Origin of the sequence: Bradyrhizobium monzae (assembly GCF_021458635.1) — a bacterium.
Lineage (GTDB): Bacteria > Pseudomonadota > Alphaproteobacteria > Rhizobiales > Xanthobacteraceae > Bradyrhizobium.
The window spans coordinates 171,442-396,113 of record NZ_JAIRDQ010000003.1 but is presented as its reverse complement, the minus strand read 5'-3'; the positions used below and the strand labels follow the sequence as shown (position 1 = coordinate 396,113).

Below are 224,672 nucleotides of genomic sequence, written 5' to 3'. Positions count from 1 at the left end.
AGTTCAATCCGATGCTCGGCTTCCGCGGTTGCCGTATCGCGATCGCGTACCCCGAGATCGCCGAGATGCAGGCGCGGGCGATCTTCGAGGCTGCGGTCGAGGCCGAGAAGCGGACCGGCAAGGCCGTCGGCCTCGAGGTGATGGTGCCCTTGATCGCGACGAAGGCCGAGCTCGATCTCGTCAAGGCGCGCATCGACTCGACCGCGAAAGCCGTGATGCGCGACACCAACACCAAGCTCACCTATCAGGTCGGCACCATGATCGAGCTGCCGCGCGCCTGCCTGCTCGCGGAGCAGATCGCCGAGAGCGCCGAGTTCTTCTCGTTCGGCACCAACGACCTCACGCAGACGACCTACGGCATCAGCCGCGACGACGCCGCGAGCTTCCTCGGTCCCTACGTGACGAAGGGCATCCTCTCGATCGATCCCTTCATCTCGCTCGACCAGGAAGGGGTCGGCGAGCTCGTCAAGATCGGCGTCGCGCGCGGCCGCAAAGCGCGCCCGAAGCTCAAGATGGGCATCTGCGGCGAACACGGCGGCGACCCGGCCTCCGTCGCCTTCTGCCACAATGTCGGCCTCGACTACGTCTCCTGCTCGCCCTACCGCGTGCCGATTGCGCGGCTTGCGGCGGCGCAGGCTGCGCTTGGCAAGGTGGTTGCGAGCCAGGCGTAAGACGAAGCGTTGAGATGTTGAATGCGAAGAGGCGGGGCAAAACCACCGCCTCTTTTCATTTGAGACGGCACTCTCGCAACCCGTCATTGCGAGCGCAGCGAAGCAATCCAGAATCCCTCCGCGGTGACAGTCTGGATTGCTTCGTCGCTTCGCTCCTCGCAATAACGGAGGATGGAACTTGGTGCGTCCCGTATTGATACGCGTGTGCAAGAGTTCCTTCACCATTCGCGTTGACCGGATGTTTACCGTTTCAAGTGGGGCCGCATTTACCAACACGCAGCATCGCCGCGTGCAAACACCTGACATCGCTTGTGTGTGCTTCGGGCGCAACGCCGATTAACGCCCCGGCAACCTAAATTAGATACTCACGATAAAGATCGAATTGCACGGAAGTACTGCGGCTCGATCTCTCTAGTGTAAGCGTAGCGTGAGCGTATCGATGTCAGTGTTGCGTAACCATCCGAAGGGTGCGCGGTTCGCATCCTTCGGAATCGGTCTCTGCATCTTCGCATTGGTGCCGAGAGAGACCGGCTATCAGGACATAGGCTCGTTGCTGGCGCGTCAGCCCGGCGTCGCCGAGCGTTGGCAGAAGCAGGTGTTCTCTGCAGCCTCGTCCATTCAGCTGGCCACCTACAGTTTCTCGCGTCCGATCGGAACGTCGGTTCCACAGAGCGCCATGGTTCGCCTCGCGAGCCTCGATGGTCGGGACGTCACCGGCGCCGTCACGCGCAATCCCGTGTTCCAGGCGCCGACGCGTTACCAGGCCTCCGATTTCCCCAAGGTCGATCGCGCTCTGAAGGGCGACCGTCTCGCCACCGTGGCGCCGGCCCCGACGCCCGAGATGGCAGCGCCGCCCGCGGCTCCCGCCCAGGAAAATCCCGCGACCTCGAATAGCTCGGTGTTTGGTGCCAAGACGGCCGAGCTGCCTGCCGCGCAGCCGCAAGCGATGTCGCCTGAGTCAGCGGCAGCGCTCGATCCCGAACTTCAGGAGGCGATGCGCGCGCCGCCGTTGCCGCAATATGCCAATCCGCCAAAGGCCGGCGACAACGCGCTCTCTTTTGCGGCGGAGCCGCTCGCCGCACTGAAGCAGGCGACGATCGCCGCCCCGCCGCGCGATCCCTTCAGCGTCAAGACCTCGAACCTGTTCTTCGGCAGCTCCTCGCTTGGCGGCAATGTCGAGAGCATCGAGAGCTGGCAGCCCGGCGCCGAGCCGCTGATCGTGACACCCGACCCCGACATGAAGCTGGCCTCGCTGTCGCCGCCGAACGAGGACGTCGGAAACGCGATCGAGAGCGGCGAGAGCGTCGCGCCGAAGGGCGAGGTCAACGCCGACAACCAGCGCGCCAAATCGCCGGCCGAGCGGCTGGCGCTTGACGACAAGTCACGCGCGAAGTCTGAGAAGTGTCTCGCTGAGGCCGTCTATTTCGAATCCCGCGGCGAGGCCGTGCGCGGCCAGATCGCGGTCGCGCAAGTGGTGATGAACCGCGTGTTCTCCGGCAAATATCCGGACACCGTCTGCGGCGTGGTCTATCAGAACAAGTACCGCCACTTCGCCTGCCAGTTCACCTTTGCCTGCGACAACAATCCCGACGTGATCCGCGAGCCCGAGATGTGGGAGCGCGCCAAGAGGATATCGAAGGCGATGCTCGACGGCCAGATCTGGCTGCCCGAGGTCGGCAAGTCGACGCACTACCACGCCTACTGGGTGCGTCCGTCCTGGGTCGCCGAGATGAAGAAGATGTACAAATTCGGCGTGCACACCTTCTACCGGCCGCGCAACTGGGGTGACGGCAGCGAGGAGCCGAGCTGGGGCACGCCAGCACAAACCGCCGCGCTCTCGGCCGAGCTCGCCCAGGAAGCCAGGAGCTCCGCCGAGATGGGCGTGGTCGAGCGAAGGTAGAAGTTCGTCATGCCCGGGCTTGTCCCGGGCATCCACGTTCTTCGCAACGTGTGGCGAGCCGTGGATGGCCGGGACAAGCCCGGCCATGACGCAGACCACCTCACATCTCGATATCCAGCGCGCAGTCGAAATTCGGTGCCGAATGCGTCAACGCGCCGGACGAAGCGTAGTCGACGCCCGTCGCCGCGATTGCCGCGATCGAGTCCAATGTGACGCCACCCGACGCCTCCAGCGCGACCCGGCCCTCGCTCATCCGCACGGCCTCGCGCAACGTCGCGATGTCCATGTTGTCGAGCAGCACGGCCTCGGCAAGGCCGGTGTCGAGCACCTCGCGGAGCTGTGCGAGCGTATCCACCTCGATCTCGATCTTGACGAGATGGCCGGCATGGGCGCGGGCGCGCTCCAGCCCGGGGCGGATGCCGCCGGCGACCGCGATGTGATTGTCCTTGATCAGGATCGCATCGTCGAGGCCGAAGCGGTGGTTGAAGCCGCCGCCGCAACGCACGGCGTATTTCTCCAGCGCCCGCAATCCCGGCGTGGTCTTTCGCGTGCAGCAGATGCGCATCCTGGTGCCCTCGGTGCGCGCGACATAGTCGGCCGTGAGCGTGGCGACGCCGGACAGCCGACCGACGAAGTTCAGCGCGGTCCGCTCCGCCGTGAGAATGGCGCGGGCCGGGCCGGAGATCGTCAGGACCTGCTGCCCGCGGGCAACGCGCGCGGCGTCACGGACATGCGCGCGCACCTCGAGGTCCGGCGAGAGCTTTTGCAGTGTCGCCAGCGCGAGCGGCAGACCGGAGATGACGCCGGCTTGCCGCGCGACGAGGATGGCCCGCGCTTTGGTCGCTTCCGGGATCGTCGCGAGCGAGGTGACGTCGCCGGCGCGGCCAAGGTCCTCGTCGAGCGCGCGATACACGGCCTCGTCGATGGCGAGCGGAGAGAGGAAGGCATCGGGATAGAGCAGGGAGGTCGGGGTGATCATGACATACTCCGTCAGGCGATCATGGATTGCGCGATGCGCGGCGATGAATGCGCGGTGAGGCCGTCCGCGACCTCTCGCACCGCGGCCAGTGTGGTCATCGTTCTCTGCGCCAGCGCGGGCACCTCCGCAGGATGGTCAGAGCGGAAATGCGCGCCGCGGCTCTCGCACCGGCTCCAGGCCGCGGCGGCTACGAGCAGGGCCGCTGTCGCCATGTTGCGGACAGCGATGCTCGTGGCATTGTGCTCGAGCGCAGCAAAACTGCGCACGGCGTCCGCAAGTCCGTCGCGCTCGCGGATCACGCCGACATGCGTACTCATCATCGTGCGCAACTGCTTCACGCTGGCTGCATCCGGTGCACCGCCTCGTGGAGTTACCAGCAGCCCATCGGGGAGGCGGGCGGGTGAGGGGATTGCCTGGCCGGCGATATCGTCGGCGATGCGCGCGGCGTAGACCACGGCCTCCAGCAGCGAATTCGAGGCAAGTCGATTGGCACCATGCGCACCGGTGGACGACACTTCTCCCCCGGCCCACAGCCCGTCGATCGAGCTGCGGCCGCGCGCGTCCACCGCGATGCCGCCCATGTGATAATGCACGGCCGGCGCGATCGGGATGGCTTGCGTCGCCGGATCGATGCCGGCGGCGATGCAGCTTGCATGCACCGTCGGGAATTTGTCGGCGAAGCGTGCGCCCAGTGCTTCGCGCGCATCGAGGAAGGCGCCGCGTCCGCCCGCGATCTCGGCGAACACGCCGCGGGCCACGATGTCGCGCGGAGCGAGCTCGGCGAGCGGGTGAAGGGCAAGCATGAAGCGCTTGCCCTGGCCGTTGATCAGCGTCGCGCCTTCACCGCGCAGCGCCTCGGTCGCAAGCGGCGCCGGATCGCGGCCGACCATGATAGCGGTCGGATGGAACTGCACGAATTCGGGATCGGCGATCACAGCGCCGACGCGCGCTGCGATCGCAAGGCCCGATCCATTGGCTTCAGTCGGATTGGTGGTGACGGCATAGAGATGGCCGATGCCGCCGGTCGCCAGCACGATCGCGCGCGAAGCGATCATCACGGGCCTCGCAGCAAAATTGCCGGCCTCGCGCAACTGCAGCCCGGCGGCGGCGCCGTCCTCGGTGAGCAGTGCTTCGGCGACGAAGCCTTCGATCAGGCGGATCGACGGCGTGCGGCGCACCGCCTCGCTCAGCGCCGCGATGATCGCGGCACCCGCGCCGTCGCCACGGACGTGGACGATCCGCCGCGCCGAATGCGCAGCTTCCCGTCCCACGGCAAGCCGGCCTTCCAGATCGCGATCGAACGGCACGCCATAAGCGAGCAAATCGTGAATCCGCGGCGCGGCCTCGCGCGCGATGCCGAGCGCGACCGCCTCATCGACGATGCCGCCGCCGACCGCGATGGTATCAGCGGCATGCGCCTCGGGACTGTCGCCCTCGGCCATAGCGGCCGCGATGCCGCCTTGCGCCCATGCGGATGACGCCCCCTGTCCGAGCGGCGCGGCCGAGATCAGCGTCACCGGTCGCGGCGCCAGCTTCAACGCGCAGAACAGTCCGGCGAGGCCACCGCCGACGATGACGACATCGTCGGTGGTGCGGGTGAGGTTGTGGATGTTGGTCATGTCACGCCTTCAGTTCTTCAAGTTGATCATCCGCTCGACCGATCGCCGCGCGCGCTGCGCGAGCGCCGGATCGATCGTCACTTCCTCGCCGAGGGTCAGCAGGCTCTCCAGAATGTTGGACAGCGTGATGCGCTTCATGTGCGGGCAGAGATTGCAGGGCCGCAGCATCTCCACGTCGGGCAGCTCGGCGCGGACATTGTCGGCCATCGAGCATTCCGTGATCATCACCAGCCGCTTCGGCCGTCGCTCGCGCACCCAGTTGATCATGTGCGCGGTCGAACCGGTGAAATCCGCCTCCGCCAGCACGTCCGGCGGGCATTCGGGGTGCGCGATGATCTGCACGGAGGGATCGGCGTCGCGGAAGGCGCGCAGCTCGTCGCCGGTGAAGCGTTCATGCACCTCGCAGGCGCCCTTCCAGGCGATAATCTTCACGTCGGTCTTCGAGGCGACATAGGTCGCGAGATAACGATCGGGCAGGAAGATCACGCCTGGCGCGTTCAGGCTCTCCACCACCTGCACCGCGTTCGACGAGGTGCAGCAGATATCGACCTCGGCCTTCACCTCGGCTGACGTGTTGACATAGGCAACCACGGGCACACCGGGAAATTTTTCGCGGAGCAGGCGCACGTCGGCGCCGGTGATGCTGGCGGCGAGCGAGCAGCCGGCGCGGGAGTCCGGGATCAGCACCGTCTTGTCCGGATTGAGCAGCTTTGACGTTTCCGCCATGAAGTGCACGCCGCACTGGACGATGACATCGGCCTTCACCTTGGTGGCCTCGACCGCGAGCTGAAGCGAATCGCCGCCGATGTCGGCGACACCGTGAAAGATCTCAGGCGCCTGGTAGTTGTGGGCGAGGATCACGGCGTTGCGCGCGCGCTTCAGTTGATTGATCGCGTGAATCGTCGGTGCCATCAGCGGCCATTCGATCGGCGGGATGACATGCTTGACGCGCTCGTAGATCGGCGCGGTGGCGCGTTCGATCTCGCTCGTCCATTCGAGCGAGGGCCTCGGCAACGTGGGGCCGGCTCGCGACGGCGCGAGCGGGGCGGAGGTGGCTTGGCCCGGCGGCCGATTGGCAAAATCGTCGGGGCCGTAAATTCCAGTGATCGGCATCGAAGCCTCCCGTGTACGTTAATTATGCTCACTAAGAGTATATATGGAGCCTGAGAAATCCGGCCGAGAGGGCCGGTGGGCTTTGCCAAGGCTTACATATACTCAATCTGAGTAGATCGAGGATAACACGCCAATCTGGGAGCCGCTAGGCCTCGCCGCACACATTCTCGTCAAGTCCAGTCTCATCGCGCCCGGCAAGGCCGTGACGAAACGCAATGCTCCGGCACCAGCCCCACGTGGAACGCAATTACTTTCGACTTGGGCTTTTCATGCATTTGCATTAAACGGCTGACTGGCGACGCCGATTTGCAGATCCGCCAATGGCCGAGGAGGAAGACCATGTCGACACACGCGGGCGAGCTCGGTTCGACCTCACGCTCTTCCAACTGGCGCACGCCGGCCGTCATCATCCTCTGCGGCTGCGCGATCGGCATGCTGGGCTTCGGTCCGCGCTCGGCGCTGGGCTTCTTCGTCCAGCCGATGAGCCACGAATTCGCCTGGGGCCGCGACGTGTTCGGCCTCGCCATCGCCTTCCAGAATTTGCTGTGGGGATTGGGCCAGCCGATCGCGGGCGCCGTTGCCGATCGCTTCGGCCTGTTCCGCGTAATGTGCGTTGGCGCACTGCTCTATGCCGGCGGCCTTCTGCTGATGCGCTATTCCTCGACGCCGATGTCGCTCAACATCGGCGCTGGCGTGATGGTCGGCTTCGGTCTCGCCGGCTGCTCGTTCAATCTGGTGCTGTCGGCGTTCACAAAACTGCTGCCGGCCGAGAAGCGTGGCCTTGCGCTCGGCGCCGGCACTGCGGCGGGCTCGCTCGGCCAGTTCCTGTTTGCGCCGATCGGTGTCGCGCTGATCGACAATTTCGGGTGGCAGCAGGCGCTTACCGTATTCGGCTTCCTGATGCTGCTGATCATCCCGCTGGCGCTCGCAATCTCGACGCCGCCTGTCGCAGGCAACACCGGCACGACCCCAGCGGATGAGCAGACCATCACCAAGGCGCTTGCAGAGGCCTTCGGCCATCGCTCCTACGTGCTGCTGGTGCTCGGCTTCTTCACCTGCGGCTTCCAGCTCGCCTTCATCACCGTGCATCTGCCGGCGTTCCTGGTCGACCGCGGCATCTCGACGCAAACCGGCGGCTGGGTGATCGCGGCGATCGGCCTGTTCAACATCATGGGCTCGCTCAGCGTCGGCTATCTCCAGAATTCGCTGCCGAAGCGCTATATCCTCTCGGTGATCTATTTCACCCGTGCGCTCGCAACGCTCGCCTTCATCTCGTTCCCGATCACGCCGTTCTCGGCGATCGCGTTCGGCGCGGTCTCCGGCCTGACCTGGCTGTCGACGGTTCCACCGACCTCGGCGCTGGTGGCGCTGATGTTCGGCACGCGCTGGCTCGCCACGCTCTATGGCTTCGCCTTTGTCAGCCATCAGGTCGGCGGCTTCCTCGGCGTCTGGCTCGGCGGCATCGTGTTCGAAAAGTACGGTTCCTACACGCCGATCTGGTGGCTCTCGATCCTGTTCGGCGTGCTCTCGGCGCTGATCAATCTTCCGATCGTGGAGAAGCCGGTCGCACGAGCGGTTGCGCAGCCTGCCTGATCGGCTAAACATCCCGGTCAAACAAGTCAGGGAGTTTGCTGTGGCCAGTTTCAAGGCGATCCGGATCGACAAGGCCGACAAGGGCACCACTGCCGCGCTCACCCAGTTCGACGAAGCCGAGCTGATGGACGGCGACGTCACCGTCCGCGTGGAATGGTCGACGCTGAACTACAAGGACGGCCTCGCGCTGACAGGCAAGGCGCCGGTGGTGCGCCGCTTCCCGATGATCGCCGGCATCGACTTCGCCGGCACGGTCGAAGCTTCATCGGATCCCGCATGGAAAGCGGGCGACAAGGTCGTCTGCACCGGCTGGGGCATGGGCGAGACCCATCTCGGCGCCTATGCCGAGAAGGCGCGGGTGAAGGGCGACTGGCTGGTCGCCCTTCCGCAGGGCCTGTCGGCGCGCGATGCCATGGCGATCGGCACCGCGGGCTTCACTGCGATGCTCTCCGTGCTCGCGCTCGAGAAGCACGGTGTCTCGCCGAAGAGCGGCCCGGTGGTGGTCACGGGCGCAGCCGGCGGCGTCGGCTCGGTCGCGATCGCCGTGCTGTCCCGGGTCGGCTATCACGTCATCGCCTCGACCGGCCGCGCCACGGAGGCCGATTACCTGAAGAGCCTCGGCGCTGCCGAGGTGATCGACCGCAATGAATTGTCGGCACCGGCGAAGCCCCTGGCCAAGGAGCGCTGGGCGGGCGGCGTCGACAGCGTCGGCTCGAACACGCTCGCGAATCTGCTGTCGATGACCAGGTACGGCGGCGCCATCGCAGCCTGCGGTCTTGCTGCCGGCATGGACCTGCCGTCTTCTGTCGCACCCTTCATTTTGCGCGGGGTGTGCCTTCTCGGCATCGATTCCGTGATGTGCCCGATCGACCCCCGGAAAGCCGCCTGGCAGCGCCTGGCCTCCGATCTTGATCGAACGAAACTATCTGAAATCACTACAGAAATTCCGCTCGACCAAGTTCCGGAATGGGGCGCGAAAATCCTGGCCGGCCAGGTCCGCGGTCGCATCGTGGTAAAAATTGTCTAACGGCGTTCAGACTTTACCAACCAAGCTGCTTCAATGTCGCCATGGTTAGTATGGTAAGCAGCGGGTAAAGAGATAAGGCATCGCCCGCTGCGGGGGTTAGTTCGGAGTTGAGCATGCTTGCGCGTATTGTGTTGGGGGCTGTCACGGCAGTCGTGACGTTTGCGCCGGCCATTGCCTTGGCCGGGAGTATGAACGCGGATGAGGCGCGCCGCTTCGTCGCCGGCAAGGTGTTCGCGTTCACCTGTTTCGACGGCACCCGCGGTGCAGGCCGCATCCTCGACGATCTCGGCGCCGCGGGCGCGGTGCAGTTCTCGGGCTCAGGCCCGGTGAAACATCTCCGCCTGCCCGGCAACACGCTCCAGATCCGCGGCCAGAACGTGTGTGCGTCGATCAAGGGCATTCCGTTCGAGCCCTGTTTTAACCTCGAAAAGACCGACGACCGCAGCTTCCGCGGCTCGGTCTCGGGCATGGGCTTCGCCTATTGCGACTTCCACCACCAGGGCGGCAATCAGATGCTGATGGCACGCGCCGTTGCACGGCCGCGCTCGCTGCGCGCGCCGGAGCAGACCGGTTCGGTCAACGCATCGAGCACCGAGGTCGCCGCGCGCGTCGAGACTCCGCGGGTCGAGAGCAGCCGGATCGAGCCGGTGAAATCGGAACTGAAGTCCGAACCGGCGAAGAACGAAGGTCCGCTCGAGCTGCGCCGCTCGACCGAGTGACGTTCTGCGCAAACCTGCGCGTGCAATTTACCTGCCTTGGACGAATGCATCGCATGCCATGCGGTCGTTCGCTTTTTTGTTGCAGTTTCAAGACGAATGGCCCGCTCGGTTAACTTTCCAGAAAAGCGATGCGGGCATGATCTGGCCAATTTCCTGGCACGATTCGCTCTCACCTCGCCATTTTTTACAAGCACTTTGGAGCTCGTCCATGAGCGGTCTTCCCATTCGCCTGACCCACAAAGTCATGGCGATCGGACTTTTGGGTCTCGTCGGACTGGTCGCCTTCGGCGCGATCTATGAGATCGGCAGCCTCTCCCAGGACGCCTCCCGCGATGTCGCAAACCGGGCTCGCACGATCGCCGACCTTAACAAGCAGCTCTCGATCGAGATGCTGGAGGCCCGCCGCAACGAGAAGAATTTCCAGCAGCGCCGCAACGAGAGCTATGCCAAGGCGCATGCCGAGCTGGTCGGCCCGATCAACCGCGATTTCGACGAGGTCGAACGGCTGATGTCGACAGGCGGTATGGGCACCCTGTCCGAGAAGACGAAGCAGGCCCAGGAGGGCTTCAGGCGCTACACCGCGGATTTCAACGCGCTGGTCGCTGCCGAAACCAGGCTCGGACTGAGCGAGACGCTCGGCCTGTCCGGCTCGCTCCGCGCCGCGGTGCACGACGTCGAGGCCAAGCTGAAGGAGATCGACGATCCCAGGACGACGAGCTGGATGCTGATGATGCGCCGGCACGAGAAGGACTTCATGCTGCGGCGTGACCCAAAATACATCGCCGAGGTGAAGAAGGCCGCGGTTGAGTTCTCCAAGGCGATCGAGGTCGTCGCTGTTCCTACGGTGGTGATGAACGACATCACGGCCAAGCTCCAGAAATACCTGGCCGAGTTCGCGGCTTGGGCCGAGACCGCACAACAGAGTGCGGCCCTGGATGCCAGCATGATGAAGACCTTCCGCGACCTCGAGCCGGGGATGCAGGAGGTGGGGACCACGGTCGAGGGCCTCTACAAGCGGGCCGATGCCGCCGAAGCGGCGACCCGCGATGCCGTCCGGTTCTGGATGATGATCGCGTTCCTCGTCACCGTCGCGGTGCTCGCCGTGGTCGGCTTCCTGCTCGGACGCTCGATCTCGAAGGCGCTGTCCGGCATGGTCGACGCGATGACGCGGCTTGCGCGCGGCGAGCTCTCGATTGCCGTACCCGGCATCGGACGCAAGGACGAGATCGGCGAGATGGCCGGTGCGGTCGAGGTGTTCCGAGCCAACATGACGGAGGCCGAGCGGCTGCGCGCCGAGCAGGCGGAAGCCGACACACGACGGCGTGCGCAGCGCAAGGCGGACATGAAGCGGCTCGCCGATGATTTCGAAGGCGCGGTCGGCGAAATCATCGAGACCGTCTCATCGGCAGCAACCGAGCTCGAAGCCTCCTCCAATACGCTGACGCGCGCCGCGGAGCGCTCCAACGGGCTCGCCACCTCGGTGGCGTCGGCTTCGGAGGAAGCGTCCGCGAATGTGCAGTCGGTGTCGTCCGCGAGCGAGGAGATGACATCGTCGATCTCCGAGATCAGCCGTCAGGTGCAGGAATCGGCACGCGTTGCCGACGTCGCTGTCGAGCAAGCGCAGCGCACCAATGCACGCGTCGGCGAGCTTACCAAGGCTGCCGGGCGCATTGGTGACGTGGTCGATCTGATCAACACCATTGCCGGCCAGACCAATCTGCTGGCGCTCAACGCCACGATCGAGGCGGCGCGGGCCGGTGAGGCGGGTCGGGGCTTTGCCGTGGTGGCGAGCGAGGTGAAGGCGCTGGCCGAGCAGACCGCGAAAGCAACCGGCGAAATCGGCCAGCACATCGGCGCGATCCAGGCCGCGACGCAGGACTCCGTCGGTGCAATCAGGGAGATCGGCGACACCATCGCGCGGATGTCGGAAATCTCCTCGACCATCGCTGCGGCTGTCGAGGAGCAGGGCGCCGCCACGCAGGAGATCTCCCGCAACATCCAGCATGCCGCGCAGGGCACCTCGGACGTGTCAGCCAATATCGGCGAGGTCCAGCGTGGTGCGGGCGAGACCGGCGCTGCATCGGCGCAGGTCCATTCGGCGGCGCAATCGCTGTCGCAAGAAAGCAACCGGCTGAAGAGCGAGGTCGCGCGCTTCCTGGATTCGGTGCGGGCGGCCTGACGGCGTAGATCGCCTCACGCGAATAACGCGCTGCGTTTGACGCAGTGCCGGGGTGTGGTGCTGCTGCGCGATACCTCCGAGACTGCAACAAATGATTGCAGGGAGTTAAAGTGTCGAGAATCGGCAAATCAGTAGTTCCCCTAGGTTCTTGTTAACGCCTGTTTGCAACTATGGGCGCAATCTTATCGGATAAGAACCAGCCAGCATTGTTGGAATGACCACCGCCCCGCCGTCGGTAGCGACGGGTGCGGCGCGGGTGACTTGCGCGTTTATCATCGGGATTTGTCGTGATGTCGAAGTTGTCGATCGTCTTCAAGCTTCTCACCGTGTTGTCGGTCCTCGTGCTCTCGCTCGCCGGCGTCGGCGTCGTGGCGATCGGGACCATGCAGAACATCAACTCCCACACCGTCGAGATCGCGCAGAGCTGGCTGCCGAGCGTCCGTGCGCTCGGCTCGATCCGGGCCGACGTCAACGAGCTGCGCGTCGCGCTTCGTCTGCACCTGATGCAGGACACCGCCGAGGGCAAGGAGGCGGCCGAGAAGCGCCTCGCCTCGCTGCAGGCGCGCATCGACCAGACCCGCAAGGTGTACGAGCCGTTGATCACCGCCGACGAGGAACGCTCGCTCTATGGGCAATGGACCAAGGCGTGGGCCGAATATCTGAATGGCGTGCAGGACGTGATGGCACTGTCTCGCAAGAGTCCCGGCAAATTCCCGGCCGAGGCCAACGAGATGCTGCAGACCAAGGTCGCGAAGATGGCCCAGGCTGCCGATCCGTTGCTGCAGAAGGGCATCGAGCTCAACAACCGCGGAGCCGAGATCGAGACCAAGCAGGCGGCTGACAGCTACGCCACGATCTTCCGTGTGCTGGTCGGCATCATCATTGCCTCGGTGGCGATCGCGATCGGCGCGGCCTATTATCTCGTGCGTGACGTGTCGCGGGGCATTGCGTCCATCATCAAGCCGATGCAGTCGCTCGGCGAGGGCGACCTCTCGGCCGACGTGCCGCACCGCGGCGAGAAGACCGAGATCGGTTCGATGGCGGATGCGCTCCAGATCTTCAAGGAAGCGCTGATCGCCAAGAAAGCCGCCGACGAGGCCGCCGCGCGCGACGCCGAGGCCAAGATCGAACGCGGCCGCCGCGTCGATGCCATCACCCGCAAGTTCGAGGCGATGATCGGCGAAGTCGTCGGCACCGTCTCCTCGGCCTCGACCGAGCTCGAGGCGTCCGCAACGACGTTGACCAACACCGCGCAGCGCGGTCAGGAGCTGGCGACGGCGGTCGCCGCGGCCTCCGAGGAAGCGTCGACCAATGTGCAGTCGGTCGCCTCGGCTTCCGAGGAGCTGTCGTCCTCCGTCACCGAGATCAGCCGCCGCGTGCAGGATTCGGCGCGCATGGCCGCGGAAGCGGTCGACCAGGCGGCGCGGACCAATGCACGCGTCAACGAGCTATCGCAGGCAGCCTCCCGCATCGGCGACGTGGTCGAACTCATCAACACCATCGCGGGCCAGACCAATCTGCTGGCGCTGAACGCAACCATCGAGGCGGCGCGCGCCGGCGACGCCGGCCGCGGTTTCGCCGTCGTCGCCTCCGAGGTCAAGGCGCTGGCCGAGCAGACCGCGAAGGCGACGGGCGAGATCGGCGCGCAGGTCGCGGGCATCCAGACGGCGACGCAGGAATCGGTCAGTGCGATCCAGGAAATCGGCGGCACCATCGAGCGGCTGTCGGAGGTGTCCTCCGCGATCGCCGCCGCCATCGAGGAGCAGGGTGCGGCCACGCAGGAGATCTCGCGCAACGTGCAGCAAGCCTCGCTCGGCACGCAGGAGGTCTCGATGAACATCACCGACGTGCAGCGCGGTGCGATCGAGACCGGCTCGGCTTCGACGCAAGTGCTGTCGGCGGCGAAGTCGCTGGCGACCGACAGTACTCGCCTCAAGGTCGAGGTCGCGCAGTTCCTGGAATCGGTCCGCGCGGCCTGACCCTCAACTGCCTGTCTGCGGAACCGGCGGCGGAGCCTGCCGCCGGAACAGGATGCGCTGGTACAGCCAGCCGATCGCGACCAGCACGATGCCAAGGCACATGAACGACAGCGCGCGGTAGATGCCCGTCAGCGTCGACATGTCGATCACGAACGCCTTCAGGATGGTCAGCGCGATGACGGCGGCCGACGCCAGCCGCGCTCGCTCGGAATTGACTGTGATGCCGATGCCGAGCAGCACGACGCCGAACGCGAGCCAGCCGATCGAATAGGTGTATTGCTCCGCCCCCGTGGTCTCGCCGCTGGTGAGGAACGGGCCGTGATAGAAGCGGCGGATCTCCAGCGTCAGGTACGACAGCGCAAACACGAGCGCAGCGCCCGCAATCGTATTCGCATAGACCTTGCCGCGTGCATCGACCACGGCATAGGCGAGCAGCAGCATCAGCACCGCCGGCAGCGCGTAGCAGAGCAACAGCAGGTTGAACACGGCGCCGCCGACGTCGATGCGCCAGATCAGCGGGTTCTGCAGGAACAGCAGACCGAACACGCTGACGAAGCCGGCGATTGCCGTGAGCACGACGGCTCCGACATTGTGCACGATGCTGTGGCTGCGCAGTCTCAATCGCTCGAGCCCAATCGCCATGGCCAATGACACGCAGACCTGGAGGCCTGCTTCGAGCAGTGACGGCGTCGCGATCATGTCACCGCCGGTAGCAAGATGGCGAACCTCCATGAAGGCGAGCAGGGCGGTGAACAGGATCGCGGCCGCCTCCACCATGCGCAGCGGCGCGTCGTCACCCCTGCGGCGCAGAAGCATGCTCGCCGCCCAGAACGAGGCCGCCGGCAGACCATAGCCCCACAGCAGCCAGTTGAAGATCGGCGTGGTGCCGACGGCATCGCCGACGATGCGGGGGTCGTAGAGAATGCGCGCGGTGACGATGCCGGCAAAGATGGCGGCGAGCCAGCGCAGGAACGGGATCGGCCGCTGCATGGCAATCCAGGCGGTGCCGAGCGACATCAGCGCCAGCGCGATGGTGAGCCAGCCCTTCTCCAGCGCGAAGGTCAGCGCCAGCGCCAGCGCGCCGAGCGTGCCGGTCGCAAACAGCGCCGTCGAGATCGCAAGGCCCGGCCGGGTTTCGCGGCGGGTCAGCGTTTCCGTCGCGGCACCAAAGGCGGCCGCCAGCAGCACCGCGAGGATCGCGAATGGGATCGAGCGGTCGAGATGGGCGATGCGGGCGTAGAGCGCGACCAGGATCGCGATCGGCGTGGCGACACCCGCCGCCGACCACACCACGGGGATGATCGCCGAATTCGAGCGCCCTTGCGCGAAGAAGCCCGCGATGCCGAAGCCGGCGGCGAAGATCGCGGCCATCACGAGGTGCAGCGTCACCGCGCTGTCGGTGGCGGTCGGCGTGATGCCGGGCATCGGGCCGCCCGGCAGCACCAGCATGTCGGGATTGGCGCGCACGGCCCACTCGGCGAACACGATGAACACGGTCGCAGCCGCAGCGCCCAGCGCGCCGACGGCAGCCTCCGCGCGCCAGGCAATGGACAGCGTCGCCGCAACAAGCAACGTGAAGGCGATCAGCGCGAGATCGGCATGGGCGCTCGACAGCACGATCAGCATCGCGCCGAACAGATAGGCGCCCAGCGCGCTCGATGATACCGGCTCGATCTGTCCGTCCTCGATGGTCGGACCGAACATGAAGCCGCAGACCACGAGCAGTGCCGCCAGCACGAAGCCCGCGATGGCATGGAAGGCATGCGGTGCGACCTGCAACGCACCGGTATCGAGCCCCGGGAAGATCCAGAGCAGGGCGAAGACGATCGTCGTCACGGCCAGCCAGCGCCAGAGCTTGATACGGGCGAGGCCAAAGCTCGCGGCGGTGACGATGGCGAGATAGATATAGAGCGCCCAATAGTCCGGCTTGCCGCTGGAGACGAGCACCGGCGTCGCAAAAGCGCCGACCACGCCGAGGCCCGCGAGCGCCGGCCCGTGCAGCAGCGCTGCGGCAAGGGTGCCGAGCGCGACGAGGCCGAGCAGCACGAAGGCCGTGGCGGGCACCAGGAAGTCATAGAGCGCGTAGGCCGCATACACGGTTGCGAACGCCACCGCCGTTCCGGCCGCAGTGAGGATCGCGGGGATGTTGGCGATCGGCAGCGCCGCAATCGCCGAGATGCTCTCCTTGCGCCGCGTCCATTCGCCGGCGCCCAGCAACGCGGCTGCGAACAGGCCGCCGAGGAACACCCGCACGCCGGGGCCGACCAGGCCGGCCTCGATCGAATAGCGCACCATGAAGAACCCGCCGAGCGCGAGCGCAAGCCCGCCGATCCATACCACCCAGCGCGTGCCGAGCCGCTCCTCGAAGCCGGGCGGCGGCGCGGGCAGCGGCGGCGGCACGTCGGCTGAGAGACTCGCGTCGAGCGGGGGCGGCGTCACGAGATCAGCAACGAGCGGCGGAGCGAGTTCGGCCTCTGGCGCGACGGGCGGGGGCTCCGGCGTTGCTTCAGCGGGCGCCGAGCCTTGCTCCTGGAAAGGCATCAGCGGCGGCGGCTGCACCTGCACCTGTCGCTGGGCGTACAGCATCGCTTCGAGCGAGCTCAGCCGCCGGCGTAGCTCGGTCGCCTGGCTGGAGGCCTTGATCGCGATCAGGAACGCGATGATCGCAACGATCACCGCAAGGTCGTTAAACCAGTCGTCGAACATGAAGCCTCCAGGCAACCGGCGCGCAGGGGCCGATCGCGCAAATGATCTAGCGCCGGGAGCGCACGCGCAAGCCCGGCGCGGGCCGCTCCTGGAGCACGTCACGGCGGAAGCGATAGAGCGCCGCCGGTCTCCCGCCGGTCTGTGTCGACATCACGCCGGTCGGTTCGACCAGGGCTTCGGTTTCGACCAGACGGCGGAAATTTTGCTTGTGCAAATGGCGGCCGGAGATCGCCTCCACCGTGTACTGCAACTCAGTGAGTGTGAACTCGGCGGGCAAAAGTTCAAACACCACAGGGCGATACTTCAGCTTTGCGCGCAGCCGCGCGATTCCCGTGGCGAGGATCCTGCGGTGGTCGAACCGCATCGAGGTGCCGAGCGCTGGAAGCGCCTTGCGCGCCAATGCCGCAGGCCGGCCGTCGCGCCGCGCCTCCTCGACGAGGCCGGCCTCGTACAGGAGCTCGTAGCGGTCGAGCACGCGCTCCTCGTCCCAGGCCGCACCCTCCAGGCCGAAATAGAACCTTACGCGATCTTTTCGCGGCAATGCGCGCGTGGTCTCCGGCGTCTCCCCCTCGGCCCATTTGTTGAGCTCGGGGATGATGTCACGGGCGATGATCGCGGGCGGCGCCTCGCGCCAGTCTTCCCAGGGGAAGAAACGATACCAGGGCTCGAAGCTCGCCGCGTTCGCGGCGCCCTCGGCAGTGCGCGTCAGTGCGAGATAGCCGATCGACACCATATGGGCGCCGGTGTCGCCGGCCTCCGCATGACGGCCCCGATCGCCAAAAGTGTAGAGCTGCTCGACATAGCCGAGCCGCAAGCTCGCCTGTTGCTCGACCCAGGCGCGCAGGCCGATCTCGAAGGTGCGATGGCTCGGCGCATCGAATGGGCCGAACGGCAGGCCGGTCAAGCCGTCGCCGCCGCGCGCCGTCAGGACCAATGGCTCGTGATCTTCGATCGCGACGATCGCGGCGGTCAAGCCGATCTCGATCGGAGTCAGCAGCTTGTCGCTCATCCGGTGACGATCGCAGGTGTTGTGAGAAGGTTGATGGAGATGGTCTCGCCACGGGCCGGCTGCGATCTCTCCCGCTTGCGGGAGAGGTCGGCGCGCAGCGCCGGGTGAGGGCTTTCTCCTCTAGGGGCGTGTCCCGATGCGGAGATACCCTCTCCCCAACCCTCTCCCGCAAGCGGGAGAGGGAGCGCAGTCCCGTCGCGGCGACTATGCGACTCTCGTCTCATTCGAGCTCGATCACGAAGGGGCGGCCCTCGACCAGCAACTCGCCCGGGCCCATCTCGTCGAGCGCGCGCAGCATGCGGCCGTTGCGCCCGAGCGCACGGTCGGCGAGACCGACGATGCGCCGGTTCGGCGAAGCGATCGGCGAGGCCGCACGAATCTTCTTCGCGATCTCGACCTCGTCACGATCGGGATTGAGCGCGCAGACGGCGGCGAACGCGCTCGCCGTGGAGCGGCTGATGCCGGCATAGCAATGCACCACCAGCGGCGCGCCGCGGTCCCAGCCGCGGACGAAATTCAGCACCTGGTCGATATGCGCCTCGGAGGGGGCGACAAAGCCATCCATCTCCTCGGTGATGTCGTCCATCGACACCTTGAGATGATTGGCGGGGAGCACCGACACCGGCCGCGCCACCTGCTCGACATTGGCCATCACGGTCAGCACATGGCTGGCCCCGGTGCGGCGGACGGTTTCGGGAAGGGCGGCGAGCGAACAGACGTGGATCATGGCGGACCTTTTTGCCGCTGATTATAGCGAGCGCTCGTAGGGTGGGCAAAGGCGCATCGCGCCGTGCCCACCGTTTCGCACCGCGCACATCGCGGCTAGTTTGGTGGGCACGCTCCGTTTGCCCACCCTACGAAGGGATGATGCTACGCGAACACCGCGTTGAACCGCTCCAGAAACTGCTTCTCGGCCCGCGCCGCCGTCCAGGGCGTCAGGTAGTCGCGCCGGACGCTGTCGGAGAGGCCGGGATCCCTCCCGAACAGGCGCTTCGCCTCGCTCTCACCGAAGCCTGCGAGCTCGGTCGCCTCCAGATAGGCCGCGCCGCGATCGGCGGCCTTGATGGCCAGCGTGATCTCATCGGGCAGCACCGGCGGCAGGCCGAAGCGGATGTGGATGGCGCCGAGCAGGCGTTTCTCCACGGCCTTGTAGTGGCCGTCGAGCACCGCCTTGAATGGCGAGATCATGTCGCCAATCACGTATTCAGGCGCATCGTGCAACAGGGCTGCGAGCCGCATGCGCTCATCGACGCGCGGCATCTCGTGCCGCAGCACGGTCTCCACCAGCAGCGTGTGCTGCGCGACCGAGAAGATATGTGCCCCTGTGGTCTGTCCGTTCCAGCGGGCGACGCGCGCGAGCCCATGCGCGATGTCGCCGATCTCGACATCGAGCGGGGAGGGGTCGAGCAGATCGAGCCGCCGGCCCGACAGCATGCGCTGCCAGGCGCGGGATTCTACGTCGCGTGCGGTCTTCTTGGCCGTCATTTGGCCTTGAGGCGCGGCTTGCGCTGCAACTTGCTGCAGCTTGCGTGGCAGTGGCAATCGACGAGATGGTCGTTGACTATGCCGGTTGCCTCCATGAAGGCATAGACAATGGTCGGGCCGACGAACTTGAAGCCGCGCGAGGACAGCTCCTTGGAGACCTGCACCGACAAGGGTGTCGAGGCCGGCACGCTCGCGGTGGTCTTGAAGTTGTTGACCTTGGGGCGGCCGTCCACGAAGTCCCAGAGCAGCTTCGAAAAGCCCGGTCCCTTCTCCATGATGTCGAGGTAGGATTTTGCGCTGAGGATCGCGCCGTCGATCTTGGCGCGGTTGCGCACGATGCCGGCGTCGTTCATCAGCGCATGCACCTTCTTGTCGTTATAGCGCGCGATCTTCTCCGGCTGGAAATCGTCGAACGCCTTGCGGAAATTGTCGCGCTTCCGCAAAATCGTGATCCAGGAGAGGCCGGCCTGAAAACCGTCGAGGATCAGCTTTTCGTAAAGCGCGCGGTCGTCATATTCGGGCACGCCCCATTCGGTGTCGTGATAGGCGACATAGAGCGGATCTTCGCCCGGCCAGGGGCACCGGGTCTTTCCGTCGGGATGCAGGCGGGGAGCGCGGCTCATGCGATGGGCTGCTTTGCGGGAATGCGGACGACATCGGGTTCTGCCAGCTTCAACACGAGACCGCCAGCGGTGAGTGGCTGGCCGGCATCGAGCGCGTCCGCAACGCGGTCGATGCGCACCAGAGCAATGCCCTTGCCTTGCGCCGACGAGCCCATGGTGCCGACGGGTTTGTCACCGGCCATGACACTGACGCCAGCCTCGGGCGAGGCGTCCTCGATCAGCACCTTCACGCTGCGGGTGCGCGCGGTGCCGCGATGCTGCATGCGCGAGACGACCTCCTGGCCGACATAGCAGCCCTTGTCGAAATCGACGCCGGCGAGGCGGTCCATATTGGTCTCGTGCGGGAACGCGTCGCTGTACATGAAATCGAGCCCGCCGCGCGGCACGCCGAGTGCGATGCGATGCGCCTCGTAGTCGGCGGCATCGACCAGCTCGGCGCCGATCAGGTCGGAGAGCTTTTGCTTGAGGTCCTCGGGGATCAGGATGCGCGTGCCGAGATGCTCATTGCGTGGATCGGCAAAGGAGAGATCCGGCTGAGCCGCCAACCGGCCGTCCCAGGCTGCGAGCACGCCGAGATCGTCGGAGAGGTTGTCCACCGTCACCTTGGCGCGCAGCTTGTAGAATTTCAGCTTGGTGGCGAGCCCCTCGGCCAGCGGTTTCGGGCAGTCGATCAGGAACCCGCCGCCGTGGCCGGCAGGCGCCTCCGTGATCAGGAAATCCACGATGATCTTGCCCTGCGGCGTCAGCAGCGCACCGAATCGCCCCAGGCCCGGCTTGAGCCTGTCGACGTCGGTCGTGATGAGGCCATTGAGGAAGTTGCGTGCCTCCTCGCCCGCGACCTTGATCACGCTCCGGTCGGGAAGAAACGCTGCTTTCATGCGAAAATCTCTTGCGACATGGTGGTCCGGAACGTAAGCCCGCAAGGCATAAACGACAAGACCTCGAGCCCTGCGCTTGGGGATGAGAGAGGCCTCCAGCCATGACCCAGCGTTTCGATGTGATCGTCAAAGGCGGCACCGTCGTCAACCAGGACGGCGAGGCTGTTCGTGATATCGGCATCACCAATGGTCGCATCGCCGAGCTGGGGCCATTGTCGCAGGGCTCCGCCGCCGAGGTGATCGACTGCAAGGGCCTTCACATCCTGCCCGGCGTGATGGACACGCAGGTGCATTTCCGCGAGCCCGGGCTGGAGCAGAAGGAAGACCTCGAGACCGGCTCGCGCAGCGCCGTGATGGGCGGCGTCACCGCCGTGTTCGAGATGCCGAACACGTCGCCGCTCACGGTGACGGAGGCGACTTTCACCGACAAGGTGAAGCGCGCGCACCACCGCATGCATTGCGATTTCGCCTTCTTCATCGGCGGCACCCGCGAGAACGTGCAGGATCTGCCCGTGCTCGAGCGCGCGCCCGGCTGTGCCGGCGTGAAAGTGTTCATCGGCTCCTCGACCGGCGCGCTGCTGGTGGAGGACGACGAGAGCCTGCGCCGCATCTTTCAGGTGATCTGCCGCCGCGCGGCGTTCCATGCCGAGGACGAGTATCGCCTCAACGACCGCAAGTCGCTCCGCATCGAGGGCGACCCGCGTTCGCATCCGGTCTGGCGCGACGAGACCGCGGCACTAATGGCAACACAGCGCCTGGTCAAGCTCGCGCATGAGACCGGCAAGCGCATCCACGTCCTGCACATCTCGACCAAGGAAGAGATCGAGTATCTGCGCGACCACAAGGATGTCGCGTCCTGCGAGGCGACGCCGCATCATCTCACGCTGATTGCGCCCGAATGCTACGAGCGGCTCGGCACGCTGGCGCAGATGAACCCGCCGGTGCGCGGCGCCGATCACCGCGCCGGCATCTGGCGCGGCATCGAGCAGGGCATCATCGACGTGCTCGGCTCCGATCACGCCCCGCATACGCTGGAAGAGAAGCAGAAGACCTATCCGGCCTCGCCCTCCGGCATGACCGGTGTGCAGACGCTGGTGCCGCTGATGCTCGACCATGTCAACGCCGGCCGGCTTTCGCTCGCAAGGTTCGTCGATCTCACCAGCGCCGGCCCGGCGCGCCTCTACAACATGGCCTGCAAGGGCCGCATCGCCGCCGGTTACGATGCCGATTTCACGATCGTCGATCTGAAGCGCAGCGAGACCATCACCAACAAATGGGTGGCGTCGAAAGCCGGCTGGACACCCTATGACGGCGTCCGCGTCACCGGCTGGCCCGTCGGCACCTTCATCCGCGGTCGCCGCGTGATGTGGCAGGGCGAACTCGTGACGCCGTCGCAGGGCGAGCCGGTGCGGTTTCTGGAGACGCTGAAGCAGTAGGGCGCCGCAACCTCGTCATTGCGAGGCGACGGTCTGGATTGCTTCGCTGCGCTCGCAATGAGGAGGGGAGGGAGCTACACTTCCTCTCGAACGGGAGTGCAGTCCGATGTCCCAGCCCACGGCCCTCATCACCGCCGAGCAGCTCGCCACCATCCTCGGCGACCCCAATCTCCGCCTTTACGATTGCACGACCTACAACGAGCCGGTCCCACCCGGCAGCGACGTGCCGTATCGCGCCGTTCCCGGCGACAAGACGTTCGCGGCCGGCCACATCCCGGGCGCCGATTTCCTCGACCTGCAGGGCGAATTCTCCGACGCCTCGGCGCAGCAATTCTTCATGATGCCTGGCGTGGCCCAGCTGGAGGCCGCCTTCGGTCGCCACGGTGCGGATGCCGGCAAGACCATCGTGCTCTACAGCATCGGCACCATGATGTGGTCGACGCGGTTCTGGTGGATGCTGCGCTCGCTCGGCGTCGACGCACAGGTGCTCGACGGCGGCTTCGACAAATGGAAGCAAGAGGGGCGGCCCGTCGAGACCGGCGCCCCGAAGGGCTATCCGGCGACGACCTTCAAGGCGACCCCGCGCGCGGGGTTCTTCGTCGACAAGAATACCGTCGAGGCACATATCGGCGATCCCTCCTCCGTCACCGTCAACGCGCTCGGGCCGCAATTTCACAAGGGCCTAGAGCCAAGCCGCTACGGTCGCCCCGGCCGCGTGCCCGGCAGCGTCAACGTGTCGGCTGCAACGCTCGTGAATGCCGACAAGACCCTGACCTCGCTTGCGGATGCCGAGGCGAAATTCGCAGCCCAAGGTGTCACGCCCGACAAGAACGTGATCCTGTATTGCGGCGGCGGCATCTCGGCGACGATTGATTTGTTTCTGCTGACGCAGCTCGGCTACGACAGGCTGACGCTCTACGATGCCTCCATGGGCGAGTGGGCGAGGGACCCGGCGCTGCCGATCGAGACGGATTAAGCGGGCAAGAAATCCGGGAACCTTTTCTCCCAGCCTGCATCCAATATCTGGAACGAACGGAAACGAGCAGGTGACCGCCATGCAACGAACCGCAGCCGGTCTGTCCGCCGGCGCCAGAACATCGGAAGCCGAGCTGATCGACCGCGCGCGAGGCCGTGACGAGGCTGCGCTCCGCGAGATCATGCAGGCAAATAACCGCCGGCTCTACCGCCTGGCGCGCGGCATTCTGCGCAACGACAGCGAAGCCGAGGACGTGGTGCAAGAGACTTATGTCCGCGCCTTTACTCATCTCGACGGCTTCAGGGGCGAGTCCGGGCTGTCGACCTGGCTATCCCGCATCGCCATCAACGAGGCGCTTGGCCGGGCGCGCAGCGCCAAGCCGCATGTCGAGCTCGGTTCGGTGCCCGAAGCCGCGCTCGAGGCGCAGATCATCAAATTTCCCGTTTCTCCCGCAGGCGATCCGGAAAGGACCATGGCCCAACGTGAAATCCAGCGCGTCGTCGAACGCGCCATCGACGAGTTGCCGGATGTCTTCCGCATGGTCTTCGTCGCGCGCGTCATGGAGGGCATGAACATCGAGGAGACCGCCGATCTGCTCGGCGTGAAGCCCGAAACCGTGAAGACCCGGCTGCATCGTGCCCGCGCCATGCTGCGCGAGAATGTCGAGAAGGAGATCGGCCCGGTGATGATGGACGCGTTCCCGTTTGCCGGCTGGCGCTGCGAGCGCCTGACGGAGGCTGTGTTGAAGCGCCTCGGAATCGGAGGCTGAAGTTTTTCGGGAACGTTTGCGCGAAACTCCCATCCAATTCCTGTGAAGCAACGCCGGATAAACCGTCCGGCAGCACAGGAGTGTCAAACCATGTTCGTTCGTTGGAGCGCGGCGATCGCCGCTGCCTTTCTGTTGTCCAGCCCCGTGCTGCTGCAAGGCGCGCGCGCTGCCAACAAGCTCACCGATCCGCAGATCGCCCACATCGCCTACACCGCGGGCGTGATCGACATCAACGCCGCGAAACAGGCGCAGAAGAAAGCCAAGAACAAGGACGTCAAGGCGTTTGCCGAGGACATGCTGCGCGACCACGAGGCGGTCAACAAGCAGGCGCTGGCGCTGGTCAAGAAGCTGAACGTCACGCCGGAGGATAACGACACCAGCAAGGCGCTGTCGAAGCAGGCGAGCGACAAGCTGGCCGAGCTCGACAAGCTGGACGGCGCTGCGTTCGACAAGGCCTATGTCGCCAACGAGGTCGCCTATCACAAGGCGGTCAACGGCGCGCTGGAGACCCAGCTCATTCCGTCCGCGAGCAATGCCGAGCTGAAGAGCCTGTTGCAGACCGGCCTGAAGATCTTTCAGGGTCATCAGCAGCATGCCGAGCACGTCGCGGCCGAGCTGAAATAGGGAGCTTGCGATGATGTCGGGGCGGCTATGTTCGATCGCTGTGGCGCTTGTCTTCGCAGCGATGCTCGTCCCGGCGCGCGCCGCGACGATCGAGATCACAATGGAGAATCTCGTGATCTCACCGGCTGAGGTGTCGGCGAAGGTCGGCGACACCGTCACATGGATCAACAAGGACGTCTTTGCCCACACTGCCACCGCGAACAACGGCGATTTCGACGTGACGCTGCCGCCTAAGAAGGCGGCGACGTTGGTTCTGAAGGAGGCGGGAACGGTCGATTATTACTGCCGCTATCATCCCAATATGAAAGCGACGCTCAAGGTCGGGCCTTGATGAATGCCTCGCCCGTGCGGCGGGGCATTTTCGAAGAGGGACTCACTGCCTCGCGAGGCAGACCGAGAATTCGCCGTTGCGGATGCGGGCGGGAAAACCCTCGACGAATTTCGCTACCGCGTCCTCGCCATAGGTGCCGACGAGCTCGGCGAGCGCTGCAAACAGGCTCGCCTGCGCCAGGCAATCGCCGTCGACGCCGTCATGGCGCGCTTCGGCCCAGGCCTCGTTGAGATAGCTCAGTGCGGCTTGTTTCTGCTCGTGATCGGGCAGCGGCGCGCGGGCGGGGGCGTAGGAAATCGGCTGGCTCATGAATCTCAATCAGGGCTGGGGCGCGATCCACGGCGATGCGCTGTGCAAGAGGTGTAGCACGCGCATTAACGACCGCTAGGCCACATCTTTAAGAACGGTTAACGGCTGTGAACAAAGTCGATGACAGAGTTCCCGCGAGCTCAGTTTGCGTAGCGCGCCGTGAGATCCCGCGAGATCTTCGAGCCTTCCTCGACGTAGCGGCGGATCGCCACCGTCGCCGCCGGCGTGCAGCTCCGGTAGGTCTGCTGGAAGCCGTTATAGCCGCGGTTGAAGCCTGCGATCATGCGGGTGCGGCGCTCGCCTGAAGGGGTTTCAGCATCGATCAGCGCCTGCATCTCGCTGCGCCATTTGTTGCCCTCGTTGGTGCCGCAGATGCCGCGCAGATAGTGCAGGCCGCCGAGGATCTCGGCCAGCCGCTGCAAATCGGCGTCGAACGGCGCCGCCACGTCCTGGGCCCGGGCGGGCGCGGAAGCGCAAGCGAGGATCAGGACAAAAATGACCAGAAATCGCGTCGACATCGGCGGGCTGTATGCCCCCTCAGGGCTGATGACGCAAGGCGGGATCCTCAGGGGCTAATCAGCCGCTGGGCGGACTGGATGATCCCCTCCAGCCCCCCGGTCAGCTTGAGGTCGCCGAGGCTCCCCAGGGCGTCTGGGGCGATCCAGCGGTAATCGTCGAGCTCGTCGTTCAGGGCGGGTTCCCTGGCCACCCAGCGGGCGGCAAACGACATGATCAAATAATGGCCGGCACCGGGTGCGGCCGGTAGCACCTCGCGCCAGCCGGCAAGGCTGACGATCTCGATTTGCAGCCCGGTTTCCTCGTCGACCTCGCGGCTCAGCGCCTGGTGCAGTGATTCGCCGAATTCGACCCGGCCGCCGGGCAGCGAATAGAACCCCTTGGCGGGCGAGCGGGCACGGCGGGTCAGCAGCACCCTGCCGTCGCGGAAAATCGCGGCGCTGACCGCGATCTGGGGATGAGTGGGCTGGCTGACGGACGCCACGGCTCAATTCGCCATGATGGTGTCGACGTCGGCTTCCGCGCCGCCGTTGATGATGCCGCCGCAGGCCGCGATCAGCGGTTTGACCCAGAGGGTGGCCTGCTCGGCGAGGCGGACGCGGGTGATGTCGTTCTCGACCTCGCGCATGGCCGAGCCGACCGCGGTCAGAATCGAGGTCATGGTATCGGTGATGTGGTCGAACTGGGTCCGCACGTTCGGCTCGGCTTTCTCATAGGCTTCGATTGCCAGATCCCGTGCCTTGAAGTTCGAGGCGGTAAAATGCTCGGCATAGGACAGCGGCGACCAGGTCAAAAAGTCCTCGGCGCATTCCGGCATGTCCGGAATCATTTCCAGAAGCATCACGGCTTCATTGAAATGGTTGAGATAGTCGGTGGCAAGTCCGGTCCGCGGGTTGATGTTGGCCAAGCGCAGCCGCTCGGTCCAGGCCGCGGCCTCGGGGCCCGTCTGTGCGCGCGTCGCGGGTTGGGAGGCCGTTGAGCTCATCTGCCGCAGTCTTGACGTTCGGGGTTAAAAGGACCTGAACGGACCCTATATAGTCGCTCTGATGTGTGGACGCTTCGTCATAACTTCGGCCCCCGCGGCCTTGCGGCAACTGTTCGGCTATATCGAGCAGCCGAATTTCCCGTCCCGGTACAATGTCGCGCCGACGCAACCGATTCCGGTCGTGTTTGTCGAGAACGGTGCGCGCCATTTTCGTCTGATGCGCTGGGGTCTGCTGCCGGGTTGGGTCAAGGACCCCAAAGGCTTTACGCTCCTGATCAATGCGCGCCGCGAGACCGTGCTGGAGAAGCCGGCCTTCAAGAGAGCGATTCGCCGGCGGCGCGGGCTGATCCCGGCCGACGGCTATTACGAATGGAAGGCGATCGACGGCCGCAAGCAGCCGTTCTTCATCCATCATGCCGACGGTGCGCCGCTCGGCTTCGCCGCTGTGTTCGAGACCTGGATCGGGCCGAACGGCGAGGAGCTCGACACGGTGGCGATCGTCACGGCGGCGGCCGGCGAGGATCTGGCCGCGCTGCATGACCGTGTGCCGGTGACGATCAGTCCGCGCGATTTCGAGCGCTGGCTCGATTGCCGCGGTGACGAGGTCGATGCGATCCTGCCGCTGATGACGGCCCCGCGCCGCGGCGAATTCGTCTGGCACCCGGTCTCCACTCGCGTCAACCGCGTCGCCAATGACGACGAGCAGCTGCTCTTGCCGATCAGCGCGGAGGAGATGGAGGCGGAGGCCGAGGCGGTGAAGCCCAGGAAGGCCGTGCGGAAGGTTGCGTCCGGTTCGGTGGATGACGAGCAGGGGTCATTGTTCTAGCTGCGCTGCCGTAGGGTGGGCAAAGCGCAAGCGTGCCCACGCATTTTTCGCGATCGAGAGAGGTGGTGGGCACGGCGCGTCGCGCCTTTGCCCACCCGGCAGCGGAATCTTAAACAATCTCCCTTGCCCTCAGCGCGGCGATCTCCGCCGTATCAAACCCCAGCTCGCCCAGCACCGCATCCGTATCCGCGCCAAGCTCCGGCGCCATGCGATCGAGCTTGCCGCCGCCATGCGCGAGCTTGAATCCGCTGCCGGCAAAGCGCAGGCGGCCGTAGGGCGTATCCAACTCTTGAATGGCGCCTCGCGCGGCAATCTGCGGATGGTCGATGACCTCCTCGACCTTCCAGATGCTGGCGCAGGGCGCGCCGGCGTCTTCCAGTAAGGTCTCCCATTCCCGTGCCGGCCGCTTCGCGAGCGCCTCCTCGATGATGGCGCGCAGCGCAGGCTCGTTCTCGTTGCGCGAAAACCAGTCGGCGAAGCGCGGATCGTTCAGCGTGTCCTCGCGGCCGAGCGCGGCCATCAGCGCGCGGTATTGCTTTTCGTTGTTGACGGCGAGCAGGATGTGGCCGTCGCCGCATTTGAACAAATTCGCCGTGGTCCTGCGGCTGACGGCCTGGTTGCCCGAAAGCTGCTGGCGATGGCCGGCGACGGACCAGTCCGCGATCTGGCCGGAGAGAAATGCCATCGTCGCCTCCAGCATGGAGACGTCGATGAGTTGGCCTTTGCCGGTGCGGTCGCGCTGGTAGAGTGCGCTCGACACGCCAAAGGCGGCCGTAGCGCCCGAGAGCACGTCGCACACCGCAAAACCCGCGCGCGTCGGCCCTGTTTGGGGATGGCCAGTGATCGCCATGATGCCCGACAGCGCCTGCATCTTGCCGTCATAGCCTGGCCGCAACCGATCCGGACCGGTCTGGCCAAAACCTGATACCGCGCAATAGATCAGCTTCGGATTGATCGCGGACAGCGCCTCGTAGCCGATGCCGAGCTTGTCCATCACGCCCGGCCGGAAATTCTCCATGACGACGTCGACCTGGCTCGCCAGCTTCTTCACGATCGCGATCGCATCCGGCTTCTGCAGATCCAGCGTCAGGCTGCGCTTGTTGCCGTTGATGGCCTGGAAGGCGGGCGCCAGCCCCCGCTCGGCCCATTCGCGCGACAGCGGCGTGCGGCGCATGTCCTCGCCCTCGCGCCGCTCGACCTTGATGACATCTGCGCCCAACAACGCAAGCTGGTAACTTGCATAAGGACCGGCCAGCACTTGCGTGAAGTCCAGGATCTTCACGCCCTCGAACGGTCGCGTCACGCTTCTCTCCCCTCGTTGTTTATTTTATCGGAGGACGTCAGGCGGCGCGGTTGCCGCGCGCGATCTCCTTCTGCTTGTCGAATTCGGCGCGGCGGCGCGCGAGCTCTTCGGGGCTCAGTTGCGCGACGTTGTTGTAGTCGAGCTTCCAGGAGGCGTCTTCGCTCCAGCGCAGCGGCGACTGCATCGTGGTCTGCGGGCCGCTCGCGGTCTCCAGTACTTTCAGCGCCAGCTCCAGCGTCTGCGCTTGCGACGCAATGTCATGCGGCTTGCCGGCGGAATTGCCGAGCGGGAAGTCCGAGAACAAAAAGCGTGGCACAGCGGCGTGCTCGATGATGTCCTTGGCGCAGCCCATGATCACGGTCGGAATGCCGTTGGCCTCGAGATGTCGCGCCACCAACGCCGTCGTTTGATGGCAGACCGGGCAGTTCGGCACCAGCACGGCAACGTCGACCTGGTCGGCAATGCAGCGCGCCAGAATCTCCGGCGCGTCGGTGTCCAGCGTGACGCGATGGCTACGATTGGTCGGCGCGCCGAAGAAGCGCGGTGCCACCTCGCCGATCCGGCCCGCCGCGTGCGCCTTCAGGAGCTGCGGCAGCGGAAACCAGGTGCCGTTGTCGGTGGCCGTGGTGTGCTTGCGGTCGTAGCCGATATGCGAAATGCGCAGATCGTGTGGCTGCGAGGTATCGCCGTCATAGACCTGATAGAATTTCGCGCTCCCATTATACGCCGCGCCCGGTCCCTGATCGCCCTTGGTCGGATCGTAGGGTGCCGCCGTCGTGATGATCGTCACCCGCGATTGCGCCAGCGGCTTCTTCAGCGGCTGAAACGGCGCCTCGGTGTAATGCGCCCAGCGATACGCCGTGGTGTAGCCGATCGCGGTGTAATAGTCCCGGGTGCGCTGCATATAGGGGACCGGGGAATCATAGTCGGGCGCAAAGCCGAATTCGTCGTCGCGCGGAGCGGACATGGGCGCGTCTCCTGGTTCTTGTTGAGAGGCAGACTAGAGATAGTCTGCGGTTTGCTCAACAGGCGCCACGGCCGCGCAGGCCAGAATTGCCGCTCGGGCGGGGCTAGCGGAAAATATGCAGCGCGGCGTATTGCAGCAGCATGATCGCCTTGGCGTCGATGATGCGGCCGTCGGCGATCATCGCCAGCGCCTCGTCGATGCCGAGCTCCAGCACCTCGATGTCCTCGCCCTCGTGTTCGAGCCCTCCGCCGGCGCTCACCCGCATCCCCGGCTCGTATTCGGCGACGAAGAAATGCAGTTTTTCGGTGATGGCGCCCGGGCTCATGAACGCCTCGAACACCTTGTGGACGTCGTGCAGGCGATAGCCGGTTTCTTCCTCGGCTTCGGCGCGGATGCGCACCTCGGGCGAAGCGTCATCCAGCACGCCTGCGGCCGCCTCGATCAGGAGATCGTCATAGCCACGGATGAAGGCCGGCAGGCGGAACTGGCGCACCAGGATCACGCTGCGCTGTGCGCGATTGTAAGGCAGCACGGCAGCGGCGTTGTCGCGCTCATAGGTCTCGCGCGTCTGTGTCTGCCATTCGCCATTGCCGCGGCGGTACTCGAACGTCGTGGCCTTCAGCGTGGTCCAGCCGTTCGAGAGCACGCGGACGTCCTTGATGCGGACGCGGTCGGAAATGGTCATTGCTGTCTTCCGGGTGAGAGCTAACGAGGCTGTTCGCGACCGTCGAGCCACTTCTGGAACATCACCGAGGTCGATTCCTCGAAGCCGAGCGACTGGTAGAACGCATTCGCCTGCGCATTCTCGCGGCGCACGAGAAGCTGCAGCTTAGCGATGCCAGCCTGCCGCAGCCAGTCCTCGGCCGCCGCCATGATGACACGGCCGAAGCCGCGTTTGCGGATATCGGGATCAACCGCGACGTAATAGACCCAGCCGCGATGGCCGTCATGGCCGACCATGACGGTTGCAACGATCGCGCCGCCATCGCGGCCGACCAGCACGGCAGAATTCTCCCGCCGCCGCGCCAGCGCAATGTCGGCATGCGGATCGTTCCACGGCCGCGTCAGGCCGCAGCGCTGCCACAGCGCCACGACGTTCTCGACATCGGCATCCCCAATCGCGTCAATCGCAAGAGCGCTCACAGCACCTTCCCCGGATTCATGATGCCGTGCGGATCTAGCATCGCCTTGATCGCGCGCATCAGCTCGATCGCGGTCTTGTCCTTCACGTCCGGGAGCTCGTCGCGCTTCAGCACGCCGATGCCGTGTTCGGCCGAGATCGAGCCGCCCATGCGGAGCACGATCTCGAACACGACCGCGTTCATCTCGTGCCAGCGCGCGAGGTAATCCGCGGTGTTGGCCCCGATCGGCTGGCTGACATTGTAGTGCAGATTGCCGTCGCCGAGATGGCCGAACGGCACCGGCCGCGCGCCGGGGATCAGTTTTACCACGGCTGCATTCGCCTCCGTGATGAAGGCAGGCACGGCGGCTACGGGAACGGAGATGTCGTGCTTGATCGAGCCGCCTTCGGGCTTCTGCGCCGACGACATTTCTTCGCGCAGCTTCCAGAAATTACCGCGCTGGGTGAGGTTGGCCGCGATCACGGCGTCGTCGACGATCTCCTCCTCCATGGCGCGGGCCAGGATCGTCTCCAGCGGCGTGCGGGCGTCGTCGCCCGGCGAGGACAATTCCATCAGCACGTACCAGGGATGCTTCTCGGCAAGGGGATCACGCACGTCGATGCCGTGGCGGACCGAGAAATCCACCGCCATCTCCGACAGCAGCTCGAAGCTCGTCAGCGCATTGGCGGCTTCGCTTTGCGCGATCGTCAGCAGTTCTAGCGCCGCCGCCGGCGATTTCAGCCCGACATAGGCGGTCTCGACCGCCCGCGGCTTCGGAAACAGTTTGAGCGTCGCCGCCGTGATGATGCCGAGCGTGCCTTCGGCGCCGATGAAGAGGTTGTGCAGATTGTAGCCGGTGTTGTCCTTTTTCAGCTTCGACAACACGTTGAGCACGCGCCCGTCGGCGAGCACCACTTCCAACCCCAGCGCCATCTCGCGCGCCACGCCATAGGCGAGCGCGGCGGTGCCGCCGGCATTGGTCGAGAGATTGCCGCCAATGGTGCAGCTTCCTTCCGCACCCAACGACAGCGGAAACAGCCGGTCCACGTCGGACGCCTTCTGCTGCGCTATCTGCAGCACCACGCCGGCCTCGCAGGTCATGGTGTTGGAGGCCGTGTCGACCTCGCGGATCTTGTCGAGCCGGCGTAGCGACACCACGACCTCGCCGTTATGCGGCGTCTGGCCGCCGACGAGGCCGGTGTTGCCGCCCTGCGGCACCAGCGCGATCTTGTGTGCGGAGGCGAGCTTGCAGATCGCAGACACTTCCGCCGTCGAGCCCGGTCGCAGCACCAGCGGCGAGCGGCCGAGGAACAGATTGCGCTCCTCGGTGACGTAAGCCTGGATGTCGGCTGCATCGGTGATCGCGTGCTTGTCGCCGACGATTCTGCGGAATTGGTCGATCAGCTCGGGCGCAAGCGGCGGGGTGGCGGATTGATTGATATTCATTGTCTCGTCTCTACTTCGCTCTCATCTCGCCACGGAGGCCCGGCGCAGCCGGTCATTGATCGCTTCGCCCAAACCTTCTTCCGGGATTGTCATCACGGCGATCGCGTTCGGCGCCTTCGCGTCAAGAGCGCGAAGATAGCCGAACAGATTGGCGGCCGCTTCATCGAGATCAGCCGTGGCCGACAAATTCATGACAGCGGCAGCGACCTCCAGGCCGGGCAGGCGCACAGGCCCGAACGCCAGCAGCGCTTCGCCCGGCGCCACGTCGCGCGCATCGAGCCGCACATTGGCGCGCGGCGCGTAGTGCGAGGCCATCATGCCCGGCGCCAGCGGCTGGCTGTCGTCGCTCTCGTTCTGCACGGGCGGTCGCACCAGGGGCATGCCGAGCACGGCCTCAATGCGTTCGCGTGACAGCCCGCCGGGGCGCAGCAGAATCGGCGCCTCGAAGCAGCCGACGATGGTCGATTCGACGCCGACTGCGACCGGTCCTCCGTCCACGATCAGGTCGATCCGCCCCGCAAGATCGCTCTCCACATGGGCCGCCAGCGTCGGCGAGACATGGCCGGAGATGTTGGCCGACGGTGCCACCACGGCCCCGCCAAAGGCGCGCAAAATGGCTTCGGCCACCGGGTGGGCGGGAATGCGGATCGCGACGGTGTCGAGGCCTGCCGTGGCGAGATCGGCCACCGGGCAATCATCCGTCTTCGGCACCACCAGCGTCAGCGGCCCCGGCCAGAACGCCTCGGCAAGCCTCGAGGCGCGCGGATCGAACCGCCCGATCCGGCGCGCGGCGGCGAGGTCGGCGACATGGGCGATCAGCGGATTGAAGGCCGGCCGCCCCTTGGCGGCGTAGAGATGGGCGATCGCGGTCGCGTTCGCCGCGTCCGCGCCGAGCCCGTAGACCGTCTCGGTCGGGAACGCGACCAGCCCGCCAGCGGCCAAAATCCGGGCCGCAGCCTCCGCGCCGGCCTGGCCGGCCGGTAAAATCGACGTTTCAAGACCCGTTTTCACAGGGACAAAATTCCTCAGCTCGGCCGCTTGCGGTGCGTCACACCCGACGCTATAAGCCGGCCTCTTGTCGGAGTGTGGCTCAGCCCGGTAGAGCACTGCGTTCGGGACGCAGGGGTCGCAGGTTCGAATCCTGCCACTCCGACCAGAAATCATTAGGTTTTTCCTTCTGATCTTTGGTCTTTCCCGAGTCAACCACCGTTTCAACCACCGAAACATACCGGCCTTTTTGACCGATGGCCGTGGCCGCCCCTTGGAAAATCGGGGTGGTGGTGGCCGTAGGTGTCCTGCAGGACCTCGGGAGACATGCCCAGGAACCCTGCCGCCTCCCAGATCGGCACACCATGCTGAATGAGCCATGTCGCGGTAGCCCAGCAAGCCCCACAGCGGTCTTGAAGCCCTTTTTCACCGAGTCGACCGGCTTGCCGTTGAACTCCACGAAGCATTCGGCGATCAGTTTACGGTTCCACCAGCGTCGAAGGTGGGCGAGCAGCCGCGGCGGTATGGGGGCTGGCGTCTGACGCTTCTTGGTCGTGCGCTTGCCAATGGCCTTACGATAAAAACTGCCGCGTACCATATCCACGTAAGAGCGCCCAATTATCGCATATGGCGACGCCGACGCGATCGCGCCTGCGCGAGTGCCGGTGTATAGGCCGATCAGGATAGACCGAACGATATGACGCAGAGGCCTTCGGTTCGTGGCGACCGGGCCGCCCTTCGACGCTCCCGAGTGTATCGTCTGCTGCTCACGATGCCGCCGACAATGCCAACGCAACGCTGCGGTCTCGTTACGAGTCAGACATCGGTCGCGCGCCTCACCTTTGGGCGGAAGCGCAGTATCTCAAGGTCGAATCGCTGAGGCTTTGTCGGTGCCCGCTCGTCAAACTCCTGAGCGAACAGTAAACGGTGGTTGCGCGATCCGGCAATGAATCGGCCATCAAAACGATCCAAAAACCGAACCCAGTATCAGGACAGCAACAAGTGCGATAATGCAACTTACGATTACGGTCATCACCATGTCGAAATAGCTTTCACGATGAGTGAGGCCACTTATCTTTAATAGCAGCAACACCGTGCCGTTGTGGGGAAGGGCATCCAGCGTGCCTGCGCTCATCGTTGTTATACGATGCATCAATTCGTGGCTGATGTGATGTTCGGCGGCCAGACGCATAAAGTCGTCGCCAAATGCATTGAGCACGATCGCCATACCGCCGGAAGCAGTGCCGGTCAGCCCCGCCAGCACATTCATGGAGACGGCCAACGAGACCAGCGGTCCTCCATAGACCGCGAACACCGCGTCACGAACTGTCGCAAATGCCGGCAGCGCGGCCACGACCGCGCCGAAGCCCACAAGGCTGGCAATCATCAGCATCGGCAGGGCTGCCGAATTCGCACCGGCGTCGAGACTTTCGCGGAGGGTTGGCAGGCGCCGAAGGTTGAAGAGAAGAACGGTCAAGTTTGCTGCCGCTAAGGCCACGACAACTGACCAGACGCCGGACACGGCCGCAATCGTCGTGCCGCCCCACTGGTCCTCGGACAGGAACGAAAAATCGAGGCGCGGGAATATGAAAAGCGACATCAGGAAATTCGTGACGATAACGACAACGATGGGCAGCACGGCAACGGCGAAGCTAGGCCCGGTCTCGGCCGGCTTGCCATGCGGTAACTCTGCCGGGTCGAAGTCGCGCGCCGACGCGGCCTGCTGACGAACCTTCTCGCTGACGACGGGAGCAGCTTCCGCCTCGCCGCCGTAACCTTCACCCGCCTTGCGCGCTGCCGCCTCAACGCGACCGAGCCACCACATGCCGAAGACGAAGATGATAGCCGACGCGATGATGCTCAGCCCGGGAGCCGCGAAGGTGGTGGTGCCGAAGTACGGCATCGGAATGGCGTTGTTGACCGAAGGGGTTCCCGGCATCACCGACATGGTGAACGTGAATGCACCAAGGCCGACGGTTGCCGGGAGCAACCGTCGGGGGATGTTCGCGGCCCGGAACATCTCGTGAGCCATGGGCACCAGCACAAAAAATGCCACGAACACGCTTACGCCACCGTAGGTCACAAGGGCCGAGGCGATCACCACCGCGAGCATCGTGCGCTTGGTGCCTAACTTGTTGGTCAAATAGTGCGCGATGGAGCTGATCGAACCACTGTCGCCCATAAGCTTTCCGAACAACCCGCCGAGCATAAACATGGGGAACCACTGCGCTACGAACCGCGCCGCCCCGCTCATGAACGTCTGCGTCCAGTGGGCGAGCAGAGGTTCGCCTGAGAAAATGGCGGCGATGAGGGCTGCGATCGGAGAAACCAGGAGAACACTCACTCCCCGATACGCGAGCCACATGAGCAGGGCTAAGCCCAGCAATATCCCGATGAGTCCCATGGTTCACTTTCTCCGACAAATCCGGGGTCGACGATTGAGCTGTCGCGCTCTCGCTCAGTGTCGCAACGGCAACTGAGAACTCACCAAATTGCAGCGCCAGATCACGCTCCGGCGACCGGCTTTTCGATTTCACGGGCAACAGCTGGCAGCAGGCATTGCCGCGGCAGCAGAAACATCCACGTCACCAACACGAAAGGTGACGTAAGGGCCGGGATCGCGAACGGTGTCAACGCAACGTTCAGGGCTGACTGGGTGATCACGGTGAACAACGTGGCAAGCGCCGTGTAGACCACGACGCGCCAGCTCGGTTGATAGAAGACGGTACCAAGTGCGACCGCTGTCAGGATCGGACTGAATCCGAGAAGACCGCCGGAGATCAGCTCGCTCTCAGCGCCGAAGAGATGGGCTGTCAGCACAGCCAATATCGAACCTCCGACAGCAAAGGCGGCGGCGGCGGGCGAGCTCACCGCGAGCCCTGCGAGCAGGAGTAGGGCCGCGATACCATTGGCTTTCAGAAATACTTGCGAGATGCTCAGAAGCACTCCCTTGACAAGGTCAACCAGCTGGAGCGGGCTTGCTTGGTAGGGTTGGAACGCGGTAACAACGTTGCCCGACGGCAGTGCAGTCCCCGTGAGGCCGGAAAATCCATATGTGGCCAACAAGAAAAGCCAAGTTGTGAGCACGAACGGAAACGTGAGAGCTCCGCCCCACGGCTTGACGACGTTGGTAGTGGCAAGCATCACGACGACGGATATGGCCGCTCCGAGTACTACGTACACCCAAAGCAGCGCTCCAGGGGACAAGAACGTCGCCAAGGCAAGTCCGACGAGGATGCCGTTGAAGCCATAGAGCCCTGAATGGAGCGACTCGGTATCGACGTGAAGCCATTGCGCCGTCAAGTTTGCCACGACGACCGCGAGGACGCCGGCAATTGCCACCTGGGGGACCCCGGCCGCGTATGAGCCCCAAGCGATCGCCGCCAGAAATAGAATCCCGCTCAGCGGGTTATTCTGAAACATAACTTGGCCGATGCTGCGCAAATTGATGTCCCAGAACCGCAACACGGTTGACGATGCGGCGTGGTTTTCCCACTTTGCCAAGATCTTTTCCATTGCAGCCTCCTCGAACGTGTCGACACCCAGCGTCGGCGATTGACCGTTGGCACTGCCGTGCCCGCTAGCGCCACAGATAGGGTGGCGGTAGCGGGTGGCCGACGACCTCCTTGCGTACTATCCCCCAGAACTCGCGGACTTTGGCCTTCACCTGCGCGGTCTCGCGGCCTAGCACCTTGAAGATCAGGCCGGCATCATTAGGCAGTCGGCAAGCGCCAAACGCGAGACCTTCGGTTAGCTTGACCTCGGCCCCTGCACGCTCATGGATGCGTTCGGCCTTATCCTTCGGTGCGCACAGGATCACGTTGGCGAAAACATCAAAGGAGTCCATCACACCGGTCTGCCGCATCGCGTATCGCTGCGGTTCGATGACTAGCTTCTCTGCGAACAAGACACGACCATCGGGCCGCACGGCAGAATTTGATATCGACAACACCGTTGCTCCGAAGCGCTCATCCGGATGATGGTGCTTGCGACCCGGTTGAACGATTTCAGAAAGGAGAAGAGTGGCTGACGGAGCAATGGTGATCTGTGTGTCGCTGAGAAACCGTGAGTGTCGATGCGGAATCACGGGGTCGGGAAGAAACTCGAGGTAAGCGTGATCCGCAAGCGTGATGGACTGGCTTTGAGCCGCATAGTTGGCGTCCATCGCATGAATCTTGGTTGCCGATTGCGAGGTCAGGTGCGCCTGCGCGTGTGGACCCAGGGTGATGTCGAGGGCGAGCCTGTCTCCCTGCAGCACGCAGCCTGTAGTGGTAATCAGGAACACGTAGGCCAAACCAGGCATTGCTTCGTCGCAATGGAGTGCGCGCTGCACCATATACGGCGAGCGACGTTCCAGCTTCGCTAAGATCGTTTGACCACAACGGTGCTCGAGGCCTAGACGCAGGAAACCCGTCTTGCCGACAGTGCCGCTCCTCATCTGCAGCGGTTCATCCTGAAACCGTGCGAATTCCGGCATCGAAGCGCCAAGCGTTTCAGCTCGGGTCCAGGGAGGAAAGGCCGCGGGTATCATGCTGGCCGCCGCAGCCGCCGATCAATATCGAACAGGAATTCCCGCTCGATCAGCGCGACCAGCTCTGGAATTCCTTCCCCCGTCTTGCAGTTCGTGAACAGAAACGGCTTGAGACCGCGCATCATCTGCGAATCTCGCTTCATCACGTCAAGGCTGGCCCCAACGTGGGGCGCAAGATCGGTCTTGTTGATGACCAGGATGTCGGAATACGTGATCCCGGGTCCGTTCTTGCGAGGGATCTTGTCGCCCGCGGCCACGTCAATCACATAGATGAAGTAGTCCACCAGCGCTGGCGAGAAGGTCAGCGTCAGATTATCGCCTCCGCTTTCGATCAGCACGACGTCGCTATCAGGAAAGCGCCGTTCCATATCCTCGACCGCGGCGAGGTTCATGCTTGGATCTTCGCGCACCGCCGTATGAGGGCAGGCACCCGTCTCCACTCCGAGAATGCGCTCCTGAAGCAGAACGCCCTTGAGCGTGCGCTGGACATGCTTGGCGTCTTCGGTCGTGACCACGTCGTTCGTGATGATGAGGACCTTGATGCCGAGATCAAGCAGACGCGGCGTGATGGCTTCCACGATTGCGGTCTTGCCGGACCCGACCGGACCGCCGATGCCGATGCGCGTGATACTCTTCGACATTTCGAAGCTCCATTCAACGTCAGTTCATGAATAGGCGGACATGCGCTCTTGTGTGGACAGCGGCCAGGATTTCCGTCAACGGAGCAAAGGCCGCCATATCCGAAAGCCGCGCCGCCGCTGCGGTCGCGTACATCTCTTCCGTTTGTCCCGTCAGTTCGTAGAGAATCTTCTGCGTCTCGATGTGGCTCACCTTCATCAGCCGTAGGGCCGCGCCGAGGATCGTCGTGGCAACGCCGTACTGATGCACGACAAACGCCTGGCAGGCAGGGAGATTCTGCACGGCGAAACTGATCGCCAGTGCGATGGGATAGCAACCTGGCGTCGCTGACGATTCAATGCGCTCCCGCCACGTGTAGAGCAGCGGTGCTCCCACCATCTCTACGCCCATCTCGGTGAACTTCTTGCCCATGCGAATCGACATCGTCCGCGTTTCGTCAGAAAGCTTGCGCGCGTAGACCTGGGCATCGATTCGGGTGAGGGTACCGACGTCGCCGGCAGTCGCCGCGCGATGCGCTGCGATCAGTGCGATACCGTCGCCGCGCGCGGCCTGCTCTACCGCGGTGCGCGCGAACGCTCGAAGGGTGGCCACGTTGGTGACGACCCCTTTCTGAACGGCGGATTCCAGGCCGGAAGAAAACGAGAATGCACCAATGGGGAACATCGAGTCACCAAACTGCAGCATCCGCGAGAGAAATGCGGCGCTTCTCGACGCTTCGCCCCCTTCATCCGCGATGGTCACGCGCTGAACCGGCCGTTGCTGGCGATGATTGCCCGTGAGCGTCGGCTCTATGAGGGGCGTGGATTTGGGTCGGCGGATGTCCGTGCACGCGTCCCGTCTCTGCCTCAACATCGGCATAGTTCTCATGCGTGTGCGAATGCACCGGTCCTTCCGCGCCGCCGAAGAGCCGACGTGATTCATGCGGAGCGAGATAGGGAACGACCTCTCGACCCGGCACGAATTCGTAGCGGATTCCTTCAAAACGGTGGGTATTCATGACAGACGCCATCACCTTGCGATCGACCGTCAGCGGGACATAAACCAGGTTGTCCTTGACCAAGGCCGGCCAATGCTGATTGCCCATCGCGTGGCCCAGCTCAACGCATGTGCGCATCGCAATTTCGGGCCGGAGTTTCGTCAGATCGTCCAGATTCACGATCATCACGTCACGCAGCTCGATGCGCGCGACCAGTGCCGCGTGTGCCTGAGCATTCCAAAGCAGAACGTCTCCATCGCGGATATGGGTGCCGCGGTCGATAGAGACTGCAACCTCTGCACCCTTTACCGTCATCTTGCGGAAGCGGCTCTTCTGAGCCTCCCACTGGTCGATCTCGATCAGGTCTATATCCGCCGTAGACAGCCGCCCGGCCCATTCGGTGTCGCTGATATTGCCCAGAATTGCTTCAATGAGGATCACGACGCTCTCCTAGCTGAAGAAATACTTCTGGTTCAGCGAGACCGTCTTCAAAGGGGGGACGGTCGCGTGCTTGCCGTCGACGGTCACGGCAAAAGTTTCCGCGCTCACTTCGATTTTCGGCGTCCCGGCATTTCGAACCATGTCGCGCTTTCCGATCTTTCGCACGTTTCTTACCGGCATCACCTGCCGGCGGAGCCCGAGCCGCTCCTTGATCCCGGCAGCATGCGCGGCGCCGGAGACGAACGTGATGCAGTTGGCGGCTAATGCGTCACCGTAGGCACCGAACATGGGTCGATAGTAAGTAGGCTGCGGCGTCGGCAGCGACGCGTTTGGGTCGCCCATTACCGCCCAGCTTATGAAGCCGTTCTTGATCACGATCTTTGGCTTAGCGCCGAAGAATGCCGGCTCCCACAGGACGAGGTCGGCAATCTTGCCGACCTCGACTGAACCCAGCATATCGGCAATACCGTGCGTGATCGCTGGATTGATTGTGATCTTCGCGACATAGCGCAGCACTCGAAAATTATCGTTGCCTGGCGCATCCTCGGGCAATTTGCCGCGCCCGGTTTTCATGGCGTCAGCGGTCTGAATGCAACGCAGCCAGCATTCCCCGATGCGTCCCATGGCCTGTGAATCGCTCGAAAACATCGAGATGACGCCGAGATCCTGGAGAACGTTTTCCGCCGCGATCGTTTCCGCGCGGATGCGGCTTTCGGTGAATGCCACATCCGAGGGGATGTCCGGGCTGAGATGGTGACACACCATGATCATGTCGTAGAGCTCCGCCTGCGAATTGATGCCGTAAGGGAGCGTCGGATTGGTCGACGACGGTAGCACGTTGGGCAGGCCGGCTATCTTGATGATATCAGGCGCATGGCCGCCGCCAGATCCTTCGGTATGGAACGAATGAACGGTCCGGCCCTCAAACGCGTCGATCGAGTCGTCGACGAAACCAGACTCGTTGAGCGTATCAGTATGGATACAGACCTGAGTGTCAGTTTCGTCCGCGACGGTCAGCGCGGACCGAAGAACCGCCGGGGTGGTGCCCCAGTCTTCGTGACATTTCACGCCGACCGCACCCGCCTCGATCTGTTCGACCAGCGCCGCCTTGCCGTGTCCGTGTCCCTTGCCGAGAATACCGACGTTGAGCGGCCAATTTTCGAACGCGCGCAACATCATCTGTATGTTTCCGGGACCCGATGTGACCGTGGTCGCATTGGAGCCGTCTGAAGGTCCCGTCCCGCCACCGATCAAAGTGGTGGTGCCGTTCGAGAGTGCCGCCTCTGCCTGCTGCGGAGAAATGAAGTGAATATGCGTGTCGATCCCGGCGGCCGTCAGGATCAGATGGGAGCCCGAGATGGTGTCCGTGGCCAGACCGACCTCCAGGCCGGGCGTAACGCGATCCATTGTCTGCGGATTACCGGCCTTGCCGATCCCACAAATACGGCCATCCTTGATACCCACGTCCGCTTTTACCACGCCTAATACCGCGTCGATCACCGTCACGTTGGTGATAACGAGATCGGGAGCCCCGCCCGCCCGCGTCACCTGATTGTCCATACCCATGCCCTCGCGCATGCTCTTGCCACCGCCGAAGACGATTTCGTCGCCGTAGCCGCCGCGCAAATCGCGTTCGATTTCGACGAAAAGGCCGGTATCACCCAAGCGGACTCGGTCACCCGTCGTCGGACCGAAGAGGCCGACATATTCTTTCCGAGAGATGGTAGCCATGATGCCTCCCGCTCCCTAAACCCCGTCTCACGCCATCGCTTATAGCGAGCGAAAACCTCGCTTCTTGGCTAATGCTACTGCTTTGGCCTTGACCGTCGCCGCATCCGAGCCCGCGGTGGGACCATCAACAAGATTGTTGAAGCCATAAACGGCACGCTTGCCGCCGTAGGGGACGAGTTGAACTTCCCGCTCGTCGCCAGGTTCGAACCGCGTTGCCGTTGACGAAGGGATATTCAGATGCAAGCCGAAGGCGGCCGCACGGTCAAATTCCAACGCTCGATTGGCTTCGAAGAAATGAAAGTGCGATCCAACCTGGACCGGCCGATCCCCGGTGTTGCGTACCTTGAGCGTTGTCACCGGACGATCCGCATCGAACGTAATTGCTCCCGAAGAGCATACGTAACCGCCAATCGGCACCCCCACTGTCGCTGGATCGACATTGGCGGGCGTATTGGGTCCGACTTTTGGTCCAGCCATGTTGGTCCCCTAAACTTTCACTAGACAGTCCTTCACTGGATCGGCGTGTGCACCGTCACCAACCGACTGCCATCAGTGAATACCGCTTCGATCTGCACCATTGGAACGAGATCGGCTACGCCATCCATGACATCGGCTTTGGAGAGGGCCGTCCGCGCCTCGCTGGTCACCTCTTCGATCGTCTTTCCCGCGCGTGCACCGTCCAGAGCGACCGCGGAAATGACAGCTACGGCTTCCGGATAGTTGAGTCTAAGTCCCTTGGCTTTTCGCTTCAGTGCGACGTCGGCCATCATGTAGACAAGCAACTTATCGAGCTCTCTCGGCGTCAGCTGCATAGGTTCCTCGCCAAGCTACAGAACGTACGCTGGAGATGCTGGTGCAGTGACTCAAAAAGGAGCAGTGGGGTTTCTACTTAGCTTCGTGTCGGAAACTACCTAGCGAACGAATTATCGCCGTGATGCGCTTGCTCAGCTCTTCTTTGCTAGTATGATGGTTGATAGCAAACCTCTTACCCACGTGCCATGATGACCCCATTGACGAAGTTGTCTTTGAAGGGCGTCGATCTCACCATCATGATCCTGTTCGGCGGGCTGATTATCGCCAACGTTGCCGCATGGGCTCTCGTGTTTGCGCTGTTCGGCGATCGGCCGACAGTGATGGCGACGGCGCTGCTGGCCTGGGTGTTCGGCCTTCGCCACGCCATCGATGCCGACCATATTGCCGCGATCGACAACGTCGTGCGCAAGCTGATGCATGCCGGCGGTGCGCCGCGAAGTGTCGGCCTCTACTTTGCGCTCGGCCATTCCACTGTCGTTGTGGTTGCGACCATGCTGCTGGCGCTCGGCGTCGTCAGCTTTGGTGGCGACAGTCTGCTGAAGGAGATCGGCGGCCTGATCGGCACCTCGGTGTCGGCGCTGTTCCTTCTCGTGATCGCGGCCATCAATCTCGCGATCTTCGCCGGCCTGTGGCGGACGATCCGCATGGTGCGCGAGCGCGGCGTCCACGACGCTGAAGGCCTCGACGCGCTGCTCGCCAAGCGCGGATTTCTGGCGCGGCTGCTCGGCCCGATGTTCCGGCTGGTGACAAGGCCCTGGCAGATGTATCCGCTCGGGCTCCTGTTCGGCCTCGGCTTCGACACGGCGACCGAGATCGGGCTGCTCAGCATTTCCACCAGCGAAGCCGCACGCGGCGTGTCGCTCGTGCATGTGCTGGTGTTTCCTGCGCTGTTCGCCTCCGGCATGGCGCTTGTCGACACCGCCGACTCCGCGCTGATGGTGAGCGCCTATCGCTGGGCCTTCGTCGATCCCCTGCGAAAGCTCTGGTACAACCTCACCATCACCGGGGCCTCCGTCGCGGTGGCGCTGTTGATCGGCGGCATCGAGGCGCTCGGGCTGATCGCCGACCGGCTCGGCCTGTCCGGTGGTGTATGGGCGCTGGTCGACGGCCTCAACGAGTCGCTCGCCAATATCGGCTTCGTCGTGATCGCGCTGTTCGTGGTCGCCTGGCTGGTCTCTATCGTGCTCTACCGCCGCATGTTTGCCGGCGGCTGGCCGCACGCACGCGATATGCTTCGAGGCGCGAATGCGACCGAGGTGGCCTAGCCTGGCCGTCGTTGCGGTGGGCTGGCGGCACTCTCCGCCTTCATTCTTCTCGCAGACGACGGCAGCGCCTTCGCGCAGGACGCCGGCACCGCGCGTGAGCTGCCGCCGGTCCAGATCAGTGTCAGTGAACCGCAACGTCACAAGAAGCCGCCCGCGCCGCGTCGGGCCAGCAGAGCGGTCCAGACCAACAACCACAATCCGGCGCCGCCCGCCGCAGTCCCTGTGTTGGACGCACGCAGCGTCGCCTCGGCGGCAAAGGGCCTACCGAGCATGGCGAGCGACCTCACCGTCTGCGGCGAAGAGCTAACTCTGATCGGTGTTCATGCAACGCAAACGGCGCGGTCGAGATCGTCCGCGCCGTTGGGAGCTTTTAGTACGGGGCGTCAGTACTCTTGGTGCTCGTAGGTCGGTGCGCCCCAGCCGGGCTCGTTATATCCGTAGCTGGGCCCCCAATAACCGTAGGTGTCGGTTTGATGCCAACCTCCGATGCGACGGCATTGGCCGACGCCGGCCATCAACTGGCCGCCGTTCATGGCCGGACCGGCGGCGCCGACAGCGTCTCCGCTCGGTGGGGTGCACCCGCCGGGACCGCGTCCCGCCGCGAGGCTGGGGCTTGCAGTTGCGAGCGGCAAAATAGCGGCCATCAGTGCGGCCGCGCTCACTAGTTTCATACGTGTCATGGTTGTCTCCATGTCAGGTTTCGACAGGGGGCCAATCCCTGCTGCGTTCAGGCGTTCCTTGCCGACCAATCGCGATTTCGCGAGCAACAAGGGTTTCATCAGGTTTCGCAGCACAGCGTGATTCATTCACGCGAGCGTGTCTTGGCGACCGCGCGCCGTCATCTGCGCGTCACCAGCACGCCCAACAGAAACGCCACCATCAGCGACGGCAGCGGGGCCTCGCGGACCATGCCGCGGACGATGTCGGACCAGTGCGGATCGGGGACTAGTCTTGGCGACCTGATTTCAGCTGCCGGCGATATGCCCCATTCCGACGCGAGCTCGGCGATCTCACTCGAAGCCAAACGCACGCCGTCACGGACGCGGAAGATCGCCGCCTCCGCGCGCTCGCGCGGTGCCAGCAACATCACCGTCGCAATCGCCGAGCGCAGCGTCATCTCGCCGTAGCCTTGCAGCCGCACCGATTCTTCAGGCTCGGACGTCATGAAAATATCCTCACAGCGCGAAGTGGTGCGCGATGGTGAAGGCCATCGTCGCGCACAGGACCAGCGTGGAAACCGCGCCGGCCACACCGCGGGCGAGATGGGCTCGCGTCAGGTGCCTGGTCATGATTTTGCTCCATGCTCATCATGGAAATGGCGGGGCTGCGCGTTGGTTCCTTGGATGACGCCCGAATCGGCCATGGCGATCAAGCTCGATGCGGCCTCTCAAAGCCCGCAATCGTCGCCGCCCACCGCTGACTTATTTCCGCAGCAATTCCCGCAGCGCCGCCGTCGCCTCCGCGCAGCGGATGTCGTCGATCTCCCGCGACAGGCTGAGCGCGCTCGATTTCAGCTCTTCGACCTTCCAGCTCGCGGGATGCTGGCTTTCAAGCTGATTCAGTCGCTTGTTCAAATCGTCCAATCTGGACTGAAGCTGCCCGATGCTGGCGGCCCCATTCACGTTCCAAACGCGCTGTGCACGCATCGTCGTTCCCCTGACTTGTCTCACGGCGTTGTGAGCAGGGTTCGTGGCGGCAATGGGCGTTTCTTTTGTCCGGTCTTAGATCGTCGGGAACCGTTGCAGATTGGCAACGAAAGTTCCGCAGTTAGACAGCGTCCGGTCGCCGTTCCGCCATACATCACGTGCTCCTCTTGCGGCGCCCGGCATGGCCTTCTCCGGCGGGCTTGAGCGCGCCCGCGCTGTCGCTCCTAGTCAAAAGGTGCCCTGTTCGCCTGCAAGCTTGCGCCCCGGCCGTTGTCGCGACAACCGATCATGTTTCTAAGTGCGCAGGTCGCAAGTTAACTGTCGAGACCTGCGATCCCGCGATCGGCCTAACGATGGGCTTTACCACCATGAACCGAGCATTAGATCGCAAGGGAACATCGAGCATCGTCGTGAATTACCCATCGTTGGAATTGTAGGAGAGTGTAAATGCGACCCACCAAGATTCTCTTAGCGATCAGCTTCGTCGCTGCTGCGGCAACCACTGTTCCTAGCGTGGCCGACGCCCGTGGTGGGCGCGGAGGCGGTGCACATTTCCACGGAGGCGGTGCGAATTTCCATGGAGGCGGTGCGCGCTTCCACGGCGGTGGAGCGCACTGGCACGGTGGAGGGACACGTTGGGCCGGAGGCGGTCGTTATTATCGGGGCGGCTATCGCGGTGGCTATTACCGTCCTGGTTGGGGCGCTGCGGCAGCTGGTGTAGCGACAGGCGCCGCGCTGGGAGCCGCGGCTGCGTACGGTTCATCTTGTTACCAGCAACAATGGAATGGTTATAGCTATGTGACAGTGAGGGTCTGTTAGGCCGTGAACCCATAGATCTGCCGGCAGCTCGGCGTATCGCGCAAGATGCTCCGAAAAGGTCGAGGCGACGGAGTTCCGAGCGGGAGACGCCACCGCTCGAAGAGGGATCCCTTCTGACTGGACCAGACATCAACGCTACCACCTGCAAGGGACCACTCAGGACTTGCAGTGAATGACTGGGTCTGGCTGGCTCTCGATCTCGAACAGCCAAATCTGGACTTGCCAATGACTTATTTCGACACCTTGCTGGACCTACATCGCAGCAGTTCTCGGTCTTCCTCATTCCGGGTCTTGCTGCCTTCTTGATGCTCGCACGCTCGTCCGTAGCCGGACACCGCGTCGGAATAGCCGTCGGCTGGGCATCGCCATCGCGGACATCGTCCACACAGCGATGGCGACGCTCGGATTTCGGCGGTGCTGATGACTGTCGCCGCGGAGGGATTCTGGATTGCGTCGCTGCGCTCGCACCCTACAGCACTGTGCTTCACGTCGCGCTCGCACCACTCAATCACAACCGGGGTCTTGATTCGGAAACGATCATTCCCTATTATGCCGAAATGCCAAAAGCCGCCCGCCAATCACAGTCTGTTGCCCAGCCGCCCGGCCGCCCCCGGGAGTTCGACATGGACACCGCTCTGGACGGCGCGATTCGGGTGTTTTGCGAGCGCGGCTATCATGCCACCTCGATCGGGGAGCTGACCGCGGCGATGCGGCTTGCCACGGGCAGCGTCTACAAGGCGTTTCGCGACAAGCACGCCGTGTTCCTCGCCGCCTTCGAGCGCTACGTCGCGGTGCGCGGGGAACAGAACCGCAGTGCGGCCGCGCGGGGCGCGAATGGCCGCGAGAGGGTGCGCCAGGTGCTGCTGTCCTATGTCGAGCACTCCCAGGGCAGCGAGGGACGCCGCGGCTGCATCGTGGTCGGGAGCGCAGTCGAACTGTCGGCTGTCGATCCGGTGATGCGGGCGCGCGTCACGGCTCAGCTCAAGACCAATGAGAATTTCATCGCCGGCCTCATTCGCGAAGGGCAGGCAGACGGTTCGATTCCGGATCGTGTCGAAGCCGATGATACCGCGCGGCTGATGATCTGCATGACGCAGGGCCTGCGCGTCGTCGGCAAGGCGCGCCTGCCACTCGACGGCGAGCGCCTGGTCGGGGTCGCGATGAAGCTGCTTGCCTGATCATTTTTGTCGAATTAGGGAATGATCGTTCCCGATATATGGAGGCTATGACGTGTCGGAGAGTTTGGAATGACGATGAATGCCACGATCGACGCCGCACCCGAGCCGGATGCGGTGTCGCAGCGACTGACCTTCGTGCTTGCCGCGGCCTGTGGCATGGTCGCCGCCAACATCTATTATGCCCAGCCGCTGATCGCCCCGATCAGCGCCGCGCTCGGCCTGTCGCACGCGGCCGCCGGCCTGATCGTGACCATGACGCAGATCGGCTACGGCACGGGCTTGTTGTTCATCGTACCGCTCGGTGATCTCGTCGAGAATCGCACGCTGATCTGCACGGTCATCGCGCTCGGTGCGGCGGCGCTGGTGGCGGCCGCGTTTGCGACCCATGCGTTGCCGTTCCTGATCGCCGCGCTGTTCATCGGGCTCGGCTCGGTCGCGGTGCAGATCATCATTCCCTATGCCGCCCATCTCGCGCCGGAAGCCGTTCGCGGCCGCGTCGTCGGCAACGTCTCGACCGGATTGATGCTCGGAATCATGCTGGCGCGGCCGGTGTCGAGCTTCGTCACGGCAGCGCTGTCGTGGCATGCGGTGTTCTTCTGCTCGGCTGCGTTGATGATCGTGCTCGCGATCGTGCTGCGACTCACGCTGCCACAGCGCAAGCCGGTGGCGCGCATGCATTACGGCGCACTGCTGCTGTCGATGCCGCATCTGGTGCGCACCACGCCGCTCTTGCGGCGCCGCGCGCTCTACCAGGCCGGCCTGTTCGGCGCCTTCACCCTGTTCTGGACTGTGGTGCCGCTCCAGCTCGCCAGCCAATTCGGCTTCACCCAGAGCGGCATCGCCCTGTTCGCACTCGCCGGCGTGTCCGGCGTGTTCGCGGCGCCGATCGCAGGACGACTCGCCGATAGCGGCCATAGCCGCATCGCCACGATCGCTGCGATGCTGTTCGTCGCCCTGGGCTTCCTGGTGACGCATGTCGGCACGGCCGGATCGATGTTCAATCTCGCCTGCCTCGTCGCGGCTGCGATCGCGATCGATTTCGGCGTGCAGGGCAATGTCGTGCTCGGCTTCCGCGCCATCTTCGTGCTCGGGCACGAGCACCGCAGCCGCCTCAACGGGCTCTATATGGCGACGTTCTTCGCCGCCGGTGCGGCCGGATCCGCGCTCGGCACCTGGGCATTCGCGCAAGGCGGCTGGATGCTGGCTTCGGCCATTGGCCTTGCGCTGCCGGTCGCCAGCCTGATCTACGCGGCAACGGAATAGCGGTACAATTGTGTGCCGCGGCCGTTTACCAAGCCGCGGATACGATGGGCCTGCTGATGCAATTTCCGTCTCGCGAATTCCCTGCAGCTGTAGTACTTTGGTCGCAAGCGGCCTGGTTAACGGCGGCAGGGGAGGCCCTATGAGGCGTGCGGGACTGGTCGGCGTACCGCGAGTACGGCCATGGTCGTGGCAGGCATTTCTGCTCGGATTTGTCGTCGTCGCGGCGTCGGCTGCGCTTCAAGGCGCCTGCGTTGCGCTCGGCGCGAGGCTCTATTTCGCGGCGTTCCTGCCCAGCCTGTTCGTGCTCGGCATTGTCGCGGGAGCACCGGCGGCGGTGTTCGCCGCAGTGCTCACCGTTCCGCTGGTGTGGTGGGCGTTCATCCCGCCCTTCTTCGAGTTCACGCCGCTGTCCAGCGCGAACGCGGATTCCGTCAATCTGTTCTGCCTGCTCGCCGTGCTCCTGATCGGCCTTGCCGATCTCTGCCGTGTCAGCATGACGATCAACGGCCGTGACGGGCTGAAGTCGTCGGGCGAGAGCGCGGCAACGAATTCGCAATAATCAGATCCTGCACGCAGCGTGCGTTGCACGCGCGCAACAGTCCGGCAACCATCCGCACAGCTGGATTGCGCCGCTAACTTTTCGAAAAAGATTTGGCCGCAAATTCCCTCGCAGGAAGGACGAGGAATTTCGACATGAACGGACACGCCATTTTCGAGAACGTGCGCCGCTACCGCGGCATCGCATCGCTCTATCGCCAGACCGCGGCGTTTCGGCCGGGCCAGCGCTGGTCGCTCCTGGAGCAGGCCAGCGAGTGGGAAGCCCGCGCGCTGTCCGAGCTGGAAGCCTATTTCGCTGCGCGCGCCGACTACGTCACGCCGCTCGCTGCCTGAGCGTTAACCATCCGACGCGAACGTCAGCGACGAAATCGCTGACGTTCTCTGACACCGGCTCAGAACCTGTAGCTCGCCTGAACTCTCACCGTGCGGCCTTGACCTGGTGAGATGTTGTTGTTGCCGTCGGCGGACGCCCAATACCCCTTGTTGAAGATGTTCTCGACCGTCAGTTGCGCGCGCCAGTTCGCATCGATCGTGGCGTAGACGCCGGCATCGAAGCGCACGAAGCTCGGCAGCCTCACGGTGTCGTCGGACGACGCAAACGAATCGCCGAAATAGATGATGCCGAGCGCCGCCGCCCATAGCGGCGTGAACTGGTACTTGTTCCACCATGCGAACTGGTTGTACGGCACGAGCTGCACGCGATTGCCGGCCACGACGGTCGCCGATGTCGGGCTGGTGATCTTCGCATCCGTATAGGCATAGCCCAGCGAGGACTGCCATTGGTCGGTGACGTAGCCGACCAGGCTCGCCTCGAAGCCCCGCGTCAGCGTGGCGCCGGACGGGAAGAAGAAGCCGGGATTGTTGCCGTCGGCGATCGGCTGGTTGGTGCGGTTGAGATTGTAGATCGCCGTCGAGAACAATAGCTTCGGGTTGATGTTCCACTTCATCCCGACCTCGGTGTTCTCGAATTTCTGTGGTTGCAGGATCAGTGTGCCGTCGGTCAGCGCCGAGAATTGATCGCCGGAGGCGGGCAGATAGGAGATGCTGTAGGCGGTATAGATCGACATGCTCTCGATCGGCTTGACGATCAGGGCAGCCTGCGGCGAGACCAGATTGTCGGTGCGGGCGCGGTTGATGTTGGTGTTCATGTCCAGCGCCGACATCTCGAACCGGTCGAACCGCGTGCCCACGATGAGCTGAAGCGCGCGCGAGAATTCGATGGTGTCGCGCAGGTACCCGGACTCGATGTTCAGCCCGTATTTGCTGTTGGAGTCCGGCGTGGCGACGCCGTCGGGATTCACGGCTGTGAAGTGGTGGACGAAATTGACCGGCCCGAAATAGGTCGGAGCGAACGGGTTCTGGACGATGGTGTTGGTGCCGTTCGGGAAGACGCCGGTGTTGCGGATGTCGACGCCGGCCTGGCGGCCGAACTCGGTGCCGAAGCCCACGGTGTGCGCGATCGGGCCGGTCCAGCCCTTGTAGATGAAGTCGGTCTGGTTGAAGACGTTGTCGCGGTTGGTGGTGTGCTGATAGGCGCCGAGATTGACCGCGGTGTCGGCCGGATTGACCGCGCCGGCCAGTGCGCCCCCGGTGGGATAGATGTTCTGATAGAACTTCTGGTAGTCGGCCGCGATCGTGCCGTTGCGCACCGTCAATCCGTTCTGGAAATCGTGCTCGACGATCGCCATTCCGGTCTGCACCGTCGCCTGCGCGGTGTTGAGGCTCGGGCTGCCGAAGAAGGTCTGGAAATTTCCGTTCGGTGCAAACGGCGTGGTTGGATTGAATCGGGTGACGCCGCCGGGAAAGCTCTGCGAGGGATTGCCGCGATCGGCGGTGCGGCCGTCGTGGTAATATTCGTAGGAGAGCTTGACCTTGGTGAAATCGTCGGGCTTCAGCGTGACGGTCGGGTTGATGCCGTAGCGTTCGAGATGGTTGAAGTCGCGGAACGCATCGCTCCCCTCGTAAAACACGTTCAGCCGGCCCGCGACATTCTCGTTGATGACTTGCCCGGCATCGAGCGTGACGCGGCGGTCGCCCCACGATCCGGTCTGTGCGGTCGCCTCGTAGATCCGGGTGCCGTCTGCCTCCTTGAGCGTGCGGTTGAGTAGCCCGCCGGCGGCGCCGCGGCCGAAGGTGATCGCGCTCGGGCCCTTCAGCACCTCGATGCTCTGGGCGTTGTACATGTCACGGAAATACTGCACGTCGTCGCGAAAGCCGTTGACGAAGAAATTTGCGCTGGAATCGACGCCGCGGATGACGAGTTCGTCGCGATTGCCCTCGCCCTGGTGGACGGCGACGCTGGGCACGTAGCGCGTCACGTCGGTCAGGCCCTGGTAATTCTGGTCGCGGATCTGCTGGTGCGTGATGACGGACAGCGATTGCGGAATGTTGATGATCGGCGTGTTGGACTTGGTGGCAACGGAGGTGCTGTTGGCGAAATAGCCGACCGTGCCGGTGCGGGCATCCTGCGATTGTGCGAACGGTTTTGGCTCGGCAATCGTCTCCGGCCGCCGCGCCGTTTGCGTCCGGCGCGACCGTGTGCTGCCCGACCGGCGCGATGCCGCGGACGAATTGGAGCGGCGCGGCCCCTCGGGGGCCGTGACATTGACGGGAGGAAGCACTGCGCCCGGTGCCGGCGCAGCTTGCGCGAAGGCCCGTGGACAGGCGAAGAATGCGCTCGAAGCCGTCAGTACCGCCAGCACGCTGCCAGCGACCTTGCGACTGGAAACCGGGCCAGCACGAGACGATAGTTCTCCGTTGGCTGCGATGCGGTTCATCGCGCCCTCCCTTGCACTTCAAAGCTCGCCCGAATTCCCCAAGGATGCGGCCAGATGCGGGGCAAGACGCATCCGTGCACGCGAAGTCACTGCGTGCATGAACAGTTTGGGCGTTCAGCAATTCCGGGACATCAGATTTGAATCGTTCGAAACATTTCAAGCTCCGACGATCCGCTGCGCGACCAGAACCCGTGACGACTACGGAGTTACGCCGCTGGCCGTGTGTGTTAGGAAATAGCCCGGATCTCTACGACGGCCGGGACGAGCGATGACCACCTTCAACCGCATCTTCACGACGGAGCGCCTGCTCCAGATCATCGTCATTCTGGCGGCGACGGTCGCGATGAAGCTCCTGGCCTGAACGCCGGCGGCGCTACCGCTCTCCGAAATCTGGCACTTCGGGAAGATAGTTCGCTCCCTCCGAGCCGAGGAAGTCAAACATCGCCTGCGCCGGTGGCAGCAGCACCTTGTCGCTGCGGCGGATCACGTACCATTGCCGGACGATCGGCAGGCCCGCGACGTCGAGCACGATCAGGCGGCCCTCGGCGAGCTCATGCGCCACCGTATGCGCCGAGATGAAGGCGATGCCGAGACCTGCGATCACCGCCTGCTTGATGGTCTCGTTGCTGCTCATCTCCATGCCGATGATCGGCTCCAGATCGGACTTCTGGAACATCCCCTCCATCAGCGTACGCGTGCCCGAGCCGGGCTCGCGGGTGAGGAAGGTCTCGTGCACGAGATCGGTCAGGCTGAGGCCGGAATCCTTCTCCAGCCAGTGCCCCTTGCGCGCGACGATGATGTGCGGATTGCGCCCGAGCTGGCGCACATCGACGCTGACGTCGGCCGGTGGCCGACCCATCACGGCGAAATCGAGCTCGTAGCCGTGCATGGCCTCGCGGATCTCCTCGCGGTTGCCGATGGTCAGCTTGATCTCGATCTTCGGTGAGCGCTTGGAGAACGCCGCGATCGCGTGCGGCACGAAATATTTCGCGGTCGAGACTGCGCCGAGATGCACCGTGCCGCCGGTCCTGCCCGCAAGCAGATCAAGCGCGCCCTGGCAGTCGGTGATGGCGGCTTCGACGCGCTCGGCGAGCGTCAGAACCTCCCGGCCGGCTTCCGTCAGCAGCATGCCGTCGCCGGTCCGCTGCACCAGCGGCAGGCCGGCGAGGTCCTGAAGCTGCCGCAGCTGCTGGGTCACGGCCGGCTGGGTCAGCCCGAGCTGGGTCGAGGCCGCGGTGACGCTGCCCTTGGCGGAAAGCGCCGCAAGCGAGCGCAACTGCCGGATCGTCAGATGCCGGAGCTGGGTCGCGGCATGGCCGGATCCATTATAAGAAAATTCTTTGACGCTCATTATGAATAGAAATTTTCCTTATTAAGCTCCCCCTGTCAATCTCATCCTGCTGGGACAGACCGCACCGACCTCCAAAAGGGAGGGAACCGGATGCGGCGCCAGCAAGGGGATGGACGCAGATGACCGGGCAACTCAGGTTGGACGACCACCTTCAACGCTATTCCGAGACGGCGCCGCATGCGCTGGCCGTGGCGGCCGCGGTCGATGCCATCGCGGCCGCCGCAATCGAGATCGCCGACCTTATCGCGACAGGTGATCTCGCTGACGCCTCAGGCCTCACGACCGGTCGCAACAGCGACGGCGACATCCAGCGCAACCTCGACGTGCGGGCGGATGCGATCCTGCGCCGCTGCCTCGGTCGGCTGCCGATCGCGGCGCTTGCATCGGAGGAGATGCGCGAGCCGCAGATCGGAGACCGCGAAGCCAAAATCTGCGTCGCGATCGATCCGCTCGACGGCTCCTCCAACATCGATCTCAACATGACCGTCGGCACGATCTTCTCGATTCTGCCCGCGCCGGACGATCTCGGTCTCGCCTTCCATCAGCGCGGCTCGGCGCAATTGGCGGCAGGCTTCGTCACCTACGGTCCCCAGACCTCGCTGGTGCTGACGCTCGGCGACGGCGTCGACATCTTCACCCTCGACCGCAAGGCCGGCTGCTTCCGTCTCGCGCGCAGCGCCGTGCAGATCTCCGAGACGTGTGAGGAGTTCGCCATCAACGTCTCCAATCGCCGCCATTGGGATCCACCGGTGCGCGCCTTCATCGACGAATGTCTCGCCGGCGTCGACGGGCCCGCCAACCATGATTTCAACATGCGCTGGATCGGCTCGCTCGTCGCGGAGGCCTATCGCATCCTGACCCGCGGCGGCGTGTTCCTCTATCCCTCCGACGCGCGGCCCGGCTACGGCGACGGCCGCCTGCGCCTCGTCTACGAGGCACACCCGATGGCTTACATCATCGAGCAGGCCGGTGGCTCGGCCTCGACCGGACGCGAGCGCATCCTCGATCTCTCAGCGCAAAACCTGCATCAGCGCGTGCCGCTGGTCATGGGCTCCAGCAACGAAGTGGGGCGTGTCGCTGAACTGCACTGCGATCCGCTGTTGGTCGCCAGCGTCTCTGCGCCGCTGTTCGCGCGGCGCGGTTTCTTCCGGTTGTGAGCGAGGTGACCCATGTCCAGGAAGCATCCGATCATCTCCATCACCGGCTCCTCCGGCGCGGGTACGACGTCGGTCAAGAAGACATTTGAGCAGATCTTCTTCCGGGAGAAGGTCAACGCCGTCTATATCGAAGGTGATGCCTTCCATCGCTACGACCGCGCGGAGATGCGCGTGCGCATGGCGCAGGAGGCCGAACGCGGCAACAAGCACTTCAGTCATTTCAGCCCGGACACAAATCTGTTCGAGGAGCTCGAGCGGGCATTTCGCGACTATGGCGAGACCGGCTCCGCGACGACGCGGCACTACGTCCACGACGCCGAGGAGTCAGCGCTGCATGGCACGGCGCCCGGCACCTTCACCGAGTGGAAGCAACTGCCGGAGAATTCCGACCTGCTGTTCTACGAGGGGCTGCACGGCGCCGTCGTCACCGACCGGGTCAATGTCGCGCGCTATGCGGACCTGAAGATCGGCGTCGTGCCCGTGATCAATCTCGAATGGATCCAGAAGCTGCACCGCGACCGCAGCGCGCGTGGATATTCGACCGAAGCCGTCACCGATACCATCCTGCGGCGGATGCCGGACTACATCCACTACATCTGCCCGCAGTTCACCGACACCGATATCAATTTCCAGCGCGTGCCGACAGTCGACACGTCCAATCCGTTCATCGCGCGCTGGATCCCGACGCCCGACGAATCGATGGTCGTGATCCGCTTCAAGAATCCGCGCGGCATCGACTTCCCCTATCTGCTCTCGATGCTGCCGCACAGCTTCATGTCACGCGCGAACTCCATCGTGTGTCCGGGTGCAAAGCTCGATCTCGCGATGCAGCTCATCCTGACGCCGCTCATCATGCAGCTCATCGAGCGCAAGCGCAGCTCGAAGTGAAAAGGAGGATCTGATGAACATCTCGGTTCATGCCGATGCCGATCTCACGGCAGTCGCGCACAGCGATCTCGCCAACGCGGTCCGCTTTCTCGCGGTCGACGCCATCGAGACCTCGCAGTCCGGTCATCCCGGCCTGCCGATGGGCATGGCCGATGTTGCGACCGTGCTGTTCTCGCGCTTCCTCAAATTCGACTCGGCGCATCCGGGTTGGCCGGACCGCGACCGCTTCGTGCTCTCGGCCGGCCACGGCTCGATGCTGCTCTACGCGCTGCTGCATCTGACCGGTGGCGATGTCAGCCTCGACGACATCAAGGCGTTCCGGCAATGGGGCTCGAAGACGCCGGGGCATCCTGAATATGGCCACACGCCGGGCGTCGAGACCACGACCGGACCGCTGGGGCAGGGCATCGCGACAGCCGTGGGTATGGCGCTCGCGGAGCGTATGGGCAATGCGCGGCATGGCGACGGCCTCGTCGATCACTTCACCTATGTGATCGCCGGCGACGGCTGCCTGATGGAAGGCATCAGCCAGGAGGCGATCTCGCTCGCGGGTCACCTCCAGCTCGGCCGCCTGATCGTGCTGTTCGACGACAACGGCATCTCGATCGACGGACCGACCTCGCTCGCGACCTCGGATGACCAGCTGGCGCGCTTCGCTGCATCCGGCTGGTCTGTGCGCCGCGTCGACGGGCACGATCCCGAGGCCGTCGCCCAGGCGATCGCAGAGGAACGTGAGCGCGCAAAACCGTCCCTGATCGCTTGTCGCACGATCATCGGTTACGGCGCGCCAGATCGTCAGGGTACCGAGAAGGCGCATGGCGCGCCGCTCGGCACCGAGCAGGCCGCGGCAGCACGGCGGGCACTGGGCTGGGATTATCAGCCCTTCGTCGTGCCGATCCCGGTCATGAAGGCGTGGCGGATGATCGGGCAGCGCGGGCAGGTGGATCGCCTGGCCTGGCTCGATCGTTACGAATGCGCGACGCCCGAGCAGCGCGACCTGTTCGTCGAGGGCAAGTCGGTTGCCCTGCCGAACGCCTATGCCCAGGCTTCGGCGAAATTGCGCGAGCGCTTTGCCACCGAGCGTCCAAAGCTTGCGACGCGGCAGGCCTCACAACAGGTGCTCGACGGAATCGCGGGAACGATCCCCGGATTTGTCGGCGGCTCTGCGGACCTGACGCATTCGAACCTGACGCACGCCAAGGTGCAGGCTCCTGTTAAGCGTGACTCGTTCGCCGGCGACTACATTCATTACGGCATTCGCGAGCACGGCATGGCCGCCGCGATGAACGGCCTCGCGCTGCATGGCGGGTTCATTCCCTATGGCGGCACGTTCCTCGCCTTCTCCGACTACAGCCGGCCGGCGATCCGTCTTGCGGCCCTGATGCGGCTGCGTGTCATCCACGTGATGACCCATGACTCCATCGGCCTCGGCGAGGATGGTCCGACGCATCAGCCGGTCGAGCATCTCGCCGCGCTCCGCGTCATTCCGAACCTGCTCGTGTTCCGCCCCGCCGACGCGGTCGAAACGCTGGAAGCCTGGAATTGCGCGCTCGAAACCGAGGATCGTCCTTCCGTGCTGTGCCTGTCGCGCCAGGCGCTGCCGACCTTCCGCAGCGATGTCCGCGGCAGGAACCGGGTCGCGCGCGGCGCCTATGTGATTGTCTCGCCCGATGGCGGACGTGACGTGACGCTGATGGCGACCGGCTCGGAAGTCTCGATCGCGCTGGAAGCGTCACGCCTGCTTGCAACAGAGCACGTCCGGGCCGCCGTCGTGTCAGCGCCGTGCTTCGCCCTGTTCGAAGAGCAACCGGATGATTATCGCGCCGCGGTTCTCGGCATCGCGCCGCGCGTCGGAATCGAGGCGGCCGTCGCCGGCGATTGGCATCGCTGGATCGGCGCTGAGGGCGAGTTCGTCGGCATGCGCGGCTTCGGTGCCTCGGCACCGGCTCCGGTGCTCTACCGCGAATTCGGCATCACGCCGCAAAGCGTCGCTGAAGCCGCCCGGCGGGCGATCGCCCGCGCTAGCAAGCAATAATAGGAGGATTCTTCGTGGCCCGTATCACTCTTCGCCAATTGCTCGATCATGCCGCCAGCCACGGCTACGCGGTGCCGGCATTCAACATCAACAATATGGAGCAGGGCATCGCGATCATGCAGGCGGCGGCCGAGGTTGATGCGCCGGTCATCATCCAGGCCTCGCGCGGTGCCCGCAGCTATGCCGGCGATCTCATGCTTTCGCACATGATCGACGCGCTGGAACGGACCTATCCGGACATCCCGCTCTGCATGCACCAGGACCACGGCAACGACGAGGCGACCTGTGCGTCGGCCATTGCCCACGGCTTCACGTCCGTGATGATGGACGGCTCACTCAAGGCCGATGCCAAGACGGCAGCCGACTACGATTATAACGTCGCGATCACCCGCCGCGTCGTCGATCTCGCGCATTGGGTCGGCGCCTCCGTCGAAGGCGAGCTCGGTGTGCTCGGCTCCCTCGAGCATGGGGGTAGTGAGCAGGAGGATGGCCATGGGGTCGAGGGCAAGGTGAGCCACGACCAGTTGCTGACCGATCCCGACCAGGCCGTCGACTTCGTTCGCGCCACCAAGGTTGATGCGCTCGCGATTGCGATGGGCACCTCGCATGGCGCCTACAAGTTCAGCCGCAAGCCGGATGGCGACATTTTGGCGATGCGGGTGGTCGAGGAGATCCACCGCCGGCTGCCGAACACGCATCTCGTGATGCACGGTTCCTCGTCGGTGCCGCAGCCACTGCAAGACATGTTCAACCAGTTCGGCGGCGAGATGCCGCAGACCTGGGGCGTGCCGGTCGAGGAGATCGTCCGCGGCATCAGAAGCGGTGTGCGCAAGGTCAATATCGACACCGACTGCCGTCTCGCGATGACCGCGGTGTTCCGAAAAGTGGCCACGCAAGCGCGCTCCGAGTTTGATCCGCGCAAATTCCTCAAACCCGCGATGGATGCGATGCGCGAGCTCTGCCGCGATCGTTTCGAGCAGTTCGGCACGGCGGGCCACGCGAGCAGGATCAAGGTCGTCCCCTTGAGCGAGATGGCGCGGCGTTACCGCAATGGCGAGCTCGACCCGCGCATCGGCGCCCGCGAGCCGGTCGCAGCCTAATCATGCAGAGAGAGAAGAGCAGGAGAGAGCCATGAATGCACATGCAGGAACCGTCCGCGGCAAGGAACGCTATCGATCGGGCACGATGGAATACGCGCGCATGGGCTATTGGGAGCCCGAGTACACACCGAAGGACACCGATGTCATCGCGCTGTTCCGCGTCACGCCGCAGGACGGCGTCGACCCGATCGAAGCGTCGGCCGCCGTGGCCGGTGAATCCTCGACCGCGACCTGGACGGTGGTGTGGACCGATCGCCTGACCGCGGCCGAAAAGTATCGCGCAAAGTGCTATCGCGTCGATCCGGTGCCCGGCACGCCTGGCTCGTATTTCGCCTACATTGCCTATGATCTCGACCTGTTCGAGCCGGGTTCGATCGCCAATCTGTCGGCGTCGATCATCGGCAATGTCTTTGGCTTCAAGCCGCTCAAGGCACTGCGCCTGGAGGACATGCGCTTCCCGGTCGCCTATGTGAAGACATTCCAGGGCCCGGCGACCGGCATCGTGGTCGAGCGCGAGCGGCTCGACAAGTTCGGTCGGCCGCTGCTGGGCGCAACGGTCAAACCGAAGCTCGGACTTTCGGGCCGCAACTACGGTCGCGTGGTCTACGAGGCGCTGAAGGGCGGGCTCGACTTCACCAAGGACGACGAGAACATCAACTCGCAGCCCTTCATGCACTGGCGCGACCGCTTCCTCTATTGCATGGAGGCGGTGAACCGTGCGCAGGCGGCCTCCGGCGAGACCAAGGGCACGTATCTGAACGTCACCGCGGGCACGATGGAGGACATGTACGAGCGCGCGGAGTTCGCCAAGGAGCTCGGGTCGTGCATCGTCATGATCGACCTCGTGATCGGCTACACCGCGATTCAGTCCATGGCGAAATGGGCGCGCCGCAACGACATGATCCTGCATCTGCACCGCGCCGGTCACTCGACCTATACGCGACAGAAGAGCCACGGCGTGTCGTTCCGCGTCATCGCCAAATGGATGCGGCTCGCCGGCGTCGACCACATTCATGCCGGCACGGTCGTCGGCAAGCTCGAAGGCGATCCCAACACCACGCGCGGTTACTACGACGTCTGCCGCGAGGATTTCAATCCGACCAAGCTCGAGCACGGCCTGTTCTTCGACCAGAACTGGGCGAGCTTGAACAAGATGATGCCGGTTGCCTCCGGCGGCATCCATGCCGGCCAGATGCACCAGCTGCTCGATCTGCTCGGTGAGGACGTCGTGCTGCAATTCGGCGGTGGAACCATCGGCCATCCCATGGGCATTGCGGCGGGCGCGATCGCCAACCGCGTGGCGCTGGAAGCGATGATCCTCGCCCGCAACGAGGGCCGCGACTACGTCCACGAAGGCCCGGAGATTCTGGCCAGGGCGGCGGAGACCTGCACGCCGCTGAAGGCGGCGCTGGAAGTCTGGAAGGACGTGACCTTCAACTATCAATCCACCGACACGCCGGACTTCGTGCCGACGGCGCTTGAGACCGTCTGAGGAGACAGAACATGAAACTGACCCAGGGCTGCTTCTCGTTCCTGCCGGATCTGACCGACGACCAGATCACGAAGCAGGTGCAATACTGCCTCACCAATGGCTGGGCGGTGAACATCGAGTTCACCGACGACCCGCATCCCCGCAACACCTATTGGGAGATGTGGGGCCTGCCGATCTTCGACCTCCAGGACGCCGCCGGCGTGATGATGGAACTCGCCGAGTGCCGCAGGGTGTACGGCGACCGTTACATCCGCATCAGCGGGTTCGATTCCAGTCATGGCTGGGAATCGGTGCGGATCTCCTTCCTGGTCAACCGTCCGCCTCAGGAGGCCGAGTTCGAGCTGGTGCGGCAAGAGGTGGGCGGCCGCGCAATCCGGTACAGCACCGTGCGCAAGCCGGCCGCCCACGCCTCGCAATAATCACTCCCTTCCGCGCGGAGCGCTCCCTGCTCCGTATTCTTGGCGGACCACTGCTTCGCCGCTCCCCCGCGGCGAAGCTCTTTTCTTCGAGGTGCCCATGCTCGACGTTCCCCATGCAACGGCCGCCGAAGGCGGTGAGACCAGTTTCGATCTCCGCAAGGAGGCCGAAGCGGCCGGGATCACCGACACGCTGCAACAGCTCGAGCAGGAGCTGATCGGCCTGAAGCCGGTCAAGAGCCGCGTGCGCCAGATCGCCTCGCTGCTGCTGATCGAGCGCATCCGCCAGCGCGCGGGCCTCGCATCGGCACCGCCGACGCTGCACATGTCGTTCACCGGCAATCCCGGCACCGGCAAGACCACGGTGGCGTTGCGCATGGCAAAGATCCTGCACGGTCTCGGCTTCGTGCGGCGCGGGCAGGTGATCTCGGTGACGCGCGACGATCTCGTCGGGCAATATATCGGCCATACCGCGCCGAAGACGAAAGAGATATTGAAGAAGGCGATGGGAGGCGTGCTCTTCATCGACGAGGCCTATTACCTGCACCGGCCTGACAACGAGCGCGACTACGGCCAGGAGGCGATCGAGATCCTGCTCCAGGTGATGGAGAACCAGCGCGAGGACCTCGTGGTGATCCTCGCCGGCTATGGCGAGCGCATGAATAGCTTCTTCGCCTCCAATCCCGGCTTCCGCTCGCGCATCGCCCATCACGTCGAATTTCCCGATTATGCGGAAGCCGAGCTGCTGGTCATCGCCGAGCTGATGCTGAGGGAGCGCGGCTATCGCTTTTCGGTGGCGGCGCGCGAGGCGTTCGAGAAGTATATCGCGTTACGACGAACCCAGCCGTTCTTCTCCAACGCGCGCTCGATCCGCAACGCGGTCGATCGCATTCGACTGCGGCAAGCCGATCGCCTGGTGTCGGATCTCGATCGCATGCTCGACGTCGCCGATCTCGAGACCATCGATCCCATCGACGTCCTGGCGAGCCGTGTCTTCAGCGGCGGGGCAGATGCGCGGAGTGCAAAGCCATGACCAGGGAGATCATTATCGCCCCCTCGATCCTTGCGGCGGATTTCGCCCGCCTCGGCGAGGAGGTCGCAGCAATCGATGCGGCCGGCGCCGACTGGATCCATTGCGACGTCATGGACGGCCACTTCGTGCCGAACATCAGTTTTGGCGCGGACGTCATCAAGGCGATCCGGCCGGTAACGAAGAAGGTCTTCGACGTGCATCTGATGATTGCACCTGTCGATCCCTATCTGGAAGCGTTCGCGAAGGCGGGGGCCGATGTCATCACCGTCCATGCCGAGGCGGGCCCGCATCTCGACCGTTCGCTCCAGGCGATCCGGGCACTCGGCAAGAAGGCCGGCGTCAGCCTGTGTCCGGCGACGCCCGAGAGTGCGATCGAATATGTGCTCGATCGTCTGGATCTCGTGCTGGTGATGACGGTCAACCCGGGCTTCGGCGGCCAGTCCTTCCTCGAATCCCAGCTCGAGAAGATCGCGCGCATTCGCAGCATGATCGGCGAGCGGCCGATCCGGCTCGAGGTCGATGGCGGCGTCACGGGTGACAATGCCGCTCCTGTTGCCGCGGCTGGCGCTGACACGCTCGTTGCAGGTTCCGCCGTCTTCCGCGGCAAGAGCAGTGCCGATTATGCCGCCAACATCGCGGCCATTCGCGTTGCCGCGGAAGCTGGTCGGGTTCCGAAACTGCAGGATAATTCCTCGCGGCCGATGCGTGCGGGAGAAGGTGTGCGCATCCGGTAGATTACGGAGACGTTGGGCGCGCTCGCGACGTTTCCCGGGGGCCTACGGACCGAGGCGCAGCGCGCCTTCCCGGAACGTGAGGCCTGTGAGGATAGGAACCAATGCAGGTCTGCGGCTTTCCTAAAAGTTAACCCAGGTTAAGGCGGCTGGGCACGCAAAAAATGTTTTGCACAATCGCCATCGGCGTGACGTAAATCAGGGTGATAAGCCCGTGTGAATGCGAGGGAGGGTCTCATGGAGAACGTACGTCGCTACCGCGCGCTGGCGTCCCTCTGTCGCCAGCAGGCGGCCTATCGGCCGCTCCAGAACTGGCAGCTGCTCGGCCAGGCCGAACATTTCGAATATCTCGCCGAGATTGCATTGAAGGCGCATTTCGACGCGTGCAATGCGCAACGCGAAGAGGACGCCATCGCAGCCGCGGCATGGGAGCGACCCGCTGCGGCGTGAGCGCTTTCGCTGAAAACCCCAAAGGACCGCTCGCTGGGCTGTCGTTGCGCGGAGCGACGTCTGTTTCGAGAAGCTGAACTGCGGCCGCCTGCCGCAGTTACTTTTCCAAGATTTAATCGCGTGGACGGGACGTCGTAAGGTGGCGACGTCCATGTTGGGTACAAGGCGACTTACCCAACATGGACATTTCGACATGATCGATCGCGTCAATTCCGACACCACCAGAACCCGTACAATTCTGAAGCCGCGCCGGCTCGCGCTGCTCGGCACCGTGGCAGCGCTTGGCGTGGCCGTGCTGGCTGCGTCTCCCGCTTCGACGCCGTTCGGCGTGAACTCCCTGATTTCGCCTGCGCAGGCCGCTGAAAGCGCCGCGACGCCGTCGGGCTTCGGCGACCTCGTCAGCAAGGTCAAGCCCGCCGTCATCTCGGTGCGGGTGAAGATCGACCAGGACAACGACAAGAGCGCGATGCTGCAACAGAACCGGATGGATCAGGACGAGAATTCCCCGTTCGACCAGTTCTCGCAACAGTTCGGCTTCCGCGGCCCGGGTGGCATGAACGGCATGCCGCGCCAGCGTCACCAAGTGATCACGGGCGAGGGCTCCGGCTTCTTCATCTCGGCCGACGGCTATGCCGTGACCAACAACCACGTCGTCGACCACGCCGAGTCCGTGCAGGTGACGATGGACGACGGCACGATCTACACCGCGAAGGTGGTCGGCACCGATCCGAAGACCGACCTCGCGCTGATCAAGGTCGACGGCAAGAAGGACTTCCCGTTCGTGAAATTCTCCGACCAGAAGCCGCGGATCGGCGACTGGGTGGTCGCGGTCGGCAATCCCTTCGGCCTCGGCGGCACCGTGACGGCCGGTATCGTCTCCGCCAGCGGCCGCGACATCGGTAACGGCCCCTATGACGACTACATCCAGATCGATGCACCGATCAACAAGGGCAATTCCGGCGGTCCGGCCTTCGACATGAACGGCAACGTGATCGGCGTGAACACCGCGATCTTCTCGCCCTCGGGCGGCTCGGTCGGCATCGGCTTCGATATTCCGTCCTCGACCGCCAAGCTCGTGATCGCGCAGCTGAAGGACAAGGGCGCCGTCACCCGCGGCTGGCTCGGTGTGCAGGTGCAGCCGGTGACTGCGGAGATCGCCGAGAGCCTCGGCCTGAAAGAGGCGCGCGGCGCAATCGTCGATAACCCGCAGGATGGCAGCCCGGCGGCGAAGGCCGGCATCGAGGCTGGCGACGTCATCACCGCCGTCAATGGCACCGCGATCAAGGACTCCCGCGATCTCGCCCGCACCATTGCCACGCTGGCGCCGGGCACATCCGTGAAGCTCGATGTCGTCCACAAGGGCGATACCAAGACGATGACGCTGGCGCTCGGCGAGCTGCCGAACGAAAAGCAGGCCAAAGCTGACGACGGCAAGACGCAGCAGGCCCCCGGCACGCCGCGCCTCGGGCTCAGCCTGGCGCCGGCCGGCGACGTTCAGGGCGCAGGCCAGAAGGGCGTCGTGGTCACCGAGGTCGACCCGCAGGGACCGGCGGCACAGCGCGGCATCCAGACCGGCGACGTCATCCTCAATGTCGGCGGCAAGGCGGTCGCCAATGTCGGCGACGTCCGCTCCGAACTGGCGCAGGCCAAATCGTCCGGCAAGAACAGCGTGCTGCTGCAGGTGAAGAACGCCGAGGCGATTCGTTTCGTGGCGGTGCCGCTGGCATAACCTCTCGGTCTTGACGGCAAATTCAAAAGGCGGCCTGCGGGCCGCCTTTTTCGTGCGAGCCTTTCGAGATACCCACAGGCCGCCGATAACATTCTCGTTAACGGCAGCAATGATGACGGGTTCGCCCGAAAAAGCCGCGTTCGCTCGTCACACTTTTGGAATCGCTTGTTGTACCTTGGCGGCAGTGACGGCGCCGAGGCAAGTTGCAGGAGTAGAACTTCGGACGTCCGGCTGCTTTGTGGAACCCGCCGGTGGTTCGCATTTGATCGGTGCCGACATGGATCGATTGAAGCTCTGGCTGAAGCTTGCGCTGCTCGCGGCGCCGCTGGTGCTGTCGGGCGGAAGCGCCATGGGGCGCGATGACGGCCGCTTCACCGATTCGCCGCTGAAACCCTGGTTCGACAGCCTGCGCAGCCATCTCGGTCCGTGCTGTTCGGACGCCGACGGCGTTGCGGTGGCCGATCCTGACTGGGACTCGCACAATGGGCACTACCGGGTCCGTCTCGACGGAGAGTGGGTCGAGGTCCCCGACGAAGCCGTGATCACCGAACCGAACCTCGCCGGCCGTACCATGGTCTGGCCGGTCAAGACGGCGTTCGGCGTTTCGATTCGCTGCTTCATGCCCGGCAGCATGATCTGATGCCGGTCGGCGTCACCGCCTGGCGGATTTTCGCTTCGAGCTCTTCTTCTTCTTCGTCTTGGACGTCTTCCGCTTCGAGGCCTTCTTCGGCACCTTCTTGCCTTTCTTGCGGGCTTCCGACAGGCCGATCGCAATCGCCTGCTTGCGGCTCTTCACGCGTCCGCCGCGGCCGCCTGGTCCGCTCTTCGCAGTCCCCTTCTTGTAACGCCGCATCTCGCGCTCGACATCATTGCCGGCACTGCGTGAGTAACGGCGTTTCTTTGCCTTGCGTGCCATCAACTCTCTCCCGTGACCTCCCCTTGGCCTCGGAAGAGAACAGGAGTGCTGACGCAACGTTCCAAAGGCGTCGTGTGCGCGCCTCAGAAGGAGTTCGCGAGTTCGATCTCCGCTTCGAGCACCTGGATGCGGCGCGCGGCTTCGGCAGAGGACAGGCCGCGATCGTATTGCGCGGGCTGATAGGCCTCCTCACTCAGCCGCCTCAGCCGCAACCCCTGCGCCCGGGTCATCTGCTCCATGAGAAAAGCCTTGGCGTCGTATTTACCCTGAACCTGCATGTCGCTCTCCACACTGAATTCGTGGCTTGACTATATGTTCTTATTTTGTTCTAACAAGTCATGGACAATAGAATTAATGAAATTCGACGCAAAATCAGCGCCTTGAGGCTGGAGATGGCCGATGTCGAGGCGTCCGTGCGGGATCTGGTCAATCGGGATCGCGACTGCACCGAACGGGCCCAGGCGCAGATGGATCTGCGCCGGAAAATCGATCTGTTGATCGGCGAATGGAAGGCGTCCGGCGGTGGCGGGGTGTTGCCCACATCCGCGACCGGGTGCGTCTTCGTCCGCTGAAGGGCGAGAGCAGGCCCGTGCGCCGTTGAGACATGGCACTTAGGTGGCGGATGGAGGCAGACGGTGGAGGAAGACCCGGACACCTACCGGATTCTGAAGCTGCGCGCCGAAATCCTGGAATTGGGTTCCGCGATCCGGCAGTTGCAGCGTGAGGGCCTCGACCATGCCGCGGCCCAGCTCCTGATCGCGCGCAAGCGGGCGCAGCTCGACCACCTCGTGAAGACGGACTCCGCAAGTCGCCGCCTTGACATCATTGACATCCGACGCAGCTAAAGCGGTCGCGCAACGCGACATGCAACAAGAAGCCCCGCGTCGCCACGGGGCTTCTTATTGCCGTGAGCCGGCGCTTACTTGCTCATTCCGCTCTGGGGCTTGGTCATGCTGCCACCCTGATCGCTGCCAGGGCCGGCGCCGCCCTGGCCGGACGCGTCGGGAGGAACGGTCTTCTTCATGTTGGCGCCGGTGGTCTGCGAGGACGAGGTCGCCGATCCGTGTTTGGCCTTATGCGACTTGGCTTGCGCGGCGAAAGGCGCGGCAGCGAGGCCAGTTGCCAACATCACGGCGAAAGCGAGCTTGGTCGTGTTCATGCGCGGGAACTCCCTGAGTTAAATCGACGCAGGCAGCCAACCGCTCATCGCCGCGGGAGTTCCGAACCAGACGTCACATTGCGCTTCACGCGCGCTTCAAGATTCCTTGTCCTCGTTGAGGATGAACACGACGCCCGTCAGCGCGGCACCGATGGCAAACGTCGTCACCATCGTGCCGACAAAGACCAAAACGGCCGCACGGCCGCCGTGGTTCAGCAATTCTGCGACCGCAGGATTGGCCAGGATCAATGCAAGCGTGAAGGCCAGGCCGAGTGCCGCGCCCATCATCGCGTGCGTCATCAGTTTGATGATTCCGGCAGGAGAGATCAGGCTTTGCGACTGTTTCGGCGACTTTTTTGCGCGCATGGAACTGCCACTCGATCTGGCATGCAAACGCGCGCCCCCATCCTGGGTTCCAATCCGGATGAAGGAATTGTCACGAGCCGCTTCATCCGACGTTCATGCCGACCTTGCGAGGATGAGCACCATCAACACGGGAACATTCGATATGGGCAAGGTGGTCTTTCTCTATCGCTCGCTGGCCTACCGTAACGCGGCGGCCGACATGTTGCGCAAGGCGCGCAAGCTGCCGCGCGGTGCAGAGCGCAGCGCCGCCCGCCGCTACGCGACGGCGTTGCGTGATCTCGCGCAAACGGAAGCCTGGCTCGAGGGGCGTGTCGCCGATGAACCACGGCCGATGTTGCGGTTGAAGGTCGCTGCGTCGCGCTAACCCGACGCGCGCTGAAGTTCGGGAGAAGTGCCGGTCGCGAACTTGTCCTGCCCCGCCGATGTTGCCGCGCTCTTGCGCGTCAACGGCACATCGAGACGGCACAACAGGCCCTCTGAACGCCAATCGAACTGCGCCTGTCCGCCGAGCTGGGATTCGACACTGGCGAGCAAGCTTCTCGTGCCGAAGCCACGCGACTTCGGCGTCCTGACCAACGGCCCACCGGTCTCCTCCCAGGTCAAGATGAGGAGATCGTTCTCGGCCTGCCAGCCGATCGCGAGCCGCCCCGACCGGGTCGAGAGCGCGCCATATTTGGCCGAGTTGGTGAAGAGCTCGTGCAGCGCCAGCGCCAGGGTCTGGGCTGTCGCAGGCAGCAACTGAACCTCGGGACCCGCAAGCTTGATTTGTCCGCCGAGCGAATAGGGTGCAAGCTCTTCCTCGATCAGCTTGGAGAGTTCGGCGCCTTGCCAGCTCGACAGCGACAGGATGGTGTGCACGCGCGCGAGCGCGTTGATGCGCCCCTCGACGGCACTGACGTAAGCCTTGACCTCGTCGGCGCGGGTGAGGCGCACGATCGACTGTGCCAGCGCCAGCGCATTCTTGGCCCGATGATCGACTTCGCGTGCGAGCAGGTTCTGCCGTTCCTCGGCGCGCTTGCGCTCGGTGATATCGACGGTGACTCCGCTCACCCGCACCACGCGACCGCCCGGTTCCACCGTTGCCGCCGCCGTGCCGACGCACCAGCGCACCTCGCCATTGGGCCGGCAGACGCGAAACTCTCCTTCATAGGCGTGGGCGCCGGTATTGAACGCGGCAACCGCTTGCCCGAACTGATCGACGTCATCCGGGTGGAGCAGCGCCTGGATGTTGGCCGAGGTGACGTTGAAGGTTTCCGGCGTCACGCCGAAGATGCGGTACTGGCCTTCGTCCCACATCCAGTCGCCGTTGACCCAGTCCCAATCCCAGGATCCCATCTTGCCGGCGGCGATCGCCATGCTGCGCCGCTCTTCGCTCTCGCGCAGCTTCGCGGTGGAATTTTCCAGTTCGGCCGTGCGGGCGCGGACGCGATCCTCGAGATCCTGGTTCAGCCGTTCGAGCTCGCGCGTCTTGCGGTACAGCTCCGCAAACACCTTGACCTTGGCGCGCAGCACCTCCGGTACGACCGGAACCGGCACGTAATCGACCGCGCCCATCTCGTAGCCGCGCAACCGGTCGATGTCGCTGACCTGAATGGCCGAGATGAAGATCATTGCGGTCTTCTGGAAACGCGGATGCTCGCGGATCATCGCGGCGAGCTCGAAGCCGTCGAGTTCGGGCATGCAGACGTCGACCAGGATCACCGCGATCTCGGTCTTGAGCAGGACCTCCAGCGCCTCGCGGCCGGACGAGGCGATCACGAGGTTCTCGCCGAGTTCCTTCAAGATCACCTCGTAGGCGAGCAGCTTGGCCGGCTGATCGTCGACGAGGAGAATATTGACCTTTTCGTGGTCCATTCGCGGATCCAACTCAGCGGTGCAGCCACATGCGGATCGCAAGCAGCAATTGATCGGTGTTGACGGGTTTGGCGAGGTAGTCGGACGCGCCGGCTTCCAGGCATTTCTCGCGGTCGCCCTTCATTGCCTTCGCCGTCAGCGCGATGATCGGCAGGCGCAGGAAGGCCGGGTTCTCCCGGATCACGCCGATGGTCTGATAGCCATCCATCTGCGGCATCATGATGTCCATCAGCACGATGGCGATTTCCGGGTTGGACTCGACCAGCGTCACCGCCTCGCGGCCGGTGGTCGCCGTCAGCACTTTCATGCCGCGTCGCTCCAGCACGCTCGACAGCGCGAAGATGTTGCGGGCGTCGTCGTCGACCAGCAACGCGGTCTTGCCGATCAAATCCTCGTCGGAACTGTTGAGCTTCTCCAGCATGCGCTGCTTCTCGACCGGCAGCTCGGTGATCACGCGATGCAGGAACAACGCAGTCTCGTCGAGCAGGCGTTCGGGTGACTCCACACCCTTGACCACGATGCTACGCGCCATGGTGTGAAGTTCCGCATCCTCTTCCGCGGAGAGCTCGCGGCCGGTGAACACCACCACCGGAACGTTCGACAATGTGTCGTCGCGACGGATCTGCTCCAGCACCTCGAAGCCACTCATATCGGGCAGCCGGAGGTCGAGCACCACGCAGTCGCAGGGCGCTTCGCGCAGAGTCGACAGCGCACCGGCACCGGTGTCGCTGGTCACGATTTCGATGTCGTCGTGATGCAGCAGTTCGCGGATCGACAGCTGCTCGGCCTCGTTGTCCTCGACGATCAGGAGCCGCTTGCGCCGCGGTCGCGCGTATTCCTTGATCTGCGTCAGCGCGGCGGCGACACCTTCGGTGGTCGTCGGCTTGTTGACGAAGGAAAAGGCGCCGCGGGCGAGTGCGTGCTGCCGGTCTTCGTCGAGCGTGATGATCTGCACGGGAATGTGGCGCGTCAGCGGGTTGTGCTTGAGCTGGCTCAGCACAGTCCAGCCGAGCATGTCGGGCAGAAACACGTCGAGTGAGACGGCCCTCGGCTGATACTGTTTTGCGAGTTCGAGCGCCTCCGCGCCCTGCGCCGCGACCAGGACCTTGAAACCCTTGTCGCGAGCGAGATCAACCAGAATACGCGCATAATGCGGATCGTCCTCGACGATGAGCAGGATGCTGTCGCCGGGTTCGAGATTGAGCCGGTCGTCGGGCAGCTGCTCGATGACGCGCTGCTGTTCTGGCGCGACCGGCTGGAGTGCCGGCGGCTGGTTGTACTGTTGCGGCGCTGGTGCTGCGCGCGGCGCCAGCGTCGGGCCGGAGTATTTCAGCGGCAGATACAGCGTGAAGGTCGAGCCCTTGCCCGGGGCACTGCGAAGGTGGATTTCGCCGCCGAGCAGACTCGCCAGTTCGCGGCTGATGGCGAGGCCAAGGCCAGTGCCGCCGTATTTGCGGCTGGTGCCGGCGTCCGCCTGCTGGAACGCCTCGAAGATCAGCTTCTGCTTCTCGAGGGGAATGCCGATGCCGGTATCGGAGACCTCGAAGGCGATCACGGCCGGCGCGGAGTTCAGCACGGGATGATCCGTGCCCCAACCGCCGAGCGCGCCGGCGACCTGCAGCCGCACTTCGCCTTCACCGGTGAACTTGAAGGCGTTGGAGAGCAGGTTCTTCAGCACCTGTTGCAGACGCTTGGAGTCGGTGACGATGCTGCGTGCGAGATTCGGATCGACGTCGATCTTGAACGACAGATTGCGGTTCTCCGCTTCATGCCGGAACGGGCGTCCAACCGTCTCGAGCAGGTTGGCGGTGAGGATTTCCTCGGCGTCCACTGTCACCGTGCCGGACTCGATCTTGGAGAGATCGAGAATGTCGCTGATGAGGTTCAGGAGGTCGGTGCCGGCACCGTGGATGGTGCGCGCGAATTCGACCTGTTTGCCCGTGAGGTTGCCATCGGGATTGTCGGTGAGCTGCTGTCCGAGAATCAGGATCGAGTTCAGCGGCGTGCGCAGCTCGTGGCTCATATTGGCCAGGAATTCCGACTTGTACTTCGAGGTCAGCGCGAGCTCGGTTGCCTTTTCCTCAAGCGCGCGGCGCGCCTGCTCGATTTCCTGATTCTTGCGCTCGACCTCGACGTTGCGCTCGGCGAGCTGCTGCGCCTTCTGCTCGAGCTGGTCGTTGGTCTGCTGCAACTCGCGCTGCTGCGTCTGCAGCTCGCCGGCGAGCTGCTGCGACTGCTTGAGCAGGCCTTCGGTCTGCATCGTCGCTTCGATCGAATTGAGCACGATGCCGATGGAATCGGTGAGCTGCTCCAGGAACGTCATCTGCGAGGTCGTGAACGAGGCGAGCGAGGCGAGCTCGATCACCGCCTTGACCTGGCCCTCGAACAGCACGGGCAGCACCACGAGGTTCTTCGGCGCGACGCGAAGCAGCGCCGAGTTGATCGGCACCACGTCGGCGGGAATATCGGAGACCACGCGCGGGCGCCGGTCGATTGCACATTGGCCGATCAGGCCGTCGCCGAACGGAAGCACGCGCTGATAGGGATAGACGCCGTCGCCGGCATAGGAGGCAAGCAAGAGGAGTTGCGGATTGTCCTCGTTCTCGACCCGGTAGATCACGCCGGTATGTGCGTTGACCAGCGGCGACAGCTCTGTCAGCAGCAGCCGGCCGACGGTCGCGAGATCGCGCTGGCCCTGAAGCATGTTGGTGAACTTGGCAAGGTTGGTCTTCAGCCAGTCCTGCTCGGTGTTCACATCCGTCGTCAGACGGAGGTTCGTGATCATCGTGTTGATGTTGTCTTTGAGCTCGGCCACTTCGCCGCGGGCGTCGACCTGAATCGACCGCGTCAAATCGCCCTTGGTCACGGCAGTTGCCACCTCCGCGATCGCGCGCACCTGCGAGGTGAGGTTGGCCGCGAGCAGGTTGACGTTGCCGGTAAGGTCCTTCCAGGTGCCGGCGGCGCCGGGCACGTCGGCTTGACCACCCAGCCGGCCTTCGACGCCGACCTCGCGCGCCACCGACGTCACCTGGTCGGCGAAGGTCGCGAGCGTCTCCGTCATGTTGTTGATGGTATCGGCGAGTGCCGCGACCTCGCCCTTCGACTTCACGGTGAGATTTTGTTTGAGGTCGCCGTTGGCGACCGCGGTCACCACCTTGACGATGCCGCGGACCTGCTCGGTCAGGTTCGCCGCCATGAAGTTGACGGTGTCGGTGAGGTCCTTCCAGGTGCCGGCCACACCGGGCACCTGGGCCTGACCACCGAGCTCGCCTTCGGTGCCGACCTCGCGCGCAACGCGGGTGACTTCGCCGGCGAACGCGTTGAGCTGGTCCACCATGGTGTTGATGGTGTTCTTGAGCTCGAGGATTTCGCCCTTCACGTCCACGGTGATCTTGCGAGACAAGTCGCCGCGTGCGACCGCCGTGGTCACTTCGGCGATGTTGCGAACCTGCGTGGTGAGGTTGGCCGCGAGCAGGTTGACGTTGTCGGTCAGGTCCTTCCAGGTGCCGCCGACGCCGGGCACGACCGCCTGACCGCCGAGCCGGCCTTCGGTGCCGACCTCGCGCGCCACGCGCGTCACTTCGGCCGCGAAGGAGCGGAGCTGCTCCACCATCGTGTTCAAGGTGTCCTTGAGCAGCAGGATCTCGCCGCGCACGTCCACCGTGATCTTCTTCGACAAATCGCCGCCGGCGATCGCGGTCGCGACCTCGGCGATGTTGCGGACCTGAGCCGTGAGGTTCGAGGCCATGAAGTTGACGTTGTCGGTGAGGTCCTTCCAGGTGCCGGCGACGCCGGACACTTCGGCCTGGCCGCCGAGCTTGCCTTCGGTACCGACTTCGCGGGCGACGCGCGTCACCTCGCCGGCGAAAGCGTTGAGCTGGTCCACCATGGTGTTGATGGTGTTCTTCAGCTCGAGGATTTCGCCTTTCACGTCCACGGTGATCTTGCGGGACAAGTCGCCGCGCGCCACGGCGGTCGTGACCTCGGCGATATTGCGGACCTGAGCGGTGAGGTTGCCCGCCATCGAGTTGACGGAATCGGTCAGATCCTTCCAGGTGCCGGCCACGCCGGGCACGTTGGCCTGACCGCCGAGCCGGCCTTCGGTGCCGACCTCGCGCGCCACGCGCGTCACCTCACCGGCGAAGCGGTTGAGCTGGTCGACCATCGTGTTGAGCGTGTCCTTCAGCTGAAGGATCTCGCCGCGGACGTCCACCGTGATCTTGCGCGAGAGGTCGCCGCCGGCGATTGCGGTCGCGACCTCGGCGATGTTGCGGACCTGGGCAGTCAGGTTGCCCGCCATCGAGTTGACGGAATCGGTCAAATCCTTCCAGGTGCCGGCGACGCCGGGCACGCCGGCCTGGCCGCCGAGCTTGCCGTCGGTGCCGACTTCGCGCGCCACGCGCGTCACTTCGCCGGCGAAGGCGTTGAGCTGGTCCACCATGGTGTTGAGCGTTTCCTTCAGCTGAAGGATTTCGCCCGAAACGTTCACCGTGATCTTCTTCGACAAATCGCCCTTGGCGACCGCGGTCGCGACCTCGGCGATGTTGCGGACCTGGCCGGTCAGGTTCGACGCCATCGAGTTGACGGAGTCGGTCAAGTCCTTCCAGGTGCCGCCGACGCCGCGCACGACGGCCTGGCCGCCGAGCTTGCCTTCGGTGCCGACCTCACGCGCGACGCGCGTGACTTCGCCGGCGAAGGCGTTGAGCTGGTCCACCATGGTGTTGATGGTGTCCTTCAGCTCCAGGATTTCGCCGCGCGTGTCCACGGTGATCTTCTTCGACAAGTCGCCGCCGGCGACCGCCGTCGTCACCTCGGCGATGTTGCGAACCTGCGCGGTCAGGTTCGACGCCATCGAGTTGACGCTTTCGGTGAGGTCCTTCCAGGTGCCGGCGACGCCGAGCACGTTGGCCTGGCCCCCGAGCCGGCCTTCGGTACCGACCTCGCGGGCGACGCGCGTGACTTCGCCGGCGAAGGCGTTGAGCTGGTCCACGCAGGTATTGAGCGTTTCCTTCAGCTGAAGGATTTCGCCCGACACGTTCACGGTGATCTTCTTGGAGAGGTCTCCGCCCGCGATGGCGGTGGCGACGTCGGCGATGTTGCGGACCTGTGCGGTCAGGTTCGACGCCATGAAGTTGACGTTGTCGGTCAGGTCCTTCCAGGTGCCGGCTACGCCGGGCACTTGCGCCTGGCCGCCGAGTTTGCCTTCGGTGCCGACCTCGCGCGCGACGCGCGTCACTTCGGAGGCGAAGGCGTTCAACTGGTCCACCATGGTGTTGATGGTGTCCTTCAGCTCCAGAATTTCGCCGCGCACGTCCACTGTGATCTTGCGGGACAAGTCGCCGCGCGCCACGGCGGTCGTCACGTTGGCGATGTTGCGGACCTGTGCGGTGAGGTTGCCGCACATCGCGTTTACGGAGTCCGTCAAGTCCTTCCAGGTGCCGGCGACGCCGGGCACGATGGCCTGGCCGCCGAGCTTGCCGTCGGTGCCGACCTCACGCGCGACGCGCGTCACTTCGGAGGCGAAGGAGCGCAACTGGTCCACCATCGTGTTGATGGCTTCCTTGAGCTGAAGGATCTCGCCGCGGACGTCGACGGTGATCTTCTTGGACAAGTCGCCGTTGGCCACTGCGATCGTCACCTCGGCGATGTTGCGAACCTGGTTGGTGAGGTTGTTCGCCATCGAGTTGACGCTCTCGGTCAGGTCTTTCCAGACACCGGTCACTTCCGGCACCTGGGCCTGGCCGCCGAGTTTTCCCTCGGTGCCGACCTCGCGCGCGACGCGTGTCACCTCGGAGGTGAAGACGCCGAGCTGCTTGATCATCGTGTTGACGATGGTCGCCGATTGCAGGAATTCGCCGCGGAGCGGGCGGCCCTCGACGTCGAGCTTGACGGTCTGGAGCAGGTCGCCCTGCGCCACCGCTGCGACCGCGCGGGTCACCTCGCGCGTCGGCCACAACAGATCGTCGATCAGCGTGTTGACGGAGCCTTCCATGTCGGCCCAGGAACCGGAGGCGAGGCCGAATTTTACGCGCTGGCGGGTCTTGCCTTCGCGTCCCACCACTTGGCCGACCAGCTCGAGCTGCTGCGCCATGCGCTGGTTGGCGGCGATGATTTCGTTGAAAGTATCGGCGATCTTGCCGTCGATCCCGAGATAGTCGCCGCTCATGCGCACGGAGAAGTCACCGCTCCGCATGGCCTGGAGCGCAAGCAGCAATTCCGGCCGGGAATCCGGCTCCGATGTGCCGTTGGGTTTGGGTTTCGGGATGCGACGACCGGAGCGTGATGCCGTTCCGGAATCGAGGTCGCTCATACTAATTCCCCCGCAAGCGTCGGCCGAATCCACGGCGTGACGCAACTGATCAAAATAGAGCGTCAGCCAAATTCGAAATCAAGCGCCAAGGTTGCGGCGCGAGGAATTGGAACCTGTTTTGCTCAGCCCGGCCAAACCAACTGCGGAGGTTGGCGAGAGTTCCATCGAATTCCTCAAAAATTGTCAGCCCTTAGGAGGGGGCTGGGGTGTTCCAATTCGGAAACTCCAGCCCGCCGGCTTAGGAACGTCGGGATCCGGATCGGCGTGGGCGCCGGCCGGTGCCCCAAGCGGGCCAGCAGCATCACCCTGAGGACAAGTAGGCTGCTACTTGTCAGCCATGGTACGTTCGGCATCCTTCAACTGCGCGCGCAGCACCGGCAGGTGCTCGTGGGCGAAAACAGCGAGTGCGGGATTGTCGGGCGTCCTCAGATAGCGCTCGAGCAGGGCAATCGCGGATTCATATTCGGGAATCTGTGCGGCATAGAAACTTCTGACATAGGCCGGCCCGTCCGTATCATCGGGTTGGGCAAGGCTGATGCCGGCCGATTTTGCCTTGCTCACGCGCGGCTCGGCGCCGATGGCGTCCTGAATCTCCTTGAGCGCCTTGTCCCGCTTGGCCGCCTCTTCGTCGCGCAGCGCAGCGAGGTTCTTGACCTCCGCATTGCCCTTCAGGTCGGTGCTCTCCAGCAGACCGTGCTGGAAGCGGCTGAAGGCGTAGAGGCCGCTGATGACGTCCGTTGCGTCGGGCGCGCGATCACCGCGCACCTGCTCGCCCGTGCTGTCGGCAAGAGCTGCAGTGCTGACGAAGGCGAGGACGATCGCGACAAATATCCGCATGACTATCCAATGGCCTGTGGCGTGCGAAGTTCCGGCGGAGGTTACGATCCTGTAAGGGCGGTTGCGGGGCGCAGGTTCCATGCCCACGTCTTATCCATGAAACAGTCTGATATCTTCAGAGACAACGCCGAGAACTGTCTGCAATTGGCCGAGCGTTCGGCAGGGCAACCCGCCTATAATCGCTATTCGCGCATGGCGGATGCCTGGACGGCCTTGGCGAAAGAGCAAGACTGGCTCGATGGCGAAGTCCCGCCGGTGAAAATTCGCGTCCGCCAAAACCTAGATGCATAGCCGCTCTCGCTTTCGTGAGTCCGCGTGTGAGACCGCTCACGGAACGGGCGCGACCAATCAGCAATAACCAGGAATAGTCGATCGCGTTCATTTTCCCGATTCCAGAAGGAGGTTTTGCGATGGCTCCACGTCTGGCACTTCTCTCACTCATGCTCGCCTTTGGCGTCTCGGTCGCGTTCGCGACGCTGACGACGGTCCGGCAGATGCATCACGAAAACGCATCCGTGGCGGTGCATGCGGCGCACAGCTAGCGTCGCACTCCTTTCGCACGTTCGGAACATTCGACTTACCGGAGCGTAAGCGCTTCGAGGCATCGAAACACGCGAGAGGACATCATGGCACATTCCGACCACGGCATCGTCAAGGACAAGCGCGCGGAAGATCAGCCGCGCGACAAACAGCGCGCGCAGACCGTGCACAAGACGGACCAGAAGGGCTCGCCATCGCGCGAGGCGACGCGCGATCCCAAGCTGAACGATAACAGCAAGACGCCGGGCTCCGGCATGAGCCCGGACGATTCCGGCGCCGCGCCGACTGGCTAATTCCGCGAGGAACGAATCCCGGCGCGAAGAGTCGATGGATTGCTTCCGGTGACATGCCCCCGGTGCTCCGGAAGCAATCTCCAAGAACGGCCCTGGCACCCACCGTGCCGGGGTCGTTTGCTTTGGGAGAAAGATCCGGATCAGTTTTCGTTGTCGCCCTCAGGGTCGACTTGAGTATGTCCGTCGCGGCCGCGGCCGAACACGCCGAAGCTGCTCGACTTCACGCCGGCCCCGGCATCGACGCCCACAGCGGCGAGGCCGAACTTGAGGAGCTCGCGGACTGCGGCCGCGCGGGTCGGCATGCGATGTTTGAACCGGAAATCATCAACAGCCGCCAGCTCTTCCGGCGAGAGCATGACTTGAAGGCGCTCGGCCCGAAGGTCGTTCATGGTCGGTCACGCAAAATGTGCAGGTTGAATAATTTACTCAACGAACGAATTTGGCGACGGTTCCACAAGAGTCGAAACAATCGCCCAATGAGTAAAATAATTTAGCAGAATCAATATGTTATTATTGAAACGACCCGCTCGATGGCGCGTTCTTTTGGAAAGGGAGATAAGCCATGACGGATGAAGTCAGGTTACCTCGCAAGCTTTCCGAAGAGGCGGAGGCGCAGAAGCCGAAGCGTCCCAGCCATCAGAAGGTGATCGAGCAAGTCGAGCGCTGGGCCAACAGCCCGGGCCTGCAGCCGCCGAGGACGGACAATGCGAAGACGATCTGAGCCCCACACATTCGAACAACGTCTCGACGCGCAGAGGCTACGCCTCGAGCACGAACTAGCGTGCCTGCCGAGCGGTCATCAGCGCGACTCCGTCGTCGCACGCATCGACCAGTTGCAGACTGCGGCCGAGATGTACGATTTCCTGATGCTGCGGGAAGAGACTGCGGTATCTCGCTGATCGCCTCAGCGTTCAACCCGCGTGGCGTGGGAGGTGATGCGAAGCTTTCGCCTCAGCGACCAGGCCGAAACCGAGACGGCAGCCCAGACCAGGATGGCGGCCGCGAATGCTCCGATCACGTTCGTTGCGACCAGGGCGTAGAAGGTAGCCGCAAATGCCGCAAGGCCAATGCTTCCGAGGCCTGCACCCGCCGCATCGAGAGCTGCCGCCTGCTGGCCGCGTCTCCGTCCGCTGAAACCCGCCTTCTCCTTGGCCCGGCGCTCATGGCTTTCGATCAGCGTCGCGCTGGCACAAAAGATCGCTGGTAATGCGAGGAAGAGCCCACCGACAGCGACGCCAAAGCGTGCACTCACTGCGCCTGCGACGACCGTCGCCAGTCCGCCGAGCAGGAAGCGAACGCCGTATTCGTACCATTTCGTTTGCTTCAGAGCGGACGACGACAGTTTGATCAGCATCAGGCGGCCCCTCCAAAACCCGCGAGCAGGGCAAAGGCGACGGCAAGCCATACGACGGAAGCGATGATGGTGGCGGGCAGCGCTGCCAGTCGAAGCCTCATCAGGAGATGGCAGACGGCAAGGCTGTAGCAGGCGAGGGCGATCGCGCCGTAAATCATCGTCCAGCTTTCGGCCGCAGCGAATTGCGGGCCGTGCTGGACGACGGCGATGCCGAGCGTGGCGAGCGCGACCGATGGCGCGGCGCCGAGGAGGCCGCCAAAACTCTTGGGCCTCAGCATGTCGCCGAGGATCGCAAAGCCGGATACGATCACGCCGCCGGCGATGAAGCGGAGCACATATTCGGTCATCGCCGTGGCCGGCGATCTCTGGGCCCGCGGCTCGGCCTCGCCAACGTCCATGGCCTCAGCATCCGCTCGACGAGGATGCCGAGGGTGAAGCCTGCGACGACATCGCTCGCCCAGTGCGCGAGCAGCGCGACACGGGTCAGCGAGAGGCCCGCTGCAATGGAGCGCGCGAGACGACGCCGGCCCGGCGGCAGCAAGCCGGCCGCGGACGCCAGCGCGCCCATGTGCACGGCATGGCCGGACGGGAAGGCGTCGCGGGGCCGTCCGGAGAAAGGGACGCCGCGGCGATGGCCTCGTACCGTTAGGCGGTCCGGCCGGACCTGGTCGAACACCGATTTCAGGATATGCGGCAGCACAGCCGTTGCGACCGAAACCGCCAGGATGTGATTAGCAACGCGGCGTTCTTCCCCAGCTCGAAGCCGGGTGTAAAGCCAACCCGCAGAGGCGAGGGCGAGCAGCACATGCTCGTCGGCGCCCCAGGTCAGGGCTTCAGCCGTCTGCTCAAGCCCTGCGTTGGTATGATCCGCAATCTCGTTTGCGATCGCGAAATCGATCGGTGTCGGTTTAACCGTTACTAGCGCCATCAGTCGATAATCGACGAGCTATTTTTCGTGACGGTTCTGTAACGGCCTGGTGACGGCGATCGTTCCTACGGCTCGTTGCGGCGACCAACACGCGCTCGGTACCGAGGTTCCTAATCCGTCGGATGGCGGCCGGTGCGCGGATTGATGGGATCGGTCGGCTTGCGCCGGAGTCTTTCAGGCAAGAACGGCTCGGATGGCGAAGCCGACGGAGTGGCGCGCACATCGGCATGATGCTGCGCCCGCTCGTGTGGCGTCTGGTTGGTGTTGATCTGACGCTTCACGTCGACGCCGTCGACGGGATCGTTGACGCCATGTTGGATATCGCGAAGTCGCTCATGGTTCACCTTAGTCGTTTCCGGGCAGGATCTTTTCGAACACCTGCCGCGCTGCTCCCCGGATAGCGCCGCTCTCGTTCGGATCCCCCACAGTGGACGGCTCCCGGTTTCCCTGATCTGACAATCAAGAACAGCGCGTTCCCGGCGATGTTCCTGTTTGGTCGCAGGTGCCCTCTGGAACGATCCCCCCTTCACCCAAGTTGGTCCACACATCGGCTGAGTGGAGAATCGAAATGTTGAATCAAGGCGAGCTGGATCGCGGCGAGATGGGCCGTTTGATTGGCAGCGACAAGGTCGAGGGAACGTCGGTTTATGGCGCGGATCGGAACAAGATCGGTTCGATCGAACGCGTGATGATCGACAAGGTCAGCGGCAAGGTATCCTACGCCGTGCTCGGCTTCGGTGGATTTCTGGGCCTCGGCAATGATCACTACCCATTGCCCTGGCAGTCGCTGAAGTACGACACCGAGCTCGGCGGCTACGTCACCGGGATCACCGCGAAGTCGCTCGAAGGTGCGCCAAAATACGGCGAGCGCAGCGATTGGAACTGGGGCGATGACGCCGCCATGCGTGGTGTCAACTCCTACTATGGCGTTCCCTTCGCTTGAATCGCGTCATCGAGAGGGAGATCCGATGAGCCAGGAAAAGCCCGACGACGATCCCCGGCATCAGAATGACTGGGGATCGCACGCCCAGACGGACAAGCCCTGGAAGGGCAATCCGGAGAAGGAGCAGAAGTCCGGCGAGAAGAAGCCGGACCTGGAGAAGTGGCACGAGACCAAGACGCATTGACCGGGGCGCAGACGATTTGTGGAGCGCGGGGCAACTTGGTGCTGCGTTTCCTTTTTTGCGCAATGCACTCACGAATGACGGCGGTGCTCGCACAGCCCGGAACCATGCCCCAAGGCTTGCGGTTAGGCTCCCGGCATGCGCGCATGGCCAAGCCGTAGGGCGCACCTTTAGTCCCGATCGAGGTGTTCATAGTGGATGCTCAAACCCGGGAGCGTGGGCCGTCGGCGGAGCAACCGCAGAAGGTGGAACCTCCAAACAATTCGCCGGATCCCGAGCGCGAGACCAAGGATCAGTCCGGGAATCCGGACAGGGCCCCGTCGCTACGCGAGCGGATTGCCGAGCATTGGCTGCTCGCCCTCGTCGGCGCCGCCGTGCTGATCGCAGCGCTGGTCGGCGGCCTGCTCTATTGGCTGGAGGTTCGCCACTATGAATCAACCGACGACGCCTTCGTCGCGGCGCGCAGCTTTTCCGTGGCCTCGAAGGTCGGCGGTTACGTGACCGATGTCCCGGTCACGGACAACCAGCACGTCAACGCTGGCGATCTCATCGCCAAGATCGACGAGCGCGACTATCGCATCGCCGTCGATCAGGCTGCGGCGCAGGTCGAGGTCTCCAAGGCGAACATCGCCAATGTCGCGGCGCAGATCGTTTCCCAGCAGGAGCAGATCAAGCAGGCCCAGGCGCAGCTCGAGCAGGCGCAGGCCCAGCTTCAGTTCTCGCAGGAAGAATCTGCGCGCGCCCAGGACCTGGTCGAGAAGGGCGCCGGCACCGTGCAGCGCCAGCAGCAGACCCGCTCCGATCTTCAGGCCCAGCAAGCCAACACCGAGCGCGCCAGGACCGCGGTGATAGCCGCGCAAGTCGGCATCAAGACGCTGCAGGCTCAGCTCGACGGCGCCAAGGCGCAGCTCCAGCAGTCGCAGGCCCAACTCGATCAGGCCAAGCTAAACCTGCAATACACCAACGTCGTCGCCGTGCAGTCCGGCCGCGTCGTCAAGCTCTCAGGCGCCAAGGGCACGTTCGTGACCGCGGGACAGAGTCTGATGATGTTCGTCCCCGACGAGATCTGGATCGTCGCCAACTACAAGGAGACCCAGCTCGCCGACATGCGGCCGGGCCAGCCGGTCGAGATCCGCATCGATGCCTATCCCGGGCGCATGCTGACCGGCCATGTCGATTCCGTGCAGCCCGGCTCCGGCACCGCCTTCAGCCTGCTGCCGGCGGAGAATGCCACTGGCAACTACGTCAAGGTGGTGCAGCGCGTGCCGGTCAAAATCGTGCTCGACAATTGGCCGGCCGATCTGCCTGTTGGTCCCGGCATGTCGGTCGTACCCTGGACCAGGGTGCGATGACGGACGCCACGCAAGACGGCGCATCTGCCGGCGGCTGGTCGCCGGAACGCTCGGCGGCCGGTGGGCACAATCCTTACCTGATCGCCTTCGTGGTTTCGATCGCGACCTTCATGGAGGTGCTCGACACCACCATCGCCAATGTCGCGTTGCGCCACATCGCCGGCGGGCTCGCGGTCGGCATCGACGAGAGCACCTACGTCATCACCAGCTATCTGGTCGCCAACGCCATCGTGCTGTCGATCTCGGGCTGGCTGTCCACCGTGATCGGCCGCAAGCGCTTCTACATGATCTGTGTCGCGACTTTCACGGTCTCCTCGCTGCTGTGCGGGTTCGCGTGGAATCTGCAGTCGCTGGTGCTCTTCCGTATCCTGCAAGGTCTCGGCGGCGGCGGCATGGCCACGAGCGAGCAGGCGATCCTCGCCGACTCCTTCCCGCCGGCGAGGCGTGGACAGGCTTTTGCCATCTACGGCGTCGCCGTGGTCGTCGCGCCGGTGATCGGCCCGACGCTCGGCGGCTGGATCACCGATACCTACAGCTGGCACTGGGTCTTCCTGATCAACGTCCCGATGGGGCTGCTCTCGCTGTTCCTGGTAGGCACGCTGGTCAAGGAGCCGTCGGGCGCGGAGGAGGAGCGGGAGAAGCTGCTGAGCAAGGGTCTGCGGGTCGACTATATCGGCTTCGCGCTGGTCGCGATCGGGCTCGGCTCGCTCGAGTACGTGCTCGATGAAGGCCAGCGCAACGACTGGTTCGGCTCGAACACGATCATTTTCTTCGCTGTGCTGTCGGCCGTGTCGCTGCTTGCACTGATCCCGTGGGAGCTCTCTCGCGAAGAGCCTATCATCGATCTCCGTCTGCTCGGCCGGCGCCAATTCGCCGCCTGCTTCCTGGTCATGCTCGGCACCGGTGCGGTGCTGATCTCGACCACGCAGATCCTGCCGCAACTGCTCCAGACCGAGCTGAACTACACGGCACTGCTGGCAGGTCTTGCACTATCGCCCGCCGGCATCGTCACCTTGATGCTGATGCCGGTAGCCGGTCGGCTCGTCAGCACGGTGCAGCCGAAATACCTCATCATGTTCGGCGCCGCGGTGGTCGCCTTCTCGATGTGGCACCTGACCGGGCTCAACGGCGACATTACGTATGGCTATGCCGCTCTGTCGCGTATCTTCCTCGCGATCGGGCTTCCTTTCCTGTTCCTGCCGGTCACGACCGCATCCTATGACGGCCTGCCGCCGGACAAGACCAACCAGGCCTCGGCGCTGATCAACGTCGCCCGCAATATCGGCGGCTCCATGGGCGTGGCGCTGGCGCAGACGGTTCTGGCGCAGCGCCAGCAATTCCACCAGAGCCGCCTGATCGAGCACGCCGCGCCGTCCGACCTCGGCTACCAGCAGACCATCGACGCGATGACACGCTACTTCCAGGCCCAGGGCTCGAATGCCAGCGACGCGGCCGCGCAGGCGATCGCCTGGGTGGGGAAGACCTTGCAGCAACAGGTCGACTTCCTCGCCTATATCGACGTGTTCTGGACGCTTGCGATCATCGCGGTGCTGATGATCCCCACGGCGGCCGTGCTGCGTCCGATCAATCTCAGTGCGCCGGCGCGGGGGCACTAGGCGGCGTCAGCTCCCCGCTGTCCCGGCCCCGCATGCACGTGCACCTGCTTGGCATGCAGCGGCTCGCCGCATTCCGAGCACACCATCACCGGGTCGAACAATTTCCCGCAAGCCTTGTGCTCGTGCAGCAGCGGACGGCCGCGCTCGTCGCCCATGTGGGTGTCGCCCCAATGTACCATCGCCATGATGATCGGATAGAGGTCGAGCCCCTTCTGCGTGAGGATGTATTCGTGTCGCTTCGGCGCTTCGGAATAGGGGACGCGGCGCAGGATGCCGAAGCGGACCAGCTTCTTCAGCCGCTCCGAGAGCAGGTGCCGCGTGATCTGGAGCGAGGACTGGAACGCCTCAAAGCGGCGCACGCGCAGAAAACATTCGCGCAGGATGAGAAGCGTCCAGCGGTCGCCGACCACGGCGACGGTGCGGGAGAGCGAGCAGGGCTCCTCGTCCAGCGTATCCCATTTCATGATCCCGTCTCCGGCCTGGGCAGCATAAGTCTGAAAAAGGAACTGACTTGAATGATCTGGGGTATTTCGACGGAAGTTTAGCATCAGATCCCAAGGTTTGACAGTTCTATTTTAGAACTATAGCCTTTGAGCAATCACATGCGCTCACCGGAGGAGGCGACCTTGCCCAAGCGAAACGCGACTGCGGCCGTGATCGGAGCCGGCGATTTCATCGGCTCCGAGATTGCCAAGAAATTCGCCGCCGAAGGCTTTTCGATCTATGCGGGCCGTCGCAACGGCGACAAGCTCGCGCCGCTGGTGAAGGACATCGAAGCCGCAGGCGGCGAGATCCATGCGCGCTCGTTGGATGCGCGGAAGGAGGAGGAAATCATCTCCTTCCTCGACGATGCCGACAAGCACGCGCCGCTGGAAGTCTGCATCTTCAATGTCGGCGCCAACGTCAATTTTCCGATCCTCGACACCACCGAGCGCGTGTTTCGAAAAGTGTGGGAGATGGCCTGCTTTTCCGGCTTCCTCGCAGGGCGCGAGGCGGCGCGGCTGATGCTGGCGCGCGGCGGCGGCAAGATCTTCTTCACCGGTGCGACGGCGTCCCTGCGCGGCGGTAGCGGCTTTGCGGCCTTTGCCAGCGCGAAGTTTGGACTTCGTGCGGTGGCACAGGCAATGGCGCGCGAGCTTGGGCCGAAGAACATCCACGTCGCGCACCTCATCATTGATTCCGGCGTCGACACCGAATGGGTGCGGCAGCGCCGGCTCGAGGCGCTCGGGCCGAATGCGCTCGATAATCCCGATCTGCTGATGCCGCCGTCGGCCGTTGCTGATTCCTATTGGCAGCTCTATCAGCAGCCGAAGAGTGCTTGGACCTTCGAGATGGAGATTCGCCCGTTCGGCGAGAAATGGTGACCGCGGCGCAGAAGTCCGGCTAGACTGAACCCAACGCCAAGCAAGAATTCCGGGAGGAGAACTAAGTGAAGACCGCGATCACCGAACTGTTCGGCATCGAGCACCCCATCATCCAGGGCGGCATGCATTTCGTCGGCTTTGCCGAGCTTGCCGCCGCCGTCTCCAATGCCGGCGGGCTCGGCATCATCACCGGCCTCACGCAGAAGACGCCGGAGTTGCTCGCCAAGGAGATCGCGCGCTGCCGCGACATGACCGACAAGCCGTTCGGCGTGAACCTCACCTTCCTGCCGACTTTCGCGGCGCCGCCTTATCCTGAATATATTGCAGCCATCGTCGAGGGCGGCATCAAGGCGGTCGAGACCGCGGGCCGCAGTCCGGAGCAATACATGCCGGCACTGAAGGCCGCCGGCATCAAGGTGATCCACAAATGCACCTCGGTGCGTCACTCGCTGAAGGCCGAGCGGATCGGCTGCGACGCCGTCAGCGTCGACGGCTTTGAGTGCGGCGGCCATCCCGGCGAGGACGACATTCCCAACATGATCCTGCTGCCGCGCGCGGCGGAAGAGTTGAAGATCCCGTTCGTGGCCTCCGGCGGCATGGCTGATGGGCGCAGCCTCGTCGCAGCGCTGTCGCTGGGCGCGGCCGGCATGAACATGGGCACGCGCTTCATCGCGACAAAGGAAGCACCTGTCCATCAGAACGTGAAGAACGCGCTGGTCGCGGCGACCGAGCTCGACACCCGCCTGATCATGCGGGCTCTGCGCAACACCGAGCGCGTACTGAAGAACGCCAATGTCGACCGCCTGCTCGAGATCGAGCGCGAGAAGGGCGCCAAGCTGACAATCGACGACATCCACGACCAGGTCGCGGGTGTCTATCCCAGGATCATGCTGGACGGGCAGATGGATGCCGGCGCCTGGAGCTGCGGTATGGTCGCAGGCCTCATCCACGACATCCCCAGCTGCAAGGAACTCGTGGATCGCATCATGACCGAGGCGGAACAAATCATCCGCAACCGGCTTATGGGGTTCCTGGATGGGACCGGCGCGACGCGAAAGGTCGCTTGACCCGCCAAACTTCTTAACCACGGCGGCAGTTGACCGCTGGAATCGCGCGCGATGCCTCCTAAATAGAGGTAGATTACTCTTTTAATCATCAATTTCAGGAGGCGTCCGTGGTCCTGAAAAGCGTTCCTTTTGCGGTTGCCATTGCCCTCGTGCTTGCAGGGGGCGGTATCGCGCGCGCTGACGACTACAAGCCTGACGAATATCTCGGTCTCGATCTCTCCAAGGCAGTCCTGTCGCCGAAGCGGCTCGGGCCCGAGACGCAATTCGCGCCGGTCGCGCTGGAGGCGAAGGACGGCAACGAGGCGCATGCCCGTGCCGAGCCCATCGACGTGCCGAAAAAGATTGCGGCCGAACGCGTGCATGTGTCCGCACCGAAGATCGCTCACACGAAGAGCGCGCAGCCACGTGGCGCAGCCCGCGCCAAGCTCGCGCATCGCCGCGGCAATCCGCTGGACGCGCAGGCGATGGACACCCGCATCCAGACCTGGCCGTGTCGTTCCGGCGGCATCTGCAGCTGGAAGCACTGACCCGGTCCGAGACCGTCACCTCCACGTCGCAAAACCGTAGGCGTGGAGTCAAGAAACTGTAAGCCGGGAGTCAAGGAGCGCAGGCACCTTTCGTCGCGATTCGACGAAGGTCTCCTGAATGGCAACGCTCCGCGCTTCGCGCGCATGGACCCGGCGACAGTTCCTGGTCCGCTCGACATCCAGTCTTGCCGCCGCCTCGCTCGCAAAGCCGCGCATCAGCCGCGCCGCCGATCGCCCGCAGATCGCGGGCGGCATCCAATCCGGCGACGTCTCGGACGGCTCTGCCGTGATCTGGGCGCGCACGGATCGGCCTGCTCGCATGCAGGTGGAATGCTCGACGGTGGAGAGCTTTAGGACCATCATTGCGTCCGCATCGCGCGACGCTCTGCCCGACGCAGACTTCACCGCAAGGCTGCAGCTCGACGATCTGCCACCGGGGCAGGACATCTTCTATCGCGTGCGTTTCGACGACATTGCCACTGGCATCGCCGGCGCAAGCCGCGTCGGCCATTTCCGTACCGCGCCGGCCGAAGGGCAGTCGATCTCGTTCCTGTGGTCGGGCGATGTCGCGGGGCAGGGCTGGGGCATCGACATCTCCCGCGGTGGCTACCGCAGCTATCGGACCATGCTCGACAACCGCCCGGATTTCTTCATCCACTCCGGCGATCATATCTATGCCGACTGCACGATCCCGTCCGAGCAGAAGCTGCCGAATGGCGAGATCTGGCGCAACCTGGTGACAGAGGAGAAAGCGCAAGTTGCGCACACGCTGGCGCAATTCCGCGGCAACTACAAATACAACCATCTCGACGAGAATTTTCGCGCGTTCCATGCGCAAGTGCCTATGCTCGCGCAATGGGACGATCACGAGGTGACCAACGACTGGTCGCCGACCGGCAGCTATGACGACGCCGGCTATGAGGACGACGGCACCCCGCGCCTGGTTGCCCGTGCTCGCCGCGCCTTCTTCGACTTCATGCCGATCCGGGACATCGGCGCGCGGCAGGGACGGGTCTATCGCAAGATCGCCTACGGCCCGCTGCTCGACGTCTTCATGGTCGACATGCGCAGCTACCGCGACGAGACCTGGAACAAGGGCAACGATCATCGCGGCTGGATTCTAGGCGCCGAGCAGCTCGCCTGGCTGAAGCGCGAGCTTGCTGCCTCGCGCGCGACCTGGAAGGTGATCGCCGCAGATTTGCCGATCGGGCTGATCAGCCTCGATGCCGTCGCGCTCGGCGACGGCCCGCCCGACCGCCGCGAGCACGAAATCGCCGATCTGCTTGCGTTCATCAAGCGCGTTTGTGTCCGCAACACCGTCTGGCTCACCGCCGACATGCATTACACCGCCGCGCACTACTACGATCCGAACAAGGCGCAGTTTTGCGATTTCGAGCCGTTCTGGGAGTTCGTCTCGGGCCCCCTCCATGCAGGCACCTGGGGCCCTGGCGAACTCGACAACAGTTTTGGCCCCGTGGCGATGTACCGGAACGGCTGCAGCGAAGCCCAGGGCGAGAACCTCGCGCCCTGTTTCGGCCTGCAGTTCTTCGGTCGTGTCGACATCGACGGCACAAGCGGCGTCATGACGGTGACCTTGAAGGACGTCGACAACCGCGATCTCTGGTCCGTCGATATCGTGCCGCAGCCGCAGGCACCCCTCGCCTTGGTGGCGCAGCATTCGTGAGGGAAGGGCAACTCTGAGAGCCCCGGCGTCATGCCCGGGCTTGTCCCGGGCATCCACGTTCTTCGTGCCTTTCAGCAAGGCGTGGATGGCCGGGACAAGCCCGGCCATGACGCCGGGGAAGCAATGGCGCCTCAAAGTTAACCCGATCTTGATTGGCCGCCGCGCGTCTGCGACGTTATAGTGGCAACTCCCGCCACCTCTTTTCCATCACCGAAGAGTCTGCTCACGCGGCATCGCCGCGCGCATCCGGCGGGCTGAGTACCTCAGGAGCCTGTTCAATGGACCATTTGAAAACACAGGGCATCAGCATGCCCAAGCTCGGCCTCGGCACCTTTCGCATGCAAGGCGATGCCTGCCGTGCCGCGGTCGAGAGCGCGCTGTCGATCGGCTATCGTCACATCGACACCGCCGAAATGTATGCCAACGAGGAGGCCATCGGCGCCGCGCTGGCCGCGGCCTCCGTGCCGCGTGCCGAGCTGCACGTCACGACCAAGGTCTGGCATGAGAATCTGGCGCCGGATGCGATCCGCCGCGCCTTCGATGCCAGCCTGAAGAAGTTGAGGCTCGACCACGTCGATCTCTATCTGGTGCACTGGCCGTCGAAGTCGGCGAATTGGGGCGCGGTGTTCGAGACCCTGATGAAGCTGAAGCAAGAGGGGCGCACGCGCGCGATCGGCGTCGCCAATTTCACCACGGCGCTGCTCAAGGTCGCGGTCGAGGACGTCAAGGCGCCGATCGCCTGCAACCAGATCGAATATCACGCGATGCTGGATCAATCGAAGGTGTTGGCCTATCTCAATGCGAAGTCGATTCCGCTCGTCGCTTACTGCCCACTCGCGCAGGGACGTATTGCTTCGGATCCGGTGCTCGCTGAGATCGGTGCGAAGCACAATGCGAGCGCGGCGCAAGTGGCGTTGAAATGGCTGCTCGACCAGGATGGTGTCGCCGCGATCCCGAAGGCGTCACGGCGCGAGAGCCAGCAGGCCAATCTGGACGCGTTGAAGATCAAGTTGGATGATGCCGACCGCAACAAGATCGCAGCGCTGCCGAAGGACGGGCGTTGCGTCAATCCAGGCTTCGCGCCGGCCTGGGATTAGTCAACTCTTTCTCTCCGCTAGCTCGGCATCGTAGGGTGGGCAAAGGCGCACTTGCGCCGTGCCCACGATCGCTCGCGATGGAAAGAATTCGTGGGCACGCTTCGCTTTGCCCACCCTACGATAGTGTATTTGCGGAGAGATACCCTTCATCAGGCGCCATATCTGATGCAAAGAGCAACGCAGAGAAATGGCCCCGCGAGGGGCCATTTCCAGTTTGCGTTGCGCATTAGTCCCAGTGGCGATGACTGCGCTTGACCACAACGACACGGTCGTGATGGTGCCAGCCGCGATGCCAACCATTGTCGCGATGCTCGCGGTATTCGGCGCGGGCGCCGTACGGGCCGTGATGACCATGCTTGATCACAACGGTCTCAGCACTTGCCAGCGTCGGCGCCGCAACCGCGAGCGCACCCAGAGCGGCAACGACATAACCAAGTTTCTTCATGATGTCCTCCTCCAACGTAATGCAATTGAGAACGGCGCATACGTGCGAACGTTCCGGAGGAACGGGAAGAGAATTCTGAATGGATGTTCAGGCTATTCGCAACGCTGCTGCGCAGGCGTCTTTTCGCCGGTCTTGACGTATTTGCCGTCCCTGATCGTGTACTCACCCCGATCGCTGCGATTGTAGATCGCGCGCAGGCTATCTTGCTCTGAGAGCAATAGCCCGAACTCACGCGTCTGCTGAAGCGAGGGGAAATACACCATCACATTGAGCAGGCCTTCGGCGTTGACCGTGGCGGATACCACCTCGTTCTCGTCCTTGGTGTCGCCGAAATTGCGCCGGTACATCACCCGGCCGTCCTTGCGGATTTCGTAAGTCAGCAGTGCGCCCTTGTCGCGGTCGGGCCGCGCCGCGCAGTCGACCGCCCATGAGCCGAGCAAGCCCCATTGCTCGACGGTTGCCGCGAGCGTTTCGGCGCGCGCCAGGGACGTCAACGCAATCCAAAGCAGCGTCGCCGTCATCCAGCGGCTCAAACAACGCGTCATGTCCTGAAAAGCCCCGCCTCGAACAATTTCAAACTCTAGCATTCCGCGCGCAATCGTCCACGCTCGTCCCCAATCGCGCGCGAATTTGATCCGCGTCAATGAGGGCGGTCATATCAAGGGTAGGATGACGCTCTCGAAGGCGAAATTGGTGAGAGCGATGCTGAATCAAGTGATGGATTTCGCGGGCGAGGTGCTGCCGGGAAGCCGTGCGCTGCCGCCATATTCCGAGACCGCATTTCTGGCCGAGCTGGGCGAGCGTCTGAGGTCTTCGCGCACGCGCTGCGAGCTGTCGCGCCGGGAACTGGCGCGCCGTTCGGGGATTTCAGAGCGCTACATCGCCCAGATCGAGGCCGGCAAGGGCAACGTCTCGATCGTCCTGTTGCTGCGATTGGCCGCCGCGATTCACGGCAGCCAGCCACGGGTGGCTTGAGCATGATCCGGAAAAGTGTGAAGCGGTTTTCCGAAAAGATCATGCTCAAAAAAATAGCCTCAAACGCGCTTCTCCACATTGGCGCTACGGGCCGGCACGCCGAACTCCTTGCGGCAGACCTCCGCCAGCACGGCGACGCCTTCGCGGATCTGCTGATGCGAGGGGCTCGCAAAGCACAGCCGCAGGCGCGAACCTGAATGGCCCTTGTTGGTCGACCATTCCGGTCCGGGATTGATCGAGACACCGGCGGCGAGCGCAGCCTGATAGAGCTTGAGCGTATCGACCTGGTCGGGCAGCTTCACCCACAGGAAGATGCCGCCCTTGGGCTCCTCGAATTCGGCCGCGGTGCCGAACTGCTCGTTGAGGGCTTCCATCAGCGTGTCGAGCTTGGTCCGTAGCGTCTTCGTCAGCGCCGGCACGTGACTTGCGAAATGCGGCTTGCAATAGGTGGCGAGCACCATCTGCTCCAGCGCGCCGGAGCCGGCATCCGTCTTCAGCGCCAGCATCCGTGACATCACATCCCAGGGCGCGACGATGAATCCGACGCGCAGGGCCGGCGCGATCGACTTCGAAAACGAGCCGATATGGATCACGCCGCCATGTTTGCTCAAGGCGTGGATCGCCGGCGGCCGTTGCCCCGACCAGACGAGGTCGGCATAGCAATCGTCCTCGAAGACAGGCACGCCATATTCGGCCGAAAGCCGCAGCAGCTCGAGACGGCGTGTCTCCGGCATGATGCTGCCGGTCGGATTCTGCACGGTCGGAATGGTGTAGATGTATTTCGGCCGGATGCCGCGGCCCTTCAACTCGGCGAGCGTCGAGGCCAGCGCGTCCATGCGCATGCCGCCGTCGTCGAGCGGAATGCCGACGGTGTTGACGCCCAGCCGAGTCAGGCGCTGCAGCGATCCCTGGTACGTTTCCTGCTCGACGATCACGGTATCGCCGCGCGAAAGCAGCGTGTTGTTGACGAGGTCGAGCGCCTGGAGCGAGCCGGAGACGATCATGAGATCGTCGACCGTGCAGCTGATGCCGGCATCGCGCTTCAGTTTTGTCACCAGGAATTCGCGCAGCGGCAGGTAACCTTGCGGGCCATGCGCCAGGCCGTAAGTGGCGAGCGAGCGGCCCTCGCGTTGCAGGGCCTGGTTGGCCGCTTCGATCAAGTGGTCGAGCGGCACCTGCTCGGAATCGTTGTTGCCGCCGACAAAGCTGTATTTCGCGAGGCCCGTCCAGCGCGTAGAGGGAGCCGGCAGCCCTGCGGGAAACAGAGGCCCGAAATCGAAGCTGGACGTCATGGGAGCGTTCCTCGTTTTGTTCTTGTTTGTGCGACCGGCTTGGTGCCGGCCGTGCGCTGCGATTTCGATGATGTCATCATGCCAGTGTTTTGCCCGACGCGTCAAACAAAATTCGTAAAATCCGCATCTCGTTGCGCCGGGCCGTCAGGCCGTTGATTTTGCAGATTGGGCTACTGTGCATGGGGTTGTTTTCGGGTTTTCAATTCGCGGTCGCGACCGTGCTCGCTTGCTTACTTCTTGCCTGCCGTCCTGGTCGGACGGCCTTATTTTTTCCCCGCCGTCCTGGTCGGACGGCCTTGGCTGATGAAAGCGTAATGCGCATTGGCGACGCCGCCAACCATCAAGGCCTCGACTACCGGCTCGGTGATCTCGCCGGTGGCGGCCCAGTCGACGATGAAATTGGCTCCGGTCCCCCCGCGCACGTCGTCGGTCGGAATGAAGATCGAGATGGTTGCGAGCGGTTTTATCGCAACCGGCGCCTTCAAATAGCTCTCGACCTGCTTGCCGGCCGTGTCGAAATAGGTGATGCGCCGAACCACGAGCGCTTGCGTCTCGGAGGCGTTGTGGACGCTCAGGGTCACCGAGAAATCGACCCGCAGCTTGCCCTGGCTCATCGCGACGCTGGAATAGGCAGGCACATAGAAGCCGCCGGAGACCGCGAGTTCCTCCTTCGGCAGCGCCGTCAGCGAATCGGCAAAGTTTTGCTCGATACTGACTTTTGGCTGTGCGAGCGCTGGCTGGGTGAAGGCGAGTGGGCATAGCAGCATTGCAGCGGCAAGACCGCACCGCATGTGACGAATTGCTCGCTTGCCGCGCTGCACTCGGTCTCTAGGGTGCGACGAAACGGACCGATCTGGCATGCACGAGCTCATTCGCGACATCACTCTCTGTATCCTGTTTGCCTGGATGCTGGGTTTGCTCGCCCATTTTTCCCGGCAACCGCTGATCCTGGCCTACCTTATCGCCGGCTTCTGCATTGGTCCATTCGGTGCCGGCTGGGTCAAGTCGCAGGAATCGATCAGCGTCATCTCCGAGCTCGGCCTGATCTTCATGCTGTTCATGATCGGGCTCGAGATCGACCTGAAGAAGATCGTGCGTGCGGGCAAGGTGATCCTGTTCGCGGCCGGCGGCCAGCTGCTCGGCGGCTGCCTGCTCGGCATCCTGTTCTTTGCCGGCATCGGGCTCTCGCTCGGCGGCGGCCATTTCGACGCGCTCTATCTCTGCATTGCCTGTGCGCTCTCCTCAACCGTGATCATCGTCAAGGTGCTCTACGAGAAGCGGGAGCTCGACACCTTGCCCGGCCGCGTCACGCTCGGCGTGCTTGTGCTCCAGGATATCTTCGCCATTCTGTTCCTGGCGGTGCAGCCGAGTCTCGCGAACCTGCAGATCGGCGTCATCCTGCTGTCCATCGGCCGGGTCGCAGTGCTGGTTGCCGCCGCGCTGCTGGTCAGCCGTTATGTGCTGCCGCGCCTGTTCCACCAGATCGCCCGCCGGCCCGAGCTGATCCTGCTCGGGGCTCTCGCCTGGTGCTTTTTCGTCGCAGAGACCGCCGAGCAGCTCTCGCTCTCGCGCGAGATGGGCGCGCTGATCGCCGGTGTCTCGCTCTCGACCTTTCCCTACGCGCTCGACGTCACGGCCAAGGTCACGACGCTCCGCGACTTCTTCATCACGCTGTTCTTCGTGGCGCTGGGCATGACCATTCCCGTGCCCGGCCTCTCGGTGATCGGGCTGGCCTTGATGATTGCCGCGTTCACGGTGGTGAGCCGCCTCGTCACCACCTTCATGCCGCTCTATCTGATGAAGCAGGGTCTGCGCGCAAGCTTGCTGCCCGCGATCAATCTGGCGCAGATCTCCGAGTTCTCGCTGGTGGTGATCCAGACCGGCGTGGCCGACAATCACATCGCAGCCGAAACGGCGAATGCGGCCTCCTTCGCCTTCGTGGTGCTGGCCGTGCTCTCGACCTTCGTCATGACCCGCAGCGACGAGATCACCCGCTGGGCCATCGGCCCGCTCAAGCGGATCGGTTTGCGCGATCTCGACCATGGCAGCGGCCACGCCGAAGAGGGCCACGAAGGCGGCCACGGCGAAGCGCGCCGCATCGTCATCCTCGGCTTTTTCCGCAGCGCGAGCGCGCTGCTGGCCGAGATCGAACGGCAGACACCGGTGCTGCTGGAGCAGATCACGGTGATCGACTTCAACCCCAATGTGTACCAGACCCTGCTTTCGCGCGGCCTGCACGTGATCTATGGCGACATCAGCAGCGCCGACACGCTGCTCCATGCCGGGATCGGCAAGTCCGAGATGATCATCCTCAGCGTGCCGGACGCGTTGTTGAAGGGCGCCAGCAACGAGAAGCTGGTCCGCCACGTCCGCACCCTCAACCCCAACGCCCTGATCGTCGCCACCGCCGATCTCCTGTCCGACGTCGGCGAGCTCTACGCGGCTGGCGCCAGCTATGTCACCGTGACCCGGCTCAGCGATGCTCATGAATTGTTTACGGTGATCGAGGCCGCGCAGGCCGGCCTGTTGGCCGACAAGCGCGCCGAGCTCGATGCCCGGCTTGGCGAGCGGCGCGAAGTGCTGCCCTGAGGCGGTGCGGCCGTCTTCCGTCCGGGCCAGGCGCGCCTATATCGCTGGTATCTTCGGTGCAAGCCTGAAAGCCTGCCTGGGAGCGGCCTCCGGGCATATGTGGTTGCATCCAGGACACTAGCGCTTGGGCCCAAGTCCAGCTAAGGCCTCAAGCTAAGCCTCCGGCCCATAACCAATAGAGATTGGGAAATGCCCGATACCGTTCAGGAAGTTTTGCAGGCCTTTGCCCGGGGCGAGCTCGTCGTCGTGACTGACGACGACGATCGCGAGGGCGAGGGCGATCTCATCGTCGCTGCCTCATTCTGCACAGCGGAAAAGATGGCCTTCATCATCCGCCACACCTCCGGCATTGTCTGCGCGCCGATCACCACCGAGGACGCGCGCCGCCTGCGGCTCGATCCGATGGTCGCCCACAACGATTCCGCCCACACCACGGCCTTCACGGTCTCGATCGACTACAAGCCCGACGGCGGCACCGGCATCTCGGCCGAGGAGCGCGCCTCCTGCTGCCGTGCGCTGTCCAATCCCAATGCCGGCGCCAACGACTTCGCCCGTCCGGGCCACATCTTCCCGCTGATCGCCAAGGACGGCGGCGTGCTGCTGCGCTCCGGCCATACCGAGGCCGCGGTCGATCTCTGCAAGCTCTCGGGCCTGCCGCCGGTCGGCGTCATCAGCGAATTGATGAACGACGACGGCAGCGTGATGAAGGGCGAGCAGGTTTCCCGGTTCGCCGCCAAGCACAAGCTGAAGCACGTCACTATCGCCGACATGATCGCCTATCGCCAGGCTCGCGAAAAGCTGATCGAGCGTGTCTCGACCTTCACCACCGAAAGCCCGATCGGGCCGCTTCAGGGCTATGCCTACCGTTCGCCGTTCGATTCCATCGCCCACGTTGCCTTCGTCTACAATGGCGTCGGCGACGGCAAGAACGTGCTGACGCGCTTTCACAAGCCGAACATCGTCAAGGACACCTTTACCGGCCACAAGCGCATGGCGGCGGTGCTCGAACACTTCAAGAAATCCGGCCGCGGCGTGCTGGTTTATCTGCGCGATGGCGCGGCCGGAGTCCCCGTGGCCCCGCTGCCTGATGAGAGCGCGACGGAAGCCGACCGCAACCGTCAGTGGCGCGAAGTCGGTGTCGGAGCCCAGATCTTGCGCGATCTCGGCGTCACCTCGATCCGCCATCTCACCTCATCGGTGCATGACTACAAGGGCCTCTCGGGCTTCGGCATCGAGATCGTCGCCAACGAGCAGCTTGAAAGCTAGCGCTGTCATTCCGGGGTGCGCAAAGCGCATCCCCCGGGGCGCGCGACACGCATCCCGGGGATTCACGCAGACCCGTACTTCTGCAACGCAATTGCACTTGTTGCCGCGGCGCATTAATTTGTCGGGCAATTTCTAGACGGAACCAGACCGAAAGGACGTTTCATGAGCGTGCGCCCTCAGACCAAGGACAAGCCGGCTGCGGCTTCCTTCCAGTGGGACGATCCGTTCCTGCTCGATGAGCAGCTGACCGAAGACGAGCGCATGGTGCGCGACACGGCGCGCGCCTACGCCCAGGACAAGCTGCTGCCGCGCGTCACCAAGGCCTATCTGGAAGAGAAGACCGACCGCGAGATCTTCAACGAGATGGGCGAACTCGGCCTGATCGGCATCACGCTGCCGGAGGAATATGGCTGCGCCAACGCGAGCTACGTGGCCTATGGCCTCGTCGCGCGCGAGATCGAGCGGGTCGATTCCGGCTATCGTTCGATGAATTCGGTGCAGTCCTCCCTGGTGATGTACCCGATCTACGCCTATGGCGACGAGAACCAGCGCAAGAAGTACCTGCCGAAGCTCGCCAGCGGCGAGTGGGTCGGCTGCTTCGGCCTGACCGAGCCCGATGCCGGCTCCGACCCGGCCGGCATGAAGACCCGCGCCGAGAAGGTCTCCGACGGCTATCGCCTGACCGGCAGCAAGATGTGGATCTCGAACGCTCCGATCGCCGACGTGTTCGTGGTCTGGGCCAAATCGGCCGAGCACGACAACCAGATCCGCGGCTTCGTTCTGGAAAAGGGCATGAAGGGCCTCTCCGCGCCCAAGATCGGCGGCAAGCTATCGCTTCGCGCCTCGATTACGGGCGAGGTCGTGATGGACGGCGTCGTGGTTCCGGAAGATGCGCTGCTGCCCAACGTCTCCGGCCTCAAGGGTCCGTTCGGCTGCCTCAACCGCGCCCGCTACGGCATCTCCTGGGGCGCGCTCGGCGCCGCCGAGGATTGCATGCACCGCGCCCGCCAGTACACGCTCGACCGCAAGCAGTTCGGCAAGCCGCTCGCCGCGACCCAGCTGGTGCAGAAGAAGCTCGCCGACATGGAGACCGAGATCGCACTCGGCCTCCAGGGTAGCTTGCGCGTCGGCCGCCTGATGGACGAGGGCAAGTTCGCGCCCGAGATGATCTCGATCATGAAGCGCAACAATTGCGGCAAGGCGCTCGACATCGCCCGCGTCGCCCGCGACATGCATGGCGGCAACGGCATCTCGGCCGAATACCACGTGATGCGCCACGTCCATAACCTCGAGACGGTCAACACCTACGAGGGCACCCACGACGTCCACGCCCTGATCTTGGGCCGCGCGATCACGGGCATTCAGGCGTTTTTCTGAGCAAAACCGCCCGAGGATGCGACTGAACTCTCCAATTGCGTCATGGCCGGGCTTGTCCCGGCCATCCACGTCTTAGACTACGCGAAGAGCGTGGATGCCCGGCACAAGGCCGGGCATGACGAAGTCAGCAAGGTATGAGCAAGCCATGTCCGACAACGACGACGTCCCGTTCAACCGCAACTTTCCGCTTAAAGCCGGTGTCGTCGAGGAAGTCCGCCCCGGCGTGCGGCGGGTGCTCTGTAACAATCCGAGTCCGTTCACCTTCACCGGTACCGTCAGCTACATCGTGGGCACCGGCAACGTCGCGATCATCGATCCCGGTCCGGACGATGAGGCTCATGCGGCCGCGCTGCTCGACGCCGTGCGCGGCGAGACGGTGAGCCATATCTTCGTCACCCATACTCACCGCGACCACTCGCCGAACACACCGCGCATCAAGCAGGCGACCGGCGCGCCGGTTTATGCCGAAGGCCCCCACCGCGCGTCGCGGCCGCGCTTCGAGAGCGAGAAGCACAATCCGGAATCCGGCTCCGATCGCGACTTCGTCCCCGATATCAGGATCGCTCATGGTGACGTCATCGAAGGCCCCGGCTGGCGGCTGGAGGCCGTGGCGACGCCCGGTCACACCGCCAACCATCTCGCCTTCGCCTGGCCCGAACGAAAATTCAACTTTGTCGGCGATCACGTCATGGGCTGGTCGACCTCGATCGTGGCGCCGCCCGACGGCTCGATGATCGACTACATGGAATCGCTCGACCGGCTCGCTGCGCGCGGCGAGGATCTGTATTTCTCCGGCCATGGTCCGGAGATCCTGGAGGGCCAGCGCTTCGTGCGTTTCCTGATCCGCCACCGCAAGGCACGCGAGGCCTCGATCCTGCACCGCCTCGCCAAAGGCGAGACGGATATCCCGACCATGGTGCGCGCAATCTATATCGGCATCGATCCCAGGCTGACGACGGCCGCCGGCTATTCCGTGCTGGCGCATCTGGAGGACCTCGTCGCACGCGGCGTCGTCGCGACGGATGGCGATCCCGTGATCGGCGGGACGTATCGAATGGCGAACGCCTAGCAGCCCGTCACTTTTTCACCGTCTTCGCCGGCGCCTTCGGCGGCGCCACCGGGGTCTTCTTCACCGGCTTCAGCGCGTCGGCGTCGGCTGCGGTGTTGAGGTCGTCGATGAATTTCGTCACGCGCGCGGCGTTGCTGCCGAGATCGCTCTCGAAATAGCGCGAGGCGGAGCGGATATCGACGCGGGAATCGTCGCCGTCAGGCACGACCCTGATCGAGATGTCCTCGCGAAAGCCCATGATCGGCGTGCGTGCCACCGCCTCGATGCGGCCCATGCGGCGCGGTGGCTGCGGCTCGCGTTCGTCGATGACGGTCCATTTGCGCTTGATGACGAGCTGGCGCGCGATCGCATAGGCGCGGTCAACGGGGATCTCGAGCTCGATCGGCTCGATGTCGGGATAGAACTGGCGCTGCTGCTCCGCCGAATAGAGACCGGCATAAACGGCGGTGTTGGTGCCATCGCCGGTGCGCAGACGCGACAGCGCGTCGAAGCGCGGCGGGTCGATCGGGTCGGTGGTGATGTCGTGGATCGGCGGCAGCTTGCGGTATAGCAGGGCTTGATAAGCGGGATAGGCGAGGATCAGCCCGCTAATCAGGAAGGCGAGCAGGATGCGTGCCATGCCACGCGAGCCGTTCTGCCAGATCGCGGCAAAGCCGGCGAGGCCGAACAGAATGGAAAGCGCTGAGATCGCGAGCCCGCCGAAGAAGGTGGCCAGCGCAGGCTTCATCTCCAGGAAGTCGAAACGGACGATGATGATCGATACCACCACCGCCACCACCGCGAACACAGCCAGATTACGCGCCCAGTTCGCGAGGCTGGACACGGGCTCCGACTGATAGGGAGCGGAAAACCTGCGGGCCATGCTGTTCCATCACCGATGTGAGTCGCCGGGCGAGGGCACGGGCGACGGGAGCAAGCTGACCTAGCGCATTTCCGGCAGGGCTGTGAAGCGGTTTATCCCCGTTCTGAACGGGTGAGAGTCCGGGGCAGTCGCGGTCGAACCAATGGCCCGCGGCGAGCCACATAGTGTGTATGGCGGTTCGCGGGAGGAGCCATGGGGAAGCAAGGGCACATGGCGAAGCAGGGCAACGCGGAGGACCGGGGCGCGGCACTGCCACGGCGCCTGTTTCTGTTGCGGCTGACCATCCTTGTCGCATTTTGCACCGGATTGGCGATGTCCCCGGGGCTATGGATAGGGCCACGGTCTTATCCACAGGTGCCGGTCTGGTCGCTGCTGCCGCCGATCGAGGGCGCCGTGGCGGCAGCACTCTATGGCGCGCTTTTCGTGCTGGCGGCGCTTGCCGTGACCGTTCCTCGCGCTCGCTGGCCGATCGCAGGCTTTCTCACCGTCATTGTCGCATTCTGCCTTGCCGACCAGACGCGGTGGCAGCCCTGGGTGTTTCAATACAGCTTCCTGCTCGCGGTCGCAGGGCTCGCGGGCGGAGGCTGCGCGGCGCCGGTCGACGATCTCCAGAGGCTGAACCTGGCTCGCCTGGTTATCGTCTTCACCTACGTTTTCTCCGGGCTCCAGAAGATCAACCTCAACTTCATGGAGAATGAATTTTCCTGGATCATCACGCCGATCACCAGCTTGCTTCCGTCAATGACCACGCCTCTCGACGCCTTCGGCTTTTTGGTCCCCTTCGTTCAGGTGGCGTTCGGCGTCGGTCTGCTGACCCGGCGCTTCCGTCGCGCCTCGCTCGCCGCCGCGGTTGGGATGCACGTCTTCATTCTGGCGATGTTCGGCCCTCTGGGGTTGAACTGGAACGACGTCGTCTGGCCATGGACCGCGGCGATGGCGGTGTTCGACGTGCTGCTGTTTTCAAGCCCCGGTGACTTCACCTGGCGCGACATCGTCTGGAATGTGCGCGACCTTCGCCATGGCGCGGCGGTGGCGCTGTTCGTGGTGCTGCCGGCGCTGAGCTTCTTCAATCTCTGGGATTCCTACCTGTCCTCGGCGCTCTATTCCGGCAATCTCACCGAGGCGCAGATTTATCTCAGCGATCTCGGCGCGGCCTCCACGCCCGGCAACGTTCGCCCTTATCTGGTCCACACCTCGGAGAATACCAACGTGCTCAATCTCCAGCGCTGGGCGATCGAGGATCTCAATGTGACGCCCTATGCCGAAACGCGCGTCTTCAAGACCATTGCCGGAGATCTGTGCGATGCCTTGCGCGATCGCAATCAGCTCGTGCTCGTGGTGAAGGAGCAGCGTCTGTTCTTCAGCCGCCCGGAGGTTGGCTTTCGCTGTTCGCAATTGTGAGCGGCCCAAAAACAATGCGGCCCTCCAGGGGCCGCATTGCCGATGCCATTGAGTGCAGCGCTTACGCTGCCGCGTTCGGGAAGCGATAGTCCTTGAACTGGTCGCGCAGCGCGGTCTTCAGGATCTTGCCGGTCGCGGTATGCGGGATGCCGTCGACGAAGGCAACGTCGTCGGGCATCCACCATTTGGCGATCTTGCCGTCCATGTATTTCAGGATGTCGTCGCGCGTGGCCTGCTGGCCCTGCTTGAGCTGCACGATCAGCAGCGGCCGCTCGTCCCACTTGGGGTGGAAGACGCCGATCACGGCGGCCTCCGCCACGGCCGGGTGGCCGACTGCGAGGTTTTCGAGGTCGATCGAGGAGATCCACTCGCCGCCCGACTTGATCACGTCCTTGGAGCGGTCGGTGATGTGCATATAGCCGTCCTCGTCGATGGTCGCGACGTCGCCGGTATCGAAGAAGCCGTCCTCGTCGAGGATGTTGCCATCGAGACGGAAATAGGCCTTGGCCACCGCGGGGCCGGAGACTTTGAGACGGCCAAAGGTCTTGCCGTCCCAGGGCAGCTCCTTGCCGGCATCGTCGGTGATCTTCATTTCGACCGCGAAGGGCGCATAGCCCTGCATCTGCAGCACGTCGAGCCGCGCATCGCCAGTCGCGGTCTGGAACGGCGGCTTCAGCGCCGAGACGCTGCCGATCGGGCTCATCTCGGTCATGCCCCAGGCGTGGCGGACGTTCGAGCCCATGTCGAGGAAGGCCTTGATCATCGAGCGGGGCATCGCCGAGCCGCCGCAGATCACCATCTTCAGGTCCGGCAGCTTCAGATTGTTGGCGGTCATGTGCTGGAGCAGCATCAGCCACACCGTCGGCACGCCGGCGGTGTGCGTCACCTTCTCGGTGGAGAGCAGCTCGTAGACCGAGGCGCCGTCGAGCTTGGGCCCGGGCATCACCAGCTTGGTGCCCTGCGAGGGTGCCGAGAAGGCGATACCCCAGCTGTTGGCATGAAACAGCGGAACCACCGGCAGCATCGTCTCGGCGGCACTGGTGCCGAGCGCGTCGACATTGTTGGCCATCAGCGCGTGCAGCACGTTGGAGCGATGCGAATACAGCACGCCCTTCGGGTCGCCCGTCGTGCCGGAGGTGTAGCACATCGCGGCCGCCGTGTTCTCGTCAAAGTCCTTCCATTTGAATTTGCCGTCGGCCTCGGCGATCCAGTCCTCGTAGGCCACGACATTCTTCAACGTGGTATCGGGCATATGCGCCTTGTCGGTGAGGATGACGTACCGTTCAACGCTCGGCAGCTTGTCGGCGAGCTTTTCCAGCACCGGAACGAAGGTGAGATCGACCATAACGATGCGGTCTTGTGCGTGGTTGATGATCCAGGCGATCTGCTCAGGGAAAAGCCGGGGATTGACGGTATGGCAGATGGCGCCGATGCCCATGATGCCGTACCAGACCTCGAGATGGCGCCAGGTGTTCCAGGCAATCGTGGCGACGCGGTCGCCGAGCTTGATGCCGTCGCGCTCCAGCATCTGCGAGACCTTGAGCGCGCGCTGGTGGATTTCGGAGTAGGTGGTGCGATGGATCGGTCCCTCGACCGATCGCGTCACGACCTCCTGCTTGCCATGAATCTTGGCGGCGTGTTCGATGATCCGGTGGCAGAGCAGGGGCCAATCTTGCATCAAACCGAGCATTCAGACGTTCCTCCGAGAAGTCGCTGGGCGCGTTATCGCTCTCAGCGCAGGGCCAAAGAATTGTCATGAGTTTTAGCCTGCCGGAGTTTCGCCGCAAATGGTCTTGTCGCGGCAATATGTCCGCCCGCGCGGCAATGGTTACCGCTGCGATCGGGCTATCCCTTGTGCTGTCTGTGCCCGTGAATGCGCGAAACTATGCTGCGCCGCTCGATATTTTCGGCTTTGGTACACCACGGCCGCGCGGGAGCGCTCATTCCGCCAAGGTCTTGTCCAAGATACCGCTACCAAAGCCACGCCCCGAGGAAGCTCCCAAAGCAACGGATGAGGCCGCGCCGGAGACCGACGGCAAGCCCTCGGTCGACAAGCCTTCCCCGGATAAACCCAGCAAACCGGCCGAGGCCGCGCCGCCGCCCGAGAAGCAGCTCTCGGCCTGCCGGATCGCGCTGACCGAGGAGATCGCGGTCGCGCCGTCCATTCCCGATGTCCATGGCCCCGGCGCCTGCGGAGGCGAGGATCTGGTGCGGCTGGAAGCGATCGTGCTGCCGGACAAGCGCAAGGTCGCCGTCAAGCCGGCGGCGATCCTCCGCTGCACCATGGCGTCAGCGATCGCCAACTGGGTTCGGACCGATATGGTGCCGCTGGCCGCGAGCCTCGGCTCCACCATCACCGACCTCGACAATTTCGACAGTTTTGAGTGCCGCGGCCGCAACCGCGTGGTCGGCGCGATGCTGTCCGAGCACGGCAAGGCCAACGCGCTCGACGTTCGCGCGCTCAAGCTTGCCAACGGCCAGTCGATCGGCCTGACCGACCGCACCCTGTCGCGCGAGCTGCGCGAGCGCGTGCTGCATTCGGTCTGCTCGCGCTTTTCAACGGTACTCGGTCCAGGCTCGGACTGGTACCACGAGGATCACATCCACCTTGATCTGGCGCAGCGGCGCAACGACTACCGGATCTGCCAGTGGAACGTCTGGGACCCCTTGCCCCAGGTCGCGCCCCTGCTACCGGCCGAGCGCCCCGAGGAGGCACCACCCCGCGAGGTGGCGGCCAAGTCGGAGGGCGCCAAAGACGGGGCGGCTAAGGATGGGGCTGACGATCAGGAGAGCGTGAAACCAGCCGCGCCGGCGGACAAGCCCGCAGCCGACTCCGGCAAGAGCAGGTCGGCAACAAAAAAGCGCCGGTGAGACCGGCGCTTTTCAAAAGCTTGAAGCAAGTCCTGCTTAGTAAGAACTGGTACCAGCACCGCCGCCCTGGAGCGCCAGCCGCGAGTTGTACGGCGAGTCGCCATGCTTCGGCTCGAGCACCACGACGATGGTGCCGAGCTTGACGCGGCCGTAAAGATCGATCGCATCCTCGTTGGTCAGGCGGATGCAGCCCGAGGAGATCGAGGCGCCGATATATTCAGGCTGGTTGGTACCGTGGATGCGGAACAGCGTGTCCTTGCCGCCAGAATAGAGGTACAGCGCGCGCGAGCCCATCGGATTGTCGGGACCGGGAGCGACAAAGGTCGGCACGCCCAGGCGCGAGATTTCGCCGGGCGTCGGGTGCCAGGCCGGCCATTCCGTCATGCTGCCGACCTTGGCGATGCCGGACCAGGCCATGGCCTCTTCGCCGACGGTGATGCCGTAGCGGATCGCCTTGCCGCCATCCATCACGTAGTAGAGGTAATGGTTGTCGGAATCGACCACGATCGAGCCCGGCGATTCCTTGCGGTGGTAGTCGACGATTGCGCGGCGGAAGGGCTCAGCGACCGGGGTGTTTTCATACCGGATCTTGGCAAGCAGTTCCTTGTCCTTCGGCTTGAAATTCTGCGTGTTGGTCGCCTCGAAGTGCGTGGACTGCATGCAGCCCGACAGCATGAAGCCGGCGGCCAAAAGACCAAGCGTAACTTTCAGCAACGACATGATTTGGTTCCAATCGAAAACAACAACCTTTCGCGGGGCTTGAGCCAGGCTCAATTCCACGACTCCTTGGCCCCTATTATCGTTGAAATCTGCCACAATTCCAGCTTTTCGGGGCTTCTCCCGCGCTGCGAGACCTAACCTGTGGCTTTTCTGCCGCAATTTTTGCAGTCTTGGGGTGGATTTTGGGCTGTGAATTCCGCACTGTCGATTCCGTGCCACAGTTGAGCCATGCCGTCGCCACAAATGCAAACGCTCCGTTAATGTGCTTGTCATCATGAACTTGTCAGAATCGCGCTATGGGCCTGTCATTCTGTCGCAGGCCCCCTCCTGGAGTTGTTCATGTTTTCTGTGTTCGTTCCCACCGACTCCACCCTGAAGAAGGCCGTTGTCGACGATCTAGCCGCTGCCCCGGAACATGCGGTGTGGGTTGATTTGGTCAACCCGACCGCGGCCGAGGACAAGGCCGTGGAAAGGCTCTTGGGGATCGCGATCCCGACCCGGGAGGACATGCAGGAGATCGAGATCTCCAGCCGCCTCTATATCGAGAACAGCGCGCGCTACATGACCGCGACGCTGATGTGCCATTCCGACACCGACATGCCCCGGACCACGGCGGTGACCTTCATCCTCGGCGACCATCGCTTGGTCACGGTGCGCTACGACCAGCCCAAGCCGTTCGCCCTGGTCGAGGCCAAGCTCGCGCGGAGCTGCACCCCAGGGATCACCGGCGAGATGGTGCTGATGGAGCTGCTTGACGCCGTGATCGACCGCTGCGCCGACATTCTGGAACGCTGCGGCGCCGAGATCGATCAGGTCTCGCACGACATCTTCGAGCCCGAGAGCGAGCGCCACGGCCACGCCAAGCAATATTCGCAGATCCTGATCTCGATCGGCCGCAAGGGCGATTTGACCTCCAAGGTTCGCGAGAGCCTGGTGTCGATCGGCCGCGTCGTCGCCTTCCTTTCGGCGGTGGTGGAGGGTGTGAAATGGTCGAAGGACATGCGCGAGCAGCTCAAGACCATGCAGCGCGACGTCGTCTCGCTGACCGACCACGCCTCCTATCTCTCCAGCAAGATCACCTTCGTGCTCGACGCCATGCTCGGTGTCGTCAATCTGGAGCAGAACAACATCATCAAGCTGTTTTCGGTCATGGCTGTTGTCCTGATGCCGCCGACGCTGATCGCCTCGATCTACGGCATGAACTTCAAGTCGATGCCGGAACTCGAATGGACCCACGGCTATCCGTTTGCGCTGGTGTTGATGCTGATCGCGGCGATCGTCCCGTACTGGATCTTCAAGTGGAAGAAGTGGCTGTGATTTCTGCGTGCTCGGAAAATAGTGACCGAGACCTTACGCCGGTCGCACAGACAGGGCTGATGGTGTCGCAGAATAGAGCGTCATTGCGGCTACGCGGTGATGCGTGTGCTGTGCCCCAATTCCTCCGGTAAAATTTGAGTAGTGGGCTGAACGTTTGCGCGAAACTTGTCTGCGATAAGCAACGGGTTAGCCGCGAGGAACAGCCATGGTTGAAAAACACATAACGACGCCCCGCAACGTCATCGACCTGACGAGCTATCGTCAGGCCGTGGCGAGCGGCAAGGCGCCGTCGTTGTCGGCACGCATGTGCCGGCACTGTGGTGCTCCGCTGCTCGACGGTGAGAACGATGACGATTGCTCGACCGCATTCAACGCTGCCGCAGCTCCAAATGCTGCAGCTTTGAGGCGCGAACGGTCGCGTCGGATTCGAGTCGATTGAGGAGTGGAAGGAAGGGCGGGCGATCCAGCCTTGCGGCGGCGTTGTCTGGATCGCCTTGCTTCCCGCCTTTCGCGGCAAATGATCTAGCGCTTCACGATCTGCGCCGTCGAGACGATGGTCTCGGCGATCAAGCCATCGCGGCTGAACGATGCCAGATGGCTCTCGACGTCGCGCAACATTGCCTCGACATTGTCGCCCAACGCTTCCGGTGAGGACGACGAGTAGGTGAGGGTGCGTTGCGCCAGGTCCTGCATGCTGACCGTGTGGCTGGTCTCGACCGTGACAAGCTCGGTGGGCGCAAAGGCGCTGCCGCGGAAGAACGCTGGCAAGTCGCGATGGGTCCGAGTGCCCTTGCCGGCTTCCTCCCAGAGCTTCGCGGGCGACCAGCGGCGGCGGATCTCGTTGTAGCCATCGAGCCATGGGTTGCGGCCGTCGATGACCGAGAACGAGGCGCAGATCAGGATCGCACCGTCGCGCGCGACCAGTCGATCGAGCCGCGCGAGCGTCGTGTCGCGATCCATCCAATGCAGCGCGCGGCCGATCGTGACGATGTCGAATGTGCCGATATCGGCGCCAAGCGTCTCTGCCCTGCCTTCGATCAGCGTGAACTCTCGCCGTGCGCGCGCCGCAGCCTGTCGCGCGGCCTCGAGCATCGCGGGTTCAGGGTCGACGCCGACGATACGGCCGACATAGGGCTCAAAGCCGAGCGCGAGCAGCCCGGGGCCGGTGCCCAGATCGATCAAGGCGCATCGTTCGGAGAGGCCGAGCTTTTGCGCGACGCCGCGAAAGAACTCGTCCGGGTAGGGCGGCCGCAAGTGCTCGTAAGTTGACGCTGTGCTGGCAAACCGGCCCATGGATCACCTGGCGCGTCACCTGGCCTAAACGTGCTGTCCGCCGTTGATGTGGATCTCGGCGCCGTTGACGTAAGAACTGGTGTCCGTGCACAGCACATAGACGATCTTTGCGACCTCGTCCGGTGTGCCGAGGCGATGCATCGGAATCTGCTGGTCGACGATCTTCTCGGTGCCCGGCGACAGGATCGAGGTGTCGATCTCGCCCGGCGCGATGGCGTTGACGCGCACGCCGACGCGGCCGAAGTCCGAGGCCATCTCGCGCGTCAGGGACGCGAGCGCGGCCTTGGAGGTTGCGTACGCCGCGCCCGCGAAGGGATGCACGCGCGAGCCCGCGATCGAGGTGACGTTTACGACCGAACCCTTGGCCGCCTTCAGTTCCTCGATCAAGCCGCGCGCGATCATGATCGGCGCGAAGAAGTTGACGTGGAAGACGTGCGTCCAGGTGTCGAGGTCGGTGTCGACCGAGCCGAGGCGGGAGCCGCCTGGGCCTTTGGGTGAGATCGCAGCGTTGTTGACCAGTGCGTGCAGCACGCCGCCCTCGAGGCGGTTGCGGATGTCGGAGATCGCGCGCGCAGTGTCCGCGGGATTGCCGAGGTCAACCTGAATGTGATCCTCGGGGCCCGCGTCCCACGGGCAATCCTCCGGGAAGGGATGCCGCGAGCAGGTGATGACGCGCCAGCCCGCCGACGAGAAGCGGATCACGGTGGCATGGCCGATACCACGGCTCGCTCCGGTCAGGAGCAGCGTGCGGCGCGGCGCGTTGGACGAAGGCGGCATGGACATCTTTCAGGTCGGCCTAGAGCTTAGGGATACATCCGCGTCTTGGACCACGGCTGACCGGCTGCGTCACGGCGAAATTCGATGCGGTCGTGCAGACGGAATGGGCGGTCGTGCCAGAACTCGATGCGTGAAGGCGTGATGCGCCAGCCGCTCCAGCCCGGCGGCCGCGGCACGTCGCCGATGACATGCCTGGCCGCGACCTTTGCGATGGCCTGCTCGAAAGCGAAGCGGCTCTCCAGCTCTTGCGACTGCTTGCTCGCCCAGGCGCCGATCTGGGCCTGCTTCGGTCGTGTCGCGAAATAGGCGTCGGCCTCGGCATCGGTCACCGGCGTCACGTTGCCGCGGATGCGGACCTGACGGCGCAGCGACTTCCAGTGAAAAAGTAAAGCCGCCTTAGGATTTGCGGCGAGTTCGCGGCCCTTTTGGCTTGCGATGTGGCTGTAGAAGACGAAACCTTCGGTATCGAAGCCCTTCATCAGCACCATGCGCACGTCGGGCAGGCCGTCGGGATCGACGGTTGCGAGCGCCATGGCGTTCGGATCGTTCGGCTCGCTCTTGATCGCCTCGTTCAGCCAGGCCTCGAACAGCGCAAAAGGCTCGTCGGCGGCGGTGAAATCACCGGATGTTAAGGGTGTCTGGTGTTTCATCGAGGTCGTGTCGGTCATGTCTGGAGTCCGAATTGCGTCCCGCGGCCCAAAGCGCGCTGTTGTCTGCTACTGCCCTATATAGGGTATGGGGACGCGTTGGCCTATCGGCGATGCGGTCACCGGGCCTCGCCATGACGATGATTTTGATCGGGCTCGGCGCCGGCGGCTGCAGCCTGCCCCGCACTGACACCAATGCTTACGCCAAGGCCGACGACAGCGACCTCACCGGCTCGATCGCACGGCCGGCGAAGGACGCACCTCCGACCGAGACCGATCTCGCCTTCGCCCGCAATGCCGCCTCCGACGTGCTGACCAAGGGCGACAAGGATGCCAGCCAGCACTGGGAGAATCCGGAAACCGGCGCACGCGGCTCGGTGACGCCGATCGCGCAATCCTACGCCGCCGAGGATGGCCGCAAGTGTCGCGATTTCCTGGCGAGCTACGTCAACGGGGCGACCGAAAGCTGGCTCCAGGGCGCCGGCTGCCAAAGCAGCCGTGGCCGTTGGGAGATTCATACGCTAAAGCCATGGCGGAGCTAGGAATCAGGCAGATCGACTAGTTGCAAAAATGCCACTAGCTCCCCACATGAGGCTCAGGTGGGGGCGGGCAGCCCCTTTCGACATTTCGATTTTCCCAAGAGGAGACGTGACGGATGCGCGACCCCTATGAGGTCTTGGGGGTGCCGCGGAGCGCTAACGCTGCCGCGATCAAGAGCGCTTATCGCAAGCTGGCCAAGAAGCATCATCCCGACAGCAACAAGGATGATCCCAAGGCCGCCGAGCGCTTCTCCGAGATCAATTCGGCCAACGAGATCATCGGCGACGAGGACAAGCGCAAGCAGTTCGACCGCGGCGAGATCGATGCCGATGGCAAGCCGCGCTTCCAGGGCTTTCCGGGTGGCGGCGGGCCGCGCGGTCGCGCGGGTCCCGGCGGGTTCGAGAGCTACAATTTCCGCAGCGGCGGCGCGGGCCCCGGTCAGGGCGCCGGTGCGTTCGAGGACATCCTCAACAGCATGTTCGGTGGCGGGGTGCGCGGCGCGCGGCCAGGAGCCGGCGGCGGAGCACAGTTCGAATTCGACACCGGCGGGGTCGGGTTCGATCTCGACGTCAACGTTGCCATGTCCGTGTCGCTGGAAGAATCGGTCAAGGGTGGCGAGAAGCGCGTCCGGCTGCCCAATGGCAAGGAACTCAACGTCAAGATTCCGGCGGGCGTCGTCGAGGGTCAGCAGATCCGGCTGCGTGGCCAGGGCGAGACCGCCCAGGGCCATCCCCCCGGCGATCTCCTGATCACCATCGGCATCGCGCCGCATCCGTTCTTCAAGATCGAGGGCGCCGACCTCAGGATCGATCTGCCGGTCACGCTCTACGAGGCGGTGCTCGGCGGCAAGGTCCGTGTGCCCACACTCGGCAATGCCGTGGAACTATCGGTCCCGAAAAACACCTCTAGCGGCCGGACCTTCCGCCTCAAAGGTAAGGGCTTGCCGAAATCTGGCGGAACCGGGGATCTCTTCGTCACCATCAGGATTATGCTACCGGACGGGAACGACGCCGAGCTTGAAGCATTGATGGAAAAGTGGCGGGACCAACACCCCTACAATCCACGTAGCGGGCTTGGTTAGGGCGAGATCGAACTGAAGGGGTTCTCCTAAAAGTCTAGATCATCATCCAGCAGATGATGACCATCATACGCCCGAGGCGTGGTAGCGCTTCTCGGTTCGTATGCTCGACATGTCGGGTGTCCGGCGGGGCAGCCGATGAATAGGTGCGGCCTCGAGAGGGGGACCAGCGCGGTACCAAAAACCCCAATCGAGGCCGCCCGCGTCGATCGGCGGATCGAACGCCGCTCATATTCGCGTGAGCACCCGGTGCGATAATGAGACGCACACATGTCCTGATTCCAAATTTTCAATGTCGGAATCGAGGCACCGCGTTTGCGCAGTTGTTCAGCCGCCCGTTTTCTCAGCCTGGTCGTACACAGCCTGCGCAACTTTGGTCAGCCGATCGCGGTCGGCGCCGCCGCCGCTGACGACGTAACCGACGCCGCGCTCGGCCCAGAACAGCGCCCCATCCTTGTCCGCCTTGGCATAACGCATCTGCGTTGCACCATTCTCGGTCTTGGCGGTGTAGATCGTGTAGCGCTCGCCGGAGGCGCCCTCATACATCAGGAAGGACGCCGGCCCGCTCGGCCCCGGCAGCAGCCGGCCGCCGACGAGTTTGAGCCCGCTCGCCTCCAGATTGGGCGCGAACACGGTCCAGCCGCAGCGCCGGGTCAGCCAGGCCTGAAGGTGGTCGCGCTCGTTGCCACCGACCTCGACGGGATGGCGGACCTCGACGACATAGAGCCGGTGGGCATCGAGCGCATCCGCCGTAAAGCTCTGGAAGGTCGAGGGGGCGTTGGCGGCGCCATGCGCCACCCAGCCAGCCGTGCCGCCGGCGACGAAGGCGACCAGCGCAGCCGCAACCGCACCATAGAACCATTGCCGCGGACGGCGCTCCAGCCGCTCGAGCTCCAGCCGGGCCGGCACCGGCTCCTGGCCGACGCTGTCGTAGCGGGCGTGCAGCATCTCGGCCATGGCGCGCCAGGACTGAACTCGCTCGGCATCCTCGGGATGTCCGGCAAGCCAGGCCTCGACGTCGGCGCGGCGCTCGGGCGGCAGCTCGCCATCGACAAAGGCGTGGAGCTCGTCTTCGGTCACGGGAATATTGCGGTCGTTCATATCGGTCGTCTCTGGCTCTGCGGCCCAAAATTTCTTACGTCGTTCGACTGCGCTGCTGCTGTCTTCGTGCGGCGGACGCGGCCTGCGCGATGCATCAATCCTGCCATCATTTCACCCGCCTGAGCGCCGGGCGCTCACCCTCCAGCGACGCTTTAACGTGCGCACGAGCGCGGGCCAGGCGGGACATGACGGTGCCGATCGGCACGCCCTGGATCTCGGCGACCTCGCGGTAGCTCATGCCTTCCAGCATCACCAGGAGCAGCACCGAACGTTGCTCCTCGACGAGCGTCGAGAGTGCCCGTTCGATGTCGCGTCCTTCGGCCTCCGTCCCGCTGGCATCCGGGTTGTTCTCCGTCAGCTGCATGAATTGCGGACGCCTTGCCAGCGAGCGCCGCCGGTTCTTGTTGAGGTTGGTCAGGATCGTGTAGAGCCAGCTCCTGACGTCGCCTCCGAGAAACAATCGCTCCGAGCGCAATGCTCGCACCAACGTATCCTGCACCAGATCGTCGGCCGCATCCGCATCGCGCGTCAGCGCGCGGGCATAGCGGCGCAACGCCGGGATCATGGCTTCCACGCTCTGGCGAAACGCACTCATGCCGTCTTTGATGTCCTGCCGTTCGGCGCAAGCGCCACAATCATCATAACACCCGAGCGGAACGGCTATTCCGGCGCTCGAAACAGCGTTAACGCCGCGTATTAGGACTGTACCGTAGGGGAGGGCTGGTGTACCTCCAGACCTTAACGAGAGCTACAGGACGTTAGCAAATGGCGCAGAATTCGGGTCTGATGCAAGGCAAGCGCGGGGTGATCCTCGGCGTCGCCAACAACCGCTCGATCGCCTGGGGCATCGCCAAGGCATGCCGGGCGGCCGGCGCCGAGATCGCACTCACCTACCAGGGCGATGCGCTGAAGAAGCGGGTCGAGCCGCTCGCCGCCGAGCTCGGCGCGCTCATGCTCGGCCATTGCGACGTCACGGATGCCGCGACCATCGATGCGGTGTTTGACGTGCTGAAGGAGAAGTGGGGCAAGATTGATTTTGTCGTGCACGCGATCGCGTTTGCGGACAAGGATCAGCTCGAGGGCCGCTACGTCGACACCACCGCCGACAATTTCTCCAAGTCGATGCTGATCTCCTGCTACTCGCTGACTGCGGTCGCGCAGCGCGCCGAGAAGCTGATGACCGACGGCGGTTCGATCATCACGCTGAGCTATTACGGCTCCGAGAAGTGGATGCCGAACTACAACGTCATGGGCGTCGCCAAGGCGGCGCTGGAGGCGAGCGTGCGCTATCTGGCCGCCGATCTCGGCGAGAAGGCGATCCGCGTCAATGCGATCTCGGCAGGACCGATCAAGACGCTGGCGTTCGCCGGCATCGCCGATTCACGCCTGCTGCTGAAATATAACGAGGTCAACGCGCCGCTGCGTCGCAACGTGACGATCGAGGAGGTCGGCGACAGTTCGCTGTATTTCCTGTCCGACCTGTCGCGCGGCGTCACCGGCGAAGTGCATCACGTCGACGCCGGCTACCACGTGCTCGGTATGAAGCGCCCCGACGCGCCGGATGTGTCGACCGGTAGCAAGGACTAGAGCATGATCCGGAAAAGTGGGCACCGGTTTTCCGATAAGATCATGCTCAAACAAAACTAACCTGGAATGCCCGTGCCCACGATCTATTATCTTCGCCACGGCGAAACCGAGTGGAATGCGCTCGGCAGGCTCCAGGGCACCAGGGACATTCCGCTGAACGCGCGCGGCCGCGGTCAGGCGGTGCAGGCAGGCCTCATCCTGGCCGATCTGCTCAAGCGCGATGACCGCGACAAGGCGGCGCTGCCCTATGTGTCGAGCCCGCTCGGCCGTGCGCGCCAGACCATGGAACTCGCGCGCGGCAAGCTCGAACTGCCGGTCGCGGATTATGCGCTGGATGATCGGCTGCGCGAGATCGGCTACGGCGTCTGGGAAGGGCTGACGCTGGCCGAGAGCGAGGCGAACGATCCCGACATCTATGCCAGGCGCCTCGCCGACAAATGGACGGTGGGGCCTGCGGGCGCGGAGACCTACGCCGATGTGCAGGTCCGCGTGCGCGCCTGGTACGACGAGCTTCGGAGCGACACCGTCGCGGTCGCCCATGGCGGTACCTGTAGGGCCCTGATGGTCTCGCTCGGCCTGGAGACGCCGGCGAGCGCCGCCGAGCTCTATATCGAGCAGGGCGCCGTCTATGTGTTCCGCGACGGCCGGCTGGACAAGTATAGCTGACGGCGGCACCGCCTTTTCCGCCGTCATGCCCGGGCTTGTCCCGGGCATCCACGAACTTGCTTTTTGCGGTCCCCGAGAACGTGGATGGCCGGGACAGGCCCGGCCATGACGACCGTGGTGGACATTTGACCCCCCATCCAGATCGCGTTACGTCACGTTGTCATTCAACATAAACGTTGTCATTCAGCGCTAGACGGTAGTTCGGCAATGTCCTTCAACACTTTCGGCCACATGTTCCGCGTCACCACCTTTGGCGAGAGCCATGGGGTGGCGATTGGCTGCGTGGTCGATGGCTGTCCGCCGATGATCCCGCTCACCGAGGCCGACATCCAGCAGGATCTCGATCGTCGCAAGCCGGGCCAGTCGCGCTTCACCACCCAGCGCCAGGAGCCGGACCAGGTCAAGATCCTGTCCGGCGTGATGGCGCATCCGGAAACGGGCGTGCAGGTGACCACGGGCACCCCGATCGGGCTCCTGATCGAGAACACCGACCAGCGCTCGAAGGACTATTCGGAGATCAAGGACAAGTTTCGTCCCGGCCACGCCGACTTCACCTATGAGGCCAAGTATGGCCTGCGCGACTATCGCGGCGGCGGCCGTTCCTCCGCGCGCGAGACCGCGATGCGTGTCGCCGCCGGTGCGATCGCGCGAAAAGTGTTGCCCGAGGTGAAAGTCCGCGGCGCGCTAGTGCAGATCGGCCCGCACAAGATCGACCGCGAGAAGTGGGACTGGGACGAGATCGCCAAAAACCCGTTCTTCTGTCCCGACAAGGACAAGGCCGCATTCTTCGAGACCTATCTCGACGGCATCCGCAAGAGCGGCTCCTCGATCGGCGCCGTGCTGGAGATCGTCGCGGAGGGCGTGCCGGCCGGCCTGGGCGCGCCGATCTACGCCAAGCTCGATTCTGATCTCGCGGGCGCGATGATGACCATCAACGCGGTGAAGGGCGTCGAGATCGGCGCGGGCTTTGGCGCCGCCGAGCTCACCGGCGAAGAGAACGCCGACGAGATGCGCACCGGCAATGACGGCACGCGCTTCCTGTCCAACCACGCCGGTGGCGTTCTGGGCGGTATCTCCACGGGACAACCGATCGTGGTGCGTTTCGCGGTGAAGCCGACCTCGTCGATCCTGCAGCCGCGCCTCACGGTCGATCGCAAGGGCGCCGATACCGAGATTTTTACGAAGGGCCGCCACGATCCCTGCGTCGGCATCCGCGCCGTCCCGGTCGGCGAAGCCATGATGGCCTGCGTGCTCGCTGACCATTTCCTGCGCGACCGCGGGCAGGTGGGACGTTAGGTCTTCGTGTCGCGGTACTAGCCCACCGCGCAGCTTGACGATTCCACAACTTCGTCCGCAAATGCGCCCATGGAAAGCTCCGGGCTCCAGCGTATCCTGAACTGGCTGATCGACGGCGCGAGGGCTCCGGGGACCTCGGCCGACATGATCGCGGCCGTCTGCGAGCGTCTGGTCGATGCCGGCCTGCCGCTGTGGCGGTTCGGCATCTTCATCCGTACGCTGCATCCGGAAATCTTCGGCCGCAACTTCATCTGGCGGCAGGGCCAGCAGGTCGAAATGGGCACCGTCGATTTCGAGATTCTGGAGACGCCGGAGTTCGCCAAGAGTCCGCTTCGCATCGTGTTCGAGCAGGGGATCGAGGTGCGGGGCCGCATGGACGATCCAGACAGCAGGCGGTTTCCGTTCCTCGACGACATGCGCGCCGAAGGCGTGACCGACTATATTGCGGTGCCGATGCCGTTTCTCGATGGCTCGATCCATGCCACGAGCTGGGTCACGCGGGACCCCGGTGGCTTCAGCGATGATGACATTGCGGCGATCCGGACGATCATGGCGCCGCTGGCCCGCGTCAGCGAGATCGTCACCCTGCGCCGTACGGCTTCGATGCTGCTCGACACCTATGTCGGCAACCGCGCCGGCGCACGTATCCTCGGCGGCCAGATCCGCCGCGGTCACAACGACACCATGCAGGCTGCGATCTGGCTGTCGGATCTGCGCGGCTTCACCGCGCTGTCGGACCGGCTGCCGGCCGAGACCGTGGTCGAGATCCTCAACCATTATTTCGACTGCCAGGTCACGGCAATCCGTGGCCATGGCGGCGAGGTCCTGAAGTTCATGGGCGACGGCCTGCTCGCGGTGTTTCCGATCGACGAATATGTCGGCGATGCCGCACATGTCTGCACGCGCGTGCTGGAAGCCGCACGCGAATCCCGCGCCAGCGTCGAGGCGCTCGCCTTTCCGGTCGGTGACGTCATCGAGCGCTTCCGCTTCGGCGTCGCACTCCATGTCGGCAACATCCTCTATGGCAATATCGGCGGCGGCAACCGGCTCGACTTCACCTGCATCGGCCCGGCCGTGAATCTCGCGGCGCGGATGGAAAAGATCGCGGGCCGGCTTGGTCGCACCGTCGTGGCGTCGGAAGGCTTCACCAATGTCTGCCGGCACGACTGGCGCGATCTTGGCGATTTTCCGATCGCAGGATTTTCCAAGGCGCAGCGTGTGTACGGACTGGCCGAGGAAACGCCCGTGGTGATGGCTTAAAGCGGCCGGAACGCCCATGACCGTTGAATTCCGCCAGATCCAGATCGCCGACACCGACGCCTTTCGCGCCGCCGTCGACATCGTCGCCCGCGAGCGCAAATACATCGCGCTGGTGGAGGCGCCGCCGGTCGAGCAGGTTCGCGCCTTCGTCGCGCGCAATGTCGAGCGCGGCTATCCGCAGATCGTCGCCGCCATCGACGGCGCTGTGGTCGGATGGTGCAACGTGCCGCCCGCGAACCGCGCCGTCTCGGCGCATGTCGGCGATCTCTTCATGGGGCTCGTACCCGAGTTCCGTGGCAAAGGCTTTGGCGAGCGGCTGTTGCGGCAGGCCGTTCAAGCGGCAGACGCATTCGGCTTCCGCCGGATCGAGCTCGGCGTGTTCGCGACCAACACCGCCGCGGCCGCCCTTTATCGCAAGGTCGGGTTTGTCGAGGAGGGCATCAAGCGGATGGCGATCCTGGTGGACGGCACCTATCACGACGAAATCATCATGGCGCGCCTCAAGGGCTAGCCCAAGGCCTATTCCTCCGGCTCCGTCGTGAACAGCAGCGGATAACCTTTCGTGCGGGCGGCATCGGTCGCACGCGTCGCCTTGGTTTCGGCGACGTCCCTGGTGAACACGGCGACGACGCAGGCGCCGAGCTTGTGCGCGGTGATCATCACCTTGTAGGCCTGATCCTCGGTCATGCGGAATTCGGCCTTCAGGATCATGGTGACGAACTCACGCGGCGTGTAGTCGTCGTTGATCAGGATGACCTTGTGCAGCTTGGGCCGCTCGACCTTGGTCTTGGTCCTGGTCTTTGGCTTGGTAACTGTGTCGTTCATTCCGCCTCCTTGACACGGCGGCCTCGGGTTCCCAGCCGGAGCGATCAGCTCGCGGCCTTCGTACCATATTGCAGGACCTGCACCTTCTCCAAGGTGATCAGGCCGCTCGACATCATGCCATCAAGGATGGGCAGGAATGCGTTGATGTTGTCCTCGCTGTCGACGATCTCGATCAGCAGCGGCAGGTCTTCCGACAGCCGCAGGATCTTCGAGGTGTGCAGCCGGCTCGACTTACCGAAGCCCATGGGGCCGCGCAGCACGGTGGCACCGGCGAGATGTCGCTCGCGCGCCTTCAGCACGATGGCTTCATAGAGCGGCTTGCCGTCGCAATGGTCGCTCTCGCCGATGAAGATGCGGAGCAAAACTGCCTGACTGGGAATTTGCATGATCAGCTCCTTTTCAAGCGGTTGTAGCGGCTTGCCATCATATGCCCTGCCCATACCGACACCAGCCAGCAGACGACAGACGCCGCGATATAGGCCAGCGCGGTGTATTTCATGCCGCCGTGGAACAGGCGGAAGGTCTCCAGGCTGAAGGTCGAGAAGGTGGTATAGCCGCCGCAGAAGCCGGTCATGACGAACTGTCGGTGCTCCGGCCGCGCCAGCAAGCGGCCGTCGGGGCCGGCCAGTGTCGCGTAGAAGCCGATAATGAGCGAGCCCGTGGCGTTGATGAACAGCGTCGAAAACGGAAAGCCGGGACCGGTGTCGAGGGCGAGCCCGACCAGATAGCGCGTCAGCCCGCCGACAATGCTGCCGGCGGAAACCCAGACATAGAGCATCGCAATGCGCCGGCGGTCGGCAGAGGAGGGATTCATCTGCCGCTAGCCTCCAAAACTGTCCGCGAGGAGGAAGCCGCAACTCACGGCTGAGAGGCAGAGCCCGACCGAGAACACGACATTGCCGAGCGCGTGCACCGGCTCGCCGTTGCGCGCCAGGGTCAGCGTTTGCAGGCTGAACGAGGACACTGTGGTGTAGCAGCCGAGGAAGCCGGTCACCGCAAACAGCCACGGATTGGGCGAGGCGAACACCGAGCCGGGATGGGTCGCCAGCGCGCCAAAAATGCCGATCACGAAGGCTCCGGTGACGTTGATGGTCATGGTGCCCCAGGGAAAGGTCTCGCCCATTCGCCGCGCGATCGCGCCGGAAACGAAATAGCGGGCGCAGCCACCCAGCACGCTGCCGATCATGATTGCGATCACTCCGCTCAGCACGATGCACAGCCTCCCGTCATGCCTTGTCCTCCGCCGTCAAGCCGTTGCCGATAGTAAGCAGTCCCACGAGTGCGACCAGCGCGAAGCCGAGCCCGGCGAGGAACGTTCCTGCGGGGCCGTAAACGTCCCACAGCGCGCCGGCGATCACGCTTGCGGCCAGCAGCGCAAGGCCGGTGAACAGGTTGAAATAGCCGAAAGCAGTACCGCGCAGGCTTGGCGGAGCAGTATCGGCGACGAGGGCCGAGAGCAAGCCTTGCGTCAATCCCATATGCAGACCCCACAAGACGACGCCGAGCGCGAGACCGGGCAGACTCGACAGCAGCGCCAGTGCGAGGTCGGCGCCGGCGAGAAACACCAGGCCGAGCGCGAGCAGGGCGGTCCGGTTGATCCGGTCCGACAGCACGCCGGCGGGATAGGCCGAGAGCGCGTAGGTGATGTTCATGAGCACCAGCACCGCCGGCACCCACATCGCATTAAGGCCGATGCTCTGCGCACGCAGGATCAGAAAGGCCTCGCTGAAGCGGGCGAGCGTGAAGACCACACCGACCGCGACGACGCGCCAATACACGGATCCAAGCTGCCGCATGGCGGCGGTGTTGAGCGGGTTTTTCGCGGGTGCCTTGCTCGCATCCCGCTCCGGCTCGTTGACCGCGAACGCGATCAGGCCAAAGGACAATAACGCCGGCACAACAGCCACCCAGAACACCGCGACAAAATGATCCGCCGTCCACCACATCAGGCCGATCGCGGCCAGCGGCCCGACGAAAGCACCGACCGTGTCGAGCGACTGTCGCAAACCAAAACTCGCGCCGCGTAGGCCCGCCGGCGAGATATCGGCGATCAGCGCATCGCGGGGTGCGCCGCGGATGCCCTTGCCGACGCGGTCGATGAAGCGCGCCGCGACCAGCCAGCCGATGCTGGGCGCGAGCGGGAACAGCGGTTTTGTCACCGCGGCCAGCCCGTAGCCGAGGGCGGCGAGCAGCTTGCGGCGGCCGAGCCAGTCCGACAACGCGCCGGAGAAGATCTTCGTGATCGAGGCGGTTGCCTCCGCGACGCCCTCGATGAAGCCGACGGTGAGCGTGGAGGCGCCGAGCACGGTGACGAGATAGACCGGCAGCAGCGCGTGGATCATCTCGGAGGAGATATCCATCAGCATCGAGACGAAGCCGAGCACCCAGATTCCCCTGGGCAGCCTGGTGCGCGCAGCATTTGGTGTGGTCGTCACGTCGTTGCCTTCCACGTCTTGAATATCCCCTTGGCCTTCGCTTTCAGGCAACAAAAAACCCGCCAGCGGCGGGTTTGTCCAAGCTCCCGCCAAAGGCAGAGGCTCAATGATCGCCTCACCTCCAGCAGGAGCCATCAGCCCACTACGGTCGTTCGGCCGCCGGGCGGTTGTCGGGGGACTCCATCCCCATCTGTATGGTCAGCCTAGCATGGAAATCACAGGGAACAAGTAGGCGGGCGCTCTGTCCCATGGCGCGATCGCGTGGCGGCGCAAGCGTGGCGACATCACGGCGGTTTCGCGCAACGCACGAAAGGACTAACTCGCAATCTCTAACCTGCAAATCTCTAACCCAATTGTGAAGCACAAGCGATCTTCGCACTTTGCGGCAAGCCGTTTGCATGTCACCATCGCGTCATACGACGGGAGACTGCGATGCGGTTGCTGTTCTCGATCGGGGCTGTGCTGGTGGCCGGCGTGCTTGCCGGAGGGGATGTCGCGGGCAACGCGGCACCAGGGCCGAAATTCGAACCTTCGAGGCATCAACGGCAAGCCGCCGACGGCGACGCGCAGTCGGTCGATGTCGAGCTGATCCTCGCGGTCGATGTCTCCTACTCCATGGACATGGACGAACTCGCGATCCAGCGCGAGGGTTATGCGCAGGCGATCCAGTCCAAGGAGTTTTTGCAGGCGCTGAAGGCCGGCCCCAACGGCAGGATCGCGGTGACCTATTTCGAATGGGCGGCATCCAACGATCAGAAGATCATCATCCCCTGGCGCCTCATCGACGGACCGGAGACGGCGGACGCGGTCGCAACCGAGATCATGAAGACGCCGATCCGGCGCGCCTCGCGCACCTCGATCTCCGGCGCAATCGGATTTGCGATGCCGCTGTTCGACGAGGATCCCTATCACGGAATTCGCCGCGTCATCGACATCTCCGGCGACGGTCCCAACAACAATGGTGGTCCGGTCACGATTGCGCGTGACGCCGCGCTCGAGAAAGGCATCGTCATCAACGGCCTGCCGATCATGGTCAAGGAGCCGTCCTATTCCACCATGGATATCGACAATCTCGATTATTACTACGAAGACTGCGTCGTCGGCGGTCCCGGCTCTTTCGTCATCTCGATCAAGGATCGCGACAAGTTCAAGGAGGCGATCCGCACCAAGCTGCTGATGGAAGTTGCTGGCCGCACGCCCGAGCGTCCGGTCGTGCACGTTGCGGACAAAGAGAAGGAGCCGCGCGTGAACTGCCTGATCGGCGAGAAGATCTGGTCGGACCGCTGGGGCCGCTGAGACGCGCTTTGCCCGCGAATGAGCGGATCTATGACCACAAGTCCTTCAGGATGCCGTAGCTGCTTACGGCCGCATCCCGCATGATTGCGTCAGCCCCTTCAATTGCCGGTCGATCTCGCGCAGGACATCGCAGGCGGGTGCAGAGGCGCCATCGCCGATTAACCGCCAGACCTCCTTTGCTTCCTCGTCCAAATGCGGAATCGTCAGTGGTAGCCGCGCTGCTTCCAATAGCGCTCCCTTTTCGTTGATGAGATAGCGCGCGTTGAGCGCGCACAGCACCTGCGCAACACAAGCGAGCGACCGGTAAGCGCATCCAGCGATATGGGTCTGTTCGCCCCGCGCGATGGCAAGTTCGGCATTTTCGACGCCGAACAGGACCTCCCATTGGAAGCGACGGATCAGAGCATCGCGCAGCGGCCGCGGATAGGGCAGCGCGATCGACTTCAGCCTGGCGATGAGGGCTTGCGGATCGTGCAGCGGTTGGCAATAGGCGATCTCGCCCATCCAGATCGCCGAGCAGAAGCCGTGCGGATGGCCGGGCTGGTAGTCCATGGTGACGACGCCAGCGCGGCAGGATTCCATTACAGCTTCGACCGCGTCGGCGTTGCGATAGAGCAGATCGACCTTGCGGCCATCCACCGACAGCCATGCACCGCCGACGATCCATGGTCCCCATTCGCCGACCGGTGTTACGGCCGTGGCGGCAGGATTGTCGGCGATCTCTTTTGCAGCGGCCAGCAGCCGCTCGGCATCCGGTGGAATCGCGGCCTTGAAATAAAGGCCGATATCGTAGTCGGATGCGGCGTGCTCGCTGCCCCGCGCACGCGAGCCGCCGAGCACGATGGCCTCAACGCCAGGCACCTCGACAAAGGCGGATTTCAGGCGCGTGAGCAGGGGATCGTGCGGCATGAACGGCGTGGATGCATCTATTTGGCGGCAGCGGCGGCACGTTGTCGTTCCGCGCTTCCGGACATCCTTGCCTTGCTCGCGCCGCAACGCAAGTGGGCGTTGAACAAGGCGGCGCGAATCCACCGACATGGCGCCGGGCGAGGCTGCGACATCGGCAAGGCCGCGCGCCGCGTCCACGCGCCCGGCGTGATGGAGGTCAGATCCGTGCCTCCAGGATCAGGTTGAACGGCGTCTCGGCGGCGCGGCGGAAGCGCGACAATCCGCCTTCGCTGGCGACCTTGCGCAGCCTTGCCTCGCCGGCTTGCGCTCCGAGCGCGAGGCCCACCTCCTGATCGAGCGAGGCCGGCGTGCAGATCATGGTCGACGCCGCGTAATAGACGCGGCCGACCGGGTTGAGATTGTCTTCGAGACGATCGCCCGCGAACGGCTCGACCAGCATGCAGGTGCCGTCCTTCGCCATGGTCTGACGCACGTGGCTGATGGCGCCAACGGGATCGCCCATGTCGTGCAGGCAATCGAAGAAGCAGACCAGATCGTAGCCCTCGGCCGGATAAGTCTTGGCCGAGTGAACCGCGAAGCTGACGCGATCGCCGAGCCTGGCCTCGGCTGCCGCCTTGCGCGCGGCCTCGATCGAGCCCTCGTGATAATCGAAGCCATAGAAGCGCGAATTCGGGAACGCCTCCGCCATCAGCCGCGTCGAGACGCCGTGTCCGCAGCCGACATCGGCGACCTTGGCACCGCGCTTCAGCTTGTCCACGACACCGTCGAGCGCGGGCAGCCACTCCTGCACCAGATGATGCATGTAGCCGGTGCGGAAGAAGCGGGCCGTGCCGCAGAACAGGCACTCGCTGCGCCGATTCCAGCCGACGCCTTGCCCGGACTTGAACGCGTCCGTGATCTTCGGCTCGTCGAGAAAGGCGGCGGCAATGACGTTGCCGACCGCGCCAAGGAACACCGGGCTGTCCTGGTCGGCGAGCGCCATCGCCTGCTCAGGCAGCATCGAGAACTTTCCCGAACCGGCGTCGTATTCGACGTAGCCGGATGCTGCCTGGCTCGCCAGCCATTCACGGACGTACCGCTCCGCCGTTCCGGTGGCTTTTGCAAGCTCGGCCGAGCTCATCGGTCCCTTGGCGGCGAGGGCGCGGTAGAGGCCGAGCTTGTCGCCCAGGAGGACGAGCGATGCGTTCATCGCCGCCCCGATCTCGGTGATCATCTTTCCCATAAAGGCATTCAACCTGTCGGAATTGACCTCCATGACAGCCTCCATACAAACGTTGGGCATTTTCAAGGGGCTGCGCAATTGCGCGCTGCAGGACTGCGCCAGGCCTTCGCGGTCAAAGCCGCGGCCTGAACTTGCGCGTCCTTTATGTGGGTCAATCAGGCGCCGGCGAGGTTCAATGCGCCAGCAAGACGTAATCCTGGAACTTGATGACGCGGCAGCCGATGCTGCCCCGCTGGCATTCGCGCTGTTCGGAGGGTATAATTGAGGAGCTTTTGACGGTAGCCGGAATGTCCAGCCTCGCACGCTCCTGTGGTTTCGCAGTTTTGTTCGCCGTGTTTTGCCTTGGCGAAACGCCCGCTCAGGCGCAGGTCGCACCCTTGCAGTATTGGATTCCGGGCGGGGCCTTTGGCTTTGGCGGCAGCGCCGACAGCTACGGCAACTTTCCAAGCTTCAATGCTGGTGATGCCAACGGCTATGGTTTTCGCCCCGGTTTCTTTGTCGGAAGCCAGAGCGGCAATGTCGGTCCGAGCGGTTTCAGCCAGGCAGGTCTGGCCGGCAATTTCAGCGCGCTGTCCTATGACAGCTCGCAGTTTGGCTACAACATGAAGACCACGGGTGGCATGCCTGTGACGTTCTTTGCCGGCTTCGATACGCTGAAATATGGCAACGGCATCGGCAGTTCGGTTGCGCCGCTGACCTCCGGTGCTGCGCCCGGCTACGGCGGATTTGCCGGTGTCGAGTTCAAACCGACGTCGAACCTCAGCCTGTCGTTCGGCGCCGGTTTCACCCAGCGAGGCTCGGGCCGCATGGACAGCGATATCAGGTCGGACATGCTGCCCGGCGAGTCGCCGGCGCTCGGCCAGCTACGACACTAGGACTTCATCGCGTAAACCGCGCGACCAACTCCACATGCGGCGTGTGGCGGAACTGGTCGACCGGGACCACCGCGCCGATCTTGTAGCCACCGTCAATCAGCAGCCGCGCGTCGCGAGCGAAGGTGGCGACGTTACAGGACACCGCGATCACGACCGGCACCTTGCTCGCCGCGAGTTTCAGCGCCTGCGCCTGTCCGCCCTGGCGCGGCGGATCGAACACCACGGCATCGAAATCGCGCAGCTCCGGCGGCACCAGCGGACGGCGGAACAGGTCGCGCGGCTCGGCCTTGATCGGCTTGAGTCCCGGCGTGCGCGCGGCCCTCGCGAGCGCGGCGATCGCGCCGGCGTCGTTGTCGTACGCCGTGACACGCGCCTTCTCCGCAAGCCTCAGCGCGAACGGGCCGACGCCACAGAAGAGGTCGAGAACCTCCTTGGCCTTGCCGATACGCTCGGCAACGAGGGCAGCGAGCGTCTCTTCCCCGGCTGCTGTTGCCTGCAGGAACGAGCCCGGCGGCAGTGTCACTTCGGCACGGCCCATCCTGACCGTTGGCGACAGGCGTTGCAGCACCAGTTCGCCATGCCGCGTCAGCCGAGCCAGGCGATGCTGCTCGGCGACGCGCGACAGCGCCGTGACCAGTCGCGTCGGCAGCGGGCCGGAGCCGCGCACGTCGACATCGAGGCCATTGGCCGTCGCCGTCACCTGGATATCGAGCGGCTTCGTCACCGGCATTTTTGATGTCAGCGGCTCGGCGAGCGCCCAGGCGGCGTCGAGCGCACCCTCAAGCGCGGGATCGAGGATCGGGCAGCGATGGATCGGGATCACGTCGTGAGAGCTCGCCGCCGAGAAGCCGACCTTGAGCACGTCATGCGTGCCGAACCTTCCGTGCAGCGTCACGCGCCGGCGGCCGGCACCATGGGCATCGACCAGCGGTGCCACCTCGCAATCGATTCCGGCCTGCGCCAGCGTCTCGACCACGATGCTGCGCTTCCACGCGTGATAGGGCTCGGCCGCCCAGTGCTGGATGGCGCAGCCGCCGCAGATGCCGAAATGCGGACAGAACGGTTCGATCCGCTCGGGGCTGGCGACGTCGACCGCGAGCAACTTGCGGCGGTCGGGATGGCCCGCGACATGGTCGACCTCGACACTCTCGCCGCCAAGCGTGTAGGGCACGTACACCGCGTCCCCGGTCGTCAGCGAGACGCCGTCGCCGCGATGGCCGACATGATCGATCGTGACGCGTTCAACCACGGCGCGCGCCGATGAAGAATTCGATGTTGCCGTCTCCTCCCGCAATCGAGGAAGGAAACACCTCGATGTCGGTGCAGCCGAGCGACGCGGCAAAGGTCGCGATATCGTCGCAGATCTCCTGGTGCACGGTGGCGTCGCGGATGATGCCCTTCTTGTTGTGCTTCCGATCGGCCTCGAACTGCGGCTTGATCAGCGCCAGCAGGCTCATCGGCGCGGCCGCGAGCGACAGCGCCACGGGCAGCACGGTCTTCAGTGAAATGAAACTGACGTCGATGACGACGACATCGGGCCGCGCCGGCAGTCGCTTGCCGTCATAGCTGCGGATATCGGTCTCCTCCATCGACACGATCTTGGGATGATCGCGCAGCGAGGCATGCAGCTGGCTGGTGCCGACATCGATGGCGAACACCAGGCTGGCGCCGTTCGCCAGCAGCACCTCGGTAAAGCCGCCGGTGGAGGCGCCGACGTCGAGGCAGACATGGTCCTCGATCTCGATCGGGTAGCGCTCCAGCGCGCCGGCGAGCTTGACGCCGCCGCGCGAGACGTAAGGGTGCGCAGGCTCGGCCTGGATCACCGCGTCCTCGGCGATCGTCTCCGATGGTTTTGCGACCCGCTTGTCGTCAGCGGTGACGAGGCCGGCCTCGATCGCCGCGCGCGCCCGCGCCCGGCTCTCGAACAGGCCGCGCTCGACCAGCAGAACATCCGCGCGCTTGCGGGCAGGGGGCATGATCTCTCCGGAGAGGATTGAAACGTCTATGGTGCGATCAATCGCGCGGCTGCCATCCGGACGCAAGTCTCGAACGCGGCGAGATCGTGCCAGACGTCGACCGGCGGTTCTGCCGGCGTCACCAGCGGGCACCCGTGCAGATCGAGCGCATGGATCATCATGAGATTGTCGACGAGGCCGAAATCCTCGACCGTCAGCCCCTGTGCGTCGACCAGCCGTCCCGGCTCGGAGGTGACGTGCATGCAGCGGCCGACACGGTCGGCATAGGTGGTGCCATCGTTGGAATACGCCAGGCAAAACTTGCGGCGGCCGGCCATGTAACCGAGCTCGTAGACGGTACCGGGATCGGCACCGGCGCCGCGGAATGGGGTGAGATTGGCGATGATGGCGTCGGCCGCGTCCATCATGGCCTCGTTGCCGCAGAAGATCTGCCGCGACGCATCAAGCGCGGTGAGGTCGATGGCGTTGTCGAGGGGATAGAGCCCGGTGAGCCCGTGAGCAGCGCAGATCGCGGCCTTCCGCCGGCCGATCTCGACCGCATCCGGCAGGAACACATCGGGACCTGCCAGATAGATTTTCATGGGAGCAAAGCCGGAAAGTTTGGATCGGATGCGAGCCGCGGCGCGCGCTCTACTCCCTCTCCCGCTTGCGGGGGAGGGTTGGGGAGGGGGTGTCTCCGCACGCGACGCTCCCCATGAGGAGAGAGCCCTCACCCGGATCGCTTGTGCGATCCGACCTCTCCCGCAAGCGGGAGAGGTGAGAAGGCGGCGTCTGCCGCGACAGCTCAGGCGAGCTTGACCGTCTCGGTCTTGACGTCCTTGCCGAGCGCCTCGAACACCTTGGCGACGATGCCCTTGGCGTCGAGACCAGCGCGGGCGTACATCGCGTTCGGCGTGTCATGATCCTGGAACACGTCGGGCAGGACCATCGTGCGGAACTTGACCATGCCGGTGTCGAGCACGCCCTGATCGGTCAGGAACTGCGCGACATGCGAGCCGAAGCCGCCGACCGCGCCTTCTTCCACCGTGATCAGGACGTCGTGATCACGGGCGAGCTTGAGCACCAGCTCGGTGTCGAGCGGCTTCATGAAGCGTGCATCGGCAATCGAGGTCGAGAGGCCATGGGCGGCGAGCTCGTCGGCCGCCTTCTCGCATTCGGCCAGACGCGTGCCGAAGGAGAGCAGGGCGATCTTGTTGCCCTGGCGGATCATGCGGCCCTTGCCGATCTCGAGGGCAACGCCGACCTCGGGCATCTCGATGCCGCGGCCCTCGCCGCGCGGATAGCGCAGCGAGCTCGGACGGTCGTCGATCGCAACCTGGGTCGCCACCATGTGCACCAGCTCGGCTTCATCCGCCGCCGCCATGATCACCATGTTCGGCAGACAGCCGAGATAGGCGTTGTCGAACGACCCGGCATGCGTCGCGCCGTCGGCGCCGACGAGGCCGGCGCGGTCGATGGCGAAGCGCACGGGCAGGCTCTGGATCGCGACGTCATGGACGATCTGGTCGTAGCCGCGCTGCAGGAAGGTCGAGTAGATCGCGCAGAACGGCTTGTAGCCTTCGGTCGCAAGACCGGCGGCGAAGGTCACCGCGTGCTGTTCGGCGATGCCGACGTCGAATGTGCGATCGGGGAAGGCCTTGTTGAAGATGTCGACGCCGGTACCGGACGGCATCGCCGCGGTGATGGCGACGATCTTGTCGTCCTTCTGGGCTTCCTTGACCAGGCTCTGGCCGAACACGTTCTGGTAGGCCGGCGCGTTCGGCTTGGCTTTCGCCTGGGTGCCGGTCGCAACGTCGAACTTGACGACGGCGTGATACTTGTCGGCGGACGCTTCCGCCGGGCCGTAACCCTTGCCCTTCTGCGTCACGACGTGGACCAGGATCGGGCCGGTCTCCATGTCGCGCACGTTCTTCAGCACCGGCAGGAGGTGGTCGAGGTTATGGCCGTCGATCGGACCGACGTAATAGAAGCCGAGCTCCTCGAACAGCGTGCCGCCGTCCATCATGAAGCCGCGGGAATATTCCTCGACGCGGTTGGCGCGATTGGCGAGGATCTTCGGCAGGCGTTTGTTGATCTGCTTGGCTGCATCGCGCAGCGTGCGATAGGTCTTGCCGGAGTACAGGCGCGACAGATAGGCGCTCATGGCGCCGACCGGCGGCGCAATCGACATGTCGTTGTCGTTGAGGATGACGATCAGGCGCGAGTTCATGGCGCCCGCGTTGTTCATGGCCTCGTAGGCCATGCCCGCCGACATCGCACCGTCACCGATCACGGCGATAACGTTGTTCTTGCCGCCGGCGAGGTCGCGCGCGACGGCCATGCCGAGACCGGCAGAGATCGAGGTCGAGGAATGCGCGGCGCCGAACGGATCGTAATCGCTCTCGCTGCGCTTGGTGAAGCCGGAGAGACCACCGCCGGTGCGCAGCGTGCGGATGCGGTCGCGGCGTCCGGTGAGGATCTTGTGCGGATAGGCCTGATGGCCGACGTCCCAGATCAGCCGATCGCGCGGCGTGTCGAAGACGTAGTGGATCGCGGTGGTGAGCTCGACCACGCCGAGGCCCGCGCCGAAGTGACCGCCGGTCACCGAGACGGCATCGATGGTCTCCTGACGCAGCTCGTCGGCGACCTGGCGAACCTGCTCGACCTTGAGCTTGCGCAGGTCATCCGGTGTCCGGATAGTGTCGAGAAGCGGCGTTTTACTGTATGCGTTCACGGCGATTTCCAATTTGTCAGCGCCGGAAGATCGTTCCGGTGCGCGATGGGTTTGCACAATGTCGGCGCAGCGCGAGTCCTTAAACCGTCGGAGCCACCTGCATGGGGCAGAGCCCCGTCTTCAAGCTTAGGTGAGCTTAAGTACGCTCCGGTTCAGTCTCTGTGATCCCTGTCACGTAGATCGGCTTCGTCCGTCCAAGCCAATTTCATTAGCGATTTGAAGCGCTTGTCGTCGGAAATCGGTCCCCACGTCAAAGCTAACAAAAAGCCACACTCCGCGCAGCTTTACACCAAAGCTTGGGCCAAAGCCAACCCGCCGGACGGATTACGGGTATGCAGGTGCAACCGGCGGGCCAATTTGGTTAATCGCGGCGCCGGTGGGGAGGTTCCAGTTCTGCCCGGTTCCTTGGCAGGATTTTGGGCCGAAAGGCAGGGATTTTAGCGGCATTCGCCGCGCCAAACGGCGTCGGCGAGAAAATTCTTCAATCCTGGTGCCGGGCTCCCCGGCCCCGCGGGCGGAGATAACGGCGTGCGATCTCGAAATAATGCAGGCGGCCGATGCTCGAAGGGCAGCTTTGCGACCGCGTCCGTTACTGCACGTCGAGCGGCGCCGTGCCGGTGGCTTGGCCGCTGGCATCGGTGGTGATCTTGTCGACGCGCGCCTCGGCCTGACGCAACAGTTCCTCGCAGCGGCGCTTCAGGGCTTCGCCGCGCTCGTAGATCGAGACGGATTCCTCGAGCGGCACCTTGCCGTCCTCGAGCCGCTTCACGATCGTTTCGAGTTCCTCGATCGCGCGCTCGAAGGTGAGCCGGGAGACGTCGACTTGGGTATTTTCGGCCATATCCGTTTCCGATTGCCCGATTCGCTTATCGAGTAAAACAGCAGAGTTTTGCGGGCTTAATGTGGCGGGTCTGTCTAAGCGCCCATGAGGGCGCCGACATGCGCCGTAACAGATTCTTTCAGTCCTTGCAGATCGTAGCCACCTTCGAGCACGGAAACAACGCGGCCCCCGGCGGACTTGTCGGCAAGGTCCATCAGCTTGCGCGTGACCCAGGAATAGTCCTCCGCACGCAAATTCAGCGAGGCCAGCGGATCGCGGTAATGCGCGTCGAAGCCCGCGGAGATGACGAGCAATTCAGGGCTGAATTTTTCGAGTTGCGGCAGGATCAAATTCTCGAACGCACTGCGGAATTCCGGCCCGCCGTCTTCGGAGGCGAGCGGTGCGTTGACGATGGTGTCGTGATCACCGCGCTCGCCCTTGGCGCCGGTGCCCGGAAACAGCGGCATCTGGTGCGTCGAGCAGTACATCACGGTCGGGTCCGACCAGAAGATATCCTGGGTGCCGTTGCCGTGATGCACGTCGAAATCGACGATGGCCGCGCGCTTGATGCCGTATTTGCGTTGCGCATGACGCGCGGCGATCGCGACATTGTCGAAGAAGCAGAAGCCCATCGGTTTGCCGATCTCGGCGTGATGGCCGGGCGGGCGCACCGCGACGAACGCATTGCGATGCTCGCCGTTCATTACCGCTTCGGTCGCCGCCACCGCGCCGCCGACGCCGCGCATCACCGCTTCCCACGTGCCAGGAGACATCGAGGTGTCGCCGTCGATATAGACCTGGCCGCTGGTCGGCGCGATGTGACGCAGCTCGGTGACGTAATCTTCGTTGTGGCACAGCGTGACGAGATCGAGATCGCCCTCCGGCGCGAGGTCGCGCGCCAGGAACTGGAAGCGCTCAACCGCCAGCGCTTCCTCCACCGCGCGCAGGCGGTCGGGTCTTTCAGGGTGTCCGGGCGGCGTGACGTGGTCGAGGCAGGCCTTGTGGGAAAGAAGAAGCGTGCTCATCAGGTCGGCCTCACAGGGAACGAACTCTCGACGTCGCTTGGCGCATCCGGCGCCAAAACGCAATGCAAAACGCAATCTATGCGTTCCACCGCGAATGGCAAAGGGCTGTCCCGTTCCGCGCCAGTTTGATCCGGATCAATTCACGCGCAGGATGCGGGTCTGCGGCAGCGGGCCGATCGGACCATGTGCCTTAAAGAAGGCAAACAGCGCATCGGCGTCATAGCCGCCATATTGCGGCGAAGCGCCCTGTTTCGCGACCGTAAAACCGTCGCCGCCGACGGCGAGGTAATCGTTGACGGTCACGCGGTAGCCGGTACCCGGCTCGATCGGCTTGCCATTGAGCGTCATCTTGTCGGCTATCACGCGCTCGCCGAGCGGCTTTGATGCGTCCCAGCTGTAGCTGAACCCGATCGACACCTGGAGGATCCGCGGCCGCTTCGGATCGAGCCATTGCTGCTCCAGCATGTCCTTGAGCTGGCTGCCTGACAGCGTCATCGTGACGAGGCGGTTGCGGAATGGCTGGCTCGCAAACAGTTCGCCGTAGGACACCGCGCCATTCTCTTTCGGGATGATGTCGGTGCGGATGCCGCCGGGATTGGTGAGTGCGATGACGGCGCTGCCATCCTTGGCGTCTTTGGTGGCGGCGAGCTGTGCATCGGCGATGACGTCGCCGAGCGCACTTTCGCCGGTGTCGTTCGGGATGCGCGACAGCGTCTGGGTCACCGATCCGGCTGGCCGGTTGGCAATCGGCGCCGAGAGCTTGTCATAGGCGTCGATCAGCGCAGTCTGCTCGGGATCCTTGGCGAGCGAGGCGTTGGCGACGATAACGTTCTCGGCCCTGGCACTGACGATGTCGCGTGTCGCCGGATCGAGCTTGAGGTCGATCGCGGTGACCAGCGTGCCGTACTTGTCGCCGCTCGTGACCAGCCGGCCGTCGATTTGGCAAACATAGGCACGGTGGGTGTGGCCGCTGACGACGACGTCGACCGCACGGTCGAACTTCTTGACGATGTCGACGATTGGTCCCGTTATCGCCGGGCATTCGTTGTAATCGCCGCTCGGCTCGCCGCCCTGGTGGATCAGCACCACGATCGCCTCGACGCCCTGCGCCTTCAGTTGCGGCACCAGCGCGTTCACCGTCTCGGCCTCGTCGCGGAATTCGAGCCCGGCTATGCCTGACGGAGAGACGATGCCGGCGGTCTCCTTCAAGGTCAGCCCGATGAAGGCAACCGGGATGCCCTCGAACTCCCTGATCTCGTAGGGCGGCAACACGCTCTTGCCGGTCGCGGTCTCGATGGTGGAGGCCGCAAGATAGTGGAATTTTGCGCCGGTGAAGGGACGTGGTCCCTGGCATCCGTCTTCCGGATGGCAGCCGCCGTTCTGCATCCTGAGCAGCTCAGTCTTGCCCTCGTCGAATTCGTGATTGCCGACCGAGGTGATCGCGAGCCCCATCATCGAGAGCGCCTCGACCGACGGCTCGTCGTGGAACATCGCCGACAGGAACGGGCTCGCCCCGATCAGGTCGCCGGCGGCGACGAAGATGGTGTTCTTGTGCCCCTCGCGCAATTGCTTGACCAGCGTCGCCATGTATTCGGCGCCGCCGGCGGCGACAGCCACCTTCTTGCTCTTGTCCTCGGGATCATTGATGCGGATGCCGCCCGGCGGCGGACGGAGATTGCCGTGGAAATCGTTGATCGCGAGCATGCGCAGCTCGACGGGCGCAGCGGTCTGGGCCGCGGCGGGCAGGGCGGCGAGAGCGAGGGCGAAGCTGGTCAGGCGGAGAAGATGTCGCATGGAACAAGATTAGTCGTTCCGCGCGAAGATTTCACGAAGCTTGTTTCTGTATCCGTCATTCCGGGGCGCGATGAAGTCGCGAGCCCGGAATCCATTCATCCACCAACTTTGCCGCCCGATGGATTCCGGGTTCGCGCTTCGGGCGCCCCGGAATGACGAGCGAGGGTGTACCTACCGCCGCTTCCTGTTGGCAAACGCATTGAACGCGGCCGTGGCCTCGGCCGATTTCAACTTCTCGCCGAACAGATGGGCTTCCTGGTCGATGCGGCGGGTGAGTTCTTCCGGCGGGGCACGCAGCAGCTTGCGCGAGGTTGCGACCGCTTCGGCCGGTAGCCGGCAGATCTCGCGCGCCACCTTGCGGGCCTCGACCTCGGTATGTCCTGGCGACACCACGGTGTTGACGAAGCCGGCGGCATGGGCCTCGGCGGCGGTGAAGCTGCGTCCCATCACCAGCATGGCGAAGGCGCGCTGGTAGCCCATGGTGCTCGGCATCAGCAGGCTGGCGGCGCCGACCGGCACGAGCCCGAGATTGATGTAAGGCGCCGAGAAGGTCGCGGCGTTGGAGGCGAGCACGTAGTCGCAGTGAAACAGCATCACGGTGCCCATGCCGATCGAGGCGCCGTCCACGGCTGCGATGATCGGTTTGACGTTGAGGGCCAGCGAATACAGGAATTTGGCGCCGTCCGACAGCGTCTCGGGACGCGACGCGTCGGCCTTGATGAAGTCGTCGATGTCGTCGCCGGCCGTGAACACGCCGGAGCCGCCGGTGATGATCATGCAGCGGATGTCGGGATTGTTCTGCGCGGTATCGATCGCGCGGCTCATCTCGCGATACATGTCCTGGGTGATCGCATTTTTCTTGCCCGGGCGGCGCAGGGTGATGACGCGCGTTCCACGCTCTTCGGTGACGACGATATTGCCGTTCGCCATGAACACTCCCTGCGGTCGCCGCGGCGCCTGCCATCGGCGAGTCTTGCGATACTGAGCCTACATCATCCGGCAGGCGTGCCAATCCTGCCGCTCAACCATTTCGGTGGTGATTCCCGCGAGCGGTTGCATGACACCCGTCCGATGTTGGCGCGAGTGGAACCGTGGCGCGTCACATGTACTGCGGCGTTTTGCGCGTTGCAACAATTGGCTACAATGTTTCATTTGAAAAACCGGTGGTTGTGCGTCACGATCAACCGTCTCGTTCCATGAGGTCGACACTTGATCGATGATTGCCGCAACAGGCGCTGACGAATCCTCGGTTCACTACCGCGGCTGGCGCGTGGTGCTGGCCTGCTTCCTGATGGCCTTCTTCATGTTCGGCTTTGGTCTCTACGGCCAGGGCGTCTATCTCGCCGAGCTCCAGCGCGCCCATGGCTGGCCCGGTACCTTGGTGTCCGCGGCCAGCACATTCTCGTTCCTGCTGACCTCCGTCCTCGTCATCTTCACCGACGATCTGCTCGCCCGCATCGGGCTGCGGGCGCTGATCCTGTGCGGGCTGACCGCGCTTGGCGCATCGACCGCGCTGCTGGGAGTCATGCAGGCGCCCTGGCAGCTCTATCTTGCCTATGCGCTGATGTCGGTCGGCTGGACCGGCATGGGCTCGGTCGTGATCGCAACCGTGCTGAACGCCTGGTTCGCGCGGCGCCGCGGGCTCGCGCTCAGCCTCGCCTTCAACGGCGCCACCTTCGGCGGCATCATTCTCGTTCCGGTTTTGTTGGCGCTGAGCAGCAGCATCGGTTTCCGCTCGGCCATGCTGGCGGCCACCATCGTGATGGTGGTGCTGGTGCTGCCGGTGGTCGTCGTTTTCACCAGCTGGCCGGTCGACGCGTCGCCGAATGCAGCAGCTGTCTCCGGGGGCAAGGCCGCGGGTCATTCGCGGAAGGAGCTGCTCGCCAACGCGTCATTCTGGACCATGGTGCTGCCGATCGCGATCGCGCTGCTGGCGCAGATGGGCTTCATCATCCACCAGGTGACGTTTCTCGAACCGCTGATCGGCCGCGCCAGTGCGGGTCTCGCGGTTACCATCATGGCGGCGATGGCGGTGGTCGGACGGCTGTCGCTCGGCCTGTTCGTCGACCGGCTCGATCCGCGGCTTGCCTGCGCGGCGTCGATGATGAGCCAGGCGGCAGCGCTGCTGGTTCTCCTGCAGAGCCAAAGCCCGACCGTGCTGCTCTTGTGCTGTGCCGTCTATGGCTTTTCGATCGGCAACATGATCACGTTCCCGCCTTTGATCATCCAGCGCGAGATCGGAAGCGCGGCTTTCGCGGCCGCGATGGGGCTGGGGACGTCGATCAGCGGCATCGTCAGCGCCTTCGGCCCCGGCATCATCGGTCTCGTGCGCAGTGTGAGCGGCGATTACACCATGGCGTTTGCGATGTGCGTGGTGCTCGATGTCGTCGCGGCCGCCATCGTGCTGTGGCGGCCGGGAAAAACGGTGAAGGTCGCGGCTTCGTAGCCCGGATTGTGTTCCGCTCCATCCGGGTTACGCAGGCCTCGCTTACCCCAACAGCACCGCATCCGCCGCGGCGACCGACTCCGCGCTCTCCGTCACGGTGCGCTCGAGCGCGCCCGCCTGCACGGTGATGTTCTCGGCGAAGAAGCGCGCGAGCGAGACGTAGCGCGCGGCCTCCGTGTTGCCGTCGGCCTTGGCGGCGAGCGCCTCGGAGGCCAGCATGCAGCCGCCGAGCGTCGAGCCGAACTGCTGCAGATACGGCGTCGCGCCGGCGAGCGCCTCGTTCGGCGCAGAGGCGACGCGCTCCAGCAGCCATTTGCTCGTTCGCGTCAGCGCCTCCAGCGCCTGGCGCAACTTCACGCCGGTGGTGCCGAAAGCGGGATCGTTCGAGGCTTCGACTTGCTTGACGGTGGCCGAAAGCTCGTCGAGCAGCGCCCACACCGATGCCCCGCCGTTCGCCGCGAGCTTGCGCGTGACGAGGTCGATCGCCTGGATGCCGTTTGTGCCCTCATAGATCGCGGTGATGCGCGCATCGCGATAATGCTGCGCAGCGCCGGTCTCCTCGATGAAACCCATGCCGCCATGCACCTGCACGCCGAGATAGGCGACCTCGTTGCCGATATCGGTGGAATAGCCTTTTGCCATGGGTGTCAGCAGCGCGGCGCGCGCGGCAGCATCGGCGCGTACCTTGGGGTCCTTCGCGCGCGTCGAGACGTCGATCGCGACCGCGGTCGCATAGCAGATGGTGCGCGCGGCCGCGGTCTGCGCCCGCATCCGCATCAGCATGCGCTTGACGTCGGGATGTACGAAGATTGCATCCGACCCGTCGCCTTTCTTGCCGACGGCGCGGCCCTGCTTGCGCTCCTGTGCGTAGGCCAGCGCTTGCTGATAAGCGCGATCGGCGACGCCGACGCCCTCGAGGCCGACGCCGAGGCGGGCCTGGTTCATCATTGTGAACATGCAGCGCATGCCCTGGTTCTCTTCGCCGACCAGGAAGCCGATGGCGCCGCCATGGTCGCCCATGGTCATGGTGCAGGTGGGCGAGGCGTGCATGCCGAGCTTGTGTTCGACGCCGCTCGCGAAGATGTCGTTGCGCGCACCGAGCGAGCCGTCGGCATTGACCATGAATTTCGGCACCAGGAACAGCGAGATCCCCTTGGTGCCGGCCGGCGCGTCCGGCAGTCGCGCCAGCACGAAATGCACGATGTTGTCGGTCATGTCGTGCTCGCCATAGGTGATGAAGATCTTCGTCCCCTTGATGCGATAGGTGCCGTCGGCCTGCTTTTCGGCGCGGGTGCGCAGCGCTCCGACGTCGGAGCCGGCCTGCGGCTCGGTGAGCTGCATCGTGCCGGTCCATTCGCCGGAGACGAGCTTTTCGAGATAGATCGTCTTCAGCTCCTCGCTGCCATGTGCCTCCAGCGCCTCCATTGCGGAGGCCGTCAGCAGCGGGCAGAGACCGAAGGCGAGGTTTGAGGCGCTCCAGATCTCGGTGCAGGCGGCGTTGATCGCGAGCGGCAGGCCCTGGCCGCCGAAATCCTCAGGCCCGGAGACCGCGTTCCAGCCGCCCTCGGTCCAGCGCTTGTAGGCATCCGGCCAGCCCGGTGCGGTCGTGACCTTGCCGTCGTCGAGCTTGATGCCGTGCTCGTCGCCGACCTTGTTGAGCGGCGCCAGCACGTCGGTCGCGAACTTGCCGGCTTCCTCCAGCACGGCGGTGACGATGTCGCCGTCGAAATCGCCGTAATGGCCGGCTTCCACGGCGGCCTTGAGGCCGGCGCCATGGTTGAGCGACAGCAGCATGTCAGAGATCGGCGCGCGGTAGGTCATGGCTCACTCCCGAGGACAGGTTTGGCGCCGTATTCCCATGAAACGCGGGAGGTCTCAATGGGCGGGAAGGGACGGGAGCCGAGCGGGGATCCGGCCTATAATAGAGTGTGGCCCGGCCGGCCCCCGGCCTGTGGTATTTTGCCCCTCCAGGCGGTTGAAATGCCGCGCCGCTCCCTATAGACCGGCTGCGACCGACGGGAATCTGCAGGTACCATCTACCGTTTCCTTCGTCGCCTGATGGGGCGTAGCCAAGTGGTAAGGCAGCGGATTTTGATTCCGCCATTCGGAGGTTCGATCCCTCCCGCCCCAGCCAATTGATGTTGCTCGTCAAATTGCCTTCTCAACTCGGCCTTTGCGGCTTGCTGCTGTTTGGTGATGGGACCGCTGAGGCTTGCCGTTCCTTTGCTTCGTAATATTCAGCCGAGAACTTGATGGACCATCGCGCGAAGAACGAACGCAATTCCTGAGTGGGCTTCTCGACGCCGAGATGCTCTGCGACATGAGCCTCGCGCAACCACCTCACCGCCGACGTGAGGCCCGCAATGCGCTCGAGCCTCTCAACCGCCGCGATCCCGGCGATCTCTGCCTGCCGATAGCGAAGGCCGACCTTCCTGATCACATGCGCGCGCTTGACCATGTCGTAGCCCCTGAAGACGAGCTGAACGAAGGGATGTTGTTCGGCCTGCGGCCAGGCTGCCGGATAGACCGGTAGCACCAGAAGCTTGCTCTTCGCGATGACCGTTGCGAGCGGATGTAGGAGTTGCATCCAGGCCGGCCAGGACGTGACCTTGGCAAGCAATATCGCGTGCATCGCTGTTGCCGCACCGAAAGAGATCGGCAGCCAAAGGACCGCGCACAGGATCACGAGCAATGCGGCGTTCGGCGTGAGATGCCGGCAGGTTCTGAACACCCATGCCATGCCGCCTTCAAAGGCATCATGCACGGCATGTTCGAACGCTCGATAGCTGATCTTCCGCCGGAACCACAACCAGTTTCGGCGAATCGATCTACCCCACTGTCGACGCTTCGCGGCGGACAGGGGAAGGAAGCGCACCGCGCCATCGATGACAGTAACGATGGCATCGCCGACAAGCCTGGCCGCGAAGAGCGGAAGCCAGACAATCTGCATTGCAAAAGGGAAGGCGTAGTCAAGCATCCGCATCAAGATCGAAAGAACGAAAAGCAGGATCTTGTTCGTGGCGAGCGCGACAACAACAAGCGGGACGATAATCACATCGTCGAGCGCACCGCGAAAGCGGCTTTCCTCGGTCCATGCCGGGTGACGACCATCGGTCACGGTGCACCGTCCAGGCTGAGTGCCGCCTCAGATTAGCACGTTGCAAGCTCGAGGGGGGCCTCAGGTACCAGTCGGTGGGCGACAGCGAGCACTCCGCACAAGAGGCCAGTTCGCATGACCCGCGTTAACCCTGTCTCTGATCTTGTCCCGTGGCCGCGCCGGCTGGTTCAGTTCTGCCGCCAAGCCGCCTTATTGGATGTCTGCAATTGGTCTCCGATTTTCGCGAGCTTATTTTCGGCTTTGAACGAGGCGTTTCGTTCGGGAAGCGTGAAATCAGATGAAGGCTGCTCTCATCCTCGTTGGCTTCGGTACACTCGCGATGATGGAGCTTGAGACAGCGCCGCGCATGACAAAGCCCGTGAACGCGCCGCCCGTTCAGGCGACCGTCGGGTTACGCGTCTCAGCCGATACGCTGACGACGGCAGACCGGCTCGAAACCCCGCACATGCAATTTGAGGCGCCTCCGCAGGCGGTCGCCTCGAGCGAACCGATGCCTCGGCCGGATCAAAAGGCGACTGTTGCGCAAGAGCCTTTGAAGATCATCGAGCCACACCGGCGCACCGCAAGCGAGGGAAAGTTCGCGGTCATGCTGCCTGGACCTCGGCCCGCGCACGGAACGTCCAAGGCAATTGCGAATGTCAAGCGCGCCAAACCAGTCGCGGAGGTCAAGCCCTGCCGGTCAAGCGTCTTCGATGGCTTGTTCAAGGCATTGAACCTGTCAACGGGCTGTCAGAGCTAGCCCCAACCTCGCGCATGCGTTAGAGCAAACACGCCGTGCCGACGGAATCCGGCAGCCTCGCCCGGACGAACCGCGGCCACCGCGGATTCACGCGGCCACGCTATCAATCGAGCGGCGTATCACTTGGCGCACCTCCGCATTCGACAGGAACAGGTCGTGGTTGATAACGCCCCAGCCTGCCTCGGACGCATCGACCACGCGCACCCCGAGCCCTTCGATGGCGGTCTTCTCGGCAGCGCCGACCCTTGTCATCCCACCAGCGATTTGCCCCGACAATGCCAGCGCGCGGTCGTTCGTTGCGGCGATGACGGTGATCTTGCGCGAAAGCGAACCGACGCGGTTGATCGACGACGAGAACACGTCCATGTCGATGTCCGGCGCGGCGAACACCACGGCACCGATCTTGCCCGCAACGGCGTCACCAGATCGCGCATAGAGCTGGCGCAGGCTTTCGAGCGTGAGCATGGTTCCCATGCTGTGCGCGACGATGTGGACGCGGCCGGCGCTTGAACTCGTCACGACAGATTGCAGGACGCGTTCGAAGCCATCGCGGGACCACATTGCGCTGTCGCGGTCATAGGCATAGTCGAACAGTCCAGCCTTCGAGGGCCAGGAGAATACCATCGTCTGGCCGCGGAACCTGATGCCATCGGAGAGATGCGCAGCATCGAGCGCCGCTGTCTCGAACGTCTGCTTGAAACCGTGCACGTAGATGAGAACATCTGGTCCGCCGCCGGCCTGCCCGACAAGACTGCCGACATCGCCCGATACCGGCTCGACCCCATCAAGACGCCAATCGTCAAGTCCGGCTGCAGCCAGAGAGAAACGGCTGTCACCAGGCGACACGAGCTTGGCTCGTGCGATGGTCATCGTAGAAGCCCGCTCCGGCCCGAACCATGGCTTCGACCGGCCGCCGTTTACTGGCTTGCGCGTGGTTACGACGAGCAACGTAGGGTCGACCGAGAGCGACGAAGCGTCGTAGCGTGCGCCGGTAGCACCCAAGCTGGCGCATCCGCCCAGCGCGACAACGCAGGCTGAGGACGCAAGCCCGCCAAGGAGCGCACGGCGGGACGCAATCACTTCGTGTTGCACTAAACGTTGGATGATCACGCAGAACCTTCAGGAACTGCCCCCTGGAGGAGCCCGCCCCCTGCGCGTTCCTGAATGACGATGGCGGCGAGAAAAGGGCGGGTGCCGCACGCCGCTTTTTCCAAATGCGGATTGAAATCGTCGAACAATCAAACAGGTCTTGGTTCGGCCATTCGGAGGTTCGATCCCACCCGCCTCAGCCAGATGCTCCACCTGTTCGCATCACCGACAGAGTCTCTGTCTCTTCGCTCGACGCTAACTTCTCCGTCTGGGATCTCGTTCGGTCGCGACGTTCTGAGCTTGACACTGTCGGACGAAAAGAACAGAAGTCGAACATGAGCGCCCGTGAATCAGGGGTGGCCGGTATCTCCGCCGCCCGCGCAGATCTGACCAGAGCGGTATTCGGCTGCGCCGCGCCGAGGGCGACGCACGGATGACGTTGCCTGTCCTGCCGGTCTATTACTACCACGACCATTTCACGGAGATGCTGAGCTTCGTTTGCGAGACCTACGGTCCGGTGCTGACCGAAAGGCATCAGGCGTTTGTCGCGCGCTTCTCGTCGCTGTCCAAGGACGCCCAGTGCCTGTTCATCCGGATGGTCAACCGGAACGGTACGGTCTTCAATCCCTCCACGTTCAAGTACACCGAGATCGCCGACCTTTTCGGCGCGCTGGGGGAGCTTGCTGCCGCCGGTTACGTCCGAGGTCTGATCGAGAAGGACTACGCTGCGTTCGTGGCGTGTCTTGCAAAGCCGATACTGTTCGACGGCGCAAAGGCCGTCGGCATGAGCGATGTCCGGGCCTCATGGCCGAAGGGCAAGCTCACGGAGCATTGTCTCGCCAATTTGCCGTTCGGTGCTGCGTTCCAGCACTGCGGAGGCGAGGCCTTCATCGCGCTCGGTGATACCGAGCCATTGGAGTTCCTGCTCTATCTCTATTTCGGCAAGACCGAGAACAACCTCAAGAATTTCGCGCTGCGCGACCTCGGCATTTTGCGCACGAACGATCAGGCGGATTTCAGCGCCCGGTTTGCCGACGCGGATGAGGCGAGGGCCTGCTTCCACTACGCGCGCCTGCTGCGCCACCTCGAGACCAAATCGGACGAGGTGTATCGCAATTCCGTCGCCGCCATTCTCGGCGGTCCTGTCTGCCCGACGGACTACGCGATCGATCTGCGGAGCCGTGCGGCACACAAGGCGGGTTTGCATTTTGAAAAGAAGGGGGAGGCCGCGCTCGCGGTTCAGCTCTACCGTGTCGGCTCGTCGGCCGAATGCCACGAGCGCCTCGCCCGTCTGCTCTATGCGGAAGGCGACAAGGACGCCGCTGAGGAACTGCTGCGTCGCATGATCGACGATCCCGCCAGCGACGACGAGTTCGTGTTCGCGAGCGATTTCTATGCCCGGAAGTTCGATGGACGCCGGACAGGACTCTGCACCGAGCTGCTGCGGGCGGGGCGAACGCTCCGGGTCGACGATTCCTGGCGCGGTAATCCGGAAGCAGGACTTGCGGGCGTCTTGCGCCGGCAGGGTCTCGAAGTCTTCCACGCCGAAAACACGCTTTGGCATTGTCTGTTCGGATTGCTGTTCTGGGACGAGTTGTTCGAATCCGGGCAACTGCACAGCGGCTTCGATTGGATGCCGCACTGCCTGAAGGACAGAACCTTTGCGCGATTGTTCGCTTCCCGGATCGAGACGAAGCTGGAAGCCGTCGCGTCGAGCGCCGCGCTCCCCCAGATCCTGCGGATCGTCGCCGCGAAATGGGGAAAGCCGAACGGCGTGTTCGCCTGGGACCATGTCGATATCGATGCACTCCGCGCGCTGCTGGCAGGCGCGCGTGCGGCGGGCCTCGCCGCGATCCTTCGCCTGATGTGCGAAGACTATCGCGCGATGCGCGATGGCTTTCCCGATCTCATGCTCGTGGCCGATGGCACGGTCTCGTTCATGGAGGTGAAGGCCGAGGGCGACGTGATCAGGCGCAACCAGCTGACGCGGCTTCGCCAGCTCGGCAACGCCGGCATTCCCGCGGAAATCGGCCGCGCCGACTTTCGTTTCGATCCGGACCAGGACTATGTCGTCGTGGATATCGAGACCACCGGCGGCTGGACCGGCGGGGATCGCATCACCGAGATCGGTGCCGTCAGGATCCGCAATCATGAGGTCGTGGCGGAATGGCATTCGCTGCTCAACCCCCAGCGGTCGATCCCCGCCAGGATCGTCGCCTTGACCGGCATCACCAATGAGATGGTGCGGAATGCGCCGTTGTTCGCAGAAATCGCGGACAGCTTCATGCAGTTCATGGGCGATGGCATTTTCGTCGCCCACAACGTGAACTTTGATTACGGCTTCATCGCCGCGGAATACGAGCGCCTCGAACGCCGTTTTCGCTTTCCAAAACTCTGCACCTGTGCGGGCATGCGCCGGCACTACCCCGGTCACAAATCATACGGGCTCGGCAAGCTCACCCGTGCCTACAATATCGAACTGAAAGACCACCACCGCGCTCTCAGCGACGCTCGCGCGGCTGCGCATCTCCTCAATTTGATCAATGCGAAGCGCGATCAGGGCGGGAGCCGGGCGGAAGAGATCGCGGCGTGATTCCGGTTTCGCACTTGCCGCACCCGGTTCGGATCAGATGCCGAAAGTCAATTGCGGCTCCGCATCGTCTCCGAGCTGGAGGGACGACAGCGATACACCCAGCAGCCTGACGCGTTTGGGCAGCGGCATCTCGACTTCGAGCAGGCCGCAGGCCAGGCGCTCCAACTCGTCCCGGCCTGCGACCGGCGCGAGGAGAGACCTGCTGCGTGTGATGATCTCGAAGTCGGCAAACTTGATCTTCAAGGTGACGGTGCGGCCCCGGTTGCCGGTCGTCTCGCAATGGCGCCAGACCTTGTCGACGAGGGGGCAAAGCTCGACGACCAGCACGTCGAAATCGGCGAGATCGGTCGAGAACGTGGTTTCCGCACCGATGGATTTGCGGATCCGGTTGGCCCGCACCGGCCGTTCGTCGACGCCGCGCGAGATCCAGTAGTAATAGGCGCCCGACTTGCCGAAGTTCGCGTTCATGAACTCGAGCGTCTGGTTGCGGATGTCGAGACCGGTAAACAAGCCGAGTGCGTTCATCTTCGCACCTGTTGCCGGCCCGATCCCGTGGAACTTGCCGACAGGCAGCGTCTCCACGAAGGCGGGTCCCATCTCCGGGGAGATCACGAACTGGCCGTTCGGCTTGCGGTGATCGGAGGCGAGCTTGGCCAGGAACTTGTTGTAGGAAATGCCCGCCGAAGCGTTGAGGCCGGTCTCGGCCTTGATCTTCTCGCGGATCCGCAGCGCGATGTCGCGCGCGAGCGGGATGCCTTGTAGGTTCTCCGTCACGTCGAGATAGGCCTCGTCGAGGGACAAGGGCTCGATGATATCGGTGTGCTCGGCAAATATCTCGCGAATCTGCCGGCTGATCGCCTTGTAGATTTCGAAGCGCGGCTTCACGAAGATCAGGTCGGGACATTGACGCTTCGCGGTGACCGACGGCATCGCGGACCGAACGCCGAATTTGCGCGCTTCATAGCTCGCCGCGGCGACCACACCGCGCTCGGCCGAACCGCCGACCGCGACGGGCTTGCCGCGCAGTTCCGGATTATCGCGCTGTTCCACCGACGCGTAAAAGGCATCCATGTCGATATGGATGATCTTGCGAACGCGCGTCGCGCCTTCCACGATGCCGGATTCTCTCATGCGCGGATGATACAACCGGGCTGTGAGAATCGCGAGGTCTGACGTTTGAACTGAGGCGGCGGCGCGTCGCTCTCAGCCTCCTGTCGTCGCATCACGGACGAGCGCGATGACCTCGTCGGCTTCCTGTTCGGTGCTGTCGAAGCGGGTCACGAAGCGGATGACGTCCTGGCCACGTCGCGCGAATGGCAAGCCAGTCGCAGCGAGCCGGTTGATGGCCGACACAGGGAGGTTGATGAAAACCAGATTGGCTTCCACTGGCGCGACGAGCCGAACGCCGGGCAGTGCGGCGAGACCCGCTCCAAGGCGCGCAGCCACGGCGTTGGCCTTGGTCGCGAGCCGCAGATAAAGGCCGCCCTCGACATAGGCGAGCAGCTGTGCAGCCGCATAGCGCATCTTCGACCAGGTCTGGCCGGCGCGGCGAAGCCGGTAGGACAGGGGTTCGACGAGGTCTCGGTCGAAGACCACGATCGCATCCGCCGACATGGCGCCGTTCTTGGTCGCGCCAAAGGACAGGATGTCGATGCCCGCGCGCCACGTCATCTCCGACGGACTGCAGCCGAGCCGCGCCAGGGCGTTGGCGAAGCGGGCGCCATCCATGTGAACGGACAGATTCCTGTCACGGGCGATTGCACTGATCTCCGCGATCTCGGCGAGCGCGTAGACGGTGCCGAATTCGCTGCACTGGGTGATCGACACCGCGTCGGGCTGGGAGCGATTGCGGACTCCCCAGGCCGTCCCGGCGAGCGCCTGGCGCAGGAGTGCGGGCTCGATCCGAAAGTTCGAGCCGGGCAGAGTGAGGAGCTTCGCGCCGCCTGTGAAGGCTTCGGTCGCGCCGCCTTCCGCGGTGTGAACATGCGCCTCCTCGTGGCAGTAGATCGCGCCATATGGTCGCGCGCAGGCCGCGAGTGATAGGGCGTTAGCCGCCGTGCCGGTCGCGACGGGGAAAACCGTAACCTCGGTCTCGAACAGCGCCGAGAAACGCTGGTTCAGCAATTTCGAATAATGGTCGTCGCCATAGGAAGCCGCCGGTCCGCGATTGACCTCGGTGATCGCCTGGAGAATCTCAGGCGCGACCGGCGCGACATTGTCGCTGCGAAAATTCGGGAGCGTTCGGGTTGTGTCGTTCATGACGTCCTGTCCTGCCGTCATATGACGGTCGCTTCCTGCTTGTTGACGCGCCGGTTGATCAGAAGCAAGGGGATCGCGGTGACGAGAATGAGGACCGCGGCTGCGGCGGCCGCGAGGCCTGCGCCGGTGCCTTCGATCGCGTGGTACATGACGACGGTCGTGGTCGCCCAACGGCTCGAATAGAGCACGATGGTCGCGCTCAGCTCAGATGCGGCCGTGATCCAGACGAGGACAAGTCCGCCGACGAGTCCGCTCGCCATCAGCGGCACCGTGAGGGTCGCGAATGTCTTGCTTGGCGAGACCCCGAGATTGACCGAGGCTTCCTCGAGCGACGGATCGAGCTGATGCACGATCGCGGAGGACGAGCGGATGGCGAAAGGCAGCTTGCGGACGACGTAGGCGATCACCAGGATCAGCCAGCCGCCGGTCAGGACGAGAGGCCCGCTGTTGAAGGCAACGATGAGGCCGATCGCAAGGATCGTGCCCGAGACCGCAAACGGCACCATCCCGACGAAGTCGAGCAGCCCCGACAGGCGGGAGCGATGCCTGGCGACGACATAGCCGATCGGCGCACCGATCAGCATCGTCGCGACGGCGGCGACGCTCGCAAGCGTCAGCGTGTTGAGCAGCGGTCGATAGGAGCCCGAGAGCAGGGTGGCGTAATTGTCCAGGCCCAGCTCCCAGGTCAGGACGGGGCCGCGGAAGCGCAGCACCGAGACCATCAACACCGCCGCGAAGGGCAGCAGCGAGACAATCACGATGCCCCAGCTCATGATCGCAGCAGCGAGCCGCAACCCCGGCGTCAGCGATAGTTTTGCGGGCGCGCTGCGCGCACTGGTCGAGAAACGGCGCTTGCCGAGATAGTGCCGTTGAACGAGCAGCGCGAGCGCGGTGCAGGCGATCAGGAGCACGCTGAGGGCTCCGGCTGCCGCCGGGTTTGCGTCGGACTCGCCGGCGAACAGCTTGAAGATGTCGACGGCGAGAAACGGCCGGTCTTCGGCCAGCACCGCCGGCACGCCGAAATTCTCCAGCGCTTCGATGAAGACCAGCAAGCCGCCGGCCAGGATCGCCGGCATCACGATCGGCAGCAGCACGGTGCGAACCGCATAAGACTGCGAACCGCCGAGATTACGGGCGGCCTCTTCCATCGAAGCGTCGACGGCCTGAAACCCCGCCAGCACGGGCATCACCACGTAGGGATAGAGCGTCAACGTGAACACGATCACGATGCCGGGCATGCCGTAGATCGAGCCGATCGGGATGCCGATCCCGCGCAGGGCCGTGGTGACGACGCCGGCATGGCCGAACAGCAGCACGAGAGCGTAGGCGCTGACGAACGAGGGCAGCACCAGCGGCAGCGACGCCAGCGTCAGCAGCAGCGCGCGGCCCGGCACGTCAACCCGGGCGAGGCAGAAGGCGAGCGGGATGCCGATCGCGCAAGCAAGGCCTGTTGCGAGTCCTGCTGCGAGCAGACTGTTGCCGATGGAGCCGAGATAGTAGCGGCTCTTCACGATCGCCGCATAGTTTCCGAAAGTGAAGGCGCCCGTGCCGTCGATCCGGACGCTCGCATCGAGCACGAGCGCCAGCGGGTAAAGCAGGAAGACCGCGAGCAGCACCAGGGAGCCCAGGGCCACGATGGTGGCGAAGCGCTTCATGGCGCAGGGAACGCAATGATCTGGGCGGGGTCGTAGGCAAGCACCAGCGGCGCGCCGGGCAGGGCATCGAACGCCGCGCCACCGAGCGCCGAGACCCGAAGCCGGGTGCCATCCGGCAGCGTTGCGTGGAGACGCTGCACCGGGCCCAGGAATTCGCGCAATGCCAGCCGAGCGTGAACGAGGGCGGCGTCGGAGCCGTCGCTGAGCCGCAACGCCTCCGGCCTGAGCGACAGCAGCACCGGTGCACCCGGCGCGGCGACCTCGCCCCGAACCAAAAACTCCGTTCCGGCTGCGGCAACCTGGGTGTTGCGGCCGTCGAAGGCCTTTGCGACGCCCGGCACCATATTGGTCGAGCCGAGGAATTCGGCCACGAAGGCGGTCTGCGGCATCCGGTAGATGCGCTCGGGCGTGTCGACCTGCTCGACCTTGCCGTGCCGCAAGACCGCGATGCGGTCGGAGATGGCCAGCGCCTCCTCCTGGTCATGCGTCACATAGATCGCGGTCAGGCCGAGCGCCTGCTGCAATTGACGGATCTCGATGCGCATCTCGGTCCGCAGCTGCGCGTCGAGATTGGACAGCGGCTCGTCGAACAGCAGCACCGCAGGCTCGATGACGAGTGCGCGCGCAATGGCGACGCGTTGCAGCTGGCCGCCCGAGAGCTGGTGCGGCGAGCGCGGACCATAGCCGGCGAGACGCACCCGCTCGAGCGCCTTGTCGACACGCGATTTGATGTCGGCGGCCGAAACCTTCCTCGCCTTCAGTCCGTAGGCGACGTTTTCGGCCACGGTATGGTTCGGAAAGATCGCGTAATTCTGAAACACCATGCCGGTGTCGCGGCGATGCGCGGGCAGATTGTCGATGCGCCGGTCGCCGAAGGAAATCGATCCGGACTCGACCTCGACGAAGCCGGCGATCATGCGCAACAACGTCGTCTTGCCGCAGCCCGACGGCCCGAGCAGCGTGAACAGCTCGCCATGCGCGATGTCGAGCGAGATGTTGTCCACCGCGCGCACCGGGCCGAAGGTGCGCGTCAACTGTTCGATCCGGATCGCGGTCATGGACTTCAGCGGGTATCCTGGATCGTCGTCTTCAGCCGCGCGAGGGTATCGCGCCGCGCCGCTTCCCATTTGGCATCGTCGTAGGGCAGCACCTTGATCGCCGAGAAGGGCAGCATGCCGGGTGCAACAGTGCCGAGATCGATATCCTGGCGCGCGGGCCGCCGGAACGTCGCTTTCAGCAACATCTCCTGCACGTCCTTGCTGGCGAGATAATCGATGAGCTGTTTGGCAGCTTCAGTGTTCGGTCCGCCTTTCAGGATGCCAGCGCCCTCGACGACCGCGTGCGTGCCCTCGGCTGGGTAGACCACATTCACCGGCGCGCCGTTGTGGGCCCAAAGGAAGCCGGCATATTCCAGCGTGATGCCGAGCGGATATTCGCCGCTGCCGACGCCTTCGAAGACCTGCGTCGAGCGATTGAGCACCTTCGCGTTCGCAAGCAGCTGGCCCATCTTGGTCCAGGCTGCGTCGCCTTCTCCCCATTGCGATAGAAGCAAGGTGGCGGCCGCATATGAGAATCCGGAATTGCTGGGGTCGGTAAAGGCAAGCTTGCCCTTCCATTTCGGATCGAGGAGATCCGCCCAGGATTTCGGCCCGTTGTCCTTGTCGATCGCCTTGGTGTTCTCTCCGATCACGACGACCTGGATGTTGGTGCCGAGCCAGAGATCCCCGGCATCGCGAAACTGCGCCGGCACGGCTTCGCGGCCCTTGGCCGGGTAGGCCTGAAGATATGGGCTCGCCAGCCGCAGGATCGTCGCGCTGACACCCCAGATCACGTCGCCTTGCGGATTTGCGGCCTCGGATGTGATGCGGCGGACAAGAACCCCTGATCCCGTCGACACCACGTCGACCTTGATTCCGGTCGCCTTGGCGAAGCCGTCGGAGACAAGCTTGTTCACGGTGTCGTCGTTGGCCGAATAGAGCACGACATGCTGCTCGGCCCAGGCCGATCCGGCCGCAAGGAGCGAGATGGCCAGCGCGGCGCCGCGGGCGAGGACCGAGGCCGGAGTTCTCATCGTGTTCGCCTTTTCGGTTCTGTTGTTGCTTATTTGGTTTTGGCGAGATGTTCGGTCGCCGCCTTGAGCCCGGCACCAGCTTCGACCGGGAGGCCCAGCTTGGTCAAGACGTCTTCGAGATGAAGCAGGTCTGTCAGGATGGTTGCGGCTCTGAAGGCGCCCATCGTGCCGAATCGGATGACGCGGCCGGAGAGACGGTTGCGGGCGCCGGCGATGACCGTGCGATGATCGGCGTAGAGCCGCCGCACGATCGTTCCGCCCTCGAGCCCGTCAGGCACCTTGAAGACGACGACGGTGCTCGAGCGCGGTCCGCGCTCGCAAAAATCCGCAAGCCCGAGCGCCGCGCCGCCGGCGCGCAGCGCGCCCGACAGTTGCTGATGGCGCGCGAGCACGTTCGGGAGGCCTTCCTCGTGCATCATCGTCAGGGATTCACGCAGGCCATAGAGAAGGCTGACCGGCGCCGTGAACGGAGTCTCGTTCAGCTCGACGGATTTCAGCGCCCGGCGGAAATCCCAGAAGAAGACCGATCGTCGCTCGTCCTGCTCGATCACGCGCCACGCCTTGGGGCTCACGCTGGCAAGTGCGAGGCCCGGCGGGCACATCAGCGCCTTCTGTGAGGCCGAGACGACGATATCGACGCCCCATTCGTCCTGTCGCATCGCGATGCCGCCGAGGCCGCTGACGGAGTCCGCAATGAGCAGCGTGGGCCGGTCGCGCACAAGCGCGCCGAGCGCCGCAAGATCGGCCACCATTCCGGTCGAGCTCTCGTTGTGGACGACGACGATGGCGCGGTAGCTGCGCTCGCGCAGGCGAGCCTCCACCGCGGCAACATCGATGGCCTGGCCCCACTCGGTAGCAACGGTGTCGACCGAGATATTCATGGCCTTGGCGATCGAGGTGAAGCGCTCGCCGAACTGACCATGCTCGATCACGAGGATCTGGCTGCCCGGCCCGACCACGTTGACGAGTGCCGCCTCCATGACGCCCGTTCCGGAGCTCGCGAAGAACATGACGCGGTTTGTCGTGCCGAAGACCGGACGGATCATCTCCTCGGTCTCGCCGATCGCGGTTTTGCATTCGGGACCGCGATGGTTGACGATCAACCGTGCTGTGGCCTGCCGCACCCGTTCGGGCACTTCAGTGGGGCCGGGAAGCCGAAGACGATATCCCGTCGCGGGGATGGCGGATGGCGTGTCTGTCGTCGTCATAGTCTGAAGTCACCGTTCTGACGCTTGTTGGGAACAAGGCCGTTGCGCTCGGGATCGCCTTGATGATCGGGGCCGGTTCCGTTGTTTATTCTGCTGCGTCCATGTGGTTTCGGTCAACGACCCGCAGCGTCCGTCGCATCATGCCATCGACAATTGCTGCCGACTCGCTTGGACGCAGATGGATCGTCGTGGACTTGAGCAGCCATGGCAAGACCGCTTGCTCGAGCCGCTCCTCATAGGCGGGGCGCATCATGTCGAATGCCTGCAGGCCGGGCCCTGCCAGGACGAGATGGTGTGGGCGCAGCACGGATATCGTCGCCGCGACAGCCTCGGCAAGCGCGCGGCCTGCCTGCTGGAAGACGTGCTCGAGACGGGGGTCGCCGCTCCGTGCGCGCTCGTGCAGAAGGGACATTTGCGCCTCGGAAGGTTGCTGCGACGCCGCTGGCGGCAAGTCGAGAAAGGTGCGGGCGTCGCGGTAGAGCGCATAGTCGGCGAGATGGGCCTCGATGCAGCCGCGCTGACCGCAGCGGCATTGCGGCCCGTTCGATCCCAACTTGGTATGGCCGATCTCGCTGCCGGCGCCGGCGCCCAAACGCGCTTCACCATCGACCACGATGCCCATGCCGACGCCGTGACCGATCAGGATCGTGGCCATGAGGCCCTGCGCCAGCGACGGCTCCGTGGCGGCGAGAGCGAGCGCAACCGCGACAGCGTCATTCGCCATCACGACTTCGGTGCCGAATGCCTGACGCACCGGCTTCGCCAGATCGATGTCGGTGACGGACAGCACCGGGCTCCACAGATGCCGGCCAGTGTCCGAGTTCACGATACCCTGGAGAGCAATCCCTATTCCCAACAGCCGATGGCGCGGCGTGGCCGTCGCCTCCAGCATCGCATTGATTTGCGTGATCACGAGTTCGCACAACGCGGCCGCATCGAGAGCCCGCGTCGCGATTTCGCGTCTTGATTGTGCCAGGCTGAAGCCGCTGAAATCCGCAATCAGCGTCTCGATCAGGTTCATGCGCAGCGAGACCGCGATGATGCGGCCGAACTCCGGGTTCAGGGTCAGCAGCGTGGCCGGCCGACCGCGGCGGCGGCCATTCACCCCATCCGGATCCTCTTCGTCGGGCTCGTCTGACCATGAGGGTGCCGCCGTCTCGGTCTCGCACAGCAACTCTTCCGCGATCAGCCTGGACGTGAGGCCGGAAACGGCGGGGAAGCTCAGACCCGTGCTCCGGGCCAGCTCCACACGCGGCAATGGCCCGTGGCGTCGCAGGACGTCCACCAGGCGGCCCCGGTTCGAGCCACGGGCCATGCCTGAAATTCGTCTCGGTAACTCAGTCTGGTCAGTCATGCTGTCCTATTTAATTCAGGGCATGAATTTAATAAGCGCCGATTGCTGCGGTGTAACTAGAGACACACAGCGCGGATTACGGCACGGCGAGCCATATTTACTAATATCATGTCTCATGTACTATTTCCGCTTGAAGAAAAGATCAGTACATCTTGATTTCGATGTTCTGCTCTGCAACATTTCTTCGCGACGTGAATAAAATAGAGCGCAGAAAGCGCTGTGAAGCCCCGCATCTGGGGGACCAAAGGGAGGTAAACATGAACGGATCAATGAAGAAATTTCTGGTGCCGTTGCTCGCGACCGCCGCTGCGTTCGCGATGGCCACGGGGGCGGCGCAGGCCCAGCAGAAGAAGACCATCGCGCTGGTGACCAATGCCGCGGCCGATTTCTGGGTCATCGCCGGCCGCGGGCTCGAGAAGGCTCAGAAGGAGCACCCGGAATACGATATCCAGTTGATCGTCACCAACGATGCGACCGCCGCGGGCCAGCGCCGCGAGCTGGACGACCTGCTGGTGCGCGGCGTCGCCGGCATCTCCATCTCGGTCGACGATGCGCCGCACGCAACCGAAGAGCTCAACAAGGTCGCGTCCCAGACCATCTTGATCACGACGGACAGCGACGCGCCGCAGAGCAAGCGTCTCGCTTATATCGGTACCGACAACGTCGCGGCCGGCCGGCAAGCAGGCGAGGAGTTCAAGAAGGCGTTGCCGAACGGCGGCAAGATAGCGCTGTTCGTCGGCACGATGGACGCGGATAACGCCCGCGAGCGGGTGCAGGGTATCAAGGAAGCGATCGCCGGCACCAAGATCGAGCTGGTCGACGTGTTCACCGACCAGGTGGACTCCGCCAAGGCCAAGGCGAACATGGAGAACGTGCTCGTCAAATATCCCGACATTGCGCTGCTGTCCGGCCTTTGGAGCTACGAGACACCGCTGATCTATGACGCGGTCAAGGCGGCGGGCAAGGCGGGCAAGGTGAAGATCGTCGGCTTCGACGAGGATCAGCGCACGCTGCGGGGAATTTCCGACGGCACGATCGAGTCGACGGTGGTGCAGCAGCCGTTCGAATTCGGCTATCTCTCCGCCACCAACATCATCAAGACGCTGAACGGCGACAAGTCCTGGATTCCGGCTGACAGCAAGCTGATCGTGCCGACCCAGGTGATCAGCAAGACCAACGTCGCGGAGTTCACCGCTAAAATGAAGGATCTGCTGAAGAAGTGACCTTGAGTGCCTTTCGACGCCTGGCGGCCATGAACAGCGAACATGGCCGTCGGGTGTCGAGCAGGAGGAAGTGAGTGAATGGCGGAAATCCTGTTCGAACTCGTCGGGATCAGCAAGTCCTATCCCGGGGTCATGGCCCTCAACGATGTCAGCCTGCGCGTGCACCGCGGCGAGGTGTTGGGCCTGATCGGCGAGAACGGCGCCGGCAAGTCGACTTTGATGCGCGTGCTGGGCGGCGTGATCGCGCCGAGCGCGGGCGTGATCCGCATCGGCGGCACCGACCACGCGGAAATGACGGTGAGCGAGGCGACGCAGACCGGCATCGCCTTCGTGCATCAGGAACTGAACCTGTTCGAGAATCTCGACGTCGCCGCGAACGTCTTCATCGGACGCGAGAAGCTCGTCGGCGGCCCGCTGAAGCTGGTGAACAGCGCGGAGATGCGCGCCCGCGTGACGCCGCTGCTGCAGCGGCTGGGCGCCGATTTCGGCCCTGACACGCTGGTCGACAATTTGTCGATCGCCGAACGTCAGATGGTAGAGATCGCCAAGGCGCTTTCGATCGACGCCCGCGTGATCATCATGGACGAGCCGACCTCGAGCCTGACGATTTCGGAGACCGAGCGGCTGCTCGAGGTGATTGCCGATCTGAAGGCGCACGGCATCGCAGTGATCTATATCTCGCACCGGCTCGGCGAGATCATGACCTGCGCCGACCGTGTCGTGGTGCTGCGCGATGGGCGCACGGTGGGAGAACTGGCGCGAGACCAGCTCAGCCATGCCGCAATGATCCGGCTGATGATCGGCCGTGACCTGAAAACGCTGCATACGCCGCCGAAACGGCCGCCCCAGCCGGGGGGGTGCGACATCGTCGGCCTCGTGACGTCAGCTTTCCCCGACCGGCAGATCGATCTTTCCGTGCGGCATGGCGAGATCCTCGGACTGGCAGGACTGGTGGGCGCTGGTCGCACTTCGCTGGCCCGTGCGGCCTTCGGCATCGACCCGGTGCTGGGTGGGGAGATCAGGATCGACAACGCGCCGGTCGATGTCGCATCGCCCCGGGACGCGATCAGGCAAGGCATCTATCTGGTGCCGGAGGACCGCAAGAAAGCCGGGCTCGTGCTGGAGCTGCCGATCTGCGAGAACGTGACGCTGGCGAGCCTGCTGAATCATGCGCGGATGTGGCTGGTCAACGGCGCGTCCGAGCGCAATGTCGCGAAGGAGCAGGTCAGGCGGCTCTCCATCAAGGTGCCGAGCGTCGACATGGAGGCCGTGACCCTCTCCGGCGGCAACCAGCAGAAAGTCGTGTTGGGCAAGTGGCTCTCCATGCAGCCGCGTGTGATGTTCTTCGACGAGCCGACCCGCGGCATCGATGTCGGTGCCAAGAGCGAGATCTATGCGCTGATGCGCGAACTCGCCGACCAGGGCGTCGCGATCGTGATGATCTCCTCGGACATGGAGGAGGTCATCGGCGTCTCCGACCGGGTCGCGGTGATGCATGAGGGAAGAGTCAGCGGCGTGCTGGAGCGCCCGCAATTCAGCGAATATAACGTGCTGCGGCTTGCAATAGGCCAGGCGCTGGAAACCGTGGAAGCCGCTGCGCAATGATCAAGAAAGAACTCGGCCTCGGCCTGCTGCTCGTGGTGATCTCCGTCATCACGGGCATGATCAATCCGGCCTTCCTGTCGGTGGTGAACCTGCTGAACCTGGCCAATCTGATCGGCCTGTTCGGTGTGTTTGCGCTTGGCGAAGGGCTCGTGATCATCACCGGCGGCATCGACCTTTCGCTCGGCTCGATGTTCGCGCTGCTCGGTGTCGTCTTCGTCGATCTCCTGACGACGTACCAGGTTCCCTGGCCGTTGGCGCTGCTGGCTGTGTTGCTGGGCGGACTGGTGCTGGGGGCCATCCAGGGGGTCCTGATCACGCGGCTGAAAATGCAGCCCTTCATCGTGACGCTGTGCGGGTTGCTGATCTATCGCGGCGCCGCCCGCTACTACACGACCGACTCGACACGCGGCTTCGGCTACGGCGACGAGGCAGCGACACTGAGCAACATTGCCTCCGGCCATGTGGCGGGTATCCCGAACACCTTCATCCTCCTGATCGTCCTTGCGCTCGTCCTCGGCGTGGTGCTGCACCGCTCGGTCTACGGACGCTGGCTTTACGCCGTCGGCAAGAACGAGGAGGCGGCGCGCTTCTCCGGCATCAACACGAATATGGTGATCGCAACAGCCTATATCATCAGTGGTGGGCTCGCTGGAGTTGCGACGGTCTTGTTCGTGTTCTACACGAACTCGGTGTCCCCGAGCTCCTTCGGCAATTTCTACGAGCTCTACGCGATTGCTGCTGCCGTGCTGGGCGGGTGCAGCCTCCGCGGCGGCGAGGGTTCCATTCTCGGTATCGTGTTGGGGACTGCGCTGCTGCAGGTGCTGCAGAACCTCGTGAATATCCTGGGCATCCCCAATTCCCTGAACTTCGCGGTGATGGGGACGGTGATTCTGATCGGCGTGTTGGCGGATCAGCAATTGCAGGCCCGACGCAAACGCAAGCTGGCGCTGGCCGGCCTCGCCCGCACGGCACCGAAGTCGACACTGCCACACGGCGTGGACGCGCTGCCGGTGAGAACGGGCGACCAGGGCTGACGATTCCGGGCGCGTTGACGCAAGGCGCTTCGTCGGCGGCTGAGACGGTGTGTGCTGGCGAAGCCCTATCCCTCGTACTGATCCGGCCCCATCGCCCATGACGCCTGATCGTGGCCGTAGGCATAGTTGCGGTTGTTGACGACGGGATTGCGATTGACCATCGGCCGCATGAACATCGGATGGGTCGCGCTGCGCACCTCGTGTTCGACGGTGAAGAGATGCTTGCCGCTGTCGAGATCGACGATGTCGCAGAAGCGGTACTGGTATTGGTTGTCTTCGCGGGAGACCAGATCGCGCGCCAGCAGCTTGCGGTAGGGCCCGGAGAAATCGGTGATGTACATCTGCACATGGTGGCCGTCATAGTCGGGCTGCGGCCGATCGGTCTCGCGGAACAGCAGATGCTGGTCGCGGCCGGTCTTCACCGCGGCAACCTTGCCGTCGCCGTTGCGCAAAGCCGCGGGCATGCCCATGATCTCCGGATAGAAGGCGCAGATCGCCTGCGCCGATCCGGCCGGCACGTCGAACGCGACGTAGGGGATGCCGAGCGTGATGCGCCCGAAGCGCGCCGCGTCCGGCTCATGGACCCGGATGCGGTTGCCCCAGGGGCAGGTCGCTTCGACATAGTCGTTGTGCTCGGCGTATGCGAAGGCCGTGCCTTCGAGCTTGCTTTTGACCGACGCCAATCGCGCCAGCAGCGCCTCGCGGCCTTCGATGACCAGCCCGGTATGGCCGCGCAGCACCTGCGCCTTGCCATCAGGCAGATGAAACTGGCTCCTTCCGGCATTGATCCACATGTTGGTGTCGGACACCATCAGATAGGGATCGCGGGTCAGTCCGAGCCCGGTGACGTAGAACAGCGTGGCGAGGCGCTGGTCCGGAACCTGGATGTTGACATGCTCGAAATGGATGGCGTTGCCGAGATCTTCTGCGGATCGATCGAATTGTTGCGGCATGGATGTGCGCTTCTCGCTGGAGGGACTGCTAGCTCCATACTAGAGCAGAATTTCCGCCAGCCGAAACGGTTGGATGATCACATCTTGAGGGCAGCATCTTGAGAGCGCGGCAACGTGTGCGCTGCACCTTGCCGTGGTACCCATTCCCTGTAATCTGCCCGGAAATCGCAAGCGAAAGAAGAGGTCGATGGGGGGAGTTCTGGAAGGCGTGCGTGTCCTCGATTTCGGGCGCTATATCGCGGGACCGTATTGCGCGACATTGCTGGCCGAGTTCGGCGCCGAGGTCATTCGCGTCGAAAAGCGCGATGGCAGCGAGGATCGCTTCGTGGCGCCGGTCGGCGAAGGCGGCGAAGGTGCGCTGTTTCTCCAGGTCAATCGCAACAAGAAATGCATCACGCTCGATCCGATGACGCCGGAGGGGCAGGAGGTGATGCGCCGGCTGGTCAAGACCGCGGATGTCGTCGTCGCCAATCTGCCGCCGCAGACGCTGCGCGCCATGAAGCTGGACTACGACTCACTCAAGGCGATCAAGCCCGACATCATCCTGACGACCGCAACCGCGTTCGGCGGACCGGGGCCGTGGTCCGACCGCGTCGGCTTCGATGGTGTCGGCCAGGTCATGTCGGGCTCGGTCTACATGACCGGCGCCGGCAATCCGCCTTACCGCGCGGCGGTGAACTGGGTTGATTTCGGAACGGCGCTGCACTGCGCGTTCGGCACGCTCGCCGCGCTGATCGAGCGCGGCAAATCCGGGCGTGGGCAGATCGTCGAAGGCGCATTGCTGGCGACCGCGCTGTCCTTCACCAATGCGACGCTGATCGAGCAGGCCGTCATCAACGTCAACCGCGTCCCATCAGGCAATCTCGGCCAGACCGCGGCGCCCGCCGACATCTACCGCACCAGGGACGGCTGGGTGCTGTGCCAGGTCACCGGCCATCCGCTGTTCAAGCGCTGGGCCAGGCTGATGGGCGAGGAAGAGCAATGGCTGAACGATCCGCGCTTTCCTGACGACATCAGCCGCGGCAACAACGGCCCCGTCATCAGCGAACGGATGGCGCGCTGGTGCGCCGAGCGTACCACGCAGGAGGCGGTCGACACCCTCGGCAAGGCGATGATTCCAACCGGGCCCGTGCTGAGCCCGCAGCAGGCGCTGGATCATCCGCACATTCGCGCCGCCGGCTTTTTGCAGGATGTCGATTATCCCGGCCTGCCGAAGCAGGCGCCGGTTGCCCGCGCCGCCATCCGGCTGTCGGAAACGCCGGGCGAGATCGCGACGCGTCCGCCGACGCTGGGCGAGCACACTGATTCCGTGCTGGCGGAACTCGGCTACGACAAGGCCGCGATTGCAGGACTCCGGCAGAGCGGCATCATTTAGCCGCGACGTGATGACAAGAGTGGAAATGCGCGGGCGCGTCTGCTAGACGACTGGCGGCTTGTCCTCGCGCTTTTTTGTGTGAGCCTGCGACCTCAGCGTCGCACGAGGTGTTTTGGGAGGCGCGCGTTCGCACGCCCCCTCCCATATGCATGACCATCCGCGACCGAATCGGGACGAACTCGGCTGCGCGTACATCGACGACTGCCTACGACGAGAAACGGATTCACGTGCGTCATTCCAAGAAATTGCGGCCAGCCAAGAGCTCCCAAGTCAAGGGTTCTCCAAAGAAGAGCTCGCCCAAAAAGCACTCGCCCGCCAAGAGCTCGACCAGCAGGCGCTCACTGAGCAAGAGTTCTCCGAAGACGAGCAAAGGCGCGCAGCGCGCCACGATCGCGTCGTCGTCGCCGCTTGGCATGATGGCGCTGCATCTGCTGGCGCAGTGGAAGGACTCCGGGCACAGCGGTCTCGTATTCCTCGCCGAGAGCGAGAACAGGGCGGAGCGGCTTGGCAGCGTCATTCATGCGCTCGACCCGTCCTGCGACGTGCTGGTGTTTCCGCGGCTGAACACCCTGCCGTTCGATCAGCTGGAACCATCGCGCGAGATCGCCGGCCGCAGAGCCTCGGTGCTGCGGCGCCTTGCGAAATCCAGGCAGCCGATCTTTCTGGTCTCGACGGCGGAAGCCGTGATGGAGCGCCTGCCGCCGCCGGCCAGCCTGCTGCGCCTGAACACGGGCTTGAAGGTCGGCGGCAGCTTCTCCGAGAGCGAGCTTCGCCTCCGTCTCGAAGCGCTGGGCTATGATCTCGATGACGAGCCGGATTATCCGGGCGGCGCGCTGTTTCACGGCCAGACCTTCGAGATATTTCCCGCAGGCGCGCTGGGGCCGTTCCGGGTGGAGCATTCCGGGCGCGCCATCCGCCGGATCGTGGCGTTCGATCCGAAAGAGCACGACATCATCTTCGAGACCAAAGAGCTTCTCGTCGATCCCATGTCGGAACGGCTCGCGATCACCGGCGCGAGGGCCAAGCGCGCGACGCTGTTCGACTATTGCGGAAAGGCCAAGTGGATCGCGGATGCCGGCGTGTCGGTGCATGGCGATGCCTGGCTGAGCACGATCGAAGAGGCCGCGGGCCGCGCGGACAGGGAGCGCGAATATCTGGGACGGAGCGACTGGAAGCAGGCGACCCGCGGCATGAAGGTGCTGCCGCGCACCGCGCCGTTCCAGCCGACGCCGGAATTCTCCAAGCTGACATCCACCCGGAAAGCCCTGCGCGCCTTCGTCGAGGAGGCCAGGCGCGCCGGTTCGCGCCTGATCCTCGTCGCGGCGCAGGAAGAAGATCTGCGCGCGATGGAGCGGATGAGCGGCTTGCGGGCGGAGCGCGTCGCGGATTGGAACGAGGCCGGGAGCGCGCGTCATCGCGACGTGGCGTTGCTGGCCGATCTCGACGCCGGCTTCGTCATTCCAGGCAAGAAGCCTGCCGTCGTGCTGACGGCGAGTGACGTGCTCGGCAGCCGTGCGCATCATCCGCAGCCGATGGCGCGAAGCTGGATCGCGGCGTTCGATCATGCCGACGTGCCGGAGCAGGGCACGGTGGTCGTACATCTCCAGCGCGGCCTCGCCGTGCTCGATGGCCTGCAGACCGTGAACACCGGTGGCGGCGCGTTGCGCGAGATGGTCAGGTTGTCCTTCGCGGGCGACAACGCGGTCCTGGTGCCGCCGCCCGATCTGGCGCAGATGTGGCCCTACTCGTCGGAGCGCGGCAAGCTCGCGCTCGACAAGGCTGATGGCAGCACATGGTGGGCGCGTCGCACCGGCGCCGAGCAGGAAATCCAGCTCGCCGGCAAGGCGCTCGCCAGGCACATCAGTCAGCGCAAGCGGCGCAAGGCGGCCAAGCTGGTCCCGCCGGGATCGGCCTACGAAAAATTCGTCGCGCGCTTTCCTTATTTCACGACGATCGATCAGGCCAAGGCGATCCACGACGTGCTCGATGATCTCGCGTCCGGGCATCCCATGGACCGGGTGATCTGCGGCGACGTCGGCTTCGGCAAGACCGAGGTGGCACTACGGGCTGCGGCCGCCGTGGTGCTGTCCGGAAAGCAGGTGGCGATCGCGGTGCCCACGACCGTATTGGCCCGGCAGCACGTCGCGACCTTCCGCAAGCGCTTTGCGCCGCTCGATATCGAGGTCGGCAGCCTGTCGCGCGCCACGTCCGGTGCCGAGACGCGGGAGACCAAGGAAGGCTTGCGCAGCGGCCGGATCAAAGTCGTCGTCGGAACGCAGGCGCTCACCTCGAAGGACGTGAAGTTCGACGACCTCGGCCTCGTCATCATCGACGAGGAGCAGCATTTTGGCGCCGCCGAGAAGGCAAAGCTTTCCGGGCTTGCCAAGAACGCCCATACGCTCTGGATGAGCGCCACGCCGATCCCGCGCACGCTCGCGGCGGGCCTTGCCGGCTTCAGGGATCTGAGCGTCATTGCCTCGCCCCCGGTGCACCGGCTCCCGGTCGCGACCAAGATCGCGCCGTTGTCGGATGCAGCGATCGCCTCGGCCCTGCTGCGCGAGCAGCGGCGGCACGGGCAGAGCTTCCTGATCTGCCCGCGCATCCAGGATCTGGAGCCGATGCTGGCGCGCGTGCAGGCTGTGGCGCCCGATCTCAAGATCGTCTGTCTGCACGGCAAATTGCCGGCCGACGAGATCGACGACCGCATGATGACCTTCGTCGAGGGCAAGGCCGACGTCCTGCTCGCCACCAACATCGTGGAGAGCGGCCTCGATATTCCGCGCGCCAACACCATCGTGGTGTGCTGGCCCGAAAATTTCGGTCTCGCCCAGCTGCACCAGCTGCGCGGACGCGTCGGTCGCGGCGGCATTCGCGCCTTCGCATTTCTGCTGACCGAGTCGGCCTCGGTGCAGTCCGAGAAACGGCTCGCCGTGCTGGAGGAGTTCAGCCGGCCGGGCGCAGGTTTTGCGATCAGCGAGCGGGACCTCGATCTCCGCGGCGCCGGCGATCTGTTCTCGGAGCAGCAATCCGGCCACGTTCAGGTGTTCGGCCCCGTGCTCTACAGCCATCTCCTGAAGATGGCCTCGGAGAAGGTCGATGACGGCCGATCCGTGGTGTGGGTGCCCGACCTCAACCTGCCGGTCGCCGATATGCTGCCCCCGAGCTACGTGCAATCCGCTCCCGTGCGGCTGGAGCTCTATGCCCGTGCCGCGCGCTGCGCCAGCGAGGACGAGCTCGACGATCTCGAGGAGGAAACCTCCCGCCGCTTCGGACCCTTGCCGCCGGCCGCTCGCGATGTCTTTGCAGCTGCGCGACTGCGGCTGGACTGCAAGCACAGAGGCATCGTCCGCCTCGACGTCGGGCAAAGCGCGGTGGCCGCGACGTTCCTGCCGGGACGGCTGCGGAAGTCGAAAGGAAAATCGCTGCAACGCGACGGCGATCGCGTCGTCTACCATAGCGAGACGCGCGATGCCCCGTTCGACATGGTCGAGGAATTGTTCGAGCTTCTCGACGAAGCGTAACGGCAGGCGACCATCATCGTGACGATGAGCGTGCTTTCGCCGCTACGCGCTGCAATCGATTGCAGCGCGACGATCGGGTGGTCGGCCGTCATTGTCGTCTTCCGCGTCAGGTGCGGGATGCCGCAGTCGCATCGAAGCGCCGCCGCGGGGCGGCGGGTCATCGTCGTGATCCAGCCTGCGCAGCGCGGCGAGGATGTCCGCGAGTCGGATGGTGTGGTCCAGGCCGGGAATCTCGCGCAAGGCAGGATGGGATTCGACCGCGTACATGTCCGAAGCCCAGGACGACAGGATGATCCGCTTTTCCGGCGTCGAGAGGCCGGGGTCGTCGAGGACGGCGCTCGGGGATGCATAATGTGCGGCGGGATGAAACAGCGGGTTGAGACCGCCGATGGTCGCATTGGCATTGGTCATGGTTGTCTCCCTCTACACTCCTTCCGAAGGGATGGTTCCTGCTCGGCGGACAGCGACACCGGTCGCCATCCGCCATGCTCGCTTGCGGGCAGTGCCGAACCCGTTCGACGAGGCTAAGCCGCCTTCTTCTGCTCGATCTGCGGTGACGAAGCGCCCGCGATCTGGATCCGGCGCGGTTTCATCGCGTCCGGAATCTCGCGCACGAGATCGATGATCAAGAGACCGTCCTGGAAGGCGGCCTGCTTGACCTGGACGTAATCGGCGAGATTGAACACGCGTCGGAACGGGCGTGCCGCGATACCCTGATAGAGATACTCGCGCGCGGCGCCGTCGGGCTTCCTGCCCTCGATGGTGAGCGCGTTCTGTTCGGCGGTCACGCTGATGTCGTTGACGCCGAAGCCCGCCACGGCCAGCGTGATCCGGTAGTGGTCTTCGCCGGAGCGCTCGATGTTGTAGGGGGGATAGTTGTCCTCGCTCGCCTGGCGCAGCGTGCTGTCGACGAGGTCGGCCAGGTGGTCGAAGCCGATGGTGGAGCGCCACAGGGGCGCGAAGTCAAAGGTGGTCCTCATACCAAGTCCTCCAAAGAGCAAGATGGATACGAAGGAACGCAAGACAGGGAATCGGAGCAGGTCCGAAGACCCCGGCCGGCGCCCGCGCCGGACCCTATCGGGCATCCGGCACACCGCTCTCGCGGCGAAAAACGAAATAGCGCAGCGGAAGGGCGTTGCAAGAGGGGGAACGAAAAAATTTTCGGCGACCGGCTGCTGGCGACCTGCAGCCCCGCAAGCGGCGAGGAAGCCTCTTGACAGGGAAAGCGGCCTGGATATTTTTTTGAGCCCCGGAAGATCTGTCTTCCGACATTGCCAAATCGAAAAGGACCGTGAAAGACCGTCTGGAGTGACGACGATGCTCGATCAAGATCTGGCCCGCATTCGGGCGCACCGAAACAATCTCTCCCGCTACCGGCGCTTGCTGAAGACGAAGCTGTCGGACATCGAACGCCGGTACATCGAACGGCGCCTCGCCGAGGAGCAGACCGCGCTCGAGGCTCTCGCCGCCGATGCCTTCCCCGTCACATTCATCCTTCCGAACCCGCAATCGGCCTCTGCCGCGACGGGGGTGGAACCATGAGCGACGTCCGCGACCTCATCATCCGCGGCAGCGAGAAGGTGATCCGGCATTATCGCTTGCTGCTGGCCGGCGCCAGAACCGACGACGAACGCGAGCTCTACCGTAGCCGGATCGAACGCGAGCAGCGCCTGCTCGACGCGCTGCAGGGCGGCGACTTGCTGGATCGATCGGCGGCATGACGCGTCAGGCGGTCCGCGTTTGCCTCAGCGCCGCGTCCTAGTTCGCGGCCAGCGCTGTCTTGGCGACTTCGGCCATCCAGCTCGATGCGACGGGGAGGATCGCGTCGTTGAAATTGTAGCGCGGGCCGTGCAGCTCGGCGCCGTCGCGCAAGGGCCCGTTGCCGATCCAGACGAACGCGCCGGGGCGGTGATGGAGATAGAAGGCGAAATCCTCGCCGGCCATGCTGGGCGCGAGGTCGCGCCGCACCGGCGCGCGCACCTTGTCCGCGGCCATGCGCGCGAAGCCGGCCTCTTCCGGCGTGTTGGTGGTCACGCCGACGCCCATGACGATGTCGGGCGTGACCTTGACGTCAAAGCTGGTGGCGATGCCGGCGCAGATCTCGCCGATCCGTGCGAGGAGGATATCCTTCACGTCGCTGCGGTGATGCCGCAGCGTGCCGCGGATCACGACCTTGCCGGCGATTTGATTGGGCGCGGTGCCGCCTTCGATGGCGCAGAGCGAGAGCACGGCGGTGTCGAGCGGATCGACGCTGCGCGACACGATCGATTGTAGCGCCACAATCAGATGGCCGGCCGCCATCACGGGATCGCGCGTCAGATGCGGCATGCCGGCATGTCCCGCATGGCCCTCGATGGTGATGGTGACGCGTCCGCCGGAGGCCATGACCACGCCGTCATGGACCGCGATGGTGCCGGCATCGAGGCCCGGCCAGTTATGGAAGCCGAACACGCGGTCCATCGGGAAGCGCTCGAACAGCCCGGCCGCGACCATCGCGCGCGAGCCGCCAAAACCTTCTTCCGCGGGCTGGAAGATGAAGTCGACGGTGCCGCTCCAACTCGTGTCCGCTGCCAGCAGCGCGGCCGCGCCGAGCAGCGAGGTGGTGTGGCCGTCATGCCCGCAGGCATGCATCACGCCGGGCGTTGTCGAAGCGTAGGCGAGGCCCGTATCCTCGGTGATCGGCAGTGCGTCCATGTCGGCGCGCAGGCCGACGCGCGCTTGCGCGGACCCGCGCGTCAGCGTCGCGACCACGCCGTGACCGCCAATGCCGGCCTCGAAGGGAATGCCGAGCTCCGTGAGTTTTTCCTGCACGAAGGCGGCAGTGGCCTTTTCCTGCAGGGACAGCTCGGGGTGGGCATGCAGATGCTGGCGCCACGCGGTCAGTTTCTGGTGCAACTCGGGGGTCAAGGCGCAGCTCTCTCGAATGATGACGGCTGCCGCCACTCTAGCCGATTATCCGCGCCCCGCATCAAGCCCCTTGGAATGCCTCGCGTGCAAAGCAGCTCTATCGTCATGGCCGGGCTTGTCCCGGCCATCCACGTCTTACTTCGCGTTACAAAGAACGTGGATGCCCGGGAGCCCGGGCATGACGGAGTTCTACGGCACGAGCTTCGCCAGCCCCTTCCAGTCAAAGCTGATGCCGTGGCCCGGGCGGGCCGGCGCGAGCGCCTTGCCGTCCTCGAGCACCAGCGGATGCTCGATGTACTTGTCGAGCCCGAAGCCGTGGGCCTCGAGGTACGACCGGTTCGGGCAGGCCGCGAGCAGGTGCACGGTGATGTCATGGGCGCCGTGGCTGGTGACGGGCAGGTTGAAGGCCTCCGCCAGCCGCGCGATCTTCATGAAGGCGCTGACGCCGCCGCAATTGGTGACGTCGGGCTCGGGATAGGACACCGCGCCTGATACGATGTAGTTCTTGAACTCCCACAGCGAGCGCAGATTCTCTCCCGCCGCGATCGGCACGCCACCGGCCTGCATGATGCGGGCGTGGCCTGCGACATCGTCGGGAATGATCGGCTCTTCCAGCCAGGTCAGGTCATGGGGCACGAACGCGCGGGCGGCGCGGATCGCTTCCTCGACCGTCCATTTCATGTTGGCATCCGCCATCAGCGGAAAGCCGTCGCCGAGATGCTGTCGCATCGCCGCGACGCGCGCAACGTCGGATTTGAGATCAGGCCGGCCGACCTTCATCTTGATGGCGCGAAACCCCTTGGCGAGATTACCGTCGGTCTGCTTCAAGAGCGCCTCGACGGAGAGATCCAGGTCGATGCCGCCGGCATAGCACGGCACGTGCGCATCGAATCCGCCGAGCAACTGGTACAGCGGCAATTTGGCGCGCCGCGCCTTCAAATCCCACAGCGCGATGTCGAGCGCGGACAGCGCCAGCACCGCAGGTCCACCGCGCCCGCCATAATGCAGGCCCCACCAGACGTGATGCCAGATCGCCTCGGTATCGTCGGCCTCGCGACCCTCGACCAGCGGCGGGATCTCGCGCTTGAGGATATCGGCGGTCGCGCCGCCGTTGCGCCCGACCGTGTAGGTGTAGCCGACGCCTTCAGCGCCGTCGGCGTCGCGGATGCGGCAGGTGATCAGCTCGAACGCCGCGATCTCGCCATGGGTGGAGTCGGAGAGCGTGACGGGGAGGGGGATCCGGTAGAGGGCGGATTCGATATTTGAAATGCGTGGCATTTAGCCTCCCTGCGTTTTCTTTGCAGGCTAGGCTCGCATGCACGGCCAAGCAACCGCATTTGCGGCAATGCTGGTGCGTCGTTGTCGTCTTCGACGATCACGCAAAAAAGCGCCGCAGTTCCACGGCGACGCGGGCTGGATCGCCCTCGTTGTCCGCCGCGATATGGCCGGCGCCGTTGAACGCGACGCGTGTCGCGTTTGGCAGGATTTTGACGAGCGCATCGAGCGCAGCCGTGAGGTAGCCTTGGCTGCGATCGCCGCCAAGCAGCAGCGTTTCGGTGCTCAAGCTCCTGAAGCGGTCGAGATCGCCTGCCATCTCCGCAATCAGCTCGATGTCGTAATGGACCGTCGGGATCAGCGTGGCCAGAGGCGGCCCGTTGCCCACGGCCGCGTTGGGACGCAGCCGCATCATCATGGCGAAGAACGATTTAAGGAGAGGCGTCGGGAGCTTTGTCATCACCTCCTGGTCGCCGGTACCTTTGAGCACGGCAACAAAGGCGGCCGGCAGATCCCGCTTCGCCAGGGCCGCCTCATAGTCCGCAGCCCAGTAGCGCGGCTGGACCGAGCCGAACTCGAGCGGCGGCTCGTAAAGCGCGAGGCGTGCGATCGCCGGGTTGACGAGCGCGGTGTGCATGGCGACCACCGCGCCGGCGCTCAATGCAAACACATTGCGCGCGCCCGTCTCGGCGAGGAGCCGGCCGAGATCATCGATCTCGGTCGCCATGCCGTGATCGGGCCGGAACGGTCCGCTCAGGCCTCGACCGCGGCGGTCCGGGATGAGCACGGTGAAGCGGTCGGCGAGCGCTGCCCCAAGGTCGGTAAAGCTCGCTGCGCTCTGCATCGCGCCATGGAGCAGGACCAGGCCAGGACCTGAGCCGATTTGTCGATATCCGATGGCGGTGCCGTCACTAGCGACAAAGGATCGCTCCGCGTACACGCAAGGCGCCTCAGCGCATCGTCGCGAGCTGCACGGCCAGCGCGCAGGCGCGATCGTATTCGTCGAGATTGATCCACTCGTCGATTGTGTGCGCCTCGTTCTGCCCCGCGCCGAACGTCACGGTGGGAACGCCGTGGCGCACCATCCAGTTGGCGTCGAGGCCGCCATTGGCGGTGCGGACGTTCGGGGTGCCGCCGACCGCGGACACCGCCTCGACCGCGCGCTTGATGACGGGCTGGCTGTCCTTCATGCGGAACGGATAATAGTCGGTCTCGGCCTTGAACTTGACCTTGCCGGACTTGCCCTGCGCGTTCGTCACCTTCTTGGCCGCCTTCTCGAACGCGGCCTTGTAGGCTTTTGTGATCTCCTTGAAGAATTTTCCGTCATGGCTGCGGCTCTCACCGCGCACATGGACGTAGTCGGTGACGACATTGGTGGCGTCGCCCGCGGGGCGGCCGTCGCCGCCGGTGACGGGGCCGACATTGCTGGTGCCCTGCCGCGCGCTCGCGCCCTTGCCCTTCACCACCTTGCCGAACCAGCCGCCGGCCTTCACGTCGGCAAGCGCCAGCGCCATGATCATCGTCGAGGAGATGCCGCGCTCCGGCGCGACGCCGGCATGCGAGGCGCGGCCCATGATCTCGACGGTCCAGCGATCAGCGCCGACCGCGCCGATCACGACGTTGGACGCCGAGCCGCCGTCATAGTTGAACGCCATCACCGGTGATCCCAGCTCGTCCAGCTTGACGTGGCGTGCGCCGTAAAGCCCGCTCTCCTCGCGCACGCAGAACAGCAGCGTGATCGGCGGATGGTCGAGCTTCTGCTTTTCGAGCTCGGCTGCCAGCGTCACCAGCACGCCGCAGCCGCAGCGATTATCGCCGCCGAGCGCGGTCTTGGCGGAGTTGACGATTCTGCGGCCGGATTTCTTCGGCTTGGCGCCGGCGCAGAGCGGCACAGTGTCCATGTGGGTCATGAACATGATGCGCGGCTGGTTGTGCAGCGTGCCGCGGCCGGGCAGGTCGACGATGAGGTTGCCGGTCTCGGTCGGCACGGGAATGCGGGTGTTGGCGTCGTCGAGCCGGATCGCCTTGGCCGGCACGCCGCTTTCCTTCAGCGCGGCGGTGAGCTCACGTCCGATCGCCGCCTCCTGTCCCGTGACGCCTTCTACGGCGAGGAAGCGCATGAGGCGATCGGTGGCGGCCTTGGTGTCGACAGACATGAACTGAATTCCTTTGATGCTCGAACCACCCATCCTACGAATTCGTCGACGTGTAAGTCAAAAAGATCATCACCCCCACGAGCAGCGCCGCCGCCATGAACAGCAGCACCGCCGGCAGCCCCGCGAACGCAGCCACCGCGCCGGTGATCGACTGCATCAGGGCGGTACCGAGGAAGAAGGCGAGGTTCACGGCCGCGAGCGCTTTGCCCGCGGTCTGCGCGTCGACCAGCTGCCGGCACATGCCGAACAGCAGCGGCTGGGCGGAGGTGGCCAGCCCAATGAGCACGAACAACACGAGATCATATTGCGGCGGCATGACCTCCACGCCGAACAGCCATGCAACCGCATAATGCGGCGCACCGAGCGCCATCAGCACCACCAGCAGCGCGGCGATCGTGTGCGTGCCGGCGACGAGTTCGCGGCGGCGGCCGATCCTGCGGTCGATCATGCCGATGCACAGCGGGCCTGCGATCATCGCCAGCGTGTAGGCGCCGAGCTGGTTGCCGGCTTCGACCCGCGACAGGCCCTTGACCTCCATCAGCCAAGGCCCGCCCCACAGCCCGCGCAGCACCAGCGAGGTCGCGAGCGACACCATCGCCAACGCGATCAGCCCGCGCAGCGGCCGCGACAGGCCGAGTCTCAGCACCTCAATCATCTGCGACAGCGGCGAGGAATCGTCCTTGTGCTCGGCCGGCTGGTTCGGCACCAGCGCGAACACGGCGAGCGCCACCACGACGCCGCCGGCTGCGGCGATCCAGAACCCGGTGCGCCAGCCATATTGATCGACCACGAAGGCGAGCGGGCTCGACGACAACAGCATGCCGATATTGCCGATCGAGAGGATTGCGCCCGACCACAGCCCGAAGCGCGCCGCCGACAATTGCTTGGCTGCGAGCGTCATCGGGCACATCAGCATGCCCGAGGTCGCGATGCCCAACAGCAATTGCCCGAAGGCGAAACTCTCAGGGCCCGTCGCAAAGCCCGACGCGATTGCGCCGATCACGGTGCCCGCAAGCAGGCTGAGCGACACCGGCCGGACGCCAAAGCGATCCATCGCCGCGCCGACCGGGATCTGCGACGCTGCAAAGGCAAAATGGTAGACCGAGGTGAGGCTCGCCAGCGCCTGCGGCTGCACGTGGAAATCCGCCGCCATTAGATCGAGGCTGAGCGCAGGGATCGTGCGCAGCAATGTCGACAGCATGTGCCCGCAGGCGAGCGCCACCAGCGCAAAGATCAGCGCGCGGGTGCCATATCCCGCTTCATCATTGGCAACCGCAGTCATCAGCGTCCCGTCCCGGCAAGGGTTTTGGGTGGGGTACAGGATTGGGGAGGGCGTGCCAATGGCGGGAGAGCGGATCCGGTACCTTATATTCCTGTCTTTCGGGCTCACCCCTCGTCTGAAGGCAGGCCGAACGTTGCGTTCTCGGCGTGCTCTACGAGAGCTACATTCCGCTGAAACCGTCGAAAATGATCCAACGCGGACACGTTTGCGCGCGCGGAAGTTGCCATTTCCAGGAGAATTCGCGTATGCACGACCTGTAGGATCGTAGTGTGAGAAACTCAAATGGCGATGGAGCTGAGGGGCGCGAGAGGCGAGGGATTTGCGACGATTGCCGCTGATGGTCGCGTGCTGGATTCCTGGTTCCTTCAGCTGCGCCTGGTTGAGGAGGCCGGCAAGGCGGCAACGGCACGGCTGGCGAAGGACGAGATCGTCAGTTCGTTGGGTTATTCGGCAGACGGATATGCGCGACACGACGACGTCCGCAATGTCGATATCGTTGCAATCCGTACGGACATCGACTCCCTTGCATCTGCGCCAACTGATGTGCACGACGCATATCTTCGACTCCATCTCCTGAGCCACCGGCTCGTTCAGCCGAATTGCCTGAACCTTGACGGCATTTTCGGTCTGTTACCCAACGTTGCCTGGACGACCCTTGGTCCCTGCGAATCCTCTCGTGTACCGGAAGCACGAATCCTCGCGCGAAAGCGTGCCATCGGGTTCGAGGTGACAGGCGTGGACAAGTTTCCGCGCATGACCGACTATGTGACGCCCGCGGATGTGAGAATTGCGGATGCGGATCGCGTCAGGCTCGGAGCCTACCTGGCTCCGGGCACGACTGTCATGCATGAAGGCTTTTGCAATTTCAATGCAGGTACGCTCGGTCCTTGCATGGTCGAAGGCCGGATAAGCGGCGGTGTGGTTGTGGGAAGCGGCAGCGACGTTGGTGGCGGGGCGTCGATCATGGGCACTCTGTCCGGAGGAGGGAAAGAGAGGATCACGGTTGGTGAGCGCTGCCTGATTGGAGCCAACGCTGGTATCGGCATTTCATTGGGTGACGATTGTATCGTCGAAGCCGGCTGTTACGTCACGGCAGGCGCGCGCATCCTTTTGGAAGATGGCCGAGTCATGAAAGCCAAAGAACTCTCGGGCCAGAAGGGCCTTCTCTTTCGCCGCAATTCCCAAAGCGGCGCTCTCGAAGCAACCAGACGAACACCGAATTGGGACGGCCTCAATTCGCAACTGCACAGCTAGGCAGCTCACGCGAAGAAGCCGTTGGCGTTATCGCGCCGCTTCCGCCAGCAGCGCCGTCGGGTAAACCGGCTTGGTGAGGAACTTTGCGCCAGGCGGCAGGGGCCGGGGTAACGGGCGGCCCGAAATCACGATGATCCGCACATCGGCATTTTGCTGCCGGGCGAAGTGAGCCAGATCGACGCCGTCCATCTTTCCGGCCAGATTGAAGTCGGTGACCATCAGGGTCGGGTGTTTTGCCTTGAGCGCCAGAGCCGCGGTCTCTGCATCTTCACACTGCAGCACTTCAAAATTGCGCTCTTTGAGTAGCAACGCGAGCATCTCGCGCTGAATGTCGTCATCCTCGACGACGATCGCGATCGGACGATGTGGTTTCGACTGGCCCATGGCGCCACCTCATTTCCCGTCATTTGTTAAGTGCGAAGGAGCGGAATCCGTTCCCGGTAGGGTGCGCTGGGTTCCGTTCTCGCGAGGGGTTGCCGGAGTTCTTTGGTCAGCTCAGCTTGCGTAACAATTTCTCTGCTTCCGTCAGCACAGTACGAACAAACTTTCGTTCGTCGACCGCCTCACGCGTGAAGAAGCCGTGCTTGACCGCATTGCCGTTTCCAAATGGTGCCCCCGATCCCCATGCGCCGCCGTGCATGCGGCAGCGCGCCTTGCCGCGCAGTGCCGGCGCGCGGCACGTCTCGCCATTTCGCGTTTGCGCGCCGCAACGCGGGCTCGTCAGCATCGGGCCGGTGTTGCGGGTGTGGCTCATGCGGTGGCGGCCCCCACCAGGTCCGGTTGTGCAGCGATCAGGTTCGCGTGCTGTGTGAAATGGCCGACGACGGCCTTGCCGCCGTCCTGCACCGACAAGTTTTGCACCGTGATCGCACACGCGCCGTCGCTGCGGTGACGGCGCAGGGCCTCCATCTGGGCGGAGTAGGTGCGGGCCAGCCGGGTCAACGCGCGCGTGAGGCTCTCCTGCTGCGGCACGTCGTCGGTGCAGGCGAGGCGGCAGGCGCAGCGCATCGACGCGACGTGAATGCTCACCATCTGCGCCGCCAGCATGGCCTCGAGAGAATCCTTCGGCGTGATGCTCTTCAGCATCGAGACCATGAAGGAGAGATTGCCCTGGTCGGGCTTCCGCGCAACGACGCTGGCTTTCACCAGCTGGCTCAACAAGCCATGCAGTGCGTCGCGGTCGACGGCGCCGAGCGCCTCGGCCAGCAGCCGTTCGCCGGCGCGTGGATCGGGATGGTCGATCACAACGCGCCTGCGGCGGAGTTTCACCTTCGGGCTTGCGATCATCGCCGCGCGATCGTTGGCCGCGATGGGCGTCAATTCGCCGGGTGTCGGTAATGTCGTCATGGATGTGTCCTTTGCCGGCGCAGGCACGAGGGCCGGCTGCGAGCGCAGCCGATCGCGCGCCTGCCAAGCGGCGGCTGAGATTTTCAGATGTCGATGAGGAGGTTTCGCGCGGCCAGGTATCGAGCGCGCCCATGACCGGGCGGGGGCTTGAACACGGGCTGATATCGCGATGATGCCATCGTGCTCCTGTTTTGCCCGACGTGTCAAACGCAATTTCGGTGATTCCGTAGGCGCAGTCGCGCAAGTCCCTGTGCTGGCGGGAGGCGGCTACTGTGCATGGGGTTGTTTTCGATATTTTGCGGCAGGTGCAGCGGCGGGGCAATCAGCCCTTGGGAAAATCCTTGCGCATCGCGATCTCGGCGGCATCGCCGGGCGACAGCACGGTCTGCTCGAAGGCCGGCTGCGGCCTCGTCATGATGTCATAGAGCGAGATGCCCTTGATCGGCTTGTCCATCAGCTCACGGACGCAATCGGCCAGCGTGCCGTTGTAGACGAGATAGGGCGGACCTCGGTCCTTCTGCCTCTCGCCTTTCAGTGACGGCCATTTCTTCAACTCGGCCGGCGCGTCGTAAGCGATCGGCGATCCCTCTTTGAACATGCGCGTGGCCCCGGGCGGCTTGGACTATCGGGGAATCCTAGAGCCGCCGGTAAACGCGCGTTAAAGAATTAGTTCAAATCAGCCGGCAATGAAGGCGAGCAGGGTGCCGTTGGCCTTGGCCGGAGGCACGACGATCGCGGCTCCGCTGCGGACAGCCGCCGAACTCAGCGCTTTCTCGGTGGCTGCGAGATCGCCGCTGACGAGCACCAGCGCTGCACCGCCGCGCTCGGAGAGGCCTGCGAGCGGCACGCCGGGATAGCGTTTGCCGAGCTGGTCGAGCGTCAGGTAGGCGAAGTCGGCGCGGTCGCCGCCCGATGTCACCGTCACCGCGCCGTCGACCTCTGCCTTCGGCTCACGATCGATCAGCCGCGCCAGATGGGCTGCGTCCTTCGCGGGCTCGGGCGTTGCGATCAGCACCTCGCTGATCCGCTTCGCTGCATTGGCGTGCGTCATCAGTTCGGGGATCCACACCGTCTCGCGGGTCTTGTGCTGGCAGGCGAAGATGCGCACGCCGCCGGGGGCTTCGGCCGTCGGCCACATGAAGGTCCGGAATTTGGCGGCTGAGACCGTGCCGTTCGGCAGCGTGACCGGCCGCTCGAAATCGGTCGGGCCGATCGGCGTGAGGCCACGCGCGCGGATTTCTTCGGCGCCTTCAGTTGAATCGACCGCGGTGAAGGCGACGCGCTCGATGCCTTCACCGTGCCGCTCGACGAAGGCGCGCGCTGGTGCGTTGTGTTCGGTCGGCACCAGCACGCCAAGCAGCTCCATATAGTCCGGGTCGAACATGATGGTGTAGTTGCCGGTGCCCATGTGCGCGCTGTGGGTGCCGCGCGGCGACAGCGTGAAACCGAGCTGGCGGTAGTTTTCGGCGGCCCCGTCGAGGTCCCGCACCATGACCACGGCGTGGTCGATACCGATGATGTTCTTGAGGGCCACTGTGATTTCCCCGGCAATTGCAAACTGACATTGGACGGCCCGCGGCCGCGGGTCCTGTCTACGCCGGATGGGCGATCAAGTCATTTTCAAATCGGCAGAAGATGCGGAATTTCATTCCGCCAAATGCGGCATCGCCGCGTTATGCCCTCAGCGATCCTGCTCGCCGATATAGGCGGCGAGGATGGCGCGCTCCTCGCTGGTCATTTCGGTGATGTTGCCCGGCGGCATGGCATTGGACCATGCGGCCACGCGCCCGATCAGGCGGATGTTACGATGGATATGCTCGGGCGCATCGAGCAGAATGCCCTTCGGCGCGGTCACGATGCCGGCCCAGACCGGCTCGGCCGCGTGGCACATGCTGCAGCGGGACATCACGATCTCCTCGACATTGGCGAGTGTCGGCTGTGCCGACAGCGCGCCCGTCTTCACGTCGCGCGGGCCGGCTGCGGACAGGAAGAGGATCGTGATCGCGCCCGCCGCCGCGACGCCCCACACCCACCACGGCGATTTGCGCCCGGCATGACCCTCGTTGAAGAAATGACGGATCACCGGCCCCAGCGCCAGCACGATCGCAACGATGATCCAGTTGAAGCGGGTGGCATAGAGCAGGGGATAGTGGTTGCTGATCATCAGCACGACGACCGGCAAGGTCAGATAGTTGTTGTGGACCGAGCGCTCCTTGCTGGTCTTGCCGAGCTTTGGATCGGGCTTCTGGCCCGCGATCAGGCTGGCGACGATCTTCTTCTGGTTCGGGATGATCACCGCGAAGACGTTGGCCACCATGATGGTGCCGATGAGCGCGCCGATCTGATTGAAGGCGCCACGGCCGCTCAGCACATGGGTGAAGGCATAGGTCAGCACGACCAGGAACAGATAGCCGCCGATGGCAAAGGGCAGCTCGCGCTGCGCGAGCCCGGTGCGGCAGGCGCCCTCGTAAAGCAACCACGCCAGCGCAAGGCTGCCAAAGCTGAACAACCCGGCCTGGATTGGCGTGAGGTCGAGGATCGACTTGTCGACCAGGAACAAATCGGCGTCGAGATAATACACCACCACCATCAGTGCGAAGCCGGACAGCCAGGTGGTATAGGCCTCCCATTTGAACCAGGTGAGCTCGTCCGGCATCTGGGCTGGTGCCACCAGATATTTCATGATCCGGTAGAAGCCGCCGCCATGGACCTGCCAGGCCTCGCCCTGCACGCCATCAGGCAGATCGCTCCTGGGTTTGAGGCTGAGGTCGAGAGCGATGAAATAGAACGAACTGCCGATCCAGGCGATCGCGGCCACCACGTGCAGCCAGCGCAGCAGCAGGCTTGCCCACTCCGATACGATCGATCCCCACATGATCACTCCATCAATCGCGACGTCGATGCCGCGGCTTTGATGACCGCAACCGGCGGCCGTGCCCTTACAATCTGTCGCACCGATCCGCGCCGTTTTCCAGTACGATGGGTCATGCCAAATGCACATCGTGCGGGCATGAGCTGACGTGGGATTCGGCAGAAGAAGTCCGGGAGGAAGACGACGTGACAATTGGTGTTTCGCACATGATGGTGCCCGCTTGGCTGTTGGTCGCCTGTGCCGGCGCGCAAGCCGAGTCCGTGCTGCAAGGCCAGGATGCCTATGGCAGCTGGCAGGCCGACAAGCCCGGCGTGGTCAGGCTGATCCGTCCGGACGACCTGCCGAAGCCCGGGGCATCGCCGTCGGTCTCCAACCCCACGCGCGTGATGGCGCGCGGCGAGGCGATGCCGCAGGTCGCGCCGGGGTTCAAGATCGAGCTTTTGGCTGACGGCCTGTCTGATGCGCGCGTGCTGCGCGTCGCGCCGAATGGCGACATTTTCGTTGCGGAGACCGGGCCGGGGCGTATTCGTGTGCTGCGCCTGGGTGATGGTGGTAAGGTTGCGACGAATGAGGTCTTTGCCAGCGGGCTCAACCGTCCGTTCGGCGTCGCGTTCTTCCCCAATGGCGACAATCCGCAGTGGGTTTATGTCGCCAACACAGGCAGCGTCGTTCGCTTCCCTTATCGGATCGGCGATCTCAAGGCATCCGCCAAGGCTGCGACGGTGGTTGCGAGCTTGCCGGTGGGATCCGCTCATACCACCCGCGATATCGTGTTCACGCCGGACGGCAAGCGGATGCTGGTATCGGTCGGCTCTGCCAGCAATGTCGCCGAGGGCATGGGGAGCCCGCCCGGCGGGCTCGAGGCGTGGTCGCGCACGCAAGCGCTTGGCGCGTCCTGGGGCTACGAGGCCGAGCGTGCGGCGGTGCTCTCCTTTGACCCCCAAGGCAAGGACCGCAAGCTCTACGCCACCGGCATCCGCAACTGTGTCGGCCTCGCGATCCAGCCGCAGACCGGGCTGCCCTGGTGCTCGACCAACGAGCGCGACGGTCTCGGCGACGATCTCGTGCCCGACTACGTCACCAGCGTGAAGGAGGGCGGCTTCTACGGCTGGCCGTGGTTCTACATCGGCAACAACGAAGATCCGCGTCACGCCGGCGCGCGTCCGGACCTCAAGGACAAGGTAACGGTGCCCGACGTGCTGGTGCAGCCGCATTCGGCCTCGCTCGGCATGACCTTCTACCAGGGCACGCAGTTTCCATCCGAATACCGGGGCGACGCCTTCGCCGCCGAGCACGGTTCCTGGAACCGCTCGAAGCGCACCGGCTACAAGGTGATCCGCATCAAGATGAAGGACGGCAAGCCGACCGGGGAGTACGAGGATTTCGTCACGGGCTTTGTCGTCAACGACACGCAGGTGTGGGGACGGCCGGTGGGAATTGCGGTGGCTAAGGATGGCGCGTTGCTGGTGTCGGAGGACGCGGGCGGCACGATCTGGCGGGTGACGCATTGACGCTTTCACCCGCAGGTGAGGATAAGACCTATCCCCGCCTCACACTCGCCCCACCATCCACCGGCAGCGTCACGCCGGTGATGAAATTCGCTTCGTCCGACGCCAGGAACAGTGCTGCATTGGCGACGTCCCAGCCCGTGCCCATCTTCTTGCGCAGCGGTACCTTGCTGTCGCGCTCGGCTTCGACCTCGGCGCGGGTCTTGTGCCATTCGCGGGCGCGGGTGTCGACGGCCATCGGCGTGTTCATCAGGCCGGGCAGGATGACGTTGGCGCGGATGCCGTATTCGGCGCTCTGGTAGGCGAGCTGTTCGGTGAAGGCGATCATCGCCGATTTCGTCGCCTTGTAAGCGACGTAAGGATAAGTGGTGATCGCGGCCATCGAGGAGATGTTGATGATGGCGCCGCTGTTCTGCGCACGCATGATCGGGATCACCTCCTTGGCCGCGAGGATGCAGCTCTTCAGATTGATGGCGACGACGCGGTCGAACGCCTCTTCGGTGATTTGAAGCAGCTCGGCATCGCCGCCGGACAGGCTGACGCCGACATTGTTGTGCAGCACGTCGATCCGGCCCCAGCGCGATCTGGCGTCGGCAACCATCGCCTTGATGTCGGCAGACTTGGTGACGTCGGCCTTGAAGGCCGAGGCGGTGCCTTGCTTGGCTACGATCAGGTCGACGGTCTCCTGCGCCGATTCCAGATGATGGTCGACGCACAGTACCTTCGCGCCCTCGCGTGCGAAGGTCAGCGCGGTGGCGCGGCCGTTGCCCATGCCCTCGCCGGGGCTCTGGCCGGCGCCGACGACGATCGCAACCTTGTCCTTCAAGCGCATATCACTTCACTCCCGGGATCGGGTACTGCTGGAGTACCTCTTTGTAAGTGGGTTCGTTGTCGATCTTCATGGTGGCGAGCACGCGCACCACGCCGCAATAGAAGGCAATGGTGAGGACGAGATCGACCATGTGCTCGTCGGAGAGATGCGCCTTGATTTCGGCGAAGGTCACGTCCGACATGGCAAGCTCGCGGACCATCTCGCGGGCGCCTTTCAGGATTGCGCTGGCGAGCGGCTCGAGCTTCGACGGTTTGCCGTCGGTCTCTGCCATCAGGCCGGCGATGTCCTCGTCGGTGACGCCGAACTCCTTGCCGATCTTGACGTGATGGGTGAATTCGTACTCCGATTTCTCCATCCAGCCGACCTGAAGGATGGCAAGCTCGCGCAGGCGTGGGTCGAGCTTGCTCTTGAAGCGGATGTAGCCGCCGATGCCGTTGAAGGCCCGCGCCATCTCCGGCGAGTTGACCAGCAGCTTGTGCAGATTGGTATTGCGCTTGAGCATGTCGCGATATTCGGGCGCGACCTGGTCGGCCTCGAGATAGGGCAGGCGGGCCATCCGTGGTGTTTCCTTTCAGTGTTCCTGTGATTCGCGTTCGGGCGCTTGCAGTGTCACGCCGCCGTCAACCACCAGCACCTGGCCTGTGATGTAGCGCGCAAAGTTGCTGAGCAGGAATTTGACGGCGTGGCCGACGTCCCAGCCGGTGCCCTCGGTCTTGAGCAGGGATGCCCTGGCGCGATTGGCGCGGGCTTGCTCGCTCATGCCGCGGGCGTAGACCATCGGCGTGTACATCGGCCCCGGGCAGATGCAGTTGACGCGGATGTTGTCGCTGCCGTGGTCGACCGCCATTGCACGCGTGAGCCCGATGATGGCGGCCTTCGAGGTCGTGTAGGTCGTGAGCCCGCGCGGCCGCAACGCCGAGATCGAGGAGATGTTGACGATCGCGCCGCCCTTGGCAGTCTTGATCATGGCGGGGATAGCGTGCTTCGAGAGCAGGAACATGGTCTCGACATTGACCTGCATGACGCGGCGGTATTGTTCGGGCGCCTCATCGACAACGCTGCCGCGGCTGCCGATGCCGACATTGTTGTCGAGAAAATCGAGCCGGCCCCAGCGGTCGAGCGCGGCTTCGATCAGCGTCTTGCAATCGCCTTCGCTGGTGACGTCGCCGCCATGAGCCGCGGCCGTGCCGCCTTCAGCCGTGATCATCTCGACGGTGCGTTCGGCGAGCTCGAGATCACGGTCGGCGACCAGCACTCTTGCGCCGGCGCGGGCCAGCAGAATTGCTGCAGCGCGGCCGTTGCCGATGCCATCGCCCGCGGCGCCGCCGCCGCTGATCAGCGCCACCCTGCCGGCGAGACCGGCATCGTCCTCGGGGCCCCGCATGTCGTTTCATCCCGATATTTTCGTGCAAGTTAGCAATGGAGTGCGAGGGTGAGAAGGCCGACCGTCCCGCGTAGATGTCATTGACATCGCACGGAATTGCATGCCGCCGGGCGAGATTGGGCAGGCGCCGCCGTACGCATGGAGGAACCGACCTCCCGCGATCGCGTTTGTTGCGGAGCCTTTCTCGCGCTAGGCTCTCTCCCGGGGACTCTCAACCGCCAGTGGCTTGCCGATGAATCTGCTTGATCCACAAGGGCCCGTGGCTGCGGCCAACAGCACCATTTTGGTCGACTCCGTCTTCATCATGCTCGCGATCGTGGTGCCAACCATTTTCGCGATTTTGGCATTTGCATTCTGGTTTCGCGCGTCCAACACGAAAGCGCGCTTCCAGCCCGACTTCGTCTATTCCGGTCGCGTCGAGATGGTGGTGTGGGCGATCCCCGCGCTCACCGTGATCCTGCTCGGCGGCGTCGCCTGGATCGGCTCGCATAAGCTCGATCCCGCAGCACCGGTGCCCGGCACGGGCAGTCCGGTGCGCATCCAGGCCGTCTCGCTCGACTGGAAATGGCTGTTCATCTATCCGGACCAGCGCGTCGCCACCGTCAACACGCTGACGGTGCCGGCCGGCGCCGAGCTGAATTTCCAGCTGACATCGTCCAGCGTGATGAACGTGTTCTTCATCCCCCAGCTCGGCAGCATGATCTACACCATGAACGGCATGGTGACGCGGCTGAACCTGCGTGCCGACAATGAGGGCAAGCTTCAGGGCCTTTCGGCGCATTTCTCCGGCGATGGCTTTCCGGACATGATGTTCGACGTCAACGTGATCTCGCCGCTGGCTTTTCCGGATTGGGTCGCGTCCACGGCGAAGACCGACGCCGTGCTGAACGAGGATAGCTACAAGAAGCTGATGCAGCAGGGCATCGAGAAGGGCAGGCCGACCTATCGGCTCGAGGACCCGCGCCTGTTCGACCTGATCGCGACCCAGCACATTCCGCCAGGGCCGGGGCCGGAACTCGTCTCCGATGCCGGCCGGTCGCACAGTGGAGGCCACGATGCTCGGTAAGCTCGACTGGTCGGCCATTCCGTTCGATCAGCCCATTCCGCTCATCGCAGGCGGCGTGGTGCTGGTCGGAATCCTCGCAGTGCTGATCTGGGTCGTCGTGAAGGGGCATCTGCCCTATCTCTGGCACGAATGGATCACGAGCGTCGATCACAAGCGCATCGGCGTCATGTATATCTTGCTGGCCTCGGTGATGTTGCTGCGGGGCGGGAGCGACGCCATCATGATGCGGATCCAGCAGGCGATCGCGTATCAGTCACAGGGCTACCTGCCGCCGGAGCACTACAACCAGATCTTTTCCGCGCACGGCACCATCATGATCTTCTTCGTGGCGATGCCGTTCGTGATCGGGTTGATGAACCTCGTCGTGCCGCTGCAGCTTGGTGTGCGCGACGTGGCCTTCCCGACGTTGAATTCGGTGGGCTTCTGGCTGACTGCGACAGGCGCACTGCTGGTCAACCTGTCGCTCGTGATCGGCGAGTTCGCGCGCACTGGCTGGCTTGCCTTTCCGCCGCTGTCGGAGCTGTCCTATTCACCCGGCGTCGGCGTCGACTATTATGCCTGGTCGCTGCAGATATCAGGCGTCGGCACGCTGGTGGCGGGCATCAACCTCGTCACGACCGTGCTGAAACTGCGCACCAAAGGCATGAACTATCTGCGCATGCCGATGTTCTGCTGGACCACGCTGGCCTCGAACCTTCTCATCGTCGCGGCATTCCCGATCCTCACCGCGACGCTGGCGATGCTGCTGCTCGACCGTTACCTCGGCTTCCACTTCTTTACCAACGAAGCCGGCGGCAACGTCATGATGTTCATGAATTTGATCTGGGCCTGGGGGCATCCAGAGGTCTACATCCTCGTGTTGCCCGCCTTCGGCATCTTCTCCGAGGTGGTCTCGACCTTCTCCGGCAAGGCGCTGTTCGGCTATCGCTCTATGGTGCTCGCGACCATGGCGATCTGCGTGATCTCCTTCATGGTCTGGCTGCACCATTTCTTCACGATGGGGGCGGGCCCCGACGTCAACGCCATCTTCGGCATTGCCAGCATGATCATCGCGATCCCGACGGGGGTGAAGATCTACAATTGGCTGTTCACGATGTATGGCGGCCGCATCCGCTTTGCGACGCCGATGCTGTGGGCGGTCGGTTTCATGGTGACCTTCATCATCGGCGGCTTGACCGGCGTGCTGGTCGCGGTGCCGCCCGCCGACTTCATGCTCCACAACAGCATGTTCCTGGTAGCGCATTTCCATAACGTCATCATCGGCGGCGTGCTGTTCGGCGCCTTTGCCGGTTTCGAATACTGGTTTCCGAAGGCGTTCGGTTTCCGCCTCGACGAGCGCTGGGGCAAGCTGGCGTTCTGGTTCACCTTTACGGGCTTCTACATCACCTTCGTGCCGCTCTATATCGCCGGCATGCTCGGCATGACGCGGCGCTTGCAGCATTATAACGTCGCTGAGTGGCGTCCCTGGATGATCGTGGCGGCGATGGGGATGGCCGTTCTGTCGATCGGCGTCATCTGCCAGATCATGCAGCTCGTGGTCAGCATCCGAAATCGCGAGGCGCTGAGAGATCGCACCGGCGACCCCTGGGATGGTCGGTCACTGGAATGGGCGACGTCGTCGCCGCCGCCGGTGTTCAATTTCGCGTTCCATCCGGACGTGCGCGGCGAGGATGCCTATTGGGACATGAAGGTCGCTGCCCAGCAGCAATCGCTCGAGCACGACGAGCTTGAGTACCGCGACATCGAGATGCCCAGGAACTCGCCGACCGGCTTCGTCTGCGCGTTCTTCGCCACCATCATGGGCTTCGCGTTGATCTGGCACATCTGGTGGATGGTGATTCTGGGCGGCATCGGCGCGTTCGCGACCTTCGTCGTGTTCGCCTGGCGTGACCATGATGAGTACGTCATCCCGGCAGCCGAGGTCGCCGCGATCGACCGCGTCAATCTCGAGGAACGGCGCAACCTCGTCAGCATGGCGGGAGCGATCTGATGGCGATGACCGCGACCGTCGGCCACGCGCACGCCGATCCCCATCACATCGGCCTCGTCGTCGAGCATCCTGGCCCCGCGCCGAAGCGGACCGTCACCGCCTACGGATTCTGGGTGTTCCTGCTCTCCGACATCGTGATGTTCTCCTGCTTCTTTGCGGCCTATGCAGTGCTCGTTAGCCAGACCGCCGATGGCCCCAAGGGTTCGGAGATCTTCGAGCAACGGAACGTCGCGATCGAGACGGTTTGCCTGCTGCTGTCGAGCTTTACCTGCGGTATGGCCAGCATCGCGGCCGACGTTCGCAACCGGTTCTGGTTCTATCTCGGCATGGCCGTGACCTGTGTGCTCGGGGTCATCTTCCTCGTGATCGAGTTCCGTGAATTCGCCGATCTCGTCTCGCGCGGTTATGGCCCATCGCGCAGTGCCTTCCTGACCGCGTTCTTCTCGCTGGTCGGGTGTCACGGCTTGCATGTGTCGGCTGGCGTGCTCTGGCTGCTCACCATGATGGCGCAGGTCTTCGCAAAGGGCTTTCGCGCCGACGTCCTGCGCCGGATGATGTGCTTTGCGCTGTTCTGGCACGCGCTCGACATCATCTGGGTCGGCGTCTTTTCCGTCGTATACTTGCTTGGGAGTGGCGTATGAGCGATCAGACGCACATGCATGAGCACGACATCGCGCCTGGCGATGAAGAGCAACACAGCGTTGGCGAGCGTATCATCGGCTATGTCGTCGGCCTGGGCCTCGCGCTACTGTTGACGGCGACGTCCTTCTTCATCGCTGGTACCGATCTGGTCTGGCAACCGTCGATCCCCGTTGCGCTGATCGTGCTCGCGATTGCGCAGATGGGGGTGCATCTGGTGTTCTTCCTGCACATCACCACGGGCCCGGACAACACCAACAACGTGCTGGCACTGGCCTTCGGGCTTCTGGTCGTATTCCTGGTGGTGGGCGGAACCGTCTGGATCATGTCGCATCTCAACCAGAACATGCCGCCGATGGATCAGTTCATCCAGATGCACAGCTAGCGCTGCGCAAAAAAAAGAAGGGCCGCTTGGTGACAAGCGGCCCAAGTCTAGGGAGGAAACGCCCGAGCAAAGCAATCGGACCGAAGCCGGATTGCCGCCAAGGAAACGCTCGCGCAAAGCGCTTGCGTACACATATAAGTGTAGCAACTCGCGATAGAGTTCAATCCCGGATCAATACTGTCTCGGTTTACCACTCACGGCTGCGTGAACCACTTTTTCACTTTGGCCGGCGGCAATTGTAGGCCTTGCGGAAGCCCGAGGCCTGCGCATCGTCCTCCGAGCAGAACCAGCGGTCCGGCTTGGTGGTCGCGGCGTAGCTCGGGCAGCCCCGCAGATGATAGATGCCGATATTGCCGGTGACGCGAGCGCGCACCGCGAGCTTGCCCTTGATGGCGCAACTCGGTGGCGCCGTCAGTTCCTCCGGAAACAGCACCGCGCGAATCTCCTTGTCGCGGTCGGAGCGGCAGGCGGCGCCGAGCAGGGAGCCGTCCTTCTTGCCGGTGCGGAATTCTTGCGGTGCAACAAAGCAGCCCTTCCAGATGCCGGCTGACGCCGTCTTGGCCTCGGCGGCCGCCGGCTTGACGTTGGCCTTGATGGGCTCACGCGCGATGGCAAAGCCCAGTCTGAGCAGTCGCTCGTTCAACGTGATCTTGTCGCCCTCGACCGTGCAGATCGCGCGATGGCGCTTGCCAAAATTCTTTTCGGGACCGACATCGTCGCAACGCACGGGCTTGCCAGCGATCAGCTTGGTGAGCTGGTCGCGGGCCTCGATGCCGCAGGTCCAGGGATCGGCGTGGTCGTCGATGCAGACCTGGTCCAGTTCGGGCGCGTCGACGCCGTCGAGCCGGTAGGTGACGTCGCCGAGCTGGATCGAATTGGCGTCCCGGACCGTCGCGGCTGCGGTCAGCGCCGTGGCGGGGCTGGACACCCCCAGAGATCCGGACAGAGCAAGAAACAAAACGAGCGCGAAGGCGCGGGCGGCGGCAAATGAATTCTCGGCGGACATAATTTCTCGCTATCGATTGCTCTTGCCCCTCGTTCCTAGCATCCGGATCGGACGATACCAATGGTCTGCGCTGTGCGAAGTGCGACATTCCCGCGCTAGCCTTTACTCGCCGGCGGGTCTGCCCCTATCGTTCGCCGGCCTTGTGAGCCGTGATGGTCGAATCGCCCGGGAAGCGGCGAGGGCGGGAGGAAGAAGTTTTGACGAAAGATCCCGTGGACGTCCTGATCATCGGTGCCGGCGCTTCGGGTGCCGCGGTGGCATGGTCGCTAGCCGAGACCAAGATGCACATCCTCTGCCTGGAGCAGGGCGGCTGGATGAACCCGGCGGAATATCCCAGCACGGGCCGCGATTGGGAGGCCAAGTTCTACGGCGAATGGTCGTCGAGCCCGAATATCCGCGGCCGGCCCGAGGATTATCCGATCAACGATGACAGTTCGCCGATCAAGGTCGTCAACTATAATGCGGTCGGCGGCTCGACGGTGATGTACACCGCGCACTGGCCGCGGCTGCATCCTTCCGATTTCAAGGTGAAGACGCTGGACGGCGTCGCCGACGACTGGCCGATCGATTACGACGCGCTGACCCCGTTCTTCGAGGAGAACGACCGCATCATGGGCACGTCCGGGCTCTCGGGCGATCCGCTCTCGCCGCTGACGCATCCGCCGATGCCGCAGCAGCCGATGGGATTGTCTGGCGCGATCCTGGGCAAGGCCATGAACAAGCTCGGCTGGCACTGGTGGCCGTCGGACACGACGGTCGCGACCACAGACTATGAAGGCCGCGCCCGCTGCATCAATCTCGGCCATTGCACGCCGGCCTGCGCGCAAGGTGCGAAATCGTCCACCGACATCACCTATTGGCCGCAGGCGGTCCGCGCCGGCGTCGAGCTGCGCACCCATTGTCGGGTGCGTGAGATCACGACCGACGAGAGCGGCATGGCCACAGGCGTGGTGTATTACGACAAGGACGGTGTCGAGCAGTTCCAGCCAGCGCATGTCGTCATCATCGCCTGCAATGGCGTCGGCACGCCGCGGCTGCTGCTGAACTCGAAATCTGACCGCTTCCCGGACGGTCTTGCCAATTCGTCGGGCCTCGTCGGCAAGAATTTGATGTTCCATCCCTATGCGCAGATCTACGGATACGTGAAGGAGCCGACCGACAGCAACCGCGCGCCGCCGACCTGCCTATGGAGCAAGGAGTGGTATGACACGGACCTGTCGCGCGGCTTTGTGCGCGGCTATGGCGTCCAGTTCGTGCGCGGAGCAGGGCCGGTGTTCGAGGCTGTCGTCAGCGAGCAGAAAGGTATTCTGCCCTGGGGCGCGGATCATCACCGCGTCTTCCGCAAGCTCAACGGCCATCGGCTCGGGTTCTCCGCGATCTGCGAGGATCTGCCGGAGGAGCATAACCAGGTCACGCTGGATCCCGTGCTGAAGGACAGCCACGGCATACCCGCGCCGAAGATCAACTACACGATCTCCGAGAACAGCCAGAAGATGATGGACCATGCGCTCGCCCGCGGCCGCGAGATCCTCGAGACAGCCGACGCGACCGACATCTGCGTCAACTCGCCGATCCCGTGGGGCGGCTGGCATCTGCTCGGCACCGCGCGGATGGGCACTGATCCCAAGCGCTCCGTCGTCAACGAATGGGGTCGCACGCACGACGTGAAGAACCTTTTCATCGTCGATGGCAGTATCTTCGTCACCTCCGGCGGCGTGAACCCGACGTCCACCATCCAGGCCCTCGCGCTCTACATCGCCGACCAGATGAAGCAGCGCCTCGCAAACTTGTTCGACTGAGAATGATGATGTTCAAACGTAGCGGCGCGCTCAGTGCACCTCTCCCGCTTTCGGGAGAGGTCGGCACGAAGTGCCGGGTGAGGGTTCTCTCCTCTTGGGGAGTCTCTATGTGGATGCACCCTCTCCGCAACCCTCCCCCGCAAGCGGGGGAGGGAGCAGACCTTCGTCGCGGCGCGAGCCCCAGAAGAGGACACAATGCCTGATCAACTCTCCCTCTCGCCTCGGCAGCGCGACGACCTCCGCACCATCGCCGCGATGATCGTGCCCGCCAGCGACGAGTACAAGGTGCCCGGCGCCGACGACCCAGCGATCCAGGCCGATATCCTGGCGACGCTCGGCCGCGACACCAGATTGGTGACGGCGGCGCTGGACCATCTGGCACGGCTCGCAGGAGGGCCGCTTGCAGAGCTCGATGCCACGAAGCGGGATGCGGTGGCGCAGGAGTTTCGCAAACAGGGCGGCGCGGCCGCGGCAACGCTCGTTCGCGTGGTGCTGCAATGTTACTACCGCGACGACCGCGTGCTGCGCTCGCTCGGGCTCGAGCTGCGCGCGCCATTCCCCAAGGGCTATGTGCTCCCGGATGGCGACTGGTCGCTGCTCGATCCGGTCAAGGCCAGGTCTGGTACGTTGCGGCGAGCGCCCTAGCCACCTGGGCAGTCCAGCCTTGCGCCCCGGGCAGGCTACTTGCGCCTGACGGAACTGGCCACCATCTGTGTGAGCCTCAAGGACTTTCGCCATGCTGGATTTCACTTCAGATATCGTCGATGACGCTGCGTCATCGCGAACGGCTTCATCTGCCCCGATCGACGACCGGGCGTTGCTGGATGCCTATTCCAATGCCATGATCGATGTGACCGACCGTGTCGGTCCTGCCGTCGTGCGCGTCGAGACCGGGCCAAAAGTGCCGAACGGCCGCGAGCGCGGCGGGCTCGGCTCCGGCATCGTGATCTCGCCGGACGGGCTCGTCCTCACCAACAGCCACGTAGTCGGTTCCTCCAAGGAGATCCGGCTGCGGGACGTCGAGGGCAACGTGGGTGATGCAAGGGTGCTCGGCGTCGACCCCGACACCGATCTGGCGCTGCTGCGCGCCAATGGTGTGCGCGATCTGCCCTATGCCGCGCTCGGAAACTCCAAGACGCTCCGGCGAGGCCAACTCGTGATTGCGATCGGCAATCCGCTCGGTTTTGAATCGACCGTCACGGCCGGCGTCGTCTCGGCGCTCGGACGCTCGATCCGCTCCGTCAGCGGCCGTACCATCGAAGACGTGATCCAGACCGATGCCGCACTCAATCCCGGCAATTCCGGCGGACCACTTGTGTCGTCGAATGCTGAGGTGATCGGCATCAACACCGCCATCATCAATGGCGCGCAAGGGATCTGTTTCGCGGTCGCGAGCAACACCGCGCAGTTCGTGCTGTCGGAGATCATCCGCCATGGCTACGTCCGCCGCGCCTTTATCGGCGTCGCCGGACAGACTGCGCCTGTCCCGCGGCGGCATGCGGTGCTGGCCGGCGTCGAGAACAAGATGGGCGCGCTGCTGGCGCAGATCGACCAGGACGGCCCCGCGGCGAAGGCGGGCTTGTTGCCCGGCGATGTCGTGGTCAAGCTCGACGGCGTCGACATCAACGGCGTCGACGATCTGATCCGCGTGCTCGACCGCGACCGGATTGGCCGGCGGCTCGCCATGGACGTGCTGCGGCTCGGCCGCCTGCGGGCGATCGACATCGATCCGATCGAGCGCAAGCCCCAGCGCTAGCTGTGAAGCCACGGGCGGGGTATGACGATGTCATGCCTCGCCTCCGGACCCTTGCCGCATGATGCCGGCGCATGAGACCTACGATGTCATTGTCATCGGCGCCGGTGCCGGCGGCATGACGGCTGCGGCGGTTGCCGCCGCCGAAGGGTTGCACGTGCTGGTGATCGAGAAGACCGCCTTTGTTGGCGGCACCACCGCTTGGTCCGGCGGCATGGTCTGGATCCCTGCCAATGCCAGGATGAAGGAGGCGGGGCTCTCCGACAGCATCACGGATGCTGTCCAATACCTGTCGAGCACGGTGCCGGAGCCCGCCAATGCGGGCTTGCGCGCTGCCTTCCTTGCGCGTGGCCCCGAGGCGGTCGCTTATCTCGAAGCCAACACGGAAGTTCGCCTGCAGCCAATGAAGGCCTATCCGGACTATTATCCGGAGCGGCTCGGTGCGACGCCGGGTGGGCGCGTGCTGGAGCCAGTTGCGTTCGACGGCACCCGGCTGGGCGCGCATTTCGCGCGGCTGCGTCCGCCATTGCCGGAGTCCATGCTGTTCGGCGGAATGATGGTCAATCGCCTCGACATCCCGCATCTGCGCCGGATCGGGAAATCGCTGCGCTCGACCTTGCGCGCGGCCTGGCTGGTCTCCGAATACGCGCTGCAGCGGCTGCGCAGCCCGCGCGGCACGACATTGTTTCTTGGCAATGCGCTCGCCGCGCGACTCTATGCGTCGCTGTTGTCGCGGCGGGTCGAGATCCTCTTCAGCGCGGACGTCGAGGATTTGTCGATGCAGAGCGGTCGCGTGAGCGGTGTGGTCATTCGCCATGGCTCGCGCGACCGTTCGATTGCCGCGCGTCGCGGCGTGGTGGTTGCGACGGGCGGCTTCTCGCACGATGCCATTTTGCGCAAACGCTTCTTCCCCGCGGCGGCCGGCTTCGTCTCGGCCACCAACCCAGCGGGTACGGGCGATGGGCTTCGCCTCGCGACCGCAAGCGGCGCCGCGCTCAACACGGAGGTGACGAGCCCGGCCTATTGGGTGCCGGCCTCGCTGTTCCGGCGTGCCGACGGGAGCCGTGGCGCATTCCCGCATACGGTGACCGACCGGGCCAAGCCCGGCGTGATCGCTGTGAATGCGCTTGGACGGCGCTTCGTCAATGAGGCCGTGTCTTACCACGAATTCGTGCTCGCCATGTTCCGCGACGGCAATGGTGAACCGGACCGGCCGTTCTTCCTGATCTGCGACCGTCAGTTCCTGTGGAGCTATGGCCTCGGCCGCGTCAGGCCATTTACGCGCAGCGTGCGGCGCTACGTTGCGAGCGGTGAGTTGATCGAGGCGCTGGATATCGCGCAGCTCGCGGCGAAGATCGGCATCAAGCCGCCTGTGCTCACGGCGACGATCGTCGGCTACAATTCCGATGCGAAGGAGGGCCGCGATCCCGAATTCGGACGTGGCAGCACCATCTATCAGCGCCACCTTGGCGATGGCGCCCACAAGCCAAACCCTTGCGTCGCGTCGATCGACCGTGCGCCTTTCTTCGCGATGCGCATCTACCCGGCGGATCTCGGCACGGCTATCGGCATGAAGGTAGACGCGCAGGCGCGCGTGCTGCGCGAGGACGGCACGCCGATCGCGGGTCTCTATGCCAGCGGCAACGACATGGGCTCGATCATGAATGGGAATTATCCCGGGTCGGGGATCACGCTCGGGCCAGCGTTGACGTTCGGATATATCGCGGGACGGCATCTGGCGGAGGGGGCGACGATGGCGCCGACCGCCGCGAAGGCATCCGTCTGATCGTTATCTCCACTCTCTCCACGTCATTGCGAGCGCAGCGAAGCAATCCAGACTGCCTCCGCGGGGGTAGTCTGGATTGCTTCGTCGCTTCGCTCCTCGCAATGAGGGGCGGAGATAGCGCGCGCCCTGACGCTACTCCGCCGCCGCCGCAAACCGGCTGTTCTCCAGCTCCGCCTCCAGCCGTGCCTTCTCGGCCGCCGCCAGCTTGACGTTCGCTTCCTTGACATGCCCGAAGCCGCGGATGCTCTCCGGCACACGGGCGAGCCTCGCCAGTAGCGGAATTTGCTCCGCCTTCAGCCCGGCTGTCCGTTGATCGATCATCGCCACATAATCCGCGACCAGCTTCCGCTCGGTCCGGCGCTCCTCGGTGCGGCCGAAGGGGTCGAAACCACCGCCGCGCAGAAATTTGAGTTTTGCCAGCACGCGGAAGGCGTGGATCATCCAGCTGCCGAACTCCTTCTTCTGGAGATGCCCGGTCGTCTTGTCGCGCTGCGCGAAGATCGGCGGGGCCAGATAGAATTTCAGGGTGAAGTCGCCGTCGAATTTCTCCGACACTTTCTTGGCAAAGCTGCCGTCGGTATAGAGCCGCGCGACCTCGTACTCGTCCTTGTAGGACATCAGCTTGAACAGGTTTTTCGCCACGGCCTCGGTCAGCTCCGTGGACGCGGGCGAGGCGGCATTCTCTGCCTTGCGCACCTTGGCGACGGCCGCGAGATAGCGGTCGGCATACGCCTTGTCCTGATACCCGGTCAGGAACTCGGCCCGGGTTGCGATGATGTCGTCGAGCGACTTCGTCGGCGCAACTGCCCGGCTCTTGAACTGAAGCACGCTGCGCACCCGCGACATGTCGTGGGCGGCCAGCCGCCCCCAGGTGAAGGCGAGCTTGTTCATCTCGATCGCTGCGCCGTTGATCTCGATGGCGCGGAGCAGGGCCTCCAGCGAGAGCGGGATCGCGCCCTTCTGGAAGGCGAACCCGAGCATGAAGGGGTTGGTGGCGATGCTGTCGCCCATCAGCGCCGCGGCGATGCCTGTGGCGTCAATGATGTCGAGGTTCTTGTCGCCGATGGCGTCGCGCAGCACGGTCTGCATCGTGCCCATCTCGAAATCGAGATCGGGGTTTTGCACGAAGCTGGCGGTCGGCTGCAGATCGGCATTGATGTAGGCCCTGGTCACGCCGCGTTCGGCGCGGCTCAGCGCAGTCGGGCCGGCCGACACGATCATGTCGCAGCCGAGAATGACGTCGGCCCCGCCGGTGGTGATGCGGACCGCGGAAATATCTTCCGGCTTCGGCGCAATGCGCACATGGCTCATCACGGCACCATTCTTCTGCGACAGGCCGGTGAAGTCCAGCGCCGAGCAGCCGCGGCCGTCGACATGGGCGGCCATGCCGAGCAGGGCGCCGATGGTGATGACGCCGGTGCCGCCGATGCCGGTGACGAGGATGTTGTAGGGGCCTTCCAGTTCACGCGCGGGCGGCAGCGGCAAATCGGCGAACAATTGGCCTGAATCCACCGCGGAGGTCTTCATGCGCTTCAGCGAACCGCCATGCACGGTGACAAAGCTCGGGCAAAAGCCTTCGACACAGGAAAAGTCCTTGTTGCAGTTCGACTGGTCGATCTGGCGCTTGCGGCCGAATTCGGTTTCCAGCGGCTGCACCGAGACGCAGTTGGAGGCCTGCGAGCAATCGCCGCAGCCTTCGCAGACGAGCTCGTTGATGAAAGCGCGCTTGGCCGGATCGGGATAGAGACCGCGCTTGCGGCGGCGGCGCTTTTCCGCGGCGCAGGTCTGGTCGTAGATCACGACCGTGAGGCCCTTGATGTCGCGCAGTTCGCGCTGCACGGCATCGAGCTCGCGGCGGTGATGGATAGTCGCGCCTTGCGGGAAGTAGTTGCCGTCAGGATATTTGGCCGGATCGTCCGAGACGATGGCAAGCCGCTTCACGCCCTCGGCCCAGACCTGATGCGCGATCTGCGCGACGTTGAAGGCGCCCTCGGCCGGCTGGCCGCCGGTCATCGCGACGGCGTCGTTGTAGAGGATCTTGTAGGTGATGTTGATGCCGGCGGCCGATGCCGCGCGAAGCGCGAGCAGGCCAGAGTGCGTGTAGGTGCCGTCGCCGAGGTTCTGAAAAATGTGCTTCTCGGTGGTGAAGGGCGCTTGCCCGATCCAGTTCACGCCCTCGGCGCCCATATGCGAGATCAGATCTGTGCGGCGGGTCGGCATGCTCAGGGCCATGCCGTGGCAGCCGATGCCGGCCATGGCGCGGCTGCCCTCCGGCACGCGCGTCGACGAATTGTGCGGGCAGCCCGAGCAGAAGAACGGCGTGCGCGCGAGCTTGATCTGCGTGCTGGTGGTGACGGGATTGTCGAAGGCCTCGAGCCGGGCGAGGCGCTGCTCAAGCACCGGGCTGTGATGCCCGAGCTTGCGCAAGCGCGCCACCAGCGCGCCCGCGACGATGGTCGGTGTCAGCTCGCCCTCGCTCGGCAGCAGCGGCGCGCCGCTCTCGTCGCGTTTGCCCGTGACGGTCGGACGCCTGGACGCATCGATGTTGTAGAGGATGCGCATCAGCTGGTCTTCGATGAAGCCACGCTTTTCCTCGACCACGAGCACGTCCTGAAGGCCTTCGGCGAAACGCTTGGCGCCGCGTTCCTCCAGCGGCCAGGTCAGCGCGACCTTGTAGATGCGAAGGCCGAGATCCTGCGCGTCCTTGTCGGTGATGCCTAAGTCGGCGAGCGCCTGGCGCAGATCGAGATAGGCCTTGCCGGTCGCGACGATGCCGAGCCGCGCGGGCTTTGAATCGAGCACGATGCGGTCGAGCTTGTTGGCGCGGGCAAAGGCCTGCACCGCGGCCATCTTCGGGCCGAACAGGCGACGCTCCGCGTCCAGCGGCGGATCGGGCCAGCGGATGTTGAGGCCGCCGGGCGGCATCTCGAAATCGTCGGGGAGTATGATCTTGACGCGCTCGGGATCGCTGTCAATCGAGGCCGAGCTCTCCACGGTCTCGCTGATCGCCTTGAAGCCGACCCAGCAGCCGGAGAAGCGCGACAGCGCGAAGCCATAGAGGCCGAGATCGAGATAATCCTGCAGCGTGGCCGGATTGATCACGGGGATCAGGGCTGCTGCGAACACCTGCTCGCTCTGATGCGCCAGCGTCGAGGACTGGCAGCCATGGTCGTCGCCGGCGAGCGCGAGCACGCCGCCATTGAGTGAGGTACCGGCCGCATTGGCGTGCTTGAGCGCATCGACCGAGCGGTCGACGCCGGGTCCCTTGCCGTACCAGATGCCGAATACGCCATCGACCTTGGCGCCGGGAAACAGACCGACCTGCTGGCTGCCCCAGACGGCGGTCGCAGCTAAGTCCTCGTTCAGCCCGGGCACGAAGGCGATGTCGTGCTGCTGAAGGTGCGACTTCGCGCGCCACAGCGCGTGATCGTACATGCCGAGCGGGGAACCGCGATAGCCGGAGATGAAGCCGCCGGTGTTGAGCCCCTGGAGCCGGTCGCGTTCGCGCTGCAACATAGGCAAGCGGACCAGGGCCTGGGTGCCGGACAGGAAGATCCGCTTCGATTCGAGCCGGTATTTGTCGTCCAGCTCGACCTGCATCAGCGTCATTTCAGAAGTCCTCGTCTCTTACTCGGCGGGGTTTGCGCTGCGGGAGGGATTTGCGGCTGCGCGACGCGAATTATGACAGTCAAGGGCATGGGCCTGCGAAGTCAATACGGCTAGCCGCATCCGTGGCGCTCCTGCTAGTCATGGCTGCTTGTGGAGAACATCATGGCCGCAAACGCATTCGACACCGAGATCACCGAGACGGCCGAGGCTTTGACCGGGCCGTGGCGCCAGCCGCGCCAGATGCTGCACGCGCAGGTTTACGACGCACATGCCTCCATTCACGACGATGCCACCGCGCAGAAGCTCGGCTTCAAGGGCGGGACGATCGAGGGGCCGACGCATTTCAGCCAGTTCGCGCCGCTCGGTGCGCGGTTGTGGGGACAGGCGTGGTTCGAGAGCGGCTGTCTCTCCGCGCATTATCGCAACGCCTGTTTCGAAGGTGAGGACAAGGCGGGTGCGATGGTCGCGACCATGTTGCTCAACATGGCGACGCTGAAGGATTCCTACGCGCCGTATGAGGAGGAGCATCGGCGGCTGTATGGAGATGCTGGCCGCTAAGAAGCGAGCTTCATCGCCGCTCATCCTTTGAGCAAATGCACGTCGCAAAGCCGTCGCTCAGCGAATAAGCAGACGCGATCTCTTCCGATAACATTCTGATAGCGCAGCGAATTTCGCTGCGTCACGCATTCGATCTCAATTGTACACAATGGCACGGCGCTTGCAGAACTCCCGGCAAAGAGAGTTCTCGCGGGGCCTGCGTCATGTTGAACTCAACCAAGCCGACACTGGGCGTCATCAGCGCCGAGCCCGAGCCGATCAAGCTCGACTGGGCGAGCACCGCGCTCGTGATCATCGACATGCAGCGCGACTTCATGGAGCCCGGCGGCTTCGGAGAGACGCTCGGCAATGACGTCAGTCAGCTCGCGCGCGCGGTGAAGCCGATCGGCGTGGTGCTGAAGGTCGCGCGCGACACCGGCATGCTCGTCGTCCACACCCGCGAGGGCCATCTGCCCGATCTCTCCGATGCGCCGCGGGCGAAAGTCGAGCGCGGCGCGCCGTCGTTGCGCATCGGCGATCCCGGTCCGATGGGCCGCATTCTCATTCGCGGTGAAGCCGGCCACGACATCATCCCCGAGCTTTATCCGCTCGACAGCGAAGTCGTTATCGACAAGCCCGGCAAGGGCGCGTTCTACGCCACCGAGCTGACCGATGTGCTGGAGAAATACGGCATCGAGAATCTGCTCGTGTGTGGCGTCACCACCGAAGTGTGCGTCAACACCACGGTGCGCGAGGCCAACGACCGCGGCTATCGCTGCGTCGTCATCTCGGATGGCTGCGCTTCGTACTTCCCCGAGTTTCACGAGATGGGCCTGAAGATGATCAAGGCCCAAGGCGGTATCTTCGGCTGGGTCGCAACCTCAGCCGCAGTCTTGGAGGCAATGAAGATTTCGACCACATAGGGGAATATCATGAGCACATTGACGGGGACGGCCGGCAAATCTGAGAGCAATACGTCCGAGTTCAAGCCGGCACTATGGACTCCGGGCGATTGGAACGCATTTTTCGGCTTCGGCACCAACATCCTCGTCAACATGCTGGTGCTCACGGGCCTGCTGCGCTTCGTGTTGAAGATGCCGGACAGCCTCGTGTTCGGCCGCATCCTGCCCGCGCTGGGGCTGATGATGTGCCTTTCCACCTTCTACTATGCCTTCCTCGCTTATCGCCTCGCGCAGAGGACCGGCCGTAGCGACGTTTGCGCGCTACCCTCGGGCGTCAGCGTGCCGCACATGTTCATCGTCACCTTCGTGATCATGCTGCCGATCACGCTCAAGACCGGCGATCCCCTGAAGGGCTGGTCGGCTGGCCTGGTCTGGGTGTTCTTCCAGAGCTTCATTCTCATGATCGGCGGCTTCATTGCACCGTTCATCCGCAAGATCACGCCGCGCGCGGCACTGCTCGGCACGCTCGCCGGCGTCTCCGTCACCTTCATCTCGATGCGGCCCGCGCTCGAGATGTACATGACGCCGCAGATTGGCCTGGTCTGCTTTGCCATCATCCTGGTGAGCTGGTTTGGTGGTGTGAAATACTGGCGCGGCATTCCGGCGGGTCTCGTTGCGATCGCAGCCGGCATGATCATCGCATGGGGCTCCAATCTGTTCGGGCTCGGTCTTGGCGGGTTGAGCATCGCGGGCGTGGGAGCTGCCTTCTCCAATTTCGGCTTCTCGGTGCCGATCCCGGCGGTGGGCTACGTCTTCTCCGGCTTCGAATTTCTCGGCGTCATCCTGGTTACCGCCATTCCGTTCGGTATCTATGACCTCGTCGAGGCCATGGACAACGTCGAGAGCGCGGAAGCCGCCGGCGACGAATATCCGACCACGCGCGTGCTCACCGCCGATGGCATCGTCAGCCTGATTGGTTGCCTGATGGGCAATCCCTTCATCAACGCCGTCTATATCGGCCATCCCGGCTGGAAGGCGATGGGCGGCCGCATCGGCTATTCGGCTGCGACCGGCATCATGGTGGTGGTGCTGGCCTGGTTCGGCATCATCTCGGTGCTGCTGGCACTGGTGCCTGTCGTCGCGATCTCGCCGATCCTGCTCTACATCGGCATGCTCATCGGCGCTCAGGCGTTCCAGACCACGCCGGTCAAGCACGCGCCGGCAATCGTGCTGGCGCTGACGCCGCATCTCGCCGCCTGGGCCAAGCTCCAGATCGACACCATGCTCGGCTCGACCATGATGGCGGCGACCTCCGTCGGCGGTCTTGCCGCCGACAAGGCCGACGCGGTCAAGGCCGCGGCGATCGCCGCCCTGCCGCAACAGGGCGTGTTCTATCACGGGCTGGAAGTGATGGGTGGCGGTTCCATCCTCGGCGGCCTGATCCTGGGTGCGATCGGCGTCTTCATCATCGAGCGCGATTTCGAAAAGGCATCGGCCTTCGCTCTCGTCGGTGCAGTGCTGACTTATTTCGGCTTCATGCACGGCGAAGCCGTCGGCATCGGCGGCGGCTTTGGCGTGACGCCCGCGGTGGCGTTTGCCTATGCCGTGATGGCAGCGGGCTTGTTCGCGGCCAGCAAGCTCGGCAGCACCGAGCATTATGCCGCGCATCCGGAGATGCACGCAGCGCCCGCGGAGTAGGTTGCTCTGACATCAATCGTGGCCGGACGACGTTATGTCGCCCGGCCGCCTTTTATGTGAGCTGCCAGTTGGCTACACCCAGATCGGACAGGATATCGGCCCCGGCACGAACCTCGTGACTGGATCCATTGAAATCCTCGCCAACGGGCTCGCAGGCGCCGCCCAGATGCCGTGCAAAGAACGCTTCGGCAATTGCGAGATGGGAGAGCTGATTCGGCGGTCGCTGGAATCCGTGTCCCTCGTCGGGATAGACGATGTAGGTCACCGGAATGTTCTTCGCCTGCATGGCGGCGGCGATGGTGTCGCTTTCCGCGATCTTGCACCGGACATCGTTTTCACCATGAAAGATCAGCATCGGCTTCTTGATATTGTCGACCTTGTTGATCGGTGAGCGTTCGGCGAGCAGCTTGCGGCCTTCCTCGGTGCGGGGATCGCCGTAGCTGCGATACATGAATTCCGCGAAGCCGGCCCAATAGGGCGGCATCGATTCCAGCAGCGTCCGCAGGTTGGAGATGCCGACGACCGGCACGGAACAGCAGAAGACGTCCGGAGTGAAAGTCGCGCCGACGAACGAAGCCAGGCCGCCATAGGACAGGCCGAAGATCGCGACCTTGTCCTTTTGCGCGACGCCTTCGGCGATCGCCCAATCGACCATGTCGATGAGATCGTCGTGCATCTTGCGCGCGTGCTCTTTCTCACTCGCCGCGACGAACGCCTTGCCGAAGCCCGTCGATCCCCGATAGTTGACCGAGAGCACGGCGTAGCCGCGATCCGCGAGCCATTGGTGATCCCTGCGATAGCCATAGATGTCCCGGCCCCACGGACCGCCATGGACGATGAGGACCATCGGCAGCGGCCGAGCCGGGCGGTTGCCGACGATGTCGGCGGGCAGCGTGAGGTATGAGACGAGGGTGAAGCCATCGCGCGACCTGCCCTGTACCTCCTGCATCGGCGCCAGCCGGTATGACTTTAGCTCGGGGCGCGCTGTGAACAGTTCTGTGATGGTCTGCCTGTCGCGGTCGAGGAGATGATATGTGACGGGTTGATCTGGCGCATGGCTCGCCACAATCCATCGGCGGCCGTCATCACTCTGGCTTTCGACGTAAAATGTGTGATCCAGCAGGCGCGCCTTGATCAGATCAAGCTCGGCCGCAATCGCTGGCGTCAAAGCCGTCCATTCCTGCCGGCCGGGGTCGATGCAAACCGCTTCCGGTTCGAAGGTTTTGGTATTGAAGATGGCGCCGGTCACGTCCGCGCGGTCGCTTCGATACAGGACGCGCTCTTCACCGCTCGACCAGTCGATCCGCAGCAGCGCCGACTTGTCGTGCTCCAGGCTCGAGCTCATGTGGAGATGGTTGCATCCGGCATCGAACGTCCAGAGCCGCGTGCTCGTATAGGCCTCGAATGGGACATCGCACCAATGCGTGACCTTGCCATCATCGAGGCGCCAAAGCCGCGTACCTCCGTCGGCCGCGTTACTGCGGGCGTGGCGCGGTCTCAGCTGCCAGTCGAGACCGACATAGTCGAACTCCTGACGATTTTCCCAGATCAGAGAACGCTCGCCGGTTGTGAGATCGAGCAGAAAAGTGTCGTGCCATCGCGGGTCGCGATCGTTGAGATTGATCGCGATCTTGTCCGGCACGATGTGCGACCAGTAGGTTGGAACTGCCCGGACGTTTGCGAAGGGCGTCAGATCCCGGAGTTCCAGCGTGCGGGGATCGACCACGAACAAATGCAGGTTTTCATCCCCGTTCTCGTCGTTGAGAAACATGATGTAGCGACCGTCCGGACTCCAACTCTGCCAGTTGATCGGTCTCCCCCTTGTCCGCGTCACGGGCTGTCCTGCCGCAACATTATCGACCGGAGACACCCAGACGTTCAGAACGCCGTCGACAGGGGCGCCCCAACACAGCCATTGGCCATCCGGCGATAGCTTGGCGCCGACGTAAGTCGGATTACCAAACAGCTTTCGGCGCGGGATCAGGGGGCGAGCTGACATAGGGCGTCTCGCTAAGTGATGCTACGATCTGTAGCATATGTGCGCGAGAACCTTGCGTCAACTCCAAGTAGAGCGCGGGCTGCCCGTGGCGCGGGAAGCGCGCACGAGCGCGCTCCCTGGCGGATTGAGATTGGCGTGACTATCCGCCCTTGACCGCACCCGCGGTGAGCCCGGCCACGATCTGCCGCTGGGCAAATACTGTAAGCAGCAGCACCGGAAGCGTGACGATCAGCGCTGCGGCGGCAAGCGGGCCCCAGCTCAGCTGGTCGAACGAGATCATGTTGTAGACGGCGACGGGCAGGGTGCGGGTCTCGCGTCCGGCCAGCACGATGCCGAACACAAAATTATTCCAGGAGAAGATCACCGCGAGGATGAAGGCAACCGCGATGCCGGGCTTTGCGATCGGCAGTGCAACGTGGCGGAACACCTGCCAGCGCGTGGCGCCGTCGATCAGCGCGGCTTCCTCCAGCTCCAGCGGGGTCGTCTCGAAATAGCCGATCATGATCCAGATCACGATCGGTACCGTCACCACGAGATGAATGATGATCTGCGGCACCAGCGTGCCGAGCAGTCCCAGCCACTGGAACAGCAGGAACAGGGGGATGAGGTAGGACAGGCCGGGCGTGATGCGGGCGATCAGGATCACGATTGCGGATTTGTGCGCGGCCATGCGCGCGATGCCGTACCCGGCGGGGACGCCGACGATCAGCGCGAGCGCCGTCGCGCTCCCGGTCACGATCAGGCTGTTGAAGAAATAGGTCACGAAGCGGTTCGAGGCGACCACGTCGGCGTAGTTCTTCCAGGCGAAATGCTCGGGGATGAAGACCGGCGGGTAGGCGGCGTTGTCGACCTCGAATTTGAGCGAGAGCGACACCATCCAGAGGAAGAACAGGATTGCCGGCGACACGATGACGAGCACCGCGAACCACAGGCTGATCTTGCCGATGATTTGACGCACGTTGAATTGACTGGGGGTCATGCGTCGCTCGCGATCTCGGTCCACAGCATGCGCTGGCGGGCGTAGAGCATCACCGCCGCAAGCAGGACAATCAGCAGGAAGAACACGACCGCGATCGCCGAGCCGTAGCCGAGGTCGTAGTAAGAGAAAGCCACGCTGTAGAGATAGATGTTGATCGTCTCCGACGCTGAGCCGGGGCCGCCCTGCGTGATCGCGAAGATGATGTCAAAGCTCTTCACCGCGTCGATCATGCGGATCATGCCCGCAATGAACAGGAACGGCATGATCAGCGGCAGGGTGATGAAGCGGAACACCTGCCAGAGATTGGCGCCGTCGATTTGCGCGCTCTCGTACGGCTCGGTCGGGATCGCGGCGAGGCCGCCGAGCACGATCAGCATCACCAGCGGCGTCCATTGCCAGGTCTCGACCAGCACCAGCGAGGGGATCACCGTTGCCGGGTGAAACACCCAGAGCTGCGGAGGGATCCCGACCAGCGACAGCAAATAGTTCAGCACGCCGAGCTGCGGGTGGAACATCATGGTCCAGACCAGCGCGATCGCCACCGGCGTTGCCATCATCGGCATGATGAAGATACCGCGCAGGAAGCCGCGACCGGCGAATTTCTGGTGAAACACCACGGCTGCGAACGTGCCGAACACGAGGGGCAGCACCACTGACAGCACGGTGTAAACCAGCGTATGTCCGATCGACTCGATGAAGCGGGGATCGGTGGTCAGGCGTAAATAGTTGGAGACCCCGACGAAGGTGGTCGGCGAACCGACCTTCCATTCGTTCAGGCTCATCCAGATGGTGAAGACCCACGGGAAGATGATGATGGCGAGCACGACGACCAGCGCCGGCACCACGAACGGCCAATAGGACGGCGGCCGCAATTCCTTCTCCGGCGCGGCATCAGACTGTGCCGCGCCCGGAGCCGATTGTGTCAACGCACTCACGCCTTTTCGCTACGCTCCAGGATCGGCCGGTACTGATCGTTGGCCTTCTTCAGTTCGGCTGCGGGGTCGGCGCCGGACAGCGTCGCAGTGACCGCCGCGCCGACGATGTCGCGGAATTCGGCGACCGGGATCACGACGGGAAGCCCAAGCTTGCTGATCTTGCCGGAATCGATCACCGACTGCAGCCACTCCTTGGTCTTCACGCCCTTCTGGACTTCGGCGTCGCCAAGGATCGAGTTGCGGAACGGGACACCGCCACCGGCCTGCAGCAGCCGTGCGCCTTGCGTCTTCGAGACCACCCACTGGCAGAGCAGATAGGCGGCTTCCTTGTTCTTGCTTGCCGCGGCAATGCCGATGCCGTCGCCGTAGGTCGAGGAATATTGTCCCTTGGGACCGGCGGGTACCACGGTGTAGCCGACCTTGCCGACGACACGCGAGGCGGCCGGGTCTTCCAGCGGCGGCGCCCAGCCGACGCCGTCGATCCACATCGCGGACCGTCCTTGCGTGAAGGACGCCATCGACTCCATCCAGTTGAAGCCGGCGACGCCAGGAGGTGCCGACTTCGTCAGGAGCGTCTGGTACAGCTTGGTCGCGGCGATGGCTTCCGGACCGTCGGTCAGGATGTTGCCTTTGGCATCGAGGAATTCGCCGCCGTAATCGAGGAAGAAGTTGCTCCACATTGCCATGTTGGCGTTGCGCAGGCCGCGCCCGACAAAGCCGTAGATCCCTTCCTTGGGATCGGTGAGCTTCTCGGCGGCGGCAGCCATCTCGTCGAGGGTCTTGGGGACCGCGACGCCCTTCTTCTCGAACAGCTCCTTGTTGTAGTAGAGGATGAAATAGTCGACCGACCAGGGCAGCGACAGCATCTGGCCCTTGTCGTTCTTGGCATATTGCAGGCCCGCCGCCGAGAAATCGCTCTCGACGAGGTCCGGCGCCGTCAGCGTCGGATCCTTCAAATAGGGCGTCATGTCGGCGAGCCAGCCGGCCTTCTCGAATTGTCGCTTCTGCACGTGATAGCTGAGATGCACGACATCGAAGCTCGGCCGTCCCGAGGTCAGCTCGATCACGACCTTCTGGCGCTGCTGCTGCTCGGGAATCTGCTCGGCCTCGACCTGGATGCCGGTGAGCTCAGTGAATTCCTTGACGTATTTTTGCAGGTTATCGCCGCGCGGTCCCTTGGCGAGGATCACCTCCAGCTTGGTCCCGGCATATTTCTTCCAGTTCACCTCGGCGCGCGCCGGCAACCCCGTCAGGCTGAGCGCGCCAGCTGCGGCAGTGCCGGTCAAAAGCGTACGGCGCGAGATCTTGTGGTCAGCCACTTTAGTTCCTCCCTGTGACTCAATTTGGGGGGATACTAGCGACCGTTCCACGCCTGCCTAGCCCTAATTTGGGCGTTACGGTCGCACCGCCGGTGTTTCCATCGGCATTCCGCGTGCCCGTGCCATCAGATAGAGCTCGAGCGCGACCAGCTCGGGTGCGCCGTAATCATAGGCCCGGGCGCGGACGCCGGTCATGCAGCTGCGCAGGCGCCGTTCCAGCGATCCCAACGTCTGCCATTCCAGCCGATAGAGCGGATAGCCCGTCGGCTGCCCTTGCGTGATCGGCGAGCCCGCGAGGCGCTTCTCAAAGTTGTCGTCGTGGCAATTGGTACAGGCGAGGTTGAGTTGACCCTCCCGCTGCATGAAGAGATTGCGGCCCTGTTCGACGAAAGGCTTGGCTTGCGGATCGTCGCCTGCGGCGATTGCGACGCCGCGCGATTGGTGGGCCACGAAGGCAGACAGCGCCAGGATGTCGTGGCTCTCGTAGGGCAGCGGTGCTGCCTGCTGATGATTGGCGCGGCAGAGGTTGATGCGCTGATCGAGCGTGACGGGGCGCGCGAGCGCCTTGTCGTAGGCGGGATAGCGGGCCGCGACGCCCTTCATGCTGCTTCGCGCATCGCCATGGCAGTCCGCGCACGCCTTGTCCGCGCTGCCGGCCTTCTTCGCCCACAGCGCCTCGCCGTCGAGCACGAACAGCATGCCCGGATTGGAGGTGTCGTCATCCTGCATGGCGCGTGTATCGGGGCCCATGAAGAAATAGCCGGAACGGCGCGCATCGGGCGGGATTTCGCCGGCGAGCAGGGCAGGGGCCGTGGCGACAAGCGCCGCCAGTACTATCGCGCGCCAAAGAATCATTCGACCGTGATCGATGCCGATGCGGCGGATGAATAGCCGTTGTCGCCGATCCATTCGAACTCGAGCTTGCCGCTCTCTTTGGCGACCGTGAAGAATGACAAATACGGATTGGCGGCGACGGCGGGAAACAGATCGGCGCGGAAGATCTCGGCGCCGTTGTAGCGGCAGGTGAAGCTCGTGATGATGTCGCGCGGCACCAGCGCACCGTCCATGGTGTGGCGAAAGCCGGTTTCCATGATGTGCGAGGTCAGCGTGCGGATCTCGATGATATCGCCGCGTTTGGCCTTCGCCGGGACGTTGATGAGGGCGGCCATCAGTTCACCTCCTCGGTGCAGGCGGCCAGTGTCACGACAATTTCCGCTGTGACCTGCCAGAACGAGTCGTCGGAGAGACGGGCGATCGCGACCACCTTCTGGGTGTCGGCGAGCCGGATCCGCGTGGAGATCTGGGCGCGGCCGGACGACGGGTTCAGATAGAAATTACCGATGTTCGGCTGCGGGTTCTTCTCGTTGAAGACGTGGATGCTCTTGACGTAGTCGTCCGCCGTCATCGGGCTTGCGACGTTCACCGTCATCGGCACGGTGTTGCCGTTCTCGACCAGCGGCGGAATGTCGAGCTTGATCTTGCCAACGCGAATTGGCGCTTCGCCGACGACGTTGCGGATGGCGGTGTTGAGCATCGCCGGCGTTGCTTCGACCGGCCGCAGCGTGACGATCGGGATCGTTCCAGCAACCGTCACGCCTCCGGCGAAGCTCAAGAATTTTCGACGCGTCGTTTGCATGAATGATCCTAGTCCCGAAGCGTTGCAAGAAAGGCCACGATGTCCTCGATCTCCGCAGCCGACAATATCGGTTTGTCGGCGAAATTGCGTCCGACGCGGACGAGGCCGTCCGCACGATAATAGGACGGCATGATGGTGTCCGGGTTGAAGCGCGAGGCGTCGACCATCCGAAGCCGCAACTGGCTCACCGTCCAGCGGTTCCCCGCGCCGGTGAGATCAGGCGCGAGGTCGCCCTGGAACCGCGTTTCGGGAAAAGGGCCGGAATGGCAGAGGATGCAGGTCGTCGTGCGTGTCAGCACCAGCGCGCGCCCGCGCGCGGCATCGCCGGGAACGCCCGTCAGCGAGTCCACGATACCGTCGCCGGTGATCTCATAGGGCGCGAGCCCCTCTGCGCGTGCGTCGGCCACGAACGCGAGACTGGCGATCAACGCAGCGGTGTGGACTATCGACCTAACCAAAGGTATCCGCCGTGATGGTTTGAAACCAGCGCTCGGCCTCGGCCGCCTCGCGGGTGCGCAGTTCGCGCGGTGCATCGACCGGGCTCGTCGCGCCGCCCTCGACCTCGGCAAAGATGTCGCCCCTCGGCTGGTAATTGCCGGCGAGCGAGAAGCCGTAGCCGGGCGCGACGGTGTTGTAGCAGACGCCGGTCAGTCGTGGTGTCTCCGGCACGCGGCCGGCGAGCAGGTTGACGATGGCTGCAGCGCAAGCCTTGCCCTGTGCGCTCGCGGCCGATGCCGATTTGGGAATGCCACCGCCCAGGCAGGCGTCGCCGATGACATGGACGTTCTTGACGAGCTTTGACTCGAAGGTGACGGGGTCGATCGGACACCAGCCGGTGGCATCAGTTGCGCCCGCGATCTCGGCAATGTGCCCGGCGCGCTGGGGCGGGATGACGTTGGCGATATCGGGTGTGTAGTTGCCGAACTCGGTGACGATGGTCTTGGTCGCGGGATCGACCGAGGTGACGCGGCCGCCTTGCGACAGGCCGATGCGCTCGATCATGTCGCCGTAGAGTTCCTTCCATGCCTTTTCGAACAGCCGCTGCTGCGAGAAATTGTCCTTGGCATCGAGGATCAGCACTTTCGAGCGCGGCTTCCTGGTCTTCAAATAATGCGCGATCAGGCTGGCGCGCTCGTAAGGAGCCGGCGGGCAGCGCGAGGGATTGGCGGGAATCGCGATGGCGACCGTGCCACCATCGTCCATCGCCTCCAACTGCCTGCGCAACAGCAGCGTCTGCGCGCCGGCCTTCCAGGCGTGCGGCATCTTTTCCGATGCGGCCTCGTCATAGCCGGGCAGGGACTCAAAGTGGAAGTCGATGCCGGGCGAGAGCACGAGGCGGTCATAGGGCAGGGCGACGCCATCGGCCGTCAGGAGGCTGCGCAGCTGCGGCTCGATGGTGGTCACGGCCTCGCCGATCACGGTGACGCCCTCGGCAGCCAGCTTGTCGTAGTCGAACTGCTGCGCTTCGATGTCGCGCAGGCCCGCGATCACCTCGTTGCTCAGGGGGCAGCAGGTGAAGACCGCATTGGGCTCGATCAGGATGACTTGCGAGTCGCCTTGCGCGCGCTTGAGCGCGCGGGCGCAGGCTGCGCCGCCGAAGCCACCACCGACCACGACGATGCGGCTGGTCGATTGCGCGCGCAAGACCGATGGCCGCGCCAATGTCGCGGTCGCGGCGGTGATGCCGAGCACGGCAGTTCGCCGTGTCATCGGTCGCGTGGTCATGCGGATCATCCAGGCAATTGCCGCGGCGACCGCTATGGCCGCCGCGGCTTTTCTTTAAGCGAAGCTGATGTTCTGGTCGCGCAGCGGCACCGAGCGGATGCGCTTGCCGGTCGCCGCGAAGTAGGCGTTGAGCACCGCAGGCGCCGCAACACCGATGGTCGGTTCGCCGACGCCGCCCCAGAATCCGCCGCTCGGCACCATCACCGATTCCACCTTCGGCATCTCGTTGATGCGCATCGAGTTGAAGGTGTCGAAGTTGGTTTGCTCGATGCGGCCATCCTTGACGGTGCAGCCGCCGTAGAACAGCGCCGAGAGGCCATAAACGAAGGAGCCCGCGATCTGCCGTTCCACCTGCGCCGGATTGACGACGTAGCCGGGATCGGTGGAAGCGACGATGCGAAGCACCTTGATCTTGCTGCCATCGGTCACCGAGATTTCGGCGGCGCCGGCGACATAGCTGCCGTAGCCCATGACCTGCGCAATGCCGCGATAGACGCCTTGCGGTGCGGGTGTAGTCCAGCCGATCTTCTCGGCCACGGCATTGAGCACCGCCAGATGCTTGGGATTCTTGCCCATCAGCTTGCGGCGGAATTCGAGCGGGTCCTGCCCTGCGGCATGGGCGAGCTCGTCCATGAAGCATTCCATGTAGATCGCGTTGTGATTGACGTTCACGCCGCGCCAGAAGCCGGGCGGAACGTGCGGGTTGCGCATCGAATGCTCGACCAGCAGGTTCGGCACCGAGTAGCCGAGCGCGGCTTCGCCGGATTGGGCGACGCCCTGGAATGCGGCCGGGTCCATGCCGTTCTGCAGCGCGTCGGGACGCACCGAGAACAGGATGGACTGCCCGGACAGGCGGTAGTGCAGCGCGACCAGATTGTTGTCGGCATCGAACGCGCCGGTCATCTTGCACTGGGTGATCGGGTGATACTTGCCGTGCGTCATGTCCTCTTCGCGCGACCACAACAGCTTGATCGGCGTGCCCGGCATCTGCTTGGCGATCGCGACCGCCTGACGGACATAGTCCGTCATGCCGCGCCGGCCGAAGCCGCCGCCAAGCATCACCTTGTGCACGTCGCATTTCTCCGCCGGCAGGCCCGAGGCCTCCAGCACCGCGGCGAAGGCCGCCTCGCCATTCTGCGTGCCGCACCAGACCTCGCATTTGTCCGTGGTGTAGAGCGCGGTGGCGTTCATCGGCTCCATCGTGGCGTGGTTCTGGTAGGGATAGTTGTAGACGGCCTCGACCTTCTTGGCGGCGCTCGCGATCGCCGCCTTCACGTCACCATTCTTGTTGCCGACATAGGCCGGTTGCGCGTCGTCAAGGCCCTCGGCCAGCCATTTCGCAATCGTCTCGCTCGATACCTTTGCGTTGTCGCCTTCGTCCCAGACGATCGGCAGCGCTTCCAGCGCGGTCTTGGCCTGCCACCAGGTATCGGCAACGACCGCGACCGCGCTGTCGCCGACCTTGACGACCTTCTTGACGCCTTTCATGCCGGTGATCTTGGCTTCGTCAAAACTCTTCACCTTGCCGCCGAACACCGGACAGTCCTTGATCGCGGCGTTCAGCATGCCCGGCAGCTTGATGTCGATGCCGTAGACCATCGTGCCGGTGGTCTTGTCGGCGGTGTCGAGCCGCAGCAAGCCCTTGCCCACGATCGTCCAGTCCTTGGGATCCTTGAGCTTGACCTCGGTCGGCGGTGTCAGCTTCGCCGCGGCTTCGGCGACCCTGCCGTAGGTCGTCGTCTTGCCCGATGCCTTGTGCGTGATGACGCCCTTGGCGACGGTGCATTCGGAGGCCGGCACCTTCCACTCGTCGGCGGCGGCCTGGATCAGCATCACGCGCGCGGTGGCGCCGCCCTTGCGGACATAGTCCTGCGAGCTCCGGATGCCGCGGCTGCCGCCGGTGGAGAAATCGCCCCAGACGCGCTTGCGGGCGACGCTCTGGCCGGGTGTCGGATATTCGGTCGTGACTTTCGACCAGTCGCATTCGAGCTCCTCGGCGACGAGCTGGGCGAGGCCGGTGAGCGAGCCCTGGCCCATCTCGGAGCGGGCGATGCGGATTACCACGGTGTCGTCGGGCCTGATCACGACCCAGGCATTGACCTCGGGCGAGCCGTCGGCTGCGCGGACGACGGCGGGGCCCCCGAAGGGGAGGTCGAGGCCGATGGCGAGGCCCGTGCCGACAGCGGCGGTGCCGATGACGAAGGCGCGGCGGTTCATCTTGGGGGAAACGTGCTTGTTCATGTGCCGGCTCCTCAGGCGCTTGCGATCGTGTGGATCGCTTCGCGCACCTGTTGGAAGGTGCCGCAGCGGCAGATATTGGTGATGGCCTCGTCGATGTCGGCGTCGGTCGGCTTCGGCTTCTCGTTCAGGAGCGCTGCCACGGCCATGATCATGCCGCTCTGGCAATAGCCGCATTGCGGGACGTCCTTGGCAATCCAGGCCTGCTGCACCTTGTGCAGCGTGCTGCCCGAGGCGAGGCCCTCGATCGTGGTGATCTTTTTGCCCTCGGCCTCGGCGACCGAGATCCCGCAGGAGCGGGTGGCGACACCGTCCATGTGGACGGTGCAGGCGCCGCATTGTGCAATGCCGCAGCCATATTTTGTGCCGGTCAACCCGGCATTTTCGCGGATCGCCCAGAGCAGCGGCGTGTCCGGCTCGACGTCGAGCGTGAAGGTTTTTCCGTTGATTGTTAGGTTTGCCATCGCAAGTCCCCTGATTGGCCCATCCACCGATGGACTCAGCGGCGCAATGTGTCCGGCAAACTGGAACTGTTCAAATCAAGAGTCCGAGGGGCAGCTATGAAGATTTCCGCCGTCGCGGGAAGATTATGGACCAAGCGGTGTTGTGCGCTCGCTGCGAAAGCCAACTCGATGGCCATCGACGCTATCTCCCTGAACGCCAGGAACACGGCCTGCGGCGACGTCAGACCTCGATCCGAGGGCGACAGTTTGTCCCTTTTGCCGTGGTGCAAGTCGACGACACTTTGATACACTGGGCCAGACAATGAGGAGTTCCATGAAGGTGCCGCACCCCTGCAACGTGCTCATGCTCTATCCGCTGTTCACGGCGGAGTCCTTCTGGAGCTTTGGCGAGTCCTGCAAGCTGATGGGCGTCCGGCGACCGGCTGCCCCGCTCGGCCTGATCACCGTCGCGGCGATGTTGCCGGAGAGCTGGACGGTGCGGCTCATCGACTGCAACACGCAAGCTTTCGGGGACGACGATCTCGCCTGGGCCGACGTCGTCTTCACCGGGGGCATGTTGTCGCAGCAGGCCGGTACGCTGCTTCTGATCGACAAGTGCCGCGCATCGGGCAAGCCGGTGGTGGTCGGCGGACCCGATCCGACGTCGAGCCCGCACATCTACGCAAACGCGGACTTTCAGGTGCTTGGCGAAGCAGAGGGCGTGATCGACGAGTTCATCGCGGCCTGGGACAGCGGCGCGCGCGCTGGCGTCTTCACCGCGCCGAAATTCCAGGCCGACGTCACCAGGACGCCGGTGCCGCGCTTCGACCTGCTCAAATTCGAGGACTATCTCTATCTCGGTGTGCAGTATTCGCGCGGCTGTCCGTTCACCTGCGAGTTCTGCGACATCATCGAGCTCTATGGCCGCGTGCCGCGAACCAAGACGACCGATCAGATGTTCGTCGAGCTCGAGCGGCTCTACCAGATGGGCTATCGCGGTCATCTCGATTTCGTCGATGACAATTTCATCGGCAACAAGAAGTCGCTGCGCCAGTTCCTGCCCCGACTCGCCGAATGGCAGCGCGCGCACGGCTATCCCTTCGAGCTGTCGACCGAAGCTTCGATCAATCTGGCCGATGATCCTGAATTGCTGGAGCTGATGGGCGCTGCGAATTTCTTCGGCATCTTCGTCGGCATCGAAAGTCCCGACCCGGCGACCCTGGTCGCGATGCGGAAGAAGCAGAACACGCGGCGCAACATCGCCGAGAGCATCCACAAGATCTACAGCGCCGGCATGCTCGTCACCGCCGGCTTCATCGTTGGCTTCGACAGCGAGAAGGTGTCGATGGCGGAGGCCATGATCGATTTCATCGAGGAGGCCGCGATTCCCGTCGCCATGGTCGGTCTGCTCTATGCGTTGCCGAACACGCAGCTGACGCGCCGGCTTGCGAAGGAGGGCCGGTTGCACGCGGACCATGATCTGGCATCCACGACAGGCGGCGACCAGTGCACCGGCGGCATTAATTTCGACCCGGTTCGCCCGCTGCGCGACATCCTGATGGACTACAAGACGGTGCTGGAGCGCGTCTATAGCCCGGCCGCCTATGCGGGGCGCGTCGACAAATTGATGACGCTGCTCGACCGATCGAGACAGCGCCACGAGCTCGCCGAAGGCGACATCCGCGCACGGGTCGGGGCGATGGAAACCGTGCACCGCGTGGTCACCGCGATCCCCGAGGCCCGCGGACCGCTGTGGCAGACCTTCATGAACTGCGCCAAGCGCGACACCTCCTCGGCGCGGATCGCGGTGCAGATGATCGCGGCCTACGCGCACCTAGGACCGTTCTCGCGCAAGGTCATCGATGCCATCGACGCGCGCCTGGCCGCGCTGGATGAGCAAATGCCGGTTCCGGTCGTCGCTGACGGAACGACCGTAGCGCGAAACCTGGCCTGACATCCTGCCGAAATTCAGGGCTGCGATTGTGAGCCGCTCGCTTGACAGCGCGACAACCTGGAGGCGATCGTCGTCAGGATAACACTGGGCCGCCATCAGTTGCGGCCACCCCAGCGAATTTTTCGAGCCTATCGGCCATATTGCGACAAGAATGGCTTTTTCGGAGTGCTGCATGTCCAGGAAGGTGATCGGCTGGTCGATCGCGGCAATCGTCGCGATCTTTCTGATCTTGAATTATCTCCCTTCGTTCGTCGCAGACTCCCTCTACAAGAATGTCGACGACGTCACCGACGGAGAGATGCCGGCCACCGTCACCTCGTTCGAATCGGGACCGGATGTCGTCAGCGCGATCGGCGGCAGCGGCGAGGGCCTGAACTGCAGCCTTCCCGCGGCGACCAACATCTTCTTCGACGGAAGCAAGGATGCCGAGGGCAGGCGCCACCTCGTCCTGCAGCGCTTCCGGCAGGCCTGCGTCTTCCACGATCTCTGCTATCGCCACGGCCTCGCCACCTACGGCTATAACCAGAACGATTGCGATCGCATCCTGCAAAATGCGGCGTTCCGGCTCTGCACCTATATTCGCAACGGCAGCGGGACCGACAGCGCGACGCGTTGCCAGACCGACTCGAAGATGGTCCTCGCAGGCGTCAGCATGGGCGGCTACAACGCCTTTCGCGGCTGGGATCGATCGACCTATTTCGAGTTCGAATCCGATCCGTTCCGCTCGGACGGTTTTCAGGCTGGCCGGGTGGTGGACCATCCGTTCAAGGCTGTCGATCCCGCCAAATATCGCAACGACCCGGATCAGGTCATCCTGTCCTTCGAGAACGTGCGATCGGATATTGCCGTCACCTGCATGACGTGCGGAAAGCTGCCTGTGTTCGAGTACACGCAGGATCCGAACGAGGTCGACGCCGAACTGCGTTCGGTCGGCGTGACGAAGTTGCCGGAGGCGTTGCTCAAGCGCGAGCCGATGCTGTCGGAAACCGTCCCGATATGGCTGCCGCCGCGCCGCCATCATGCGGCACCGCATTTGCTGGTCGACAGCAAGGGCAAGGATCATCTGATCTGGATGAGCCGGAACAATCCGCAGGACACCATGTCCTGTATCGTTGGCGCCGACGCCGCGCGGCTTCTCACCAATACCTTGCCGAAGCGCGATCTGTGCTCAAAGGACGCCGAGTCGTTGCTGACCATGGTGGAGGTCGACATGTTCGCGAGCTCTCCGCTGCCGATGGAAATTCCAGGCGCGCCTGAGCCCATCTACGCGACGGCAATCAGCCCGCAGAAAACGATCGACAACGATCTCAGCTTCTGCTCGCGTTCGGCGTCGCGGCCGGTCGAACAATCCGGCCATGACGACCGGTCCAGATGCATCAACTTCACCGGAGAAGCTGTCGTCAAGGGCGCCGCGCTTGGCGCATTCCAGAGTTTTCCGGTCGTTCGCCCCGGACAGCAGATCGTCTTCGCGCGGGATGTTAACCAACGGACGAATTCGCCGCTGACCGCGCTCTGGCAGCGCGCCTTCGGTGATACCTATTCACCGGGTGGCGCGCTGCTCGTGATCGACGTCGCGCCGCCGGCCACGCCCAAGGGAGCTGCATCCGCCACGCTGAAGAAGGTCGTCCGGTTCAACATCGACGATCGCTTCGACCCGATGATGCCGATCACGCGCAAGGTCGACGATCTGCGCTTCCTGAGCCTGGAGGCATCGAAACAGACCGCGCGCCTCCGCATGATCGATTTCGCCAAGGACAATCCGGCTCTTGGCAACGTGCGATTGACGATGGGCGGCGCCGACGTGGAGCTCGATCGCTCCTGGGCCGCAAGACCCGTGATGGTGCTGGAGACCAGGGACGCTCAACCCAGGACGAGGCTGGTGTTTTCGCGTGGTGAAATCGCGATCGATTCCGACAAGCCCGTCTCGCCCGATGCGACGACGGAAGCGCTGACATTGCAAACGCTGGTGTTCGAACGCGATGCGGCTGCGCCTTCGGATGCGCCGTTCGTGAAGTCGTCAGGCGCGGCTTGCAAGATCACTTATGAGTTCGCACCTGGTCATACCGAATGGCCATGCTATCGCGCCTTCGATCCCGATCGTTCGATGCGGGCCTCGCCGGCGGCGCGGATGCAGGCGTCGCAGATGCTGGTCGGGCATTTCTCCAAAAGCGCTGGACACGGCATCGCGTTTCCCGATGCCTGCCTGAAATCGGAGCCGATTATTCTGATGCCACAGGGCGTTTCGTTCAAGCCTGTGAGCGACACCGCGGGTTGGGACGGTGCGTGGAAGCTGAGACGGACGGTCAAATGCGACCCGCTCGATGCGGCGGCCATCGTCAGCCGACCGATGGCGCAGAAGGCGCAATAGTGTCGGCCTACTTCACCGCCAGCCGCAAAAAGCTCATCACGCTGCCGAGTGCAGCAAAGCCTGCGCCGAGCGCCAGCGCAACGGTCGCGCCGTTGTGACCGGCGAGCGCAAAGCACGCCGCGGCGAGCGCCGCGCCAGTCGTCTGTCCGGTCAGGCGCGCGGTGGCGACGATGCCCGATGCGCTGCCGCCGCGGTGTGGCGGCGCGCTTCCCATGATCGCCTTCATGTTCGGCGCCTGGAAGAAGCCGAAGCCCATGCCGCAGATCATGATCCGCCAGACGATATCGGGAATGCTCGGGTTCGCCGGAAGCAGCGCGAGCAGCGCCATGCCGAAGCCCAGCAAGATAAGGCCGATGCCGCCCAACAGGCCGACCGGATGGCGGTCGGAGAGGCGACCGGCGATCGGCGCCATGATGCCGACCACCAGCGGCCACGGGGTCATGAAGAAACCGGTCTCGACCTGCGAGCGGCCGAGCACGTCCTCGAAATAGAACGGCAGCGAGACGAAGGCCAGCCCCTGCACCGCGAACGAGCAGACGGCGGTCGCCGCCGACAGCGCGAACGTCGGCCGGCTGAACAGGTCGATCGGCAGCATCGGCGCAGGATGGTCGGCATGACGGCGCGTCAGGATGAAGCCGAGCGCGAGCGCCGTGACCAGCTCGACGGCCACGATAACAGGCGACAGGTTATGCGCCGCACTGCCAATGCCCGTGATGAACAGGCCGAGGCAGATTGCCGCGAGGAGTGCGCCGAGGAAATCAAAACCGTGATCGGCGCGCGGCGTCTTCGGTAGCATCGCAAAGCCGATGCCGATTGCGACGAGGCCGAATGGGATGTTGACGGCGAACAGCCACGGCCACGGACCGACCGCGAGGATGGCGGAAGCGATCGAGGGGCCGAAGGTGAAGGCGGTGGCGACCACAAGCGCGTTGTGGCCGAAGCCGCGGCCCTGCATCCGGCCGGGATAGACGAAGCGCACCAGCGCGGTGTTGACGCTCATGATCCCGCTGGCGCCGAGGCCCTGCAGCGTGCGCGCGACCAGCAGGCTGTCCAGCGACCAGGCGACCGCGCAGAACAGCGAGGCGATGGTGAACAGCACGAGGCCGCCGAGATAGATGCGCTGGTGCCCGACGATCTCGCCCAGCGCGCCGAGCGGCAGCAGCGTTGCCACCAGCGCGATCTGGTAGACGTTGACCACCCAGACCGACTGCTCCGGGCTGACATGCAGATCCGAGGCAATCGCCGGCAGCGCGATGTTGGCGATCGCGGTGTCGAGCGAGGCCATCGCCAGCGCGGTGAAGATCGCGGCAATCGCCCAGCGGCGCTGCTCGGCGGGCAGGCCATCGGTGACAGGATGATCGGGCTCGCGCGCAGCGGCAGGTAACGTGATTGTCATTGCCTTGCGCGTTCTCCGACAGCGTGGCGCGAATGGTCTGTCGGCATGTACTACGCCCGAGGCCGCTTCCACAGGCATATGCTTGCATGCATTGTATGCGCGAAGGTCAGGCGATCAGCCTGCGCGCTGGCGTATGATCGCGCCAGCTGCGGCACTCGGAAGGGGATCATCATGCAAATCGTCGTTCTGCCGGGGGACGGCATTGGGCCTGAGATCACGGCCGCGACATCGGGCGTGTTGCGCGCGGCGTCCGAGCGCTTCCAGCTCAATCTGCGGCTGGAGGAGCACGCGGTCGGGCACGCGAGCCTGAAGCTGTCAGGCACCACCGTGCGCCCCGAGCTGCTCGACACCGTCCGCGCCGCTGACGGCCTGATCCTGGGGCCGACCGCTACCTTCGACTTCAAGGACGAAGCGCATGGCGAGATCAACCCGTCGCGCCACTTCCGCAAGAACCTCGACCTCTACGCCAACATCAGGCCCGCGCGCACTTACACGGGCCGGCCCGGCCGGCTCGGCGATTTCGACCTCGTCGTGGTCCGCGAGAACACCGAAGGTTTTTACGCCGACCGCAACATGGAGCAGGGCAATGGCGAGCTCTTGGTCACGCCGGACGTCGTGATCTCGCTGCGCCGGATCACACGCTATTGCTGCGAGCGCATCGCGCACGCCGCCTGCCGTCTGGCGATGAAACGACGAAAACATCTCACCATCGTGCACAAGGCCAACGTGCTCAAGATCGGCGACGGCATGTTTCTCGGCATCTGTCGCGAGGCGGCCAAGGCGTACCCCGGTCTCGCCGTCGACGACATCCTGGTCGACGCGATGATGGCGCATGTGGTGCGCAATCCCGACCGCTTCGACGTCGTCGTCGCCACCAACATGTTCGGCGACATCCTGTCCGATCTCACCGCGGAGCTCTCGGGCAGCCTCGGCCTCGGCGGCTCGCTCAATGTCGGCGATCGCTACGCCATGGCGCAGGCCGCGCACGGCTCGGCGCCGGACATCGCAGGGCAGGACGTCGCCAACCCGGTCTCGCTGATCCTCTCGACCGCGCTGCTGCTCGGATGGCACGGCGAGAAGAACAGCGTGGCCCGCTACGAGGAGGCCGCGCGTGCGATCGAGACTGCGGTGGCGAAGGCGCTTGGCGAGGGCAGGGCGACGCGCGACGTCGGCGGCAAGCTCGGCACCATCGCAGCGGGCGCCGCGATCGCGGAGATCCTGCAGGCGGAGTGAGCTTTCGCCTGCGCTTTTTCTGCTTTTTGTTTCGGGCTCGAACCAAACATCTGGAAAACAACCCCATGCACAGTAGAAGGCCCCTTGAACGACAAGGGGTTTTTCAGACCGCTCGGCCGCGACCTATCCGCTCTCCGCTCTTCAGGCGTCAGCTTTCTTCACCGCCGGAATCTTCCACGATCCATTGATGATCGAGGGGTTCTTCTCGCTCGGCCAATACAGCCGCATCATCAGGACGAAATCGCCCGATGGTGCCGGAAGCCAGTTGGATTCCTTGTCCTTCCCCGGGGAATCCTTCTGGATGTAGAGATCGGTGGACCCGTCCGGGTTCGATTTCAGATGCTCGCGCGCGCTGATCGAGTAGCGGTTGATCGGATTGCTCACGAAGAAGTAGTCGGCGTCGTACATCGTCAGCGACCAGAAGCCTTGTGCCGGCGGCAACTGCCCCTTGGGGAATCGCACCACGTATTTGTTGGCGCCATTGTATTTCCGGTCCTCGGCATCCTTTAGCGATGTCGGATACACAGCGTCCTGCGGACGGTTGGCGCCGAGGCCAATGGCGGTGACCAGCGCCCGCATCAGATAGTCCGTGCCGTAGATGCCGGTCTTGGTCGTGAAGCCCCAACCGTTCTCGTCCTTCACGTCCTTGTTGACCTTGAACTGGAGCATGATCCGGTCATTGGCGATTTCCGGAACGCGCTTGACGAAGTCCGCCTTGAGCTTGTTCGCATCGAAATCCTGCCCCGGCACGATTCCAATCCTAGCGAACTTGGCGAGCTGCGGCGCATCCGCCGCGGCCGGCGGATTGTCTTTCATGAGCTTGCACAGCAGCGTGAAGTACGCCACGGCGTCCATTCTGTTCACCTGTTCGCGCACAGCCGTCTTCATGTCGACCGACGGATCAACAGTGCCCGGAGGCGGTGTATAGGGCTTGCCGTACGCACTCAGCGGCACCAGTGCGCATTGGTCCTGAAGCTTGTGAACCTCGGCGTAATCATCGGGTGTGCCGGTGCAGTAGATGCGGCCGAGCAGCCACACGATGTTGGTCGGCGATTTGAGCTCCTTGACTCCCGCCGGCAGCGTGCCCTTCCATCCCGGACCCGTGATCGCATAGGTCTGCGCGCCGGTGCCGGTCGTTCGCTTGCCTGGCACCTGGAACACGGTGGTCCAGCCGTCCAGCATCGGAAAAAGGGCGTAACGTCCCTTCATGTCGGGGATGCTCAACACCCACGGCTCCTTGCCGACGTCGAAGAACGACGTCGTATAGAGCGTGTCGGCATTGGGCGCCGTGACGTCGCGGAAACTCGCATCCGGATATTTGCGCAGCTTGATGATCTGGCCCATCGGCCCTCGGGTTCCGACCGGCGCGGCGACGTTGGTAATGACCCGACGCGTCATCTCCATCGTCACCAGCGGATAGCCGAAGACGTAGGCGTCGGTGGCAACAGCGAAATCCTCGAATCCTTCGCCAATGCCGAGGAATTCACCAAACTCGGCGCGGCTCATTGTGCTCATGGATGCACTGGCGAGCAGGCTGATGCCGCCAATCGTCACGTTGCGACGGGTGAAATTCATGGAACGATCTCCTTACATTCGCTTGTGAAAGCAATTTTACCGGGAGCGATAGTCCCGGTATCGCGCAGGCGCTCCGACCGCGCCTGCTTCAACGTTCCCTCAATAACAGGGGGGATACGGATAGTAGCCGCAGGCCGGACGCGCGTAGTACGGCGCAGCATAGGCGCCATAGGCTGCCGCTCCGACCGCACCGGCATACATCGCGCCGCGGAATGCGCTGCGCCGGGCGACGCCCGCAAACGACATCGGCGTGAACGGCCGGCCGATGATGTCGATGAACAGCGCGGCCCCGCCGTCCGCGCCGGCAAGGTCGCCTTCAAGGATCTGGACATTGAAGGCGAGCTTGTCGCCCTCGAGTTTTGGATTCTTCAGAACCACCACGGCGTCCTTCACGGAGCCATCCTTGCCGAGCACGGAAACGGTCGCGTTCGGAGGATTCTTGGCGAAACTATCCTCGCCCGATCCCCATTCCGCGATCACATCGGTGGTGAGCTGGTGGCCTGCGGACCGCACGGGACGGTCGGCAAATAAGATCGAGCTGGGCGATACGCCGTTCAAAATGAGGGTGTCGCCTTGCAACGTCGCGCCGCGCGAGTTGAGCACGAACAGCGACGGTACAATCTCCGGTTTGGCTGGCGTGGATGGCGTGCCGATCGTCTTCAGGGCAGGCGGCGCTGCCGCGTTCTGGGCCAGCGCAATCTCGGGAGCGGACAAGGCGGTGGTCAGTACCAGCAATCCGAAAATCTGATTCAATGTCGTGATACGCATTACATTCCCTCACTTGCAGAAGTTCGATCGATCAGGGGCCAAGGCACTCTCGCTCTGAGCGAGAGGTCGTCCATCGAAACGTACAACATCGGCTGCAGTTAACGCCGCATGGCGTCCGCAAAAGCAAAAAACGCGGGCTGGAATTAAACGTGATGGCCTTATAGGCTTGCAGGCACTTCAAAAAGGGTGATGCTACCTCCACGGGCATTACAGTAGCACAAGAAAATGAGGGCCAGCCATGATTTTTATTCTGTGCCTCTCCCTCGTTGCGCTATGGGTCGGTGTTTTCAAAATTCGGAATCATGCGGTGGAGCTGGTTGTCAGGGACGATTTCACCGTTGATCGGCGGATTTGTCTTCGCGACATTTCTTGCGCTCTTTAATTATCTCACGCAGTCGGGTCGCGTGAGGGTGACCGGCGCGTCGCGGAAGTGACGCCGAACGTGACGGGTCAAATTGTCGCAATCCCGGTCAAGCCGAACGTGCCGGTGAAGAAGGACGACGTGCTGTTTCGACCCCGCGCCGTTTCAGTACAAGGTCTCGCAGTTGCAGGGCTCGCTCGCGGCGGCAAAGCAACAGACTGAAATCCTGAAGGCGAATGACGAGCAGGCGAGCGCAAATGTGGCGGGACTCACCGCTCAGGCCGCCCACAACAAGCAGCGTCTCGCCGACATTGAGACGCCAGCCTCTGTTGCGCAGGCGGGCCGGCGGAGCGCCAAGCTTGCGCCGGATTCCGAGATCGACGGTGTCAACACCGCGGTTGTAGCGTAAGCCTGCGGCACCCTTTATAAAAGCCACGTGTACACGATTCTCGGTCATTCAAGCTTTATCCATCGTCCGCGTAGTTGGGAGGCCTTATGATGCGTCGCAATGTCGTCACGCCTGTTCATCTGTTTGCAGGCATTGTTCTGCTCGCCGCGTTGTGGCTGACCGAAAGCAGATATCATATCGACTTGATGATATCCGCCGCGCAAGCCGCGGAAGAAACGCCGAAGGACGAGCTCGCTGCGCAGATCCGCACGCAAGGCTTTGCCTGTGATCGACCGCTCCGTGCGACAAGAGATGTCAAGCGCTCCAGGCCGGACTATGCGGTCTGGGTCCTGAAATGCGGCAACGCGACCTACAGGGTCAGCCGCGCTCCAGATATGGCAGCAAAGGTGCTGCCATTGGAATAGCCATATCAGCGACGTCGTGCAGCGAACGCGATCGTCGGTCGAACAACGCGAAATGAGTGAACCCATACGGGGCACCTCGAGGCGGGAGTGGTTCCGCTGGCGAGTCAATGCATAGCGCCCGACGCACGGCGTCTAGCCCGAGCCGCAGAACAGTTGCGAAAGGGGCGGTCCAACGTCTCGACGCAAGAGCAGCGTGACTCCGGAGCAACACGACGGCGCGATCTCACAACTTGTCACTTTAAGGCGAGACAGTCACAATCTCGCTGGCATACTATCCTCAGCGAACACTGGGGGAGTCCATGATGCGCTGCAAACCCGAACGCAAGTCTGGTCGTCGGCTGATGTACCCAGCCATCGGCGCAGTCATGGCGATGTCCGCAGCCTTATCCGATGGCGCATACGCCGACGAGAGCGGCGTTTCGTATTGGCTCCCCGGACGCTTCAGCAGTCTTGCGGCAACGCCGCAGGTGCCGGGATGGTCGATGGCCGAGGTTTACTATCACACCTCCGTATCGGCGTTCGGCTCCGCTGCCGCGTCAAGAGAAATTCAGATCGGCCGATTTCCGGCAGTCGTGAATGTCAACCTGGATCTGCATCTGAATGCGCAGGCCGACCTGGTGCTGCTCAACCCCACCTATACCTTCGCAACGCCGGTGCTGGGCGGACAATTGGCCGTTGGCGTCATTGGACTGTTCGGGCGGTCGGCCGCCGACCTGAACGGGACGCTGACGACGGGGTTCGGACCGTTGGCAACAACCCGGATGGGAAGCATTGGCGACTCCGTCACCTCCGTAGGCGACCTCTACCCGCAGGTGACGCTGAAGTGGAATCAAGGGGTCCATAACTTCATGACCTATGCGACGGGAGATATTCCCGTCGGGGCCTACGATCCAAACCGCCTGGCCAATCTCGGCATCGGTCACGGCGCGATTGATGGCGGCGGCGGCTACACCTATTTCAACCCGCAGGCGGGACACGAGTTTTCGGCGGTCGCGGGCTTCACCTACAATTTCAAGAATCCAGATACGCAGTACCAGAGCGGCGTCGACTTCCATGTCGACTGGGGTGCCTCCAAGTTTCTCTCGAAGCAGTTCTTTGTCGGACTCGTCGGATATGCGTATCAGCAGATCACCGACGATTCCGGGCAGAACCCCATTCTCGGGGGTTTCCGGTCGCGCGTCGTTGGCGTCGGTCCACAGATCGGATATCTGTTTCCGGTTGGCGACATGCAGGGCTATCTGAATCTGAAAGGATATGGCGAATTCGCTGCGGAAAACCGGCCAGCGGGCTGGAATACCTGGCTGACGTTCTCGATCTCGCCGATGGCGCCGACCAGCACCGTGACGCCAACGCGACGGATCGTGACCAAATAATCGAAATGGCCTCGACGGTCTTCAGTGCATTGCTCTGACCTCACCGCTCCATGAGGGGTCATCAAGATCAAGGACTCGATCGCCTGTGCGCGGCGTACTGCGAAGAACAGTTCGCCGGTGGTCGATTTGCCACGCCGCATTCGACGCGCAGCCATTGATGGTATCGCTGGTCGATTTTGCGCGGGACGTTAGAATTGCGCTAAGTGAATTCGATCATCTGACATAGCTGCGTTGGGTTGCGACCGAGAAGTTTTGCGGAGGACTGTCAGAGCGCGAACTCACGTGTTCCGTGAGCCCGCGCCCCGATTGCTTTCGCTCAAATGCGATCAGTAGTCCCAGAACACAGGCACCCAACGGAAGGCGTCGCCGGCGACCGCGACATGTCCGACGGACGGGAACGGCATGTGCGTGGCCACCAGCAGCTCGCCGGTCCCCGCCAGCTCGCGCAGGAGGCGGATACGAACGCGCGCCGCTTCTTCCGGATCGTGCTCGAAGCCGTTGTGCCACTCGGGCTGGTCGAACCCGACGGCGAACACGGCGTCACCGGCGAATGTCAGGGCGTCGCCGCCGGACGCCACGCGAACCACGCTGTGTCCGGGGGTGTGACCGCCGGTGCGACGGACGACGACACCAGGTGCAACCTCGTGCTGCTCGTCGAACTGCCGGATCTGACTGCCGTACTCCTTCACGAACTGCTTGGCGGCCGCGCGAAGCGCATCCGGGAATCCGGGCGGCATGGCGACACGCGAGAAATCGGGCGCCTCCCAGAATTTGACCTCGGCCGCCGCCACGTGGATGCGCAGGTCCTTGCGCAGCCGTTGCTTCACACCGTCGACGAGCAGGCCACCGACATGGTCCATGTGCATGTGGGTCAGCACCAAATCGGTCACCGACGCCAGATCGATCCCCGCGGCCTCCAGTCGCTTGATCAACTGACCGGCTCTCGGCAGGTGCAGGTCCGGGTCGGACCCCAATCCGGCGTCGATGAGGATTTTCTTGTCGCCGCTGCGGACCATCACCGCATTCAGTGCCCAGTCGAAGGCGTCCTGCGGCAGGAACATGTTGTTCAGCCAGGCTGCCCGGACGGCGGGGTCGGCGTTGTGCGCCAGCATCGTGGTCGGCAGCGGCAGCACGCCGTCGCTGACCACCAGCACGTCGATCTCGCCGATACGCACCGCGTAGCGCGACGGGACCAGCTCTTCGGGTTTCGAAGTCGCGGGGGAGGGCGTGTTGTGCAGATTCATTTTAGTCTCCTGTTGACGTCTACGAGTGGTGAGGTGTTTAGAGAGAGGTGACGCGCTCCGGATCGGCCGAGGCGAGCGCCGCGGCGCGCTCGGCCCTGGGCGGATAGATCCAGACCGTGTTGATGTCCCGCTTGGTCTTCTTGGCGACGTCGCCGACCATCTCGACCGTGCGTTCCCAGCCGCGGGTGAACAGCGCGCCGGCTTCGCCGAGGTCGAGGCATGTAACGTAGGCTTTCTGGTGATAAGGCCTGGTCGAAACGCCCAGCAGCTCGGCGGCGGCGTTGTTGCCGGCGAAGGCGCCCATGCGGGTCGCATGCTGACACGACATCAGCGCGTAATTGCCGACATCGTCACACGCGGCCCGCGCGGCGTCGCCGGTGGCAAAGACGCCATTTACCGATGGCACGCGAAGCTCACGGTCGACCAGCAGCCGGCCGAATTGATCGCGCTCGGCGGGAATCTGCGTCGTCAACGGGGCAGCGCGCATGCCGGCGGCCCAGATCGCGGTTTCGCATTCGATGTGCTCGCCGCTGGAGAGCGTGACGCCGGATTTGTCGAGCGAGGCGACGCCGACACCGAGCCGGGTCTCGACGCCGAGCTTGCGCAGCGCGTCCTCGATGATGGGGCGGGGGCCTGCACCCATATCGGGGGCGATCGCCTGGTTGCGGTCGACAATGACCACGCGCAAGGGCGCGTCCTTGCCGAGAATCTCGCGCAGACGCGATGGCACCTCGGTTGCGGCCTCGATCCCGGTGAAGCCGCCGCCGGCGACGACAACGGTGTTGCGCGCTTTCGAGGCCGGGCGGCTCGACAGGCCGTGCAGGTGACGATCGAGCGCGATGGCGTCATCGAACTGGTCGACGCTGAAGCCGTGCTCGGCCAGGCCCGGAACGTTCGGGCGGAACAGGCGGCTGCCGGTGGCGACCACCAGACGGTCATAGGACAGCTTCTTCCGGGAGCCTTGTCCGGCAGCGATCTCGACGATCTTCGACCTGGTATCGATCGCCTCGGCACTGCCCTTGATGTAGACGACGTCGATCGACTTCAGCACGTCCTGCAGAGGTGCCGTCAGAGTCTCGGGTTTCGGTTCGTACAGCCGCGGGCGGACCACCAGCGTCGGTTCGGGCGCCACGAGCGCGATCTCGAGCTTTTCCGGCGACACACCCTGGATGTCGCGCAGGCGGGCGGCTGAAAGGGCGGCGTACATGCCGGCGAAGCCGGCGCCGATGATGACGATGCGCATGTCGATTGTTCCTTGATTGGGATGATTGCGGTGAAAGTGCAGGTTATGCCGTCACGAATTTGAGCAAGTCGGCGTTGACGATGTCGGGATGTGTCGTGCAGAGGCCGTGCGGCAGCAGGTCGTAGATCTTCAGGGTGCTGTGCTTCAGCAGGCGGGCCGACAGCAGTGCCGAGTCGGCAACGGGGACGATCTGGTCGTCGCTGCCGTGCAGGACCAGTGTCGGCACGGTGATGGCTTTCAGATCCTGGGTGAAGTCGGTCTCGGAGAAGGCCTTGATGCCCTCGTAATGGGCCTTGGCGCTGCCCATCATGCCCTGCCGCCACCAATTCCAGATCGCCGCCTGCGACGGCTCCGCGCCCGGACGGTTGTAACCGTAGAAGGGTCCGCTCGCGAATTCGAAGTAGAACTGCGACCTGTTGGCGGCAAGCTGTCGGCGCAAGCCATCGAAGACTTCAAGCGACAATCCGCCGGGATTGGACTCGGTCTTCAGCATCAGGGGCGCCACGGCGCCGATCAGCACCAGCTTGGCAGCGCGATCGCGACCATGACGCGCGACGTAGCGCGTTGCCTCGCCGCCACCTGTCGAGTGGCCGATGTGAACGGCGTTGCGAAGATCGAGATGCTCGACGAGGGCTGCGACGTCGGCCGCGTAATGATCCATGTCGTGCCCGTCGCTGATCTGGGTCGAGCGGCCATGGCCGCGGCGATCATGCGCGATGACGCGAAAGCCCTTGGCCAGGAAGAACAGCATCTGGGCATCCCAGTCGTCGGCGCTGAGCGGCCAGCCGTGATGGAAGACGATCGGCTGCGCGGACCTCGGTCCCCAGTCTTTGTAGAAGATCTTCACGCCGTCGCTGGTGGTGACGGACGTCGTCGCGTCGTTCTTCCCGATCGAGAGAGCCGCGGTTTTGATGTCGCTGCCCGCTGCCGAGGTGGAGCGGACGGTCATCGAAGCCGCGTACATGAGCGTCGTTGCGAGAATCTTTCGTCGTGAGGTGGTTGCGAGCCGGCTGACAGAACTGATCAAGGCCATTTGCAATTTCCATTTCAGTGGTAGGGCACCATGATTTCTATCGAACGGCCTCCGCTGATGCCCCAGCGCGATTGACGCGATTGAAGCGCGATTGCTGCTAACGCGCGCGTCGCCGCCAATCGCGCGGCGATTCCCCGGTCAACTTTCGAAACGCGGCGGCAAAGGCGGTCTGTGACGAGTAGCCGAGCGTCGCCGCGACCGTCACGATGGACACGTCGGTGTCGCGCAGCATGTTCATGGCCTGCTCGAGCCGGTGCTGGCGCAGCCAGGCATGCGGCGAGAGCCCGGTGCTGTCCTTGAATGCGCGGCAGAAGTGAAAGCGCGACAGACCGGCCTCGGCGGCGAGCGCTGCGAGCGAGACGTCGGCATCGCTGTCCGAGCGCAGGCGCTCGATCGCGCGAAGCAGCGTCTTTGGCGCCAGGCCACCCCTTGCCGGTGCGATCACGTTCGGCGAGCCGCTGTGCGCAGCGAGAAGGCGCGTCGCCAGCAGATCCATGAGTTGCTGCCTGAACAGTGTGTCCAGCGCCTCGTTACCTTCCAGGACATCCGCCGCACTCAGGAGCAATTGCGACGTCACGGGATCGGGATGCGCGGTTCGCTCCAGAAGATCCGCCGGCGAGCCGGTTGCGGCCTCGTCCGCAACACGCTGCAGCGTGGTCTGTGGAAGATAGAGCTGAACGACGTCGACGGGCTTCGGAATGTCCCACCGCGAGCTCGATCCTTCCGGAATGATGATCACGGCGCCCGGGCGAAACGTCCCGATCGCGACCGATCGTCCGGACCGCCGCTCCATGCGCTGGACCGAGCCGTTGTAGGCCATGATGACGTGATGGCTCATGGGCGCGACGACGTCGTGCAACGGGTCGTGCTTCCAGTGCGCGATCCCGGCGCCCGACGAGTCCAGCGCCATGCGAAAAGGCACCGTCCCGAGCACGCGGGCCATCTCCACATCGGCGGCGGGCCGGTCGCCGGCCGGTGCTGCGTCGCGCCGCGCTTGAGGCGCGGCGGGGATTTCGTTCGGGGACTCGCGCAAGACGATCTTGGTCATGGACTTTTGCTCGTGTGGGGGCGCGTCGCTGGGTGCGCGACGTCGTGATCATGGCGTCAGCCACCGCATGGCGTGGCCGCACGGGCCGGTCTGGTGATCCTCGCGCAACAGCTGGGCCGAAGGTCGAAGGCGATCCGCTGCAGTTCCGGCACCGTTGATTTGCGCCTTCTAGGTGCCGCGAAAATCCGCGTCTTTCCTGATGCTGCCCTGCGTTGCCTGATCCTGCTCTGCGGATGTCCCACGCCTGTAGCTGGCGTGCGTTTGTGAAAAGTCGTGATGTCCTGCTTCGGTTCGACGACACCGGTGCGCCGCCGAGGCATGAGCCGCATCGATTTGAAACAATTGATGAATTTTGATTTTTGCGGGTCCGGGGCGAAGGGGCAGGCACCCCCGGGTGCGACGTCGTCGGTCGTGGACAGCAATGGGTGGATAGCCGATATACCGGTCTCGAAATGGCGGGTTGCTGTGGCCTGCTCTCGAACCGTCACAGAAGAGACATACGATGATCAGGACAGGCGCTTACGGTGAACGGCTCGGAGAATTCCTCCGCCTCGAGCAAGCGCCGCCAACGCTGATGACCCGTTCGCTGCGCAGCACCGAGATCGCGGTCACCGAAACGCGCAACGACAATCCCGTGCCGGGTCTTTCCGGTTCGCTTGCTGCGGAAGATGCCTATCTCGTCAGTCTGAAGCTGCGCGATTATCCGGAGTGCGAGCTCTGGGAGCAGGGCCGTCACATCAAGAAGGCGGATGTTCACGCCGGGACGACCTATATCTACGATCTCAAGGCCGACCCGCGCTACGTGATCGACAAGCCGCTTCACTCGCTGCATTTCTACGTGCCGCGTTCGGCCCTCGACGGTCTCACCGATCAATCGGGGGCGCGACGCATCGATACGCTGGATTGCCGGCTTGTCGGGCACGATGATGCCATCGTCCGCCATATCGGCGCTTCCCTGCGCGAGGGGCTGCGCCGTCCGGCCGAAGCGAACCAGCTCTTCATCGATCACATGATGCTGGCGCTCACCGCCCACGTCGCTCAGGCCTATGGAGGCTTTCGGCACAAGGCCGAGATCAGCCGCGGCGGGCTTGCGCCATGGCAGCTGGCGCGCGCCTGCGACAAGCTCGAAGCGGATCTCGGCGGCAAGCTGCCGTTGCAGGCCATCGCGGCCGAGCTCGGCCTCTCGGTCAGCCATTTCTCGCGTGCGTTCCGCGCGTCGACCGGCCTGCCCCCCTATCGCTGGCTTCTGCATCATCGCGTGCGAACCGCCAAGGTCTTGATGAGTGTGCGCGGCCTGTCGCTCTCCGAGGTTGCGATTTCGGTGGGCTTTGCCAACCAGAGCCACTTCACGCGGGTCTTCTCCGCGATCGCCGGCGTCAGCCCCGGTGCATGGCGGCGCGACGCGCTGGGAACAGCGGGCCACGAGGGGTGATCTGCATTCGCGGCCGATGACAACCCTCCCGATCTCGGGATGCGATGTCCGGCGCGAAGCCGCCGACTGGGGCTATGCGACGCGGTCTTTCCCGCTCGCCGAGCTCGACGACAAGACGCTGGATTTCGCCGAGCGCGCCGCCAAAGTCCCGATCGAGCAGCTCAACAAGCGCAGCTCCGACGCTAGTCGATGATGTTGTCCTGACCCTCCGCCTTCAGGCGGACGAGATTGTCCTTCATCTGCTGCAGCCGTTCAGGCGCGTGGCCTTGCCACTGCGTCACTTCGGCGATCACCCGCAGCGGATCGCGAGAGCGATAGGACAATGTTGGATTGCCGCGAAATTTCTTGTCGGTCACGTTCGGATCAGCCATGACCGGTCCGGTCGGCTCCACGACGTAAATGCGTCCCGGCGCGTTGCCCGCGGCGAGTTCCGCGCCCCAGATCGCCGCATCCAGCGTGGCCGCGAAATAGACCCAGGACAGCGGCTTGACGTCGGTGAAGTTGGAGCGATGGCCGACGACAATGAGGTCGCCGGGTTTCAGATCGGCGCGCGTACCATGGAAGAACGATTGCGCGAACGAAGTTGCGGCAGATGACATGAGGCGATCCCAAGATCGGTCGTGCGAGCCAATGGCCCGTCGCTGATATCGCAAAAGACCAAACGCAAGCAGAGCGTGCGTAGCATCGGCGCCGCTCAAGTCGCAAGCCTGCAACCGCATTCCGCAAGTCTTGTGGCAAGGCGCTACGCGATGCGATTGAGCGCGGCATCACGTCTCATTCGATGGTTACGGCGTCGAGTTAATTAGCTGCTTGACTAAGACCATCCACCGTTCTCATATCGAAAAAAATGGACGTAACGCGCCATGGGACGGAAATGCTCGATTTCACGCAGCAAGTCATTAGCGGCGTCGCGCTGGGGTGCGTCTATGGGCTGATCGCCCTTGGGTTCGTGCTGATCTACAAAGCGACCGAGGTGGTGAATTTCGCGCAAGGCGAGATCATGATGCTTGGCGCGTTCATGTCGGTCACCTTCATCACGACGCTCGGGCTGAACTACTGGCTCTCTTTCCTGCTGTGCGTGATCGCTATGGCGATCCTCGGCGCGATCATGGAGCGGCTGGTGCTTCGCCCCATCCTCGGCTACCCGCAATTCTCGATCGTGATGGCGACGATCGGCCTCGGGCTCGTGATCCGCGCGCTCGTCGGCATCATCTGGGGTACCGACGATTTGCGGATCGAGACGCCCTTCACCGACGGCGTGTTCACGGTCGGCAAGCTCGTGATCGCCTGGGACGCGCTATCGATCATCGTGGCGACGATATTGCTCTGTGCCGCACTTTACGCCTTCTTCCGCTACACGCGGGTCGGCATTGCGATGCAGGCGACGTCGCAGAACATGCTCGCGGCCTATTACATGGGCATTCCGGTCAAGCGCATGTTCTCGCTGATCTGGAGCCTGTCCGCGATGGTTGCGTGCGCCGCCGGAATTCTGCTGGCGCCGATCACGCTGATTCACGCCAATCTCGGCTTCCTCGGCATCAAGGCATTTCCGGCGGCCGTGCTCGGCGGCTTCGGCTCGATCCCCGGCGCTGTCGCCGGCGGCATCACCATCGGCATCGTCGAGTCGCTATCGGGCTTCTATCTGCCTGAGGGGTTCAAGGACGTCGCTGCCTATGTCGTCCTGCTCGCGGTGCTGCTGTGGAAGCCGCAGGGCCTGTTCGGCCTCAACGCCATCAAGAAGGTGTAAGGCATGGCGCATCATGTCCGCACCGATTACGGCGACAGCGATCCGCTGTTTCCGTCGAAGGCCGCGATGTTCTGGTACGCCGTGCTGCTCGCGGGCCTGATCGCTGCGCCTTACATGATCGAATCCTATTATCTCAGCCAGCTCGTCTTCATCATGATCTACGCCATCGTCGGCGTGGCGCTGAACATCCTGTCGGGCCAGGCCGGACAGGTCTCGATCGGCCACGCCGCCTTCCTCGCGATCGGCGCCTATTTCACGGCCGTCGCGCAGAAGCACGGTGTACCGCTGGTGCTGTATCTGCCGCTGGCAGGTGTCTTTACCGGTATCGCCGGCTATCTCGTCGGCCTGCCGGCGTTGCGCCTGCACGGGATCTATCTTGCGATTGCGACGCTCGCCTTTGCCTTCATCGTCGAGGAGATCATCGCGCGCTGGGAGAGCGTCACCAACGGCAACGAAGGATTGATGCTGCCGCCGCCGTCATTGTTCGGGCTGAAGCTCGGCACCGAGGGCTTCTATTATCTCTGCCTGCTCGTCACCGTGCTGGTGATCCTCGCCGCCATCAACATCATCCGCTCCTCCACCGGGCGCTCCTTCATGGCGATCCGGGACTCCGAGACCGCCGCGCGCAGCATGGGCATCGACACGGCCCGCTACAAGACGACGGCCTTCGCACTGTCCGCCGGCATCACCGGTATTGCCGGCGCGCTCTATGCGCACAAGATGTCGTTCATCTCGCCGGAGATGTTCAGCCTGTCGGTCTCGATCGATTTCGTCATGA

General features: G+C 64.0%; 220 protein-coding genes, 2 tRNA genes, 1 pseudogene and 1 riboswitch (2 of these 224 only partly in view). Of the genes and pseudogenes, 99 read left to right on the top strand and 124 right to left on the bottom strand.

What is annotated here, in order from left to right:
* Positions 1–671: the final stretch of a pyruvate, phosphate dikinase gene (ppdK, locus tag K3F49_RS15405; protein ID WP_234681789.1), read on the top strand. Its footprint begins 2,287 nt before the window's first position; only the last 671 of its 2,958 coding nucleotides appear in the window; its start codon lies beyond the left edge, outside the window; the stop codon is at positions 669–671.
* A 439-nt stretch (positions 672–1,110) separates the two neighbouring features.
* On the top strand, positions 1,111–2,571 hold the full coding sequence (locus K3F49_RS15400; RefSeq protein WP_234681788.1) for a cell wall hydrolase: 1,461 nt from the start codon (positions 1,111–1,113) through the stop codon (positions 2,569–2,571).
* A 100-nt stretch (positions 2,572–2,671) separates the two neighbouring features.
* Here K3F49_RS15400 and nadC read toward each other — a convergent pair whose 3' ends face one another.
* The 3 genes from nadC to nadA are packed head-to-tail and all read right to left on the bottom strand — an operon-like array spanning position 2,672 to position 6,282.
* Positions 2,672–3,550 (bottom strand): carboxylating nicotinate-nucleotide diphosphorylase, encoded by an 879-nt coding sequence (gene nadC, locus K3F49_RS15395; RefSeq protein WP_234681787.1) that lies wholly within the window; start codon positions 3,548–3,550, stop codon positions 2,672–2,674.
* A gap of 11 nt (positions 3,551–3,561) precedes the next feature.
* Positions 3,562–5,169, bottom strand: coding sequence for an L-aspartate oxidase (locus tag K3F49_RS15390; RefSeq protein WP_234681786.1), 1,608 nt, complete (start codon positions 5,167–5,169; stop codon positions 3,562–3,564).
* Positions 5,170–5,178: 9 nt separating this feature from the next.
* Positions 5,179–6,282 carry a quinolinate synthase NadA gene (gene nadA / locus K3F49_RS15385; protein WP_234681785.1) on the bottom strand — a complete coding sequence of 368 codons (1,104 nt, stop codon included), beginning with the start codon at positions 6,280–6,282 and terminating at the stop codon, positions 5,179–5,181.
* Positions 6,283–6,621: 339 nt separating this feature from the next.
* Between nadA and K3F49_RS15380 the strand changes: the two genes are divergently transcribed.
* The 5 genes from K3F49_RS15380 to K3F49_RS15360 all read left to right on the top strand — a co-directional run bounded on the left by K3F49_RS15380 (position 6,622) and on the right by K3F49_RS15360 (position 13,779).
* On the top strand, positions 6,622–7,875 hold the full coding sequence (locus K3F49_RS15380; protein WP_234681784.1) for an MFS transporter: 1,254 nt from the start codon (positions 6,622–6,624) through the stop codon (positions 7,873–7,875).
* 40 nt (positions 7,876–7,915) lie between these two features.
* Positions 7,916–8,902 carry an acrylyl-CoA reductase (NADPH) gene (gene acuI / locus K3F49_RS15375; RefSeq protein ID WP_234681783.1) on the top strand — a complete coding sequence of 329 codons (987 nt, stop codon included), beginning with the start codon at positions 7,916–7,918 and terminating at the stop codon, positions 8,900–8,902.
* 113 nt (positions 8,903–9,015) lie between these two features.
* Positions 9,016–9,621 (top strand): hypothetical protein, encoded by a 606-nt coding sequence (locus tag K3F49_RS15370; RefSeq protein ID WP_234681782.1) that lies wholly within the window; start codon positions 9,016–9,018, stop codon positions 9,619–9,621.
* 208 nt (positions 9,622–9,829) lie between these two features.
* Positions 9,830–11,800, top strand: a complete 1,971-nt coding sequence (locus K3F49_RS15365; protein ID WP_234681781.1) for a methyl-accepting chemotaxis protein — start codon at positions 9,830–9,832, stop codon at positions 11,798–11,800.
* A gap of 290 nt (positions 11,801–12,090) precedes the next feature.
* Positions 12,091–13,779, top strand: coding sequence for a methyl-accepting chemotaxis protein (locus tag K3F49_RS15360; protein ID WP_234681780.1), 1,689 nt, complete (start codon positions 12,091–12,093; stop codon positions 13,777–13,779).
* A gap of 3 nt (positions 13,780–13,782) precedes the next feature.
* On the opposite strand, the gene K3F49_RS15355 is transcribed toward K3F49_RS15360, so the two are convergent.
* The 6 genes from K3F49_RS15355 to ygfZ form a co-directional block, all read right to left on the bottom strand.
* Positions 13,783–16,485, bottom strand: coding sequence for a DUF2339 domain-containing protein (locus tag K3F49_RS15355; RefSeq protein WP_234681779.1), 2,703 nt, complete (start codon positions 16,483–16,485; stop codon positions 13,783–13,785).
* 46 nt (positions 16,486–16,531) lie between these two features.
* Positions 16,532–17,494, bottom strand: a complete 963-nt coding sequence (locus K3F49_RS15350) for an NUDIX hydrolase (protein ID WP_234681778.1) — start codon at positions 17,492–17,494, stop codon at positions 16,532–16,534.
* A 220-nt stretch (positions 17,495–17,714) separates the two neighbouring features.
* The gene (locus K3F49_RS15345; protein ID WP_234681777.1) at positions 17,715–18,221 is read right to left on the bottom strand and encodes a tyrosine phosphatase family protein; all 507 of its coding nucleotides are present in this window, start codon (positions 18,219–18,221) and stop codon (positions 17,715–17,717) included.
* 143 nt (positions 18,222–18,364) lie between these two features.
* On the bottom strand, positions 18,365–18,979 hold the full coding sequence (locus K3F49_RS15340; RefSeq protein ID WP_234681776.1) for an HD family hydrolase: 615 nt from the start codon (positions 18,977–18,979) through the stop codon (positions 18,365–18,367).
* The gene (locus K3F49_RS15335) at positions 18,976–19,602 is read right to left on the bottom strand and encodes a DNA-3-methyladenine glycosylase I (RefSeq protein WP_234681775.1); all 627 of its coding nucleotides are present in this window, start codon (positions 19,600–19,602) and stop codon (positions 18,976–18,978) included. Before K3F49_RS15335 ends, K3F49_RS15340 begins: the two co-directional genes overlap by 4 nt.
* Complete coding sequence (gene ygfZ / locus K3F49_RS15330; RefSeq protein ID WP_234681774.1) at positions 19,599–20,480, bottom strand: CAF17-like 4Fe-4S cluster assembly/insertion protein YgfZ; 882 nt, start codon at positions 20,478–20,480, stop codon at positions 19,599–19,601. The genes K3F49_RS15335 and ygfZ overlap by 4 nt, the downstream gene beginning before the upstream one ends.
* A gap of 101 nt (positions 20,481–20,581) precedes the next feature.
* Here ygfZ and K3F49_RS15325 point away from each other — a divergent pair, with 101 nt between their 5' ends.
* The 5 genes from K3F49_RS15325 (at position 20,582) to K3F49_RS15305 (ending at position 24,616) form a co-directional block, all read left to right on the top strand.
* Positions 20,582–21,916, top strand: a complete 1,335-nt coding sequence (locus tag K3F49_RS15325; protein ID WP_234681773.1) for a dihydroorotase — start codon at positions 20,582–20,584, stop codon at positions 21,914–21,916.
* 106 nt (positions 21,917–22,022) lie between these two features.
* A complete protein-coding gene (locus K3F49_RS15320; protein WP_234681772.1) occupies positions 22,023–22,892 on the top strand; it encodes a sulfurtransferase in 870 nt (289 codons plus the stop codon).
* Positions 22,893–22,971: 79 nt separating this feature from the next.
* Positions 22,972–23,661, top strand: coding sequence for an RNA polymerase sigma factor (locus K3F49_RS15315; protein ID WP_234681771.1), 690 nt, complete (start codon positions 22,972–22,974; stop codon positions 23,659–23,661).
* 90 nt (positions 23,662–23,751) lie between these two features.
* A complete protein-coding gene (locus tag K3F49_RS15310) occupies positions 23,752–24,285 on the top strand; it encodes a DUF4142 domain-containing protein (protein ID WP_234681770.1) in 534 nt (177 codons plus the stop codon).
* Between the two features lie 10 nt (positions 24,286–24,295).
* Positions 24,296–24,616, top strand: coding sequence for a cupredoxin domain-containing protein (locus K3F49_RS15305; RefSeq protein ID WP_234681769.1), 321 nt, complete (start codon positions 24,296–24,298; stop codon positions 24,614–24,616).
* Between the two features lie 42 nt (positions 24,617–24,658).
* On the opposite strand, the gene K3F49_RS15300 is transcribed toward K3F49_RS15305, so the two are convergent.
* The 4 genes from K3F49_RS15300 to K3F49_RS15285 form a co-directional block, all read right to left on the bottom strand.
* Positions 24,659–24,925, bottom strand: coding sequence for a hypothetical protein (locus K3F49_RS15300; RefSeq protein ID WP_092227477.1), 267 nt, complete (start codon positions 24,923–24,925; stop codon positions 24,659–24,661).
* Positions 24,926–25,065: 140 nt separating this feature from the next.
* On the bottom strand, positions 25,066–25,443 hold the full coding sequence (locus K3F49_RS15295) for a TIGR02301 family protein (RefSeq protein WP_234681768.1): 378 nt from the start codon (positions 25,441–25,443) through the stop codon (positions 25,066–25,068).
* Positions 25,444–25,490: 47 nt separating this feature from the next.
* Positions 25,491–25,925 (bottom strand): NUDIX hydrolase, encoded by a 435-nt coding sequence (locus tag K3F49_RS15290; RefSeq protein WP_234681767.1) that lies wholly within the window; start codon positions 25,923–25,925, stop codon positions 25,491–25,493.
* 3 nt (positions 25,926–25,928) lie between these two features.
* Positions 25,929–26,426, bottom strand: coding sequence for a hypothetical protein (locus K3F49_RS15285; protein WP_234681766.1), 498 nt, complete (start codon positions 26,424–26,426; stop codon positions 25,929–25,931).
* A gap of 61 nt (positions 26,427–26,487) precedes the next feature.
* Between K3F49_RS15285 and K3F49_RS15280 the strand changes: the two genes are divergently transcribed.
* Complete coding sequence (locus K3F49_RS15280) at positions 26,488–27,252, top strand: SOS response-associated peptidase (RefSeq protein WP_234681765.1); 765 nt, start codon at positions 26,488–26,490, stop codon at positions 27,250–27,252.
* 109 nt (positions 27,253–27,361) lie between these two features.
* Here K3F49_RS15280 and K3F49_RS15275 read toward each other — a convergent pair whose 3' ends face one another.
* The 6 genes from K3F49_RS15275 to K3F49_RS15250 all read right to left on the bottom strand — a co-directional run bounded on the left by K3F49_RS15275 (position 27,362) and on the right by K3F49_RS15250 (position 33,100).
* Positions 27,362–28,555 (bottom strand): CaiB/BaiF CoA transferase family protein, encoded by a 1,194-nt coding sequence (locus K3F49_RS15275; RefSeq protein WP_234681764.1) that lies wholly within the window; start codon positions 28,553–28,555, stop codon positions 27,362–27,364.
* A gap of 37 nt (positions 28,556–28,592) precedes the next feature.
* The gene (locus tag K3F49_RS15270) at positions 28,593–29,522 is read right to left on the bottom strand and encodes a glycine reductase (RefSeq protein ID WP_234681763.1); all 930 of its coding nucleotides are present in this window, start codon (positions 29,520–29,522) and stop codon (positions 28,593–28,595) included.
* A 103-nt stretch (positions 29,523–29,625) separates the two neighbouring features.
* Positions 29,626–30,207, bottom strand: a complete 582-nt coding sequence (locus K3F49_RS15265; RefSeq protein ID WP_234681762.1) for an NUDIX domain-containing protein — start codon at positions 30,205–30,207, stop codon at positions 29,626–29,628.
* Positions 30,208–30,227: 20 nt separating this feature from the next.
* Positions 30,228–30,665, bottom strand: a complete 438-nt coding sequence (locus tag K3F49_RS15260; protein ID WP_234681761.1) for a GNAT family acetyltransferase — start codon at positions 30,663–30,665, stop codon at positions 30,228–30,230.
* Positions 30,662–32,089, bottom strand: a complete 1,428-nt coding sequence (locus tag K3F49_RS15255) for an FAD-binding oxidoreductase (protein WP_234681760.1) — start codon at positions 32,087–32,089, stop codon at positions 30,662–30,664. The genes K3F49_RS15260 and K3F49_RS15255 overlap by 4 nt, the downstream gene beginning before the upstream one ends.
* A 21-nt stretch (positions 32,090–32,110) precedes the next feature.
* The gene (locus K3F49_RS15250; protein WP_234681759.1) at positions 32,111–33,100 is read right to left on the bottom strand and encodes an L-threonylcarbamoyladenylate synthase; all 990 of its coding nucleotides are present in this window, start codon (positions 33,098–33,100) and stop codon (positions 32,111–32,113) included.
* Positions 33,101–33,168: 68 nt separating this feature from the next.
* On the opposite strand from K3F49_RS15250, the gene K3F49_RS15245 reads away from it, so the two are divergent.
* Positions 33,169–33,245: transfer RNA gene (locus K3F49_RS15245), tRNA-Pro, on the top strand.
* A gap of 789 nt (positions 33,246–34,034) precedes the next feature.
* Here K3F49_RS15245 and K3F49_RS15240 read toward each other — a convergent pair.
* The 9 genes from K3F49_RS15240 to K3F49_RS15200 all read right to left on the bottom strand — a co-directional run bounded on the left by K3F49_RS15240 (position 34,035) and on the right by K3F49_RS15200 (position 42,206).
* Positions 34,035–35,480, bottom strand: a complete 1,446-nt coding sequence (locus tag K3F49_RS15240) for a GntP family permease (protein WP_234681758.1) — start codon at positions 35,478–35,480, stop codon at positions 34,035–34,037.
* Positions 35,481–35,581: 101 nt separating this feature from the next.
* On the bottom strand, positions 35,582–36,592 hold the full coding sequence (gene yut, locus K3F49_RS15235) for an urea transporter (RefSeq protein WP_234681757.1): 1,011 nt from the start codon (positions 36,590–36,592) through the stop codon (positions 35,582–35,584).
* A gap of 64 nt (positions 36,593–36,656) precedes the next feature.
* Positions 36,657–37,553: an urease accessory protein UreD gene (locus tag K3F49_RS15230; protein WP_234681756.1), complete on the bottom strand. Its 897-nt coding sequence runs from the start codon at positions 37,551–37,553 to the stop codon at positions 36,657–36,659.
* Between the two features lie 50 nt (positions 37,554–37,603).
* Complete coding sequence (gene ureG, locus K3F49_RS15225) at positions 37,604–38,248, bottom strand: urease accessory protein UreG (protein WP_234681755.1); 645 nt, start codon at positions 38,246–38,248, stop codon at positions 37,604–37,606.
* Positions 38,249–38,267: 19 nt separating this feature from the next.
* Entirely contained in the window at positions 38,268–38,930 is a 663-nt protein-coding gene (locus tag K3F49_RS15220) for an urease accessory protein UreF (protein ID WP_249794796.1), read from the bottom strand.
* Between the two features lie 40 nt (positions 38,931–38,970).
* Complete coding sequence (gene ureE, locus K3F49_RS15215) at positions 38,971–39,663, bottom strand: urease accessory protein UreE (protein ID WP_234681753.1); 693 nt, start codon at positions 39,661–39,663, stop codon at positions 38,971–38,973.
* A gap of 9 nt (positions 39,664–39,672) precedes the next feature.
* Positions 39,673–41,394, bottom strand: coding sequence for an urease subunit alpha (locus K3F49_RS15210; RefSeq protein WP_234681752.1), 1,722 nt, complete (start codon positions 41,392–41,394; stop codon positions 39,673–39,675).
* Between the two features lie 39 nt (positions 41,395–41,433).
* Entirely contained in the window at positions 41,434–41,871 is a 438-nt protein-coding gene (locus tag K3F49_RS15205; RefSeq protein WP_234681751.1) for an urease subunit beta, read from the bottom strand.
* A 32-nt stretch (positions 41,872–41,903) separates the two neighbouring features.
* A complete protein-coding gene (locus K3F49_RS15200; RefSeq protein WP_234681750.1) occupies positions 41,904–42,206 on the bottom strand; it encodes an urease subunit gamma in 303 nt (100 codons plus the stop codon).
* A gap of 189 nt (positions 42,207–42,395) precedes the next feature.
* Here K3F49_RS15200 and K3F49_RS15195 point away from each other — a divergent pair, with 189 nt between their 5' ends.
* Complete coding sequence (locus K3F49_RS15195) at positions 42,396–43,472, top strand: HoxN/HupN/NixA family nickel/cobalt transporter (RefSeq protein ID WP_234681749.1); 1,077 nt, start codon at positions 42,396–42,398, stop codon at positions 43,470–43,472.
* 383 nt (positions 43,473–43,855) lie between these two features.
* Here the strand turns inward: K3F49_RS15195 and K3F49_RS15190 are convergent, their stop codons facing one another.
* From K3F49_RS15190 to K3F49_RS15180, 3 genes are all read right to left on the bottom strand, one after another.
* Positions 43,856–44,152, bottom strand: a complete 297-nt coding sequence (locus tag K3F49_RS15190) for a hypothetical protein (protein ID WP_234681748.1) — start codon at positions 44,150–44,152, stop codon at positions 43,856–43,858.
* Positions 44,153–44,310: 158 nt separating this feature from the next.
* Positions 44,311–44,637 carry a hypothetical protein gene (locus tag K3F49_RS15185; protein WP_234681747.1) on the bottom strand — a complete coding sequence of 109 codons (327 nt, stop codon included), beginning with the start codon at positions 44,635–44,637 and terminating at the stop codon, positions 44,311–44,313.
* 256 nt (positions 44,638–44,893) lie between these two features.
* Positions 44,894–45,046 (bottom strand): hypothetical protein, encoded by a 153-nt coding sequence (locus K3F49_RS15180; protein WP_234681746.1) that lies wholly within the window; start codon positions 45,044–45,046, stop codon positions 44,894–44,896.
* A 1,514-nt stretch (positions 45,047–46,560) separates the two neighbouring features.
* Between K3F49_RS15180 and K3F49_RS15175 the strand changes: the two genes are divergently transcribed.
* The 4 genes from K3F49_RS15175 to K3F49_RS15160 all read left to right on the top strand — a co-directional run bounded on the left by K3F49_RS15175 (position 46,561) and on the right by K3F49_RS15160 (position 49,269).
* Positions 46,561–47,115: a TetR/AcrR family transcriptional regulator gene (locus K3F49_RS15175; RefSeq protein ID WP_234681745.1), complete on the top strand. Its 555-nt coding sequence runs from the start codon at positions 46,561–46,563 to the stop codon at positions 47,113–47,115.
* A 69-nt stretch (positions 47,116–47,184) separates the two neighbouring features.
* A complete protein-coding gene (locus K3F49_RS15170; RefSeq protein ID WP_234681744.1) occupies positions 47,185–48,378 on the top strand; it encodes an MFS transporter in 1,194 nt (397 codons plus the stop codon).
* A 139-nt stretch (positions 48,379–48,517) separates the two neighbouring features.
* Entirely contained in the window at positions 48,518–48,937 is a 420-nt protein-coding gene (locus tag K3F49_RS15165) for a DUF4118 domain-containing protein (RefSeq protein WP_234681743.1), read from the top strand.
* A 134-nt stretch (positions 48,938–49,071) separates the two neighbouring features.
* A complete protein-coding gene (locus tag K3F49_RS15160) occupies positions 49,072–49,269 on the top strand; it encodes a hypothetical protein (protein ID WP_234681742.1) in 198 nt (65 codons plus the stop codon).
* Between the two features lie 59 nt (positions 49,270–49,328).
* Here the strand turns inward: K3F49_RS15160 and K3F49_RS15155 are convergent, their stop codons facing one another.
* Both K3F49_RS15155 and K3F49_RS15150 read right to left on the bottom strand, forming a co-directional pair.
* Entirely contained in the window at positions 49,329–51,713 is a 2,385-nt protein-coding gene (locus K3F49_RS15155) for a TonB-dependent receptor (protein WP_234681741.1), read from the bottom strand.
* A gap of 373 nt (positions 51,714–52,086) precedes the next feature.
* Complete coding sequence (locus tag K3F49_RS15150; protein ID WP_234681740.1) at positions 52,087–53,064, bottom strand: LysR family transcriptional regulator; 978 nt, start codon at positions 53,062–53,064, stop codon at positions 52,087–52,089.
* A gap of 119 nt (positions 53,065–53,183) precedes the next feature.
* On the opposite strand from K3F49_RS15150, the gene K3F49_RS15145 reads away from it, so the two are divergent.
* The 11 genes from K3F49_RS15145 (at position 53,184) to K3F49_RS15095 (ending at position 64,735) form a co-directional block, all read left to right on the top strand.
* Complete coding sequence (locus tag K3F49_RS15145; RefSeq protein ID WP_234681739.1) at positions 53,184–54,221, top strand: class 1 fructose-bisphosphatase; 1,038 nt, start codon at positions 53,184–53,186, stop codon at positions 54,219–54,221.
* A gap of 12 nt (positions 54,222–54,233) precedes the next feature.
* Complete coding sequence (locus tag K3F49_RS15140; RefSeq protein WP_234681738.1) at positions 54,234–55,109, top strand: phosphoribulokinase; 876 nt, start codon at positions 54,234–54,236, stop codon at positions 55,107–55,109.
* 13 nt (positions 55,110–55,122) lie between these two features.
* Positions 55,123–57,144, top strand: a complete 2,022-nt coding sequence (gene tkt, locus K3F49_RS15135; protein WP_234681737.1) for a transketolase — start codon at positions 55,123–55,125, stop codon at positions 57,142–57,144.
* Between the two features lie 14 nt (positions 57,145–57,158).
* Positions 57,159–58,244 (top strand): class II fructose-bisphosphate aldolase, encoded by a 1,086-nt coding sequence (gene fba, locus K3F49_RS15130; RefSeq protein ID WP_234681736.1) that lies wholly within the window; start codon positions 57,159–57,161, stop codon positions 58,242–58,244.
* 31 nt (positions 58,245–58,275) lie between these two features.
* Positions 58,276–59,736, top strand: a complete 1,461-nt coding sequence (locus K3F49_RS15125) for a form I ribulose bisphosphate carboxylase large subunit (protein ID WP_234681735.1) — start codon at positions 58,276–58,278, stop codon at positions 59,734–59,736.
* Positions 59,737–59,747: 11 nt separating this feature from the next.
* Positions 59,748–60,155 (top strand): ribulose bisphosphate carboxylase small subunit, encoded by a 408-nt coding sequence (locus K3F49_RS15120; protein WP_234681734.1) that lies wholly within the window; start codon positions 59,748–59,750, stop codon positions 60,153–60,155.
* A 97-nt stretch (positions 60,156–60,252) separates the two neighbouring features.
* A complete protein-coding gene (cbbX, locus tag K3F49_RS15115; protein ID WP_234681733.1) occupies positions 60,253–61,185 on the top strand; it encodes a CbbX protein in 933 nt (310 codons plus the stop codon).
* On the top strand, positions 61,182–61,919 hold the full coding sequence (gene rpe / locus K3F49_RS15110; protein ID WP_234681732.1) for a ribulose-phosphate 3-epimerase: 738 nt from the start codon (positions 61,182–61,184) through the stop codon (positions 61,917–61,919). Before cbbX ends, rpe begins: the two co-directional genes overlap by 4 nt.
* Before the next feature lie 234 nt (positions 61,920–62,153).
* Positions 62,154–62,366, top strand: coding sequence for a hypothetical protein (locus tag K3F49_RS15105; protein ID WP_148776202.1), 213 nt, complete (start codon positions 62,154–62,156; stop codon positions 62,364–62,366).
* A gap of 193 nt (positions 62,367–62,559) precedes the next feature.
* The gene (locus K3F49_RS15100; RefSeq protein WP_234681731.1) at positions 62,560–64,095 is read left to right on the top strand and encodes a Do family serine endopeptidase; all 1,536 of its coding nucleotides are present in this window, start codon (positions 62,560–62,562) and stop codon (positions 64,093–64,095) included.
* Positions 64,096–64,372: 277 nt separating this feature from the next.
* Positions 64,373–64,735: a hypothetical protein gene (locus tag K3F49_RS15095; protein WP_234681730.1), complete on the top strand. Its 363-nt coding sequence runs from the start codon at positions 64,373–64,375 to the stop codon at positions 64,733–64,735.
* Between the two features lie 12 nt (positions 64,736–64,747).
* Here K3F49_RS15095 and K3F49_RS15090 read toward each other — a convergent pair whose 3' ends face one another.
* Positions 64,748–65,011 carry a DUF6496 domain-containing protein gene (locus K3F49_RS15090; RefSeq protein WP_234681729.1) on the bottom strand — a complete coding sequence of 88 codons (264 nt, stop codon included), beginning with the start codon at positions 65,009–65,011 and terminating at the stop codon, positions 64,748–64,750.
* An 83-nt stretch (positions 65,012–65,094) separates the two neighbouring features.
* On the bottom strand, positions 65,095–65,289 hold the full coding sequence (locus tag K3F49_RS15085; RefSeq protein ID WP_234681728.1) for a DUF3072 domain-containing protein: 195 nt from the start codon (positions 65,287–65,289) through the stop codon (positions 65,095–65,097).
* 114 nt (positions 65,290–65,403) lie between these two features.
* On the opposite strand from K3F49_RS15085, the gene K3F49_RS15080 reads away from it, so the two are divergent.
* Entirely contained in the window at positions 65,404–65,583 is a 180-nt protein-coding gene (locus K3F49_RS15080) for a hypothetical protein (protein ID WP_452101102.1), read from the top strand.
* A 63-nt stretch (positions 65,584–65,646) separates the two neighbouring features.
* Positions 65,647–65,856: a hypothetical protein gene (locus tag K3F49_RS15075; protein ID WP_234681727.1), complete on the top strand. Its 210-nt coding sequence runs from the start codon at positions 65,647–65,649 to the stop codon at positions 65,854–65,856.
* A gap of 74 nt (positions 65,857–65,930) precedes the next feature.
* On the opposite strand, the gene K3F49_RS15070 is transcribed toward K3F49_RS15075, so the two are convergent.
* Complete coding sequence (locus tag K3F49_RS15070; protein ID WP_234681726.1) at positions 65,931–66,170, bottom strand: hypothetical protein; 240 nt, start codon at positions 66,168–66,170, stop codon at positions 65,931–65,933.
* A 96-nt stretch (positions 66,171–66,266) separates the two neighbouring features.
* Positions 66,267–66,536: a hypothetical protein gene (locus K3F49_RS15065; RefSeq protein ID WP_234681725.1), complete on the bottom strand. Its 270-nt coding sequence runs from the start codon at positions 66,534–66,536 to the stop codon at positions 66,267–66,269.
* Between the two features lie 142 nt (positions 66,537–66,678).
* Between K3F49_RS15065 and K3F49_RS15060 the strand changes: the two genes are divergently transcribed.
* On the top strand, positions 66,679–66,900 hold the full coding sequence (locus K3F49_RS15060) for a hypothetical protein (protein ID WP_234681724.1): 222 nt from the start codon (positions 66,679–66,681) through the stop codon (positions 66,898–66,900).
* On the opposite strand, the gene K3F49_RS15055 is transcribed toward K3F49_RS15060, so the two are convergent.
* From K3F49_RS15055 to K3F49_RS15045, 3 genes are all read right to left on the bottom strand, one after another.
* Positions 66,897–68,390, bottom strand: a complete 1,494-nt coding sequence (locus K3F49_RS15055) for a sensor histidine kinase (protein ID WP_234681723.1) — start codon at positions 68,388–68,390, stop codon at positions 66,897–66,899. The genes K3F49_RS15060 and K3F49_RS15055 overlap by 4 nt on opposite strands.
* 13 nt (positions 68,391–68,403) lie before the next feature.
* Complete coding sequence (locus K3F49_RS15050) at positions 68,404–74,700, bottom strand: HAMP domain-containing protein (protein WP_234681722.1); 6,297 nt, start codon at positions 74,698–74,700, stop codon at positions 68,404–68,406.
* A gap of 324 nt (positions 74,701–75,024) precedes the next feature.
* Positions 75,025–75,537 carry a DUF4142 domain-containing protein gene (locus K3F49_RS15045; protein ID WP_234681721.1) on the bottom strand — a complete coding sequence of 171 codons (513 nt, stop codon included), beginning with the start codon at positions 75,535–75,537 and terminating at the stop codon, positions 75,025–75,027.
* A 96-nt stretch (positions 75,538–75,633) separates the two neighbouring features.
* On the opposite strand from K3F49_RS15045, the gene K3F49_RS15040 reads away from it, so the two are divergent.
* From K3F49_RS15040 to K3F49_RS15035, 3 genes are all read left to right on the top strand, one after another.
* Positions 75,634–75,828, top strand: coding sequence for a hypothetical protein (locus tag K3F49_RS15040; protein WP_234681720.1), 195 nt, complete (start codon positions 75,634–75,636; stop codon positions 75,826–75,828).
* 119 nt (positions 75,829–75,947) lie between these two features.
* Positions 75,948–76,079 carry a hypothetical protein gene (locus K3F49_RS39185; RefSeq protein WP_276575382.1) on the top strand — a complete coding sequence of 44 codons (132 nt, stop codon included), beginning with the start codon at positions 75,948–75,950 and terminating at the stop codon, positions 76,077–76,079.
* 84 nt (positions 76,080–76,163) lie between these two features.
* Positions 76,164–76,370, top strand: a complete 207-nt coding sequence (locus K3F49_RS15035) for a hypothetical protein (protein WP_234681719.1) — start codon at positions 76,164–76,166, stop codon at positions 76,368–76,370.
* A gap of 140 nt (positions 76,371–76,510) precedes the next feature.
* On the opposite strand, the gene K3F49_RS15030 is transcribed toward K3F49_RS15035, so the two are convergent.
* Entirely contained in the window at positions 76,511–76,759 is a 249-nt protein-coding gene (locus K3F49_RS15030; protein WP_234681718.1) for a hypothetical protein, read from the bottom strand.
* Positions 76,760–76,932: 173 nt separating this feature from the next.
* Here K3F49_RS15030 and K3F49_RS15025 point away from each other — a divergent pair, with 173 nt between their 5' ends.
* Entirely contained in the window at positions 76,933–77,091 is a 159-nt protein-coding gene (locus K3F49_RS15025) for a hypothetical protein (protein WP_234681717.1), read from the top strand.
* Positions 77,075–77,269 carry a hypothetical protein gene (locus K3F49_RS15020; RefSeq protein ID WP_234681716.1) on the top strand — a complete coding sequence of 65 codons (195 nt, stop codon included), beginning with the start codon at positions 77,075–77,077 and terminating at the stop codon, positions 77,267–77,269. Before K3F49_RS15025 ends, K3F49_RS15020 begins: the two co-directional genes overlap by 17 nt.
* 5 nt (positions 77,270–77,274) lie before the next feature.
* Here K3F49_RS15020 and K3F49_RS15015 read toward each other — a convergent pair whose 3' ends face one another.
* The 4 genes from K3F49_RS15015 to K3F49_RS15000 form a co-directional block, all read right to left on the bottom strand.
* Positions 77,275–77,724 carry a DUF3147 family protein gene (locus K3F49_RS15015; RefSeq protein ID WP_234681715.1) on the bottom strand — a complete coding sequence of 150 codons (450 nt, stop codon included), beginning with the start codon at positions 77,722–77,724 and terminating at the stop codon, positions 77,275–77,277.
* Positions 77,724–78,071: a DUF3147 family protein gene (locus K3F49_RS15010; protein WP_234681714.1), complete on the bottom strand. Its 348-nt coding sequence runs from the start codon at positions 78,069–78,071 to the stop codon at positions 77,724–77,726. Before K3F49_RS15010 ends, K3F49_RS15015 begins: the two co-directional genes overlap by 1 nt.
* Entirely contained in the window at positions 78,068–78,652 is a 585-nt protein-coding gene (locus K3F49_RS15005) for a phosphatase PAP2 family protein (RefSeq protein ID WP_234681713.1), read from the bottom strand. Before K3F49_RS15005 ends, K3F49_RS15010 begins: the two co-directional genes overlap by 4 nt.
* A 110-nt stretch (positions 78,653–78,762) precedes the next feature.
* Positions 78,763–78,996 (bottom strand): hypothetical protein, encoded by a 234-nt coding sequence (locus K3F49_RS15000; protein WP_234681712.1) that lies wholly within the window; start codon positions 78,994–78,996, stop codon positions 78,763–78,765.
* Positions 78,997–79,220: 224 nt separating this feature from the next.
* Here K3F49_RS15000 and K3F49_RS14995 point away from each other — a divergent pair, with 224 nt between their 5' ends.
* The 4 genes from K3F49_RS14995 to K3F49_RS14980 all read left to right on the top strand — a co-directional run bounded on the left by K3F49_RS14995 (position 79,221) and on the right by K3F49_RS14980 (position 82,744).
* A complete protein-coding gene (locus K3F49_RS14995; RefSeq protein WP_234681711.1) occupies positions 79,221–79,595 on the top strand; it encodes a PRC-barrel domain-containing protein in 375 nt (124 codons plus the stop codon).
* A gap of 25 nt (positions 79,596–79,620) precedes the next feature.
* The gene (locus K3F49_RS14990; RefSeq protein WP_234681710.1) at positions 79,621–79,779 is read left to right on the top strand and encodes a hypothetical protein; all 159 of its coding nucleotides are present in this window, start codon (positions 79,621–79,623) and stop codon (positions 79,777–79,779) included.
* Positions 79,780–79,970: 191 nt separating this feature from the next.
* The gene (locus K3F49_RS14985; RefSeq protein ID WP_234681709.1) at positions 79,971–81,128 is read left to right on the top strand and encodes an HlyD family secretion protein; all 1,158 of its coding nucleotides are present in this window, start codon (positions 79,971–79,973) and stop codon (positions 81,126–81,128) included.
* Positions 81,125–82,744, top strand: coding sequence for a DHA2 family efflux MFS transporter permease subunit (locus K3F49_RS14980; RefSeq protein ID WP_234681708.1), 1,620 nt, complete (start codon positions 81,125–81,127; stop codon positions 82,742–82,744). The genes K3F49_RS14985 and K3F49_RS14980 overlap by 4 nt, the downstream gene beginning before the upstream one ends.
* Here the strand turns inward: K3F49_RS14980 and K3F49_RS14975 are convergent.
* A complete protein-coding gene (locus K3F49_RS14975; protein WP_234681707.1) occupies positions 82,741–83,208 on the bottom strand; it encodes a winged helix-turn-helix transcriptional regulator in 468 nt (155 codons plus the stop codon). The genes K3F49_RS14980 and K3F49_RS14975 overlap by 4 nt on opposite strands.
* Positions 83,209–83,370: 162 nt before the next feature.
* Here K3F49_RS14975 and K3F49_RS14970 point away from each other — a divergent pair, with 162 nt between their 5' ends.
* The 5 genes from K3F49_RS14970 to K3F49_RS14950 all read left to right on the top strand — a co-directional run bounded on the left by K3F49_RS14970 (position 83,371) and on the right by K3F49_RS14950 (position 88,483).
* On the top strand, positions 83,371–84,108 hold the full coding sequence (locus tag K3F49_RS14970) for an SDR family oxidoreductase (RefSeq protein WP_234681706.1): 738 nt from the start codon (positions 83,371–83,373) through the stop codon (positions 84,106–84,108).
* A 65-nt stretch (positions 84,109–84,173) separates the two neighbouring features.
* A complete protein-coding gene (locus tag K3F49_RS14965; RefSeq protein WP_234681705.1) occupies positions 84,174–85,175 on the top strand; it encodes an NAD(P)H-dependent flavin oxidoreductase in 1,002 nt (333 codons plus the stop codon).
* A gap of 107 nt (positions 85,176–85,282) precedes the next feature.
* Positions 85,283–85,702, top strand: a complete 420-nt coding sequence (locus K3F49_RS14960; protein WP_234681704.1) for a hypothetical protein — start codon at positions 85,283–85,285, stop codon at positions 85,700–85,702.
* A 118-nt stretch (positions 85,703–85,820) separates the two neighbouring features.
* Positions 85,821–87,386, top strand: coding sequence for an alkaline phosphatase D family protein (locus K3F49_RS14955; protein WP_234681703.1), 1,566 nt, complete (start codon positions 85,821–85,823; stop codon positions 87,384–87,386).
* 278 nt (positions 87,387–87,664) lie between these two features.
* A complete protein-coding gene (locus K3F49_RS14950) occupies positions 87,665–88,483 on the top strand; it encodes an aldo/keto reductase (protein ID WP_234681702.1) in 819 nt (272 codons plus the stop codon).
* 226 nt (positions 88,484–88,709) lie between these two features.
* Here the strand turns inward: K3F49_RS14950 and K3F49_RS14945 are convergent, their stop codons facing one another.
* Together K3F49_RS14945 and K3F49_RS14940 are read right to left on the bottom strand one after the other, a co-directional pair.
* The gene (locus K3F49_RS14945; RefSeq protein ID WP_234681701.1) at positions 88,710–88,928 is read right to left on the bottom strand and encodes a hypothetical protein; all 219 of its coding nucleotides are present in this window, start codon (positions 88,926–88,928) and stop codon (positions 88,710–88,712) included.
* A gap of 92 nt (positions 88,929–89,020) precedes the next feature.
* Positions 89,021–89,473 carry a hypothetical protein gene (locus K3F49_RS14940; protein WP_234681700.1) on the bottom strand — a complete coding sequence of 151 codons (453 nt, stop codon included), beginning with the start codon at positions 89,471–89,473 and terminating at the stop codon, positions 89,021–89,023.
* Between the two features lie 157 nt (positions 89,474–89,630).
* On the opposite strand from K3F49_RS14940, the gene K3F49_RS14935 reads away from it, so the two are divergent.
* The gene (locus tag K3F49_RS14935) at positions 89,631–89,903 is read left to right on the top strand and encodes a helix-turn-helix domain-containing protein (protein ID WP_234681995.1); all 273 of its coding nucleotides are present in this window, start codon (positions 89,631–89,633) and stop codon (positions 89,901–89,903) included.
* Positions 89,904–89,962: 59 nt separating this feature from the next.
* Here K3F49_RS14935 and K3F49_RS14930 read toward each other — a convergent pair whose 3' ends face one another.
* Together K3F49_RS14930 and K3F49_RS14925 are read right to left on the bottom strand one after the other, a co-directional pair.
* Complete coding sequence (locus tag K3F49_RS14930; protein ID WP_234681699.1) at positions 89,963–91,195, bottom strand: aminotransferase-like domain-containing protein; 1,233 nt, start codon at positions 91,193–91,195, stop codon at positions 89,963–89,965.
* A 263-nt stretch (positions 91,196–91,458) separates the two neighbouring features.
* Positions 91,459–91,986: a DUF3124 domain-containing protein gene (locus K3F49_RS14925; protein ID WP_346657322.1), complete on the bottom strand. Its 528-nt coding sequence runs from the start codon at positions 91,984–91,986 to the stop codon at positions 91,459–91,461.
* Between the two features lie 67 nt (positions 91,987–92,053).
* On the opposite strand from K3F49_RS14925, the gene K3F49_RS14920 reads away from it, so the two are divergent.
* The 4 genes from K3F49_RS14920 (at position 92,054) to K3F49_RS14905 (ending at position 97,496) form a co-directional block, all read left to right on the top strand.
* Positions 92,054–93,784: a cation:proton antiporter gene (locus K3F49_RS14920; protein WP_234681698.1), complete on the top strand. Its 1,731-nt coding sequence runs from the start codon at positions 92,054–92,056 to the stop codon at positions 93,782–93,784.
* Between the two features lie 189 nt (positions 93,785–93,973).
* Positions 93,974–95,050, top strand: coding sequence for a 3,4-dihydroxy-2-butanone-4-phosphate synthase (gene ribB / locus K3F49_RS14915; protein WP_234681697.1), 1,077 nt, complete (start codon positions 93,974–93,976; stop codon positions 95,048–95,050).
* 162 nt (positions 95,051–95,212) lie between these two features.
* Positions 95,213–96,427, top strand: coding sequence for an acyl-CoA dehydrogenase (locus K3F49_RS14910; RefSeq protein WP_028148218.1), 1,215 nt, complete (start codon positions 95,213–95,215; stop codon positions 96,425–96,427).
* A gap of 145 nt (positions 96,428–96,572) precedes the next feature.
* Positions 96,573–97,496, top strand: a complete 924-nt coding sequence (locus K3F49_RS14905) for an MBL fold metallo-hydrolase (protein ID WP_234681696.1) — start codon at positions 96,573–96,575, stop codon at positions 97,494–97,496.
* Positions 97,497–97,503: 7 nt separating this feature from the next.
* Here the strand turns inward: K3F49_RS14905 and K3F49_RS14900 are convergent, their stop codons facing one another.
* Positions 97,504–98,358, bottom strand: coding sequence for a DUF1499 domain-containing protein (locus K3F49_RS14900; RefSeq protein ID WP_234681695.1), 855 nt, complete (start codon positions 98,356–98,358; stop codon positions 97,504–97,506).
* Positions 98,359–98,550: 192 nt separating this feature from the next.
* On the opposite strand from K3F49_RS14900, the gene K3F49_RS14895 reads away from it, so the two are divergent.
* Complete coding sequence (locus K3F49_RS14895; protein ID WP_234681694.1) at positions 98,551–99,759, top strand: hypothetical protein; 1,209 nt, start codon at positions 98,551–98,553, stop codon at positions 99,757–99,759.
* A gap of 61 nt (positions 99,760–99,820) precedes the next feature.
* Here K3F49_RS14895 and K3F49_RS14890 read toward each other — a convergent pair whose 3' ends face one another.
* Complete coding sequence (locus K3F49_RS14890; RefSeq protein ID WP_234681693.1) at positions 99,821–101,449, bottom strand: fatty-acid--CoA ligase; 1,629 nt, start codon at positions 101,447–101,449, stop codon at positions 99,821–99,823.
* Positions 101,450–101,514: 65 nt separating this feature from the next.
* On the opposite strand from K3F49_RS14890, the gene K3F49_RS14885 reads away from it, so the two are divergent.
* Positions 101,515–102,630 carry an extensin family protein gene (locus K3F49_RS14885; protein WP_234681692.1) on the top strand — a complete coding sequence of 372 codons (1,116 nt, stop codon included), beginning with the start codon at positions 101,515–101,517 and terminating at the stop codon, positions 102,628–102,630.
* A 36-nt stretch (positions 102,631–102,666) separates the two neighbouring features.
* Here K3F49_RS14885 and K3F49_RS14880 read toward each other — a convergent pair whose 3' ends face one another.
* Positions 102,667–103,350, bottom strand: coding sequence for a L,D-transpeptidase (locus K3F49_RS14880; RefSeq protein ID WP_234681691.1), 684 nt, complete (start codon positions 103,348–103,350; stop codon positions 102,667–102,669).
* Between the two features lie 339 nt (positions 103,351–103,689).
* On the opposite strand from K3F49_RS14880, the gene K3F49_RS14875 reads away from it, so the two are divergent.
* Both K3F49_RS14875 and K3F49_RS14870 read left to right on the top strand, forming a co-directional pair.
* On the top strand, positions 103,690–104,667 hold the full coding sequence (locus K3F49_RS14875) for a magnesium transporter CorA family protein (RefSeq protein ID WP_234681690.1): 978 nt from the start codon (positions 103,690–103,692) through the stop codon (positions 104,665–104,667).
* 205 nt (positions 104,668–104,872) lie between these two features.
* Positions 104,873–105,106, top strand: coding sequence for a hypothetical protein (locus K3F49_RS14870; RefSeq protein ID WP_234681689.1), 234 nt, complete (start codon positions 104,873–104,875; stop codon positions 105,104–105,106).
* Between the two features lie 83 nt (positions 105,107–105,189).
* Here K3F49_RS14870 and K3F49_RS14865 read toward each other — a convergent pair whose 3' ends face one another.
* The 3 genes from K3F49_RS14865 to pdxH form a co-directional block, all read right to left on the bottom strand.
* Positions 105,190–105,921, bottom strand: a complete 732-nt coding sequence (locus tag K3F49_RS14865; protein WP_234681688.1) for a class I SAM-dependent methyltransferase — start codon at positions 105,919–105,921, stop codon at positions 105,190–105,192.
* Positions 105,922–105,984: 63 nt separating this feature from the next.
* A complete protein-coding gene (locus tag K3F49_RS14860) occupies positions 105,985–106,737 on the bottom strand; it encodes an SDR family NAD(P)-dependent oxidoreductase (RefSeq protein ID WP_234681687.1) in 753 nt (250 codons plus the stop codon).
* Between the two features lie 26 nt (positions 106,738–106,763).
* A complete protein-coding gene (gene pdxH / locus K3F49_RS14855) occupies positions 106,764–107,405 on the bottom strand; it encodes a pyridoxamine 5'-phosphate oxidase (RefSeq protein ID WP_234681686.1) in 642 nt (213 codons plus the stop codon).
* Between the two features lie 113 nt (positions 107,406–107,518).
* Here pdxH and K3F49_RS14850 point away from each other — a divergent pair, with 113 nt between their 5' ends.
* A complete protein-coding gene (locus tag K3F49_RS14850) occupies positions 107,519–107,926 on the top strand; it encodes an RT0821/Lpp0805 family surface protein (protein WP_234681685.1) in 408 nt (135 codons plus the stop codon).
* A gap of 113 nt (positions 107,927–108,039) precedes the next feature.
* Positions 108,040–109,005, top strand: coding sequence for a DnaJ C-terminal domain-containing protein (locus tag K3F49_RS14845; protein ID WP_234681684.1), 966 nt, complete (start codon positions 108,040–108,042; stop codon positions 109,003–109,005).
* 324 nt (positions 109,006–109,329) lie between these two features.
* On the opposite strand, the gene K3F49_RS14840 is transcribed toward K3F49_RS14845, so the two are convergent.
* Positions 109,330–110,103, bottom strand: coding sequence for an anti-sigma factor family protein (locus K3F49_RS14840; protein WP_234681683.1), 774 nt, complete (start codon positions 110,101–110,103; stop codon positions 109,330–109,332).
* 106 nt (positions 110,104–110,209) lie between these two features.
* Entirely contained in the window at positions 110,210–110,698 is a 489-nt protein-coding gene (locus K3F49_RS14835; protein ID WP_234681682.1) for an RNA polymerase sigma factor, read from the bottom strand.
* Between the two features lie 170 nt (positions 110,699–110,868).
* On the opposite strand from K3F49_RS14835, the gene fabI reads away from it, so the two are divergent.
* From fabI to K3F49_RS14810, 5 genes are all read left to right on the top strand, one after another.
* Positions 110,869–111,690: an enoyl-ACP reductase FabI gene (gene fabI / locus K3F49_RS14830; RefSeq protein WP_234681681.1), complete on the top strand. Its 822-nt coding sequence runs from the start codon at positions 110,869–110,871 to the stop codon at positions 111,688–111,690.
* A gap of 66 nt (positions 111,691–111,756) precedes the next feature.
* Positions 111,757–112,356, top strand: coding sequence for a histidine phosphatase family protein (locus K3F49_RS14825; protein ID WP_234681680.1), 600 nt, complete (start codon positions 111,757–111,759; stop codon positions 112,354–112,356).
* 207 nt (positions 112,357–112,563) lie between these two features.
* The gene (gene aroC / locus K3F49_RS14820) at positions 112,564–113,652 is read left to right on the top strand and encodes a chorismate synthase (protein WP_234681679.1); all 1,089 of its coding nucleotides are present in this window, start codon (positions 112,564–112,566) and stop codon (positions 113,650–113,652) included.
* Between the two features lie 69 nt (positions 113,653–113,721).
* On the top strand, positions 113,722–114,912 hold the full coding sequence (locus K3F49_RS14815) for an adenylate/guanylate cyclase domain-containing protein (protein ID WP_234681678.1): 1,191 nt from the start codon (positions 113,722–113,724) through the stop codon (positions 114,910–114,912).
* Between the two features lie 16 nt (positions 114,913–114,928).
* Positions 114,929–115,423, top strand: coding sequence for a GNAT family N-acetyltransferase (locus K3F49_RS14810; RefSeq protein WP_234681677.1), 495 nt, complete (start codon positions 114,929–114,931; stop codon positions 115,421–115,423).
* Between the two features lie 8 nt (positions 115,424–115,431).
* Here the strand turns inward: K3F49_RS14810 and clpS are convergent, their stop codons facing one another.
* The 5 genes from clpS to K3F49_RS14785 are packed head-to-tail and all read right to left on the bottom strand — an operon-like array spanning position 115,432 to position 118,172.
* Positions 115,432–115,737 carry an ATP-dependent Clp protease adapter ClpS gene (gene clpS / locus K3F49_RS14805; RefSeq protein WP_234681676.1) on the bottom strand — a complete coding sequence of 102 codons (306 nt, stop codon included), beginning with the start codon at positions 115,735–115,737 and terminating at the stop codon, positions 115,432–115,434.
* A 44-nt stretch (positions 115,738–115,781) separates the two neighbouring features.
* Positions 115,782–116,123: a DUF190 domain-containing protein gene (locus tag K3F49_RS14800; protein WP_234681675.1), complete on the bottom strand. Its 342-nt coding sequence runs from the start codon at positions 116,121–116,123 to the stop codon at positions 115,782–115,784.
* A gap of 2 nt (positions 116,124–116,125) precedes the next feature.
* On the bottom strand, positions 116,126–116,551 hold the full coding sequence (gene crcB / locus K3F49_RS14795; RefSeq protein ID WP_234681674.1) for a fluoride efflux transporter CrcB: 426 nt from the start codon (positions 116,549–116,551) through the stop codon (positions 116,126–116,128).
* Positions 116,552–116,557: 6 nt separating this feature from the next.
* Positions 116,558–116,947, bottom strand: a complete 390-nt coding sequence (gene crcB / locus K3F49_RS14790) for a fluoride efflux transporter CrcB (RefSeq protein WP_452101093.1) — start codon at positions 116,945–116,947, stop codon at positions 116,558–116,560.
* A gap of 16 nt (positions 116,948–116,963) precedes the next feature.
* Entirely contained in the window at positions 116,964–118,172 is a 1,209-nt protein-coding gene (locus K3F49_RS14785; protein WP_346657321.1) for an MFS transporter, read from the bottom strand.
* A gap of 118 nt (positions 118,173–118,290) precedes the next feature.
* A riboswitch (Fluoride riboswitch) is annotated at positions 118,291–118,369 on the bottom strand.
* 235 nt (positions 118,370–118,604) lie between these two features.
* Between K3F49_RS14785 and K3F49_RS14780 the strand changes: the two genes are divergently transcribed.
* Positions 118,605–119,468, top strand: a complete 864-nt coding sequence (locus tag K3F49_RS14780; RefSeq protein WP_234681673.1) for a DUF1194 domain-containing protein — start codon at positions 118,605–118,607, stop codon at positions 119,466–119,468.
* A gap of 63 nt (positions 119,469–119,531) precedes the next feature.
* Here K3F49_RS14780 and K3F49_RS14775 read toward each other — a convergent pair whose 3' ends face one another.
* Both K3F49_RS14775 and K3F49_RS14770 read right to left on the bottom strand, forming a co-directional pair.
* On the bottom strand, positions 119,532–120,377 hold the full coding sequence (locus K3F49_RS14775) for a nucleotidyltransferase domain-containing protein (protein WP_234681672.1): 846 nt from the start codon (positions 120,375–120,377) through the stop codon (positions 119,532–119,534).
* Positions 120,378–120,573: 196 nt separating this feature from the next.
* On the bottom strand, positions 120,574–121,632 hold the full coding sequence (locus K3F49_RS14770) for a class I SAM-dependent methyltransferase (protein ID WP_234681671.1): 1,059 nt from the start codon (positions 121,630–121,632) through the stop codon (positions 120,574–120,576).
* Between the two features lie 254 nt (positions 121,633–121,886).
* On the opposite strand from K3F49_RS14770, the gene K3F49_RS14765 reads away from it, so the two are divergent.
* Positions 121,887–122,474, top strand: coding sequence for a hypothetical protein (locus K3F49_RS14765; protein ID WP_234681991.1), 588 nt, complete (start codon positions 121,887–121,889; stop codon positions 122,472–122,474).
* 4 nt (positions 122,475–122,478) lie between these two features.
* Here the strand turns inward: K3F49_RS14765 and K3F49_RS14760 are convergent, their stop codons facing one another.
* The 7 genes from K3F49_RS14760 to K3F49_RS14730 form a co-directional block, all read right to left on the bottom strand.
* On the bottom strand, positions 122,479–123,723 hold the full coding sequence (locus K3F49_RS14760; RefSeq protein ID WP_234681670.1) for a class I SAM-dependent RNA methyltransferase: 1,245 nt from the start codon (positions 123,721–123,723) through the stop codon (positions 122,479–122,481).
* Positions 123,716–124,450 (bottom strand): TlyA family RNA methyltransferase, encoded by a 735-nt coding sequence (locus K3F49_RS14755; RefSeq protein WP_234681669.1) that lies wholly within the window; start codon positions 124,448–124,450, stop codon positions 123,716–123,718. The genes K3F49_RS14760 and K3F49_RS14755 overlap by 8 nt, the downstream gene beginning before the upstream one ends.
* 26 nt (positions 124,451–124,476) lie before the next feature.
* Positions 124,477–125,031 (bottom strand): nucleoside 2-deoxyribosyltransferase, encoded by a 555-nt coding sequence (locus K3F49_RS14750; RefSeq protein ID WP_234681668.1) that lies wholly within the window; start codon positions 125,029–125,031, stop codon positions 124,477–124,479.
* A gap of 203 nt (positions 125,032–125,234) precedes the next feature.
* Positions 125,235–127,163 (bottom strand): 1-deoxy-D-xylulose-5-phosphate synthase, encoded by a 1,929-nt coding sequence (dxs, locus tag K3F49_RS14745; RefSeq protein ID WP_234681667.1) that lies wholly within the window; start codon positions 127,161–127,163, stop codon positions 125,235–125,237.
* 589 nt (positions 127,164–127,752) lie between these two features.
* Positions 127,753–128,004, bottom strand: a complete 252-nt coding sequence (locus K3F49_RS14740; RefSeq protein ID WP_234681666.1) for an exodeoxyribonuclease VII small subunit — start codon at positions 128,002–128,004, stop codon at positions 127,753–127,755.
* 74 nt (positions 128,005–128,078) lie between these two features.
* On the bottom strand, positions 128,079–129,008 hold the full coding sequence (locus K3F49_RS14735) for a histone deacetylase family protein (RefSeq protein ID WP_234681665.1): 930 nt from the start codon (positions 129,006–129,008) through the stop codon (positions 128,079–128,081).
* Positions 129,009–129,143: 135 nt separating this feature from the next.
* Positions 129,144–130,802, bottom strand: coding sequence for a bifunctional metallophosphatase/5'-nucleotidase (locus K3F49_RS14730; RefSeq protein WP_234681664.1), 1,659 nt, complete (start codon positions 130,800–130,802; stop codon positions 129,144–129,146).
* On the opposite strand from K3F49_RS14730, the gene K3F49_RS14725 reads away from it, so the two are divergent.
* On the top strand, positions 130,689–130,958 hold the full coding sequence (locus tag K3F49_RS14725; RefSeq protein WP_234682004.1) for a hypothetical protein: 270 nt from the start codon (positions 130,689–130,691) through the stop codon (positions 130,956–130,958). The genes K3F49_RS14730 and K3F49_RS14725 overlap by 114 nt on opposite strands.
* A gap of 15 nt (positions 130,959–130,973) precedes the next feature.
* On the opposite strand, the gene K3F49_RS14720 is transcribed toward K3F49_RS14725, so the two are convergent.
* A complete protein-coding gene (locus K3F49_RS14720; RefSeq protein ID WP_234681663.1) occupies positions 130,974–131,732 on the bottom strand; it encodes an enoyl-CoA hydratase-related protein in 759 nt (252 codons plus the stop codon).
* A gap of 286 nt (positions 131,733–132,018) precedes the next feature.
* Between K3F49_RS14720 and K3F49_RS14715 the strand changes: the two genes are divergently transcribed.
* Positions 132,019–133,248, top strand: coding sequence for an MFS transporter (locus K3F49_RS14715; protein ID WP_234681662.1), 1,230 nt, complete (start codon positions 132,019–132,021; stop codon positions 133,246–133,248).
* A gap of 42 nt (positions 133,249–133,290) precedes the next feature.
* Here K3F49_RS14715 and K3F49_RS14710 read toward each other — a convergent pair whose 3' ends face one another.
* The gene (locus K3F49_RS14710; RefSeq protein ID WP_234681661.1) at positions 133,291–135,069 is read right to left on the bottom strand and encodes an acyl-CoA dehydrogenase; all 1,779 of its coding nucleotides are present in this window, start codon (positions 135,067–135,069) and stop codon (positions 133,291–133,293) included.
* Between the two features lie 238 nt (positions 135,070–135,307).
* Between K3F49_RS14710 and K3F49_RS14705 the strand changes: the two genes are divergently transcribed.
* Positions 135,308–135,382: transfer RNA gene (locus K3F49_RS14705), tRNA-Gln, on the top strand.
* Between the two features lie 27 nt (positions 135,383–135,409).
* On the opposite strand, the gene K3F49_RS14700 is transcribed toward K3F49_RS14705, so the two are convergent.
* Complete coding sequence (locus K3F49_RS14700) at positions 135,410–136,366, bottom strand: hypothetical protein (protein ID WP_234681660.1); 957 nt, start codon at positions 136,364–136,366, stop codon at positions 135,410–135,412.
* 277 nt (positions 136,367–136,643) lie between these two features.
* Here K3F49_RS14700 and K3F49_RS14695 point away from each other — a divergent pair, with 277 nt between their 5' ends.
* Entirely contained in the window at positions 136,644–137,105 is a 462-nt protein-coding gene (locus K3F49_RS14695; protein ID WP_234681659.1) for a hypothetical protein, read from the top strand.
* Positions 137,106–137,192: 87 nt separating this feature from the next.
* On the opposite strand, the gene K3F49_RS14690 is transcribed toward K3F49_RS14695, so the two are convergent.
* Both K3F49_RS14690 and K3F49_RS39180 read right to left on the bottom strand, forming a co-directional pair.
* Positions 137,193–138,215: an alpha/beta hydrolase gene (locus K3F49_RS14690; RefSeq protein ID WP_234681658.1), complete on the bottom strand. Its 1,023-nt coding sequence runs from the start codon at positions 138,213–138,215 to the stop codon at positions 137,193–137,195.
* The gene (locus K3F49_RS39180) at positions 138,212–138,343 is read right to left on the bottom strand and encodes a hypothetical protein (protein WP_276575381.1); all 132 of its coding nucleotides are present in this window, start codon (positions 138,341–138,343) and stop codon (positions 138,212–138,214) included. The genes K3F49_RS14690 and K3F49_RS39180 overlap by 4 nt, the downstream gene beginning before the upstream one ends.
* 284 nt (positions 138,344–138,627) lie before the next feature.
* Between K3F49_RS39180 and K3F49_RS14685 the strand changes: the two genes are divergently transcribed.
* Entirely contained in the window at positions 138,628–140,787 is a 2,160-nt protein-coding gene (locus K3F49_RS14685) for an exonuclease domain-containing protein (RefSeq protein ID WP_234681657.1), read from the top strand.
* A 33-nt stretch (positions 140,788–140,820) separates the two neighbouring features.
* On the opposite strand, the gene dinB is transcribed toward K3F49_RS14685, so the two are convergent.
* From dinB to K3F49_RS14650, 7 genes are all read right to left on the bottom strand, one after another.
* Positions 140,821–141,918 carry a DNA polymerase IV gene (gene dinB, locus K3F49_RS14680; protein ID WP_234681656.1) on the bottom strand — a complete coding sequence of 366 codons (1,098 nt, stop codon included), beginning with the start codon at positions 141,916–141,918 and terminating at the stop codon, positions 140,821–140,823.
* A 72-nt stretch (positions 141,919–141,990) separates the two neighbouring features.
* Positions 141,991–143,046, bottom strand: coding sequence for a threonine aldolase family protein (locus tag K3F49_RS14675; RefSeq protein ID WP_234681655.1), 1,056 nt, complete (start codon positions 143,044–143,046; stop codon positions 141,991–141,993).
* Between the two features lie 17 nt (positions 143,047–143,063).
* Positions 143,064–144,701 carry an ABC transporter permease gene (locus K3F49_RS14670; RefSeq protein WP_234681654.1) on the bottom strand — a complete coding sequence of 546 codons (1,638 nt, stop codon included), beginning with the start codon at positions 144,699–144,701 and terminating at the stop codon, positions 143,064–143,066.
* On the bottom strand, positions 144,698–145,759 hold the full coding sequence (locus K3F49_RS14665; RefSeq protein WP_234681653.1) for an ABC transporter ATP-binding protein: 1,062 nt from the start codon (positions 145,757–145,759) through the stop codon (positions 144,698–144,700). The genes K3F49_RS14670 and K3F49_RS14665 overlap by 4 nt, the downstream gene beginning before the upstream one ends.
* A 5-nt stretch (positions 145,760–145,764) precedes the next feature.
* Entirely contained in the window at positions 145,765–146,772 is a 1,008-nt protein-coding gene (locus K3F49_RS14660; RefSeq protein WP_234681652.1) for an extracellular solute-binding protein, read from the bottom strand.
* A gap of 29 nt (positions 146,773–146,801) precedes the next feature.
* Positions 146,802–147,980: a pyridoxal-phosphate-dependent aminotransferase family protein gene (locus K3F49_RS14655; protein WP_234681651.1), complete on the bottom strand. Its 1,179-nt coding sequence runs from the start codon at positions 147,978–147,980 to the stop codon at positions 146,802–146,804.
* Between the two features lie 85 nt (positions 147,981–148,065).
* Complete coding sequence (locus K3F49_RS14650) at positions 148,066–149,334, bottom strand: ROK family protein (protein ID WP_234681650.1); 1,269 nt, start codon at positions 149,332–149,334, stop codon at positions 148,066–148,068.
* Between the two features lie 257 nt (positions 149,335–149,591).
* Between K3F49_RS14650 and K3F49_RS14645 the strand changes: the two genes are divergently transcribed.
* The 3 genes from K3F49_RS14645 to K3F49_RS14635 all read left to right on the top strand — a co-directional run bounded on the left by K3F49_RS14645 (position 149,592) and on the right by K3F49_RS14635 (position 153,196).
* Positions 149,592–150,557 (top strand): sugar-binding protein, encoded by a 966-nt coding sequence (locus K3F49_RS14645; protein ID WP_234681649.1) that lies wholly within the window; start codon positions 149,592–149,594, stop codon positions 150,555–150,557.
* 78 nt (positions 150,558–150,635) lie between these two features.
* Positions 150,636–152,162, top strand: a complete 1,527-nt coding sequence (locus K3F49_RS14640; RefSeq protein ID WP_234681648.1) for a sugar ABC transporter ATP-binding protein — start codon at positions 150,636–150,638, stop codon at positions 152,160–152,162.
* Positions 152,159–153,196, top strand: a complete 1,038-nt coding sequence (locus tag K3F49_RS14635) for an ABC transporter permease (RefSeq protein WP_234681647.1) — start codon at positions 152,159–152,161, stop codon at positions 153,194–153,196. The genes K3F49_RS14640 and K3F49_RS14635 overlap by 4 nt, the downstream gene beginning before the upstream one ends.
* A gap of 65 nt (positions 153,197–153,261) precedes the next feature.
* Here K3F49_RS14635 and K3F49_RS14630 read toward each other — a convergent pair whose 3' ends face one another.
* Positions 153,262–154,149: a VOC family protein gene (locus tag K3F49_RS14630; RefSeq protein ID WP_234681646.1), complete on the bottom strand. Its 888-nt coding sequence runs from the start codon at positions 154,147–154,149 to the stop codon at positions 153,262–153,264.
* A 187-nt stretch (positions 154,150–154,336) separates the two neighbouring features.
* On the opposite strand from K3F49_RS14630, the gene K3F49_RS14625 reads away from it, so the two are divergent.
* Entirely contained in the window at positions 154,337–155,524 is a 1,188-nt protein-coding gene (locus K3F49_RS14625) for a CaiB/BaiF CoA transferase family protein (protein WP_234681645.1), read from the top strand.
* A gap of 232 nt (positions 155,525–155,756) precedes the next feature.
* Here the strand turns inward: K3F49_RS14625 and K3F49_RS14620 are convergent, their stop codons facing one another.
* The gene (locus tag K3F49_RS14620; RefSeq protein ID WP_234681644.1) at positions 155,757–155,939 is read right to left on the bottom strand and encodes a hypothetical protein; all 183 of its coding nucleotides are present in this window, start codon (positions 155,937–155,939) and stop codon (positions 155,757–155,759) included.
* Between K3F49_RS14620 and K3F49_RS14615 the strand changes: the two genes are divergently transcribed.
* Positions 155,938–159,045 carry a DEAD/DEAH box helicase gene (locus tag K3F49_RS14615; protein ID WP_234681643.1) on the top strand — a complete coding sequence of 1,036 codons (3,108 nt, stop codon included), beginning with the start codon at positions 155,938–155,940 and terminating at the stop codon, positions 159,043–159,045. The two genes, K3F49_RS14620 and K3F49_RS14615, sit on opposite strands and share 2 nt — an antisense overlap.
* Positions 159,046–159,087: 42 nt before the next feature.
* On the opposite strand, the gene K3F49_RS14610 is transcribed toward K3F49_RS14615, so the two are convergent.
* Both K3F49_RS14610 and K3F49_RS14605 read right to left on the bottom strand, forming a co-directional pair.
* Positions 159,088–159,456, bottom strand: a complete 369-nt coding sequence (locus K3F49_RS14610; protein ID WP_234681642.1) for a hypothetical protein — start codon at positions 159,454–159,456, stop codon at positions 159,088–159,090.
* Between the two features lie 113 nt (positions 159,457–159,569).
* Entirely contained in the window at positions 159,570–160,025 is a 456-nt protein-coding gene (locus K3F49_RS14605; protein ID WP_234681641.1) for an Hsp20 family protein, read from the bottom strand.
* Between the two features lie 337 nt (positions 160,026–160,362).
* On the opposite strand from K3F49_RS14605, the gene K3F49_RS14600 reads away from it, so the two are divergent.
* Together K3F49_RS14600 and K3F49_RS14595 are read left to right on the top strand one after the other, a co-directional pair.
* On the top strand, positions 160,363–160,587 hold the full coding sequence (locus K3F49_RS14600; RefSeq protein ID WP_234681640.1) for a DUF4349 domain-containing protein: 225 nt from the start codon (positions 160,363–160,365) through the stop codon (positions 160,585–160,587).
* Positions 160,584–160,766, top strand: coding sequence for a hypothetical protein (locus K3F49_RS14595; RefSeq protein WP_234681639.1), 183 nt, complete (start codon positions 160,584–160,586; stop codon positions 160,764–160,766). Before K3F49_RS14600 ends, K3F49_RS14595 begins: the two co-directional genes overlap by 4 nt.
* 37 nt (positions 160,767–160,803) lie before the next feature.
* Here the strand turns inward: K3F49_RS14595 and K3F49_RS14590 are convergent, their stop codons facing one another.
* From K3F49_RS14590 to K3F49_RS14570, 5 genes are all read right to left on the bottom strand, one after another.
* A complete protein-coding gene (locus K3F49_RS14590) occupies positions 160,804–161,952 on the bottom strand; it encodes an amidohydrolase (RefSeq protein WP_234681638.1) in 1,149 nt (382 codons plus the stop codon).
* A gap of 189 nt (positions 161,953–162,141) precedes the next feature.
* Entirely contained in the window at positions 162,142–163,230 is a 1,089-nt protein-coding gene (locus tag K3F49_RS14585; protein ID WP_234681637.1) for a mandelate racemase/muconate lactonizing enzyme family protein, read from the bottom strand.
* Between the two features lie 97 nt (positions 163,231–163,327).
* Positions 163,328–164,167, bottom strand: a complete 840-nt coding sequence (locus K3F49_RS14580; RefSeq protein WP_346657320.1) for an alpha/beta fold hydrolase — start codon at positions 164,165–164,167, stop codon at positions 163,328–163,330.
* A gap of 10 nt (positions 164,168–164,177) precedes the next feature.
* Positions 164,178–165,383, bottom strand: a complete 1,206-nt coding sequence (locus tag K3F49_RS14575) for a M20/M25/M40 family metallo-hydrolase (protein WP_234681636.1) — start codon at positions 165,381–165,383, stop codon at positions 164,178–164,180.
* A gap of 34 nt (positions 165,384–165,417) precedes the next feature.
* Positions 165,418–166,665 carry an MFS transporter gene (locus K3F49_RS14570; RefSeq protein ID WP_234681635.1) on the bottom strand — a complete coding sequence of 416 codons (1,248 nt, stop codon included), beginning with the start codon at positions 166,663–166,665 and terminating at the stop codon, positions 165,418–165,420.
* A gap of 282 nt (positions 166,666–166,947) precedes the next feature.
* Between K3F49_RS14570 and dapD the strand changes: the two genes are divergently transcribed.
* Complete coding sequence (gene dapD, locus K3F49_RS14565; protein WP_234681634.1) at positions 166,948–167,919, top strand: 2,3,4,5-tetrahydropyridine-2,6-dicarboxylate N-succinyltransferase; 972 nt, start codon at positions 166,948–166,950, stop codon at positions 167,917–167,919.
* 27 nt (positions 167,920–167,946) lie between these two features.
* Here dapD and K3F49_RS14560 read toward each other — a convergent pair whose 3' ends face one another.
* From K3F49_RS14560 to K3F49_RS14535, 6 genes are all read right to left on the bottom strand, one after another.
* A complete protein-coding gene (locus tag K3F49_RS14560; protein WP_234681633.1) occupies positions 167,947–168,303 on the bottom strand; it encodes a response regulator in 357 nt (118 codons plus the stop codon).
* Between the two features lie 106 nt (positions 168,304–168,409).
* Positions 168,410–168,673: an HGGxSTG domain-containing protein gene (locus K3F49_RS14555; protein ID WP_234681632.1), complete on the bottom strand. Its 264-nt coding sequence runs from the start codon at positions 168,671–168,673 to the stop codon at positions 168,410–168,412.
* On the bottom strand, positions 168,670–169,266 hold the full coding sequence (locus K3F49_RS14550; protein ID WP_234681631.1) for a hypothetical protein: 597 nt from the start codon (positions 169,264–169,266) through the stop codon (positions 168,670–168,672). Before K3F49_RS14550 ends, K3F49_RS14555 begins: the two co-directional genes overlap by 4 nt.
* A gap of 322 nt (positions 169,267–169,588) precedes the next feature.
* Complete coding sequence (locus tag K3F49_RS14545) at positions 169,589–169,864, bottom strand: hypothetical protein (protein ID WP_234681630.1); 276 nt, start codon at positions 169,862–169,864, stop codon at positions 169,589–169,591.
* 78 nt (positions 169,865–169,942) lie between these two features.
* Entirely contained in the window at positions 169,943–170,800 is an 858-nt protein-coding gene (locus tag K3F49_RS14540) for a VOC family protein (protein ID WP_234681629.1), read from the bottom strand.
* Between the two features lie 147 nt (positions 170,801–170,947).
* The gene (locus tag K3F49_RS14535) at positions 170,948–172,141 is read right to left on the bottom strand and encodes a urate hydroxylase PuuD (RefSeq protein WP_234681628.1); all 1,194 of its coding nucleotides are present in this window, start codon (positions 172,139–172,141) and stop codon (positions 170,948–170,950) included.
* A gap of 206 nt (positions 172,142–172,347) precedes the next feature.
* Here K3F49_RS14535 and K3F49_RS14530 point away from each other — a divergent pair, with 206 nt between their 5' ends.
* Positions 172,348–173,649 (top strand): PQQ-dependent sugar dehydrogenase, encoded by a 1,302-nt coding sequence (locus tag K3F49_RS14530; RefSeq protein WP_234681989.1) that lies wholly within the window; start codon positions 172,348–172,350, stop codon positions 173,647–173,649.
* 28 nt (positions 173,650–173,677) lie between these two features.
* Here the strand turns inward: K3F49_RS14530 and K3F49_RS14525 are convergent, their stop codons facing one another.
* From K3F49_RS14525 to K3F49_RS14515, 3 genes are read right to left on the bottom strand one after another with little or no spacing between them, the layout of a single operon-like run.
* A complete protein-coding gene (locus tag K3F49_RS14525; protein WP_234681627.1) occupies positions 173,678–174,478 on the bottom strand; it encodes an SDR family NAD(P)-dependent oxidoreductase in 801 nt (266 codons plus the stop codon).
* A gap of 1 nt (position 174,479) precedes the next feature.
* Entirely contained in the window at positions 174,480–175,034 is a 555-nt protein-coding gene (locus K3F49_RS14520) for a carboxymuconolactone decarboxylase family protein (RefSeq protein WP_234681626.1), read from the bottom strand.
* A 15-nt stretch (positions 175,035–175,049) separates the two neighbouring features.
* A complete protein-coding gene (locus tag K3F49_RS14515) occupies positions 175,050–175,862 on the bottom strand; it encodes an SDR family NAD(P)-dependent oxidoreductase (RefSeq protein WP_234681625.1) in 813 nt (270 codons plus the stop codon).
* A gap of 232 nt (positions 175,863–176,094) precedes the next feature.
* Here K3F49_RS14515 and K3F49_RS14510 point away from each other — a divergent pair, with 232 nt between their 5' ends.
* Genes K3F49_RS14510 through cyoD form a run of 4 tightly spaced genes read left to right on the top strand, consistent with a single transcriptional unit; the run spans position 176,095 to position 179,942 of the window.
* Positions 176,095–176,928 (top strand): cytochrome ubiquinol oxidase subunit II family protein, encoded by an 834-nt coding sequence (locus K3F49_RS14510; RefSeq protein ID WP_234681624.1) that lies wholly within the window; start codon positions 176,095–176,097, stop codon positions 176,926–176,928.
* A complete protein-coding gene (gene cyoB / locus K3F49_RS14505) occupies positions 176,918–178,918 on the top strand; it encodes a cytochrome o ubiquinol oxidase subunit I (protein ID WP_234681623.1) in 2,001 nt (666 codons plus the stop codon). The genes K3F49_RS14510 and cyoB overlap by 11 nt, the downstream gene beginning before the upstream one ends.
* Positions 178,918–179,559, top strand: a complete 642-nt coding sequence (locus tag K3F49_RS14500; RefSeq protein WP_234681622.1) for a cytochrome (ubi)quinol oxidase subunit III — start codon at positions 178,918–178,920, stop codon at positions 179,557–179,559. The genes cyoB and K3F49_RS14500 overlap by 1 nt, the downstream gene beginning before the upstream one ends.
* Complete coding sequence (gene cyoD, locus K3F49_RS14495) at positions 179,556–179,942, top strand: cytochrome o ubiquinol oxidase subunit IV (RefSeq protein WP_234681621.1); 387 nt, start codon at positions 179,556–179,558, stop codon at positions 179,940–179,942. The genes K3F49_RS14500 and cyoD overlap by 4 nt, the downstream gene beginning before the upstream one ends.
* 217 nt (positions 179,943–180,159) lie before the next feature.
* On the opposite strand, the gene K3F49_RS14490 is transcribed toward cyoD, so the two are convergent.
* Positions 180,160–180,948: a thermonuclease family protein gene (locus K3F49_RS14490; RefSeq protein ID WP_234681620.1), complete on the bottom strand. Its 789-nt coding sequence runs from the start codon at positions 180,946–180,948 to the stop codon at positions 180,160–180,162.
* 197 nt (positions 180,949–181,145) lie between these two features.
* On the opposite strand from K3F49_RS14490, the gene K3F49_RS14485 reads away from it, so the two are divergent.
* The 4 genes from K3F49_RS14485 to K3F49_RS14470 all read left to right on the top strand — a co-directional run bounded on the left by K3F49_RS14485 (position 181,146) and on the right by K3F49_RS14470 (position 186,286).
* Positions 181,146–182,747 (top strand): GMC family oxidoreductase, encoded by a 1,602-nt coding sequence (locus K3F49_RS14485; protein ID WP_234681619.1) that lies wholly within the window; start codon positions 181,146–181,148, stop codon positions 182,745–182,747.
* A gap of 195 nt (positions 182,748–182,942) precedes the next feature.
* Positions 182,943–183,392 (top strand): hypothetical protein, encoded by a 450-nt coding sequence (locus K3F49_RS14480; RefSeq protein ID WP_234681618.1) that lies wholly within the window; start codon positions 182,943–182,945, stop codon positions 183,390–183,392.
* Between the two features lie 91 nt (positions 183,393–183,483).
* Positions 183,484–184,503 carry a S1C family serine protease gene (locus K3F49_RS14475; RefSeq protein ID WP_234681617.1) on the top strand — a complete coding sequence of 340 codons (1,020 nt, stop codon included), beginning with the start codon at positions 183,484–183,486 and terminating at the stop codon, positions 184,501–184,503.
* 58 nt (positions 184,504–184,561) lie between these two features.
* On the top strand, positions 184,562–186,286 hold the full coding sequence (locus K3F49_RS14470) for an FAD-dependent oxidoreductase (protein ID WP_234681616.1): 1,725 nt from the start codon (positions 184,562–184,564) through the stop codon (positions 186,284–186,286).
* Between the two features lie 132 nt (positions 186,287–186,418).
* Here K3F49_RS14470 and K3F49_RS14465 read toward each other — a convergent pair whose 3' ends face one another.
* Entirely contained in the window at positions 186,419–189,895 is a 3,477-nt protein-coding gene (locus K3F49_RS14465; RefSeq protein ID WP_234681615.1) for an indolepyruvate ferredoxin oxidoreductase family protein, read from the bottom strand.
* Between the two features lie 162 nt (positions 189,896–190,057).
* Here K3F49_RS14465 and K3F49_RS14460 point away from each other — a divergent pair.
* The 3 genes and pseudogenes from K3F49_RS14460 to K3F49_RS14450 all read left to right on the top strand — a co-directional run.
* Positions 190,058–190,342, top strand: a pseudogene (locus K3F49_RS14460) (hypothetical protein); the annotation flags it as partial.
* 314 nt (positions 190,343–190,656) lie between these two features.
* On the top strand, positions 190,657–191,355 hold the full coding sequence (locus K3F49_RS14455) for a cysteine hydrolase family protein (RefSeq protein ID WP_234681614.1): 699 nt from the start codon (positions 190,657–190,659) through the stop codon (positions 191,353–191,355).
* A gap of 9 nt (positions 191,356–191,364) precedes the next feature.
* On the top strand, positions 191,365–193,032 hold the full coding sequence (locus tag K3F49_RS14450; protein ID WP_234681613.1) for a regulator: 1,668 nt from the start codon (positions 191,365–191,367) through the stop codon (positions 193,030–193,032).
* Between the two features lie 52 nt (positions 193,033–193,084).
* Here K3F49_RS14450 and K3F49_RS14445 read toward each other — a convergent pair whose 3' ends face one another.
* The 11 genes from K3F49_RS14445 to K3F49_RS14395 all read right to left on the bottom strand — a co-directional run bounded on the left by K3F49_RS14445 (position 193,085) and on the right by K3F49_RS14395 (position 204,327).
* The gene (locus K3F49_RS14445; RefSeq protein ID WP_234681612.1) at positions 193,085–195,031 is read right to left on the bottom strand and encodes a S9 family peptidase; all 1,947 of its coding nucleotides are present in this window, start codon (positions 195,029–195,031) and stop codon (positions 193,085–193,087) included.
* Between the two features lie 139 nt (positions 195,032–195,170).
* Positions 195,171–196,010 carry a carbohydrate ABC transporter permease gene (locus K3F49_RS14440; protein WP_234681611.1) on the bottom strand — a complete coding sequence of 280 codons (840 nt, stop codon included), beginning with the start codon at positions 196,008–196,010 and terminating at the stop codon, positions 195,171–195,173.
* Positions 196,007–196,945, bottom strand: coding sequence for a carbohydrate ABC transporter permease (locus K3F49_RS14435; RefSeq protein WP_234681610.1), 939 nt, complete (start codon positions 196,943–196,945; stop codon positions 196,007–196,009). Before K3F49_RS14435 ends, K3F49_RS14440 begins: the two co-directional genes overlap by 4 nt.
* Positions 196,942–198,264 (bottom strand): ABC transporter substrate-binding protein, encoded by a 1,323-nt coding sequence (locus tag K3F49_RS14430; RefSeq protein ID WP_234681609.1) that lies wholly within the window; start codon positions 198,262–198,264, stop codon positions 196,942–196,944. Before K3F49_RS14430 ends, K3F49_RS14435 begins: the two co-directional genes overlap by 4 nt.
* A gap of 75 nt (positions 198,265–198,339) precedes the next feature.
* Positions 198,340–199,119, bottom strand: coding sequence for a sulfur oxidation c-type cytochrome SoxA (gene soxA, locus K3F49_RS14425; RefSeq protein WP_234681608.1), 780 nt, complete (start codon positions 199,117–199,119; stop codon positions 198,340–198,342).
* On the bottom strand, positions 199,116–199,433 hold the full coding sequence (soxZ, locus tag K3F49_RS14420) for a thiosulfate oxidation carrier complex protein SoxZ (RefSeq protein ID WP_234681607.1): 318 nt from the start codon (positions 199,431–199,433) through the stop codon (positions 199,116–199,118). Before soxZ ends, soxA begins: the two co-directional genes overlap by 4 nt.
* Complete coding sequence (locus K3F49_RS14415) at positions 199,433–199,900, bottom strand: SoxY-related AACIE arm protein (RefSeq protein WP_234681606.1); 468 nt, start codon at positions 199,898–199,900, stop codon at positions 199,433–199,435. The genes soxZ and K3F49_RS14415 overlap by 1 nt, the downstream gene beginning before the upstream one ends.
* An 8-nt stretch (positions 199,901–199,908) precedes the next feature.
* Positions 199,909–200,358: a sulfur oxidation c-type cytochrome SoxX gene (gene soxX / locus K3F49_RS14410; protein WP_234681605.1), complete on the bottom strand. Its 450-nt coding sequence runs from the start codon at positions 200,356–200,358 to the stop codon at positions 199,909–199,911.
* Complete coding sequence (locus K3F49_RS14405; protein ID WP_234681604.1) at positions 200,351–201,634, bottom strand: NAD(P)/FAD-dependent oxidoreductase; 1,284 nt, start codon at positions 201,632–201,634, stop codon at positions 200,351–200,353. Before K3F49_RS14405 ends, soxX begins: the two co-directional genes overlap by 8 nt.
* Before the next feature lie 45 nt (positions 201,635–201,679).
* Positions 201,680–203,866, bottom strand: coding sequence for a xanthine dehydrogenase family protein molybdopterin-binding subunit (locus tag K3F49_RS14400; protein WP_234681603.1), 2,187 nt, complete (start codon positions 203,864–203,866; stop codon positions 201,680–201,682).
* Between the two features lie 11 nt (positions 203,867–203,877).
* The gene (locus K3F49_RS14395) at positions 203,878–204,327 is read right to left on the bottom strand and encodes a (2Fe-2S)-binding protein (RefSeq protein WP_234681602.1); all 450 of its coding nucleotides are present in this window, start codon (positions 204,325–204,327) and stop codon (positions 203,878–203,880) included.
* Between the two features lie 313 nt (positions 204,328–204,640).
* On the opposite strand from K3F49_RS14395, the gene K3F49_RS14390 reads away from it, so the two are divergent.
* Both K3F49_RS14390 and K3F49_RS14385 read left to right on the top strand, forming a co-directional pair.
* Positions 204,641–206,260 carry a B12-binding domain-containing radical SAM protein gene (locus K3F49_RS14390; RefSeq protein WP_234681601.1) on the top strand — a complete coding sequence of 540 codons (1,620 nt, stop codon included), beginning with the start codon at positions 204,641–204,643 and terminating at the stop codon, positions 206,258–206,260.
* Between the two features lie 172 nt (positions 206,261–206,432).
* On the top strand, positions 206,433–208,628 hold the full coding sequence (locus tag K3F49_RS14385; protein WP_234681600.1) for a hypothetical protein: 2,196 nt from the start codon (positions 206,433–206,435) through the stop codon (positions 208,626–208,628).
* Between the two features lie 7 nt (positions 208,629–208,635).
* Here the strand turns inward: K3F49_RS14385 and K3F49_RS14380 are convergent, their stop codons facing one another.
* A complete protein-coding gene (locus K3F49_RS14380; RefSeq protein WP_234681599.1) occupies positions 208,636–210,024 on the bottom strand; it encodes an MFS transporter in 1,389 nt (462 codons plus the stop codon).
* A 171-nt stretch (positions 210,025–210,195) separates the two neighbouring features.
* Here K3F49_RS14380 and K3F49_RS14375 point away from each other — a divergent pair, with 171 nt between their 5' ends.
* Positions 210,196–211,257: an isocitrate/isopropylmalate dehydrogenase family protein gene (locus tag K3F49_RS14375; RefSeq protein WP_234681598.1), complete on the top strand. Its 1,062-nt coding sequence runs from the start codon at positions 210,196–210,198 to the stop codon at positions 211,255–211,257.
* Between the two features lie 141 nt (positions 211,258–211,398).
* Here the strand turns inward: K3F49_RS14375 and K3F49_RS14370 are convergent, their stop codons facing one another.
* From K3F49_RS14370 to K3F49_RS14360, 3 genes are all read right to left on the bottom strand, one after another.
* Positions 211,399–212,832 carry a DUF1254 domain-containing protein gene (locus K3F49_RS14370; protein WP_234681597.1) on the bottom strand — a complete coding sequence of 478 codons (1,434 nt, stop codon included), beginning with the start codon at positions 212,830–212,832 and terminating at the stop codon, positions 211,399–211,401.
* Between the two features lie 99 nt (positions 212,833–212,931).
* Positions 212,932–213,600: a hypothetical protein gene (locus K3F49_RS14365; RefSeq protein ID WP_234681596.1), complete on the bottom strand. Its 669-nt coding sequence runs from the start codon at positions 213,598–213,600 to the stop codon at positions 212,932–212,934.
* Between the two features lie 470 nt (positions 213,601–214,070).
* Complete coding sequence (locus K3F49_RS14360) at positions 214,071–214,418, bottom strand: hypothetical protein (RefSeq protein ID WP_234681595.1); 348 nt, start codon at positions 214,416–214,418, stop codon at positions 214,071–214,073.
* A gap of 38 nt (positions 214,419–214,456) precedes the next feature.
* Here K3F49_RS14360 and K3F49_RS14355 point away from each other — a divergent pair, with 38 nt between their 5' ends.
* Both K3F49_RS14355 and K3F49_RS14350 read left to right on the top strand, forming a co-directional pair.
* On the top strand, positions 214,457–214,774 hold the full coding sequence (locus tag K3F49_RS14355) for a hypothetical protein (RefSeq protein ID WP_346657319.1): 318 nt from the start codon (positions 214,457–214,459) through the stop codon (positions 214,772–214,774).
* 341 nt (positions 214,775–215,115) lie between these two features.
* Positions 215,116–216,147, top strand: coding sequence for a SphA family protein (locus K3F49_RS14350; RefSeq protein WP_234681987.1), 1,032 nt, complete (start codon positions 215,116–215,118; stop codon positions 216,145–216,147).
* Between the two features lie 326 nt (positions 216,148–216,473).
* Here the strand turns inward: K3F49_RS14350 and K3F49_RS14345 are convergent, their stop codons facing one another.
* The 4 genes from K3F49_RS14345 to K3F49_RS14330 all read right to left on the bottom strand — a co-directional run bounded on the left by K3F49_RS14345 (position 216,474) and on the right by K3F49_RS14330 (position 220,715).
* The gene (locus tag K3F49_RS14345) at positions 216,474–217,391 is read right to left on the bottom strand and encodes an MBL fold metallo-hydrolase (protein ID WP_234681594.1); all 918 of its coding nucleotides are present in this window, start codon (positions 217,389–217,391) and stop codon (positions 216,474–216,476) included.
* Between the two features lie 37 nt (positions 217,392–217,428).
* Complete coding sequence (locus K3F49_RS14340; protein ID WP_234681593.1) at positions 217,429–218,634, bottom strand: NAD(P)/FAD-dependent oxidoreductase; 1,206 nt, start codon at positions 218,632–218,634, stop codon at positions 217,429–217,431.
* A 43-nt stretch (positions 218,635–218,677) separates the two neighbouring features.
* A complete protein-coding gene (locus K3F49_RS14335; protein WP_234681592.1) occupies positions 218,678–219,667 on the bottom strand; it encodes an alpha/beta fold hydrolase in 990 nt (329 codons plus the stop codon).
* Positions 219,668–219,764: 97 nt separating this feature from the next.
* The gene (locus K3F49_RS14330; protein ID WP_234681591.1) at positions 219,765–220,715 is read right to left on the bottom strand and encodes a helix-turn-helix domain-containing protein; all 951 of its coding nucleotides are present in this window, start codon (positions 220,713–220,715) and stop codon (positions 219,765–219,767) included.
* 502 nt (positions 220,716–221,217) lie between these two features.
* Here K3F49_RS14330 and K3F49_RS14325 point away from each other — a divergent pair.
* Positions 221,218–222,147 carry a helix-turn-helix domain-containing protein gene (locus K3F49_RS14325; protein WP_234681590.1) on the top strand — a complete coding sequence of 310 codons (930 nt, stop codon included), beginning with the start codon at positions 221,218–221,220 and terminating at the stop codon, positions 222,145–222,147.
* A gap of 16 nt (positions 222,148–222,163) precedes the next feature.
* On the top strand, positions 222,164–222,340 hold the full coding sequence (locus K3F49_RS14320) for a hypothetical protein (protein ID WP_234681589.1): 177 nt from the start codon (positions 222,164–222,166) through the stop codon (positions 222,338–222,340).
* Here K3F49_RS14320 and arr read toward each other — a convergent pair.
* Positions 222,330–222,746, bottom strand: a complete 417-nt coding sequence (gene arr / locus K3F49_RS14315; RefSeq protein WP_234681588.1) for an NAD(+)--rifampin ADP-ribosyltransferase — start codon at positions 222,744–222,746, stop codon at positions 222,330–222,332. The two genes, K3F49_RS14320 and arr, sit on opposite strands and share 11 nt — an antisense overlap.
* A 275-nt stretch (positions 222,747–223,021) precedes the next feature.
* Between arr and K3F49_RS14310 the strand changes: the two genes are divergently transcribed.
* Complete coding sequence (locus K3F49_RS14310) at positions 223,022–223,894, top strand: branched-chain amino acid ABC transporter permease (RefSeq protein ID WP_234681587.1); 873 nt, start codon at positions 223,022–223,024, stop codon at positions 223,892–223,894.
* 3 nt (positions 223,895–223,897) lie between these two features.
* Positions 223,898–224,672, top strand: partial view of a branched-chain amino acid ABC transporter permease gene (locus K3F49_RS14305; RefSeq protein WP_234681586.1) — the 5' portion only. It continues 368 nt past the right edge of the window; the window shows 775 of its 1,143 coding nt (coding positions 1–775); the start codon lies at positions 223,898–223,900; the stop codon falls past the right edge of the window.

What these genes read in the sequence shown, in the direction of transcription:
- K3F49_RS14390 (WP_234681601.1), top strand. Translation starts at nt 204,641, where the DNA reads ATGAAGGTGCCGCACCCCTGCAACGTGCTCATGCTCTATCCGCTGTTC.
- K3F49_RS14925 (WP_346657322.1), bottom strand. Translation starts at nt 91,986, where the DNA reads ATGCGGTGCGGTCTTGCCGCTGCAATGCTGCTATGCCCACTCGCCTTC.
- K3F49_RS15320 (WP_234681772.1), top strand. Translation starts at nt 22,023, where the DNA reads ATGTCCCAGCCCACGGCCCTCATCACCGCCGAGCAGCTCGCCACCATC.
- K3F49_RS14340 (WP_234681593.1), bottom strand. Translation starts at nt 218,634, where the DNA reads ATGCGCATCGTCATCATCGGCGCCGGCTTCGCCGGCATGTACGCCGCC.
- K3F49_RS14545 (WP_234681630.1), bottom strand. Translation starts at nt 169,864, where the DNA reads ATGTTCAAAGAGGGATCGCCGATCGCTTACGACGCGCCGGCCGAGTTG.
- soxZ (WP_234681607.1), bottom strand. Translation starts at nt 199,433, where the DNA reads ATGGCCGCCCTCATCAACGTCCCGGCGAAGGCCAAACGCGGCGATATC.
- K3F49_RS15095 (WP_234681730.1), top strand. Translation starts at nt 64,373, where the DNA reads ATGGATCGATTGAAGCTCTGGCTGAAGCTTGCGCTGCTCGCGGCGCCG.
- K3F49_RS15280 (WP_234681765.1), top strand. Translation starts at nt 26,488, where the DNA reads ATGTGTGGACGCTTCGTCATAACTTCGGCCCCCGCGGCCTTGCGGCAA.
- K3F49_RS15265 (WP_234681762.1), bottom strand. Translation starts at nt 30,207, where the DNA reads ATGACCATTTCCGACCGCGTCCGCATCAAGGACGTCCGCGTGCTCTCG.
- ureG (WP_234681755.1), bottom strand. Translation starts at nt 38,248, where the DNA reads ATGTCGAAGAGTATCACGCGCATCGGCATCGGCGGTCCGGTCGGGTCC.
- K3F49_RS15120 (WP_234681734.1), top strand. Translation starts at nt 59,748, where the DNA reads ATGAAACTGACCCAGGGCTGCTTCTCGTTCCTGCCGGATCTGACCGAC.
- K3F49_RS15305 (WP_234681769.1), top strand. Translation starts at nt 24,296, where the DNA reads ATGATGTCGGGGCGGCTATGTTCGATCGCTGTGGCGCTTGTCTTCGCA.
- K3F49_RS15310 (WP_234681770.1), top strand. Translation starts at nt 23,752, where the DNA reads ATGTTCGTTCGTTGGAGCGCGGCGATCGCCGCTGCCTTTCTGTTGTCC.
- K3F49_RS14835 (WP_234681682.1), bottom strand. Translation starts at nt 110,698, where the DNA reads ATGAGTGCGTTTCGCCAGAGCGTGGAAGCCATGATCCCGGCGTTGCGC.
- K3F49_RS14975 (WP_234681707.1), bottom strand. Translation starts at nt 83,208, where the DNA reads ATGAAATGGGATACGCTGGACGAGGAGCCCTGCTCGCTCTCCCGCACC.
- K3F49_RS14395 (WP_234681602.1), bottom strand. Translation starts at nt 204,327, where the DNA reads ATGGCAAACCTAACAATCAACGGAAAAACCTTCACGCTCGACGTCGAG.
- K3F49_RS15190 (WP_234681748.1), bottom strand. Translation starts at nt 44,152, where the DNA reads ATGACACGTATGAAACTAGTGAGCGCGGCCGCACTGATGGCCGCTATT.
- K3F49_RS14765 (WP_234681991.1), top strand. Translation starts at nt 121,887, where the DNA reads ATGTCCAGCCTCGCACGCTCCTGTGGTTTCGCAGTTTTGTTCGCCGTG.
- aroC (WP_234681679.1), top strand. Translation starts at nt 112,564, where the DNA reads ATGTCCTTCAACACTTTCGGCCACATGTTCCGCGTCACCACCTTTGGC.
- K3F49_RS15340 (WP_234681776.1), bottom strand. Translation starts at nt 18,979, where the DNA reads ATGACGGCCAAGAAGACCGCACGCGACGTAGAATCCCGCGCCTGGCAG.
- K3F49_RS14900 (WP_234681695.1), bottom strand. Translation starts at nt 98,358, where the DNA reads ATGGCCCGCAGGTTTTCCGCTCCCTATCAGTCGGAGCCCGTGTCCAGC.
- K3F49_RS15045 (WP_234681721.1), bottom strand. Translation starts at nt 75,537, where the DNA reads ATGCGGATATTTGTCGCGATCGTCCTCGCCTTCGTCAGCACTGCAGCT.
- nadC (WP_234681787.1), bottom strand. Translation starts at nt 3,550, where the DNA reads ATGATCACCCCGACCTCCCTGCTCTATCCCGATGCCTTCCTCTCTCCG.
- K3F49_RS14360 (WP_234681595.1), bottom strand. Translation starts at nt 214,418, where the DNA reads ATGACCGAGAATCGTGTACACGTGGCTTTTATAAAGGGTGCCGCAGGC.
- K3F49_RS14320 (WP_234681589.1), top strand. Translation starts at nt 222,164, where the DNA reads ATGACAACCCTCCCGATCTCGGGATGCGATGTCCGGCGCGAAGCCGCC.
- K3F49_RS14380 (WP_234681599.1), bottom strand. Translation starts at nt 210,024, where the DNA reads ATGACAATCACGTTACCTGCCGCTGCGCGCGAGCCCGATCATCCTGTC.
- K3F49_RS15270 (WP_234681763.1), bottom strand. Translation starts at nt 29,522, where the DNA reads ATGTCCGCTCCGCGCGACGACGAATTCGGCTTTGCGCCCGACTATGAT.
- cyoD (WP_234681621.1), top strand. Translation starts at nt 179,556, where the DNA reads ATGAGCGATCAGACGCACATGCATGAGCACGACATCGCGCCTGGCGAT.
- K3F49_RS14800 (WP_234681675.1), bottom strand. Translation starts at nt 116,123, where the DNA reads ATGCAAATTCCCAGTCAGGCAGTTTTGCTCCGCATCTTCATCGGCGAG.
- K3F49_RS14930 (WP_234681699.1), bottom strand. Translation starts at nt 91,195, where the DNA reads ATGACGTCCAGCTTCGATTTCGGGCCTCTGTTTCCCGCAGGGCTGCCG.
- K3F49_RS15380 (WP_234681784.1), top strand. Translation starts at nt 6,622, where the DNA reads ATGTCGACACACGCGGGCGAGCTCGGTTCGACCTCACGCTCTTCCAAC.
- K3F49_RS14400 (WP_234681603.1), bottom strand. Translation starts at nt 203,866, where the DNA reads ATGAACAAGCACGTTTCCCCCAAGATGAACCGCCGCGCCTTCGTCATC.
- K3F49_RS14570 (WP_234681635.1), bottom strand. Translation starts at nt 166,665, where the DNA reads ATGACTGCGGTTGCCAATGATGAAGCGGGATATGGCACCCGCGCGCTG.
- K3F49_RS14450 (WP_234681613.1), top strand. Translation starts at nt 191,365, where the DNA reads ATGAGCACATTGACGGGGACGGCCGGCAAATCTGAGAGCAATACGTCC.
- K3F49_RS15030 (WP_234681718.1), bottom strand. Translation starts at nt 76,759, where the DNA reads ATGAACGACCTTCGGGCCGAGCGCCTTCAAGTCATGCTCTCGCCGGAA.
- K3F49_RS14895 (WP_234681694.1), top strand. Translation starts at nt 98,551, where the DNA reads ATGGGGAAGCAAGGGCACATGGCGAAGCAGGGCAACGCGGAGGACCGG.
- K3F49_RS15300 (WP_092227477.1), bottom strand. Translation starts at nt 24,925, where the DNA reads ATGAGCCAGCCGATTTCCTACGCCCCCGCCCGCGCGCCGCTGCCCGAT.
- K3F49_RS15040 (WP_234681720.1), top strand. Translation starts at nt 75,634, where the DNA reads ATGAAACAGTCTGATATCTTCAGAGACAACGCCGAGAACTGTCTGCAA.
- K3F49_RS15205 (WP_234681751.1), bottom strand. Translation starts at nt 41,871, where the DNA reads ATGGCTGGACCAAAAGTCGGACCCAATACGCCCGCCAATGTCGATCCA.
- K3F49_RS15165 (WP_234681743.1), top strand. Translation starts at nt 48,518, where the DNA reads ATGAGGCGTGCGGGACTGGTCGGCGTACCGCGAGTACGGCCATGGTCG.
- K3F49_RS14720 (WP_234681663.1), bottom strand. Translation starts at nt 131,732, where the DNA reads ATGGCGAACGGCAATATCGTCGTCACCGAAGAGCGTGGAACGCGCGTC.
- K3F49_RS15015 (WP_234681715.1), bottom strand. Translation starts at nt 77,724, where the DNA reads ATGCTGATCAAACTGTCGTCGTCCGCTCTGAAGCAAACGAAATGGTAC.
- K3F49_RS15185 (WP_234681747.1), bottom strand. Translation starts at nt 44,637, where the DNA reads ATGACGTCCGAGCCTGAAGAATCGGTGCGGCTGCAAGGCTACGGCGAG.
- K3F49_RS14405 (WP_234681604.1), bottom strand. Translation starts at nt 201,634, where the DNA reads ATGATCCGCATGACCACGCGACCGATGACACGGCGAACTGCCGTGCTC.
- K3F49_RS14885 (WP_234681692.1), top strand. Translation starts at nt 101,515, where the DNA reads ATGAGTTTTAGCCTGCCGGAGTTTCGCCGCAAATGGTCTTGTCGCGGC.
- K3F49_RS14585 (WP_234681637.1), bottom strand. Translation starts at nt 163,230, where the DNA reads ATGCCACGCATTTCAAATATCGAATCCGCCCTCTACCGGATCCCCCTC.
- K3F49_RS14955 (WP_234681703.1), top strand. Translation starts at nt 85,821, where the DNA reads ATGGCAACGCTCCGCGCTTCGCGCGCATGGACCCGGCGACAGTTCCTG.
- K3F49_RS14980 (WP_234681708.1), top strand. Translation starts at nt 81,125, where the DNA reads ATGACGGACGCCACGCAAGACGGCGCATCTGCCGGCGGCTGGTCGCCG.
- K3F49_RS14595 (WP_234681639.1), top strand. Translation starts at nt 160,584, where the DNA reads ATGAGCGACGTCCGCGACCTCATCATCCGCGGCAGCGAGAAGGTGATC.
- K3F49_RS15080 (WP_452101102.1), top strand. Translation starts at nt 65,404, where the DNA reads ATGGCCGATGTCGAGGCGTCCGTGCGGGATCTGGTCAATCGGGATCGC.
- K3F49_RS15020 (WP_234681716.1), top strand. Translation starts at nt 77,075, where the DNA reads ATGCGAAGACGATCTGAGCCCCACACATTCGAACAACGTCTCGACGCG.
- K3F49_RS14465 (WP_234681615.1), bottom strand. Translation starts at nt 189,895, where the DNA reads ATGACGCTGATGCAGGTCGAGCTGGACGACAAATACCGGCTCGAATCG.
- K3F49_RS14525 (WP_234681627.1), bottom strand. Translation starts at nt 174,478, where the DNA reads ATGCGCTTGAAGGACAAGGTTGCGATCGTCGTCGGCGCCGGCCAGAGC.
- K3F49_RS15365 (WP_234681781.1), top strand. Translation starts at nt 9,830, where the DNA reads ATGAGCGGTCTTCCCATTCGCCTGACCCACAAAGTCATGGCGATCGGA.
- K3F49_RS15155 (WP_234681741.1), bottom strand. Translation starts at nt 51,713, where the DNA reads ATGAACCGCATCGCAGCCAACGGAGAACTATCGTCTCGTGCTGGCCCG.
- rpe (WP_234681732.1), top strand. Translation starts at nt 61,182, where the DNA reads ATGACCAGGGAGATCATTATCGCCCCCTCGATCCTTGCGGCGGATTTC.
- K3F49_RS14335 (WP_234681592.1), bottom strand. Translation starts at nt 219,667, where the DNA reads ATGGCCTTGATCAGTTCTGTCAGCCGGCTCGCAACCACCTCACGACGA.
- K3F49_RS14685 (WP_234681657.1), top strand. Translation starts at nt 138,628, where the DNA reads ATGACGTTGCCTGTCCTGCCGGTCTATTACTACCACGACCATTTCACG.
- K3F49_RS14345 (WP_234681594.1), bottom strand. Translation starts at nt 217,391, where the DNA reads ATGAATCTGCACAACACGCCCTCCCCCGCGACTTCGAAACCCGAAGAG.
- K3F49_RS15090 (WP_234681729.1), bottom strand. Translation starts at nt 65,011, where the DNA reads ATGGCACGCAAGGCAAAGAAACGCCGTTACTCACGCAGTGCCGGCAAT.
- K3F49_RS14620 (WP_234681644.1), bottom strand. Translation starts at nt 155,939, where the DNA reads ATGCCAAGCGGCGACGACGACGCGATCGTGGCGCGCTGCGCGCCTTTG.
- K3F49_RS14455 (WP_234681614.1), top strand. Translation starts at nt 190,657, where the DNA reads ATGTTGAACTCAACCAAGCCGACACTGGGCGTCATCAGCGCCGAGCCC.
- K3F49_RS15025 (WP_234681717.1), top strand. Translation starts at nt 76,933, where the DNA reads ATGACGGATGAAGTCAGGTTACCTCGCAAGCTTTCCGAAGAGGCGGAG.
- K3F49_RS14515 (WP_234681625.1), bottom strand. Translation starts at nt 175,862, where the DNA reads ATGCGGGGCCCCGAGGACGATGCCGGTCTCGCCGGCAGGGTGGCGCTG.
- K3F49_RS14655 (WP_234681651.1), bottom strand. Translation starts at nt 147,980, where the DNA reads ATGACGACGACAGACACGCCATCCGCCATCCCCGCGACGGGATATCGT.
- K3F49_RS15070 (WP_234681726.1), bottom strand. Translation starts at nt 66,170, where the DNA reads ATGAACACGACCAAGCTCGCTTTCGCCGTGATGTTGGCAACTGGCCTC.
- K3F49_RS15060 (WP_234681724.1), top strand. Translation starts at nt 66,679, where the DNA reads ATGGGCAAGGTGGTCTTTCTCTATCGCTCGCTGGCCTACCGTAACGCG.
- K3F49_RS15370 (WP_234681782.1), top strand. Translation starts at nt 9,016, where the DNA reads ATGCTTGCGCGTATTGTGTTGGGGGCTGTCACGGCAGTCGTGACGTTT.
- K3F49_RS14945 (WP_234681701.1), bottom strand. Translation starts at nt 88,928, where the DNA reads ATGAAGAAACTTGGTTATGTCGTTGCCGCTCTGGGTGCGCTCGCGGTT.
- K3F49_RS14330 (WP_234681591.1), bottom strand. Translation starts at nt 220,715, where the DNA reads ATGACCAAGATCGTCTTGCGCGAGTCCCCGAACGAAATCCCCGCCGCG.
- K3F49_RS14870 (WP_234681689.1), top strand. Translation starts at nt 104,873, where the DNA reads ATGGTTGAAAAACACATAACGACGCCCCGCAACGTCATCGACCTGACG.
- K3F49_RS15125 (WP_234681735.1), top strand. Translation starts at nt 58,276, where the DNA reads ATGAATGCACATGCAGGAACCGTCCGCGGCAAGGAACGCTATCGATCG.
- K3F49_RS15035 (WP_234681719.1), top strand. Translation starts at nt 76,164, where the DNA reads ATGGCACATTCCGACCACGGCATCGTCAAGGACAAGCGCGCGGAAGAT.
- K3F49_RS14440 (WP_234681611.1), bottom strand. Translation starts at nt 196,010, where the DNA reads ATGACCCCCAGTCAATTCAACGTGCGTCAAATCATCGGCAAGATCAGC.
- K3F49_RS14910 (WP_028148218.1), top strand. Translation starts at nt 95,213, where the DNA reads ATGAGCGTGCGCCCTCAGACCAAGGACAAGCCGGCTGCGGCTTCCTTC.
- K3F49_RS14645 (WP_234681649.1), top strand. Translation starts at nt 149,592, where the DNA reads ATGAACGGATCAATGAAGAAATTTCTGGTGCCGTTGCTCGCGACCGCC.
- K3F49_RS15050 (WP_234681722.1), bottom strand. Translation starts at nt 74,700, where the DNA reads ATGAGCGACCTCGATTCCGGAACGGCATCACGCTCCGGTCGTCGCATC.
- pdxH (WP_234681686.1), bottom strand. Translation starts at nt 107,405, where the DNA reads ATGACCGACACGACCTCGATGAAACACCAGACACCCTTAACATCCGGT.
- K3F49_RS14950 (WP_234681702.1), top strand. Translation starts at nt 87,665, where the DNA reads ATGGACCATTTGAAAACACAGGGCATCAGCATGCCCAAGCTCGGCCTC.
- K3F49_RS14625 (WP_234681645.1), top strand. Translation starts at nt 154,337, where the DNA reads ATGGGGGGAGTTCTGGAAGGCGTGCGTGTCCTCGATTTCGGGCGCTAT.
- K3F49_RS14480 (WP_234681618.1), top strand. Translation starts at nt 182,943, where the DNA reads ATGCCTGATCAACTCTCCCTCTCGCCTCGGCAGCGCGACGACCTCCGC.
- K3F49_RS15160 (WP_234681742.1), top strand. Translation starts at nt 49,072, where the DNA reads ATGAACGGACACGCCATTTTCGAGAACGTGCGCCGCTACCGCGGCATC.
- K3F49_RS15285 (WP_234681766.1), bottom strand. Translation starts at nt 26,426, where the DNA reads ATGAGCTCAACGGCCTCCCAACCCGCGACGCGCGCACAGACGGGCCCC.
- K3F49_RS14550 (WP_234681631.1), bottom strand. Translation starts at nt 169,266, where the DNA reads ATGACGACATTACCGACACCCGGCGAATTGACGCCCATCGCGGCCAAC.
- K3F49_RS14735 (WP_234681665.1), bottom strand. Translation starts at nt 129,008, where the DNA reads ATGAGCACGCTTCTTCTTTCCCACAAGGCCTGCCTCGACCACGTCACG.
- K3F49_RS14475 (WP_234681617.1), top strand. Translation starts at nt 183,484, where the DNA reads ATGCTGGATTTCACTTCAGATATCGTCGATGACGCTGCGTCATCGCGA.
- K3F49_RS14310 (WP_234681587.1), top strand. Translation starts at nt 223,022, where the DNA reads ATGCTCGATTTCACGCAGCAAGTCATTAGCGGCGTCGCGCTGGGGTGC.
- K3F49_RS15325 (WP_234681773.1), top strand. Translation starts at nt 20,582, where the DNA reads ATGACCCAGCGTTTCGATGTGATCGTCAAAGGCGGCACCGTCGTCAAC.
- ribB (WP_234681697.1), top strand. Translation starts at nt 93,974, where the DNA reads ATGCCCGATACCGTTCAGGAAGTTTTGCAGGCCTTTGCCCGGGGCGAG.
- K3F49_RS15220 (WP_249794796.1), bottom strand. Translation starts at nt 38,930, where the DNA reads ATGCTGCAGTTTGGTGACTCGATGTTCCCCATTGGTGCATTCTCGTTT.
- K3F49_RS15355 (WP_234681779.1), bottom strand. Translation starts at nt 16,485, where the DNA reads ATGTTCGACGACTGGTTTAACGACCTTGCGGTGATCGTTGCGATCATC.
- K3F49_RS14660 (WP_234681652.1), bottom strand. Translation starts at nt 146,772, where the DNA reads ATGAGAACTCCGGCCTCGGTCCTCGCCCGCGGCGCCGCGCTGGCCATC.
- K3F49_RS14850 (WP_234681685.1), top strand. Translation starts at nt 107,519, where the DNA reads ATGACGATGATTTTGATCGGGCTCGGCGCCGGCGGCTGCAGCCTGCCC.
- tkt (WP_234681737.1), top strand. Translation starts at nt 55,123, where the DNA reads ATGAACATCTCGGTTCATGCCGATGCCGATCTCACGGCAGTCGCGCAC.
- K3F49_RS15230 (WP_234681756.1), bottom strand. Translation starts at nt 37,553, where the DNA reads ATGCCGGAATTCGCACGGTTTCAGGATGAACCGCTGCAGATGAGGAGC.
- K3F49_RS14810 (WP_234681677.1), top strand. Translation starts at nt 114,929, where the DNA reads ATGACCGTTGAATTCCGCCAGATCCAGATCGCCGACACCGACGCCTTT.
- K3F49_RS14845 (WP_234681684.1), top strand. Translation starts at nt 108,040, where the DNA reads ATGCGCGACCCCTATGAGGTCTTGGGGGTGCCGCGGAGCGCTAACGCT.
- K3F49_RS14370 (WP_234681597.1), bottom strand. Translation starts at nt 212,832, where the DNA reads ATGAATTTCACCCGTCGCAACGTGACGATTGGCGGCATCAGCCTGCTC.
- K3F49_RS39185 (WP_276575382.1), top strand. Translation starts at nt 75,948, where the DNA reads ATGGCTCCACGTCTGGCACTTCTCTCACTCATGCTCGCCTTTGGCGTC.
- K3F49_RS15175 (WP_234681745.1), top strand. Translation starts at nt 46,561, where the DNA reads ATGGACACCGCTCTGGACGGCGCGATTCGGGTGTTTTGCGAGCGCGGC.
- cyoB (WP_234681623.1), top strand. Translation starts at nt 176,918, where the DNA reads ATGCTCGGTAAGCTCGACTGGTCGGCCATTCCGTTCGATCAGCCCATT.
- K3F49_RS14560 (WP_234681633.1), bottom strand. Translation starts at nt 168,303, where the DNA reads ATGGGCCAGTCGAAACCACATCGTCCGATCGCGATCGTCGTCGAGGAT.
- K3F49_RS15390 (WP_234681786.1), bottom strand. Translation starts at nt 5,169, where the DNA reads ATGACCAACATCCACAACCTCACCCGCACCACCGACGATGTCGTCATC.
- K3F49_RS14355 (WP_346657319.1), top strand. Translation starts at nt 214,457, where the DNA reads ATGATGCGTCGCAATGTCGTCACGCCTGTTCATCTGTTTGCAGGCATT.
- K3F49_RS15400 (WP_234681788.1), top strand. Translation starts at nt 1,111, where the DNA reads ATGTCAGTGTTGCGTAACCATCCGAAGGGTGCGCGGTTCGCATCCTTC.
- K3F49_RS14665 (WP_234681653.1), bottom strand. Translation starts at nt 145,759, where the DNA reads ATGACCGCGATCCGGATCGAACAGTTGACGCGCACCTTCGGCCCGGTG.
- K3F49_RS14575 (WP_234681636.1), bottom strand. Translation starts at nt 165,383, where the DNA reads ATGTCTGTCGACACCAAGGCCGCCACCGATCGCCTCATGCGCTTCCTC.
- K3F49_RS14905 (WP_234681696.1), top strand. Translation starts at nt 96,573, where the DNA reads ATGTCCGACAACGACGACGTCCCGTTCAACCGCAACTTTCCGCTTAAA.
- K3F49_RS15150 (WP_234681740.1), bottom strand. Translation starts at nt 53,064, where the DNA reads ATGAGCGTCAAAGAATTTTCTTATAATGGATCCGGCCATGCCGCGACC.
- K3F49_RS14520 (WP_234681626.1), bottom strand. Translation starts at nt 175,034, where the DNA reads ATGGCCCGCCTGCCCTATCTCGAGGCCGACCAGGTCGCGCCCGAATAT.
- K3F49_RS14415 (WP_234681606.1), bottom strand. Translation starts at nt 199,900, where the DNA reads ATGCAAACGACGCGTCGAAAATTCTTGAGCTTCGCCGGAGGCGTGACG.
- K3F49_RS14775 (WP_234681672.1), bottom strand. Translation starts at nt 120,377, where the DNA reads ATGCCGCACGATCCCCTGCTCACGCGCCTGAAATCCGCCTTTGTCGAG.
- K3F49_RS14640 (WP_234681648.1), top strand. Translation starts at nt 150,636, where the DNA reads ATGGCGGAAATCCTGTTCGAACTCGTCGGGATCAGCAAGTCCTATCCC.
- K3F49_RS15145 (WP_234681739.1), top strand. Translation starts at nt 53,184, where the DNA reads ATGACCGGGCAACTCAGGTTGGACGACCACCTTCAACGCTATTCCGAG.
- K3F49_RS14675 (WP_234681655.1), bottom strand. Translation starts at nt 143,046, where the DNA reads ATGAACGACACAACCCGAACGCTCCCGAATTTTCGCAGCGACAATGTC.
- K3F49_RS15055 (WP_234681723.1), bottom strand. Translation starts at nt 68,390, where the DNA reads ATGGACCACGAAAAGGTCAATATTCTCCTCGTCGACGATCAGCCGGCC.
- K3F49_RS14325 (WP_234681590.1), top strand. Translation starts at nt 221,218, where the DNA reads ATGATCAGGACAGGCGCTTACGGTGAACGGCTCGGAGAATTCCTCCGC.
- K3F49_RS14510 (WP_234681624.1), top strand. Translation starts at nt 176,095, where the DNA reads ATGAATCTGCTTGATCCACAAGGGCCCGTGGCTGCGGCCAACAGCACC.
- dinB (WP_234681656.1), bottom strand. Translation starts at nt 141,918, where the DNA reads ATGAGAGAATCCGGCATCGTGGAAGGCGCGACGCGCGTTCGCAAGATC.
- K3F49_RS14730 (WP_234681664.1), bottom strand. Translation starts at nt 130,802, where the DNA reads ATGCGACATCTTCTCCGCCTGACCAGCTTCGCCCTCGCTCTCGCCGCC.
- K3F49_RS14825 (WP_234681680.1), top strand. Translation starts at nt 111,757, where the DNA reads ATGCCCGTGCCCACGATCTATTATCTTCGCCACGGCGAAACCGAGTGG.
- K3F49_RS14470 (WP_234681616.1), top strand. Translation starts at nt 184,562, where the DNA reads ATGATGCCGGCGCATGAGACCTACGATGTCATTGTCATCGGCGCCGGT.
- K3F49_RS15200 (WP_234681750.1), bottom strand. Translation starts at nt 42,206, where the DNA reads ATGCAGCTGACGCCGAGAGAGCTCGATAAGTTGCTTGTCTACATGATG.
- K3F49_RS15065 (WP_234681725.1), bottom strand. Translation starts at nt 66,536, where the DNA reads ATGCGCGCAAAAAAGTCGCCGAAACAGTCGCAAAGCCTGATCTCTCCT.
- K3F49_RS15240 (WP_234681758.1), bottom strand. Translation starts at nt 35,480, where the DNA reads ATGGGACTCATCGGGATATTGCTGGGCTTAGCCCTGCTCATGTGGCTC.
- K3F49_RS14635 (WP_234681647.1), top strand. Translation starts at nt 152,159, where the DNA reads ATGATCAAGAAAGAACTCGGCCTCGGCCTGCTGCTCGTGGTGATCTCC.
- K3F49_RS14880 (WP_234681691.1), bottom strand. Translation starts at nt 103,350, where the DNA reads ATGTCGTTGCTGAAAGTTACGCTTGGTCTTTTGGCCGCCGGCTTCATG.
- K3F49_RS15360 (WP_234681780.1), top strand. Translation starts at nt 12,091, where the DNA reads ATGTCGAAGTTGTCGATCGTCTTCAAGCTTCTCACCGTGTTGTCGGTC.
- ygfZ (WP_234681774.1), bottom strand. Translation starts at nt 20,480, where the DNA reads ATGAAAGCAGCGTTTCTTCCCGACCGGAGCGTGATCAAGGTCGCGGGC.
- K3F49_RS14445 (WP_234681612.1), bottom strand. Translation starts at nt 195,031, where the DNA reads ATGTCAGCTCGCCCCCTGATCCCGCGCCGAAAGCTGTTTGGTAATCCG.
- K3F49_RS15140 (WP_234681738.1), top strand. Translation starts at nt 54,234, where the DNA reads ATGTCCAGGAAGCATCCGATCATCTCCATCACCGGCTCCTCCGGCGCG.
- K3F49_RS14780 (WP_234681673.1), top strand. Translation starts at nt 118,605, where the DNA reads ATGCGGTTGCTGTTCTCGATCGGGGCTGTGCTGGTGGCCGGCGTGCTT.
- K3F49_RS14840 (WP_234681683.1), bottom strand. Translation starts at nt 110,103, where the DNA reads ATGAACGACCGCAATATTCCCGTGACCGAAGACGAGCTCCACGCCTTT.
- nadA (WP_234681785.1), bottom strand. Translation starts at nt 6,282, where the DNA reads ATGCCGATCACTGGAATTTACGGCCCCGACGATTTTGCCAATCGGCCG.
- K3F49_RS14630 (WP_234681646.1), bottom strand. Translation starts at nt 154,149, where the DNA reads ATGCCGCAACAATTCGATCGATCCGCAGAAGATCTCGGCAACGCCATC.
- K3F49_RS14740 (WP_234681666.1), bottom strand. Translation starts at nt 128,004, where the DNA reads ATGGCCGAAAATACCCAAGTCGACGTCTCCCGGCTCACCTTCGAGCGC.
- K3F49_RS14920 (WP_234681698.1), top strand. Translation starts at nt 92,054, where the DNA reads ATGCACGAGCTCATTCGCGACATCACTCTCTGTATCCTGTTTGCCTGG.
- K3F49_RS14770 (WP_234681671.1), bottom strand. Translation starts at nt 121,632, where the DNA reads ATGGAGGTCAATTCCGACAGGTTGAATGCCTTTATGGGAAAGATGATC.
- K3F49_RS14750 (WP_234681668.1), bottom strand. Translation starts at nt 125,031, where the DNA reads ATGAAAATCTATCTGGCAGGTCCCGATGTGTTCCTGCCGGATGCGGTC.
- dapD (WP_234681634.1), top strand. Translation starts at nt 166,948, where the DNA reads ATGGCGATGGAGCTGAGGGGCGCGAGAGGCGAGGGATTTGCGACGATT.
- K3F49_RS14605 (WP_234681641.1), bottom strand. Translation starts at nt 160,025, where the DNA reads ATGAGGACCACCTTTGACTTCGCGCCCCTGTGGCGCTCCACCATCGGC.
- arr (WP_234681588.1), bottom strand. Translation starts at nt 222,746, where the DNA reads ATGTCATCTGCCGCAACTTCGTTCGCGCAATCGTTCTTCCATGGTACG.
- K3F49_RS14995 (WP_234681711.1), top strand. Translation starts at nt 79,221, where the DNA reads ATGTTGAATCAAGGCGAGCTGGATCGCGGCGAGATGGGCCGTTTGATT.
- K3F49_RS14670 (WP_234681654.1), bottom strand. Translation starts at nt 144,701, where the DNA reads ATGAAGCGCTTCGCCACCATCGTGGCCCTGGGCTCCCTGGTGCTGCTC.
- K3F49_RS14500 (WP_234681622.1), top strand. Translation starts at nt 178,918, where the DNA reads ATGGCGATGACCGCGACCGTCGGCCACGCGCACGCCGATCCCCATCAC.
- K3F49_RS15295 (WP_234681768.1), bottom strand. Translation starts at nt 25,443, where the DNA reads ATGTCGACGCGATTTCTGGTCATTTTTGTCCTGATCCTCGCTTGCGCT.
- K3F49_RS15010 (WP_234681714.1), bottom strand. Translation starts at nt 78,071, where the DNA reads ATGACCGAATATGTGCTCCGCTTCATCGCCGGCGGCGTGATCGTATCC.
- K3F49_RS14350 (WP_234681987.1), top strand. Translation starts at nt 215,116, where the DNA reads ATGTACCCAGCCATCGGCGCAGTCATGGCGATGTCCGCAGCCTTATCC.
- K3F49_RS14710 (WP_234681661.1), bottom strand. Translation starts at nt 135,069, where the DNA reads ATGACCTACCGCGCGCCGATCTCTGACATGCTGCTGTCGCTCAACCAT.
- K3F49_RS15335 (WP_234681775.1), bottom strand. Translation starts at nt 19,602, where the DNA reads ATGAGCCGCGCTCCCCGCCTGCATCCCGACGGAAAGACCCGGTGCCCC.
- K3F49_RS15085 (WP_234681728.1), bottom strand. Translation starts at nt 65,289, where the DNA reads ATGCAGGTTCAGGGTAAATACGACGCCAAGGCTTTTCTCATGGAGCAG.
- K3F49_RS14535 (WP_234681628.1), bottom strand. Translation starts at nt 172,141, where the DNA reads ATGTGGGGATCGATCGTATCGGAGTGGGCAAGCCTGCTGCTGCGCTGG.
- K3F49_RS14715 (WP_234681662.1), top strand. Translation starts at nt 132,019, where the DNA reads ATGATTGCCGCAACAGGCGCTGACGAATCCTCGGTTCACTACCGCGGC.
- K3F49_RS14490 (WP_234681620.1), bottom strand. Translation starts at nt 180,948, where the DNA reads ATGTCCGCCGAGAATTCATTTGCCGCCGCCCGCGCCTTCGCGCTCGTT.
- K3F49_RS14375 (WP_234681598.1), top strand. Translation starts at nt 210,196, where the DNA reads ATGCAAATCGTCGTTCTGCCGGGGGACGGCATTGGGCCTGAGATCACG.
- K3F49_RS14890 (WP_234681693.1), bottom strand. Translation starts at nt 101,449, where the DNA reads ATGCTCGGTTTGATGCAAGATTGGCCCCTGCTCTGCCACCGGATCATC.
- K3F49_RS15105 (WP_148776202.1), top strand. Translation starts at nt 62,154, where the DNA reads ATGGAGAACGTACGTCGCTACCGCGCGCTGGCGTCCCTCTGTCGCCAG.
- K3F49_RS14530 (WP_234681989.1), top strand. Translation starts at nt 172,348, where the DNA reads ATGGTGCCCGCTTGGCTGTTGGTCGCCTGTGCCGGCGCGCAAGCCGAG.
- K3F49_RS14815 (WP_234681678.1), top strand. Translation starts at nt 113,722, where the DNA reads ATGGAAAGCTCCGGGCTCCAGCGTATCCTGAACTGGCTGATCGACGGC.
- K3F49_RS14755 (WP_234681669.1), bottom strand. Translation starts at nt 124,450, where the DNA reads ATGCCCCCTGCCCGCAAGCGCGCGGATGTTCTGCTGGTCGAGCGCGGC.
- K3F49_RS14365 (WP_234681596.1), bottom strand. Translation starts at nt 213,600, where the DNA reads ATGCGTATCACGACATTGAATCAGATTTTCGGATTGCTGGTACTGACC.
- cbbX (WP_234681733.1), top strand. Translation starts at nt 60,253, where the DNA reads ATGCTCGACGTTCCCCATGCAACGGCCGCCGAAGGCGGTGAGACCAGT.
- crcB (WP_234681674.1), bottom strand. Translation starts at nt 116,551, where the DNA reads ATGAATCCCTCCTCTGCCGACCGCCGGCGCATTGCGATGCTCTATGTC.
- K3F49_RS14600 (WP_234681640.1), top strand. Translation starts at nt 160,363, where the DNA reads ATGCTCGATCAAGATCTGGCCCGCATTCGGGCGCACCGAAACAATCTC.
- K3F49_RS14555 (WP_234681632.1), bottom strand. Translation starts at nt 168,673, where the DNA reads ATGAGCCACACCCGCAACACCGGCCCGATGCTGACGAGCCCGCGTTGC.
- K3F49_RS14940 (WP_234681700.1), bottom strand. Translation starts at nt 89,473, where the DNA reads ATGACGCGTTGTTTGAGCCGCTGGATGACGGCGACGCTGCTTTGGATT.
- K3F49_RS15345 (WP_234681777.1), bottom strand. Translation starts at nt 18,221, where the DNA reads ATGATCCACGTCTGTTCGCTCGCCGCCCTTCCCGAAACCGTCCGCCGC.
- K3F49_RS15210 (WP_234681752.1), bottom strand. Translation starts at nt 41,394, where the DNA reads ATGGCTACCATCTCTCGGAAAGAATATGTCGGCCTCTTCGGTCCGACG.
- yut (WP_234681757.1), bottom strand. Translation starts at nt 36,592, where the DNA reads ATGGAAAAGATCTTGGCAAAGTGGGAAAACCACGCCGCATCGTCAACC.
- K3F49_RS14650 (WP_234681650.1), bottom strand. Translation starts at nt 149,334, where the DNA reads ATGACTGACCAGACTGAGTTACCGAGACGAATTTCAGGCATGGCCCGT.
- K3F49_RS15005 (WP_234681713.1), bottom strand. Translation starts at nt 78,652, where the DNA reads ATGGCGCTAGTAACGGTTAAACCGACACCGATCGATTTCGCGATCGCA.
- K3F49_RS15195 (WP_234681749.1), top strand. Translation starts at nt 42,396, where the DNA reads ATGACCCCATTGACGAAGTTGTCTTTGAAGGGCGTCGATCTCACCATC.
- K3F49_RS15255 (WP_234681760.1), bottom strand. Translation starts at nt 32,089, where the DNA reads ATGAATATCAATCAATCCGCCACCCCGCCGCTTGCGCCCGAGCTGATC.
- fabI (WP_234681681.1), top strand. Translation starts at nt 110,869, where the DNA reads ATGGCGCAGAATTCGGGTCTGATGCAAGGCAAGCGCGGGGTGATCCTC.
- K3F49_RS14695 (WP_234681659.1), top strand. Translation starts at nt 136,644, where the DNA reads ATGAAGGCTGCTCTCATCCTCGTTGGCTTCGGTACACTCGCGATGATG.
- K3F49_RS14610 (WP_234681642.1), bottom strand. Translation starts at nt 159,456, where the DNA reads ATGACCAATGCCAATGCGACCATCGGCGGTCTCAACCCGCTGTTTCAT.
- K3F49_RS14615 (WP_234681643.1), top strand. Translation starts at nt 155,938, where the DNA reads ATGATGGCGCTGCATCTGCTGGCGCAGTGGAAGGACTCCGGGCACAGC.
- clpS (WP_234681676.1), bottom strand. Translation starts at nt 115,737, where the DNA reads ATGAACGACACAGTTACCAAGCCAAAGACCAGGACCAAGACCAAGGTC.
- K3F49_RS14860 (WP_234681687.1), bottom strand. Translation starts at nt 106,737, where the DNA reads ATGCCGCCTTCGTCCAACGCGCCGCGCCGCACGCTGCTCCTGACCGGA.
- K3F49_RS15315 (WP_234681771.1), top strand. Translation starts at nt 22,972, where the DNA reads ATGCAACGAACCGCAGCCGGTCTGTCCGCCGGCGCCAGAACATCGGAA.
- K3F49_RS15170 (WP_234681744.1), top strand. Translation starts at nt 47,185, where the DNA reads ATGACGATGAATGCCACGATCGACGCCGCACCCGAGCCGGATGCGGTG.
- K3F49_RS15100 (WP_234681731.1), top strand. Translation starts at nt 62,560, where the DNA reads ATGATCGATCGCGTCAATTCCGACACCACCAGAACCCGTACAATTCTG.
- K3F49_RS14990 (WP_234681710.1), top strand. Translation starts at nt 79,621, where the DNA reads ATGAGCCAGGAAAAGCCCGACGACGATCCCCGGCATCAGAATGACTGG.
- K3F49_RS14875 (WP_234681690.1), top strand. Translation starts at nt 103,690, where the DNA reads ATGTTTTCTGTGTTCGTTCCCACCGACTCCACCCTGAAGAAGGCCGTT.
- K3F49_RS15350 (WP_234681778.1), bottom strand. Translation starts at nt 17,494, where the DNA reads ATGAGCGACAAGCTGCTGACTCCGATCGAGATCGGCTTGACCGCCGCG.
- K3F49_RS14385 (WP_234681600.1), top strand. Translation starts at nt 206,433, where the DNA reads ATGTCCAGGAAGGTGATCGGCTGGTCGATCGCGGCAATCGTCGCGATC.
- soxA (WP_234681608.1), bottom strand. Translation starts at nt 199,119, where the DNA reads ATGATTCTTTGGCGCGCGATAGTACTGGCGGCGCTTGTCGCCACGGCC.
- K3F49_RS14935 (WP_234681995.1), top strand. Translation starts at nt 89,631, where the DNA reads ATGCTGAATCAAGTGATGGATTTCGCGGGCGAGGTGCTGCCGGGAAGC.